We start from the raw sequence: 225,222 nt of genomic DNA on the forward strand, positions 1-225,222 counted from the left end.
GGCTGACCTTCGAGAGACACCGGGGGCCTTTCGAGAGGACGGATGCCGCGGTCGGGTGCAACACAGCCCCGGTCGCGGCATCCGCGCGTCTACCCTGAAGTCATGAAGTACGCAGACTCGATCGTCGACCTCGTCGGCGACACGCCCCTCGTGAAGCTGAATCACGTCACCGAGGGTGTGGCGTGCACAGTGCTCGTGAAGCTGGAGTATCTGAACCCCGGCGGGTCGTCGAAGGATCGCATCGCCGCGCGGATCATCGATGCCGCGGAGGCGTCGGGCGACCTGAAGCCCGGGGGCACGATCGTCGAAGCGACCAGCGGCAACACCGGAGTGGGGTTGGCGCTCGTCGCTCAGCAGCGCGGCTACAGCTGCGTCTTCGTGCTGCCGGACAAGGTCGGCGAGGACAAGATCGACGTGTTGCGGGCCTACGGCGCCGAGATCGTCGTGACGCCGACCTCGGTGGCCCCCGACAGTCCCGAGTCGTACTACAGCGTGAGCGACCGGCTCGCGCGCGAGATCCCCGGTGCCTTCAAGCCCAACCAGTACGAGAACCCGAACGGCCCGCGTAGCCACTACGAGACGACGGGGCCGGAGATCTGGCGCGACACCGACGGCGAGGTCACGCACTTCGTCGCCGGCGTCGGTACCGGTGGCACGATCACGGGCACGGGGCGCTACCTGCGTGAAGTCTCCGACGGACGGGTGCGCATCGTCGGAGTCGACCCCGAGGGGAGCGTCTACAGCGGCGGGACCGGTCGTCCGTACTTGGTGGAGGGCGTGGGCGAGGACATCTGGCCCGGTGCCTACGATCCGACCGTGCCGCACGAGATCGTCGCGGTCGGAGACGCAGAGGCCTTCGCCATGACGCGGCGGCTTGCCCGCGAGGAGGGCGTCCTCGTCGGCGGATCGAGCGGCATGGCCGTGGTCGGTGCGCTGCGCGTCGCGCGGGATCTGCCCGCGGATGCCGTGATGGTGGTGCTGCTCCCCGACGGCGGGCGCGGCTACCTGGGCAAGATCTTCAACGACGGATGGATGCGCTCCTACGGCTTCAGCGAGCTGGAGGAGGGAGAGACCGTCGCCGACGTGCTCGCCGCTCGTCCGTCGCGACAGGGCGCGGGCATCCCCGACCTGGTTCACGCCCATCCCACCGACACCGTGCTCGAGGCCATCGGGATGATGACCGAGTACGACGTCTCGCAGCTGGTCGTGCTGAGCGCCGAGCCGCCCGTGATGATGGGCGAGGTGGTCGGCACCGTCGACGAGAAGGGGCTGCTCGACCTGCTGTTCCGTGGTGAGGCGAACGCGACGGACGCCGTGGGGGCGCACGTGGGGGAGAGGCTGCCGCTCGTCGGCATCCACGCTCCCGTCGCTCAGGCCAAGGCAGCGCTCGCCGATGCCGACGCGCTGCTGGTGACCGAAGACGGCAAGCCGCACACGGTGCTGACGCGTCAGGATCTGCTCGCCTATCTGTCGCGCTGAGGATGTCGGGATATCGGCCGACCCGGGGCGTAACCGGACGGCCGTCCGTGCGAGCGCGGACGTAGGCTGAGGAGCATGTCCGATCACGCCTTCGCCACCCGAGCCATCCACGCAGGACAAGCGCCAGACCCCGTCACGGGCGCGATCATCCCGCCGATCTATCAGTCCTCCACGCACGTGCAGGACAGCGTCGGGGGCCTGCGCTCAGGGTACGAGTACAACCGCGCGGGGAACCCCACACGTTCTTCGCTCGAGACGCAGCTCGCGGCTCTCGAGGGAGGTGCGAGCGCGCTGTCCTTCGCCTCGGGGCTCGCGGCGGAGGACGCGCTGCTGCGCGGGATCCTGAAGCCGGGAGACCACGTCCTGCTCGGCAACGACGTCTACGGCGGAACGTACCGGCTCCTCACCCGGGTGCTGGCGCCCTGGGGTATCGGGACGACGACGGTCGAGCTCGCAGACATCGACGCGCTCCGAGCCGCCATCCGCCCCGAGACGAAGATCGTCTGGCTGGAGACGCCGAGCAACCCGCTCCTGAAGATCGTCGACATCGCGCAGATCGCCGAGATCGCGCATGCGGCGGGTCTCACGGTCGTCGTCGACAACACCTTCGCCTCGCCGGCGCTGCAGCAGCCGCTCGCGCTCGGCGCCGACCTGGTCGTGCACTCCACGACCAAGTACCTCGGCGGCCACTCGGACGTGCTCGGCGGTGCGGTCGTGTTCGCGGACGATCGGTTCTTCGAGCAGGTGAAGTTCCAGCAGTTCGCGGTAGGCGCGGTCTCCGCACCGCTGGATGCCTGGCTGACGACCCGCGGCATCAAGACGCTCGCGCTGCGGATGCGCCAGCACTCCGAGAACGCTCAGGCCATCGCCGAGTGGGCGCAGGCCCGCCCGGAGTTCGCCCAGGTGTACTTCCCCGGTCTCGCCTCGCACCCCGGCCACGACATCGCAGCGAAGCAGATGAGCGCCTTCGGCGGGATGCTGTCGTTCGGTCTCGCGGCCGGCGCCGACGCGGCGCGCGCCTTCGTCGAGAGCACCTCGGTGTTCCAGCTCGCAGAGTCGCTCGGCGGTGTCGAGTCGCTCATCGGATACCCGCCGGACATGACGCACGCGTCCGTCCGAGGTACCGAGCTCGCCGTCCCGGAGAACATCGTGCGGCTCTCGGTGGGAATCGAAGACGTGGGCGACCTGATCGCCGACCTCGAGCAGGGACTCGACCGCATCTCGCGCTGATCGAGGCGCCTTCTGAGACGCACCTCCGCGGATCCGCGGAGGTGCGTTCTCCGTTCTCGTCCGTGTGGAAGCGGTCCGGGCGGCGGTAACATGGGGGCTTCCCCTGGTCGAATCGATTCGACCATTGCATCCCCTGAACTCTGGAAGGACGTCGTGTCCGACGCTCCCCGCACTGATTCCCTCCCCGTCGTGAAGGCGGAGGATTCCGCCGATGACGCACCGAAGATCTCGCCGCCGGAACGCACCGCGACGGGAAGCATCCGCATCCCGACCGCGACCGGCGCCATCCGCACCCTCGGCGCGAACCCCGCGACCGCGCCGATCATGCTGCACCCGGGCGATGCCATCTCCCTCGGCCGTCGCACGCTGTACATCATCCTGCTCGGCGCGCTCACGGCCCTCGGCCCGTTCACGATCGACCTCTACCTTCCCGCCTTCCCGGTTCTAGAGCAGGACTTCCAGACCACGGCAGCCGCCATCCAGCTGACCCTGACCGGAACGATGATCGGCTTCGCGCTCGGTCAACTGGTGGTCGGTCCGCTCAGCGACAAGGTCGGGCGCCGTGTGCCGCTCATCGCGGTGACCGCTCTGCACGTGCTGGCCAGTGTGGGCGCAGCCTTCGCCCCGGATCTCGCGCTGCTCAGCGTGGCACGCGTGCTCATGGGTATCGGCGCTGCGGCCGGAGGAGTCGTGGCCATGGCGATCGTGCGCGACCTCTTCGGCGGGCGTCGACTCGTCGTCATGCTCTCGCGCCTCGCCCTGGTCTCCGGTGTGGCTCCGGTCATCGCGCCGCTCATCGGCTCCTGGCTCCTCACGCTCATGCCGTGGCGCGGCATCTTCGGGGTGCTCGCGGCCTACGGCATCGTGATGCTGCTGTCGACGATCCTGTTCATCCCGGAGACCCTTCCCGTCGCGCGGCGTCAGGACCGTGGCGGTGCCACCATGCTGCAGCGGTACCGTTCGGTGCTGTCCGATCGGGTGTTCCTGGGCGTGCTCGTGATCGGCGGAATGACGTTCTCCGGTCTGTTCTCCTACCTGTCGGCGTCCCCCTTCCTGTTCCAGGTGACGCACGGGCTCGACGCGCAGCAGTACGGTCTGCTGTTCGCGGTGAACTCGCTCGGCGTCGTCGTCGGAGTCCAGACCGCGTCACGTCTGGCCGCGCGCTTCGGGCCGCAGTGGGTCATGGCCTACTCCACCGCCGTGCTGCTCATCGCCGGAACGGCCATCATCGTCACCGACCAGCTCGGTCTCGGGCTGTGGGGTACGGTCATCCCGCTGTTCGTCTTCATGACGGCCTGCGGATTCACGTTCCCCAACGTGCAGGTCCTCGCGCTCGACCGTCATGGGAAGGCCGCAGGGACCGCCGCATCGATCATCGGTGCGACCAACTTCGGTGTCGCCGGGCTCATCTCGCCGGTCGTGGGCTGGCTCTCGCATGACGCGGGTATCACCGCGACCACCATGGCCTCCGTCATGGTCGGCTGCGCCGCGATCGGCATCCTGTCGCTCTGGTTCGTGGTGCGCCCGCGCACGGTCGGGATGCTCGCTCCCTGAGCGTTCAGGCATCGTCCGACAGAATGGGACGATGAACAGGCGGATGCTGCTGTGGTGGGGAGTGGGCCTCCTCGCGCTCGCGACGATTCTCGGCGCCGTGGTGGTGTTCGCCTACCCGCAGACGCCGGGCTTCGACAACTGGTGGAACGACACCGTCGCGGGAGCGAGGGCCGACTGGATGGTCGACTTCGCCCTCGTCCTGAACTGGGTCGGCGGGGGATGGGTCGCGATCTTCGGGGTGCCCTTGCTGGTGATCTTGGCGCTCGTGCTGGCGCGTCGGTGGCGCAGTGCGCTGTTCGCCGCACTGTGTTTCGCCGCGAGCGCCGCCGGTGTGCAGGTGCTCAAGCAGCTCTTCGGCCGCGCTCGACCCGACGACATGCTGGTGGTGAGCGACTACGGCTCCTTCCCGTCAGGGCACACCGCGAACGCCGCGACCATCGCCCTCGTGCTCTGGGTGCTGTTCCCGCGGGTCTGGGTGGCGATCGTCGGTGCGGCGTGGATCCTCGCGATGGCGCTCTCGCGCACCTTCCTGTCGGTGCACTGGGCCAGCGACACCCTCGGCGGCGCTCTGGTCGGTGCCGGCGTCGTGCTGGTGCTCGCCGCCTGGCTGCTTCCGTGGGTGCAGCAGAACGGGAAGCCGGCGGTCGAGGCGCCGATAGGCTGAGAGGCCCCGTTCCCTCCAGAGGAGTCGTCTTGTCTCGCATCCGTCCGTACCGCCCCACCGATCGTGCCGCGCTGTACGAGATCTGCGTGAAGACGGCCGATGCCGGAGCGGATGCCACCGGCGTCCTCTCCGACGACTCGCTGTGGGGCGACCTGTTCGCCGCGCCCTACGCCGAGCGTCATCCGGACCTCGCGTGGGTGGTCGAGAGCGACGACGAGCGGACGATCGGCTACATCGTGGCGACCGACGACACCGACGACTTCTACACGTGGTTCCGAGAGGAGTGGTGGCCCGCCCTCGAGGCCCGCTACCCGCGACCGGCCGAGATCGTCACCCGCGAGGACAGGATGATCGACTACGGCTACAGCCGCGCGGCCGGCATCGAGCCGAACGTCGTCGACCACCCCGCTCACCTGCACATCGATCTGCTTCCGGAGACCCAGGGGCAGGGACTCGGGCGCCGACTCATCGAGACGCTGTTCGCCGAGCTGACCCGACGCGGAGTGCGCGGCCTGCACCTCGGCATCGACCCGGACAACACGGGCGCAGCCGCCTTCTACGAGCGCCTCGGCATGACGCGACTGCCGGCGGAACCGGGCGGACAGATCTACGGCGTGCGCTTCGACGACTGAGCGGAGGACCGCGCCCGACACGAACGAGAAAAGCCCCCGCTGGCGCGGAGGCTTTTCTCGTTTTCGGCGGTGACGGCGGGACTCCGGTGCTCGCTGCGCTCGTGCCTCCCCGAATCCCCAGCGCTCGATGAATACGAGAAAAGCCCCCGCTGGCGCGGAGGCTTTTCTCGTTTTCGGCGGTGACGGCGGGATTCGAACCCGCGGTTGCTTGCACAACACACGCTTTCCAAGCGTGCTCCTTCGGCCGCTCGGACACGTCACCAAGGAACAACCTGTCCATCCTATCCGATGCGGGGAGGGCTGCGTGACAGGGCGGGAGTCCGCGCGCGAACGTCCATCGATGTGAAATATTGCACGTCACCCGTCACGTTTATAGCCTCATGTGAGGACGTATCGTCTTCGATCGCGATACGACGTTTCTCTGGGGGAAGCATGCAGGCGAGTTCGACGATGACGAGACGCAGCCACCGCACCGTGACGGCTTTCGAGCAATACGTGAGCGGACGGCGTGCTCTCGGCGATGGGGCGGTGTTCTTCCTCGAGACGGCGACGCATCTGGCCGATGTGCTCCGGGAGGCGGGGCGGAACGACGTCGTGTTCACGCCGTCGCGTTCGACCTCCTTCGCGCAGGAGAACGTCATGGAGTACGGCGGTCGTTTCCGCGAGCCGGGTGACCGACTGGTGCTCGACGCTCATCACGTCGTCGAGCTGCAGGAGTACGTCGCCGCGCCGTTCCTCTCGATCGTCTCGCCCACCGTCATCCGTCAGGGAAGCGCCGAAGGGCTTGCTGCCTTCCTCAGCGATGCCGACACGGCCAGAGACGACGGGATCTTCGTCGGCCAGCTGCTGAGCCCCATGGCGACTCTGGAATCCCGCGCGTCGTTCCTCGCCAGCGCTGCGTGCGGTGGCGGCCTCGTCCGCGTGCACGTGACGGCGGACGGAGAGTATCGCGACGGCCCGGACGGAGCGCTACTCGGCCAGGTGGGCGACGCGAGAGCGGAAGTGCGGGTCGCCGCCGACGGAGTCGGCGGGCGCGGAAGGCCGTTCGCCCGCATCATGGATCCTCGCGTGCTCGATGCCGACCTCGACGACCGTCCGTGGTTCGGGCGCTACCTGGCAGCGCTCGATGCGCTGCGGGATTGGCGCGGGAGCCGTGGCCGTCCGACCATCTCCGGCTTCGGGGGACACCTCATCAGAGCCTTGGACGAGAGTGCGGCGTTTCCCGTCGTCGTGTCGGCCGACGCTCCTCTGCTCATGACGGACGACGGAGAGGAGTATGTCCTGGTCGATCCGCATCGCCGCATACATCTCCGACTCGGAATCGATGCTGCGCGGGCAACCGAATGCCTGCTGGCCACCGGAGACGAGTCATCGGCGACAGGGTTGCTGGCCTTCGAACTCGGCGTGCGGCCGACGGGCATCGCGCCGCTGATGCACAGACTCGGCGACCAGCTGCGCGATGCGGGGATCGATCTCGGCGCGAGTCGGCGGGCCGCCTCCTGATGCCCGGGCAGAACGCGACGGATCCGCACCTCCTCGGAGCGCGAGCATTCCGGGAGTGGATCACCGGAGAGCGGGAGCATCACTCACGGATCTTCCTCGTGGAGCGCGGTGCTGAGACGGATGCCGTCCGCCACGTGGCGGGCAGCGACGACCTGGTCCTGCTGCCCGAGGGCACCCCGTCGTGGGAGGGCGTCGCCGGCGTCGGCAGGTACGACGGCGCCGTGAGTGAGCCCGGGGACGAGGTGTTCTTCGGTGAGCGCGGCGTCGAGCTCCAGGACTACGTCGCCGCGGCGTTCATCCAGATCATCGGGCCCACGGCGGTCCGATTCTTCGATGCCTCCAGCTGGCAGGCCTTCATCGACGACGCGGAACTCGCTCGGGACACCGGGGTGTTCCCGACAGCGTTGATCGATCCGCGCGTGCTGTTGGCCGATCGACACACGCTGTCAGCGCCCGACGGCTTCGATGTCCCGAGCGCGTTGCGCATCGGTGACGACGGATCGGTCAGAGCGGGCGTGCAGGGCGAGGTGCTCGGAGAGGTCGGCGACCTGCCTGCGATCCTCGCCACCCCGTTGCCGCGCGCGGCCTCCCTGTCCGGCATCGCGCGGAGGGAGCGGATCGCCGGCGACCTCGGAGCTCACGAGTGGATCGGGCGCTACCTCCGGGCCACCGACCTCATCAAGATGCTCGGGCTCGGGAACGGGACGGCGCGGATCTCGGGCTTCGGCTGGCTGCTCGTCGACGACGACCTCGCCGACGCCGAGCCCCGCTCATCGGACCCCTTCCTCCTCGACACCCCGGAAGGCTTCGTGCTCGCGGAAACGACGACTCTGCGTCGTCAGCTGCTCTCACCGCAGACGGCCCGCGTCGTGGCCCTCGTCCAGACCTCGAGCACACCCGACCGCGCGACGGAACGCGTGGCCCAGACGCTCGGCATTCCGGACGACCACGCCAGAGTGCTATGCCGCGAGGCGGTCATCGCGCTGGGGATCCACGGCGGCAGACCTCTCTCCGGACGGCTTACGGAGGAGGCGCCACGATGACCGCACCGCACGCCCTGTGGACGTCGATGCTCCCCGCGGACACGACCTTCGCGCCGGATCGCGTCGCCGTCGGCGCCACCGGACACCGGATCGCGTTCGCCGACGGCTCCACGCGCCTGTGCGCCACGAGCGGACTCTGGAACGTGCCGCTCGGTTTCGGGAACCCGGCCATCGGCGAGGCCGTCGCCAGGGTCACGCGTGACGCGTCGTACCTGTCGCTGTTCCGGGCGCCGCATCGCTACGCCGAAGATGCGGCGGATGCCCTCATCGAGCTCGCCGGTCCTGGCCGGTACGACCGGGTCATCTTCTCCACCTCGGGTGGTGCGGCGAACGACGCGGCCATGAAGCTCGCACGGCAGTACTGGGCGCAGACCGGCTCGGCGGCTCGGTCGCTGGTCGTGGGGTTGAAGGGCAGCTATCACGGCACCATGTACGGCAGCCACGTCCTCAGCGGGGACGACCTGCTGCAGTCCGTCTACGGCGTCGACCGTCGCGCGGTCCGCCACGTCTCCCACGCCGACGACGGCGAGGAGCTGGCTGCGCTGTTGCAGCGGGAAGGCACCAGAGTGGCCTCGGTGGTCGTGGAGCCCGTGCTCGGCAGCGGCGCATATGCGCTGTCCCGTGCGTTCGTCGAGCGCCTTCTCGCACTGCGCGAACAGTACGGATTCCTGATCGTCGCGGACGAGGTCGCGACGGGATTCGGGCGCACCGGAACCATGCTCGCCACCGACAGGTGGGCCGCGCCGCCCGATGTGCTCATCCTCTCGAAAGCGCTGACGAACGGCGTGATGGGTGCGGCCGCCCTCCTGATCGGTCCGCGTATCGCCACGGCATTCATCCGAGGCGGGTGGACGTTCGTGCACGGTGAGACGCAGGCCGGAACCCCGGCGTGTGCCGCGGCGATCGTCGCGGTGATCGAGGAACTGCGGCGCATCGACGTGGAGACCGTCACCCAGGCGCTCGCGACCGAGGTGCAGGACCTGGCCGCGCGGCTGAAAGCGGACGGCGTGGTGACCGAGATCACCGGGAGCGGATGCTTCGTCGGTCTGGGTCTGCGACACCCCGACGAGACGGGGCTGTCCGGCCCGGAGGTGCTGGAGGTCGTCTCGGCCATCGCCCGCTGCGGTGTGCTGGTGCAGCCGGGCCCGAGCTCCATCGAGCTGATACCCGCGTACGGATTCGACGCGGCGGAGCTCCGCGAGACCGAGACCGCGGTGCGAGCGGGGCTCGCCCACACGCGGGGTGCAGCGGCATGATCACGGACTTCTCGGCGCGTGTGCCCACGCTGTGGCACGGAGACGGGAGCGCATCGCGCACGATCACGCGCCTCACCGCCGGACACGACACCCTCGTGATCGCGGACACGGCCGTCCCGTCGTCGCACCTGGCCGGATGCGCGGCACGGCGGATCGACGTCGACGCGCAACGGGCGGACGTGACGACCGTGCGAGAGATCGCGCGGCAGATCATCCGCCGTCCGCCGCGGAGGGTCGTGGCCGTCGGGGGCGGGAGCATTCTCGATGCGAGCAAGATCGCCGCGCTCGTGCTCGTGTCTCGACGGATGTTCGACTACGCCATCGGCCACGCGTCGCGATCGGCCCTCACCGTACTGCCCGATGCGGCGCCGGCTGTCGACCTCCTGGCTGTGCCGACCACGCTCGGCACCTCGTCGGAGACGAACTGCGTGGCCGTTCTCGAGAACGACCAGGGCTACCGTCTCATCGTCGGCCGTGCTCTGCGACCGCGGCATGCCGTGCTCGATCCGCGCCAGCTGAGTTCCCTCCCCTCCGCGGCGGTGACCGAGGGGGCGCTGGAGGCGTTCCTCCGTGTCGCCGGTGCCTCGACGAGTCCTCGGCGAACGGACAGAGCGCGCAGAGACGCCAGCGTCCTCGGCAGGGCCCTCCTCGCGGCGGCGTCGCACGACACCGTCTCGACTGCGGGACGATCGCGTCTGGCACGTCTCAGCGCCGCCACGCAGCGCACATCGGCGCTGCGTGGGGGCGATCCCTTCAGCGCGCGGCACTGGTACCTCGCGAACGAGGTGGCGTTCCGACTGGGTGTTCGCAAGATGGTCGCCACGGCGGCGGTCTGCGGCGCCGTCTGGCGCCGCATCGGCGCCGGGGACTCACGATGGGGCGATGCGCGCAGCCTGGAGCGCTTCTGGACCGAGGTCGCCGGCGTGATCGACCTGCCCGTCGATCCCGCCACCGGCATCGAGGCACTCGTCGAGCGATGGCGGATCCCGCTTCCGTCACGCCCCGCGGCCCCTGAGATGCGCCACATCGCACTCACCACGGAGCGCGCATGGGGAAACCGTCAGCCGATGCTGCCCGGCCTGGTCGAAGGCGACTTCCACGACGTGCTCCGCGAATCCCGCTGGAGCAGCCACGCGGTCGGTGCAGGTGACCGACCGTCGATGTTCGAGCCGAAGGAGGTGAAGTGAATGAAGGAGAACACGCAGAAGACGATCCAGTTCCAGGAGCTGGACGCGATGGAGGCGCCGAGCTGGGACAGCTTCTATCAGGGCGTGATCGGTGCTCTGGTCCTCATCGGGATCGGCGCGGCCGCTGCCACCTGACGCGATCCCGACGAGGTGGTCGACATCGGAAAGGAGGAAACATGCAAGCCGCAATGCCGACGCTCGAATTCACAGAGCTCGAAGCCATGGACGCGCTGAACGACACCGATGACTACATGCGGGGATTCGCCGTGGGCGTCATCATCGGAATTCTCGCTCTGACCTAGACAGCTGCCGAACGGACCAATCGAAGGAGGTGCACTGTGCAGACGACGTCGCTGGAGTTCTCGGAACTCGAACAGATCGACGCGCCCACCGAATGGTGGGAGCACGCGAGCTACATCATCGCCATCATCGGCGGGGCGGCAGCCATCGCGACCTGACCGGAGTGCGGGCGGGTCCTCTCGCCCGCACTTCCCCTCCGATCCCAGAGAGGCCATGAACCGAAATGCCAGACCTGATCACCGACACCGTGTCGGCACTTCTCGACAGCGCCGATGCCGTGGCGCAGCCGCTCGACCTGTACACCGGGGCGGGGACGGACTTCTACGAGCGGCTCGTCGGCCCTGATCGCGTGGAGGTCCGCGAGGTGCTGGGGCTCGCGAGAGTCACCGCCGACCCCGTGCTCGACATCGCGGCGGGGAGCGGGCGACTGACGATCCCGCTGCTGCGATCCGGCAAGCAGGTGACCGCGATCGACACCTCGCGAGACATGCTCTCGCACCTCCGCCGTGCGATGCCCGACCACCCGAGGCTCGACTGCGTCGTCGCGGACATGCGCGATTTCCACCTCGGACGCCGCTACGGGCTCATCGTGCTCGGAGCCACGTCCGTGACCCTGCTCGACCGCGAGGATCGATCGCTGCTGTTCGCGCGCGTGCATGAGCACCTCACCCCGGACGGGGTCTTCGCCCTGACCGTCGCGGGTGGCGCCGCCGCGGAGAGCCTGGCGTCGGCGAGAGACGAGGAGATCACGGTCCCCGGAACCGCCGGAACGGACACCTATCTCTTCTCGCAGCAGATCGAGGAAGGCGGCGCCGTCCGCGTGGTCAACTGGGTTCGAGCGTCCGACATCGACGCCGGTGCATCGGTGCCCGTGCTCACCAGCCGCTTGCACGTGCTCGGTCACGAGGTCCTGTCGAGCGAACTCGTCGAGGCGGGATTCGCCGCGCCCGATGTCGCTCCCGTCCGTTCGCCGGGGGGAACGGACATCCTCCTGCTCACGACATCGCGAGGTCGCTCCCCGGGAGGCACGGGATGACGGCGGTTCTTCGGAAGCTCTCCCGTAGGCGGGCATCCCCGGCGACGGAGCCGCTGGGAGCCGACACCTGCCCGCTGCTGGCCCACGGTGTCGTCTTCGAGAGCACGGGCGAGGACGCGGCGTGGATCGCCGTCGTCGACGGGGTGCCATCGTCGAGGGTGTCGCCCGCGGTCATCGAACTGCTGACGGCGATGGACGGCGGGACCACGGTGCAGGCACTGCACCGACGGTTCGCCGCGTCGGAATCGCCGGAGAGCTTTCTGCGACTGGTCGGACGGTTCCGGGACAACGGACTGCTCGAGGGCGGTGCGAAGCGCGCACCCGGGCGCATCAGCTACCGGCCGCCGTTCACCCTGCAATTCGCGACCGTTCGCGCGCCCACCCTCTTCGCACGTCTCGACGGCGCAGTCTTCCGCCCGTCCTCTCGCGTGCTTGTGGCATCTGTGGCCGTGCTCCTCTGCGCCGGGTTAGTGGCCGCGATCCTGCAGGCCGGCGACCTGCGAGACGTCCTCACCCGGCCGTTGCCGCTGGGGGCGGTGCTGACGCTGATCGTCCTGCTCTCGCTCATCACCCTGCTCCACGAGGGTGCTCACGGGCTCACCCTCACCAGGTTCGGCGGCAGTCCCCGACGAGCCGGGTTCATGATCTTCTATCTCACACCCGCGTTCTTCGTCGACGTCACGGACGGATGGCGTCTCGCCGACCGACGACACCGCGTGGCCGTCGCGCTCGCAGGTCCGGCGGTGCACGCCGTCGTGGCGGCGGCCGCGGTGCTGCTCGCGCTCGCCGCGCCCCGGTCCACGGTCAGAGACGTGCTGCTGCTTCTGGCCACGTCCTGCGTCGTCATCGTGCTCGTGAACCTCATCCCGTTCGTGCGATTCGACGGCTACATCGCCCTGATGAACGCCCTCGACACGCCGAACCTCCGTGGCAGGACCATCAGCGACGGTGCGAACGCGCTGAGCCGCCGGCTGTTCGGCGGAGCGCCGGTGAACCGGAGCGTGCAGACGTGGTGGAGCGTGCCGTTCGGTCTCGCGAGCCTGCTCGCCCCGGTCGTGATGGTCGTGCTCGTGGTGACCAGGACGGTGCGCGCGTTCGCCGACGGGGGACCGGTGCTCGGTCTGTTCGTGGTCGCGCTCGAAGCCGTCGTCGTCCTGGTGGGCTGCGGCCTGCTGGTGCGCGCGCTCTCCCGCGTGCTGCGCTCCGGTGTCTCCCGAGTCCGCTTCGTCGGAGTGTGTGTCGCCCTGGCTGCGGCGGTCGTGATCACCGGCACGCTGCTGCCCGTTCCCGCCACGGCGACGTTCGGGTTCGTCGCCGACGACGGTCGGGTGAGCCTCGTCCAGGGAGGCGAAAGGACCGCGGTCGAGGTGCCCGACGGCGCCCGCGTGCTGTTGAGCAGTCGCGGCATCCTCATGAACGAACCGCTGGGGGTGGGCAGTGTCCGCCCCCAGCCGCCGCAACCGATCACGGTTCCCGTGGACGCCCTGTTCCCCGTCAGGGCCGAGGGACTGACTGTTCCCGCCGTGGTCGTCGGGACCGTCGACGTGGAGATGCCGGAGCGGAGACTCCCGTCGACCGGCCAGGCCCGTATCGACCTCGGAACGACCAACGTGTGGCAGATGCTCTGGACGCGGGGTGTGATGGCGCCGCTGTCGCCCCTGTGGGCAGAAGAGGAGGAGAGGCAATGAAGACGAACCAGCCTGCGATCGAGGTGCGAGCGCTCACCAAGAGGTTCGGGCATCGGGCGGCGGTCGAGGACCTGTCGTTCGCCGTGCCGCGCGGTTCGATCGTCGGTCTGCTCGGGCCGAACGGCGCGGGCAAATCGACGACCCTGCGGGCCATCGTCGGTCTGCTCAGGCCCACGAGCGGCGACTGTCTGATCGACGGGGAGCCTTTCGCGGCGCGGCGCGATCCGGCGTCGCGCGTCGGAGTGCATATGGACGGCTTCGGGTTCGAACCGGGCATCACCGCGCGGCGGCATCTGGAGATCTGCCGACTCGCAGCCGGAGCGCCCCGTCGACGCGTGGACGAGGTGCTCGAAGAGGTCGGGCTCGCGGATGATGCCCGTCGTCGGGTGAAGGCCTTCTCGACGGGCATGACGCAGCGACTCGGTCTGGCGGCCGCACTGATCGGCTCTCCACGCACCCTCATCCTCGACGAGCCGGCGAACGGCCTCGATCCCGACGGCATCCGCTGGCTCCGCCGCTTCCTCCGTGACTTCGTCGCGCGGGGAGGGACGGTCCTGGTCTCCAGCCATCAGCTCCCGGAACTCGAACAGGTCGTCGACCAGGTCGTGGTCATCAAGCGTCGCGCGCTCTTCGCCGGCCCGCTCAGCGAGCTCGTGGCGGGAGACGTCGACTCGCTCGAGAGCAGGTATTTCGATCTCGTCGAGGGAGCATCGGCATGAGGGGTGTCATCCGCGGGGAGATGCTGCGGTCCGTGAGCGGTCCCTCGGTTCTCGCCGTCTATCTCGTCGCGGTGCTCATGCCGCTGTTCGTGCTCTTCTCGGACGGTTCGCGCTTCGATCTCGGGGGTGTCGCTGCCGGGGTGGCGACCGCCCGTCTCCTCGAGCCGCTGGCGTGGTCGGTGATCTCCGCCGCGTTCGTCAGCGCCTACGCGGTGACCAGGGAGTACTACTACGCGTCGATGGACCGGACACTCACGGCAGTGGGGTTCCCGCGAACCTTCGGCGGAAAGCTCGTGGCAGGCGTGGCGGTGGCCGTCGCCCTGTCGCTCGGTGTCTTCGCGCTGTGGACCGCGGGCGTCTTCGTCTTCCTCGTTCAGGACGGTGTGGCTCCGACCCTCACCCAGGAAGCCTGGCGCATCTACGCGGGGGCTCTGGTCGGCACGATTCTCGGTGCGCTCATCGGCGGCGCGATCGGCTGGATCACCCAGAACTACTACGCCACGGCGATCATCGTCCTCGTGTTCCCGATGGCGCTGGAGTTCGCATTGCTGCGCACGGCGCCGGAGGTCGCGAAGTTCTCGCCCGGCCTGGCCATCGCCGCCATCGGTGTGCCCGGGTATCAGGGCAGGCTGCTGGAGCTCGCCCCTGCCGTCGCCGTCGGGCTCGCGTGGACGTTCGGGCTGCTCGCGATCGCCTGGGTGCGAGGGCGCCGGAGCGCTGCGTGATCGGTCGGGCTCTGCGGGCTCAGGCGCGCAGCCTCGCGGGCGACGTCGTCCTCCTCGGGGTCGCGGTCGCGGCGTTCGCGATGTCGCTCACCCTGGCGGCGAGCATCCCGTCCGAGGTCGCGAACGCCTCCGTCGACGCCCACGCGGAGCTCGCAGCCCCGCTCAGCACCGTCCTCGCGACCTACGCGGGGATCCTCGCCGCCGTCTACGGCTCGTTCCGGTACACGATCGACCGTCGGGACGGGGTGGTCGCGCAACGTCTGACGATGCAGCGACGGTGGGTGATGCTCCTGGTCAGGACGATCACGTGCGCGGTGGGCGGTGCCGTGGTCGCGCTCGCGGCCGTGCTCGGCGGACACTCGGCGCTGACGATCGTCATGGGAGGACTCCCGGTGGAGTGGTCGGTGCTTCTCTCCACCCTCGTGCTCGGCGCGCTCGCCTCCCTCTGGGGGATGGGGATCGGACTCATCGTGCAAGCCCACCTCGCGGCACTCTTCGTCTCGGCTCTCTCGATGGGGGTGGCGGTCATCGTCGCGACGTTCTGGAGCACCGGTGCCGCGTATCTGCCGCTTCTCGCATTGCTCGAAGGCTTCCGGTTCGACGTGGGCGCAGTGGGGATCCCACCGCATCAGGAGCTGACCGGGCCTGTCGCTCTCCTGGTCTCCGCCGGATGGGTGCTCGCCGCACTGATCGCGGGAGGAGCCGCTTTCCTTTCCCGCGACGTGAGATGATCGCGCGACGGGGGATACCGGTGGCGCAGGCGGACGACGTAAAATCCCTAGGTGGCAACACCAAAGATCGTCCTCTTCTACGCGTTCACCCCTCTGGCCGACCCGGATGCCGTGCGCGTCTGGCAGCGTGACCTCGGCGAGGCACTCGGCCTGCGCGGACGCCTGCTCATCTCGAAGGACGGCATCAACGGCACGCTCGGCGGCGACATCACCGCGCTCAAGAAGTGGCTGCGTTCGTTCCGCTCATACCGCCCGTTCGCCGGTGCTGACATCAAATGGAGCGAGGGGACCGGTCTGGACGCCGAGGGTCGCAGCCTCGACTTCCCGAAGCTCAGCGTCAAGGTGCGTGACGAGATCGTGTCGTTCGGCGCACCGGGGGAGCTTCGCGTCGACGAGGACGGTGTGGTCGGCGGCGGCACCCGGCTGACCCCGGAGGAACTGCACGGCCTCGTGGAAGAGCGCGGCGGCGACGTGGTGTTCTTCGACGGGAGGAACGCCCTCGAGGCGCAGATCGGGCGCTTCCGCGGGGCTGTCGTGCCCGACACCGAGACCACCAGGGACTTCGTCGAGCTCCTCGACTCCGGCGTCTACGACGACTTGAAGGGCAAGCCCGTCGTCACGTACTGCACCGGTGGCATCCGCTGCGAGGTGCTTTCCAGCCTGATGACGGCCCGCGGGTTCGGTGAGGTGTATCAGCTCGAAGGCGGCATCGTCCGATACGGCGAGAAGTTCGGCGACGACGGGCTCTGGGACGGATCGCTCTACGTGTTCGATGGTCGAGGGTCCGTCGACTTCTCCGACCACGCAGCCGTCATCGGGGAATGCATCGGGTGCGGCGCGCCGACCAAGCGCACCGCGAACTGCCCCGATCTGTCGTGTCGATCGCAGTTCGTGGTCTGCGAAGGCTGCGACGCCGTGCGCTGCACCGCTCACGCCGCCTGAGCGGTCGGCACCGCGGCACTGCTCAGGCCGTCGTCACGCCCGGCTCGGCGGCTCGCGGAGCGTACAGAGAACGCGGCAGCACCACCGCCTGCACCCTCGTCCTGCGGTCGGCGCTCCGACGCAATCCGGTCAGCACCTCCTTCAGGGGCTTGGAGAGATCGTCGGCCCTCTCGTCGGCGCGGGCGTAGTTCGAGCGCTCGACCGCGTCCGTGAGCTGCCGCATCGCCTCGGCAGGGACCTGATGCTGTGCCACCAGGCCGGCTGCGCGCACTCGGGGGGTGTCGGCGTCCGAGACGGGGATCTGCAGGTCGATCAGCGTATCCCGCAACTCGGCCCATGCAGCCGCGGAGTCCCCTCGGCGCGCTCTGCTCAGGCGCATGCGGCGTTCCACGAGGCGGATCATCGCAGGAAGCAGGAGCACCACGGCGACGCCGAACGCAGTGAAGACGACCGGCGTCGGGTCGAGGCGACGCAGCTCGTCGCTGCTGGCCGAGTCGCCTCCGGCGTCGTTGCGATCGATCTCCGGACCGGACGTCTCCTCGGCCTGCGGCGCCGTGGTCGGAGCGGGTGTCGACGGGGTTCCGGCGCTGCCGCCCTGCGTCGCTCCGGGACGGAACGCGGTGGGCACGCCCAGGGAGGCGGTGGGCTCGAAGGGCACCCATCCGATGCCGGGGAACAGCACCTCCGGCCAGGAGTGCAGCCGGTCGCTGGTCACGGAGAACACCGACTCGCTGCCGCGCTTCTCGTCGGTGAGGGAGCCGGGGAGGTACCCCACGACGATGCGCACCTGCATGTCGAGGCTCTCCGCCATCAGAGCGAACGCCCCGGCGAAATGCACGCAGTATCCGGAACGGACGTCGAGGAACTCCGCGACGGCGTCGGCTCCCGTCCCGTCGAAGCCCTCTTCCACCGGCGTCTCGAGTGAATAGGTGAACTGCGAGCGGAACCAGTTCTGCAGCGCGACGAGCCGGTCGTAGTCGGTGCTCGCGGCCGCGGTCACGTCGTCGGCGAGCTCGCTGATGATGTCCGGCAGCTCGACCGGCTCCGCGTCGGGGTCGACCACAGGAGACGCGGCATCGACCGCCCTGATCTGTTCGAGGGTGGGGATGAGCCGCGTGGAGGTGACCGTGTAGTCGTTGCCGACGGCGTCCGCGCCCCGGGAGTAGAGCGTGCGGTTGTCCGGAGCGATCCTCCACGCGTCGCTGAGGCCCTGCACGGCGGTTGCGGGATAGGGTACGGGTAGCCAGGAGCTCGACATCCGCAGCACCCTGATCGAGGTGTTCTGCTCCTCCGTCGCGATGTCCTCTGCCCATTCCGGGGGCCCGAACCCGTCGTCCTGCGCCTGCAGATCGCTGTCGTCGGGCTGCCAGACGCGGCCGTCGAAGCGGGAGAGGGTGGTCAGGCGCAGGTAGGGCGCGGTCTCGCCCTCGGCGGCCACCGTGAGCACCTCGACCGGGTTCGGCTGTCGCAGATCGTCACCGAGGCGCAGCGAGGCGTCCACGGTCACCCCGGTTCCGTTGCCGGCGAGGCTCGCGGTGACGGGAAGCAGTGGGGCGATGGCCACGGTCGTCGCAAGCGCGGCAGCCCCCACCGCCACAGCCAGAGACGTCGACGAACGGCGAGGGGACTCGGGATGCTTCCTGGCCGTGTAGCGGAGCAGCAGCAGTGCGATCACGCCGAACAGCACGAACCAGGCGACGTTGGTGTCGCCGAGCGTGACGATCATCGGCACCGCGCCGACGACTCCGGTCAGGAGCACCGCCAGCACGGCCGACCGGTGCGCCACGAGGTGGTCGAGCAGGATGGCGACCACCGCGAAGCCGACGCCCATCGCGGCCGCGAGGCCGGGGGACGGGTCCAGAGGAGCGGACCCGAACACGACCGCTTCGACCGCGGAGGCGCCCAGCACGCCGAACAGCGTCGCGGTCTCCGACGTCGGGATGATGCCGAAGAGAGCCGTATCGCCGGCGATGAGCAGCGTCACCACGGCGACGGCGACCACGATCTGCACAGCGAGCGTGGCGAGATCCTGCACCCAGGCAGCCCGGCGACGCAGCAGGTGCCGCGCGAGCATTCCCGACCCGGCCACGGCGACGATGACCGCGATCACGGTGAACGACCACGCCCCGGGTGCGATCACCGAGGTGAACGGCCACATGGCCACGAGTGCCGCCGTCGCCGCGAGCGCGCCGGGACCGACGGCCCCGGGGGGATCGTCGTGGTCGCGGTGCCAGAACGCCGGCCTGCGCTCGACGGCGGCGGGGCTCGGCGGGGCGTGCTCAGCGCGGAACATCGCCGACTCCGATCCGTGCGGAGACGGCATCCTCCCACGCGGCCGAGATGTCCTCGCCGAGGGGCGCGACGGTCCACCCATGACGTGCCGCCGCTTCGGTGGCCCCCGGAAGAAGCTCGGTGCTGAACAGCATCGGCGCTGCGGCGCCCGCCGACCTCAGCAGTGTGGCGTCCTCCTCATCGAGGCGCCCGGTGATGTAGACGAGCGGTCCGGGAGGCGTGCCTCCGATGAGTGCCATCAGGTCGCGGCTCTCCCCGCGAGGCGTGACCATCGCGAGCGCTGCGAGCAGGCTGTCGCGGTCGTCCTCGTGCCCGCGGAGGGCGCCGAGCAACGTGCCTGCGCTGTCGATCACGTCGACGCTGTACCCCTCGGAGGCCAGATGCACGGCCGCGGAAGCGCACAGCGAGACGGCGGATTCGAAGGCAGGATCAACGTCGCTCCCCTGGGTATCCCAGCGGCGCCCGCTCCGGTCCAGCACGACCACCGCGTCGGGGCTGGACTCCTCCTCTTCCTGGCGAACCATGAGCTGACCGCGGTGTGCCGTGGCACGCCAGTGGATGCGCCGCATCGAATCCCCCGGGATGTAGCCGCGCGGCGAGAGGTTGTCACTGCCCTGTCCGAGCCTGGTCGATGAGGTGTGCGCTGTCCCCCCGGCCGCCCCGACCCGCACGGCGAGCGGGGCGAGGGCGAACACCTCTGGCACCACGGTGACGCTCCGGGTCTCGCCGAACGCCTGCTCACGCTGGGCCAGCCCGAACGGGTCGACGGTGCGCAGCATCAGAGGACCCAACGGCCAGACGCCTCTTCTGACGCCGGTGATCAGGTAGCTGAGCTGCCCGTTCTCCGGAGGATACTCGCCGCCGGAGTCGCCCGACACCGCGTCGGGGAGCACATCGTGCCAGAGCCCGCGGGGGACGCGGATCGCGCGCAGCGAGAAGCGCACGGTCACGCGGGACGTCTCGGACACCGTCAGCAGATCGGTGGAGATCTGCCGCGTGACGGTGCCGGATCGTCGGGGCAGCCTGACGGCGAGGAGGGAGAAGAGCGTGACCGCCGCCAGCAGCACGCCGAGGTACAGCAGGATGCGGGTGCCCAGCAGGTTCGCGGCGATCATGCAGCAGAGCGCGGCGACGAGCGCTCCGGCGCCGCGACCGGTGAGGGCTCGTCGTCGTCGCATGATCGGTGTGTCAGGAACGGGTCGCGACGGGTACGCGCACCCGCTCGACGATCTGGGTGAGAGCGGCCTCGACGGGCTGGGCTCCCGTGCGATGTGCGCCGCGCGCCGGAAGCAGACGGTGCGCGAGGACCGGGATGAGCAGGGCAGTGATGTCATCGGGGATCACGTAGTCGCGGCCGTCGAGCGCCGCCCACACCTTCGCCGCCCTGACCAGCTGCAGCGTGGCCCTGGGGCTGGCGCCGAGGTGGAGGTTCGGGTCGTTGCGCGTCGCCTGCGCGAGGGCGACCGTGTACTCCTCGAGGGCCGGCGCGACGTGCACGGACCGTGCCCATGCGATGAGCTGCGAGATCGAGGACGCATCGGCGACGGGCGAGACGGCGGCGAGCGGGCTCACCACGTCACGCTGGCGCAGCATGAGGGCCTCGGCCGCGGCGTCGGGGTATCCCATCGAGATGCGCATCATGAACCGATCGCGCTGCGCTTCGGGGAGGGCGTACGTGCCCTCCATCTCCAGGGGGTTCTGGGTCGCGACGACCAGGAACGGCTGGGGGAGCTGGTGGGTGGAGCCGTCGACCGTGACCTGGCCCTCCTCCATCGCCTCCAGCAGGGCGGACTGCGTCTTGGGGGAGGAGCGGTTGATCTCGTCGGCGATCACGATGTGCGCGAACACGGCACCGCGCTTGAACTCGAACTCGCGGTCGACCGGGTTGTAGACCGAGACGCCCGTGACGTCGCCCGGCAGCAGATCCGGGGTGAACTGGATGCGTCGCACCGTCGCGTCCACGCTGGCGGCGAGAGCCCTGGCGAGCATCGTCTTCCCCACGCCGGGAACGTCCTCGATGAGCAGGTGCCCTTCGGCGAGCAGGCATACGAGAGCGCTGCGCACCGCATCCGGTTTCCCGTCGATGACCTGGCCGATCGAACCGAGGATGGCCGACGTCTGCGCGGCGAAGCGTTCGGCGTCGATCGTCACCGGCATCAGGGGGGCGTTCTCTGGCATGCGTTCCCTCTCACATCGCGGCGCTGCGGTGCGCGTCACTCGATCGTAACCCTGCGCACGATGCGCCGCTCTGGCAGGTTCCCCTGAGGATGCGTGCACCGGATAGGCGCGCAGGGGAGCGCGGTTCGAAACGCGGCGCCGGTCGGGTTAGGATGGTTGACGGCTCTCCGCGTGGCGGCATCCAGGCCAATTCCCCCAGGGCGGAAACGCAGCAAGGGTAACCGGGCTCTGCTGGGTGCGCGGAGGGTCACTTTCATTTCCGGCGGGCGGGTCCGTCCGACGCTCAGTCGTCTCCTGGCTGCACCTGCGACAATCGTCCGGTGACCGTCACCCCGCCTCAGGCGCAGCACCCGCTCGGCCGATTCGCCTCACCGGTGCTGCTGCTCGTCGCCATGTGGGTCGTGCAGTTCGCCGACGCGATCCTCCCCGGCTCCTTCACCGGCTTCGGGTTGCGCTCCGGGGACGCCTCCGGACTCGGGGGCATCGTGCTCGGGCCACTCCTGCACGCGAACTGGCAGCATCTCATCGCGAACTCGGTGCCGATCCTGGTGCTCGGGTGCCTCGTCGCCGTGGAGGGCACCCGCCGGTTCTGGGCCGTCACGGCCGTCGTCGCGCTCGTCGGCGGCATCGGCACCTGGGTGTTCAACGCGCCGGGCACACTCACGGTCGGCGCATCGGGGCTGGTGTTCGGCTACTTCGGCTATGTCGTCATGCGGGTGTTCGCCCCCGGCCGCGTCGCGCACCGCATCCTGTACGCCGTGATCGCCGTGGTCGTGATCGGGGTGTACGGGGGATCGATGTTCGCCGGCGTCTTCGGTGTCGCCGAGGGCATCTCCTGGCAGGGGCACCTGTTCGGCGCCATCGGCGGCGGCGTGGCCGCCTTCGTCGGTCGCCGCCCGAGAGCCGAGCGCGGAGCCCTGCCCGTATGAGTGCCGCACCGGCGTCGCGAGCGAAGCGCAAGCCGGCGGCGAGGAAGACGACGCGGCGAGGAACCGCGAAGCGTCGGCGCAAGCCCGGTGCTCGACGCCAGGCGGCGAATCGCCTCCGACGCCGGAAGATCGCGCAGCGCCTTCTGCTTTCCGCCGGTGCGCTCATCGTGGCCGTCGGCCTCTTCGTCCTGATCCCGCTCGGTCTCGCGCGCGATCCCGCACCGATCTGCATCGACGATCCGCAGACGTTCCCCGCGGCGGGGATCGAGGGCTGGAGCGGCGAGCAGCTCGAGAACGCCGCCACGATCATCCGCACGGCGGGAGCGCTCGGCTTCGGACGGGACGGGCAGATCCTCGGTGTGATGACGGCGATGGGCGAGAGCAGCCTGCGCAACATCGACTACGGCGACTGGGAGACGCGCGGATTCACGAACCCCGACGGTTCGCGCACCACCAGCATCGGACTGTTCCAGCAGCAGGAGTGGTGGGGCAGCGCCGAGCAGAGGATGGATCCCGCGACGGCGACGACGCTGTTCTTCGAGCGGCTCGGACGGCTCCCCGACTGGCAGACGATGGAGCCGTCGCACGCGATCCATCGGGTGCAGATCAACACCGATCGCGACTACTACTCCCGGTTCGGCGCTGATGCCACGGCCGTCGTCGACGCCCTGTCCGGACCGTGCGAGTGACGCCAGGCAATTGATCCGGTGCGACGCTCGGTGCGTTCATCGACGCCGCGCCTAAGCTGAAGCCGTGGCGCAGAGCATCTACATCACCTCGGCCGAAGGCCATACCGGCAAGTCGACGATCGCCCTCGGGGCTCTCGATGCCCTGATGCGCGTCTCGCCGCGGGTCGGCGTGTTCCGGCCCATCGCCCGGTCGGTCACGGAACGAGACGAGATCCTGGAGCTCCTGCTCGCCCACGACGGGGTGAACCTCGACTACGACGACTGCATCGGCGTCACCTACGACGATGTGCGCGCCGACCCCGAGGCCGCGCTGTCGACGATCGTGGCGCGATTCAAGGCCGTCGAGGCGCAGTGCGACGCCGTGGTCGTGGTCGGCAGCGACTACACCGATGTGGCGAGTCCCGCCGAGCTCGGCTTCAACGCCAGGATCGCGGCGAACCTCGGTGCGCCGGTGCTGCTCGTGCTCAGCGGCCGCGACCAACAGCGTCAGGCCGAGCAGCTGGGCACGACGACGGCTCGTCCGGCTGCGGCGATCGCGCAGATCGCCGCTCTCGCCCTGTCCGAGCTCGCGGAGGAGCGTGCAGAGCTGTTCGCCGTCGCCGTGAACCGCGCCGATCCCGCAGCGCTCGACGACATCGTCGCTGCCGTGCACGCAGCCCTGCCGGCCGAGAGCACACCCGTGTGGGCGATCCCCGAGGACCGCGCACTGGTCGCGCCCTCGATCCGCGGCATCCTCGCCGCCGTCGACGGCACCCTGCTCAAAGGCGATGACGACCGGCTGACGCGAGAGGCGCTGACGATCGTCGTCGCCGGCATGTCGATGGTCAATGTGCTGCCGCGGCTCACCGAAGAGGCCGTGGTGGTGATCCCCGCCGACCGTACCGAGGTGCTGCTCGCCGCGCTGCTGGCCGATTCGTCCGGCACCTTCCCGCGCATCGCCGGCATCATCCTGAACGGACCGTTCCCGCTGCCTGAGCCCATCGTGCAGCTGCTCGACGGCTTCGCGTCGTCGGTGCCGATCATCACCACCGATCTGGGCACCTACGACACGGCGGTCCGGGTGATGAGCACTCGAGGACGCATCTCCGCCGACTCGCGAACACGGTACGACCGCGCGCTCGCCCTCTTCCAGGCCCACGTCGACATCACGGAACTGACGGAGCAGCTCGGGCTCGCGGAAGCGCACGTGGTGACGCCGCTGATGTTCCAGTACGGACTCATCGAGCGCGCCCGCGCGGACCGCCGTCGCATCGTGCTGCCGGAAGGGGACGACGACCGCATCCTCCGCGCCGCGGCGACGCTGCTGGCGAGAGAGGTAGCCGATCTGACGATCCTCGGCGACGAGGCGGCCATCCGTGGTCGGGCGGCCGAACTGGGGATCGACATCGCTGCGGCTCAGGTGCTCAGTCCCAACGACCCCGGCCTCGTCGAGCGCTTCGCCGCGGAGTACGCACGGCTGCGGGCGCACAAGGGGATCACCATCGCTCAGGCCGCCGACACCGTGACCGACGTGTCGTACTTCGGCACCATGATGGTGCATCTCGGACTCGCCGACGGCATGGTGTCCGGCGCCGCGCACACCACGGCGCACACGATCCGCCCGTCGTTCGAGATCATCAAGACCAAGCCGGGTGTGAACGTGGTCTCCAGCGTGTTCCTGATGGCGCTCGCCGACCGCGTGCTCGTCTACGGCGACTGCGCCGTGATCCCCGACCCCACCAGCGAGCAGCTCGCCGACATCGCGGTCTCGTCGGCGACGACCGCCCGGCAGTTCGGCATCGATCCACGGGTGGCGATGCTCTCGTACTCGACGGGGGAGTCCGGCTCCGGTGCCGATGTCGACAAGGTGCGCGCGGCCACGGCTCTCGTGCGCGAGCGCGCCCCCGAGCTTCCCGTCGAGGGCCCGATCCAGTACGACGCGGCGGCGGACGCGGCAGTGGCCAAGGCCAAGCTCCCCGACTCTGCCGTGGCGGGCAGGGCGACCGTATTCGTGTTCCCCGACCTCAACACCGGCAACAACACGTACAAGGCCGTGCAGCGCTCGGCCGGCGCCGTCGCGATCGGACCGGTGCTGCAGGGCCTCAACAAGCCCATCAACGATCTCTCCCGTGGTGCCCTCGTCGCCGATATCGTCAACACGGTGGCGATCACGGCCATCCAGGCGCAGGGAGCAGAGCGGACGACAGAGCAGTCGGAGGACCCGGCATGAGCGCCATCCTGGTCATCAACAGCGGATCCTCGTCACTGAAGTACAGCCTGATCGACATCGAGCAGGAGAACCTCCTCGCGAGCGGACTGATCGAGCGCATCGGTCAGCAGGCCAGCCCGGTCGCCCACACCGTGCGCCCCGTCGTCGACGGCGATGCCGTGCCGACGATGCTCGATGCCACCTTCCGCAGCGAGCGGCCGATCGCCGACCACGCTGAGGCGTTCGAGGTGATGCGAGAGCAGTTCGCCGCTCACGGCCCCTCGCTCGACGACCACCGCCCCGTCGCGGTCGGGCATCGCGTCGTCCACGGTGGTGCGCGCTTCTACGCCCCGACCCTCATCGACGCCGACGTGGAACGTCAGATCGACGAGCTCGCGGTGCTCGCGCCGCTGCACAACCCCGCGAACCTCGCCGGTATCCGTGCCGCGCGGGCGGTGTTCGACGAGGTGCCGCACGTCGCGGTGTTCGACACCGCCTTCCACCAGACGCTCCCGCCCGCCGCCTACACCTATGCGATCGACGCCGCGCTCGCCGCGGAGCATCGGGTGCGACGCTACGGCTTCCACGGCACGAGCCACCAGTACGTGAGCGAGTCGGCCGCCGCGTTCCTCGGCCGCGACATCTCCGAGCTCCGTCAGCTGGTGTTCCACCTCGGCAACGGCGCGTCGGTGACCGCGATCGACGGCGGCAGGTCGGTGGAGACCTCGATGGGCCTCACGCCGCTCGAGGGCCTGGTCATGGGCACACGCTCCGGAGACATCGACCCGGCGGCGCTCGTGCACCTGTCGCGCCGCGCCGGCCTGTCGATCGACGACCTCGATTCCCTGCTCAACACCCGCAGCGGGCTCGCCGGCCTCGCGGGGCGCAGTGACATGCGCGACATCCTCGCCGGTGTCGAGGCCGAGGACGACGCGGCGATCCTCGCCTTCGACGTCTACGTGCACCGCCTGCGTGCGTACGCAGGTGCCTATATCGCACAGCTCGGGGGAGTGGACGTCATCGCCTTCACGGCCGGTGTGGGCGAGAACGCGGCCCCGGTGCGCGCTGCGGCCATGGCGACGCTCGGGTTCGCCGGTGTGGAGATCGACGGGGCGAGGAACGAGGCGCGCGAGCGGGGCATCCGGCGCATCTCCGCGGATGCGTCTCGCGTCACGGTGCTGGTGGTGCCCACCGACGAGGAACTGCAGATCGCCAGGCAGACGGCCGAGCTGCTCTGATCCGCTCTCGGGGGTTACCCCGTGGCGCGTCACCGCATTACGCTTGCACAGTGGCACGGAGAGGTGCCGGCCCGACGATCGCCCTTCTCCTGGAGGCTCTGTGCCCGAAGCACTGCCCGACCTGTTCCACGCTGACGGCGTGCTGTTCGACCTCGACGGCGTGCTGACCCCCACGGCCGAGGTGCACATGCGTGCGTGGAAGGCCGTCTTCGACGACGTCTTCGCCCGATGGGGCATCACTCCGCCGTACAACGATGCCGATTACTACGACTACGTCGACGGCAAGAAGCGCTACGACGGCGTGGCGAGCCTGATGCGCAGTCGCAACGTCGAGCTGCCATGGGGCGACGTCGACGACGACCCCTCAGCCGAGACCGTGTGCGGTATCGGCAACCGCAAGAACGCCGCGTTCGCCGCATCGCTACGCGGTCAGGGCATCGCCGCGTATCCCGGCTCGCTCGCCCTCGTCGAGGCTCTGCACGATGCCGGCATCCCGCTCGGGGTGGTCTCGAGCTCCAAGAACGCCGAAGAGGTCCTCGGCGCCGCCGGCATCCGCTCCTTCTTCCGCATCGTGGTCGATGGCGTCGTCGCCGAGCGCGATGGTCTGGCCTCCAAGCCCGCAGCCGACATGTTCGCCGCCGGTGCCGCCGCCCTCGGCGTCGACCCGGCCCGCGCCGTAGCCGTCGAAGACGCCACGTCCGGCGCCGCTTCCGCCGCCGCAGCCGGTTTCGCGACCGTCGTCGGCGTCGACCGGGGCACGGGCGCAGACGCCCTCCGGGCCGCCGGTGCGACCGTCGTCGTCGACGACCTCGCCGTCTTCCTTCCCGCCTCCCGCACCGAGACCCCGGAGTCCGCATGATCGATCGCGACCGCTTCCCCGTCGACCCGTGGCGTCTGATCGACACGCATTACTCGGAGGAAGGCGTCGGCGAGACGCTGTTCTCGGTCGGCAACGGCTACCTGGGTCTGCGCGGCAACCACATCGAGGGTCGCGGCGCCCAGGAGCACGGCACCTTCATCAACGGGCTGCACGAGACGTGGCCGATCCGCCATGCCGAACAGGCCTACGGCTTCGCCGAGGTCGGGCAGACGATCGTCAACGCACCGGATGCCAAGGTCATGCGGGTGTACGTCGACGACGAGCCGATCTCGCTCGACGACGCCGACGTGCGCGAGTACCGTCGCACCCTCGACCTGCGCACCGGCGTGCTCGAGCGCTTCGTCGTGTGGGAGACGCCGTCGGGCAAGCGGGTGCGGATGCGTGACGAGCGGATCGTGAGCTTCGAGGAGCGCCACCTCGCGGTACTGCGACTCGAGGTGGTGGTCGAGAACGCGGATGCGCCGGTCACGATCAGCTGCCAGCTGCTGAACAGGCAGGACGGCGCCGGTGTCTACGCCGGTACGCCGATCGGCACCAAGGCCGCGGCGTTCGACCCCCGCAAGGCCGAGAAGATCGCCGATCGCGTGCTGGAGCCCGCCGAGCACTGGCAGGACGGGCTGCGCTCTGCGCTCTCCTACCGCGTCGCCGATTCGGGGATGACGGTCGCGGTGGTCGCCGACCACGTGGTGGAGACCGAGAACGAGTTCAACGCCCGCACGCTCGTCGAGCCCGACATCGCGAAGAACGTCTTCCGCGTGCAGGCGAAGGCCGGTGTGCCGATCACCGTGACCAAGCTCGTCAGCTACCACACGTCGCGTGGCGTGCCCCCGAGGGAGCTGGTCGACCGGTGCCGGCGCACGCTCGATCGGGCTGCGGACGAGGGCGTCGAGACGGTGTTCCGTCGTCAGAGGGAGTGGCTGGACGCGTTCTGGGACCGCAGCGACGTGCAGATCGGAGGAAGGGACGACCTGCAGCAGGCCACCCGCTGGTGCCTCTTCCAGCTCGCTCAGGCATCGGCGCGCGCCGACGGCGCCGGAGTGCCGGCCAAGGGCGTCTCGGGTTCGGGATACAGCGGCCACTACTTCTGGGACACCGAGATCTACGTGCTCCCCTTCCTCACCTACACGTCGCCCCGGTGGGCCTACAACGCCCTCCGCGCACGGGTGGGGATGCTGCCGGCCGCACGGCGCAGGGCGGCCCAGCTCAACGAGGCGGGAGCCCTGTTCCCGTGGCGCACGATCAACGGCGAGGAGGCCTCCGCCTACTACGCCGCCGGCACCGCGCAGTACCACATCAACGCCGACATCAGCTTCGCGCTCGGCAAGTACGTGCGTGCCACCGGGGACGAGGAGTTCCTGCGCCGCGAGGGCGCGGACATCGCGATCGAGACCGCGCGGCTGTGGGCGACGCTCGGGTTCTGGCGTGCTTCGCGTCTGGTCGAGGAGACCGGGGCGGGCGACGGGATCGACACGTTCCACATCCATGGCGTCACCGGCCCTGACGAGTACACGACGGTCGTCAACGACAACCTGTACACGAACGTCATGGCGCGCTACAACCTCCGCTACGCGGCCAAGGTCGTGCGCGAGATCCGCGAGAGCTATCCCGAGGACTACGTGAAGCTCGTCGATCGCACGGGACTCGGACCAGGAGAGGCCGAGGCCTGGGACCGCGCGGCCGAGGCGATGTACATCCCCTACAGCGAGGGGCTCGGCATCCACCCGCAGGACTCGCTGTTCCTCGAGCGCGAGGTCTGGGACCTCGCCAACACCCCGGCCGAACAGCGTCCGCTCCTGCTGCACTTCCACCCTCTGGTGATCTACCGGTTCCAGGTGCTCAAGCAGGCGGATGTCGTGCTCGCGCTGTTCCTGCAGGGCAATCACTTCACGCCGGAGGAGAAGAAGGCCGACTTCGACTACTACGACCCGCTGACCACCGGCGACTCGACGCTGTCGGCCGTCGTGCAGTCGATCCTGGCGGCCGAGGTGGGGTACCAGGACCTCGCGCAGAAGTACTTCGAGCAGTCGCTGTTCGTCGACCTGCACGACCTGCACCACAACGCGGCTGACGGCGTGCACGTGGCGTCGGCGGGCGGGGTGTGGACAGCGCTGGTGTGCGGTTTCGGCGGTATGCGCGACTATGCCGGCGACCTCAGCTTCGACCCGAGGCTCCCTGCCGGATGGCCGTCGCTGTCGTTCCCGCTGCAGTGGCAGGGGTCGACCTTGAGGGTGACGGTGACGAAGGACGAGCTCCGCGTGGAAGTGCGCAACGGGCCGCCCGTGCCCTTCAGCGTGCGGGACACGGCCTACATCGCGACGGTGGAGGATGAGGTCGTCGTGCCGCTCGCCGATCAGGGTCCGCTGATCCCCGGACGGCCGACCCTCCGGCAGTTCGCCGACGCCCGACGCGAGGACGGGACGCGCATGTCGGCGTCCGTTCCCGTGATCACCACGGCGATCCCGGTGATCGAACCGATCGACTGACCGCTCGGCCCGCCGAAGGTCGGTGGCACGCCGTAGGCTGTTGTGGTGACCACAGCCCTCTACCGCCGCTACCGCCCCGAAGCATTCGGCGAGATGATCGGGCAGTCCCAGGTGACCGATCCGCTGATGACGGCGCTGCGAGGCGACCGGGTCGGCCACGCCTACCTGTTCTCCGGTCCTCGCGGGTGCGGGAAGACGACGTCTGCGCGCATCCTGGCGCGGTGCCTGAACTGCGCCGAGGGGCCTACCGACGTGCCCTGCGGAGTGTGCCCGAGCTGCGTCGAGCTGTCGCGCGCCGGCGGTGGATCGCTCGACGTGGTCGAGATCGACGCCGCGAGCCACAACGGCGTCGACGACGCGCGCGACCTGCGTGAGCGGGCCACCTTCGCCCCGAGCCGCGACCGCTACAAGATCTTCATCCTCGACGAGGCGCACATGGTGACGCCCCAGGGGTTCAACGCGCTGCTGAAGCTCGTCGAAGAGCCGCCGGAGCACGTCAAGTTCATCTTCGCGACCACCGAGCCCGAGAAGGTGCTCGGCACCATCCGCTCGCGCACCCACCACTATCCGTTCCGACTCGTGCCGCCTGCCGCGATGCTCGAGTACGTCGCCAAGCTGTGCGCCGAGGAGGGCGTGATCGTCGAGCAGGGTGTGCTCCCGCTCGTGGTCCGCGCGGGTGGCGGTTCGCCGCGTGACACCCTCTCGCTCCTCGACCAGCTGATCGCCGGGTCGGACGCTCCGGCCGGGTCCGAGACGGTCACGGTGGGCTACGCGCGCGCTGTCGCCCTGCTCGGATACACGCACGCTGCGCTGCTCGACGAGATCGTCGACGCGCTCGCGGCCGGCGACGCCGCATCCGCCTTCCCCGCGATCGACCGTGTGGTGCAGACCGGCCAGGACCCTCGCCGCTTCGTCGACGACCTGCTCGAGCGTCTGCGCGACCTCATCGTGATCGCGGCGGTCGGGCCCGGAGCCTCCGCCGTCCTGCGCGGGGTCGCGGAAGACGACCTGGAGCGCATGCGGGCTCAGGCCGACGCATTCGGCTCCGCCCGGCTCTCGCGCACGGCCGATGTGGTCAGCGCCGCCCTCGACGACATGTCCGGTGCCACCTCGCCACGGCTGCACCTCGAGCTCATGGTCGCGCGCGTCCTCGCCGGAGCGACCGACACCGCCGCGTCGGCGCCCGTGGCTGGAGGCGAGCGCGCGGCCACGGCTTCCGCCCGTCCGACTGCTCCGGCCGCGGCAGCCCCAGCCCCGGCAGCTCCGGCCCCGGCAGCTCCGGCCCCGGCAGCGGTAGCACCGTCTGCACCCCCGGCAGCCCCAGCTCCGGCGGCTTCTGCATCGGTTCCGTCCGCCGCTCCTTCGGGGGCGCCCGCCGCCGCTGCAGCGGAGCCCGCGGCACCGGCGCCCACCGCGGCGGAGTCCGCCCCTGCCGATCAGCGCCCGGCAGACGAGCAGGGAGAAGGCGCGCGAGGCGCAGACGAGACCGCCGGCGTCGCTCCCGAAACAGCAGCCCCCGAGGTCGCCGCACCGCAGGGGCCGGTCACCTTCGAGCGGATCCGTGCAGCGTGGCCGGCGGTGCTCACGCGTCTCGAGAGCATCAGCCGCACGTCCTGGTTGCTGGCCACGGCCGTGCAGCCGCTTGCCTACGTCACCGAGACCGAGGTGTTGACCCTCGGGTTCACCAGCCAGCACGATGTGGCGAAGTTCAAGGGCACGACCCCCGGCTCCGGTCCCTCCGATCACCTGCGGTCGGCGATCGAGAACGAGCTCGGCGTGCGTGTGAAGTACCTGCCGGCGCCCATGCCGGCGGGAGGTGCTCCGCGTCAGCCCTCGCCGTCAGGGGCGTCGACGCCGGCGGATGCCGCTCCCGCATCGGAGCCTGCGTCAGCGGGTTCCCCCCGTCCGCAGTCCCGCAGCGCCTCCGCCTCGGCGGTGACGGAATGGGCTGTCGCGCCGATCCCGACCGCGACCGAGCGGCCGGTGAACCAGGCTCCAGTTCCGACGGCGCCCCTCGCCGTCGACGACGAGCCCGAAGAGGTCGAGGCTGCCGCTTCGGCTCCCGCGCCCCCCTCCGACGGTGCCGTGGACCGAGACGAGCCCCCGCTGCCCGGCGATGACGAGGCTCCGGCCTTCGACGATGAGCCGCCGTACGACCCTTCGTACGAGCCGCCCGCAGAGTCGCCGCTCCCGCAGCAGGCGTCTCCTGCGCGGTCCGCGCCGCAGACGCAGCGCACCGCTGTCGCCGCCGCCGCCCCGCCGGTCGTCGTCGAGCGCCAGCCCTCCGCCGGGGGAGTGCAGCGCTACGGTGAGGCCGTGATCCGCCAGGTGCTCGGCGCGACGTTCGTGCGCGAAGAGCCCTACGAGCCCCCGACGAGGTTCTCCTGATGTATGACGGCATCGTCCAAGAGTTGATCGACGAGTTCGGACGGCTTCCCGGTATCGGGCCCAAGTCCGCCCAGCGCATTGCATTCCATATCCTGCAGACGCCGACGTTCGATGTCGCGCGTCTCGCCGAGCTGCTCGGCGAGATCCGTACCCGCGTGCGGTTCTGCGAGGTCTGTGGCAACGTCGCCGAGCAGGAGCGCTGCGCCATCTGCCGCGATCCGCGCCGCAGTCAGGCGCTGATCTGCGTGGTCGAAGACGCGAAAGACGTCGCGGCGATCGAGCGCACCAGGGAGTTCCGCGGGCTCTACCACGTGCTCGGCGGAGCGATCAGCCCCATCGCCGGCATCGGTCCGGACGATCTGCGCATCGCCCAGCTGATGACACGCCTCGCCGACGGCACGGTGCAGGAGGTCATCCTCGCCACCAACCCGAACCTCGAGGGGGAGGCGACCGCGAGCTACCTCAGCCGTCTGCTCACGACGATGCAGATCACGGTCTCCCGCCTCGCTTCCGGGCTGCCCGTCGGCGGAGACCTCGAGTACGCCGACGAGGTCACCCTCGGTCGTGCCTTCGAGGGCCGGCGCATCCTGTGAGCCCGAACGCGGGCTTCTCGCGGCGCGGCTGGCTCCTCTTCGGGGCCATGGCGCTGCTGTGGGGAGTGCCGTATCTGTTCATCAGCGTCGCGGTCGAGTCGTTCTCCCCGCCGGCGATCGTGGCGGGGCGCACTCTCATCGCGGCTCTCCTGCTGCTGCCCTTCGCGATCCGCAGCGGAGCGCTGCGAGCCGCTCTGAAGCACTGGCCCTGGGTGCTCGCCTTCGGTGCCGTCGAGATGGCAGGGCCTTTCGTGCTGCTCGGGCATGCCGAGATGACGCTGCCCTCGGGCATGACCGGTCTGCTCGTGGCGACGGTGCCGCTGTTCGCCGCCCTGATCGCCCTGGGCGGCGGTGACCGCGGAGTGCTGAGGCCCGCCCGCGGCATCGGACTGCTGGTCGGCTTCGTCGGCGTGGCGGTCGTCGTCGCCGGTCCTGGACTCTTCGGCGGCGAGGTCAGCCTTCTCGCCGCTGGTGAGGTGCTCCTGGTCGCCGTGCTGTACGCGATCGCGCCGTTCATCGTGGCGCGCAAGCTCAACGACGTCCCCTCGCTCGGCACCATCACCCTGTCCCTGCTGATGATCGGGATCTTCTATCTGCCGATCGGAGCGCTCACCCAGCACGAGGTGCCCACGCTGCCGTCGATCGCCGCGCTTCTCGCACTCGCAGTGATCTGCACGGCGGTGGCGTTCCTGGCGTTCTTCGCGCTCATCCGTGAGGTCGGACCGGTGCGCGCCCCGCTGTTCACCTACGTGAATCCGGTGGTCGCGATCATCCTCGGTGCCATCGTCCTCGCCGAACCCCTGACTCCCGGTCTGCTGCTCGGCTTCCCGCTGATCATCGTCGGATGCTGGTTCGCTGCCACCGGCGGCCGCCTCCGTCCGGTCTCGCCCCAGGCGCTCCCGCCCTCGCTCTGACGCCTGCTCGCCGCGCACCCGGCAGGCGTCACATGCGCGGCGGGGCATACGCGCCGATCGTAGAATGAGCGTGGGCGGATCCGCCCATCATCCCAGGGAGTGATCGTGGCCCTCATCGTGCAGAAGTACGGCGGCTCATCCGTCGCCGACGCAGAGAGCATCAAGCGCGTCGCCAAGCGCATCGTCGACACGCGTCGCGCAGGACACGACGTCGTGGTCGCCGTGAGCGCCATGGGCGACACCACCGACGAGCTGCTCGACCTCGCGAACGAGGTCGCACCGATCCCTGCTCCGCGCGAGCTGGACATGCTGCTCTCCAGCGGAGAGCGCATCTCGATGGCGCTGCTGGCCATGGCGATCCACTCGATGGGCTTCGAGGCGCGCTCCTTCACCGGCAGCCAGGCGGGCATGATCACCGACTCGCAGCACGGTGCCGCCCGCATCGTCGACGTGACGCCGGTGCGCCTGCGTGAAGCCCTCGACGAAGGGGCGATCGTGATCGTGGCCGGGTTCCAGGGCTTCAACCGCGACACCCGCGACATCACGACCCTCGGTCGTGGAGGATCCGACACCACCGCCGTCGCGCTCGCCGCCGCGCTCGACGCCGACGTGTGCGAGATCTACAGCGACGTCGACGGCATCTTCACCGCCGATCCGCGTGTGATCCCGAAGGCGCAGAAGCTCGACCACGTCTCGAGCGAGGAGATGCTCGAGCTCGCAGCCAACGGGGCCAAGGTGTTGTACATCCGCGCCGTCGAGTACGCACGCCGCCACGGGGTCCTCATTCACGCCCGGTCGACCTTCTCGTCGTCCGAGGGCACGTACGTTCTGGGCGAGGGCATGAAGAACCCTCGCGAAGCCGAGGGAGCAGTCATGGAAGAACCGATCGTCGCCGGCGTCGCCACCGACTTCAGCCAGGCCAAGATCACGGTCGCGGGCGTGCCCGACGTGCCGGGCAAGGCCGCCGAGATCTTCAAGATCGTCGCGAAGTCGGGCGCCAACGTCGACATGATCGTGCAGAACGTGTCGGCGACCGGACGCACCGACATCTCCTTCACTGTGCCGAAGGCGGATGCCGCCGGTGCCCTCAAGGCCCTCGCGGGGGAGCAGACCGAGGTCGGGTTCCAGAACCTGATCCACGACGACCAGATCGGCAAGCTCTCGGTCGTCGGGGCGGGCATGCGCACGCACTCGGGCGTCTCCGCGACGCTCTTCGAGGCGCTCTCCGCCGGAGGAATCAACATCGAGATGATCTCGACCTCCGAGATCCGCATCTCCGTGGTGCTCCGCGACACCGACCTCACCGAGGCCGCTCGCACCGTGCACACCGCCTATGGGCTCGACGGCGACGCCGAGGCCACGGTCCACGCCGGCACCGGCCGCTGATCTCTGCCGTTCCCCCTCGTTTTCCTGCCGACGACTCGAGTGCGGGGAGCGGAGAGCCGGCACTCCTTCCGGTCGCGGTAGACTCACCGCAACCCTGACACCGGCGCCAGGCGCAGCCTCAGCACCCCGACGCCGCGCCCGAAGCCTCGTACGCAGTACCGCACGACGCCAAGGAACATCATGACCCGCATCTCCGATTCAGGACTCTCCGTCGCCATCGTCGGCGCCACCGGCCAGGTGGGCACCGTGATGCGCGAGATTCTCGCCGAGCGGTCGTTCCCGATCCGCGATCTGCGGCTGTTCTCGTCCGCGCGCTCTGCCGGCACGGCGATCGAGTTCGGCGGCGCCACCGTCATCGTGGAAGACGTCGAGAGCGCGGACGCTGCGGGGATCGATATCGCCCTGTTCTCGGCCGGTGCCACGGCGAGCCGTGCCTACGCACCCCGATTCGCCGCAGCCGGCGCCGTGGTCGTCGACAACTCCAGCGCCTGGCGCATGGACCCCGAGGTGCCGCTCGTGGTCAGCGAGGTCAACCCGCACGCGATCGACGAGCGCCCCAAGGGCATCATCGCGAACCCGAACTGCACCACGATGGCCGCGATGCCCGTGCTGAAGGCGCTGCACGCGGAGGCCGGTCTCGAGCGTCTGATCGTCTCCACCTACCAGGCCGTCTCCGGGTCCGGTCTCGCCGGTGCCCAGGAGCTCCTCGGTCAGGTCGAGGGAGTGCTGGCCCAGGGCGACACCCTGCGCCTCGTGCACGACGGATCCGCGGTCGACTTCCCCGAGCCGGAGAAGTACATCGCGCCCATCGCGTTCGATGTCATCCCGTTCGCCGGCAACCTCGTCGAGGATGGCGACAACGAGACGGACGAGGAGAAGAAGCTCCGCAACGAGAGCCGCAAGATCCTCGAACTCCCCGATCTTCGCGTCGCCGGCACCTGCGTGCGCGTACCGGTCTTCACCGGGCACTCGCTGTCGATCAACGTCGAGTTCGCCGACGACATCACGCCCGAGCGTGCACGCGAGGTCTTGAGCGCTGCGCCCGGCGTCGTGCTCGACGAGGTGCCGACGCCGCTGCAGGCTGCGGGGCAGGACCCGAGCTTCGTGGGTCGCATCCGTGCCGACCAGTCCGCCCCCGAGGGCAAGGGGCTCGTGCTGTTCCTCAGCAACGACAACCTGCGCAAGGGTGCCGCGCTGAACGCGGTGCAGATCGCCGAGATCCTGGCCGAGCGCCTGGCGGTCATAGCCTGACGGCATCCCCGTCATGTGGAAGCGGTCTGGTGGAACCCGCCGCATGGTCGGCGGCAGCGCGCCCGCGAACTAGACTGGCTCGGTGACTGAAAACGTCGATGTCGTCCTGATCGGCGGTGGCATCATGAGCGCCACCCTGGGTACTCTCCTGCACGAGCTGCAGCCGGAGTGGAAGATCGTCGCCTTCGAGCGACTCTCCGAGGTGGCTCAGGAGAGCTCCAACCCGTGGAACAACGCCGGCACGGGCCACGCCGCCCTGTGCGAGCTGAACTACATGCCCCAGCAGGGCGACGCTCCCCTCGACCCCGCCAAGGCGGTGTCGATCAACGAGCAGTTCCAGCAGAGCCGTCAGTTCTGGTCGTCTCTGGTGGAGCGGGGCGTGCTCGACGAGCCGTCGACCTTCATCAACGCGACACCGCACATGACGTTCGTGCGGGGCGAGAAGGACGTCGCCTACCTCAAGAACCGCTACGAGGTGCTGAAGAAGCAACCGCTGTTCGCGGGCATCGAGTACAGCGAGGACTCTCGCGTCATCAACAAGTGGGCGCCGCTGCTCATGCAGCAGCGGCGCAAGGGCGAGCCCTTCGCTGCGACGCGTGTGCCCGCCGGTACCGATGTCGACTTCGGCTCCCTCACGCACCAGCTCTTCGACCACCTGACCGACGCTGGCGTGTCGTTGCGCACGAATCACGAGGTGCGCAGCCTGAAGAAGCAGAAGGACGGAACCTGGCTGGTCAAGTACCGCAACAGCATCGGTCACACCCCGAGCGAGGTCAGGGCCCGCTTCGTGTTCGTCGGTGCGGGTGGCTGGGCGCTCAAGCTGCTGCAGAATTCCGGCATCCCCGAGATCAAGGGCTACGGCGTCTTCCCGATCGGCGGGCAGTTCCTCAAGACCACGAACCCGACCATCGTCGCTCAGCACAAGGCGAAGGTGTACTCGCAGGCGTCGGTCGGCGCTCCGCCCATGTCGGTCCCGCACCTCGACACCCGTGTCGTCGATGGCGAGGCCTCGCTCATGTTCGGACCGTTCGCGACCTTCAGCCCGAAGTTCCTGAAGAACGGCTCGATGCTCGACATCGTCACCCAGGTGCGTGCGCACAATCTGCTGCCGATGCTGCAGGTCGCGGTGAAGAACCCCGACCTCATCACGTATCTCGTGAGCGAGCTGCTGAAGAACCACGCCAAGAAGGTCGACAGCCTCCGCACCTTCACGCCCACGGCCAAGGATGAGGACTGGACCCTCATCGATGCCGGTCAGCGCGCCCAGGTGATGAAGAAGGACCCGAAGAAGGGTGGCATCCTGCAGTTCGGCACCGAGGTCGTCGCGGCGGCCGACGGTTCCATCGCGGGCCTGCTGGGGGCGTCGCCCGGAGCATCCACCGCCGTCCCGATCATGCTCGACCTGCTCAAGAAGTGCTTCCCGGCCGAGTACCCGGGGTGGGAGCCGGAGCTGCGTGCCCTGATCCCCACATTCGGTGAGAAGCTGAACGAGAACCCGGAGCTCGCTGAGAAGTCGACCGAAGCCACGGCAGCCGTCCTCGGCATCAACGTCTGAGATCGTCCCGTGGCGAAGCTCTACTTCCGCTACGGCGCGATGAACTCGGGCAAGTCGACCGCTCTGCTGCAGGCTGCCTACAACTACGAGGAGCGTGGGCAGCGGGTGCTGCTCGCGAAGCCGGCGATCGATACCAAGGGCGCGTCCGAGATCGAGAGTCGGCTGGGCGTCACACGCCGGGTCGACTTCCTCATCGCCCCCGACGACGATGCACGAAGGGTGTTCGCGAAGCATCGTGAGCGCATGCAGCATGCGGCCGACGACGAGCTGCTTCCCGAAGGCCCGCGCGACGTCGCGTGCCTGCTGATCGACGAGGCGCAGTTCCTCACCCCGACTCAGGTCGACGATCTCTTCCGTATCGCCGTCGTCGACGGCATCCCGGTGATCGCCTACGGCATCCGGAACGACTTCCTCACGCACGCCTTTCCCGGTTCCGCGCGCCTGCTCGCGATCGCGCACTCGCTGGAGGAGCTCAAGACCATCTGCCGGTGCGGACGGAAGGCCGTGTTCAATGGCCGCGTCGTGGGCGGGCGCTTCGTGTTCGACGGCGACCAGGTCGCCATCGACGAGGGCGCGACCGGGTCGGCGTCGCCCGAGCTGACCACTTACGAGTCGCTGTGCGGCACCTGCTATCTCGAGGAATCCGGCGGACGCCTGGGCTGAGCCCGCCGCCCTCCACCCGCGCCCGGCGCAGCGGGTGTGTCGGCGACCCTGTTTGCGTGGTCTGACCACACGCGATACTCTGTGGTCAGACCACAGGAGGATCGATGGCGGACCAGCCGGCACGCGCTTGGCGCCTCGTGCTCGAGCACATCGAACGCGACCTGCTCGACGCGCGCCTCGGCCCAGGTGACCGACTGCCGTCCGAGCGGGATCTCGCCACCGAGCTCGGCGTCGGGCGCTCGAGCGTCCGTGAGGCGTTCCGCGTGCTCGAGGTGATGGGGCTCATCCGCACCGCGACCGGTTCCGGCCCGCAGTCGGGGGCCATCGTGATCGCGACGCCCACGGGAGGCATGTCAGCGCTGCTGAGGCTTCAGGTCGCGGCGCAGGGGTTCCCCCTCGACGATGTCGTGCGGACTCGTCTGGTGCTCGAGGATGCGGTGGTGGTGGCGATGGCCGGCGCACCGGAGCGTGACACGAGCCGCGCGCGGGAACTGCTCGCCGCGATGGACGAACCCCTGCTCTCGCCATCGGAGTTCCTCGCCCTCGACGCTCAGCTGCACCTCTCGCTCGCCGAGGCCAGCGGCAACACGGTCATCGCCGCGATGATGGCTGGCCTGCGTTCCTCGATCGAGTCCTACGTGCAGGCGGGCGTCGCCACCATCCCGGACTGGGAGGCGATGTCGGCCCGGCTCCGTGCCGAGCACCGCGCGCTGGTCGCCGCGATCGATGCCGGCGACGTGGATGCCGCGCGGTCCCTGATCCACACGCACATCACCGGCTACTACACGTCCACGGGCCTCACCCGTGAGATTCACCCCCAGATCTGAGAGGCACATCATGGTGCAGCGCCAGTTCCCCAACCCCGCCGAACTCCTCGAGCTGATGAAGTTCAAGAAGCCGGAGCTCGACGGCCGCAAGCGACGGCTGGAGGGGGCCCTCACCATCGACGACCTGCGCCTGATCGCCAAGCGACGCACGCCCAAGGCGGCCTTCGACTACACCGACGGAGCCGCGGAGGGCGAGCTGTCCCTCACCCGGGCCCGTCAGGCTTTCCGGGACGTGGAGTTCCATCCCGGCATCCTGCGTCCGGCTCCCACGGTCGACACGACCGTCGAGATCCTCGGCGGTCCGTCCGCTCTGCCTTTCGGGATCGCGCCCACCGGCTTCACGCGCCTGATGCAGACCGAGGGGGAGACCGCCGGTGCCGGAGCTGCCGCGGCCGCCGGCATCCCGTTCACGCTCTCCACGCTCGGCACCACCTCGATCGAGGGTGTCAAGGCTGCCAACCCGCAGGGGCGCAACTGGTTCCAGCTCTACGTCATGCGCGACCGCGAGATCTCCTACGAACTCACCCGTCGTGCGGCGGCGGCGGGCTTCGACACCCTCCAGTTCACGGTCGACACTCCGGTCGCCGGTGCGCGCCTTCGTGACAAGCGCAACGGTTTCAGCATCCCGCCTCAGCTCACGCTCGGCACGATCATCAACGCGATTCCGCGGCCGTGGTGGTGGTATGACTTCCTCACCACGCCGAAGCTCGAGTTCGCCTCCCTCAGCACCACAGGGGGCACGGTGGGGGAGCTGCTGGATGCGGCGATGGACCCGACGATCAGCTACGACGATCTCGCGGTGATCCGCGACATCTGGCCGGGCAAGATCGTCATCAAGGGCGTGCAGAACGTCGAGGACTCGGTGCGCCTGCGTGACGCCGGAGTCGACGGCATCGTCCTCTCGAACCACGGAGGGCGTCAGCTCGACCGCGCGCCGATCCCCTTCCATCTGCTGCCGGAGGTGCGTCGGGCGGTCGGCGACGACTTCACGGTCATGATCGACACCGGCATCATGAACGGCGCCGACATCGTCGCCGCGGTGGCGCTCGGCGCGGACTTCACGCTGATCGGGCGGGCCTACCTCTACGGTCTGATGGCGGGTGGACGTCAGGGCGTCGACCGCACGATCGCGATCCTGCGCAGCGAGATCGAGCGCACGATGCGCCTGCTGGGTGTCGCGTCCCTCGCCGAGCTCGAGCCCGCGCACGTGACCCAGCTGACCAGGCTGGTTCCGGTCGCACGTGCCGCCGCGGAGGCCCGCGTGAGCTGAGATCCTGCCTGAGCGTCAGCACCCGGTGGGCGCCGGCTTCAGGACTGCGTGGCCACGGATCGCGTGCGTGGAGGCCACGGCACGAGCATCGATGTCGTGCGGCGGTAGTCGGCGTATGCCGGGTACTTCGACGCGGTGATCGACTCGGTGAAGATCGTCGAGCCGATGAACAGCACGGTGAGGAGCGCGGGTCCGATGATCGTCGGGTTCAGCACGCCGCCGATGACTCCGGCGCCACCCGCGACCGCTGCCGTCGCACCGATCGCGTAGAAGGCCCACCACTGCGCCTGCTCGAAGAAGAAGTTGGGGTGCCTGCTGTACCGGAACAGTCCGGTCGTGGCGAAGCCGGGAGGGAGGGTGCCGCCCGCCTTCTTCTTCCGCTGATGGAACACCCACTGCTGCTGGTCGGCGATCGTCTCGCCGACCAGGAACGCGAGGAACGCGGCGATGAACAGCGCATCCCATCCGGTGAGCGCAGACGGATTCCGGGCGGCGAGGGCAGCCGGCAGCGTGATGAGCACGAGCAGCGCCATCTGGTAGCAGATGATGAACAGCAGGTTGAAGATCTGGAACTGCCAGGGACGCATGCGTCCTCGGAGGATCGCCCAGCGGTAGTCCTCCATCCCGGTGTAGCCGCCCTTGCGGGCGAAGTTGAAGGTCAGCCGGGCTCCCCACGCCGTCGCCAGGACACCCATCAGGACGACGCGTGCCGAACCCTCGCCGTTCACGAAGGCCCCAGCGACGAAGATCCACACATAGGCGACGGGGGCGATCGACCAGGCGCGATCGACCCAGGAGGTGTCACGGGTGATCAGGGAGAGCACCCAGCAGGCCGCACTGGAGACCGCGGCGACGACGATGACGATCAGCAGGGCATCCATGACGCCATGCTAGGACCATGCGGCGGTGGCGTGCCGCACGGCACCATGTGGATCAGAGGGTCAGCAGGAGTGCGTCGAGTCTGTCGGCGGTGTCTTCCCAACCCTCCACGGCGATGGAGGGCACGCCGATCGCGAGCACCGGATAGTCGTTCCCGCCCTCATCGAGCCGGTCGCCGTAGAACAGCATGTCGGTGAGGGCGATGCCGGTGTGTTCGGCGAGCTGCCGCATGCCGAAGGCCTTGTCGATGCCTGCCTGGGTGATGTCGATGGAGGTCGATCCACCGGAGCGGACCTCGAGGCCGGGCAGACGTGCGGCGACGGCGTCCCTCAGAGCGCTCCGCTTGGCGCCCGTCGGGTCCCAGTCGTGCTTCGCCTCGCGCGGTGCGCGCTGCCCGAGTGCCGAGAACGTGATCTGGGATCCGCGGTCTTCCAGGATGTCGCCCCACGGCTCGGCTTCCCACAGCCCGAGGCGCTCGGCCTCCTCGCGCAGAGCCGTGAGAGCCGCCTGCTTGTCTGCGTCGCTGAGATCGTGCGCGTAGACCGGTGCGAAGTCCGTGCCGTCGTGGCGGAGGTAGCGGGTGCCGCAGGTGGGCAGCAGGTGCAGGCGCGCGAGGTCAGCGGCATCCGCATCGCCGAGTCGGGCGACGACCTGCGATCGGAACTGCGCCTCGTTGCCGCCGGAGATGATGGCGACGTCGACGGTGCGCAGGAGTGCGCGCAGCAGATCGGCGATCCTCGGGTCGATCAGACCCTTCGAAGGGGCGAGCGTGTCATCGAGATCGAAGGCGACGAGCGTGGGCGTGGTCATGATGTCTCCAGCTTAGAAGGTGGACGCTGAGAGGATCTCGGGGCGAGCAGCAGGGTGAAGACGACCGCGACGGCGACGCCGAGGATCGCGCCGGTGGAGTTGGCCACGACATCGTTCACGGTCGCCGCGCGGTGGGGGAGAGCCATGCGCTGAGCGGTCTCGATCATCGCGGACAGCAGCGGTCCCACCAACAGTGCGAGGAACCACACGCGGCGGGGGAGGAGCAGGAAGGCGAGGATGCCGACCGGCACGAAGACCAGCACGTTCGCGATGATCTCGAGCCGCGTGAAGTCGAGCCACTCCCAGCCGAGACGGTGTGTGGTCGTGAGGATGACGTCGAGCAGATTCGGCATCGAGTCCTCGACCTTCGATGGCGTGAGGGTGAGGGCGGCGAGGCCGATCAGGAACGGGACGCTGAGGGCGAGCGCCCATACCCGGGTGAAACGGCGCGGCGGCGGGAGCAGAGAGCTCATGCGTTCCCTTCGTGCACGGTCCCGGTACAGAGAAGGCCGCCCCTGAGGGCGGCCTTCCGGTGTTACTGGTCGGGGTGACAGGATTTGAACCTGCGACCTCTTCGTCCCGAACGAAGCGCGCTACCAAGCTGCGCCACACCCCGTTTGCAACCCTCCGAGTCTACAGGGAAATGCTCCCCGCGCCGAATCGAGGCCGGATCACACCTGTGCGGTGATGCGTACGGTGATGAGCGCGACGATCAGGAGCAGGAGCCCCCCGCCCGTGGATGCCGCGAGCGTGATGAGGCGCGCACGCCCGCGTGGCAGAGCCATGCAACCGGCTGTGACCAGGATGGGCCAGACATTCGACGTCGTCAACACCCACACGGACAGCATCCCGACGGCACTTTCGCTGTTCCCTCCGCTGGCGCCCAGACCGATGGCCCACGCGACGATCACACCCCAGATCAGCGTGAACAGGAATGCGAGAGCGGCGAGAAGCACGCGCGCAGGGGGACGCACGAGCGAGCGGATTCCACGGAGGAGAGCCATCGCGGGCAGCAGGACACCGATGATGGACACCGCGAGCAGAGTGAGGGCGGATCGAGGCCAATCCGCCAGTCCGAGCGGTGGGCGCGTGGCCTCACTGACGAGGGGCAGAGCGAGCACCGAGAACGTCAGTGGGATCAGGAGGTACATCGCGCTCGCCCCGAAGGCTGCGGTCCGTGCCGTCTTCGCCTCGCCGGGCGGAAGCAACTGCGTCACCCGGCGCGCTCAGCGCCGAGGCTGTGCCGTGAGCGTGAGAAGCGTCGCCTCGGGTCGACAGGCGAAGCGGACCGGCGCGTAGATGGAGTGTCCGCACCCCGCGCTGACGTTGAGCGGCACGGTGCGTCCGCCGTGCGACCAGGTGCTGAGCCCCTTGGCCTGCTTGAGCGGGATGTCGCAATTCGCCACGAGAGCCCCGTACCCGGGAATGCACACCTGACCGCCGTGCGTGTGGCCTCCGAGGATCGCATCGGCGCCGAGATCGGTGAAGCCGTTGAGCACCCGCTGATACGGCGCGTGCGTGACGCCGAGGACGGGCGTCGCCGCGTCACGAGCGCCGAGTGCCGAGATCGCGTCGGGAAGCTCGTCCAGCCGGTCCCAGTCACGGTGGGCGTCGTCGACGCCGAAGAGATGGACGTCGGTGCCTGCGATGCGCAACCGTGCTGCGGCATTGTTCAGGTCGGTCCAGCCCAACTCATCCGTGAAGTACCGGTCCATCGCGTCGGTGTCGAGCAGCTCCGGTTTGTGGTTCTTCTTGGATGGGCCGAGGAAGTAGCGGAAGGGGTTCCGCGGAGACGGCGCTGCCACGTCGTTCGAGCCATGCACGAACACGCCGGGGATACCGGCGAACGGAGCGAAGGCACGCCGGATGCCGTCGAGTCCGTTCTCATGGCCGAGGTTGTCCCCGGTGTTCACGATGAGGTCGGGCTTCAGTTCGGCGAGGGAGGCGAGCCAGTCCTGTTTGCGATGCTGCCACGGCGCCATGTGCGCATCGGAGATGTGCAGGATGCGCAGCGGTGCTGCGCCGGGCGGAAGGGCCACTGCTGAGGCCTCGCGCACGGTGAACAGGTACCGCTCGATGCCGATGCCCCAGATGGCAGCGCCGGCACCCACGGCCCCCACCGCGCCGAGCGCGATGAGGGCCGGGTGCGCGCCGCGTCGTGCCGCTACTGGCACGTCACACGCACGGCGGTGGACTTGCTGGCCGCAGTGCCCGGCGCAGGGTCGGAGTTGCCCACGACGGATGTCGGCGGATTGCACGAGTTGTCGAACTCGATGTCCGTGAAGCCGGCCGCCCCGAGCGCAGCGGTCGCCTGAGCTCTCGACATCCCCACGAGGTTCGCGGGGACGGTCGTCCCCTGGCCGTTACTGGTCGTGAGCGTGACCGTCGCGCCGTTCGGAGCTTCCCCTGTGGGGTCCTGACCGGCGACCAGACCGGCGGCGAGATCGCTGTCGACCGCCCCTCCGACGGAGACCTGGAAGCCGGCGTCGGTGAGGATGCCGGTCGCCTCCTCGACGGACTTGCCCACGACGCTCGGAACCGTCGTCAGCTGCTGTCGGGTCAGCTTGCCGTCCGGCTTCGGGAAGGCGTCTCCGCCGTACGCGGCGTTGGCTGCCCCCTGCGCGGCCTTGGCCAGGGGGTATCGCATGTCGTTGAGGTTCCAGCCGTTGGCCCGCTTCTGGTAGATGTTGGCCTGACCCTGCCAGCGACCCGCCCAGACCGCGGTGGTGACCTTGGTGCTGGACTCGATCATCATGGTCGACCAGCGGTCGTGCGTACCGGTCTTGCCGATGAGGGGAGTGCCGTCGTTCGGGTTGGCGCGGGATCCGGTGCCACCGCCGCTCATCACGCTCTGCAGCGCGAAGGCGGCAGTCGCCGCGATCTCGGGCTGCAGCACGCCGTCGGTGCAGGACGACGCGGGCAACTCGCGGTCTTTACCGTCGGCGCCGACCACGCGATCGATCGCGCGAGGCGTGCAGTACTTTCCGCCGCTCGCGACGGTCGCATAGGCGTTCGCCATGGCGAGAGGAGAGATGTTCTTCGGTCCCAGCACATCGAAGGGGACGTTCTCGTCGGTGACCTTGCCACCGTTCGCGAGCGTCACACCCATGCGGTCGGCAACCTTGTTGATGTCGCAGACATCGAGCTTCGACGCCATCGCGAAGTACCCACTGTTGAGGGAGTTCCTCGTGAAGTTCAGCACCGAGCTCGTCCCGCCGCCGCCGCCGCCGAAGTTGCCGATCTTCTTCGTGTCGGTGCTCTGCTTGGCGCCGCACACGGGGATCCTCAGATTCGTCTGGACGCTTCCGTTGAGCACCTCGTTGACGGAGTGGCCCTTCTCGAGCCAGTCGATCAGCGTGAACAGCTTGTAGGTCGATCCGACCTGGAAGCCCCCAGAGTTGCCGTGGTCCTTGTCACCGGCGAACACCAGCGATGTGTAGGCCTGGTCGTCGGTGGGCGTCTCGGTGAACATGGTGTTCTGCGTCATCGAGAGGATTCGTCCGGTGCCGACCTCGACCGAGACGCCGGCGGCGCCGAAGTTCTGGTTGTCGGCGTTGGCGGGAACGATCTCGGACATGCTCTCGGCGGCCGGGTTCTGGATGCGGTAGTCCAGCGTGGTGTAGATCTTCAGGCCACCGCGGCGGAGCAGATCCGTGCGCTCCTGCTGCGTCTTCCCGAAGGCCTCGTCGTTCAGGACGATCGACTTCACGTACTGGCAGAAGTACGCGCTGGTTCCGGCGGATGCACACCCCTGCGTCGGGGGGTTGAGCGCGGGCGCGATCTCCGATGCGTCGGCCTCGTCGTACTGTGCCTGCGTGATCTTGCCGTCGGCGAGCATGCGACCCAGCACGTAGTGACGGCGGTCCTTCGTGAGTGCGTACCCATCCGCGGCCGTGTTCAGCGCCACGCCCTCGGAGTTCGTGATCGTGCCTTCCGGCTTGTCGATCCGGTAGGTGTTCGGGTTCTGCACGATGCCGGCGAGAGTCGCCGACTGCGCGACCGTGAGGTTCGCGGCCGTCGTGGAGAAGTAGTAGTTCGCGGCCGCCTCGATGCCGTACACGGTTCCACCGAAGTTGGCGATGTTCAGGTAGCCGAGGAGGATGTCGTTCTTGGAGAAGTCCTTCTCGATCTGGATCGCGTAGCGCATCTCCTGCAGCTTGCGCTCGATGCCCTTCGCCCCTGTCGCGTTGGTGGCGTCGAGCCAGCACTGCTGGAGGTCTTCCGAGTAGGTGTCAGACGTGGTGTCGACGTCCTGCTCGCACTTCTGGATCAGCACGTTCTTCACGTACTGCTGGCTGATCGTCGACGCACCACGGCTGGAGGTGCCTCGTACGTTGTCGACCAGGGCCTTCACGGTCGCGCCGATGTTGACGCCGCCGTGACTGTAGAAGTTCTTGTCCTCACTCGACAGGATCGCGTCGTAGAGGGTGGGGGAGACCTGCTCGTAGGTCACCGGCACGCGGTTCTGCTCGTAGAACGACGCGAGCTCGACCTGCGAACCGTCGGGGGCGGTCGCGTAGATGGTCGACTGCTCCATCGGCGTGCTCGGGTCGAGGCTCTCGGGGAGCTGATCGAAGAGGGTGAGAGCCTGGGTGCCTGCGAGGCCGGTCATCGCGAGCACCGGGGTGACGCTGGCCGTGACGAGGAGACCGGCGACGGCGCTCAGGCCGACGAGCCCGACGAGACCGCCGAGCACGCCTCTCACCGTGCGATTCTTTTGGGGCATACGCTTGATCGTAGGGGAGTTCCCTGAATACCGCCTTTGACGAGCCCGCCCCGGATTTCCGGTGCCGCGCCCCGATCGACAGGAGTGCCATGACCACGTGGGAGTACCTCACCACGCCGCTGCTGATCCACAACACGGCAGCCATCCTCAACAACTGGGGCAAGCAGGGCTGGGAGCTCGTGCAGGTCGTGCAGGGGCCCGAAGGCGGGCTCGTCGCCTACCTGAAGCGCCCCGTCACGTCCGACGCGTCGACGAATGCCGGCCTCGCCGCCGCAGAACAGGCCGCCCGTCAGTTCGAGGGAGGCCAGGCATGAGCGTCTCCGCCCGCCTCGCCGAGCTCGGCATCGAGCTGCCTCCGGTCGCCGCCCCGGTCGCCGCTTACGTCCCTGCGGTCGTGCACGGGGGCCTCGTCTACACCTCGGGCCAGCTGCCGTTCGTCGACGGTGCGCTGCCGGCCACGGGCAAGGTGGGCGCCGACGTCTCCGCCGAGGATGCGAAGACCTACGCCCGCACGTGTGCGCTGAACGCTCTGGCCGCGGCGGCGGATGCCGCGGGTGGTGTCGACTGCATCGGCGGTGTGCTCCGCGTCGGCGGGTTCGTCGGATCCGCGGACGGTTTCACGGGGCAGCCCGCCGTCATCAACGGCGCGAGCGAGGTGCTCGGTGAGATCTTCGGTGACGCGGGGCGCCACGCACGGGCGGCTGTCGGCGTCGCGGAGCTCCCGCTCGGCAGTCCGGTCGAGGTCGAGGTGACGTTCCTCCTCGCCTGAATGCGTCCCGGCGGCGTCCTCCGTCGTGTCCGCAAGAGAAACGCGCCTCCCCGAGATGGGGAGGCGCGTTTCTCTTGCCTGCTGCTCGTCCTACTTCACCTGCGCCGAGATGATGCTCATCACGGCCGTGTCGGCGAGCGTCGTCGTGTCTCCCACCTCGCGGCCCTCGGCCACATCGCGGAGAAGGCGACGCATGATCTTGCCGGAGCGGGTTTTCGGCAGCTCGCCGACGATGTAGACGTCGCGCGGACGGGCGATGGCGCCGATCTGCTCGCCGACCCACAGGCGCAGCTGCTGCGCGAGGCCCGCGGGCTCGTGCGCGGCGAGGTAGCTCTCCTTGATGATGACGAAGGCCACCACGGCCTGTCCTGTGGTCTCGTCCGAGGCTCCGACCACGGCGGCCTCCGCCGTCGCCTCGTGCGCGACCAGGGAGGACTCGATCTCCGCGGTCGACAGGCGGTGGCCGGAGACGTTCATCACGTCGTCGACGCGGCCCAGCAGCCACAGGTCGCCGTCGTCGTCGAGGCGCGCGCCGTCGCCCGCGAAGTAGTAGCCCTGGTCCTCGAACTTCTCCCAGTAGGTCTCGCGGTACCGTTCGGGGTCGCCCCAGATGCCGCGGAGCATGCTCGGCCACGGCTCGGTGATCACGAGCAGCCCGCCGCTGCCGTTGCCGACCTCGACGCCCTGCTCGTCCACCACGTCGATCGAGATCCCGGGGAGCGGCACCTGAGCCGAACCCGGTTTGGTCTCCGTCACGCCGGGGAGGGCGGACACCATGATCGCGCCGGTCTCGGTCTGCCACCAGGTGTCGACGATCGGCGTCTTGCCGGCGCCGATGACCTCGCGGTACCACATCCACGCCTCGGGGTTGATGGGCTCTCCCACCGAGCCGAGCAGTCGCAGCGACGAGAGATCGAACTTCGCGGGGACGCTGCGGCCGATCTTCATGAACGAGCGGATCGCGGTCGGCGCGGTGTAGAAGATCGACACCTTGTACTTCTCGATGAGCTCCCACCAGCGGCCGGGGTGCGGGGCGTCCGGCGTCCCCTCGTAGAGCACCTGGGTCGCACCGTTGGCGAGGGGTCCGTAGGCGACGTAGCTGTGCCCGGTGATCCAGCCGATGTCGGCCGTGCACCAGAACACGTCGGTCTCCGGGTGCAGGTCGAAGACGTACTTGTGCGAGTACGCCGCCTGGGTCAGATACCCGCCGGAGGTGTGCAGGATGCCCTTGGGCTTCCCGGTGGTGCCCGAGGTGTAGAGGATGAAGAGGGGGTTCTCGGCGGGGAAGGCCTGTGCCGTGTGCTCGGCGGAGGCTGCGGGGACGGCGTCATGCCACCAGATGTCGCGGCCTTCGATCCAGTCGACCTCGTTCTCGCCGCGCTTGACGACCAGGACGTGCTCCACGGTCTGCTGCTCGCCGTCTCCGCGGTCGGAGAGTGCCTGGTCGACGGCGGGCTTGAGGGCGGAGACGCGGCCCTTCCGGTAGCCGCCGTCCGCCGTGATGACGAGCTTGGCGCCGGCGTCGTCGATGCGCGAGCGGAGGCTGTCGGCGCTGAATCCTCCGAACACCACGGAGTGGATGGCGCCGAGGCGGGCGACGGCCAGCATGGAGGCGATCGCCTCGGGGATCATGGGCAGGTAGATAGCGACGCGGTCGCCCTGACCGATGCCGAGTCCCTCCAGCACGTTCGCGACGCGCTTGACCTCGTCGGTCAGCTCGGCGTAGGTGATGCGGCGCGAGTCGCCGGGCTCGCCTTCCCAGTGCAGCGCCACGCGGTCGCCGTTGCCGGCCTCGACGTGGCGATCGAGGCAGTTGTACGCGACGTTCAGCTCGCCGTCGTCGAACCACTTCGCGAAGGGCGGGTTGGTCCAGTCGAGCACCTGCGTGAACGGCTTGTGCCAGTGCACCAGCTCACGGGACTGCTCGCCCCAGAAGCCCTCGCGGTCGGCGGCCGCCCGCTCGTAGAGCTCGGGCGACGAGATGGTTTGGGCGACGAACTCCTCCGACGGTGCGAACTTCCGGGTCTCGTCGAGAAGATGGTCGATCTGGCTGCTCATCGGCAGGCGCTCCTTTGCGGCATACGGGTCTTGCGAGCATGGTCGTGGGGGTGGGCGACCAGGTCAGGGCGAATCTATCCCTGCGGCCTCGCCGCGCATACTGCCGAAAGTCGGTAGTGTTGCCGGTTTTGTCAGGACGGTCGCCTTGCGTACACTCGACGACAGCCGAATTCTCATTCCGGCCTTGGCGTGCCCGATTCCCCCAATCGTGGAACGTCGTGGGCGGCATCTCATTCCCCCCGTGAGATGCCGCCCATTCCTTTGGGAGCGCTCTCTGCGTCCTCGGAGCATCCTCGGGTCCGGCCGGCAGCCAGGCACTGCACCACGGGGTGACGAACCGGCTTCTCCACAGGTGCTGGAGGATCCGGATCTCTCGGGACTTCCCCCTCCGCGACTGCGCATAACGTCGCCGTCATGCCTGATTCCTTCGTCATCCAGCCCAGGGGAGTGCGCTCGCTCGCATCCGAGGAGACCACGTCGCCGGCACCCCTCCGTCTGGATCCCGTGTTCGGACCGCTTCTTCCTCACATCGACGACGCGGTGACCGATGTGTTCGTGAACGGTGCGGGCGGGCTCTATGTCGACCGGGGGAATGGCGCCGAGCCGGCTGCCGCCTGGAGGGCCTCGGAGCGTGAGGTTCGTGACCTCGCCGTCGCACTGGTCGGGCTCGGCGGACGCCATCTCGACGACCAGGCGCCCTGCGTCGACGTCCGCCTCGACTCGGGCGTCCGTGTGCATGCCGTGCTCTCTCCGGTGTCGACGACAGGAACCGCGCTCTCGATACGCATCCCCCGGGTGCGCGCCGCGGACCTTCGATCCCTCTCTGCGCTCGGCGCGTTCGATGCGCGCCAAGAGGCCTGGCTTCTCGGCCTGGTGGCCGAGCGGGCGAACATCCTCATCACCGGGGGAACGGGAACGGGCAAGACCACGCTGCTCTCCGCTCTGCTGTCCGAGGTCGCGCCGGGGGAGCGCATCGTGACGATCGAAGACGTCGCCGAACTGCGGCCGAGGCATCCGCACCACGTCGCTCTCGAGGCGAGGCAGCCGAATCTCGAGGGCGTCGGCGGCATCACGCTGAGCCGCCTGGTCCGTGAGTCTCTGCGCATGCGGCCGGATCGCCTGGTGGTCGGCGAGTGTCGCGGAGAAGAGGTCCGCGAGCTGCTCACCGCACTCAACACCGGACACGATGGCGGCGCAGGCACCCTGCACGCCAGCGGGCTCCGTGACGTTCCTGCCCGCCTCGAAGCCCTGGGCGCCCTCGCCGGCATGGATGCGGTGGCACTCGCGCGACAGGCAGTGAGCGCATTCACCATCGTCCTCCATCTCGACCGTGCCCCCGGCGGCATCCGTCGGATCCGCCAGGCGGGCCGGCTCGTCATCGCAGCGGATCGGCTCGACATCGAGGAGGTGCAGCCGTGGCGGTGAGGCGATCTCCTCGCGCGGCGCAGCGGCGGGATGTGACCTCAGCGGACGCTGCGACGTCGGTGCAGACGCTGGCTGTGCTGCTGCAGGCCGGAGCGGTCCCCCTCGTCGCGTGGCGGCATCTCGCCGCCACCGACGACGTGCCAGCACGCGCCGTCGTCGATCGGCTCGATCGTGGCATCCCGCTCCTCGACGCCATCGAAGCAGAGGGCGGGGCCTGGGTCGATCTCGCGGCGGCCTGGGAGGTCGCGACAACGGTCGGGGCCCCGCTCGCCGAGGTTCTCCGCATGATCGCGGAGACGTTGCGGGATGCCGCCGCTGCTGCCGATGATGTGCGCATCGCTTTCGCGGAACCGGCCGGGACGGCGCGTCTGCTGCTCTGGATGCCCATGGCCGGGCTGCTCCTCGGTTTCGCGCTCGGCTTCGACACACTCAGTGTCATCTTCGGGAGTGTGCTCGGGGCCGCCTGCGTGATTCTCGGCCTCCTCCTCGTGGTAGCGGCGCGGCTGTGGACATCGCTGCTCCTGAGGAGAGCGGCGCCGGAACCCGGCACCCCCGGCATGCGGGCAGAACTGGTCGCGATCGCGCTCGCCGGTGGCGCCTCCATCGACCGCGCGCTGCACCTGGTCTCGCAGACATCCGTCTCCGGAGGCGGCGACGAGCGGGTCGCCGCCGTGCTCGAGCTGTCCCGCGCTGCAGGGGTGCCTGCCGCAGAGCTCCTGCGGGCAGCGGCCGCCCAGGACCGGCATGCCGCGAGGGTCCAGGGGCAGCTCCGTGCGGCGAAGCTCTCGACACGGCTCTTGTTCCCGCTCGGTATCTGCACGCTGCCCGCCTTCCTGCTCCTCGGCGTCGCGCCTCTCCTGCTCAGCGTCCTCGCATCCACTCCGATGCCCCTGTGACCGCCAACAGTCCATCAGCACCATCCGATGCCTACGCATCGCCCAGAGAGAAAGAAGGAACACCATGAAGAACATCCCTGCGCTCGACCGCCGACGCGCGGCCATGCTGTTCGGCGACGACACCGGGGCGGCCACAGCCGAATACGCGATCACCACGATGGCCGCGGTCGCCTTCGCCGGGCTCCTCGTCGTCATCATGCGCTCCGATGAAGTCCGCGGCATCCTCACGGACCTCGTGCGGCGCGCGCTCACGGTGTCGTGATGTGGGCAGGGAGACGCGCGATGACCGAGCTTGGCGGTGGCGATGCGGCGCCGACGCCGCGACATGCGGACGAGCGCGGATCCGCCGCAGCGGAGCTGGCACTCGCGCTTCCCGCCGTCGTGCTCGCGCTCCTTCTCGGGGCAGGGGCGCTCGGAGCGGCGTCTCGCCAGGTCGCGCTGCAGGACGCCTCCGCGGACGCGGCTCGTCTTCTCGGACGTGGCGAGGGACACGGTGCGGCAGAGCGGGTGGTGCATGCTGCCGTGCCAGGGGCGGGGATGTCGTCCTCGCCCCGGGGCGACCTCGTATGCGTCACCACCTCCGTCGATGTCTCCGTCGGCGCGCTGATCCGCATGCCGCTGCGGGCCTCGAGCTGCGCACTCGAGGGAGGACTCTGATGGCCGGTTCGGCGCTGGCGGCTGGCATGCTCGCGGTCGCGGCCACCATTTCCCTGGGTCTCGCCGCTGTCGGAGGTGCGGCCGTGACGGCGCAACGAGCGGCGGGTGCGGCCGATGCTGCGGCGCTCGCCGCTGCCGATGCGGCGAGCGGTGCCGTGACCACATCCGAGCAGCCCTGCGCACTCGCCGAGAGGGTCGCGCTCGCTGCCGGCGCGACCCTCACCGGCTGCGTCCTCGAGGGCTTCGTGGCGACCGTGGAGGTGCAGGCGGCGTACGCTGGACTCGCAGCCGTCTCCCGAGCCCGTGCCGGGCCACCCGAGGGATAGCGACGGCAGCGCGACCTCGCTCACTGTGAACGACCCCACACAGTGGTGTGTATGGTGTGCTTCGAAGAAAGGACGCACCCTTGGCTGAAGGCAAGAAGCTCGTCATCGTCGAGTCCCCGACGAAGATGCGGTCTATTCAGGGATACCTCGGCGACGGCTATGAGGTGCTCAGCTCCGTCGGCCACATCCGCGACCTCGCTGACAAGAAGGACATCCCGGCTGCGGACAAGCAGGCGTACGGGAAGTACTCCATCGACATCGACAACGGGTTCGACCCGTACTACGTCGTCTCCGATCGGAAGACCAAGACGGTCGCCGAGCTCAAGCGTGCGCTGAAGAGCGCCGACGAACTCCTGCTCGCCACTGATGAGGACCGCGAAGGCGAGGCGATCGCCTGGCACCTGCTGGAGACCCTCAAGCCCAAGGTCCCGGTCAAGCGCATGGTGTTCCACGAGATCACCAAGGACGCGATCCAGGCCGCCGTCGGCAACACCCGCGAACTCGACCACGACCTCGTCGACGCGCAGGAGACCCGCCGCATCCTCGACCGCCTGTACGGGTGGGATGTCTCGCCCGTGCTCTGGTACAAGGTCAAGACCGGGATCTCGGCCGGTCGTGTGCAGTCCGCCGCGACGCGCCTCATCGTCGACCGCGAGCGCGAGCGCATGGCGTTCACCTCTGCCGAGTACTGGGACGTCGATGCGGCAGCCGCGGCGACGGGTACCTCGTTCAAGATCCGACTCGTCCGCGTTGACGGCGGCCAGCTGGCACGCGGCTCGGACTTCGACGACGACGGCAAGCTCAAGAAGGCCGTCGTCATCCTCGACGAGGCCGCGGCCACCGCGCTCGCCGCGGCTGTGGACGCCGTCGGCACCGGGAACGTCACCAAGGTCGAGGCCAAGCCGGGAACGCGCAGCCCCTACGCGCCGTTCACGACCTCCACGATGCAGCAGGAGGCGGGCCGCAAGCTGTCGATGGGAGCCAAGCAGGCCATGGGTGTAGCCCAGCGTCTGTACGAGAAGGGCTACATCACCTATATGCGTACCGACTCCACGTCGCTGAGCACCCAGGCGGTGCAGGCGGCACGGAGCCAGGCGGTCTCGCTCTACGGCGATGCAGCGGTGCCGCTGAAGCCGCGCGTCTACAAGTCGAAGAGCAAGAACGCCCAGGAGGCCCACGAGGCCATCCGCCCCTCGGGCGACAACTTCCGCACGCCGGCTTCCCTGTCATCCGAGCTGGATCGCGATGAGCAGCGCCTCTACGACCTCATCTGGAAGCGCACCGTCGCCAGCCAGATGTCCGACGCCAAGTACGAGACCACGACGGTCACCATCGCCGTCGACGCGGGGGAGAGGAAGGCCGAGTTCACGGCATCCGGAACCGTCTACACGTTCAAGGGCTTCCTGGAGGCGTACGAGGAGGGTCGCGACGAGAAGCGCGGAGATGCCGACGCCGCGGAGAACCAGTCGTTGCCTGCCGTCGCGGTCGGCGACCAGCTCGCCGTGTCGGATGCCGAGGCCAAGGGCCACCGCACCACGCCGAAGCCGCGCTACACCGAGGCCTCGCTCGTGAAGGTCCTCGAGGAGAAGGGCATCGGACGTCCTTCGACGTTCGCCTCGATCCCCGAGACGATCCTCGACCGTGGATACGCGGTCAAGCGCGGGCAGGCGCTCGTGCCGACCTGGCTCGCGTTCAGCGTGGTGCGTCTGCTCGAAGAGCATTTCGCCGACCTCGTCGACTACGACTTCACGGCTGCGCTCGAAGACGACCTCGACACGATCGCCCGTGGCGAGCAGAACCGCGTCGAGTGGCTCAAGTCGTTCTACTTCGGCTCTGACGCCCACGTCGGGCTGCGCCAGGTCGTCGACAACCTCGGCGAGATCGATGCCCGCGCGCTGAACTCCACGCGCATCACCGACACCGCCACGCTGCGCTTCGGCAAGTACGGCCCGTACCTCGAGGTGGCCGACCCGGCGAATCCCGAGGCAAAGCCGCGCATCGTCAACGTTCCGGAAGACCTGGCGCCGGACGAGCTGACCGCCGAGAAGGCGCAGGAGCTCATCGACGCTCCCGTCGCCGGTGACCGCGTTCTCGGGGAGAATCCCGAGAACGGCAAGATCATCGTCGTGAAGGACGGCCGGTTCGGGCCGTACGTTCAGGAGAACGATCCCGTGTCGGAGGATGCCGCTGTCGATGAGGCGACCGGCGAGGTCGTCGACAAGCCGAAGCCGAAGCGGGGCGCGAAGAAGGAAGCGGCTCCCAAGCCGCGCACCGCGTCGCTGTTCCGTTCGATGTCCGTCGACGAGATCGACCTCGAGACGGCGCTGCAGCTGCTGAGCCTCCCGCGCGTCGTGGGCGTCGACCCCGAATCCGGCGATGAGATCACGGCGCAGAACGGGCGGTTCGGACCGTACCTGAAGAAGGGCACCGATTCGCGATCGCTCGAGTCGGAGTCGCAGATCTTCGACGTGACGCTCGAGCAGGCGCTGGAGATCTACTCCCAGCCGAAGTACGGCGCCGGACGCAGGGCCTCCAGCGCGCTCGCCGAGTTCGAGGCCGACCCGGTCAGTGGCAAGCCGATCCGGATCCGTGACGGCCGCTTCGGTGCGTACGTGACCGACGGCGAGACGAACGTCACGATTCCGCGTGGGCAGAAGGTCGAGGACATCACCTTCGAGATCGCAGTGCAGATGCTCGCCGACAAGCGCGCCAAGGGCCCCGCCCCCAAGCGCGGTGCCGCCAAGAAGGCACCCGCGAAGAAGGCACCCACGAAGAAGCCCGCAGCGAAGAAGGCACCGGCCAAGAAGCCTGCAGCGAAGAAGACGACGGCCGCCACGTCCGCTGCGCGTTCCGCGGCGGCGAAGAAGGCCGCCGCGACGCGTGCCGCGAACGCCGCGGCGAAGGCAGCGGAGAAGGCGGACTCGTGACCTCAGGCCGCGGGGTGTGGATCACTCTCGAGGGCGGCGACGGCTCGGGCAAGACCACACAGTCGAACCTGCTCGCGGACTGGCTCGAAGGGGCCGGACGTACGGTCGTCCGCACCCGTGAGCCCGGCGGCTCGGAGGTCGGTCAGCTCATCCGCGACATCGTCCTGCACCATCGCGGCGACATCGCACCGCGCGCGGAGGCTCTGCTGTACGCCGCGGACCGGGCGCACCATGTCGCCACCGTCGTACGCCCGGCGCTCGGTCGGGGCGACATCGTGCTGCAGGATCGCTACCTCGATTCGTCCGTGGCGTATCAGGGCGCGGGTCGGGTGCTCGATGCGACGGAGATCCGCGACCTCTCGCTCTGGGCCGCCGAGGGTGCGCTGCCCGACCTGACGATCCTGCTCGACCTCGCCCCCAGTGAGGCGCGGGCTCGGCTGGACTCCGCCGACAAGCCGTTCGACCGGCTCGAGGCGGAGCAGTCGGACTTTCACGGACGCGTCCGCGACGCCTTCCTCGACCTTGCGAGAGCCGAGCCGGACAGGTTCCTCGTCGTCGACGCCGCAGCGGCCCCGGATGCGATCGCGGAGCAGATCAGGGCGAGAATCGCCGCCCTTCTGGACTGACCAGCGCGGTGGCACCTCTCCGTGCTTCCGACGTCGGTGGTCACGATTAGGCTGAGTGCATGCCCCAGACCGTTCCGGCCCCTTTCCCGTGGGCGGATGTGTGGGGGCAGGACGCTGCCGTCGACACGCTCCGTGCCGCGGCAGCCGATCCGTCGGCGCTCTCGCACGCCTGGCTGATCACGGGACCGCCCGGCTCCGGCCGTTCGACTCTGGCGTACGCCTTCGCAGCCGCACTCATCGCGGATCGGCCGGACGACGAGACCGTCATGCGGCAGGTGCTCGCAGGCACCCATCCGGATGTCACCGCCTTGCGCACCGACAAGGTCATCATCACGATCGCCGAGGCTCGCGGTCTCGTCGAGCGCTCTTACTTCGCCCCCTCCGCGGGCCGCTATCGGGTCATCGTCGTCGAAGACGCCGACCGTATGGTCGAGCGCACCTCCAACGTGCTCCTGAAAGCGCTCGAAGAGCCTCCGGAGCAGACGGTGTGGATCCTGTGCGCGCCGAGCGAGGCCGATCTGCTGCCCACGATCCGATCGCGCGTGCGATCGCTGCGGTTGCGGGAGCCCGATGTCGCCGACGTGGCCAGGCTCATCAGCCTTCGCACGGGGGTGGATGAAGCCGTCGCCGAGCAGGCGGCACGGCATGCGCAGCGCCACATCGGCATGGCCCAGCGGCTCGCCACCGACGATGCGGCCAGGCGCCGGCGAGACGAGACGCTCCGCTCGGTACTCGGCGTCAGAGGAGTGGGCGATGCGGTCGAGGTCGCCGGACGGATCATCCAGGCGGCCACGGAGGACGCGAAGGCTCTCACCGCCGAGCGCGACGCTCAGGAGCGCGCTTCGCTGCTGCGCACGATCGGCATCGCCGAGGGCCAGGCGGTGCCGCCGGCGCTGCGGACACAGCTCTCGGCGCTCGAAGACGATCAGAAGAAGCGGGCTACGCGGAGCCTGCGCGACGGGATCGACCGTGTGCTCACCGACCTTCAGTCGCTGTACCGCGACGTCGTGATGCTGCAGTTCGGGCAGAGCGAAGGTCTCATCAACAGCGAGTTGCGCACCGAGCTGTCCGACCTCGCTTCCGCCTGGCCCGAGACCCGTACTCTTGTCGTACTTGACCACCTTGCCGAGACGCGGCAGTCGCTGGAGCGCAACGTCGCCCCGCTGCTCGCCCTGGAGAGCTTGCTCGTGACGATCACGAGCGGGAGGAAACCGTGAACAATCGATCGACTTCCCGCCTGCGCCGCGCCGCCGCGGTCATCGCAGGGCTCGCCGCCGCGTCCGTCGCCCTGTCGGGCTGTCTGTACGCGATGATTCCCGAGCAGTCGTCACGGCCGTCGACGACGAGTGCGCCGGACACCGAGGGCGTCGCCGAGGACCTGCTGCCCTTCTACTCGCAGGAACTGACCTGGACGGAGTGCGGTGTCGGCTTCGACTGCACCGATGTCACCGCTCCACTCGACTGGGAAGACCCGGGGAAGGGTGAGATCACCCTCTCGGTCGTCCGACACCGCGCCGAGGGCACCCCCGTCGGCTCGTTGCTCACGAACCCGGGCGGTCCGGGGGCCAGCGGTGTCGACCTGATCCTGAACAGCCTCGACTTCGCGGTCGGCGCCGACCTCATCGAGAACTTCGACGTGATCGGGTTCGACCCGCGCGGCGTCGGAGATTCCACCGCGGTCACCTGCTACGACGCACCGCAGATGGACGACTACCTGTACGGCATTCCCTCGGCAGCACGAGGCACGGCCGAGTGGGAGGCCGAGCTGCTCGACTCGCACAAGAAGTTCGCCGAGGCGTGCGATGCCAACAGCGGGGGGATCCTTCCGTACATCACCACGGTCAACGCCGCCAGGGACATGGATCTGATCCGCGCGCTGCTGGGCGACAAGCAGCTGAACTACCTCGGCTACTCGTACGGCACGTTCCTCGGTGCGACCTACGCGAAGCTGTACCCCGAGAAGGCCGGCCGCCTGGTGCTCGACGGCGCGATCGATCCCGCTGTCCCCGGGCTCGAGGTCGGCGCGACGCAGGCGCTCGGGTTCGAGTCCGCGCTCCGCGCCTACATGCAGGACTGCCTCGACTCGGGGGAGTGCCCGTTCAACGGCAGTGTGGATGAGGCGATGGCCGATCTGGGGGCGCTGCTGGCGAGTGTCGACAGCACCCCTTTGAAGAGCGGAGACGGCCGCATGTTGGGTGCGGACTCCCTGATGACCGCCATCATCGCCGCGCTCTACTCGCAGGACAGCTGGGGCTACCTCACGCAGGCGCTCGATGAGGCACTGCAGGGCGACCCGACCTCGGCACTGTTCCTCGCCGACTTCTACAACGGACGCGAGAACGGCACCTACACCGACAACTCCACCGAGGCCTTCCGCGCCTACAACTGCATGGACTACCCGGTCGAGGATGACCCGGCGGCAGAAGCGGCGACGAACGCGAAGATCGCCGAGGGCGCGCCCACGATCGCGCCCTACTGGGCCGGGCCTGACTCCTGCTCGGTCTGGCCCTACCCGCCCACGGGCACGCGAGGTGAGATCAAGGCTGAAGGCGCCGGCCCCATCCTGGTGATCGGCACGACGAACGACCCGGCGACCCCCTACGAGTGGTCGGAGTCGCTCGCGAACCAGCTCGAGGAAGGTGTTCTCATCACGCGTGTCGGCGAGGGGCACACCGGATACAACAAGGGCAACGCCTGCGTGGACGACGCGGTCGAGGCGTTCCTGCTCGACGATGTCGTACCGGAAGACGGGCTCCGCTGCGAATGAGGAGGCCTCGATTCGCGAGTGAGCGCGAGACAGGGTAATATCGGTGATCGCGCCGCTCACGCGTCGCACGCCGCTTTAGCTCAGTCGGCAGAGCATTTCACTCGTAATGAAAAGGTCGTCAGTTCGATTCTGACAAGCGGCTCCGAAGGCCCCGTGATGCGAAGAACATCACGGGGCCTTTCCCGTTCCTCACCGCGTACTCTCGAAACATGAGCAGAGCGCTTCTCATCGTCGATGTGCAGAACGATTTCACCGAGCACGGCGCCCTTGCCGTCGCGGGCGGTGATGCGGTGGCTGCTGCCGTCACCGAGTTCCTCGCCCTCCACGCGGCCGACTACGACGTGATCGTCGCGTCGAGGGATTGGCACGATGCCGATGGCGACAACGGCGGGCACTTCGCGGAGGACCCCGACTATGTCGACTCCTGGCCTGTGCACTGTGTCGCGGGGACCGAGGGTGCCGAGTACGACCCTCTGTTCGTGACCGATGCCGTCACGCACCATGTCCGCAAGGGGCAGGGGATACCGGCTTACTCGATGTTCGAGGGGCGGACGGAGGCGGGGGAGACGGTCGGCGCGATACTTGCGGAAGCAGGCGCGTCGAGCGCCGACGTGGTCGGCCTCGCGACCGATCATTGCGTGCGGGCGAGCGCCCTCGATGCCATCGCTCACGGGGTGCGGGTCCGTATCCTCACCGACCTCGTCGCCGGCGTCGCGGCGGAGCCCAGCGAGGCAGCCCTCGCCGAGCTCGTCCATGCGGGGGCGGAGCTGGTCGAGAGCGCCCGCGAGTGAGGCGCAGCGTCCTGCTGCTGCGGGCGGTCAACGTCAGCGGCCGTAACAGCGTGCCGATGGCGCGCCTCCGCGAAGTGCTCGCGGCCGAAACCGACCTGTCGGATGTCTCCACGTACATCGCGAGCGGCAACATCGTGTGCGCGACACCGGACGATCCCGCCGTCGCGTGTGCAGCTGTGCGGGTGGTCATCCACGACGAGTTCGGGGTCGACACGCCCGTCATCCACCGCACGCACGCGCAGCTGCTCTCCTCCGAGTCCGCGCAGCCGTTCTCCGAGGGGGATCAGAAGTTCGTGCACGCGATGTTCCTGGAGGGGGCGCCCGCTGCAGGCGCGATCGACGCGTTGCAGCTCCGCTTGCTCCCGGCGGAGCGCATCGCGCTGATCGGGAACGATCTGTGGATCGACTACGGGGAGGGCGGCGTGCACTCCACCAAGCTCACGAAGGCGGTGCTGGACCGTGCACTGGGCGTCGCGGGGACGGCTCGAAATCTGAGGACGACGCGCAGGCTCATCGAGCTCACGGCATGACGCCCGGCAGTTCCGCGCTCAGCGCCGTCGGCGGCGTGTGAGGGTGCGGCTGCACGTCGACGCGGTGTACGCGGCAGCTCGTGCATCGCACGTAGAGCACGATGCCCTCGCTCGTCGGGTGCCGGGACTCCACCGTCCAGGCGTGTTCGTGGGGGGCGGTCGACGGGTGGATGCGCGGGATGGGAAGAGTGCTCTGCGAGGTCATGCATCCAGCGTGATGTAATGGTCTTATGCATCTCAACCCTTACGGTGAATACGCGGTACTGCTCGCCGCTTCTCTCGCCAACGACTGGCCGGCCGACCGCGCCGGGATCGAGGAGCGCACACTCGCGCAGGGGATGACGATGACCTTCCCGGCGGCTCCCGGCGACTACGAGCGGGTCAGGGACGTCATCGACGAATGGCTCGCCATCGTCGATGAGCCCGACCCCGACGCGCGAGCAGCGCTCCTCAACGCGCAACTCGCCGTCGCGGCCGCCTACCCCCGGTTGACGAACCACGACGGCGAGGGGTGGCACCTGCACTATCGGGACGACGTGCCGTCGCTGCCCTTCGTGTTGAGGGCGATCATCAGCCTCGGCACCTCGCTGCACCTGGTCACCCGGGGCATGAACCGCTTGAGCCGCTGCCAGGCCGCGCCCTGCACCAACGTCGTCGCGGATGTGACGCGCAACGGTCGTCAACGCTTCTGCTCCGTGCGCTGCGCCAACCGTGCGGCGGTGCGTCGGCATCGGGCGCGGGCCTAGCCCTGTCGTCAGGCGGTCTGCCCGGCGTGCTTGCCTTCGCCGATCTCCTCGACCAGCTTCGCGTTGAACGCCGGGAGGTCGTCGGGGGTTCGACTGGAGACGAGCCCCTCGTCGACCACGACCTCCTCATCGACCCACGTCGCGCCCGCGTTGCGCAGGTCGGTGGTCAGACTCGGATAGCTGGTGAGTGTCCGCCCATCGACGACGCCCGCCTCGATGAGGATCCAGGCGCCGTGGCAGATCACGCCGACCGGCTTGTGCTGCTCGAAGAAAGCCCGCGCCAGTTCGATGGAGGCCTTGTCCATGCGCAGGTGATCCGCATTGACGACGCCTCCGGGCAAGACCAGGGCATCGAACTGATCAGCTGTCGTCTCCGACGCGTGCAGATCCACGGCCTGCTCGTGCCCGTTCTTGCCGGTGATGGCTGCGCCGTCCGGGGCGATCATGGTCGCGCTCGCGCCTTCTGCCGTCACCGCTTCCCAGGGACTGGTGAGTTCGCTGTCCTCGAATCCGTCCGTTGCGAGGAATGCCACGCGGCTGCCGCTGAGGGTCATCGTTCATCCTTTCCTGGAGTGTCGTCCGCCGTTCGGGGACGACTCGACCATCTCTCAGGTCAGGCGGAGGCGAAAGGGGGTGGCCGATGCGAAGAGCCGGTGGTACAGGAAGGTCGTCGGTCGGATACGACGACGTGCGGTGGGCCCCGTGGGGCTCGAACCCACGACCCGCGGATTAAAAGTCCGATGCTCTGCCAACTGAGCTAGAGGCCCCTGCGTCAAGTCTAGTGCGCACGACGAGGGGCCGTCGGCGACACAGCACCGCCGACGGCCCCTTTCCTTCCCGGGTTCCTCCCCCTGCCCCGAGAAGGGCGCGTGCCGGGTGTCCTCCCACCCGGCTGTCCCAGGCTCAGGAAGCCGGGGGCATCAGAACCGTGTCGATGAGGTACACGGTCGCGTTCGCGGTCTTGACTCCACCGCAGATCACCTTGGCGTCGTTGACCATCAGGTCATCGCCGCTGCCCGTGACCTCGAGGTCAGCACCCTGCACCGTGGTGTGCGTGCCGTCGATGTCGGCCGGCTCGATCTGGCCGGGGACCACGTGGTACGTCAGGATCGAGCTCAGCGTCGCGCTGTCGGTCTTGAGAGCCTCGATGGTGGCCGGGTCGATCTTCGCGAAAGCGTCATCCACCGGAGCGAAGACGGTGAACTCGCCGCCGTTCAGGGTGTCGACCAGGTCGACGTCGGGGTTGAGCTTTCCGCTGACCGCAGCGACCAGCGTGGTCAGCAGCGGGTTGTTGGAGGCGGCAACCGCCACCGGGTCCTCAGCCATACCGGCGACCGAGCCCGCGCCGTCCGGCACTGCGTCGGCGTATGCCGCGCAACCGGGGCCGACCAGGTTGGCGGCCGGGTCCATCTCCATCGGCGTCGACTCCGACGTCTCCGGTGCCTTCGGCTCGGACGACGAGTCCGAGGTGCTGCCGCTGCCCATGGAACAGGCGGAGAGCAGGAACGCGCTCGCCAGGCCGAGGGTGATTGCCGCGGTGACCTTCTTCTTGGTGCTGAACATGTCGAGCTCCTTCAGAACTGAGCCACGGCCTCTCCGTGGCGTCGAGTGCTGTTCGGAGCCCCATCCGGATCGGATGGGACGAATCTGAGAAAAGTTTCTGATCGGTGCTCCGATCGGTCACATTCAGGTGACGCCTGCGCGCGATAGAGCCTCTGATGCGGCATGCTGTGAGAGATGGTCATCGATGGTTTCGACGTTCCCGACGAAGGAGCGACGCAGGATGCTGTCGCCGACCTCCTCGTCCGCGTCGCGTCCGGTGATCAGGCTGCCTTCGCGACTCTCTACGACACCCTCTCCTCCCGCGTGTTCGGTCTCATCCTCCGCGTGCTGGTCAACCGCTCTCAGAGCGAAGAGGTGCTGCAAGAGGTTTTTCTGGAGATCTGGCAATCCGCTTCGCGCTTCGCTCCGAACAGAGGTCAAGGACGAGCGTGGATCATGACGATCGCTCATCGCCGGGCCGTCGATCGAGTGCGAGCATCGCAGTCGAGTGCCGACCGGGATGTACGGGCAGGATTCAAGGACATCGGCATCGCGCACGACAGTGTGGCGGAGCAGGTCGAATTGGGGATCGAAGGAGGGAAGGTCGTCGAGGCGCTTTCGGGGCTTCCGGAAGCGCAGCGGGAAGCACTCGTCCTCGCTTACTACGGCGGTTACAGTCAGAACGAGATCGCGGCCCTCGTCGGGGCGCCGCTGGGGACAATCAAGACACGGATGCGAGACGGGCTCAGCCGTCTGCGCACGGCGATGGGGGTGACGGCATGAACGAGAAGGACTTCGAGGAGCTCGCGGCAGGTGCCGCCCTGCATGCGCTCTCCGCTGACGACGAACGTCGCTATCGAGCCGCCCTCGCAGAGCACCTCGAGGGGGAGGAAACGGTGGATGCGGATATCGCGACGGCTGCGCTCCTCTCAGACTCCGTGGAGCCCGTCACGCCCCCCGCGCACATCCGTTCCGCCCTGCTCGCCCAGATCGCCACCATCCCTCAAGACGGGGAGGATCGAACCGATCGCGAGGTCTCGGATGATGCGCCTCGGCTCGAGCCATGGAACGGGTCCGCGCCTGAGGGTCAGCCCGAACGCGAGAAGCCGCGCCGTTGGACGCGGACCATCTTCGCCCTGGCAGCGTGCCTCGCCCTGCTGGTCGGAGTCGGAGTCGGAGCGATCGCTCTCAACCAGCAGCTGAACCCGCCGGCGAGCGTTGTCGCTCTGCAGGAGATCGAGGCCTCAGGAGACGCTCAGCAGGCGACGGTGGAACTCGACGGTGGCGGAACCGCGACCGCGCACTGGTCCGGCTCTGCGGGCAAGGCCGTCCTCGTGGCGGATGGTCTTCCGAGCGCCGGCGACGGCAAGACGTACGAGCTGTGGTTCGTGCGCGGCGATGCGCCGGTCTCCGCCGGTGTCTTCGATGTCGACGGCGGTGATGCCACGGCACTGCTCGCCGGCGACATGCAGGCGGGCGACGCGATCGCAGTCACGGTCGAGCAGGCAGGCGGATCACCCACCGGCCAGCCCACGACCGACCCCGTGATCGTCATCCCCACGGCCTGAGCTGCTCCGATCGCGCGTACCCTAAAGGGATGCCCGAGCAGCACCATCGCCCCGTGCGTCGTCCGACGAGTGCTTTTGACAACATCGTCGGCGCGCACGATCCCGCCGAGGAGACTCGTATCGCGCACGCCACGGCGTCCGCCCTCTTGACGCGCGTCCGTGCGGACGAGAGCGGTGCGAGTGCGGAACGCCTGGTGGCATTCACTGCCGAGCACGGCATCGACGAGATCGCCGAGCTCTGGTCGAAGGCGCCGTCGCGCACGCTGCCCGGCGCGCTGTGGCGTCTCTACGTCCTGCAGCTCGCGATCCATGGCGACCCGCACACGGCGGCTCTCCTGTACGACCGTGGGCGCGTTGAGCTGCCGTCTGCGGATGCGGTGATCGCCGGGGCGCCTGTGCCGGCGAGCCCCGACGAGTTGGTCGTGCTGATCGACACGATCCTGCGCGGGGCGTTCCGCGGTGACTTCGCCGTCGCGCTCGACCGCGCCGCGGCGTTCTGCCGGGTGCAGGCGTCAGGTGCGACTCACACCGCGGACGACTACGAGCCGACAGAGCCGGCTCGGGCCAGTGAGTTGACCACCCGGGCCCTTCGCCTCAGCAGCTACGGCCAGGATCTGGCGGCCGCTGCCGTGCTGTGGCGCACGGACGCCCTCGCCTGAGCCGATCTCAGCGGACGCTGAGGGCGTGAGGAACCCGGATACGAAAAGACCGGCCGGATATGAAAAGACCGGGCCGCAAGAACGCCTCTCGGCGGAAGGCCGCTCGCAGCGGCAAAAATTGGAGCCCGGGGTTATGCGGCCCGGCCATTCAATTGTAACGCGATGAGGCGATGGGTATTCCCGCCCTCTAGGCTCGGATCATGACCGGGCGCTTCGCACTCATGATCGATCCCGTGGCTGCCGACGTGCAGCGCTCCGACTTCGCGGACACGTTCACGCAGGTGGACGCCGCTGCGCCCGCGCTCAGCGTCGGGGAGCTGAGCACGCAGCGCGGTGACGGTGTTTTCGAATCCATCGGCGTGATCGATGGACATGCCCAGGAGGTGGTTCCGCACCTGGAGCGTCTCGCGCACTCCGCTCGGCTGTGCGACCTCCCGGTGCCGAATCTCGCGCAGTGGCGACAGGCGATCGATCATGCAGCGTCACAGCTCGGCGCGGGCGAGTCGGTCATCAAGCTCATCCTCAGCCGAGGAGTCGAGCACGGACCCACTCCGACCGCGTGGGTCACCGCTGCGCCGGCGGCCGACTTCACCGCCGTGAGGGAGAACGGGGTGCGGGTGGTCACTCTCGACCGCGGGTACGACCTGGACGCCGCAGAGCGGGCTCCGTGGCTGCTGCTGGGAGCGAAGACGCTGTCGTACGCCGTGAACATGGCCGCTCTTCGGGAGGCGCATCGACGGGGAGCGGACGATGCGATCTTCCTCTCGAGCGACGGCTTCGTGCTCGAGGCCCCGACCGCCTCGCTGATCCTCCGATTCGGAGACCGCTTCCTGACACCGGCCCCGACCGGTGGCATCCTGCACGGGACGACACAGCTCAGCGTCTACGAGCATCTCGCCGCTCAGGGCTTCGAGACCGGCTACGACCGCATCCCCGCGACCGACCTCACGCGGGCTGATGCTGCGTGGCTCGTGTCGAGCGTGCGCCTCGCGACGGCCATCACCTCCGTCGACGGCACGCCTCTCCCGGTCGACCGCACCCTCACGGCCGCCCTGAACCGCTACCTCCTCTCTCCCCGCACCTGACCTCTCCGACCTACCGCGCCCTCACCATGCCGCCCCACCGTGCCCGCACGGCGACGCCAGAACGGAGACCACCCGTCCGCTGCACGGCGTGTCTGGGCGCGACGCGCCATCACCTTCGCAACTGGTCTCCGTTTTGGCAGGAGGACGGGGATGGCCGGGGGACGGGGTGGCTGGGGGACGGGGTGGTGGAGTCAGACCGCCGGCGCGAGGTGGGCTCCGCGTGCGACGGCACCGCGGATCGCGGCCTCGACGAGATGCCACTCGTCGACGATCAGCTCATACGTGAAGCGCAGAGTCGTATACCCGGCAGCGGCAGCCGCGGCGTCACGCCGTAGGTCCTTGCTCCGCTCCTTCTCCCTGGCATGGTTCTCCCGGCCGTCGGCCTCGACGATCAGGAAGTCGCCGATGACGAGGTCGACCTCCCCGACACCGGAGACGTGAACCTGGGTCCTGACCGATATCCCGATCCGGTGCAGCCGAAGCCGGATGAGCGATTCGAGTCCGCTGTCCGCATCCGCACGAGCGAAGGCGACGAGCCAGCGCATCGACGTCGGAAGATGGCGTCGAAGCCAGATCAGCCCAGCGGGGGAGAGCAGTGATTGTCGCAAAGCCGATTCGAGCGCGGTGAAGAACGTCTCCTCGCCGCAGCACGCCGCGATCTGAAGGAGCGCATTCGGCACGGGAGCGGCTTCTCCGACGCGAACGTGGCCTTCATCCCAGTGCAGCACGCAGGCGTCGCACTGCGATCGTGGAGTCCCTGCAGCTCCCATCCAGATGTGATTCGTGGAAGGAAGCTCGAGCACCCAGAGCCGGTGCGCCGCTGCCGCTTGGGCACATCCGAGCGTTCCTCCGTGAGACGCGGCATGGATCCAGGCCTCCGCAGTGTCGGGCAGCGCATAGACACCCTGACGCGGTCGCAGTACTTCACCGGAGTGCACCGCGCGCGAGAGCTCATCGCGGCTCACACCCCTCCGGCGAAGCTCCGATGTCCGTGCCATCCGCCCGAGCGCGCCCAGCACAGAAGCGGCGCGCACGAAGGACATCGCCCGATACTGCCCTGAGCACGCCATCGGTCGAGGCCGAAACCGCACGAGCTATGGACAACTCCCTGCATTCCGCGCCGGTGCAGGCACAGTGCACCTCGCCCCGGGTAAGCCGAAACCCAGACCATCCGACGGTGCGACGGCGTGTCAACAGCTGACACGCCGGCAGCCACTCGAGTGGCCTGGGTTTTGGAGGAACAGCCGCAGGGGAGGGGAATCAGCAGTAGGGGAGAGCAGTGGGCTCAACCGAAGCGGCCGGAGACGTAGTCCTCGGTGGCCTGCACGGACGGAGTGGTGAAGATGCTCGTGGTGTCGTCGTACTCGATGAGCTTGCCGGGCTTGCCGGTACCGGCGATGTTGAAGAACGCCGTCTTGTCGGAGACTCGGGACGCCTGCTGCATGTTGTGCGTCACGATCACGATGGTGAACTCGTTCTTGAGCTCGCCGATCAGCTCCTCGATGGCGTAGGTCGAGATGGGGTCGAGCGCGGAGCAGGGCTCGTCCATCAACAGCACCTGCGGCGACACGGCGATCGCGCGCGCGATGCACAGACGCTGCTGCTGACCGCCGGACAGGCCGGAGCCGGGCTTGTCGAGGCGGTCCTTGACCTCGTTCCACAGGTTCGCACCCGTGAGCGACTTCTCGACGAGCGCATCCTGATCGCTCTTCGACATGCGGCTGTTGTTGAGCTTCACGCCGGCGAGGACGTTCTCCTTGATAGACATCGTGGGGAACGGGTTGGGGCGCTGGAAGACCATGCCGACCTGTCGACGCACCAGCACCGGGTCGATGCCGGGGCCGTAGAGGTCCTTGCCGTCGAGCAGCACCTCTCCCTCGACGCGGGCACCGGGGATGACCTCGTGCATGCGGTTGAGCGTGCGCAGGAAGGTGGACTTGCCGCAGCCGGAGGGGCCGATGAACGCGGTCACGCTGCGCGGCTGGATGTCGAGGGAGACGCCCTCCACGGCGAGGAAGTCGCCGTAGTAGACGTTCAGGTCGTTGACTTCGATGCTCTTGGACACTGCAGTTCCTTGCTTTTCGGGTCGAGGCTCAGCGGCCGGTCTTGGGGGCGAAGATCTTCGCGACCAGCCGCGCGATCAGGTTGAGCAGCATGACGATGATGATGAGCGTCAGGGCGGCGGCCCATGCTCGTTCCACGTATGCCTCAGCGGGAATGCCCTGGTACGCGTACTGCGAATACGTGAACACCGGGAGGGTCTGCATGCGACCGCTGAACAGGTTGTAGTTCATGGCGTCGGTGAATCCGGCCGTGAGCAGCAGCGGCGCGGTCTCGCCGATCACGCGGGAGATGGCGAGCATCACACCCGTCGTGATGCCGGCGATCGACGTCGGCAGGACCACCTTGACGATCGTGAGCCACTTCGGCACGCCGAGCGCGTAAGACGCCTCGCGCAGCTCGTTCGGCACCAGCCGCAGCATCTCCTCGGTGGAGCGCACGACGACCGGGATCATGAGCACGGCCAGGGCGACCGAGCCCGCGATACCCATACGCACACCGGGCCCGAAGATCAGCGCGAACACCGCGTAGGCGAAGAGACCAGCGACGATCGAGGGGATACCCGTCATGACGTCGACGAGGAACGTGATGGTGCGTGCCATCCGTCCGCCCTTGCCGTACTCGACCAGATAGACGGCCGTCATCAGGCCGATGGGGATCGAGATGATCGCAGCAGCCAGCGTGACGAGCAGCGTGCCGATCACCGCGTGCAGGGCGCCGCCTCCCTCGCCGAGCACACCACGCATCGACGAGGAGAAGAAGAGTCCGTCGAAGCGGGCGACGCCGTTGGCGACCACGGTGATCGCCACCGAGACCAGCGGGACCATCGCGATCGCGAACGCCGAGGTGACGATGCCGGTGATCAGACGGTCGAGCGCCTTCCTGGAACCCTCGACGATGCGCGACATCACGTAGATGAGCACGAGGTAGATCACAGCGCCGAGCACGACGGAGCCGGCGATGTTGAGGTCGGATCCGCTGGCGACGGCCTCGAGGGCGAACGGCGTGAATCCGATCAGGAGCGAGACGGCGAGCAGGGCCCAGGGCGCCCAGCGGGGGAGGTGTCCCGAGCTGAGCGAGAGCTGAGAGGGGGCCGCGCTGGCCGTGCGAGCGGACTCGGGGGCGGTAACGGTCATGTCAGTTCGCTCCCGAGAATTCCTTGCGGCGGTTCACGAACCAGCGTGCGAGAGCGTTCACCGCGAACGTCACGACGAACAGGATCAGACCGGTCGCGATGAGGATGTTGATGTTGACCTGGTAGGCCTCCGGGAACGTCAGCGCGATGTTGGCGGCGATCGTGGAGGGGTTGGTGGAGGTGAGCAGTTCGAACGTGACCGCCTTGCTCACCGAGAGCACCATCGCGACGGCCATGGTCTCACCGAGCGCGCGGCCGAGGCCGAGCATCGAGGCGGACACGATTCCGGAGCGGCCGAAGGGGAGGACAGCCATCCGCACCATCTCCCAGCGGGTGGCTCCCAGGGCGAGGGCTGCCTCCTCGTGGAGGCGAGGGGTCTGCAGGAAGATCTCGCGGCAGATGGCCGTGATGATTGGGACGACCATGACCGCGAGCACCATGGCGGCGGTGAGGATCGTGCGGCCCGTGGGCGAGACCACACCGTCGAAGAAGGGGATCCAGGAGGCGTTCGTGTTCAGCCAGACGTAGATGGGCTGAACCGCCGGCGCGAGGACCAGGATTCCCCAGAGGCCGAACACGACCGAGGGGACGGCGGCCAGCAGATCGACCACGTAGCCGAGCCCTTGGGCGAGGCGGCGCGGGGCGTAGTGCGTGATGAAGAGCGCGACCCCGAGCGAGAGGGGGACTGCCAGCAGAAGGGCGAGGAAAGCCGCCCACACGGTCCCGAACAGGAGCGGGCCGACGTAGTCCCAGAAGTTGGTCTTGAGGAGCGAGGCGTCTTCTGCCGTCGCGGTGAAGGCGGGGATCGACTGAACGATGAGGAAGATCGCGACCGCGGCCAGCGTGATCATGATCATGGATCCGGCGGCGACCGCCGTTCCGGAGAACCAGAGGTCACCGGCGCGTTTCTTCGCGACGATGCGCGTCGACGCCGGCGAGGTCGTGGCTGTCATGGGAGCTGCTTCCTGCTCAGTGGAGATCGGGTGTCTGACGCGAGCAGACGGTCTCCGGGATGCCGCGGGGCATCCCGGAGACCGTCACCAGCTCACTTGATGAGGTCGATCGCAGCCTGTGCCTGCGTGCGCAGGTCGTCCGAGATCGGGGCGCTGCCGGCGTTGGTCGCGGCGGCTTCCTGGCCTTCGGCGCTGATCGCGGTCGTGAAGAACGCCTTGGTCAGTGCGGCGACGTTCTCGTCCTCGTACTCGGCGCAGCCGATGAGGTAGCTGACGAGGAGAACCGGGTAGGCGCCTTCGGCGGTGGTGGTGCGGTCGATCGCGAAGGCGAGGTCGCCGTCGGTGCGGCCTTCCTCGATCTTCGAGGCGTCGAGCGTGGCTGCGGCGCCCTCGGCCGAGTGCGGCACGAACTCGTCGCCGACCTTGACGTTGACCGACGAGAAGTCCGCCGCCTGCGAGGAGTCGATGTAGCCGATGAGGCCCTGACCGCCCTTGACGGCGTTGGCGACGCCCGAGGTCTTCTCCGCGGACTCGCCGGCGAGGTCGGCCGGCCACTCCTCGACGCTGCCTGCGGTCCACACGTCACCCGCGGTCTGCGCGAGGTAGTCGGTGAAGTTGCCCGTGGTGCCCGACTTGTCGGAGCGGTGCACGGGGGTGATCGCGAGGTCGGGGAGCTTCGCGTCGGGGTTGTCCTTGGCGATCGCCGGGTCGTTCCAGTTGGTGATCTTGCCGGCGAAGATCGACGCGATGGTCGTCGGGTCGAGGTTCAGCTCGTCGACCCCGTCGAGGGAGAAGACGATGGCGATCGGCGACACGTAGGCCGGGATCTCGACGAGGTCGGAGCCGTCGACGCAGGCGCCGAAGCCGCCGGCCGAGATCTCGTCGGTCTTGAACGCACGGTCGGAACCGGCGAAGTTGACCGCGCCCTGCTGGAAGGACTCGCGTCCACCACCGGAGCCCTGCGGGTCGTACTCGACCTGGGCGTCGGGGTTGGTCTTCTGGAACTCCGCGGTCCAGGCCTGGATGGCGACCTGCTGCGAGGAGGCGCCGGCGCCGACGAGCGAGCCGCTGACCGCTGCGCTGTCGGAGGTGGGAGCGTCGGTGGAACCGGTGCCTGCTTCGTTCGCGGCACAGCCGGCGAGTGCGAGAGCGGCGACGGCGCCAATGGCGCCGATTCGTGCGATTCGGGAGATCTTCACTGTGGATCCTTCGATCTGGAATGGGTGGGGCCCGGTGCAGGGCACACAGTGACGCTATGGGCGACGGTTAACGAGACTCTCCCGAGCAGGTGAACGGCAGGTGAACGGCGGGCGACTCTCTGGGGGTCTCCCGCGGGATTCCGGGCCTGGGCCGTTGAGCCTGTCGAAGCGTCAGACCTTGGGGACGTGCGTCTCGATCGCGATGATCCCGGATCCGGGGTTGGTCGCAGAGAGATGCACGACCGAGAACGCCGCCGGTTCGAGGTCCGACGCACTGCTGAGATACGACCCTTGGATGGTGCCGGTCGCCAGCGCGATCTCCGAGAGCAGGCCCGGCAGCACGGGGCCGTGACTGCACACCACGGCCGGCTTGCCTGCGCGGATCCGGCGGCCGACGACGGAACGCAGATCGGAGTCTCCGTCCTCCCAGGCGTCCTGGCTGATCTTCTCGGTCTTCACGATCTTGCGATCCAACGCGCGCGCGAGCGGAGTGACCGTCTCGACGCAGCGCACCGCATCGCTCGACACGATCCGGCGCACGCCGAAGGCACGAAGCGGTCCGACGATCGACTTGGCCTGCTTCCGTCCGCGGTCGGTCAGGGGGCGGGAGGCATCGGATCCGTCCCACTCCGAGCGGGCAGTGGCCTTCGCATGGCGCAGCGCGATCACCGGGAACGTGCGCAGCACACCGTCGTCGACGAGCTTGGCGAAGAAGTCCAGGATCTCGAGATCGACCGGGTAGCTCAGGCGTGCGCGGGCCTTCTTCACGCTGACCCACTCGAGCGCGGCGATCTCCCGGTTCGGCACGAAGGTCGATTCGCGGATGGCCACGTCCGTCGCCTCCGCGGCCCAGTAGTGCACGACCTTCTGCTTCTGCGAGGCGAGCAGGTACCGGCTCACGCCGACCGAGACGCCCAGCGACACCCGGATGCCGGTCTCCTCGTGCACCTCGCGGACGGCGGTCTCGGCGAGCATCTCGCCGGGGTCGACCTTCCCCTTGGGCAGCGTGACGTCACGGTACTTGGTGCGGTGGATCAGCAGGATGCGCAGCTTGCCGTCGACCAGACGCCACACGACGGCACCCGCCGCGTACACCGCCTTGTCCGTCCACTTCGCGCTCGTCGTCGTGTCGGCCGGGAGCTGCAGCTGCCGGCCGCTCATCGAACCGCCCGAGCCCGACGGCGCCGCTGGATCAACCCCATGGTCTTATCCTGCAGGTCGATCAGAGGCTTGCCGTCCGCATCCGTGGCGTGGCGCGTCCAGACTCCCTCAGGGCCGAGGTGCCACGACGAGGTGCCGTCGTCCATCGCCAGGTCGAAGAACGTGCTGAGCTCCTTGAGGTGGGCGGGGTCGGTGACGCGCACGAGGGCCTCGACACGACGGTCCAGGTTGCGGTGCATCATGTCAGCGCTGCCGATGTAGACCTGCGGGTCGCCGCCGTTCTCGAAGGCGAAGATACGCGAGTGCTCCAGGTAACGCCCGAGGATGCTGCGAACCGTGATGTTGTCGCTGATGCCGTCGAGGTCGGTGCGGAGACTGCAGATGCCGCGCACCCAGACGTCGACCTTCACTCCTGCCGCGCTCGCCCGGTAGAGAGCGTCGATGATCTCCTCGTCGACCATCGAGTTCACCTTGATGCGGATGTGCGCGGGGATGCCGGCCTCGGCGTTCTTGCGCTCCGCGTCGATCTGACGCACGAGCCCCTTGCGCAGGTGCAGAGGGGCGACCAGCAGGCGCTTGAACTTCTTCTCGATCGCGTAGCCGCTGAGTTCGTTGAACAGACGCGTCAGGTCTTTTCCGACCTGCGCATCCGCGGTGAACAGTCCGAAGTCCTCGTAGATGCGGCTGGTCTTCGGGTTGTAGTTGCCGGTGCCGACATGCGAGTAGTGCTGGAGCTTGCCGTCTTCCTCGCGGATCACGAGGGCGAGCTTGCAGTGCGTCTTGAGTCCGACCAGGCCGTACACCACGTGCACGCCGGCCTTCTCCAGCTTGCGGGCCCAGACGATGTTGTTCGCCTCATCGAATCGCGCCTTCACCTCGACGAGAGCGAGCACCTGCTTGCCCGCCTCGGCCGCGTCGATGAGCGCCTGCACGACGGGGCTGTCTCCGGAGGTGCGGTACAGCGTCTGCTTGATGGCGAGCACGTGCGGGTCGCGGGCGGCCTGCTCGAGGAACGCCTGCACGCTGGTGGTGAACGACTCGTACGGGTGGTGGACGAGCACGTCGGACTTGCGGATCGCTTTGAAGATGTCGGCCCGGGTGCTCGATCCCGCGGGCTGGAAGGCGACGGCGGTGGTGGGCAGGTGCGGCGGGTACCGCAGGTCGGGGCGGTCGATCCGCGACAGGTCGAAGAGTCCGCGCAGATCGAGCGGCCCTGGAAGGCGATAGACCTCCAGGTCGGTGATGTCGAGTTCCCGGACCAGCAGGTCCATGGTCACGTCGTCCATGTCGTCGGTGATCTCGAGCCGGATCGGAGGCCCGAACCGACGACGCAGCAGCTCGGCTTCGAGCGCCTGGATCAGGTTCTCGCTCTCGTCCTCCTCGATCTCCACGTCTTCGTTGCGGGTGAGACGGAACGCATGATGGTCGAGCACCTCCATGCCGGGGAAGAGGTCGCCGAGATGGTTGGCGATGAGCTCTTCGAGCCGCAGGAAGCGCTTGATCTCGCCGCCGCCCGGTACCTCGACGAAGCGGGGGAGCATGGGCGGCACCTTGAGACGCGCGAACTCCTGGCGCCCCGTGCGGGCGTTGCGGATGCGGATCGCGAGGTTCAGCGACAGACCGGAGATGTACGGGAACGGGTGGGCGGGATCCACGGCGAGGGGCATCAGCACCGGGAAGACCTGTGCGGAGAAGTACTCGGAGAGCGCCGTGCGCTCGTCGTCGGTCAGCTCCGACCAATCGGCGATCTCGATTCCGGATTCGGCGAGAGCGGGTCGCACCAGCGACGTCCATGCGTCGGCATGGCGCAGCTGCAGCGCGTGTGCCTCGCGCGAGATGTCGGCGAGGGCGTCGACGGGGGAGCGGCCGATGTTGGTGGGCACGGCGAGGCCGGTCATGATGCGTCGCTTGAGGCCAGCGACGCGCACCATGAAGAACTCGTCGAGGTTGCTCGCGAAGATCGCCAGGAAGTTGGCCCGCTCCAGTTCGGGGAGCGACGGATCCTCGGCGAGCTCCAGCACGCGCTGGTTGAAGGCGAGCCAGCTCAGCTCGCGATCCAGGTAGCGGTGGTCGGGGAGCTGGGCGTCGTAGGACTCGATGGCGTCGAAGTCGTCGTCTTCGGCATCACCCAGCCCGGCGTCGGCGAGTGCGGGATCGATCATGGGGTACATCTAAGCACCGAGAAGTGACGCGCGTGTGAACGGAGTCGCCTCACCCCGCGCTGGCCAGACCTTCGTCTTCGTTGACGTTGAAGCGGTAGCCGACGTTGCGCACCGTTCCGATGATCTGCTCCTGATCGCCGAGCTTCGCCCTCAGTCGTCGCACGTGCACATCGACGGTGCGGGTGCCCCCGAAGTAGTCGTATCCCCAGACCTCGCTCAGCAGCTGCTCCCTGGTGAAGACGCGAGCCGGGTGGGTCGCCAGGAAATGCAGCAGCTGGAACTCCTTGTAGGTGAGGTCCAGAGGTCTGCCGCGCAGCTTCGCCGAGTAGGACTGCTCGTCGATGGTCACGCCGGATGCCTGCACGCGTGCGGGTTCGGCGACCTCGTCGCGTCGTGCCAGCACGAGACGCAGCCTGGCATCGATCTCCGCCGGACCCGCGGTGGAGAGGAGCACGTCATCGATGCCCCAGTCGCCGGAGAGGGCGCTCATCCCGCCCTCCGTGACGACGAGCAGCAGCGGGGAGTCCTGTCCTGCCGTCCGCAGCAGACGGCACAGCGACTTCGCCCCGACGAGGTCGTGACGGCCGTCGACGATCACGACATCATGATCGGGCGCACTGATCAATTGCGAGGGCTCTGCGGGGATCTGGCGCGTGCGGTGGCTCAACAGCTCGAGCGCGGGGAGCACCTGCTCGGAGAGCGGAGCGTTGGTCAGAACCAGGACCTGGGCCACACGCACTCCTCACAGACGCGGATCGACGTCGTGCCGCCATGATACCGGGAGCGATAGGTCACAATGGAGACATGACGGATCCCGCACTCGCACCGCGCAACGCGTTCGTCGGTGTGCTCGTCGTCTGGGCCACGGCCTTCCTCGCGACCGTCGTCATCGGCATCTTCGTGCCGGAGGAGTGGCGTGTGCCGTGGCTCCTCGTCGGCTTCGGCGGCGTCGTGCTCCTGTCGTTCGCCGTGCAGCTCTGGTACGGGCGCACTCAGGGCTTCATCTTCCGGGTGGCCGGCAGCGTGATCGGCGCTCTGCTGCTGATGGGGATCATCTCGGTCGGGTTCGGCCTCGCAGCGCTGATCCCGACCTGATTCCCGCCTGATCCCCGCCGGACGGCGGCGCGGCGCGGTAAGGTGGAGCACATGGACCTCATGGCGCTCGAAATCTTCTTCATCGGCCTGCTGGGCCTTGCGAGCCTCGCTATCGTCTTCGTCTCGGCGGTGGTGCTGCGCAACCTCTTCCGCGGCCAGCGCTGACTCGACGATGCTCGAGCTTCCCGTCGATCTTCCGGCCGATCTCGTCCCCTTCGCGTGGCTGATCGGCGTCTGGGAAGGCACCGGCGTCATCGACTATCCGGTCGGCGACGAGCGTCTGCAGGGAGAGTTCACGCACCGGGTCAGCTTCAGCCATGACGGCGGTCCTTTCCTGAACTACTCCGGAACGGCCACCCTTCTGACCGAGGAGGGTGCTCCGGCGGCCGCACTGCTCGCCGAGACCGGATTCTGGCGACTCGCGCGTCCGGCGGCAGCGGCTGATCCCGGCCCCGCGCTGTTGCCTCCCACCGCGCCGGCCGTGATCCGCACAGTCGACGACGTGGAGGAGTTGCGCGCTCCGAGCGGCGGATTCCCGATCGAGGTCTCTCTCGCACACGCCGACGGTGCCCTCGAGCTCTACATCGGCGAGATCAACGGGCCGCGCATCGACATCGGCTCCGATGCCGTCGTGCGCAGCGCCGGCGCGAAGGTCCACACCGCCTCTTCCCGCATGTACGGCCTCGTAGACGGTCATCTGCTGTGGGCGTGGGACATCGCCGCCCTCGGCACGCCTTTGCGCTCGCATGCATCGGCCCGGTTGGCCAAGGTCTGACGTGTCCGCCTTCCACCAGGTCGACGGTGCGGTCTCCGACGGCGAGGTCATCACTCATTTCGGTGATGCCTTCCGCGAGCAGCGGCGTCTCGCCGACGGCGCGGCCCTTGCGCCGCTCGGGGATCGCACGGTCATCGAGGTGGCGGGTCCCGAGCGCCTCACCTGGCTCGACTCGATCACCTCGCAGTCGGTGGGGCGTCTCGCGCCAGGAGACAGCACGGAGCTGCTGATCCTCGACCCGCAGGGTCGCGTCGAGCACGCCGCCGGAATCCTCGACGACGGCTCATCGGCGTGGTTGATCGTCGACAGCGGCGATGCGGAAGCGCTCGCCGCCTGGCTGACGCGCATGAAGTTCCGTACCCAGGCGACGGTAGAGGTGCGCTCCGACCTCGAGCTGGTCGGCTACATCGACGGCGGGACCGTCGGAGCGAGAATCACCGCTGCCGCGTTCGCCCCGAACGGCGTCGCCCTCGTCTGGGCAGACCCGTGGCAGCGCATCAGCGTCGGAGGTCATCAGTACGCGGAGGTCGCAGAGCATCCTGCCACCGATTTCGCCTGGCGGGTGGCCGTCGTCACGGAGGAATCCGCTCGTGCTCTCGCCGGTTCCCTCGATCGGGAAGCCCTCGCAGGGACTCTTGCGGCCGAGGCGCTGCGGGTCGCGGCGTGGCGTCCTCGGTGGACGACCGAGGTGGGCGAGCGCTCGCTGCCCCACGAGTCCGACTGGATCCGCAGCGCGGTCCACCTGAACAAGGGCTGCTACCGCGGCCAGGAGACCGTCGCCAAGGTGCACAACCTCGGGCATCCGCCTCGACGGCTGGCCGCACTCCACCTCGATGGCAGCGATGCCGTCCTGCCGGAGCCCGGTGCGCCGGTCTTCGCGGGCGATGACGAGGTCGGCCACCTGACCTCCGTGGCCCGGCACCACGAAGACGGCCCGATCGCGCTCGCGATCCTCTCCCGGCGCGCACCCGTCGGCGACCTCGTCGTGCGTGCGGAGGGCATCGACATCGCTGCGTCCCAGCAGGTGATCGTCCCGGCGGATGCCGGTTCCGTGGCCGACATCCCGCGCCTCACACGGCTGTCGCGACGACCGGCGGCGCCCGACCCGCGCGACGCACGCGACGCTGGCTGAGCCGACGTCGCCGGCCCGGAGTCAGTCCGCGCGCGGAGCGACGGCCGCCCATGGCAGTGTGACCTCGCCCAGACGCCAGCGCGTGCGCCCACCGATCACGGGCCAACCCTGATCACGCAGTGAACCGACCGCGGCGAGGAAACGCTGCGTCGCCCCGAAGGTCGACAACGGCGCGGCGCGGTCCCATTCGCGATCGAGGTCGACCAGGAGGGCATGGATGCGTTCGCCGGTGACGTTGCGGTGGATCAGTGCCTTGGGCAGGCGTTCGGCGACGATGCTCGGGTGCTCGAGGTCCGCGAGCCGGAGCGAGAGCGTGAACCGCAGCGGGGTCGCCTGTGCATCGATGTCGACCCAGCTCGAGACGCGGCCGATCTCGTCGCAGGTGCCCTCGAACAGCAGACCACCGGGCGCCAGCCGGGCGGCCATCCGTGACCAGGCGCCGGGGATATCCTGCTCGTCGTACTGGCGCAGCACGTTCATCGCGCGGATCACGGCTGCTCTGCGCCCATCGGGAAGCGGAACCTCGAAACCGCCGCGCGCGAACGTCACCGGAAGGTCGGACGCGAAGGAGGTTCGGCCCGCGCGCACCTCGTCGAGCTGCGCATCGGCCGTCGCGACGCGGGCGGGGTCGATCTCCAGTCCGCGCACCTCCACGTCGTCACGCACCCGGACCAGGCGCGTGGCGAGCTCGAAGGCCGTGACCCCGCTGGCGCCGTAGCCGAGGTCGACGACCAACGGGTCGGATGCTCGGCGCAGCGCCTCACTCGCGGCGATCCAGCGGTCGTTTCGCCGAAGGCGGTTCGTCCCCGTGGTGCCGCGGGTCGGCCGACCGAGGGGAGATGACGCCATGTCTCCATCCTCCCAGCATCCGACTCGGGTCCTCAGTCCCGGACGGATAAACTGACGGCATGACTGCGACGCGCACCCTCATCCTGCTCCGCCACGGCCGGAGCGAGTGGAACGAACTGAACCTGTTCACCGGTTGGGTGGACGTCCGCCTCAATGCGCAGGGCGAGAAGGAGGCACGCCGCGGCGGCGAGCTGCTGGCGGAGTCCGGCATCCTCCCCGACGTGCTGCACACCTCGCTGCTGAGCCGTGCCATCCAGACGGCGAACATCGCCCTGGATGCCGCCGACCGTCTGTGGATCCCGGTGACGCGCTCCTGGCGCCTGAACGAGCGTCACTATGGCGCGCTGCAGGGCAAGGACAAGGCACAGACGCTGGAAGAGTTCGGCCCGGAGCAGTTCCAGCTGTGGCGTCGTTCGTTCGACGTGCCGCCGCCCGTGCTCGACGACGAGAGCGAGTTCAGCCAGGTGAACGACGTCCGTTACGCGCACATCGACGGCGAGGTGCCGCGCACCGAGTCGCTCAAGCTCGTCATCGACCGCCTGCTGCCGTACTGGGAGAGCGCGATCGTCCCCGACCTCGAAGCCGGCAAGACCGTGCTCGTGACGGCGCACGGCAACTCGCTGCGTGGTCTCGTCAAGCACCTCGAGGGCATCAGCGACGACGACATCGCCGAGCTGAACATCCCGACCGGCATCCCGCTGGTGTACGAGCTGGACGAGAACAACGTCCCCACCGGCCCCGGCCGCTACCTCGACCCCGAGGCCGCCGCCGCCGGTGCAGCCGCCGTCGCGGCGCAGGGCAAGAAGTAGAAGCCCCCTCGCGGATACGACGGAGCCCCCGATGCGATGGCATCGGGGGCTCCGTCGTATCCGCGAGTGGGTGTCAAGCGTGGCCGAACTCCTGCTGACCGAGCTCCTGCTGCTCGACGGCGAGCGGGATGTCGTGTTCCTCGACCGCCCAGTCGCCCGTGGCGAGGTAGACGACCTTCTTCGCGACGGCCACCGCGTGGTCGGCGAAGCGCTCGTGGTACCGGCTGGCGAGCGTGGCATCGACGGTGGCCGTGGCCTCGCCCTTCCAGTTGTCGCTGAGCACCTTCTCGAAGACGGTGGCGTGCAGCTCATCGACGTCGTCATCGGCGTTGCGGATGGCGTCGGCGAAACGCAGGTCCTGCGTGCGCAGCAGTTCGGACAGGGTGCGGGCCACCTCGACGTCGAGCTCGCCCATCTTCACGAACGTGCCCTTGAGGCCCTTCGGAATGGCGCGCTCGGGGAAGCGGAGGCGGGCGAGCTGGGCGATGTGCTCCGACATGTCGCCCATGCGCTCGAGCGAGGCGCTCACGCGCAATGCCGTGACGACGATGCGGAGGTCGCGGGCGACCGGCTGCTGGCGCGCGAGGATCTCGATGGCCTGCTCGTCGAGGGCCACGGCCAGCTCGTCGATCTTCGCGTCGTCGGCGATGACCTCTTCGGCCAGAGCCACGTCGCTCGTCGCGAACGCCCTGGTGGCCTTGTCGATGGACACCGTGACGAGGTCGGCGATCTCGACGAGGCGGTTCTGCAGGTCCTCGAGGGACTGGTGGAAGACTTCGCGCATGTTGGGGCGCAACCTTTCATTCGGATCTCGGCTGGATCAGCGCGAGGCGGCGGGTCGTCCGCACGAGAGCAGGTCTGTGCTCCCGCACAGGCCCGAAGCGATTGTCTGCTTCGAAGGTTAACGAACGGTGCCCAGCACGTGAATAGTACTTCTCCTGTTCCCGCCAGGGCGCGGAAACCCGCCGGACGGACGGTGAACGCACTCTACGCTGGAGTCATGACCCTGCCGCAGCTCGCGCTGTCTTCGCTCGCCATCGGGCTCGTGATCGGCGTCGGCCTGTCGCTCCTCGTGGTGTGGGCGTACCGAGCGCGGGCTCGAGTGCAGGAGGAGACGTCGCTGGCGATCCCCGCCGGCATCACCGACGTCCTGCACAGCATGGACGATGCGGCGGCGATCGTCGACGCCTCCGGTCTGGTGCTGGCCGCATCGCAGGCCGCGACGCGCTTCGGGATCGATGTCGGCTCGACTCTCGACAACCCGGAGCTCCGGCAGCTCGTCCGCGGCGTCAGAGAGGCCGGCGGCTCCGTCACCGAGTCGATGCGCATCACGCGCGGCGGGGTGAGCCTCGACCCCCGCCTGGTCTCGGCTCGGGCCAGCGTGATCGGCAGCCGCCTCGTCCTGCTGATCATCCGTGATGTCACGGAGCAGGAACGACTGGACCAGATGCGTCGCGACTTCGTGGCGAACACGAGCCACGAACTGAAGACGCCGGTCGGTGCGGTGAGCCTGCTCGCCGAGGCGATCGAGTCGGCGGCCGACGATCCCTCCCAGGTGCGCATCTTCGCCGCGCGCATCTCGGCGGAGGCGGGTCGTCTCGGTCAGCTCACCGGTCGCATCATGAGCCTGTCCCGGCTCCAGGCCGAGGACGGGCTGTCCACGGTGGGGCCGGTCGCGATCGACGAGGTGATCGCCTCCTCCATCGAGGCCCATGTCGTGCAGGCCGATTCCGCCGGCGTGGAACTCGCCAGGGGTGGAGACCGTGGTGTCTGGGTGCGCGGCGATGCGCAGATCCTGATCGAGGCGGTCGGCAACCTGATCGCCAACGCCATCGTCTACTCGCCGCGCGGCTCCCGAGTGGGCGTGGGCGTACGGGCGGAAGACGGTGTGGTCGAGATCGCGGTGTCGGATCAGGGCATCGGCATCGCGGAAGCAGATCGCGAGCGCATCTTCGAGCGGTTCTATCGGGCCGACGAAGCCCGATCGCGGCGCACGGGCGGCACGGGCCTCGGCCTGTCCATCGTCAAGCACGCCACCCAGCGTCACGGTGGCGAAGTGCGGCTGTGGTCCCGTCCCGGTCGCGGGTCCACGTTCACGATCCGGCTTCCTCGGATCGATGCCCCAGACAATCGCGACGCGGGCAAGAAGAACAAGAAGAAGCGCGCGCGCAAGGCGGCCAAGAACGCCGCGTCCGCCCGCGTGCGAAACGGAGAGAGAGCATGACCCGAATCCTTCTCGTCGAAGACGAGCCCGACCTCGCCGACCCGCTCGCCTACCTGCTCCGACGCGAGGGGTACGAGGTGGAGATCGCGGAGGACGGCCCCGGCGCACTCGCGGCCTTCCGGGAGCGCGGTGCCGACATCGTGCTGCTCGACCTGATGCTGCCGGGGATGCCGGGCACCGAGGTGTGTCGGCAGATCCGCTCGACCTCTGCTGTGCCGATCATCATGCTCACCGCCAAGGACTCCGAGGTCGACATCGTCGTCGGCCTCGAACTCGGAGCGGACGACTACATCACGAAGCCCTACTCGTCCCGGGAGCTGCTCGCCAGGATGCGGGCGGTGCTGCGCCGGGTGGTCCAGGCGGACGGTGAACTGGACGAGCGTGTGCTGGACGGTGGACGTGTGTCTCTCGACATCGACAGACACACCGTCTCCGTGGCAGGTGCGCAGATCAACATGCCGCTGAAGGAGTTCGAGCTGCTCGAGGTGCTGATGCGCAACTCGGGACGCGTCCTGACCAGGGGGCAGCTCATCGACCGCGTGTGGGGGAGCGACTACTTCGGCGACACCAAGACGCTGGACGTGCACATCAAGCGCATCCGCTCGCGCATCGAGGAGAACCCGAGCGAGCCCGTCATGCTCGTCACGGTGCGTGGTCTGGGGTACCGCTTCGAGGGCTGAGCGTCCGATCGGTGGCGCATGCTGCCGGTGAGACGCAGAAGAGGCCGGTACCCCGAGGGGTGCCGGCCTCTTCTCGCTGCGTGCGGCGTCAGTTCGAGGGCGCCGGGGCTGCCGTATCGGTCGGCAGCGGGGTCGGCGACGATGTGGGTGCCTTCTCGCTGGGGACCAGATCCGAGTAGTAGGGGAGGGTGCCGTCGAGCACCGGCACCTGGGTCTTGACTCCGGTGGAATCTCCCGACTGGAAGTGGATCTCGACGGTAGCGCCGGGCTTGGTGTCGAGGCCCACGATGCGCACCGGGTCGGCGTCAGAGCCGAGGCTCACGGTGTCGTTCGCCGGGACCGTGATGGCGAAGGGGTCGACACCCTCGACGGTGACGGTGAGCGTGGCCTTCTCGTCGGTCGGGTTCACGATCGCGGCGACGAAGTTGCCGACCGAACCGTCCTCCGTGGCGACCACGAGGGCGTTGCGCACGTCGATGGGCCCGTCTTCGTCGGAGACGTTCACTCCGTCGGAGGCGGCGTACTCGGTCTTGGTGGACTGCGGGGTGATGAACGTGCACCCGGTCGCACCGAGCAGAACGAGGGCGCTGAGGGCTGCAGACGCAACAAGGCGCGATTTCACGGGTCCTCCTGAGGTCCGGCGGGGATATCCGGAACCATTCTATGCGTAAGTCGTGAGGGCTCCTGCGGCCCTGGGGGCGCGAACCTTAGCGCATGTCCCCTGTGGTATCCTTGAGGTTGCCGAAAGGACACGTTTTTATGCTTTTTGAGGTTGGCGAGACCGTCGTCTATCCCCACCATGGCGCTGCGACCATCATCGAGGTCAAGGAGCGCATCATCAAGGGTGAGGCGAAGAAATACCTGAAGCTCAACGTCACCCAGGGAGATCTCATCATCGAGGTCCCCGCGGAGAATGTCGACCTGGTCGGCGTTCGCGACGTGATCGGCAAGGAGGGCCTCGATCATGTTTTCGAGGTGCTGCGAGCACCCTTCACAGAAGAGCCGACGAACTGGTCGCGCCGGTACAAGGCGAACCTCGAGAAGCTCGCCTCCGGCGATGTGATCAAGGTCAGCGAGGTCGTGCGCGACCTGTGGCGCCGTGACCAGGACCGCGGTCTGTCCGCGGGTGAGAAGCGGATGCTGGCGAAGGCTCGCCAGATCCTCATCTCGGAGCTGGCGCTCGCCGAGAAGACCGACGAGGACAAGGCGGGCGCACTGCTCGACGAGGTTCTCGCTTCCTGAGCTCTTCCACGACGAAAGGCGGGTGCTTCGGCACCCGCCTTTCGTCGTCTCGGCCGGTAACGTGAAGCCGTGACCATCCTTCCCGTTCCACGCACAGCGATCATCGTCGTGGCCGCAGGCTCCGGCACCCGACTGGGGGCGAGCGCCCCGAAGGCCTTCGTCGGCGTCGACTCCCGTTCCGTGCTCCGCCATGCGCTCGACGGGGTGTTCGCCGCCGCGCCGGCCCAGGTCGTCGTGGTCGCCCCCGCAGGCTGGGAGGGCGACGCCGAGACCGAGCTGCGCGAAGCGGCGGGGGAGCGCGCCGATTTGGGGCGCGTGGTCACCGGCGGCGCGACCAGGCAGCAGTCGGTGGCCGCGGGTCTGAGCGCGCTCTGGGGCGACATCGAGACGGTGCTGGTGCATGACGCCGCACGTGCGCTCACCCCTCCTTCACAGATCGATGCCGTCGCAGAGGCTGTGACCGCAGGGGTCGGCGTGATTCCGACGCTGCCCGTCGTCGACACGCTCAAGAGGGTCGTCGATGGAACCGTGGCGGCCGCCGTCGACCGTTCCGAGCTCGCAGCGGCGCAGACGCCACAGGGCTTTCCGCGGGCAGCGCTGGAGGCCGCCTACGCCGCCGCGCGGGAGAGCGGGGTCGAGTACACCGACGATGCGGCGCTGTTCGCGGCGACAGGCCGCCCCGTGCGGCACATCGACGGCTCCGAACGCGCGTTCAAGATCACCACGCCGGCCGACCTCGAGCGCGCGAGACACCTTCTGGGCTCGCACAACGCAGGCGCCGGCATCCCGCGGGTGGGCATCGGCACGGACGTTCACGCCTTCGGCGGCGAGGGCGACCTCTGGCTCGCCGGTCTGGAGTGGCCAGGGGAGCAGCCTCTGTCCGGCCATTCGGATGGAGACGCGGTCGCCCATGCCATCGTCGATGCGCTCCTGGGAGCGGCGGGCATCGGCGACATCGGCGAGCACTTCGGCACCGCCCATCCCGAGTATGCGGGGGCCCATGCCGAGGTCTTCCTGGCCCGCACGCGCGAGCTGCTCCGGGAAGCCGGCTTCGCGGTCGGGAACGTCTCGGTCCAGTTCCAGGGGAACCGTCCGAAGTTCAGCCCGCGACGGTCGGAAGCCCAGGAGCTCCTCAGTGGGATCCTCGGCGCTCCGGTGTCCGTGACAGCCACCACGACCGACGGGCTGGGATTCACCGGGCGGGCGGAGGGCATCGCGGTCACCGCGATCGCGACGGTCTTCCCGCTCTGACTCGGCGGGGGAATGCGCGGTCCGTGCGGATCGTTTCCTGTCGACGAGACCATCACAGAAGGAGCCGCAGTGAAGATCCTCATCATCGGAGCCAGTGGGAATGTCGGACGGGCGGCAGTCGGAGCGCTCGAAGGTCACGACATCGTGGCCGCCTCGCGGAGCGGTGATCCGTCGGTCGACGTGACGGACCCGACATCCATCGAGCGGCTCTTCGACGATGTGGGCCACGTGGATGCGGTCATCGCCGCTGTCGGCAGCGTCCCGTTCGCACCGCTGGCCGAGCTCGGGCGTGACGACTTCGAATCCGCGCTCCGTGGCAAGGTGCTGTCCCAGCTCGACATCGTCCGCATCGGTACGCGGTTCGTGCGTGACGGCGGCTCCTTCACCCTCACCTCCGGCATCCTGGCCCGCGAGCCGATCGCCACGGGTGCCGCGGCCTCGCTCGCGAACGGAGCGATCGAGGCGTTCGTGCTGGGCGCAGCCGCCGAGCTCCCGCGTGCGATCCGCATCAACGCCGTCAGCCCCTCAGTGCTCGAGGACGCGCCTTCCTACCATTCGTCGTTCCCCGGGTTCGTCCCGGTGTCCTCGTACCGGGTCGGCATGGCGTACGCGAAGAGCGTCCTCGGCGTGCAGACGGGACAGATCTTCCCCGTGGACTGAGTTCGCCCGTCATGGATGACGCATTCGCACGCGCCCAGGCTCAGGAACGACGCTCCCGGTAAGCTTGAGCGGTGACAGTCCGCCTCTACGACACCCGCGCGCAGCAGTTGCGCGACTTCGTGCCTCTCGATCCTGAGAACATCACGATGTACGTGTGCGGACCCACCGTGCAGTCGGGCCCGCACATCGGGCACGTCAGAGCGGCCCTCAGCTTCGATCTCCTGCGGCGCTGGCTCGAGTACCGCCACGGTCGCGTGACGTTCGTCCGCAACGTGACGGACATCGATGACAAGGTGCTCGCCAACGCGACCGAGTCCGAGCCGTGGTGGGCGCTGGCCTACCGGATGGAGCGCGAGTTCACCGCTGCCTATGCGGGCGTGGGGATCCTCCCGCCGACCTACGAGCCCCGAGCCACGGCGTCGGTTCCGCAGATGCAGGAGCTCATCGCGCTGCTGATCGAGCGCGGCCACGCCTACCCTGCGCCGGACGGATCGGGGGACGTCTACTTCGACGTGCGCTCCTGGTCCGACTACGGCTCACTCACCCATCAGTCGCTGGACGCGATGGAAGCGGCGGAGGACGCGGATCCCCGAGGCAAGCGGAATCCGCAGGACTTCGCGCTCTGGAAGGGGAGCAAGCCCGAGGAGCCGTCCGATGCGACCTGGGCATCGCCCTGGGGGACCGGCCGTCCCGGATGGCACATCGAATGCTCCGCGATGTCGAAGCGTTATCTCGGCGCGGAGTTCGACATCCACGGCGGCGGGCTCGATCTGCGTTTCCCCCATCACGAGAACGAGCTCGCGCAGTCGACCGCAGCAGGAGACGGCTTCGCCCGCTATTGGGTGCACAACGGCCTCGTGACCGTCGACGGGCAGAAGATGTCGAAGTCGCTCGGCAACTTCACGTTGGCCACCGACGTCCTCGCCGCGCACGAGCCGCTGGTGGTGCGCTACGCGCTCGCTTCGGCGCACTATCGTTCGAGTCTCGACCTCAGCGAGTCGTCGTGGGCGGAGGCGGAGGCCGCGCTCGGTCGCATCGCGACGTTCCAGCAGCGTGCCGCACGCGTTGCCGAAGGGGGCATCGGATTCTTCGTGTCGCAGAGTCTTCCCGAGGCCTTCGTGGCCGCGATGGATGATGATCTCGGGGTTCCGGAGGCGCTGGCTGTTCTGCACGAGACGGTGCGCGCGGGCAACTCGGCGCTCGATGCGGGGGAGACGGAAGCCGCGCTGCACGCTCTTCGGGCCGTGCTGGCGATGACCTCCGTCCTCGGTCTCACCGCCTCATCCGGCGCGAGGACTCACGCGTCGGAGTCTGTGCTGGACGCTCTCGTCCAGACGATGATCACCCAGCGCGCACAGGCACGCGCTGACAAGGACTGGGCGGCGGCCGATCGCATCCGAGATGCGATCGCCGCCGCAGGAATCACGCTGGAGGACACTCCGGCCGGAACTCATTGGAGTATCGATGGCTAAGCCAGGGCGCCCCGGCGCGAGCAAGGGAAACAAGAAGGGCCCGACCAAGGGCACCGGCGGACTCGGGCGCAAGGCGCTCGAGGGTCGCGGACCGACGCCGAAGGCGGAGGACCGCGCCTGGCACCCGGCGGGCAAGCGCAAGGCTGCGGCCGAGCGGTACGCCGCGGCGACCGGCGGCAAGGGGCGGCCGGGCGGCGGACGTCCCGGGGCTGGCGGCGGGAACCGCGCGTCCAAGGCCAAGGCAGGAGACGACACCGAGATCGTCACGGGTCGCAACTCGGTGCTCGAGGCACTGCGGGCGAAGATCCCGGCGACGGCCTTCTACATCGCGCAGCGCGTGGAGATGGACGACCGTGTGAAGGAGATGCTCTCGATCGCGACCCACCGCGGCATCCCCGTGCTCGAGGTCACGCGTCCCGAGCTCGACCGGATGGCCGGCTTCGACGGCGTGCACCAGGGCGTCGCGATCAAGGTGCCCCCGTACGAGTACGCGCACCCCCAGGATCTGCTCGAGCAGGTCATCGACCAGGGCCACGTGCCGCTGTTCGTGGCGCTCGACGGCATCACCGACCCCCGCAACCTCGGCGCGATCATCCGCTCCACGGCGGCGTTCGGCGGCCATGGCGTCATCCTTCCTCAGCGTCGCTCGGCGAGCGTCAACTCCGCGGCCTGGAAGACCAGCGCCGGAGCGGTCGCCCGCACCCCGGTGGCTCTCGCGAGCAACCTCACCACGCAGCTCAAGGAGTTCAAGAAGCAGGGTGTCTTCGTGCTCGGGCTCGACGGTGACGGCGACGTGTCGCTTCCGGAACTGCAGCTGGCCGATCGCCCCGTCGTGATCGTGGTCGGCTCCGAGGGCAAGGGGCTCTCCCGTCTCGTCTCCGAGACCTGCGACCAGATCGTCTCGATTCCGATCTCCGCGGCCACCGAGTCGCTGAACGCCGGCATCGCGACGTCCGTCGCGCTGTACCAGGTCGCGTCGCTCCGCGCCGCGAAGTGATTCCATCGCCACATACGTCTGACTAGGGGAGAACCGCCTGGCTCGCATCGTCGTCCTCGGAGGAACCGGCTACGCCGGCCGTCACATCGTTGCCGAGGCGGTGTCGCGCGGTCATGCGGTCATCGCCCTGTCGCGCTCGGAACCGACGGATCCCGTCGCCGGCGCTGCGTATCTGCAGGGCACGGCGCTGGACCTCGACTCGTTGGCCCCGGCGCTCGACGGAGCGGATGCGGTGGTGTCCGCGCTGTCTCCTCGCGGCGACATGGAGAACAGGGTCCTGGAGGCGTTGAGCGGGCTCGTCGATCGACTCACCGGGACGGAGACGCGCCTGGGCGTGATCGGCGGTGCTGGGGGCAGTCTCGTCGCTCCCGGTGGGCCGCGTCTGTTCGATCAGGATTTCCCCGAGGAGTACAAGCACGAGGCGCAGGTCGGCATCGACTCGCTCGCACTGCTCGAAGCCACCGATCCGCGTCTGGACTGGTTCTTCGTGCACCCCGCCGAGGTTTTCGGTCCGTGGGCAGAGGGCGAGCGCACCGGACACTACCGTGACGGCGGCGATGTGATCGTCCGCGACGACGAGGGCAAGTCGTTCATCTCGGGGGCCGACTTCGCGGTCGCGGTGGTCGATGAGATCGAGCAGGGCAACCACCATCGCGAGCGGTTCACCGTCGGCTACTGAGTCGCGGCCCCGACGCCTCGGAGCGGTCAGACCAGATCGCGCCAGTCGACGTCATCATCGTCGTCGGCGGTCGGCGTCGCGCCCGTGATGACGGGAAGGCTCATCGTCTCGGTGGGCGGGCCCATGATCGTGGCCTCGTCGCGGCGATGGCGCAGCACCTCGTTGATGTAGCTGGTGAGCACCTCGGCGAGGGGGATGGAGCGTCCCTCCGCCTGGGACAGGTACCAGCGGTGCTCCAGCACCTGGTGGAAGACCTCGGCAGGCTCGAGCTTGGCCCTCAGCTCATAGGGGATCGCACGGACGACGGGCTCGAAGACACGGGTGAGCCATTCGTGGGCGTACATCTCCTCGTCCGCCCACTGCTTGGTCGAGCGGGCGCGGAACTCGTCGAGGTCGTTGAGCAGGCGACGGGCCTGGTTCTCCTCGACGTCGAGGCCTGTGAGGCGGATCAGGCGCCGCTGGTGATGCCCTGCGTCGACGACCTTCGGCTGGATCTCCACGACGGTGCCGTCGGCTGTCGTGGACATGGACATCTCGTCGATGTCGAAGCCGAGGGCGTTGAGGCGCTCGACCCGTTCCGTGATGCGCCACGTCTCGGCCGCGGAGAACGACTCCTGAGCGGTGAGCTCGGCCCACAGCGACCGGTACGACGACACGATGCCGTCCGCGATCGCCACGGCATCCACTCCGTGCTCCAGACGTCCACCGGCCGCGAGGTCCATGATCTCGCCGGCGATGTTGGTGCGGGCGAGGTCGAGGTCATACGCGCGCTGGCCGTCAGTGAGGCCCTCCTCGTGGAGCTCCCCGGTCTCCGCGTCGACGAGGTAGGCCGCGAACGCACCGGCATCGCGCCGGAAGAGGGTGTTCGACAGCGAGACGTCGCCCCAGTAGAAGCCGACGTTGTGCAGGCGCACCAGAAGCAGCGCGAGCGCGTCGACGAGACGGTTCGCGGTGTCAGGGCGCAGCACCCGCGTGAACAGCGCGCGATACGGCATCGAGAAGCGCAGGTGTGATGTGACCAGGGCGGCGGGGAGGGGGTCACCATGGGCATCGGTGCGGCCGGCGATCACGGCGACCCTGTCGACGCATGGCACATCGAGGCGCGCCAGGTTGCCGAGCATGTCGTATTCGCGCTGGGCCATCTCCGCAGTGGTCTCCTTGACGGCGACGACGCGACCGGAGAGATCGGCGAATCGCACGAGGTGGCGGGAGAGCCCCTTCGGGAGCGACACGATGTGCTCGGACGGCCAATTGGCGAGGGTGGTCGACCAGGGGAGCGCGAGCAGCCCTGGATCGATCTTGCTGGCGGTGATCCGCAGCGAGTCCTGCATGGTGCTCCCTGATGGCGGGCGGTGAGGAAAAAGAGACGCGGCGCAGGTGACCGAAGTCAGCCCGCGCCGCGTCTGTGGATCCGATCAGGCGGAGACGACCGGCTTGTCGTTCAGTCGCACGCCGGACTCGCTGTCGAACGCGTGCACGTGACCCGCGTTGGCAGCCAGCGTGACCGTCTCGCCGGCGTTCGGGTGGCTGCGGCCGTCGACACGGGCGACCAGGTCGGTGCGCTTGCCGTTGATGTCGGTGTGACCGTAGAGGTAGCCGTCTGCGCCGAGCTCCTCGACCAGGTCGACGACGACCGAGAGGCCCTTGCCGTCTGCCGGGCCGACGGTGATGTCCTCGGGGCGGACGCCGACCGTGACCTGCGAGCCGTTGGCGCGGCCGACGGTGTCGCGGTCGAGCGGCACGACCTCGGTGCCGAAGCGCACGCCGCCGTCGGCCAGGTCGGCCGAGAACAGGTTCATCGCGGGCGAGCCGATGAAGCCGGCGACGAAGACGTTCTCGGGCTTTTCGTACAGGTCGCGCGGCGAGCCGACCTGCTGGAGCAGGCCGTCCTTGAGCACGGCGATACGGTCGCCCATGGTGAGCGCCTCGGTCTGGTCGTGCGTGACGTAGACCGTGGTGACGCCGAGGCGACGCTGCAGCGACGCGATCTGTGTACGGGTCTGGACGCGGAGCTTGGCGTCGAGGTTCGACAGCGGCTCGTCCATGAGGAAGACCTGGGGCTGACGGACGATCGCGCGGCCCATGGCCACACGCTGACGCTGACCACCCGAGAGAGCCTTCGGCTTGCGGGTCAGGTACTGCTCGAGGTCGAGGAGCTTGGCGGCCTCGAGGACGCGCGACGCACGCTCCTCCTTGCCGACGCCGGCGATCTTGAGCGCGAAGCCCATGTTCTCGGCGACGGTCATGTGCGGGTACAGCGCGTAGTTCTGGAAGACCATGGCGATGTCACGGTCCTTCGGCGGCACGTCGGTCACGTCGCGGTCACCGATGAGGATGCGGCCGGCGTTGACCTCTTCCAGGCCGGCGAGCATGCGGAGGGACGTCGACTTACCGCAACCGGAAGGTCCGACGAGGACGAGGAACTCGCCGTCACCGACCTCGAGGTTCAGCTTGTCGACGGCGGGACGGGTTCCACCGGGGTACAGGCGGGTGGCCTCGTCGAAAGTCACAGATGCCATTGTCGTTTCTCCTTCACCGGCAGGTACGTGCCGGACGATCCGTAGTGATGAAGCGGTGGGATGAGCCACCGTGACCCGTCTTTGGGTCGAAGTCAGTATGACATGAACAGCGGTACCTGGGTATTTCTCAGCCTCACTGGCTAGCATCGAACTCGGCCGCGCCCAGCGGCGATCGTCGCCGAGCGGCGGTCGGGGCCAACCCGGACCCCCTCAGACTCACAAGAGGAACGATGTCGAGCGACGAAACGCCGAACGTCCCCACACCTCGCAATTCTCGCGAGGTCGTGCGGGAGAAGGCTCAGAAAGTGCACGCCCAGCAGTCGAGGGCGCGCCTCATGCGACGGATCATCATCGGTGCCGTCGCGATCGTCGCCGTAGGGGCGATCGGCACTGCGGTGACCCTTGCGGTGTCAGCACAGGTGTCGAAGCCGAAGCTCACCCCCACCGGAATGGAGTCGGACGGCGTGGTCGTCACCGACATCACCGCCGTGGCGGGGTCCGATGAGGTGCCGGTATCGCCCTCGGAGGAGCCGTCCGATGCCGCAGCCCCGGTGGAGCCGACGCCCGAGGCCACGGCCTCCGAGAAGGTCGACATCCACGTCTACGTCGACTACCTCTCGCCGGACGCGGGCAAGTTCGAGCGGGCCAACGCCCGCCAGCTGGCCGGCTGGATCAGCGAGGGAGCGGTCACGGTCAGCTACCACCCGGTCGCTCTGCTCACCGCGAGCTCGAACGGCACGAAGTACTCGCTGCGGTCCGCAGCGGCTGCCGCCTGCGTGGCCAGCCACTCGCCTGCACAGTTCTACGCGTTCAATCACGACCTGCTCGACAAGCAACCCGACGTGGGCAGCGACGGCATGTCGGATGAGGATCTCGCCAACCTCGCAGCCGCCGTCGGCACCGACAACACCAAGGCCGTGCGCTCGTGCATCGAGGACGGGGACTTCGTCAGCTGGGCGAAGGAAGCGACCACCCGCGCGCTCGAAGGACCACTGTCCGGTTCCAAGGACCTCAAGCTGAACGCGTCGCCCATGATCGTCGCGAACGGCGAGGCATACGTCGGTGCGTTCGACGATCCCGCCGAGTTCTCGCAGTTCGTGCTCAGCGTGGCCAGCGACGCCTCTCGCGAGACGCCGACCCCCACGCCGACTCCGACCACCACGCCTGCCTCCTAGGTCGAGGTGTGGTCGATGCCATCGCTAAGCTGATGGATGGCATCCGCCGACTTGGCGCAATTGGTAGCGCACCGTACTTGTAATACGGGGGTTACGGGTTCGAGTCCCGTAGTCGGCTCCGCACACGAAGGCCCGCATCCCCTTGGAAACACTGGGGATGCGGGCCTTCGTCGTCGCACTGATCGTGACCAGGGCGTGGACGCGAGCCCGTCCTTGACACCAGGATGGGCGCATGACTCTAGGCGACTTTCCGGTGAGGGCTTCGATCGGTGTGAAGGACATCAAGCGGTCCGCTTCCTTCTACGAAGGCATACTGGGGCTCGTCCCCGCAAGCATCGGCCCGAGCGCCGACATCGAAGGGGGCGCCCGTTTCTACGCGTGCGGGCAGGGCACCATGCTCAACGTCTTCGAGACCCCGACGGCGGGGTCGACGCACTCGACGGTCGCCACTTGGTACGTCGACGACCTCGATGCGATCGTCACAGCGTTGACGGCGGCCGGCGCTGAACTCGTCCACTACGACGGTTTCGACCAAGACGAACGAGGGATCGGCCCCCGTGCCGGCGGTGGTCGCATCGCTTGGGTGGAAGATCCTGACGGAAACACCCTCGCGTTCGAGACAGATGACTAGGAACGCGTCAGTCGTGTCCTCCGCCTTCCGGGTCGGAGTCAGCTGCAGAAGCCGGTTGCGGGAAGCGTGTCCGTGACGGTGATGCCGCGGACGAACGGCTCGGCTTCGGAGACCTCGAAGACCATCCACCGAGGACTCGTACCGACGACGTAGCCGGAGGTCCCCGGCGCCGCGTCGAATGCCCCGTCCGGTTCCGCGGTGGTGAGCTCGTCCAACGTCGATCCCAGGCCGATGCCGCTCTCCGTGAGAGGTGAGGTCGCCACGGGGCCGGACAGGGGGACATCGCCCGGCACGCGAATGGTGATGCCGCTCACGCCGCTCTCTCCGGGGTGACTGATGATCCCGAAGCTGGCCTGTGCGCCCTCCGCCGTTTCGTAGTACTCCAGGTCTTCGCAGGGGTCGGTCAGGGCGAACGTGGGGCTCAGCGCATCGACGATCGACTCCGAACCGAGCTCTGCGCGGCCGATCCCCTGGTCGGTGATGAGCCAGGTCGACGTGTCCGCCGCGTCGAAGCTCGGCGTCGATGACGGGGTCGGGCTCGGGGGAGCGGTCGGAGTGGTCGAGGCTGTCGCAGACGGGGTCGGATCCGCGCTCGGAGCCGAGCATGCGGCGAGGGTGATGGACAGGGCCGCGGCTGCGGCGAGGCTGACGAGCCGAACGGAGGTGCGCACAGGTCGAGCATAGGAGTGCGACAGGGATCGCCCGGGGACCGAGCGCTTCCCGCGAGGGTGTCGTCGGTCGCACGGCCGGCACCGGAACGGAACGCGGGCGTCCTAGGCTGGTCTGATGCTCAAAGGACTGATCCGCCCCGTCGAAGCCCACAGCGTGACCCTCAAGGGCGAAGACCTCGTCGAGGTCCGCGCGCAGCTCACGGCTCAGGCTCCCCAAGGGTGGGACCTGGTGTCGGCCATGGCGACGATGGAGAAGGCCGGGTCGATGCGCTCTGTCGAGGGCAAGTTCCTTCGCCGCGACGGGATTCGCGAGATCGAGGCCGACGACATGGCCGCGCTCGAGGGTCAGGTGCCGGAGGGATGGCAGTTGCTCTCCGTGTGGAAGACGGACTGACGTCTCCCTGCGTGTCCGGCGCGGGCGAGTTCAGCTCGCTTCGTCGATCGGCGGCGCCTCGACGACCTCTTCGATCAAGCTGATCCCGCCTGTCGAGCTCGCCGACTGCATGAGGTCCTGAATCCACTTCGGGTTCAACTGCGGCGCCTCCGGTTCGTCGAAGGTGAAACGGAGCGGAATCGACGGGTGCAGCCAGATCGTCGAGCGCCCGGGGGAGTCGCTGTCAGGGTGGCGCCACGACAGGGTGAAGCTCTCGTTGCGCCGCAGTTTCGTCGCGATGACCACCTTCAGATGTGCGAGCGCCCGATCCTCGATGTGGATCGCATCGCCGTTGCCGTACTGGATCGTTCCCATGGGGGAACCCTATCCGCCGACACCTCCCACCCGCTTCTGCCCTCAGCGGCACGCGGAGGCGAGACCATTCCGGAGTATCGCACTAGACGGTGATATGTTACTGACTGTTGAGTTTCCTGGCGGTCCTGCGGATGCGCCAGGTCGAAGACGGCGCAGGTGGCCGACTCCCCGCCGCGGCCACCTGCGCTTGCCTCCTGAAGGCGGGATCCCTGGAGTGCTCATGCCGGAAACGACGCCGGAAGGGCGGCACGATGTCACGGAGAAGCTTGCGCGCGCCGCGTACGAGCGCGAGAAGCGGCTGCTGCAGATCGAGCTCCTGAAACTGCAGGCGCACATCAAGCGCTCATCCGAACGTGCGCTCGTCCTCTTCGAAGGCCGCGACGCCGCGGGAAAAGGAGGCGCGATCAAGCGATTCATGGAGCATCTGAATCCTCGCGGTGCGCGTGTGGTCGCCCTCGACAGACCCAGCGACATCGAGCGCACGCAGTGGTACTTCCAGCGCTACGTCGCGCACCTGCCGTCGGGTGGCGAGATCGTCCTGATGGATCGTTCCTGGTACAACCGCGCGGGGGTCGAACGGGTCATGGGGTACTGCTCGTCTGCCGAGTACGAGGAGTTCCTCCAGACGGCACCGCAGTTCGAGCGCATGCTCGTCGGCTCGGGCATACGGCTCATCAAGCTGTGGTTCTCGGTCAGTGAGCACGAGCAGCGTCGACGCTTCGCCCGGCGGGCTGAAGACACTGTCAGGCAGTGGAAGCTGAGCCCGACCGACGTCGCGAGCATCGATCGATGGGATGACTACACGGCAGCGGAAGAGGCGATGTTCCGCCAGACCGACACCGCGGCACTTCCGTGGCTCGTCATCAGGTCGGACGACAAGAGACGAGCGCGACTGGAAGCGATGCGGTCTGTCCTCACCCGCTTCGACTATCCCGGCAAGGATCCTCTCATCGCTCACGCGCCGGACCCGCTGCTCGTCACCCGTCCGTCGCAGCACTACGGTGACGACGAGACGCCGACGCCGTGACCGGCACCCGACGCAACACGGCGTCATCCGGGAATGCGGGCGATGGGATCGACTGTTGTGATCGTCATGACTCGCATCGGAACAAGTGACCTCGACGTCCTCCCCCTCTCGCTCGGTGGCAACGTGTTCGGTTGGACAGCCGACCGCGACACCTCGTTCGCCGTGCTGGATGCCTTCGTGGACGGCGGCGGCGACTTCATCGACACCGCCGATTCGTACAGCGCCTGGGTTCCGGGAAACGAGGGCGGCGAGAGCGAGACGATCGTCGGCGAGTGGCTCGCATCTCGGAAGCCCGCAGGGGTGGTCGTCGCCACGAAGGTGAGTCAGCATCCGGACTTCCGCGGTCTGGCCGCCTCGAACGTCCGTCGGGCCGCCGAGGCATCGCTGCGGCGTCTGGGCGTCGATGAGATCGACCTGTACTACGCCCACTTCGATGACACGTCGGTTCCCCTGGAGGAGACCGTCGCAGCCTTCGGACAGCTCGTCGACGACGGTCTCGTGCGTCACGTGGCGGTGTCGAACTACTCCGCCGATCGCATCCGTGAGTGGATCGAGATCGCACGGCGCACGGGTGTGGCGCTCCCCGTCGCCGTGCAGCCGCATTACAACCTCGTGCACCGCAACGAGGTCGAGGACTCGATCATCCCGGTCGCCGAGGAGTTCGAACTCGGACTCGTGCCCTACTACTCCTTGGCGAGTGGCTTCCTCACGGGAAAGTACCGGTCGACGGAGACCGTGGGCCAGGATTCGCCGCGCGCGCAGGGAGCGGCGAAGTACGCGACCGAGGCGGGACTGCGGATCATCGACGCCCTCGAGGAGATCGGGGATGCGCACGATGCCTCCATCGCCGCGACCTCCCTCGCCTGGCTTCGCGCGCAGCCGACGGTGGTCGCCCCGATCGCGAGTGCGCGCAGCGTGGAGCAGGTTCCCGATCTTCTCGCCGGGGCGCGCCTCGAACTGTCGAGCGAAGAGGTGCAGCGGCTCAATCGGGTCTCGGAGTGGACGCCGACGAACGCGTGATCGGCGGGCTCTCGTCGCCGACGAGCCCGAGCCGGTGCGCCAGGATCACCGCGTGGATCCTGTCACGGGCACCGAGCTTCGCGAGGACCCGACCGACGTGCGTCTTCACCGTGGACTCGCCGACGTAGAGCGTCTGAGCGATCTCTGCGTTGGTGAGGCCGCGGCCCATCGCGACGAACACGTCGCGCTCGCGCTCGGTGAGCGACTCGAGAGCGGCGCTCTCGGCGGGTGCAGGAGCCGCGGCGGCGCCGAGCTGCGGCGTCACATGTTCCAGCAGCGTTCTCGTGATGCGAGGAGACAACGCGGCATCGCCACGATGCACGGCGCGTACGGCGGAGATCATCTCGTGTCGCTGCGCGTCCTTCAGCAGGAATCCGCTCGCCCCCGCCCGGATCGCCCCGAACGCGTACTCGTCCAGATCGAACGTCGTCAGCACGAGTACCTTGGTCTGCGGACGGTCCCGGATGATCGCCTCCGTGGCGGCGATCCCGTCGAGCTCCGGCATCCGGATGTCCATCAGCACCAGGTCGGGCGCGAGCACGGCGCTCTGCGTGATGGCCGCCCTGCCGTCTCCTGCCTCGCCGACCACGACGATGTCGTCCTCCGATTCGAGGACCATCCGGAACCCGACTCGGATGAGCTGCTGGTCATCCACCAGCAGCACCCTGATCCTCTGCGTCATCCCTCTTCCTCTCTCGTCTGCGCCCGTGCGACGGACGCGCCCCCCGATGCGGGCAGGACCGCCTGCAGGACCCATCGTCCTCCACCTGCCGGCGCCGACTGCACCGTGCCGTGCACGTGGGCGGCGCGCTCCGACAGGCCACGGATGCCGAACCCGTCCGACCCGATCGCGCCGGAGACGCCGTCGTTCACGATCTCGATCGTCACGGCGTCGCTCGTGTACTCCAGGCGCACACTGATGCTCTCGGCCGTCGGGGCGTGACGCATGGCGTTGGTCACGCCCTCCTGGACGATCCTGCCGATCGCGTGCGCGACAGCGGGGGAGACCTCCGTCTGCCCGACCACGGTGAGCGTCGCCGGGTAGCCTGCGCGCTGAGCGGCTTCCACGGTGTCTCGTGCGGGCACGGGCTGCATAGGGGCCAAAGGCAGCGGCGACTCGTCGTCGCGCAGCACCCCGAGCATCGCGCGCATCTCGGTGAGTGCGCCTCTGGCGGTGTCCGCGACGTGCGCCGCGGCCTTCTGAGCCTGTTCGCGGTCGGGGGTGGCCGCCGCTCCCTCGGACAGCGCGACGATGACGGTGAGCGAGTGGGAGACGATGTCGTGCATCTCGCGTGCGATGCGTGCTCTCTCCGATGCGGCCGCGAGCTGCGCCTGCTGGTCGCGCTCGATCAGCAGCTGGCGCGAACGGTCGATGATGGCGAGGAGATAGCGTTTGCGGCCACCCACGTTCACGCCGACCAGGGTGCCGATGAGGCCGAGCGCCGCGTAGCCGAGGGCGGTGTCGAGCCCGACCTGGAGTACGGTGGCCCCGCTCAGCATGAGCACCGTGGTGAGCACGAGGAACCAGGCAGCGCCGATCCCGTAGCAGATCCACGCCAGGCGGGCCGAGCTGTAGACCGCGATGCCGTAGCAGGCCACGAGCAGGAGCACGATGCCGCCCGACATGCCGGTGAAGAGCCCGACGGTTCCCAGGATCACGGCGGCGATGAAGGGACCCAGCGGCGCTCGACGGCGCCAGAGCAGGGTGCTGCATCCGATCGCGACCATGACCAGGGTGGCGATGTTGACAGTGACGTACGTGGCCTCGGGCAGCGTGCTGCGCGGATAGGGCGCGGCCGGAGTGAGCGTCAGGAACAGGCAGATCAGCGCGATCAGGATGTCGGCGAAGAGCGGGTGACGAGCCCAGAACCGCCGGAAGAGACCCGGGGCACGCGGAAGCCGCAGCTCCTCGTCCTCGCGGATCGAGTCGCTGCGGCTTCGCGTTCTGCTCACAGGCCGACTTTACGCGTCGCGCGTGCGCAGCACGCCCCACGCGACCAGGGCGCCACCGGCGACCCAGCAGCCCAGCGTCAGGAACGCGACGGGGGCGTCGAGAGCAGCCGTCTCACCGGGCATGATCGCGGACTGTGCGGCTGCCACCGGGAGGTACGCCGACGCTTCGGTGACCCATGCCCAGGCGTCGCCGGCGAAGGAGAAGAAGCTCGCGACGATCGGCAGGACGAACAGCACACCGACAGTCGCTGCGATCGCTCCGGCGCCCGAGCGCAGGATGAAGCCGAACGAGACCCCGATCAGCGCGAAGACGGCCATCGCGAGCGAGGCGACGACGACCGGCAGCAGCGATGCGGACGGGTCCGACCACTCGATGCCCTGATCGCGCGGCGCGACGATGAGCGTGACCGCGAGCGCCGCGACGGCGAAGATCACCAGCGACGAGATGAACATGAATGCGGCCAGTACCGTCGACTTCGCCGCCAGCACCGAGCCGCGGACCGGGTTCGCCGTGAGCGTCGAGCGGATCATGCCCGTCGAGTACTCACCGGTCACGGAGATCGCACCGATGATGCCGGCGAGCAGCATGGTGAACTGGATCGGCATGATGACGGCCTGGATCGGTTCGAAGTCCGGCATGTCGAGGGCTTGGGCGATGAGCACGGCGATCGCGACGGTCAGGGCTGCAGCGATCCCGATGGACCACCAGGTCGAGCGCAGTGTGGCGAGCTTGATCCACTCGCCGCGCAGTGCACGCCCGAACGTCAGCTTCCGACCGGTGTCGACGCGCGGCCGCGTGGGTGCGGGGGCTTGTGTCGTGGTCATGAGATCTCCTTGGTGCGGTACTCGACGGAGTCGCCGGTGAGAGCGAGGTAGGCGTCTTCCAGCGAACCGGTGGTCGGGGTGAGCTCGTGCAGCGGAATGCCGCGGTCGGCGGCGAGGTCGCCGATCCGCGCAGCGGGCAGGCCCACGATGTCGAGGAGGTCGGGAGCGGAGCTCGCGATCTCCACGTCGGGTCCGCCGACGGCCGCAGCCAGGTCGGCCGGTCGCGGGGTGCGCACCCGCACCGTGTTCCTCGTCCATGACCGGACGAGATCTGCGAGCGGTGCATCGGCGAGCACGCGCCCACGTCCCATCACGATGACGTGATCCGCGGTCTGTGCCATCTCGCTCATCAGGTGGCTCGAGAGGAGCACGGTGCGCCCTTCCCCTGCGGCATGACGGACGAACTGACGCACCCAGCGAACACCTTCGGGGTCGAGGCCGTTGACCGGCTCGTCGAGGATCAGCGTGTGCGGATCGCCGAGCAGCGCCGAGGCGATGCCCAGCCGCTGGCCCATGCCGAGCGAGAACCCTCCCGCACGTTTGCGGGCCACGGACCCGATGCCGGCGAGGTCGATGACCTCGTCGACGCGCGAGGAGGGGATGCCGTGGGTCGCTGCCATCGCGCGGAGGTGGTTGCGGGCCGTGCGGCCGGTGTGCACCGCCTTCGCGTCCAGAAGCACTCCCACCTCCGTCAGCGGGGCGCGGAGCTTGCGGTACTCGCGGCCTGCGACGGCGGCGCGCCCCGACGTGGGACGGTCGAGGCCGACGATCATCCGCATGGTGGTCGACTTCCCCGCACCGTTCGGGCCCAGGAAGCCGGTGACGCTGCCCGGCTGGACGGTGAACGACACGTCGTCGACGGCGGTCTTGTCTCCGAACCTCTTGGTGAGGCCTTCTGCTGTGATCATGAGGACAACGTTACGGAGCGAGGTCGGGAGTGCGCGTCCCCCTCAGGTACACATCTGGTGCCGAGGCGTCCGACCGACGGCGGATGTATCGGTGTGTCAGCGGCGCGGACGAGCCTGAACCCGCGCGGCCATCTCGTCGGACGCGATGATCGCCTCGTCGATGATCTCCCGCGAAACCGGAGCCGTCAGCCAGTCGTGGCTCAGCGACGCCGGGATGAGCAGCGGCATCCGATCGTGGAGATCGACGAGGTGCGCAGGCGCGAGGCGCATGACGATCGAGTAGCACGTGTACCACTGGTCGTCTGCGGTGCGGCCGCGTTGCGTCACGGCGGCCATGCCGAACAGGGTGCCGTCGTCGACGATGAACTCGTTCCACTGCCGGGACGGCTTCTGCATCTCGTACCAGCTCGTTGCCGGGACGATCCCCCGCGACTTCGCGCCGCCCGGGCGCTCCTGCAGGCGCTCGGAGCGGGTGTTGATCGACGGGAACTTCGCCGGCTCGCCGTTCACGAGGAAACCCCACCATGCGGGTTCCAGCGTCGGCGCTGTGTCGGGCTGCACGATCAGCGGATTGAGGTTGCGCAGGTTCTTGCCGGTAGGACGGACGGTCTCACCCGCGTTCTCCTGCGCCCAGACGCGCAGGCCCTCGAGCACCGCGTCGTCTGCCGCGGCGAGGAGCTCTGCATCGGTGAATCGGGGATCGAGACCGTAGCTCGCGCACATGCCGTCAGCGTAGCGCGGGGCGCCGACATCCGGGTGGGAGGGAGCGGGCAGCATCTCGGGTAGGGTCGACGGGTGCCAGAGCCTCGTCGAATCCCCGCCCCGGTGGCACTCGGAGGGGCGGTCGCGATCGGGGTCATGACGGCGATCCAGGCGCGGATCAACGGCGTGCTCGGGGTGCGCGTGGACGACGGCATCGTCGCCGGCTTCCTCTCCTTCTCCGTCGGCCTGCTGGCACTCGCGATCGTGATCGCCTGCCTCCCCTCGGCTCGACGGGGAGTGGCGCGTCTCTGGAGCGGCGTCCGACAGCGCACGATCCCCTTCTGGATGCTCCTCGGAGGCGCCTGCGGTGCACTCACCGTCTCCACCCAGGGGCTCACGGCCGGAGTCCTCGGCGTCTCGCTGTTCACGGTCGGCGTGGTGGCGGGACAGACCGTGCACGGTCTGGTGCTCGATCGCATCGGATTCGGACCGGCCGGCGTCGTCGCGGTCACGCCGGGACGTGTCCTGGGAGGTGCGCTCGCGCTCGCCGCGGTCGGCATCTCGCTGTCCGGGGACGTGCTGGCGTCAGCGCCGCTGTGGATGCTGCTCCTGCCGTTCGCGGCCGGGGTCGGCATCGCGTGGCAGGCAGCGACCAACGGACGTCTGGCCCAGCGCGCGCGCTCACCTCTGGCCGCGACCCTGATGAGCTTCGTCGCCGGAACCGTGGTCCTCGCGCTGGCGTCCGGCGTGAGCATCGCGTTCCGTGGGGCACCCGCCGCCCTCCCCGCCGAGCCGTGGCTGTACCTCGGAGGCTTCCTCGGCGCCGCCTACATCCTCCTCGGCACGTTCATCGTGGCGCAGACGGGGGTGCTGCTGATGGGCCTGGGGTCGGTGCTCGGCCAGCTGACCACGTCGGTGGTGATCGACCTGGTGTGGCCGCCCGCAGCAGGGCCGGCGCTCTGGCAGGTGCTCGCGATGGTCGTGGTCGCCGTCGCGTCTGTCGTGGTCGCGGTGCCGTGGCCTCGCCGCCGCTGAACTACTTCTTCTTCGCCTTCTTGGTTGACGGCTTCGGCATGCGCGTGACGAGCTTGCGGGCGTCGACCGTCTTGCGTCGTCCCGGTTTCTTGTGTTCGGGCTTGCCGCCGACGTAGAGCCAACCCAGGAGCTCCTCGTTCTTCCCGAGCCCGTGGGCCTTGGCGACGGCCTTGGCTCGCGTGTAGTGGCCCGTGCGCCAGATGACGCCCCACCCTGCCTCGTCGAGGAGAAGGCTCAATGTGTGGGCGACCCCGGAGGCGACGGCCTCCTGCTCCCACCGGGGTACCTTCTCGCTCTTCTGGTAGCTCGCGACGACGGCGATGAGCAGCGGGGCGCGCAGCGGCTTCGACGAGGGAGAGGAGTCGCCCTGTGCCTTCGCGATCGCCGCGCCGAGCACCTCCCGATCCGCGCCTCGCAGCTCGATCAACCGCCAAGGGCGCAGCGACGAATGATCGGCCACGCGACCGGCGGCCGCGACCAGCGTGAGCAGTTCGTCGCGGGTGGGCGCGGTGTCTTCGACCTTCGACCAGGACTGCCGTGCGCGGACGGCGTCGAGAGCGCTCACGACGCGTCGGGCGTGAAGTTCAGCGCGATGGAGTTCATGCAGTAGCGGTCGCCGGTCGGCGTCCCGAATCCGTCGGGGAAGACGTGACCGAGGTGCGACCCGCAGTTGGCGCAGCGCACCTCCGTGCGCACCATCCCGAGGCTGTCGTCCTCGATGAGCTCGACCGCGTCAGGACGGATCGACTCGTAGAAGCTCGGCCAACCGCACCCGGAGTCGAACTTCGTTCCGCTCTTGAAGAGCTCGGCGTTGCAGGCACCACAGGTGTAGAGGCCGGCGCGCTCCTCGTCGAGCAGCTCGCCCGTCCAGGCCCGTTCGGTCGCGGCCTGACGCAGCACCGCGTACTGCTCCTCACCGAGCTCCTCGCGCCATTCGTCTTCGGTCTTGTCCACGCTGTACGACATGTGTCCTCCTGAGTCGCTTCCATTCTCTCCCGGGAGACGAGGTCTCGGGTGCTCAGCGTCAGAATGGGACGATGACCGATGCCGTGCAGGACCGCTACGCACGATTCGCCCGCGACGAGGCGCCCGGACGCAGCGCCCTCTACGCCGAATGGGCCGCCGGTGTGGCGGACGACGACGAGCTCAAGGGCATCCTCCAGCGGATCCCGGAGAATCGTCGGCAGCCGCCCCTCGTGTTCGCCGTGACGCGCATGCTCGGCTCCGGACTCGTCGGGTACCCGCAGTGGAGGGACTTCGTGCTCCGCAACGCCGACGCGGTGGTCGCCGAGTGCGCGAACCGCAGCCTCCAGACCAATGAGCCCCTCCGCCTCGCGGCGCTACTGCCCGTGCTGTCGGAGATAGCCGGACCGATCGCGCTGCTCGAGGTCGGAGCGTCGGCGGGGTTGTGCCTGTACCCGGACCGCTACTCGTATCGCTTCATCGCGGCGGATGGATCGGTCAGGAGCGCCCTCGATCCTCTTGACGGACCCTCGACCGTCGTGCTGGAGAGCCGGGTCTCGGGCGCGCTGCCTCCGCTGCGGATGCCGGACGTGGTCTGGCGGGCGGGCGTCGACCTCGCGCCCCTCGATGCGGCGGATGAACGGGATCGGCGCTGGCTGCGTGGGCTCGTGTGGCCGGGAGAGGAGGGGCGGGAGGAGCGCATCGATGCCGCGCTCGAAATCGCGGCATCGGATCCGCCGCTGATCGTCGCCGGCGATGCCCTCGAGGAGATCGATGCGCTCGCCGCGGCGGCGCCGAGCGGGGCGACCCTGGTCGTCACCACGCCGGGTGTGCTGGTCCATATCCCGAGGGCCCGGAGGGAGGCGCTGGTCGCGCGCATCTCCGCTCTGGACGCCCGGTGGGTCACGATCGATCCGCCCGGTGCCCTCGATGTCTGGGAGCCGCCGGTCGAAGGCGACGACTGGCCGGGATTCGTGGTGGCGCTCGACGGACGGGTGCGCGCGGCCGCAGATCCGCTCGGGGGCTGGTGGGAGTGGCGAACGGCTTCGCTGTCTGATGCGTCCTAACCTGGACTCATGCTCGGAGATCTCACGGAGCGCGACCGCACGATCCTCGCCCTGGAGGTCGCTTGGCCACGCCATGGATCGGCCAAGGAAGAGGTCATCCGAGCTCAGCTCGGGATGAGCGCCGCCCGCTACTACCAGCTCCTCGGACGCCTGATCGAGTCGGAGGCCGCCCTGGAATACGACCCCATGCTGGTGCGGAGATTGCGCCGGATCAGGGATTCACGCGCCAGGCAGAGGTCGGCTCGGATACCGGGCTTCGTCGGCTGAAGCGACTCGAGGAAGGCTCTCGGAACGAGCAGTGCCGCGCCGGAGAACGGATTGCCAGGAAGGTGCCGCTAGCATCGAGGGGTGTCCAAGCCCTCCCGCGATCGCTTCGATGACGTTCCCCGTTCCACCGGACGGGTGGGAGCGCATCGCGCCGAAGCTCCGGGAATGAACGGCTGGGTCGTGCTGCTGTGGTCCTTCGTCGCCGCTCTGGTGCTCATCATCGCCGGCATCTTCGGATCGCTCGTGGTCATGGGACGCATCTCGCTCTTCCCCGAGGCCGCTCCCAGCGCCGTTCCCACCCCGGTGGAGACGGGCGTGGTGGACACCTCCATCTCCGTGATGATCCTCAACGGCACGCCGGAGGAAGGGCTCGACACCCAGATGCGCGACCTGCTCATCAACAACGGGTGGGCGTCGGAGAACGTCTTCGCCGGTGACAGCTCCAGCCAGGACTTCGCCACCACGACCGTGTTCTACGTCAACGACGAGGACGAACTCGCGGCGATCGGACTGGCGAACGTGCTCGGTGGAGCGGCCGTGCAGCAGAGCGACTACTACTCGGGTCAGACCGAGGAGGGCAACAAGCAGTTCACAGTGGTCATCGGCCTCGATCGATCGAGCTCAGCCGGCGAGACGCCCACCCCCTGACCTCGGCCGGTGCCGTACCTCCGGCGGCTTGCACTCGAAGGTGTCGAGTGCCAGAATGGCGTTAGCACTCTCTCACTCTGAGTGCTAAACCCAACGTCTACGTCCAGGAGGGACGAAAAAACTCATGGCAAAGATCATTGCTTTCGATGAGGAGGCCCGCCGCGGCCTCGAGCGCGGCCTGAACATCCTCGCCGACGCGGTCAAGGTCACCCTCGGCCCGCGCGGCCGCAACGTCGTTCTCGAGAAGAAGTGGGGCGCCCCCACCATCACGAACGACGGCGTCTCCATCGCCAAGGAGATCGAGCTGGACGACCCGTACGAGAAGATCGGTGCGGAGCTCGTCAAGGAGGTCGCCAAGAAGACCGACGACGTCGCGGGTGACGGCACCACGACCGCCACGGTCCTCGCTCAGGCGCTGGTCCGCGAGGGTCTGCGCAACGTCGCAGCCGGCGCCGACCCCATCTCGCTCAAGCGCGGCATCGAGAAGGCCGTCGCTGCGATCACCGAGGAGCTGCTCGCCAGCGCCAAGGAGATCGACTCGAAGGAGCAGATCGCCGCCACGGCTTCGATCTCCGCCGCTGACCCCGCCATCGGCGAACTGATCGCCGAGGCGATCGACAAGGTCGGCAAGGAGGGCGTCGTCACCGTCGAGGAGTCGCAGACGTTCGGTACCGAGCTCGAGCTCACCGAGGGCATGCGCTTCGACAAGGGCTACCTGAACCCCTACTTCGTCACGGACCCGGAGCGCCAGGAAGCGGTCTTCGAGGACCCGTACATCCTCATCGCGAACCAGAAGGTCTCCAACATCAAGGACCTGCTGCCGATCGTCGACAAGGTGATCCAGGACGGCAAGGAGCTCGTCATCATCGCCGAGGACGTCGAGGGCGAGGCTCTCGCGACGCTCGTGCTGAACAAGCTCAAGGGCATCTTCAAGTCGGTCGCCGTCAAGGCTCCGGGCTTCGGCGACCGCCGCAAGGCGCAGCTGCAGGACATCGCGATCCTCACGGGTGGCCAGGTCATCACCGAAGAGGTGGGCCTCAAGCTCGAGAACGCCACGCTCGACCTGCTGGGTCGTGCGCGCAAGGTCATCGTCACCAAGGACGAGACCACGATCGTCGAGGGTGCGGGCGAGGCCGACCAGATCGAGGGTCGCGTCACGCAGATCCGTCGCGAGATCGAGAACACCGACAGCGACTACGACCGTGAGAAGCTCCAGGAGCGCCTGGCGAAGCTCGCCGGTGGCGTGGCGGTCATCAAGGCCGGTGCCGCGACCGAGGTCGAGCTCAAGGAGCGCAAGCACCGCATCGAGGACGCCGTCCGCAACGCGAAGGCAGCCGTCGAGGAGGGCATCGTCCCCGGTGGTGGCGTCGCGCTCATCCAGTCGGGCACCAAGGCCCTCGACGCTCTCTCGCTCTCGGGCGACGAGGCGACGGGCGCGAACATCGTCCGCGTCGCGATCGAGGCTCCGCTGAAGCAGATCGCCATGAACGCCGGGCTCGAGCCGGGCGTCGTCGCGAACAAGGTGTCCGAGCTCCCCGCGGGCCAGGGCCTCAACGCAGCCACGGGCGAGTATGTCGACATGTTCGCCGCCGGCATCATCGACCCGGCGAAGGTGACCCGCTCCGCGCTGCAGAACGCAGCGTCGATCGCGGCTCTGTTCCTCACCACCGAGGCCGTTGTCGCTGACAAGCCGGAGAAGACTCCTGCTCCGATGGGCGACCCGTCGGGTGGCATGGACTTCTGATCCTGCACTCATGACAGAACGCCCCCGGCTTCGGCCGGGGGCGTTCTGCGTTCACGGCGCGTGTCAGCGGAAGAGGCTGGCGGAGTACTGATCGGCGTCCGCGTACTGGGTGGCGACGGAGCCGAGCGAGGTGCCGATCGATTCGAGGACCTGTTCCACGTGGATCTGTGCGCCCTGCCACTGTTCAGCGCAATTCTGAAAGGCGTTGGACGCGGTGCCCGACCAGGTCGACTGCAGCTGCCGGAGCTGAGACATCAGGGTCGCAGACTCGCTCTGGAGGCGCTCGATGGTGGCGCGCGTCGCACCGTGAGCGGCGTGGACGGCTTCGGTGTCGACGGTGAAGACAGACATGGGAACTCCTTCTCGTAGGGGTTCCGAGGCTAGACGGGGCTCGGCCTGATGAAGACGCACCAGGGGGCCGGGCACCGCGTCCTGTGCGCAACCGGGGGAAGCGACCCTCCGTGCAGTGACGTCAGGGGAGGTCGATGCGATCGAGTGGCTGTGTGTCCTCCAGGAGGTGCGCAGGCGTTGCCCGTGCCGGCGCGAGCGGAAGCGTCACGGTGAACGTCGCGCCGCCGCCCGGGGTCTCCGACACGTCGACACCACCGTGAAGCGCCTTCAGGATGGACGCGACGATCGCGAGTCCGAGGCCGGAGCCGCCGGTCTCCCGCGCTCGTGAGGTGTCGGCCCGCCAGAAGCGCTCGAAGATCTGCTCCCGGATCTGCGGCGGGATGCCTTCGCCGTGGTCGACGATCGCGATGCTCGCTGTGCCCGCGGCACGGTCGGAGTCGACGACGATCTCGATGGGGCCGTCCTCAGGGGAGAACCGACGCGCGTTGCCCAACAGGTTCGTCACCACCTGGCGCACCTTGTTCTCTTCGCCGAGCACGATCGGGGGAGTGCGCACAGGGAGGTCCGGAACCTCGGTGAAGTCGATCACCGGAGCCTTCTCCTGCTGACGGGACCGGCGGCGAAGGCGGGAGAGCGTGGCGCGGGAAAGCCCGCGGGGGGTCGGCTGCTCGGGAGGTTGAAGGGGCGGGATCTCATGCAGGGGGATCACGGTCTTGCTGTCGGCCGTCCGGTCGATCACCGTGACGGTCCTACCGGGGGCAGCGGCACGGAGATCGAGCGCTGCATCCCGCGCGATCGGGCGGAGATCGAGCGGCACGATCTCGGGCTCGCGCTCCTCGTCCAGCCGCGCGAGCGCAAGCAGGTCTTCCACCAGGACGCCCATCCTGATGGCCTCCTTCTCGATGCGCTCCATGGCCCGAGCGGTGTCCTCCTCGCCCTTGATGGCACCCATCCGGTAGAGCTCCGCGTAGCCCCGCACGCTCACCAGCGGGGTGCGCAGCTCATGGCTCGCATCACCGATGAATCGCCGCATGTGCTGCACGGTGCGGTCCCGTTGCGCGAGTGAGGCGTCGACACGGTCGAGCATCGTGTTGATGGCGGTGTTGAGGCGACCGACCTCCGTCGTCGGTTCGAGGTCGGTCAGCCGCTGACGGAAGTCGCCGGCGGCGATCGACATGGCCGTGGCCTCGACCTGACCCAGACGGCGGAACGTGAGCGTGACGAGCCCGCGGGTGAGGAGCGCGGCGATCAGGATGGTGATCAGGGCGATCGTGATGTAGATGCCGAAGTACTGACTGATGATGCGATCGGCGGGCGCGAGGGGGAGGGCCACCAGCTGGATGCGCAGGACCCCGCCCTCCGAAGGGACGACGGCGACCGCGGCGTGGAACAGCTCCCCGTCGGCTCCGGTCATCTCGAGCGGGATCTGATCCGTGTTGGCCGTCGCCTTGGCGAGCGAGTACTCGGACGGGAAGAGGGGAGCCTGGCCCGAGGTGCCGCGAGCGGTCGCACGCAGTTCGCCCGTCGCATCGTAGATCGCGAAGGAGAAGTCGCGCGGCTGCTCGTCGCGCGGGCTGTACGTGGTGACGCCGTCGACCGTCACCGAGTCGAAGTAGCGCTCGACCAGATCGCTCGACACCAGAGCGGGCAGCTGCGCGTCGATGTTCGCGACCAGGGCGTTGCGCAGGATCGGCACGGTGCCGATGCCGGCGATGAGCAGTCCGAGCGCGAGCACCGCGACGGTGACGCCGGTGACCTTCGCGCGAAGACTGATGCGCCGCCACCAGCTGGTGACCGCATCGGGCTTGTGCGCCATGCGGTCCTCCTCGGTGCGGCGACACCACCGTGAGACGGTGGCGGTGACGGTGCGGTGGTCGTCAGACCGTCTTGCCGACCTTCAGCATGTATCCGAAGCCGCGCTTGGTCTGGATGAGCGACTCCTCGGTGTGCGGATCGATCTTGCGGCGCAGGTACGAGATGTAGCTCTCCACGATGCCGGCGTCGCCGTTGAAGTCGTACTCCCACACGTGGTCAAGGATCTGCGCCTTCGACAGCACGCGGTTCGGGTTGAGCATCAGGTAGCGGAGCAGCTTGAACTCGGTCGGGCTCAACTCGATCGGCTCCTTGCCGACGTGGACGTCGTGCGTGTCCTGGTCCATGGACAGCTCGCCGGCGCGGATGATCGACTCCTCGTCGGCCTGCATCGTGCGGCGGAGGATAGCCTGTGCCCTGGCCACGATCTCGTCGAGGCTGAAGGGCTTCGTGACATAGTCGTCCCCGCCCGCGTTGAGGCCCTCGATCTTGTCGTCGGTGCCGTCCTTGGCGGTCAGGAACAGGATCGGCGCGGTGAACCCGGCGCCACGGAGACGCTTCGTCACGCTGAAGCCGTTCATGTCGGGCAGCATGACGTCCAGGATGATCAGGTCCGGCTCCTCTTCGAGGACGGCCGAGATCGTCGCGGCGCCGTTGGCGACCGTCTTCACCTGGAATCCGGCGAAGCTGAGACCCGTGGAGAGCAGGTCACGGATGTTGGGTTCGTCGTCGACGACCAGGATGCGCGGAGCAGTCATGTCCCCATTATGGTGACTCCGGCCATGTGGATGCTGACTATTGTGCGGAACGGCGTCGACTCGCGCGTTCGCGCCGGCCTTCGTGAGCCGTGTATCGGCATCGGGGAACGGGATCGTCCCGCGGTCGGATGCGTCGCATAGCCGGACCCGGGAGGATCGAGGTATGAGCTCTCACGAGGACGACGTCGCCGCCCCCGAAACTCCCGCCGCACGGGCCGATCGCCCCGACGGGGAGGAACTCGCATACCATCGGCTGGCACACCTGCGGCCACGGTATCGCTGGTGGCGCATGCTGCTCACGGGGCTCGTCGGCATCGCTCTCTATGTCGTGATCCTGCTGATCGTGATCGTGCCTCTCGCGATCATGTCGATGTTCATCCCCGGGTGGCGCGTCGAATCAGAGGTGCTCCTCAGCACCACGCAGTTCTTCGATCTCGATCGGCCCTGGCTGCTCGTCGCGCTGGTTCTTCCCCTGATCCTGATGATCCCGGCGCTGCTGCTGGCGTCACGCCTCATCGAAGGGCGCGGGGTGGGACTGCTGTCCTCCGTGACCGGGCGCCTTCGCATGGCATGGCTCGGGAAGAGCCTGCTGCTGGCCCTGGCGGTGTTCCTCGTCTATTTCGCCGTCGTGTTGGGCTGGTCGGCGCTGAGCGGCGACGCGGTGACCGCCGACTTCTCCCACCCCCGGCTGTGGACGATGGTGCTGCTGGTCCTGCTGCTGATCCCGTTGCAGGCTGCCGCCGAAGAGTATGTCTTCCGCGGGTACCTGATGCAGTTGGTCGGTGGCTGGCTACGCCATCCTGCCTTCGCCATCCTCCTGCCCGTGCCGATCTTCGTCCTCGGTCATGGGTACGACGTGTGGGGTGCGGCCAGCGTCGGGATGTTCGCGATCGTCGCCGCATGGCTGACCTGGCGAACGGGGGGCCTCGAGGCGGCGATCTCGCTGCACATCGTGAACAACGTGCTCATCTTCCTGCTCGGCTCCGTCACGCTCGTCGATGCCAACGCGACCTCGGGAACGGCTGTCGATCTGTTCGCCTCGGCACTCGCGATGGTGATCTACGCCGTGCTCGCCGACCGATGGGCTGCGCGACTCGGGATCGCGCGGACAGCGTGGCGCGCGACTCCGGTGCGCGCGTCAGAGACCCATCAGCCGTCAGGGACCCATCAGCCGTCAGGGACCCATCAGCCGTCGGGGACCCACCAGCTGGGTGCGGTGCTCCACGGACGCGTCGCACGCGGGTGACAGGGGAGCGTCAGGCGGCGATCGCGTCGGAGTCCATGATCGTGTAGCTGTACCCCTGCTCGGCGAGGAAGCGCTGACGGTTCTGGGCGTAGTCCTGGTCGATCGTGTCGCGGGCCACGAGGGTGTAGAAACTCGCGGTGTGCCCCGACTGCTTCGGACGCAGCAGACGGCCCAGACGCTGGGCCTCCTCCTGACGCGATCCGAACGATCCGGACACCTGGATGGCGACCGATGCCTCTGGCAGGTCGATCGAGAAGTTCGCGACCTTGGAGACCACGAGCAGCGAGATGTCACCCTCCCGGAACGCGCGGTACAGCTCTTCGCGCTCATCGACCGGGGTCGCACCCGTGATCTGCGGGGCGTTCAACGCCTCGGACAGCGATTCGAGCTGGTCGAGGTACTGCCCGATCACGAGGATGCGCTCGCCCTCGTGCTTGGCGATGAGCTCGCGCACGGCTGCGACCTTCGCCGGCGCGGAGGCCGCGAGGCGATAGCGCTCGTCGTCGGTCGCGGCCGCGTACTCCAGACGGTCGCTCGGTGGCAGGTCGACCCGCACCTCGTAGCAGGCGGCGGGCGAGATGAAGCCCTGCGCCTCGATCTGCTTCCAGGGGGCGTCGAAGCGCTTCGGCCCGATCAGGCTGAACACATCGCCTTCGCGACCGTCTTCACGCACCAGGGTGGCGGTGAGGCCGATGCGACGACGCGCCTGCAGGTCGGCGGTGAGCTTGAACACGGGGGCGGGAAGGAGGTGGACCTCGTCGTACACGATGAGGCCCCAGTCGAGGGCGTCGAGCAGTGCGAGGTGCGCGTACTCGCCCTTCCGCTTCGCCGTGAGGATCTGATAGGTGGCGATCGTGACGGGCTTGACCTCCTTGGCCTGCCCGGAGTACTCGCCGATCTCCTCGGGGGTGAGGCTGGTGCGCTTGAGCAGCTCGTCGCGCCACTGCCGTGCCGAGACGGTGTTCGTCACGAGGATGAGGGTCGTCGTCTTGGTCGCTGCCATCGCTCCGGCACCGACGATCGTCTTGCCGGCGCCGCAGGGGAGCACGACCACGCCCGAGCCGTCCTTCGAGAACGCGTCGACGGCATCCTGCTGGTAGGGGCGGATGTGCCAGCCGTCCTCGGCGAGGTCGATCTCGTGGGGAGTTCCCGGGGTGTAGCCCGCCAGGTCTTCCGCCGGCCAGCCGATCTTCAGAAGCTCCTGCTTGATCTGGCCGCGTGCCCATGCGTCGATGACGAAGGTCTCGGGGGTCGGGTGCCCGATGAGAAGGGGCTGGATGCGCTTGTTGTTCGCGACCTGTGCCAGCACGGCGGGATCGGAGGAGCGCAGGATCAGGGTGCCCTCGTCGTCGCGCTCGATCACCAGCCGGCCGTAGCGGTTCACCGTCTCCCGCAGGTCGACCGCGACGGACGGCGGGACCGGGAAGCGGGACCAGCGATCGAGCGTCTCGAGCATGTCCTCTGCGGTGTGCCCTGCGGCGCGGGCGTTCCACAGACCGAGCCGCGTGATGCGGTAGGTGTGGATGTGCTCGGGAGCGCGTTCCAGCTCGGCGAAGATCGCCAGTTCGTGGCGGGCGCTCTCGGCATCGGCGTGGGCGACTTCGAGCAGCACGGTGCGATCGCTCTGGACGATCAAGGGGCCATCAGACATAGCTGACCAGTTTAGCGGTCGCCCGATGCGCAGGGCCTCATGGGGCGACGATCGTCGCTGTGAGGATGCTCGAAACCGGCAGCGTGCGTTCGACGTCCGCTGCGCGGTCTCGTCCACGGAGTCTGCCTCCACCGAGGCCCGTCGCCTCCAGGAGCAGGTCCCTGGTCGACCCGTCCGGCATCCCGACGGTGACCTTGAGGACGGACTTCGCCCGCACCGCAGCTTCGAGTTCGCGATCGAGCCATGCCGCATCGGCGTCAGGCCCCTGGTGTGAGCGCAGGCGCGCGATCAGAGGAGCCAGTCCGGAGGAGTCGTCGGTCGACGCCGGAGCCGGCGGCGCTGGGTGTCGTTCTCTGACCAGGAGAGCGCCGTCGGAGCCGACGAGTGTCGCCGGGTATCGCGCATCGGTGAGCGCCCAGTACACGGTGTCGCGACCGACGCGGGTCGTCAACGAGTCGACGTGCGCAGTGAGACCGAGTGGGCGCAGCGTCTGATCGACGGTCATCGCCTGGAGGAGATGGCTGTCGGCGCTCTCGATGCGCGTGCGGCCTGTCTCGTCGTCGGTCGAGACGCGGACCAGGCCGTGTCGCTGGGCGGTCTGGGTGAGGAGGTAGCTGAGGGGCTGCGGGATGCCCGTGAGCGAGACGGAGGAGAGGAAATCGAGGATCGACTGCTCCGTCTCGCCGACGACGAAGGCGTGCGCCACGGATTCGGCGGTGAAGCGGTAGGACGATGCCTGCGCGGCGGACTCGCGGACGGCGATGGTGCGCAAGCGCACGTCGAGCGCGGGCTCCAGCGGGCCGGGTGCGATCGCCGTCAGATCGTTCTGCAGGAAGATGCGATCGACCTCGGCGGGCAGCAGGGCCACGAGTGCGCCGGCATCCGCGGGACCTCCGCTTCGCAGGCTCACCGCCCACTCCGGTTCGGTCCCATCCTCCGCGATCAGTCCGAGAAGCGCTGCCGCCTCCTGCATACCCCGAGAACGATCGGGCCACGCGGGGTCCCACGGATGGGCGAGAGGCCACAGCTGAGGGGGGATCCAGCCACCGGTCTGGGAACGGACGCCGCGGGGGAGAGCGTCGCGGAACGCCGTCGCGAGGACGGTCCAACGATCCGCCGCGGACGAGCGCAGCCAGCTCTCGGCGGAGAGGCTCGACCGCAGCCGCCGGTCGGTCGACACGGCGAGGCCCGCCTGGAGGGCGATCGCCGCGAGAGCGTCGACGATCTCCGCGGGCACTCCGGCCTCGGCGAGCTGGCGCTTCTCGCCGGCGCTCACACCGCCGCCGGCCAGGAGGGCGAAGGGACTCTCCCGCGCGATCAGCAGCACGTCGGCGAGCACGGCGACCGTCGTGAAGGCGCGCTCGGCGGCATGGGCTGCCGCGGATGCAGATGCAGGAGCGACGGTGGGGGCCGGGGTCGTCGGAGGGGCTGAGCGGCCTGCGAGGGCGGCCGTGACCGGCGGATACGGCGACCCATCGGGCCGCAGCAGCGCGAGTGCTGTCAGCGCCTCTCGTTCGGGCCCGGCGTCTCCTCCGGAAGCCGCCGTGAGGAGCGCGGTCGCCTCGGTCGCGGTCAGCGACGGGAGGACGCGGGAGATCGAAGCGGGGTCCAGGAGCGCTTCCGCGGCATCGAAGAAGTCCTGCCACGGGGCGTCAGAGCGCACCCCACGCGCGGCAAGGAGTCCGCAGAGCTCATCGTCGCTCGCCGCAGCCAGCCAATCCGCCAGCGGTCGCGCGTGAGTGCTCATGGCCGATGCCTCATGAACGCGAAGACGCGCGGCCCTTCCGGATGAAGCTCATCGTGAGGAGCGCGATGATCATGAGGAAAGCGACGGGCAGGCCCCAGTAGGGGATCGCCGCGACGATCGGCCAGAGGCCCTCGCCGAACGCGGTCTGATCCATCCCGAGCGCGGTCCCGATGATGATCGCGAAGAAACAGACCACCGATGCTGCCGCGATTCCGAGCGCGGTGAACGCCAGGATGCGATCCAGCCGCCGGATGGGAACCTCCGGTTCGGAATTCTTCGTGCTCATCCGCACCAGCCTACTCGCACCGCGGCCTTCGGCTTCGCGCGCGTCGTGACCGGTAGGCTGGGGGCACGCGCATGAGCGCGCCCACTGTTCTGCACGACGATCCCAGCGAGGTTCTCCCATGCCCACCGGCAAGGTCAGGTTCTACGACGAAGACAAGGGTTTCGGCTTCATCGCCAGCGATGACGGCCAGGATGTCTTCCTGCACGCCTCCGCGATGCCGGCCGGCACCGCGGTGAAGGCCGGTGCGCGCGTGGAGTTCGGCGTGGCCGACGGCAAGCGCGGGCTGCAGGCACTGTCGGTGCGCGTGCTCGAGGCGCCTCCGAGCCTCTCCAAGGCCAAGCGCAAGCCGGCCGACGACATGGCGATCATCGTCGAGGACCTCGTGAAGCTCCTCGACGGCATCGGCGGAGACCTCCGCCGCGGTCGCTACCCCTCCTCCGGTCAGGGCCGCAAGATCGCGGCCGTCCTGCGTAAGGTCGCTGATGACCTCGAAGCCTGACGCCGACGCGCGTCTTTTGGACGCCCACGATCTCGCGCTCGCCGCGCTGGCCGAGATCACCCCGGCGTCCACCGTCGGCCCCGCCGCCGGATACCTCGCGGAGGAGGACGGGTCGGTCTCGTTGCGCTTCGAGAACCGGCTCGCCGGCTACCCGGGGTGGTACTGGACGGTGACCGTCGCCCGCGTCGAGGATGAGGAGCCGACGGTGCTCGAGGTCGAGCTCCTTCCCGGCGATGGCGCCCTGCTGGCTCCGGAGTGGGTTCCGTGGGCCGAGCGCCTGGCCGAGTACCGCGCGCACCAGGTCGAGCTCGCTGAAGCGGCCGCGGCTGCCGGCGACGACGTGGTGACGGACGACGGCGGACTCGAGGACGACGAAGACGGCGGGCTCGACGACGACGACCTCGACGACGATGATGACGACGTCGAGGGGGACATCCTCCACGCCGGCGACGTGGACGGTGTGGACATCGACGAACTCGACGAGGGCGCTGTCGACGACGAGTCCGTCGCGTCGGAAGAGGATGAGTCCGAGGACGACGACGCCGACGCCCTCGATGAGGACGCCGGCGAGGTCGACGAGGAGGAGTGACCCCGGGCGCTCAGCCGCCCAGGTTCTCCAGCACGTATTCGATCGACCGGGTCAGCTGACGCACGTCGTCCGGTTCGATCGAGACGAAGGTCGCCACCCGCAGCTGGTTGCGCCCGAGCTTGCGGTACGGCTCCGTGTCGACGATGCCGTTCGCCCGTAGTGCCTTCGCGATCGCTGCCGCGTCGATGCTGTCGTCGAAGTCGATCGTCGCGACCACAGGGGAGCGGTGCGCCGCGTCCGCCACGAACGGCGTGGCGATGGACGAGGCTTCGGCCCAGTCGTAAAGGACGGCGGACGACTCGGACGTGCGCGCCGCCGCCCATGTGAGGCCACCGTTGTCGAGGATCCAGCGAAGCTGGCTGTCGAGCAGGTGCAGGGTGGTGAGCGCCGGGGTGTTCAGCGTCTGGTTCAGCCGCGAGTTGTCGACCGCGTTCTTCAGGCTGAGGAACTCGGGGATGTAACGACCCGAGGCGGCGATGCGCTCGATGCGCTCCACGGCAGCGGGCGAGACGGCGGCGAACCACAGACCGCCGTCGGAGCCCAGGTTCTTCTGCGGCGCGAAGTAGTAGACGTCGGCCTGAGCGGCGTCGAAGTCGATACCGCCGGCGGCGCTCGTCGCGTCGATGACGGTCAGCGCGCCTTCAGCGGCGATGCGTCGGATCGGGGCCGCGACGCCGGTCGAGGTCTCGTTGTGCGGCCAGGCGTAGACGTCGACACCCTCCACGGCCTCTGCAACGGTCAGCGAACCGGGCTCGGCCTTGCGCACATCGGGGGCCTCGAGCCAGGGAGCGCCGGCGGCGGCGGCGAACTTCCCGCCGAACTCGCCGAAGACGAGGTTCTGGCTGCGCTTCTCGATCAGTCCGAAGGCCGCCGCGTCCCAGAAAGCGGTCGAGCCGCCGTTGCCCAGGACGATCTCGTATCCCTCCGGCAGGCGGAACAGAGCCGCGAGCTGCTCGCGGACGCTGCCCACGAGGTTCTTCACGGGTGCCTGACGGTGGGATGTGCCCAGGATCGAGGCTCCCGACGAGAGCAGCGCCTCGAGCTGCGCAGGGCGCACCTTGGAGGGACCGCAGCCGAAGCGGCCGTCGACGGGCAGGAGGTCACGGGGAATCTCGATCGCCATGCGTCGATTCTAGGGGGCGCTCGGCGTGCCGCAGGACTGCTCGCGAGTCCGATGTCGCCGCGGGAATGTAGGCTTGCCTAAGAACCTCGGAGGGCCCGCACATGACCGATCTGATCGACACCACGGAGATGTATCTCCGCACCATCCTCGAACTCGAGGAGGAGAACATCGTTCCGCTGCGCGCGCGCATCTCCGAGCGTCTCGGCCACTCCGGCCCGACGGTCTCGCAGACGGTCGGGCGCATGGAGCGAGACGGTCTCGTGATCGTCTCGGAAGACCGCACACTCGAGCTCACCGACGCCGGTCGGCGCAAGGCGGTCGACGTGATGCGCAAGCACCGTCTCGCCGAGCGCCTGCTCTCCGACGTGATCGGACTCGACTGGGCCTTCGTGCACGAAGAGGCGTGCCGCTGGGAACACGTCATGAGCGAGCAGGTCGAGCGTCGCCTCGTCGAGCTGCTCGGACATCCGACGGAGTCGCCGTACGGCAACCCCATCCCCGGACTCGATCAGCTCGGCGATCTGCCGGCGCGCACCTTCGACGAAGGCGTCATCGGACTCGTCCAGCGCCTGAACGCCGCCGGCGAGCCCGTCGAAGGCACGGTGCGTCGTCTCGCCGAGCCGGCTCAGGTCGACCCTGAGCTGCTCGAGCAGCTGCGCGATGCCGGAGTCGTTCCCGGAGCGCACGGTGACTTCCGTTTCAGCGAGGGCTACGTCCTCATCCAGATGGACGGCAAGGACGATGGACTCGAGCTTCCCGTCGAGCTGGCCTCGCACATCTTCCTGGTCGGCGAACCGGCCTGATCCCGCGAGAATTCGCGGGTGCAATCGGCGTGGAAGGAGAGCGGCGTCGCCCTCTCCGAGAATTGCCAGTTTCCCAGGGTGACATGATCGTTATCTTCCGGTAACCTCGGTCAGGTCGCCAGCGAAGAAGCCCGCTGGAGATGAACCCGCTGAAGATCGCCTTCCAGGCTCGTCGTCTTCACGGCAAGAACGCACAAAGTACCCGAGCTACATTCGTGCCACGAGAGCAGAGTGCCGACGAGCCAGCGCTGACCCGAACAGCGTGAGGGCCCAGGAGGACCAAGTTTTGGCCGCAGACATCGAATCGCCCGCGAAGAAGACATCTGAAGAAGCAGTACCCGCCCGCCGCACCGGCGCGCGAATGAGTGCTCGAAAGGCCGTCAAGCCTCTTCGATCCATCGCCATCTTCGGGGCGGTCGGTGCGCTGGTCGCCGGCATCGCTCTGCCCGCGTTCGCCTCGTCGAAGCCGAGCGAAGCAGCGCCCACGACTCTCCAGCAGCTCGCCGCCGTCGATGCGCAGTCGCTCGTCGTCGCCTCGCAGGCGACTGCTGCTCCGCTCGCGCGCGGCACGTTCAGCGCGACCACGCCCGAGGAGATCGAGAAGAAGAAGGCAGAAGAGGCTGCTGCCGCCCGTGCAGCCGCTGCTGCCGCGACCGCCTCCGCGGCCGGCACCTCCTCCTCGCGCTTCAACACCGCGGGCTACGCGCTCACGTCGCCCGGCTCGGGCGAGGTGCGCTATCCGCTCCCCATGGGATCCTGGAACGTCAGCCGCACGGTCGGCGGTGGCCACAACGGTGCAGACATGCTCGCTCCGGCCGGCACGCCGATCTACGCCGCTGCTGCCGGAGTGGTCCGCGCATCGGCCGAGAGCATCGGCGGCTACGGTGTGGCGGTCATGCTCGACAGCGTGGTCGGTGGACAGCGTCTGCAGACCACCTATGGTCACATGCTCTACGGCTCGCGTCAGGTTCAGGTCGGGCAGTCGGTGTCGGCAGGACAGCTGATCGGCTACGTCGGCAGCACCGGTCGCTCCACCGCGAACCACCTCCACTTCGAGGTCTGGATCAACGGCGGGCTCGTCGAGCCCATGTCGTGGCTGTCGGTCAACGCCGGCTGATTTCCAGACACGCTCCGCTCCATTCACCTCCCGTTTCGCCCTGCACCCAGGGAGATGGGTTAGCCTGATCCCGTTGTCGTACAGGTGGGAGAGGCTGATGGAGCGAATACCGAGCATCCGAACCATGGATGCCCTCGGTCGTCACGTCCTTCTGCATAGCCCGCAGGGATGCCACGGCGCTGCCGTGCGCGAAAGGCGCTGTCTCTAGACGGCGCCTTTTTTCGTCCTCGCGATCGATCTGCCTCCTGCGCGACCTCGTGTGAGTCGAGAGTGCCGGGAAGCCGTCCCGGCGGATCGAGAGGATGACGAATGCGCACACTGGTCCTGAATGCCGGATACGAGCCGCTGGCGATCGTGTCGTTCAAACGCGCCCTGGTGCTCGTGATGAACGACAAAGCCACCGTGATCGAACGCGTCGAGGAAGACCCCGTCTGGGGCTCGCACGGCGTCTACGACCGCCCTGCGGTCATCATCCTGGCGCGCTACGTGCGCGTCCCCACCAGCAGACGCGTGCCCGTCACTCGGCGCGGCGTGCTCCGTCGTGACGATCACCGGTGCGGCTACTGCGGGAAGTCGGCCTCCACGATCGACCACATCCTGCCCCGTTCTCGCGGAGGAGCTGATTCCTGGGAGAACCTCGTCGCGTGCTGCTTGCGGTGCAACAACGTGAAGAGCGATCGTACGCCTCAGGAGATGCGCTGGCAGTTGCGCTTCACCCCTCGACCCCCGCACGGCACCGCCTGGACGGTGCGCGGGACGGAACGCAGCGACCCGCGGTGGGAGCCGTATCTCGCGCTGGCGGCGTGACGAGGGCGGCACGACATGCAGAAGGGGAGCCGTCGCCAGGACGGCTCCCCTTCTGCATGTCGTGCCCGCGACAGGATTCGAACCTGCGACCTGCCCTTTAGGAGAGGGCTGCTCTATCCCCTGAGCTACGAGGGCGTGCATCCAGTCTAAGCGACCGGATGCACGCCGCTGCGTCTCCGTCGTCCCCGCTGTGGTTCAGTCTTCTCCGCGACGCCACAGCTTCGACGGCCACCAGATCGCCTTGCCGATGTCGTAGGTCAGTGCAGGGACCAGCAGGGAGCGCACCACGAACGTGTCGAGGAGCACGCCGAAGGCGACGATGAAGGCGAGCTGCACCAGGAACAGGATCGGGATCACCGACAGCGCGGCGAAGGTGGCCGCGAGCACGAGGCCGGCCGAAGTGATCACCCCACCCGTGATCGAGAGCCCTCGCAGGATGCCCTCCCGCGTCCCGTGCGCCTTCGACTCCTCACGGACTCTGGTCATCAGGAAGATGTTGTAGTCGATGCCGAGCGCCACCAGGAAGACGAATCCGAACAGCGGGACGGCAGGGTCGGCGCCCGGGAACTGGAAGATCCCGTTGAAGACGAGCGCCGAGACTCCCATCGCCGTGCCGAAGGACAGCACCGTGGTGAGGATCAGCAGCACCGGCGCGAGGATCGAGCGCAGCAGCAGCATCAGGATCAGCATGATCACGACGAGGATGACGGGAATGATGAGGTTCCTGTCGTGGATCGATGCGTCGTTGGTGTCGATCGAGGTCGCCGTGACACCGCCGACCAACGCATCCATGGCATCGAGGTCTTCGCGAAGCTCTCGCACGGTCGAGGCCGCGGCCTCGGAATCCGCCGCATCGGTCAGGGTGCCCTGAAGCAGGACATCGCCCTTCACGGTGGTCGGTTCCGGGGCGGGCGTGCCGGGAGGGCCGACGGCCGTGATGCCGTCTTCCGTCACGGGTGCCGAACCACTCGGGGAATCGGCCGCGGTGACCGTGACGCCATCGACGCCGTCGTTGGCGAGGAGCACATCGGCCGCGTCCTGCAGCTGACCCTCCTTCACGACGACGTACACGGGGCTTCCGGATCCGCCGGGGAAGTGCTCACCCAGGGCCACCTGGCCGTCGCGCGCTTCGGACGCGCCGAGCACCAGATCCGACTGCGGTACGCCGTCGGCGTCGAGCTGCGTGATTCCCGCCGCCCCCGCGAGCAGCACGAGCGTCGTCACGATCCAGATGACCCGAGGGCGGCGCTTGATGAGGCCGGCGAGCCGCGCCCACAGGCCCGTGGTGCGCATGCCGTGCTCAGCGGCCACGACCTCGGGTTCGAAGCGTGGGCGCCGCGGCCAGAACACTGCGCGACCGAAGAGCAACAGCAGCGACGGGAGCAGCGTCAGCGCCGAGAGCATCGCGAACACGATGCCGATCGCCGCGACCGGTCCCAGAGTGCTGTTGGATTTGAGGTCGCTGAGCAGCAGGCACAGCAGGCCGGCGATCACGGTGCCGCCTGAGGCGACGATCGGCTCCACCGAGCCCTTCCATGCCGCCATCACCGCGGTGCCCTTGTCCTGAGCGACGCGCAGTTCCTCCCGGAAGCGAGCGACGAACAGCAGGGCGTAGTCGGTGGCGGCGCCGATCACGAGGATGAACAGGATCCCCTGGGTCTGGCCGCTGAGGAGCAGCACCTCGAACTTCGCAAGCCACCAGACGACCAACAGCGCGACGCAGAGCGCGAAGAGGCTGGTGGACAACACGACGAGAGGAAGCAGGAACGACCGGTAGACCAGCACCAGGATCACGAGAACGGCAAGGAGCGCGACACCGAGCAGGAGTCCGTCGATACCGGCGAAACCGGCCACCAGGTCGGCGCTGAAACCGGCGGGTCCCGTGATGTAGACGGTGACCCCCTCCGGCACGGCGGCGCGCAGCTCGTCGCCCAGGGCCGTCGTCACATCCGCGAGCTCGGCGTCGGAGTCGATCGGGATGAACGCCTGCACCGCGCGTCCGTCGTCGGAGGGGAGCGCGGGGGAGACGTCGCCGCCGACGCCCTCGACCGTCGGCGCATCCGCGACGGCGGCGGAGATGGCATCGAGCTCGGCAGAGGTCAGCTCGTCGTCGGCGGTGAACACGGCGATGGCCGGGATCGAGTCGCTGTCGCTGAATTCGCCGAGAAGCTTCTGCACCTGCGTCGCATCCGCCGATTCCGGGAGATACGTCGTCTGCTCGTTGGACGACACCTCGTCGACCTTGCCGAACAGCGGTCCGCCCAGCGACGCGCCCACCAGCCACACGAGGATCAGGGCGACGGGGAGGAAGACGCGCACCCAGGAGTGCCGTCGAGTGCGCTCTCTCGGCGGCGGGGTCTGCGCGGTGTCGGGGCGGGACATCGGGGGTCCTTTCGGGGGTGCTTCGGAACGGGCGGTCAGGAGATCCAGGCGAGGATGAGGATCATCGTCGCGAGGAAGCCGGCGAAGTAGTTGAGGGCGATGAAGCGTCGCCAGGCGCGGTTCGTGGAGGCGGAAGTCGCGTCCGTCACGTTCCACCACGGTGCTGCATTCACCACATAGGGCAACGCGAGGACGGCGGCGAGCGGGCCGGGCCACGGAGTCCACAGCATGGCCGTGCCCGCGATCACCCACAGCGCGAGCGACAGGCGTACGGTCGCCCGTGCACCGATGACCGTGGCGATCGAAGAGATGCCACCCGCCCGGTCGGGGCCGATGTCCTGCACGGCGCCGAAGGCATGGGCGGCCATCCCCCAGAGGAAGAACGCGCCGAGCGTGACGACGGTTCCCGTCGTCGCCGACGCTCCGGCCAGGGCGAGGCCGACGATCGCGGGACTGACGAAATGTGTGCTGGAGGTGACGGAATCGAGGAACGGGCGCTCCTTGAATCGGAGGAACGGCGCGGAGTATGCGATGACCGCGAAGACGCTCACCGCAAGCCAGGCCGTCGAGGCCGGGTTCCCGACGATCACGAGGTAGACGAGGAAGGGGATGTTCGTCGCCGCAGCCGCCCACAGGGTCGCTCGATGGATGCGGGGTGCGAGCAGTGCTCCCTCGATGCCTCCCTTGCGCGGGTTCGCCAGATCGGAGGCGTAGTCGAACACGTCGTTGATCCCGTACATCGCGAGGTTGTAGGGGATGAGGAAGTACAGGGTGCCGAGCACGAGGGTGAGGTCGATGTCGCGCGTGCTCAGGAGGTAGGCGGCCGCGAACGGGAAAGCCGTGTTGATCCAGCTGATCGGACGCGACGACAGCACGATCTGGGCGATGTCCCGTGCGATGCCGTTCGACGGCGCGGTGGCTCCGCTCAACGTCGTTCCTCCTCATCTGTCGGTGTCCGCCCGCGGGACCGCCGAAGGGCGCGCATCGCGGTCCACGCGGCCGGAAGGAGCAGAGCACCTGCGAGCGGGTAGGCGAAGTCCTCGATCGGCGCGAGCCCGACGTGCACTCCGAGCAGCGGATCCTGGGCGTAGTGGAACAGCCCGCTCGCGATCATCACGGTGTCGAACGCGGCGGTGAGGAGGAAGAGCACGAGGATGGTCAGGAGCACGGATGCGGGGCGTGGTCCGCGACCGCGGGACGCGAGCACGAGCGCCGCGCCGGCAACTGCGGAACCGGCGACGAACCAGGCGGAGAGCTGGAGGTAGGTCATCATCGCTCCCTCTGTGCCCTTGTGCGTGCACGGAGTCGGGCGAGCCCACGCGTCGTCCCGGTGTAGATGATCATGGTGCAGACGACGAGGAACAGCAGGAAGACGGGTTCCTCGATGGGCAGCTCGGGAGCGAGCACCAGGCCCGTCGCGATCGCTCCGTCGCCGCGGAAGAAGATCCCGTTCGCGATCCCGGCCACGTCCCACACGAGGAAGAACACGAGGCCGAGGGCCGTCACGACGGCAGCGGAGACCGCGTCGCGCCAGAAGAAGAGCCGGAACCGCCAGTCCAGCAGCAGCATGCAGCCCAGCGACACCAGGAGGGCCGCCAGATACACCGCACCCATCAGGACGCCTCCGTCCCGACGGGGGAGTGTGCGGGAACGGGGAGCGGCCCCGGCGAGTGGTCGCCCCTGATGCGTTTGAGGACGACCTCCGCGCTGATCAGACACATCGGAACCCCCACGCCCGGTGCCGTCGTGGCGCCGGCGTAGAACAGACCCTGCACGCGCTTGGATGCGTTCTGGGCGCGGAACATCGCACTCTGCGAGAGGATGTGGGCCGGGCCCAGCATCCCGCCGCGCCAGGAGTGATAGTCGTCACGGAAGTCCGCGGGCCCTGTCGTCTGCCGCACGACGATCCGCTCCCGCAGGTCGGGGATGCCCGCCCAGGTCGCCACCTGATCGATCGCCGCGTCGGCCGCGCGCTCGACCGCAGGGGATCCGTGTCCGTCGGCCCCACCGTTGCCGAGATCGACGTCGGCGGGCACCGGGATCAGGACGAACAGGTTCTCATGGTCGGCGGGAGCGACGTCGGGGTCGGTCGCGCTCGGCCGGCAGACGTAGATCGATGCCGGGTCCGGCACCGTCGGGGTGGAGCCGAAGATCGCGTCGAAGTTCGCGTCCCAATCGTCGGTGAAGAACAGCGAATGGTGGGGGAGCTCGGGCAGCGCGCCGCGTACGCCCAGCATCACGAGGATCCCGCCGGGTCCGCTGGTACGTCGCGCCCACCACGATTCCGGATAGGTCTGCAGCGAGGCAGGGAGCAGGGCGGTCTCGGTATGGTGCAGATCGGCTGCTGAGACCACCACGTCGGCGCTCTCGACGTGGGAGGCACCGGACTCGTCGAGCCAGCCGACGCCGGTCACGTGCGTGCCGTCGGCACCGTCCTGCGTGCGGATCCCGGTCACCTGCGCCTCGGTCACGATCCGTGCTCCCGCATCGCGTGCGAGTGCCTCGATCCGTTCGACCACGCGCCAGAATCCGCCCTGCGGGTAGCTGACGCCCTGATCGAGGTCGAGCGCACTCATGAGGTGGTACATCGCGGGAGCGCTTCGGGGATCGGTTCCGAGGAACACCGCGGGGTAGCCCAGGATCTGGCGCACGACAGGGTGGTCGAAGCGCCGCGCAGCGTAGGACTGCAGGCGTGTTCCGAGCAGGGCGCCCAGTCGGGGCAGAGCGCGGACCACCTCCGGCGCGAGAAGCGACCGCATGCGCGTGAACGGGTTGTAGAGGAAGTACTTCCGGGCCATCGCTCCGGCATCCTGCGCGGAGTCGAGGTACGCGTCGAGCGCTGCCGTTGAGCCGGGTTCGAGCGCTTCGAACAGCCGTGTGACCTCTTCCCGTCCTGCGGGCACGGTCACCGGTGTCGGGGAGGCATCCACCGCTCCGGGCGCTCGGAACACGCGGTAGCCCGGATCGAGCCTGACCAGGTCGAGCTGCTCGGCGGTCGTGGTGCCCATCATCTCGAAGAAGTGGTCGAAGACCTCCGGCATCAGGTACCACGATGGGCCGGAGTCGAAACGGAACCCGTCGCGTTCGATCGTCCCTGCTCGGCCACCGACACGATCGTTCTTCTCGAGCACGACGACGTCGTGTCCGTCCCGTGCGAGCAGTCCTGCCGTGGCGAGACCGGCAACGCCGGCGCCGATGACGACCACCCGGCTCATCGGTCGCGCTCCAGCGCTGTGACGAGCACGGATCGAGCGGCGAGGACGGCCTTGATCGGATCGGGAACGCGGACCCGGCGCCGGTAGAGGACGTCGACGGGAGTCGTCGACACCCGCCGAGTGAGCGCGGCGAACAACGCCAGGGCACTGCGAACCGCGGCGCGCGCGTCCTTGGGCAGCAGCGGGATCGCGGCGCGCGCGTCGGCCAGCTGCCCGAACACGGTCTCTACCCACGCGTCGCGATCAGCGTCGGTGAGACGCGCGCTCCCGCCGAGGTAACCGCGGTGCAGGCGGTCGGTGTCGTCCGCGAGGTCGCGCAGGAAGTTCACGTTCTGGAAAGCGGCGCCGAGCTGCCGTGCCCCGTGCCGCAGGATCTCCTGTTCCTCCCGTGTCCGCTCGGCGTCTCGGAGGAACACCTGCAGACACATGAGCCCGACGACCTCAGCGGAGCCGTAGACGTAGGCCGCATGGGCGTCGATGTCATACGCGGCGAAACCGGAGTCCGCGTCGATGTCCGCACGCATCGAGTCGAAGAACGGCTGGGTCAGGTCCTCGCCGATCGCGCACTCTCGCGCCGTGCGAGCGAACGCATGCAGGATCAGGTCGCTGCTGTAGCCGCTGCGCATCGACCGATGGGTCTCCGCGATGTACGAATCGAGGGCGGCTGATTGTGCCGTGACGTCAAGGCCGGCCTCCGCAGCCACACCGTCGACGATCTCGTCGGCGATGCGGACCATCGCGTAGATGTTGCGCACGTGCTGCCGATGGCGTTTCCCGAGCAGGCGGCTGGCGAGTCCGAACGACGTCGAGTACGTGCGGATGACATCGGTCGTGGCGATCTCCGCCGTGCGGTTGAAACGTCGGAGTGCGGTCTCATCGCGGTGGCCGGATGGGGTGGTGCTCATCGGCGGCGACTCCCGACTCGGGAAGCGAGGCTCCGAATGGCCTCTGCCGCCGTGGTGGGGACCAGGCCCGCGGATTCCGCGTCGAGAAGCGCGGCATCGGCGGCATCGAGATGCTCCTGCACCAAACCCTCGACGAAGGCCTCGGAGCCGCATGCGCGCAGTCGGTCGCGAGCAGCCGCGGCGTCCGCCGGGCTGAGGTCGGTCCGTCCGAAGTGCAGCTCGATCCCGTCCCATTCGCTCGTCATGCGCGCGTACGCGATGATCGCCGTCTCCTTGCCCTCTCTCAGATCGGAGAAGGGGTCCTTGCCGTGCTCTTCGGGGTCGCCGAACACCGACAGCAGGTCGTCCTGCAGCTGATAGGCGAGTCCGAGGTTCCATCCGATCGCCGTGAGGTGCTCCTCGGCAGCGGTCGACGAACCCGCGAGCACCGCAGCGGCGCGCAGCGGCAGGACGAAGGAGTAGGTCGAGGTCTTGTACGCGCTCGTGGAGAGGATCGTCCGCAGATCGGGAGCGATGATGCCGTCGCTGAGTGCGACGTCGGTGTGCTCCCCCGCCACGGTCTCGAAGATCGTCTCTTCGAGCAGGCCGAGCAGGCGCTCGCGAGACTCTGCGGCGACCTCGGCGCGCGCGAAGCCCAGCACCGCCGACGACAGGAGCAGATCCCCGAGGAGGATCGCGCTCGAGCGCGCCCAGTGCAGGGAGGTCTCGGTCGGTCCTGCGGGGCGGGATGCCGCGAGCGCTCCGATCAGATTGGGTCTTCTGCGCCGCGTGAGGTCACCGTCGATCACGTCGTCGTGGAGGAGGAAGGCGTAGTGGAGAAGCTCGACGTGGGCGGCCACCTCGATCGCGGACTGCGTCTCGGCGATCGTCAGCGGCGCGGGTGCCAGCGCATGCGTGAGATCGAGGAGCAGGCGGGGACGGATCAGCTTTCCCCCGAGAGCGTGTTCCTCGGCGGCCCGCCACAGTGCGACGAACTCGCTCCCGTAACGCTCGGCCGCTGTGCTTCTCTCGGAGAACCGGTGGCGAAGTGCCTCCTCGATCCGGGTGCTCAGCGATTCCTCGGTGGTCGTCGCGCTCATCGGTCACACCTCGCCGCGTTGACGTAACAGGGGCAGCTGCTCGACCAACCACGGACTGAAGGCGAAGGGCGCATGCGCCACGGCCTCGATCAGCGGATCCACGTCGACCCACGTCCACTCGGACACCTCATCGGGATTCGCCGTGGGGTCGGCGTCGAGGACGGCGACGTGCACTGGACAGATCTCGTTCTCGACGATCCCGCTCGCATCGACGGCGCGGTACCGGTAGTCGGGGAGCGCGGTGCGGATGTCCGACACCTGGATGCCGAGTTCCCCGCGACCGTGGCGAAGCACCGCATCGACCATGGCCTCATCCGGTCGCGGGTGGCCGCAGAAGCTGTTGGTCCAGACACCCGGCCACGTCTTCTTCGTGAGCGCCCGGCGGGTGATCAGCAGGCGACCGTCACGGTCGAAGACGTAGCAGGAGAAGGCCAGGTGCAGGGGAGTGTCGCTGGTGTGGACTTCGCTCTTGGGAAGCGTTCCGACAGCCGTCCCGTCTTCGGCGAGGAGGGTCACGTCATCCACGGCATCTCCTTGGCCTCGAGCGTTCCCGATTTAGCTAACTTGGTGAGTAGTCAACTTAGCATGAAACTGTTGGTGTGTAACATGATCGCATGGACTCGGAGCCCGGCACCACCCCGAACGCGGGCGCGCAGGAGTCGTCCCCCGCACCGGGAGCAGGGGTGAGTCCGACGGGCGAGGCGCCGGACGGGCTCATCCACACCGCGATCTACGACGTCGAGGCCAGCGACCCCCGCAGTGTCCTGATCGACCGCACAGGCGTGCCGCCCGAGGAGCTGAAGCAGATCGCGCAGGTCATGGAGTCGTTGGCAGGGCTGCGCGAAGCGGAGCAGACCCTCTCGCAGGCCTCGCGCCGGTACATGCGCCTGAACGAGACCGACATGCGCGCGTTGCACTATCTGATCGTGTGCGCGAATCGAAACCTCGTGGCCACTCCGGGGGGCATCGCCCACCACCTCGGCGTCTCCACCGCGGCGACCACGAAGCTTCTCGACCGCCTCGAGCAGGGAGGGCATATCGCCCGCGCTCCGCACCCGACCGACCGCAGGGCGTTGCAGATATCCATCACCCCGGAGACTCGGCATGCGGCGATGGAGACGGTGGGTCGGCAGCAGGCGAAGCGGTTCTATTCCGCCGCTCGCCTGACGCCGGCCGAAAGGGAAGTCGTGATCCGCTTCCTCACGGATATGACCGAGGAGATCACGCTTCGGGACGAGCCCTGGCTGCAGGAGGGCGCGTAACAATTACCCCGAAGGGGGTGAAGAACGTCTGGAATGACGTCAGTGCGCCGCGTTGTACGCGTCGACGACCTGCGCAGGAATGCGTCCACGCTCGGAGAGCTTGTGGCCATTGTCATTCGCCCATGCGCGGATCGCCGCGACCTCGGGGTTCCGCGCTGGACGCTTGCGTGCGGACGACGTGCGTGAGGCGTTCGAGGACGATCCCGCCTTGCGTCCGGCCGCCACGTAGGGCTCCAGCGCCTTGCGCAATTCATCGGCGTGCGCGGTGTTCAGGTCGATCTCATAAGCGGTGCCGTTGAGCGAGAAATGCACAGTCTCGCCTTCTCCGACCTCCAGAACGCTGCCATCGATGTCGTCGACCAGCTGGTGCACAATTCGTCTCGCCATGGGGGCGACTTTACTCCACTGAGAGAAATGCGACAACTCGAAATGCTCGATCGCATTCATCTCGCAAAGGCCGTGCGATTATTCCATTCCCTTTGATCAGGGAAGAAGCCCGATTCGCCGGGCTCTCGCGACAGCGGCGTGGCGTGTCGACGCATCCAATTTGGACATCGCCGTCCCCAGATATGCCTTGATGGTGCCTTCTCGCAGACCGAGTTGCGACGCGATCTCCGCGTTGGTCGAACCGAGCGCAGCGCATGCGAGCACGTCGGTCTCGCGCGGAGAGAGGTGGATCGCGGGGATCGGCCCCGTGGCCGGCGCCGCACCGTCTCCGGCGAGGGTCAGCAGGCGCCGCTCGACGTGCGCGATCCTGGTGCGGAGATCTTCGTCCTCGACGGAGGCCGCGATGCTGCGGAGTTCCGCGAAGCTCTGCCGCAGTTCCTCGCGTTGCGCCGGGGCGACCACGTCTTCATTGAGGGCGGTCTCCTGGAGTCGCCGTTGCACCTCGTCGCGGATGCGCAGTTCATCGGCGACGGATCGGGCGACCTGCATGGCGGGGGCGGTGGTCACCCCGCCGACTCGCTCCTCGTCCCACCCGCCGGCGTAGAGCACCCCGCGGGAGCGTCCCTGGACGACGATGGGAAGAGCGAGGAGCGTACGCAGACCTTCTCCCAGCACGAAGACGTCGTAGTCGTGGGTGATCTGCTGGGACGACCCGTAGTCACTCGTCATGCGGGGGCGGAGCTCCATCATCGCGCGACCGCCGAGGCCGCGTTCCGGACGCACGCGAAGACCGTCCAGCGAACGCGTGCGAGCGCCGACGATGCTGGTGACGCTCACCACGCCTTCTTCGATGAGGCCGCCGAAAGCGACAGGGAAGCGTGTGCGCCGTGCAAGCTCCCGCACCGCGTTCGCGACGAGATCCGCCTCGGATTCGCGGGCGACGGGTGAGTTCACGACTACCTACTTTCGGGGGTGACGACGCAATGCCCCGTTTCGTAGCGTCGACCCTACCATTCGCGCGAGGTGGCTCGTGCGAGCACCGGACATGTGGCAAGGAGGCCCCATGAGCGACCAGACGAACACGGATCCGAACGGTGAGATCGACTACACAGCGGTCGAACGATCCCCGAGATTCCTGACCTTGAAACGCACGCAGAGATCGTTCATCTTCCCGATGGCGGCCTTCTTCCTCCTTTGGTACTTCGTCTACGTCCTCCTGGCCGCCTTCGCTCCGGATTTCATGGGACAGCGGGTGTGGGGTGACATCACGATCGGCCTCCTCTTCGGCCTCGGCCAGTTCGTCACCACCTTCGCGATCACGATGGCCTACGTCTCTTTCGCGAATCGCAAGCTCGATCCGCTCGCGGCGCAGATCCGCGAGGAACTCGAGGAAGCGCAGAGCGCGGCATGAGCGGCGTGCGCACGGCAGCACCCGCTGCCCTCGAGATCAATCCGGTCTTCAACATCTCGATCTTCCTGGCGTTCGTGGCGGTGACGCTGTTCATCGTGATCAGAGCGAGTCGCAACAACAAGACCGCGGCCGACTACTACGCCGCCGGCCGCTCGTTCACCGGTCCGCAGAACGGGTTCGCTATCGCGGGCGACTACCTGTCCGCCGCATCATTCCTCGGGATCTGCGGTGCGATCGCGATCAACGGGTACGACGGATTCCTCTACTCCATCGGCTTCCTCGTGGCGTGGCTCGTGGCCCTGCTCCTGGTCGCCGAGCTGATGCGGAACACCGGCAAGTTCACCATGGCGGACGTGCTCTCGTTCCGCCTGCAGCAGCGGCCTGTGCGGATGGCGGCCGCCATCACGACGCTCGCCGTGTGCTTCTTCTACCTGCTGGCGCAGATGGCGGGTGCCGGCGGTCTGGTGTCCCTGCTGCTCGGCATCGACGGTCGGGTCGGTCAGTCGGTCGTGATCGCGGTCGTCGGCATCCTCATGATCGTCTACGTGCTGATCGGCGGCATGAAGGGAACGACCTGGGTGCAGATCGTCAAGGCCTTCCTCCTCATCGGCGGTGCCCTCGGGATGACCGTGTGGGTGCTCGCGATCAACGGGTTCAGTCTGAACACGCTGCTCGAGGCCGCGGTGGCGAACTCGGACAAGGGTGACGCGATCCTGGCGCCCGGTCTGCAGTACGGAGCAAATCCGTGGGACTTCCTCTCTCTCGGTCTGGCGCTCGTGCTGGGCACCGCGGGATTGCCGCACGTCCTGATGCGCTTCTACACGGTTCCGACCGCCAAGGAGGCCCGTCGCTCGGTCGTCTGGGCCATCTGGCTCATCGGCGGGTTCTACCTGCTCACGCTCGTGCTCGGGTACGGTGCCGGCGCCCTGGTCGGAGCGGACGTGATAGCCGCGGCCCCGGGGGGTGTGAACTCCGCGGCCCCGCTGCTGGCTCTCCAACTCGGCGGACCGGTGCTGCTCGGCTTCATCTCGGCTGTGGCATTCGCGACGATCCTCGCGGTCGTCGCGGGACTCACGATCACCGCTGCCGCGTCGTTCGCGCACGACATCTACGCGAACGTCATCCAGAAGGGGCGCAAGGACTCGGAGGGCAAGCCGATCGAAGCCGACCCCAACGGAGAGGTGCGCGTCGCCCGACGTACGGTCATCGTGATCGGCATCCTGGCGATCGTCGGCGGGATCGGCGCGCAGGGGCAGAACATCGCGTTCCTGGTGGCGCTGGCTTTCGCCGTGGCCGCGTCGGCGAATCTGCCCACCATCCTGTACTCGCTGTTCTGGCGCCGATTCACCACTCGCGGGGCCGTGTGGAGCATGTACGGCGGGCTCGGGTCGGCGATTGTCCTCATCGTCCTCTCGCCGGTGTTCTCGGGAACCCCGACATCGATGATCCCGGGGATCGACATCGCCGTGTGGCCGCTGAACAACCCGGGCATCGTCTCGATCCCGTTGGGCTTCCTGCTCGGCTGGCTGGGCACGATCACCAGCAGCCGCAAGGAGTCTCCCCGGTTGGCCGCGGAGATGGAGGTGCGATCGCTCACCGGATTCGGCGCGGAGAAGGCCACGGAGCACTGAGCCTGAGCCTGAAGTCGTGGGCCCCGCGGCCTACTCGCCGGGTCCACGACACCGCCTGCCGACGGCTCAGCTCGTCTCGAGGTCGAGCAGGAACTTCTTGCGCTCAGGGTGCGCGCCGTATTGGCCCGCGCTGCCGTCCGACCGCACGACGCGGTGCACCGGGACGATGATCGAGAACGGTGTGATGCGACACGCTGTGCCGACGGCGCGCGCGGCGCCGGGGTGTCCGGCGAGGACCGCGACCTCTCCGTAGCTCATCGTCTCGCCCCACTCGATGTCGCAGATCGTCCGCAGAGCGGTCAGAGCGAACCCGTCGACGAGTCGCCAGTCGAGGCGGATGTGCTCGTCGAAGCGCACCTGCTCGCCGTCGAAGTAGTCGGCGAGCAGATGAGCGAGCTCGTCGGCGGCGCCGGGGTCGGGCTCCGGCACGGATCTCAGCTGGCGCGACACGCCTTCGAGCAGCCAGGGCACGCGCGGGTCTTCGGATTCGGAGAGATCGAACCGCACGATGCCCTCGTCGGAGAACACCGCGAGAGCATCGCCGAAGGGGGTCGGTGCGAAGTCGTAGCGGAAGGTCATGCCCCCATCCTGACCGCTGGACGGGACACCGCACGCCGCTGTTGCCGCTCCGGGTGGAGAACCTCGTCGGCGCGGACGCCGGGCAGGAGAAGTGGACGGTGCATCGCATCGCGGAAATTCGGCGGAAACCCGCCCGGGATACCCCGCGTCGGCATGTCGCGCGCCTAGGGTGTCATTGTGTGGCGACGTGAAGGAAAGTCTGCGGACGACACAGCGGTGGATCCTGCTGTGTCGATCAGCGACCTGCACGGGTCCACTGCCGTCATCGACATCGCGCACGCAGCGGAGTCGGAGCGCACGCGTCTGAGAGCGGAGGCCGCGGATCTCGGCGGCCCCTCGCCACTAGTGAGCTTCCGCGACAGCCCCGAGTCGGGTATCGACATCTCCAAGGCGCACCCCGGCAGCCTGCCGCAGTTCATCACCGGCAAGTCGACGCTGCTCTCGAACCTCTTCCGCGATGAGGTCGGTCTGCGCACAGCGAGACTCGCCGCGGAGCGCATCACAGCAAAGAACACCGAGCTGCGCACCGTCCGCGGCATCGAGGCCGTGCACCTCGCCGTCGGCGTCGCCCGGTGGCGCATCGGGGGAGCGGGGTTCGCCGCACCTGTGCTGTTGCGTCCGCTGGCGATCCGCCGCCACCACTCCGACTTCGAGCTGAAGCTGCAGGGCACCTTCGAGGTGAATCCCGAACTCGTGCGGATCGCCCGCGATCACTTCGGTCTCACGATCGACGCGACAGCTCTCGCAGCCCTCGCCTACGACGGCGGGATCTTCAAGCCGCAGCCGGTGATCGACAGCCTGCGCGCGATCACGCGATCGATCGACACCTTCTCGGTCGAGCCGCGCCTGGTCGTCTCGACGTTCGCCGACGTGTCCGGGGTGATGTCCCGCGACGGCGGCAGTCTCGACCATCAGGTGCTGAACGCCCTCGCCGGACACGTGGGCGACCGCGAGCGCGTGACCGCCCCACGGGCGATCCCGCACCACATCGGGCCGGACGACCGCGCTCCTGCGTCCGACAATCTCCTCCTCGACGCCGACGCCGAGCAGGAAGCTGTGCTCGCGCGCATCGCCGCGGGGCACTCCCTGACCGTCGCGACGCTTCCGGGGACCGGCGGCACGCAGACCGTGATCAACGCGCTCGGCGAACTCGTGCGCGGAGGCAAGCGCGTCCTCGTCGTGTCCGCGCGTCGCTCGACCCTCGACGGCGTCCGCCATCGTCTCGCCGGGATCGGACTGGACAGCCTCGCGGTCTCGCCGGCGAACGTGCGGCGCGATCTGGTCAGGGCCATCGGGCGCAACGAGAAGGCCACGGCGCCGAAGGTCGGCGAAGTCGACGATGCTCTCGTGCGGCTGCGGACCGTCCTGCGCGACTACCGTCAGGCGCTCAGCGCGCCGATCGCCGGGTTGGGCGCCTCGGTCCTCGACGCCACCCGCCAGCTGACGCGCTTGGCGTCGCTCCCTGTTCCACCGTCGACCACCGCGCGTCTCGGACCCGATGCGCTTCGTCGCCTCGCCGCCGACCGCAGCGAGGCTGCCGAGGCCCTCGCACAGGCCGCCCGTCTCGGCGAATTCCGCTTCGGCCCGAACGACTCGCCCTGGTACGGGGTCACCTTCTCCAGCACCGAAGCCGCACGAGCGGCGCACGAGCTCGCCGGGCGACTGCACTCGCAGAGCGTGCCCACCCTGCTCGAGCGCGGCTACGAGCTGATCGCGCAGACGCACATGCGTCCGTTCGCGACCATCGACGAGCTCGGCGAGTACCTGCGGCTGCTGCAGGGGATCCGCGATTCGCTCGACCGATTCAGCCCCACGGTCTTCGAACGTCCTCTGGGTGAGCTCATCCAGGCGCACGGTTCGCGCCGCGACGCTCCCGGCCTGTCCGGGGCGAACAGGCGGAGGCTCCGTCGGCTCGCCAAGGAGTATGTCCGCCCGGGAGTGCATGTCACCGAGATGCATGAGGCTCTCCTGCGGATCCAGGCGCAGCGCACCCAATGGCAGCGCTTCGTCGACGCCGGCGTCGCGCCGGAGATCCCGCTCGGTCTCGCCGACGTCCACGCGGCCTGGCAGCGTGTGGAAGCCGAGCTCGCCGAACTCGACACCGCCCTCGGACGCCGTGAGCCGTTGGCATCGCTGCCCGTGGCCCGGCTCGTTCGCACCCTCGCCGGCCTCGCTGCCAAATCCGACGTCTTCGAGAACCTGGTCGAGCGCGCCCAGCTGCGTGACCGACTCGCCCTCCTCGGGTTGGAGCCGCTTCTCACCGAGCTCTCCGTCCGCCACGTCTCGGAGTCCCAGGTGGGGGAGGAGCTCGAGTTCGCCTGGTGGCAGTCCCTCCTCGAGCGCGCCCTGCAGGACAACCGCGCCCTCCTCGGAGCGAACACCGCGGTCGTCGATCGGCTCGAGCGCGATTTCCGCCTGGTCGATGAGGCGCATGCCGCCATGGCCGGACCGCTGCTCGCATGGCAGCTGGCCAATCAGTGGCGCATCGCGATCGTCGACGAGCCCCAGCAGTCGCAGCACCTGCGTCAGGCGCTGACGCAATCCGCGACGACCACCGCGCAGGTGGTCAGCGCTGCGCCCACCCTCGTCGACGTGCTCGCGCCGGCCTGGATCTCCTCGCCGTACCTGGTGCCCGAGATCCCCGACTCGGTCGAGTTCGACACCGTGATCCTCGTCGATGCCGCAGCGATCAACCTCGCAGAAGCGGCCCCGGCGATCCGTCGTGCGCGCCAGATCGTCGCGTTCGGCGATCCGGTCACGCAGCGCCCCACCCCGTTCCGCATCGCGGTCGATCCGGAGGAGTCGTGGGAGCCCGAGGTGCCCTTCGACGACGTCTCGGCCTTCGAGCGCCTGTCCGAGCTCCTGCCCGTGATGACCCTCACCCGCAGCTACCGGGCGGGTGGCGAGGACCTCGCGGAGCTCATCAACGATGCCTTCTACGGGGGCGAGATCGTCTCCCTTCCCTGGGCGGGCTCGTACCTCGGTCGTGGCAGCCTGACGGTCGACTACGTCGAGGGCGGTACGGGAACGCCCGATCCGATCTCGGGTGCGGTCGAGAGCCCGGATGCCGAGGTCGCCAGGGTCGTGACCCTCGTGGTCGAGCACGCGGTGCACCGCCCGTCGGAATCCCTCATGGTGGTCACCGCGAGCGCCCGCCACGCCGAGCGCGTGCGCGCCGCCATCACTTCGGCGTTCGCCGGGCGATCCGATGTCGCCGACTTCGTCGGCCGAGACACGGTCGAACCGTTCGCGGTGCTGACGCTCGAGGAGTCGGTCGCCGAGAGCCGCGATCGTGTGATCTTCTCGCTCGGCTTCGGTCTCACCAAGCACGGTCGCGTCCTGAGCGACTTCGGCGACCTCTCCACACCGGACGGCGAGCGACTGCTCACGGTCGGGATGACGAGAGCGCGCCGTTCGATGGTCCTCGTCTCGTCGATCCGTCCCTCCTCGTTCGACGATGGGCGCCTGGAGCACGGGGCGGCGACCTTGATGTCGATCCTCGGCGGCCTGGCCGCCCGGAGCCGGGATGCGCGGCTGGAGGATCTCGCCGACCCGCTGACCCTGGCGCTTGCCCGCGAACTGCGGCGCCTCGGCGCCTCGGTGGACGTCGACTACCGCGGACTGCTCCCGCTGGTCGCGCAGCACGGCGGCAAGGCCGTCGTGATCGAGTCGGATCCCGAGACGCGAGGCGAGTCCCTGCGCGAGACCCTGCGTCTGCGCCCGCACGTGCTGCGTCGCCTGGGCTGGCACTACGTGCGCGTGCACGCGTTCGACCTCTACAGCGACCCCGTGACCGTGGCGACCCGGATCGCCGCGGTGCTCGGCATCTCGGATTCCGCCCCGCGCGCGGAGAACGATACGCAGCCGATCGACACGCTCGACACCCAGAATGACTGAGCACCCGGGGCCCGCGGACCCGCGCCAGCACGTGGAACGCATCGCCGGATCTCGTCGTGCGCGTCTCACTCCGGTGCCGGGGAGCGACCCGGAACCGGAATCGGGGCCAGCGGAGACGCCGCCGGCGCGGAACCGGCCGAAGGGTGCCAAGGGGCCGAACGACGACCAGCTGCTCCAGGACGTCCCGCCGCACTACTGACTGTGCGGCTCCTACCTCAGCCGGGAACGGAGAGACGCACGGTCCCTCCGAAGAGGGACCGTGCGTCTCGAGTGGTTCCAGCCGGTCAGGCTCCGCGCTGTGCCTTGAGCAGATCGCGGATCTCGACGAGCAGCTCGGACTCCGTCGCCGCGGCCGGCTCCTCCTCCGGCTCCTCCGCGGGCGTGCCCTTGCGGGCCTCGACATGAGCTTTGAACGTGTTCATCGGAAGCACGAACACGAAGTACACGACGACGGCGACGGCGAGGAAGCTGATGATCGCCGAGATCAGGTCGCCGATCGGGAAGGTCACCGTCTCGCCGTAGATGTTCGGAACCTGGATCCCGAACTTTCCGGCGGCGTCCGCCTTGAGGAAGAGCGCGATGAGCGGGTTGATGATGCTGTTGACGACGGCCGTGACGATCGCGGTGAACGCCGTGCCGATGACGACCGCGACGGCCAGATCGATGACGTTGCCCCGGAGCAGGAAGTCCTTGAAACCTTTGAGCATGGGATCCCCCAACAGATCGATACCTCAGGAAGAGGCCGGAGTCGACGCAGCCGCCGGTTTGGCGCTCGTCGTCGATTCCGTCTTCGATGATGCCGAACCATCCTTCGATCCACCGGATTTGGCGCGCGAGTCCGTGCGATAGAAACCGGAGCCGTTGAAGGTCACACCGATCGAGCCGTACTGCTTGCGCAGCGCGCCACCGCACTCGGGGCACACGGTGAGAGCGTCGTCGGCGAAGCTCTGCACGGCGTCGAAGGTGTGACCGCACGCGGTGCAGGCATAGGCGTAGGTGGGCATGGGGGTCCTTGGGATCAGCGTCGCCGAGGCGACAGGGTGAGGGTCTGCGACGGGGTAACGACGCCGTTCACCGGCTGGTCGTGGACCTCTCGCGGAAGTTCGTCGAGTACCTCGGAATCATAGATGACCGCGTAGACGGGAGGGCACTTCTCCATCGAGCCGATCGTCTTGTCGAAGTACCCGCGCCCCCAGCCCATGCGCATGCCGGAACGGTCGACCGCCGCGGCAGGGACGATCATCAGGTCGACGTCGTTCACGGCGATAGGGCCCAGCACCTCGCCCGTGGGCTCCGGCAGGCCGAAGAGGCCCTCGGCGACCTCGTCATCGTCCGTGGCGACAGCCCAGTCCAGCAGTCCGTCGGCGCGGGTGACGGGGAGGAGCACGCGGATGCCGCGGCGCACGGCCCTGGTCACGAAGTCACGGGTGCCCGGCTCCGTCGTGGTGGAGAGGAAGCAGGAGATGGATCGGGCGCCCAGTTCGTCGACGAGGGCATCGAGGCGTTCGCCGATGGCCGTGGCCGCCGTCTCGCGTTGTGTGTCGGAGAGGAGCTGGCGTCGTTCGCGGAGCTCGGCGCGGAGTGCGCGCTTGGCGTGTTCGACGTCGTTCGACATGGCTCCGAGTCTACGTCGACGCTCACCACTAGGCTGAGAGGATGGGCAACCACAAGATCAAAGCAGTCATCCCCGCCGCCGGACTGGGGACACGATTCCTGCCCGCCACGAAGGCGATGCCGAAGGAGATGCTCCCGGTCGTCGACAAGCCGGCCATCCAGTACGTCGTCGAAGAGGCGGCTGACGCCGGGATCGACGACATCCTCGTCATCATCGGGCGCAACAAGAACGCGATCTCCAACCACTTCGACTCGGTCCCCGAGCTCGAGGTGAAGCTCATGGAGAAGGGCGACACCGGTCGCCTCGAGCGCGTGATGAAGTCGAGCGACCTCGCCGACATCCACTTCGTCCGTCAGGGGGAGCCGAAGGGTCTGGGACATGCAGTGCTGCGTGCGCGCACCCATGTCGGCGACAGTTCTTTCGCCGTGCTGCTCGGTGACGACCTGATCGACGAGCGCGATCCGCTGCTCACCGAGATGATCGCCGAGCACGAGCGCACCGGCGCCGCGGTGATCGCGCTGATGGAGGTCGATCCCGCGAACATCCACATGTACGGCGCCGCTGCGGTCGAACCCCTCGAAGGGTCGGATGCGGTTCGGGTCACCGGTCTCGTCGAGAAGCCGGCACAGGAGGACGCCCCCTCGAACCTCGCGGTCATCGGACGCTACGTCCTCCCGGCCTCGGTCTTCGAGATCCTCGAGCACACCGAGCCGGGCAAGGGGGGCGAGATCCAGCTCACGGACGCACTGCAGGTGATGGCGGCCGACCCTGACGGCCCCGGCGTCGTCGGCGTCGTCTTCGGTGGTCGCCGCTACGACACGGGCGACCGCGTCGACTACATCAAGGCGATCGTCCAGCTCGCGGCAGACCGCGACGACCTCGGTTCGGAGCTGCGCCCCTGGCTCAAGGAGTTCGCGGAACGCCTCTAGGCGGCTTCGCGGGCGTCGGTGCGGCATGGATCTGGCGACGGGGATGCGACACGGCCCGATAGAGCTGCGGCTCGTCCGAACGAAGGATGCGCGGCCTCTGCAGCATGAGCTGCTCGCCAACAGGTCATGGCTTCAGCCGTGGGAGGCGACCGTCCCGTACGGATCGGTGTCCTTCGACATGAGGCTCAGCATCCGACGCCTGCTCCAGCAGTACCGTGACGGCTCCGGCTACCCCTTCGTCATGGAGTACGACGGCGAGATCGCGGGGCAGCTCAACGTATGGGGAGTCTCTCGGGGCTCGCTGTGCTCTGCCACGATCGGGTACTGGGTGAGCGAGCGGTTCGCGGGTCGCGGGATCACCCCGACAGCGGTCGCGATGGCCACCGATGCGTGCTTCACCGAGTACGGCCTGCACCGCATGGAGATCTGCATCCGTCCGGAGAACGCCGCGAGCCTGCGCATCGTCCAGAAGCTCGGGTTCCGGTACGAGGGATTGCGGCGGCGCTACATCCACATCGACGGGGACTGGCGCGACCACTACGCATTCGCTCTGACCACGGAAGACGTGCCGCAGGGTGTGCTGGCGCGGTGGCTCAGCGGCCAGGTGCCTCCCGACGCCGCGACGGTGCCGCCGGCCGACCGCATATCGTCCTGAAACACCCGTCCGGACAGCGGATCCGGACGAACACGCCGCGACACGCGCCCGTCTGCACGGCGCTGTCCGCTCCCAGCCCTTAGCGTTGTCGGTATGGACGGGCCGGTGCTGAGCGGAGGAGTGATCGTGCTCGTCGCCGTGCTCTTGTGGATGCTCTATCTGCTGCCGTCGTGGCGAGGCCGGTTCCAGTACAACGCCGCCGAACGCAACGCCGTGCGACTGAACCAGGCGCTGCGCGTGCTCGCCGAGACGAGCGAGACGCCGGGGGAGGTCCGCGTCGAGCTGAACGCCCGCACTGCGCTCGCTCAGCAGAAGCTGGCGAAGAGGGTGCAGTCGGAGCGGGAGGCCGCCGCGCTCGAGGCTCTGCGGCAGGAACTCGCGGCGACCAGGGCCGACCCCGTGATCCGTCGGGCGCGCGCTCGCAGACGTGTGCGTATCCTCGCGACCAGCAGCCTGCTGGCCGGGCTCATCGTCGCCGGGCTGGGCGTGTGGCAGCTGCTGGCTGCCGGCGGATCTGCGCTGATCTGGGTCGGTGGTGCGGTGGTCGTCGTCGCCGGTGTCGCTCTGCAGCGCATGGCCGCGGTCGCGAACCGTGCCGCGCGTGCCGCGCACGTCGTCGCCGCCCCTGCTGCTCCGCGTGTGGCCCCCGAGCTTCACGACCAGGGCCGAGCGACGTGGACGCCGCGTCCGCTGCCCGAGCCGATGGCATCCGTGGCGGGGTCCCGTGCGCAGGCCGCACAGGCTCAGCTCGATGCCCAGGAGGCGCGCCGCAAGGCCGCGCGGGTCGCCGCACTGCGCGAGCGCGCGGAGCAGATGGCACCGGAGCCGCCGGTGGCCCTGCCGGCCGCGTCGTCGCCGTACGCGCGGATGGGGTTCGTCGACGACGCCGAGATCGAGGCCCACGTGCGCGAACTGCTCTCCCGTCGGGCCGCAGGATGACGGTCTGCGACGCGAGCGGCCCTCTCGTCGTGATAGCGTAGAACCTGTTCACGGGCCTATGGCGCAGTTGGTAGCGCGCCTCGTTCGCATCGAGGAGGTCAGGGGTTCGAATCCCCTTAGGTCCACCGTGAAGACGGCCGATGGGACATGAGAGATCATGTCCCGTCGGCCGTTCTGGTTCCTCGGCCGCTCGTGCTGGAGGTCGAGATCGGGTCTGTGAGTGAGCGCCCTCGCCGCACGGGGGTTGGGGCTGGTCAGCCCCGGCTCGCCTCGAGCAGTAGCCGGAGCCGCTCCTCGGGGCTGCCGATGATCGTGACCACGTGCGGGACGGAGCCTGCGCGCTCGAGGTCATCGACGAGTCCCACCAGCGCTTCGTCCATCGCGACGCGCAGAGCCGGGTCCTCGTCGCCGGTGACGTGGATCGGCCGGCTCCCGTCCAGGGGCACGATCGCGACGAGGTCGATCGCGGCCATCGACGCCTCCACGATCTCTGTGGCGCGGGCGAGGAGCGCGCCGTCACTGCGGCCCAGCTCCTCCAGAGCGGTCAGGTAGGCGAGGAAGTCGAGTGGCCCCCGCTCGCAGATCACCGCGGAAGCGGCGGCCGACTCCCGGAGTCGCGCCGCGGTGACGCGCAGCTGCACGGCGAAGCTGTGCTCGCTCGCGGGATCGTCGAGATCGAGGTCCTCGAAGGGGTCGGGCAGTACGACGTACTCGGGGCGGAGCGCACGGAAGTCGGAGATCAGCGTGCTCTTGCCGCTGGCGTGCGTCCCCGACACCACGATCCTCATGTGCGTGCGGCGAGTCCGGCGAGCAGCTCCAGCACGCACAGAGCCGCCAGGCGGACGGTGCGGGCATCGTCGGCGTCGGCGGTGGCGTCGACTTCGGCCAGGTCGGCGCTCGCGACACGTCGATCCGCCGCGACGGCCCTGCTGAGGGCGCGCAGCTCCCACGCCTGCAGACCGCCGGGCACGCTCGCCGGGCAGCCCGGCGCGACCGACCGGTCGCAGACGTCGACGTCGATGTCGAGATGGATGCGCGCATCGGCTCCGGAACCGGCGACCTCCACGGCCTCCGCGACGACATCGTCGATTCCGCGGCGGCGGAGCTCGTCGAGGGGGATGACACGGATGCCCCACTCGGCTGCGCGTCGGGCGTAGGCGGCGGAGTTCGCGAAGTCGGCGATGCCGATCTGCACGACCTTGGTCGGGTCGATGCGCGTGGTATCCAGCGGCGACGTGGCGGGGACATCTTCCACGAGGCGCCGCACGGGAGTGCCGTTCGAGATGCCGTCGCGCAGGTCGAAGTGGGCGTCGAACGTGATCAGTCCCGTCGCTTCGGCACCGAGCGCCACGGGATAGGTGAGCGAGTTGTCGCCGCCGAGGGCGATCACGAGTTTCGAAGCGGCGGCGAGCTCGCGCACGCGGGAGATGACCCTGGCCTCACCGGCGGAGCCGTCAGGATCGGCGATGTCGCCGGCGTCGGCGATGCGCAGCACCTCGTCGAGCTCGATCACCGGCGGTCCCATCAGCGCGGTGCCGTAGCGGGGGAGAGCCGCGCGGATCGCCGTGGGCGTCGCGTGCGCACCGGTCGGGGAGAGCGAGGTGCGCCAGGTCGGCACCCCGACGAGCACGGCGTCGGCGGTGCCGTCGAAGGCAGGCCAGGACCTGGCTCGGGGCCAGAGGGGATCGTGGCTCAGCGGTCGGGAGGACGAGGGCATGGTCAGACTCCGGGGATCAGGGCGTGCGCGATGGAGAAGATGACGAGACCGGCCAGGGCGCCGACGAACGTGCCGTTCAAACGGATGTACTGCAGGTCGCGGCCGACCATGAGCTCGATCTTCTCCGTCGTCTCCGCCGGGTCCCAGCGTTCGACGGTGTCGGTGATGATCGAGGCGATGTCGTGCCGGTAGCGGTCGACGAGGAAGACCGCGGCGTCCGATACCCACGTGTCGACGCGGTTCTGCAGCGCGGTGTCGGTCGTGAGGCGCTCCCCGACCTCCTGCAGGGCCTGCACGGCGCGGCGTCGGAGGCCGCTCTCGGGATCGGCGAGGGCAGCGAGCAAGCCGTTCTTCGCGGTGTTCCACGCCTCAGCGGCCAGAGCGCCGACGCGGGGGCTGTCGAACAGCGACGCCTTGGCGTTCTCGAGCTTCGCCCGCGTCGCCGGGTCGTTCTGCAGGCTGCCGGCCAGACGTGCCAGATAGCCGTCGACCGCGAGGCGTGCCGGGTGGTGGGGGTCGGCCTGCACGGCGTGCACGAACTTGACCGCCTCGTGATACACCGTGTCGTCCACGAAGCGGTGAGCCAGCTTCGGCACCCACCCCGGAAGGCGCCGGGAGACCAGACCGCTGAACGATTCGGCGTTCGCGTCGAGCCAGCGCGAGATGCTGTCGGCGGCGAGGTCGACAGCGCCGTGATGGGCATCGGCCTCGACGATCTTCTCGAGCCACGCTCCGGCGGGCGGACCCCACTCGGGATCGACCAGATGCTCGCGGGCGAGGTCCGTGATCAGGTCTCGCACGTCGTCGTCGCTCAGCGCGTTGAGCACGGCCGTGGCGATCGTCGCACCCTCGGCGCCGACCCGCTCCGCATGCGGGGCCTCACGCAGCCAGTCGCCTGCGCGCAGAGCGATCTTCGTGGTCGACAGCTTGGTGCGCACTACGTCGGCGGCGAGGAAGTTCGTCTCCACGAACTCGCCGAGCGAGCGGCCGATCTCGTCCTTGCGGTTCGGGATGATCGCGGTGTGCGGGATGGGGAGCCCGAGCGGGCGTCGGAAGAGCGCGGTCACCGCGAACCAGTCCGCGAGCGCACCCACCATGCCGCCTTCGGCCGCCGCGCGCACATAGGCGAGTCCCTCGATGCGCTGCTGGAACGCGAAGGCGAACACGAACACGACGGCCATGAACACCAGGGCGCCGAGGGCGACGGCCTTCATGCGTCGGAGCGCGCGGAGGCGCTCCTGGTCGGCGGGCGAGAGCTGCGTCATCGGTGTTCGCGGCATGACGTCATCCTTTCACGCCACCGCACCGGCGGCCCTGTGCGCGGAGCGTGCGCTGTCTCGGCGCACAGACAGCCGGATACCCCCTGGGGGGAGTACCCTCGAGGGGTGATCGAAGACATCAAGAAACGTGCGCTGCACCGCACCAGCATCCTCGAAGGACAGATGCGCGGCGTCGCGCGGATGATCGAGAACGAGGACTACTGCATGGACATCATCACGCAGTCCCGCGCCATCCAGCGCTCCCTGGAGTCACTCAACCGCCTGCTGCTGGAGAACCACCTGCAGACGCACGTCACCCACATGTTCGAGGAGGGCGGCGAGGAGCGGGAGAAGGCCGTCGTCGAGCTGCTCAAGGCCTTCGACTTCGACCGCAAGTAGGGTCCAGGGGCGGCGCGACACAGCGCCCCGACGGAGTCGTCGAGGCGCTGCGCGGTGAGTCACCTGCCGCTGTCGTCGAACACCTCGCCCTCCATGGCGTCGTAACCCTCGGCCTGCGGGTCGCCGTGGGAGCCGCCGGAGATCGCGTACTCCTCTTCGGGCGACAGCACCAGACGGTGGCGGAAGAAGAGCCCGAATCCGAGCAGGATCACGACGTAGACGATGGCGATCGCCACGATGGCGGGGCCGAACGTCGGATTCAGCAGGAACCCGACGAAGATCAGCGCGGCGATCACGAGCGCTACAGCTGCGCCGGGGATCCCCCACGGGCTCCGGTACGGCCGCGCGACGTCCGGGTACTTCCTGCGGAGGATCATGAACGACACCAGCTGGAGTCCGTAGGCGAGCACCGCGCCCCAGACCGCGATGTTCAGCACGATCGCGCCTGCCACCGACCCTGCGCCCTCGGCGTCGACGGCCGCGAGCACGTCGAGCACGATGAGGGCGACGAAACCGATCGCCGCACCGACGACGAGCGCCACCCACGGCGTCTGCCGCTTGCCGGTGAGGGAGAGGAAGCGAGGGTAGTAGCCTGCGCGGGAGAGCGAGTACATGTTGCGGCCGTAAGCGAACATGATGCCCTGCAGGGAGGCGAGCAGCCCGATCAGGGCGAAGAGCGCGAGCACCGCGGCGAGTTGGTCGCCCACGATGGCGCGGAAGCCGTCGAGCAGCGGCTCGCCCGCGGTGCCGGTGGCCTCGGCGCCGATCACGCCGGTGTTCAGGAAGAGGACGAGCAGACCCGTGACGATGAGGGTGCCGCGCGCCCAGAAGCCGGCCTTGGGGATGTCGCGGGTCGGGTTGTGCGACTCCTCGGCGGCCAGGGGCAGCTCTTCGATGCCGAGGAAGAACCACATCGCGAACGGGAGCGCGAACAGGATCGGCAGCACGCCGTGCGGCAGGAACTCCGTCTGGCCGGGGTCGGGGGCGATGTCCCACAGCGCGTCCCAGCTGAAGGCGCCGGAGAAGATCGCCATCAGGGAGAACACCAGGATGATGCCGATCGAGATGATCGAGACGACGATCGCGAATCGGAACGAGATCGCGGCCCCCGCGGAGTTCAGCGCGATGAACACGACGTAGAGGATGAGGTACCAGAGCCACCCCGGCAGCTGGATTCCCAGCAGCTCGCTCGTGATGCCGTTCGCATACGACGCCGAGAAGTAGACGATCACCGCCGTGGTCGCGACGTACTCGATCGTCTCCGCTGCGCCCGTGACCAAGCCGCCCCACGGTCCCATCGCCGATCGCGCGAAGGAGTAGGCGCCCCCGGTGTGGGGCATCATCGCGGCCATCTCGCCGATCGCGAAGATCATGCCGTAGTACATGAGCACGAGGATCACGAAGGCGATCAGCATTCCGCCGAAGCCCGCGAAGTCGATGCCGAAGTTCCAGCCGGAGAAGTCTCCGGAGATGACGGCGGCGACCGCGAGACCCCACAGGCCCCAGACACCGGCAGACCTCTTCAGGGTGCGTTTCTCGAAGTAGTCGTTCCCGGCGCGTGTATAGGTCGCCCCAGCGACCTTGCGGGATTCACTGCTCTGCTCAGACATCCGCTCTCCGTTCGCAAGCACACACAGGCGCCGGGTGCACCTTGCGGATGATTGTGACAGCCAATGGTGGTTTTGTCTACCTTTAAACGTCCTGGTGATCTACTCTGATGGCGAAGCCGGTCGGCCGATCGCTTCACCACGACGACGGGAGCGAGACGATGGCGGGAAACCTGAGCATCGAGCAACTGGATGCCGGCATCGCCGCCGGCGAGATCGACACGGTGATCGTGGCCTTCGCGGATGCGCAGGGGCGGCTGGTCGGCAAGCGGGTGTCCGCACGACTGTTCCAGGAGGACATCGTGCATCACGGTGCCGAGGCGTGCGACTACCTGCTGTCGGTCGATGTGGACATGAACACGGTCGACGGCTACGCGATGTCGGGGTGGGATCGCGGCTACGGCGACATGGTGCTGCGGCCCGACGTCGCGACGCTGCGCCGGATCCCCTGGCTGGCGGGGACGGCGCTGGTGATCGCGGACCTGGTGTGGGGAAACGGGGAGCCGGTGAGCCCGTCGCCGCGGGCGATCCTCGACCGTCAGTGCGATCGACTGGCCGAACGCGGCTGGACCGCGTTCTCGGGCACCGAGCTCGAGTTCATCGTCTTCGACAACACCTACCGCGACGCCTGGGCCCGCAAGTACGAGGGACTGACGCCGTCGACCGACTACAACGTCGACTACAACCTGCTCGCCTCCACCCGCCTCGAGCCGCTGTTGCGCGACATCCGCAACAGCATGGACGGCGCGGGCATCTACTGCGAGGGCGTGAAGGGGGAGTGCAACCTGGGGCAGCAGGAGATCGCCTTCCGCTATGCCGAGGTGCGCGAGACCGCTGACCAGCACGCGCTCTACAAGAACGGCGCGAAGGAGATCGCGGAGCAGCACGGCCAGGCGCTCACCTTCATGGCGAAGTTCAATGAGCGCGAGGGCAACAGCTGCCATATCCACCTCTCGCTGCGCGCCGACGACGGCACTCCGGTCATGGCCGGAGACGGCGAGCACGGATTCAGTCCGATCATGGGGCACTGGATCGCCGGCATCCTCGCCACGCTCCGGGAGTTCACCCTGCTCTATGCGCCCAACATCAACTCGTACAAGCGGTTCGCGAAGGGCAGCTTCGCCCCGACCGGAGTGGCCTGGGGCATCGACAACCGCACCTGTGCGCTGCGTGTGATCGGGGCGGGGGCCGGGCTCAGGGTCGAGAACCGAGTGCCGGGCGGCGACGTGAACCCCTACCTCGGGATCTCGGCCATCATCGCCGGCGGTCTGTACGGCATCGAGAACGAACTGCCCCTGCCCGACCGCTTCACCGGCAACGCGTACGAGGCCGGCGTCGAACACCTTCCCACCACGCTGCGCGAAGCGGCACAGCTGTTCAGCGAGTCGGCCATCGCGCGCGAAGCGTTCGGCGACGACGTTGTGGAGCACTACCTGAACCAGGCGCGCATCGAGGTCGAGGCCTACGACGCCGCCGTCACCGACTGGGAGCGGATCCGTGGTTTCGAGCGGCTCTGACCCGGCACCGTTGATCGGGGTCACGACCTACCTCGAGCGGGCGCAGCAGGGGGTGTGGGATGTGCGGGCCGCGTTCCTGCCCGAGCAGTACCTGACCGGAGTGACGGCATCGGGCGGAATCGCACTGCTCCTGCCGCCACAGGACCCGGAGTCGGCGGATGCAGCCATCGCCGGGCTGGACGGACTGATCCTCTCCGGAGGGGCCGACGTCGCTCCCGAGCGCTACGGCGAGGAGCGGCATCCGCTCACGGATCCGGCCCGGGTCGACCGCGACGCGTGGGAGCTGGCGCTGTTCAGAGCGGCCGAGCGGCGCCGCATACCGGTGCTCGCGATCTGCCGCGGGCTGCAGCTCGTCAACGTGGCGCGCGGAGGCACTCTGCACCAGCACCTGCCCGAGTCGCTCGGCACCGAGCGCTACCGCCTGGGCGGAGGCGTGTTCGCCGAGAACGACATCGAGGTCTCGGGCGACACGGCGCTCGCCGGCGTCCTCGGTGCCGGCGACGTACGCGTGCACAGCTATCACCATCAGGGCATCGATCGGCTCGGGGAGGGGCTGGTCGCCGCTGCGCACTCCGCCGACGGACTCGTGCAGGCGTTCGTCGACACCGCAGATGGTCACGTCGTCGGCATTCAGTGGCATCCGGAGGAGAACGCCGAAGACCGACGTCTCTTCGAAGATCTCGTCTCGCACGCTCGCGCGTTCGCCGCCGGGCGGAAGGAGGACGCCCGATGAGCGCGTTCACAGTCATCAACCCGTCCACCGGTGCCGCGATCCGCGAGGTCCCCAGAGCCGGCATCGGAGAGACGGATGCCGCGATCGCTCGTGCCGTCGCGGCGCAGCGTCGATGGGCGGCCCTGGCCCCGGTGGCACGTGCGGATGCCCTCCGGTCGTTCGCCCGCGCGGTGGACGGCGCCGTCGAAGAGCTGGCGCAGCTGGAGGTGCTCAACTCCGGGCATCCGATCGGCTCGGCCCGCTGGGAGGCCGGTCACGTCGCCCAGGTGCTCAACTACTACTCCGCCGACCCGGAGCGCCTGTCCGGGCGACAGATCCCGGTGGCCGGCGGGCTCGATGTCACGTTCCACGACCCCTACGGCGTGGTCGGCGTGATCGTTCCGTGGAACTTCCCGATGACGATCGCCTCGTGGGCGTTCGCACCGGCGCTCGCCGCGGGCAACGCCGTGGTGCTCAAGCCCGCCGAGCTGACACCTCTCACCGCCATCCGCCTCGGCGAGCTCGCGCGCGAAGCAGGACTACCGGAGGGGCTGTTCGAGGTCGTCACCGGGTCGGGCTCGGTCGTCGGGCAGCGTCTCGTGGAACACCCGGACGTGCGCAAGGTCGTCTTCACCGGCTCGACCGAGGTGGGCGTCGAAGTCGCGGCGGGCTGCGCGCGAGCCCTCAAGCCCGTCACGCTCGAACTCGGGGGCAAGAGCGCGAACGTCGTCTTCGAGGACGCGGATCTCGAACGCGCGGCGGCCGGAGTTCCCGGATCCGTGTTCGACAACGCCGGCCAGGACTGCTGTGCGCGCAGCCGCCTGCTCGTGCAGCGCTCGGTCTACGACCGGTTCCTCGAACTGCTCGAACCGGCCGTCGCCGCCTGGCGTGTGGGCGACCCTGCCCGCGATGACACCGACATGGGGCCGCTCATCTCGGCGGGACACCGCGATACCGTGGCGTCGTTCCTCGACGGTGCAGACATCGCCTTCCGCGGCAGTGCCCCCGAGGGGGACGGGTTCTGGTTCGCGCCGGCCGTGGTGCTCGCCGACCCCGCCGACCGCATCGCGCAGCAGGAGGTGTTCGGGCCCGTCGTCGCGGTGATGCCGTTCGAGGACGAGGCCGATGCCATCCGTCTGGCCAACGACACGGCGTACGGTCTCGCGGGCTCCGTCTGGACCGAGAGCCTGGGACGCGGTGTCCGCGTGGCTCGGGGTGTGCGCAGCGGCGTGCTGTCCGTGAACTCGCACTCCTCGGTGCGGTACTCCACGCCGTTCGGCGGCATGAAGGCGTCGGGCCTGGGGCGCGAACTCGGCCCCGACGCCGCCGAGCACTTCACCGAGACCAAGAACGTCTTCTTCGCGACCGATGAACACTGATCGCGTCGTCCTTTCACCCATCCGGAACGGAGAACCCACATGAGCATCGATCTGACCCAGCGTCTCAAGGACCGCGTCGCCATCATCACCGGCGGCGCGAGCGGCATCGGGTTCGCCACCGCCCAGCGCTTCGCAGCGGAGGGGGCCCTCGTCGTGATCGCCGATGTCGATCCGACGACAGGAGAGGCGGCGGCCGCCGAGGTGGGCGGCGTGTTCCGCCCGGTCGACGTCGCAGACGAGGCCAAGGTGAACGCGCTGTTCGACGGTGTCGCGGAGGAGTTCGGGCGGATCGACATCGCCTTCAACAACGCGGGCATCTCGCCGGCCGATGACGACTCCATCGAGACGACGGAGCTCCCGGCGTGGGATCGCGTGCAGGACGTGAATCTCAAGAGCGTGTACCTGTGCAGCCGTGCAGCCCTCCGTCACATGGTGCCAGCGGGGCGCGGATCGATCATCAACACCGCCTCCTTCGTCGCGCTCCTCGGATCCGCCACCTCGCAGATCAGTTACACCGCGTCGAAGGGGGGCGTGCTGGCGATGTCCCGCGAGCTCGGTGTGCAGTTCGCCCGTCAGGGAGTGCGGGTGAATGCGCTGTGCCCTGGACCCGTGAACACCCCGTTGCTGCAGGAGCTGTTCGCGAAGGATCCGGAGCGGGCGCAGCGGCGCCTGGTGCACGTGCCGATGGGACGCTTCGCGGAGCCCGCCGAGCTCGCAGCGGCCGTGGCGTTCCTCGCCTCCGACGACGCGTCGTTCATCACCGCGAGTGCCTTCGTCGTCGACGGCGGGATCACGAACGCCTACGTCACCCCGCTGTGAGCCACCCTCACCTCGCTGTGACAGGGTGAAGGCATGAGCGAGCACTCCCACGACGGCGACCTCGTCGAAGTGCGAAGGGCCGTCTACCGGCCACTGCGGCGCGGTAATGCGCTCGAGGACACGGTGGCCCGACTCGTGCAGACGATCCGGCTCGGTGTGGTCGCTCCTGGCGAGTCCCTGCCTCCGGAGCGCGAGCTGGCGGCGTCGTTCGGGGTGAGTCGCGACACCGTGCGCGAGGCGATCCGCGAGCTGGCCGACACCGGCTACCTGCTGCCGCGGCGTGGTCGCTACGGAGGCACGTTCGTGGCCGACCCGCTGCCACACCCCAGCGTGCCGGGGGCGGTGACGCCGGACGAGATCGACGACGTGCTCGGGCTGCGCCGCGTGCTCGAGACCGGGGCCGTGCGCGCGGCCGCGAGCCGCTCCTTGGACGCCTCGACCCGTGCCGACCTGTGGGCGCGACACGAGGCGGCGGTGCCGGCGGGTCCTGAGGAGTATCGGCGCCTGGACACGCTGCTGCACCTGGCCATCGCCGAGGCCGCCGGAATCCCGTCGCTGGTCGCGCTCGTGGCCGAGAACAGGGCCGACGTCAATGCATGGCTCGATACGTTCCCGCTGATGCCGCGCAACATCCAGCACTCGGGGGAGCAGCACGAGAGCATCGTCTCCGCGATCCTCGCCGGACGTCCGGATGCTGCCGAGGCGGCGATGCGCGATCATCTCGCCGGGTCCGAAGCCCTGCTGCGTGGCTTCCTCCTCTGATCGGTGCCAATCGGTCGCCATTTCCTGAATCGGCAACGGATACCGTTGCGAAATCATCAAGAGGCTTCCGATTTCGCTATACCTGACGCCTTTCCTGTGACAGACTCGCGACAAGCGAATCTCAATGGGGAGGCTCCATGCCCGACAACACCCGAATGTCGACGGCGACACTCGATGCACCCACCGCCGCCGGCGCGGTCCACATCGACGGCGTCACCAAGCGTTATGGCACCGCCACCGCCGTCGACGACCTGACCCTCGACGTGCAACAGGGGGAGTTCCTCTCCCTGCTCGGCCCGTCCGGCTGCGGGAAGACGACCACCCTGCGCATGATCGCGGGCTTCGAATACCCGGATGCCGGGGACATCCGCATCTCCGGCCGCAGCGTCTTGAACCTCCCCCCGTATCGGCGCGAGGTGAACACCGTCTTCCAGGCGTACGCCCTGTTCCCGCACCTCACGGTCGCCGAGAACGTGGCGTACGGGCTGCAGCAGCGGCGCGTGCCCAAGGCCGAGCAGCGGGAACGGGTGAGCGAAGCACTCGACATGGTGCAGCTGCGCGCCTTCGCCGACCGCAAGCCCACACAGCTCTCCGGTGGACAGCAGCAGCGCATCGCTCTGTCGCGTGCACTCATCAACCGGCCGAGTGTGCTCCTGCTCGACGAGCCGTTGGCGGCACTGGACCGCCAGCTGCGCGAGGAGATGCAGCTCGAGCTCAAGCTGCTGCAGGCGCGGCTGGGCACGACCTTCGTATTCGTCACCCACGATCAGGCCGAGGCGCTCTCGATGAGCGATCGGATCGCCGTGATGCGCGCGGGGCGGATCGAGCAGCTCGATGCGCCGGACGCCATCTACGCGGAGCCGGCCTCCGCCTACGTGGCGTCGTTCATCGGCCAGCAGAACTTCGTGCACGGCACGGTTCGGGCAGATGGGGAGGCGGTCGACACGGCCATCGGCGTGATCGCGGGCCGCTGGGGTGGGGAGCATGTGGCGGCGGGGCAGCCGGCCGTCGCCGCCATCCGGCCGGAGTACATCCGTCTGGAACAGGGCGAAGGCGGGGGCGTCCCCGGGCGCGTGATCGGTGTCTCGCACCTGGGTGAGACCCTCCAGGTCGCTGTCCGCGTCGGCGAGGACGCCACGTTCCTCTCGCGCATGCCGGCCCCGACCGCGCCGCGGGTGGGAGTCGATGACGCCGTCCGCTGTGTGTGGGATCCCGCGGATGCGCGGCTGTTCGCCGCCGAGGGCATCCCCACCACCGCGACGCACGTGATCACCCTGCCCAAGGACGGCGGGCTGTGACGAGCGCTCCTCCGGTGCGCGTGCTCGCACAGCGGAGTGCCGCGCGGGTGATCCGCACCGAGCTGACCCGACGGGGCTTCCTCGCCACCGCGATCATGGCGGGCGGCGCCGTCGTGCTCAGCGCGTGCTCGCCGGGGCAGAACGCCGCGGCCGTGCATGCCGAGGGCGGCCCTCTCGAGGACAAGCTCTCCATCTACAGCTGGGGTGACTACGACGCCCCGGAGGTGCTCGAGCAGTTCACCGCCGAGAGCGGCCCGCGCATCGTGCTCGACGCCTTCAACTCCAACGAGGAGCTGATCGCCAAGCTGGTCGCCGCCCGCGGCACCTCCGGCTACGACATCGTGGTGCCGACCGGGGTGTTCGTCGGGCCCATGGCCGAGAACGGACTCCTGCAGAAGTTCAACCTCGACCTGCTGCCGAACATGAAGCACGTGGCACCCGAGTTCCGTGGGCGCTCTTGGGATCCCGGCAACGAGTACTCGGTGTGCAAGGCGTGGGGGACCACGGGGTTCGTGTACGACAAGAGGGTGATCTCGCGCGAGCTCACGACCTGGAACGACTTCATCGATGCCGCGCAGAACGAGGCATCGGGCTCGACCTCGGTGCTCGACGACCCGGCACCGCTGCTGGGCATCTACTTCTGGGCGAACGGCATCGACTGGACGACCACCGATCCCGACCACCTCGACGCGGTCGAGAGGTTCCTGGTGAAGGATCTCGCTCCGCACGTCTCGGCGTTCGACTCGTACCCCGGTGGGTCGTCGATCCCGCAGGCGTCCCACGCGCTGCTGCAGTCGTACAACGGCGACGCGCGGCTCGGCATCTTCGAGTCGGACGACCCTGACCGCTGGCAGTGGGTGCTCGGGAGCCCGGCGACGGAGCTGTGGATGGACAACTGGGCGATCGCCGCGGGAGCTCCGCACCCCGAGGCCGCGCACGCGTTCATCGACTTCGTGCTGCAGCCCGACGTGCAGCTCGCACAGGTCGACTACATCGGCTACGACACCGGCATCTCCGGCATCCGCGAGGAAGCGGAGGCTGCGGGGCTGGAACGGCTCGACATGGTGTTCTTCGACGAGGAGCAGGTGGCCACGATGCACGAGGGCAAGCTGACCGATGCGCAGGACCGTGTCGTCTCGATCTGGAACTCGATGAAGGCGGCCGCCGGTGCCTAAGCTCAAGTTCGGTCTCGCGATCCCCGCGTGGGTCTGGCTGCTCGTCTTCTTCGTGGCCCCGATCTTCATGGTCGTGGTGTTCAGCTTCGGCTACAAGCCGAGCATCTTCGCCACGCATGCGCTCGACCACCTCTCGTTCGACCGCTACCTCGAAGCGCTCTCCCCGACGTTCTTCAGCACGTTCCTGAACACGCTGTGGATCGGCATCCTCGGCACGGCCCTGTGTCTGGTGATCGGCGGTCCGGTCGCATACTGGATCGCGGTGAAGGCCCCGCCCTCGAAGCGCGGACTCCTGCTCGCGCTCGTGATGGTGCCGTTCTGGACCAACTTCCTCGTGCGCACCATCGGCTGGCAGGTGATCCTCGCCCCCGAGGGCTGGCTCTCGCAGCTGCTGCAGGGCATCGGGGTCATCCCCGGTCCGCTCGATCTGCTCTACTCGCGCGGCGCGGTGCTCCTCGGCGTCGTCTACAACTACCTGCCGCTGATGATCCTGCCGCTGTTCGTGGCCTTCGATCGCGTGTCGGGGCCGCTGCGCGAGGCGAGCAAGGATCTCGGCGCGAACAGCGTCACGACCTTCCTGAGGGTGACGGTGCCCCTGGCCAGGCCCGGAATCATCGCGGGAGTGCTGCTGGTGTACATCCCGCTCATGGGCGACTACATCACGGCGACCGTGCTGGGCGGGGCGAAGGGCAACATGATCGGGCAGGTCGTGGCGAGTCAGTTCCAGACCGCGCAGAACTGGGCGCTCGGCTCGGCCATGGCGGTACTGCTGATCATCGTCATCATGCTCTCGATCGCCGTCGCGGCCGGACTCCTCTGGCTCGTGACCCTGCCGCTCCGGCAACGCAACCGCCTCGTACTGGGGGAGGGATCATGACCGCCGTGACCGATGGACCGCAGAAGACCGCACCGCGCGTGCGCCGAGGGGCCGGTCGCTTCGTGCTGCCGATCTGGGCGGCGCTGGTGTTCCTGTTCCTGTTCCTGCCGATCCTCGTGATCATCGTCTACTCCTTCAATGTCGGCCGGCTGCTGGTGTCGTGGGACCATTTCGGCTTCGACTCGTTCCTCGCGATCGTGAACAAGCCAGCGATCCGCGACGCGGTGCTCGTCTCGGTGCGCACGGGCCTGCTGGCGGCGCTCCTTGCCACCGCGCTGGGAACCCTCGCCGGCATCGCGATGGCACGCAATCCCGGCAAGTGGGTGTGGTGGTTCCTCGGACTGCTGCTGCTCGTGTCGGTGACGCCGGAGATCGTGGATGCCGTCGCGCTCCTGCCGTGGTTGGTCTTCCTCGGGCAGGACGCCGGGATCGGCATCTTCAACGACGGCACCATGAGACTCGTGGTGGGACAGTCGCTGTTCTCTATCGCGATCGTGTCGTACATCGTGCGGGCGCGGCTCGTGGGGCTCGACGCCCGGCTCGAAGAGGCCTCGGCCGACCTCTATGCGCCCCCGGTGCGCACCTTCTTCAAGATCACGTTGCCTCTCGCGATGCCTGCGGTGCTCGCCGGGTTCCTGCTCTCGTTCACGCTGAGCCTCGACAACACCGTCGTCTCCGCCTTCGTGCAGGTCTCCGGCACGACGCCGTGGCCCGTCTACGTGCTCAGCGCCCTCCGCAGCGGGTTGCGGCCGGAGATCGCCGCGGTGTCCACGATCATGCTGGTGCTCACGCTGCTGGCACTCGCTCTGGTGGCGGTCGTCCTCAAGCGTGCGGGTGACTCGGCGACCGAGATCGCCCGCACGATGGCGGGAGGGTGAGCATGGTGTTCGCAGATCTGGTGTTCACCGCCGGCACACGGGGAGGACGCGTCTTCCTCGCGGACGCTGCGCGATCGACCGCGCATGCCGTCGCCGTCACGAACGGCCGCATCAGCGCAGTGGGACACGACGTCTCGGCGCTGGTCGGCCCGCACACCGAGGTCGTCGACCTCGACGGCGGGCTTCTGGTACCGGGGTTCCAAGACGCGCATGTGCACCCGGTGTGGGGTGGGTTGGACATGCTCCGCTGCGACCTCGCCGAGCTGTCGACGCGCGAGCAGTACCTCGACCGCATCGCCGCATATGCGCAGGAGCATCCCGATGACGAGTGGATCCTGGGCGGCGGATGGCAGATGTCGGCGTTCCCCGGCGGTGTACCGACCGCGGAAGACCTCGACTCCGTCGTGCCCGACCGCCCGGCATTCCTGCCCAACCGCGACGGCCACGGCGCCTGGGTCAACTCCCGAGCACTCGCGCTCGCCGGCATCACCCGCGCGACGGCCGATCCAGAGGACGGGCGGATCGAGCGCGACGCGACCGGCGCACCGAGCGGCACGCTGCACGAGGGCGCGATGGGCCTGGTCAACAGGCTGCTGCCGACGGAGGTGCCCGAGCGTCTGGTGGAGGCCCTCCTGCAGGGGCAGCGCTACCTGCACTCCTACGGCGTGACGGCGTGGCAGGACGCGATCGTCGGCACCGAGTACGGAGACGCGGGCGACCCGCTGCCCGCGTACCTGACCGCCGCCGCATCCGGTGCGCTCACCGGTCGCGTGGTGGGTTCGCTGTGGTGGGATCGGTCGCGCGGCCTGGAGCAGATCGACGACATCGTGCGCCGACGTGATGAGAGCACGGTCGGGCGATTCCGGGCACGCAGCGTGAAGATCATGCAGGACGGCGTGGCGGAGAACTTCACCGCCGCGATGCTCGAGCCCTACTGCGACGGCCACGGGCATCCGCGCGAGGACTCCGGGATCTCCTTCGTCGAGCCCGAGCTGCTCAAAGAAGCCGCGACCAGGCTCGATACCCTCGGATTCACGCTGCACTTCCACGCGATCGGCGACCGCGCGGTGCGGGAGTGCCTGGATGCGGTCGAGGCCGCGCTCGTGCGCAACGGACCTCGCGGGAACAGACACCACATCTCCCACATCCAGGTCGTGCACCCCGACGACATCACGCGGTTCCGGGCGCTCGACGTCACCGCCAACATGCAGATGCTGTGGGCGACGCTGGAACCGCAGATGGTCGATCTCACCATCCCCTTCCTCGGGGAACAGCGGTCGGCGTGGCAGTACCCGTTCGGTGACCTCCTGCGTTCGGGGGCCGCGCTCGCCGCAGGAAGCGACTGGTCGGTGAGCACACCGAACCCGATGGCGGCGATCCACGTCGCGGTGAACCGTCGTTCCGCGCCGACCGAGTGGGAGGGCGATTACGAGCCGTTCCTCCCCGAGCAGGCGATCGACCTCGCCACGGCTCTCGTCGCGTACACGGCGGGCTCGGCGCGGGTGAACGACCTCGACGACACCGGCACGATCGCCGTGGGGATGCGGGCCGACCTCGCCCTGCTCGACCGTGACCCGTTCGAGCATCCGGCCGACGAGATCGGCCTGACCGAGGTGCGCGGCACCTGGGTCGAGGGGGAGCGGGTGTACGACTCCGCGGAGTGAGCCGCGGGACGACTCCGAACACACGAAACCCCGACGACATCGCGTCGCCGGGGTTTCGTGCCGGGTGCTCGTGTCGTCAGCCCGCGGCGACCTCGTCGGCGACTGCGAGAGCCTCGTCGAGCGCGGTGAGACCGCGCACCAGATCCTCTTCGCTGATCACCAGCGGCGGAGCGACGTGCATGCGGTTGAAGTGCGTGAACGGCCAGACCCCGGCCTTCTTGGCAGCCGCGGCGAAGGCGCCCATCGGCGCGGCATCCGCTCCTGAGGCGTTGAACGGCACGAGGGGCTCGCGCGTCTCCTGGTCGCGCACGAGCTCGACGGCCCAGAACAGCCCGAGGCCGCGCACGTCGCCGACGCTCGGGTGCTTCTCGACCCAGCCGCGCAGCGTCGGCTCGACGATACGGGTGCTGAGGTCGCGCACGCGCTCCAGGATGCCGTCGCGACGGAACACCTCGAACGTGGCGACGCCGGCCGCGCAGGCGAGCGGATGGCCGGAGTAGGTCAGTCCGCCCGCGAACGGCATCGTGTCGAAGGCGCTCGCGATGCGGTCGGAGATCACCACGCCGCCCAGCGGAACGTAGCCGGAGTTCACGCCCTTCGCGAAGGTGATCAGGTCGGGGCTGGCGTCGAACGCGTCGATGCCGAACCATTCGCCCAGGCGGCCGAATCCGACCATGACCTCGTCGGCGATGTACACGATGCCGTATCGGTCGCACAGCTCGCGGACACCCTGCAGGTACCCGGGCGGCGGGACGAGCACGCCGTTGGTGCCCACGACCGTCTCGATGATGATCGCCGTGATGGTCTGCGGCCCCTCCAGCTGGATCGTCTGCTCGAGGTGTGCGAGCGCCCGCTCAGCCTCCTGCTCCGGAGTCTCGGAATGGAACGGAGAGCGATACAGGTACGGTCCGAAGAAGCGCACGGCACCGGAGTCGACCGTGTCGTTGGCCCAGCGCCGCGGATCGCCGGTGAGCGAGATCGCCGTCGAGGTGGAGCCGTGGTAGCTGCGGTACATCGACAGCACCTTGCGGCGTCCCGTGAACTGGCGGGCCATGCGCACCGCGTACTCGTTGGCCTCGGCGCCGCCGTTGGTGAAGAACACCTTCTCCAACCCCTCGGGCGCGACCTCCGCGATCAGACGTGCGAGCTCGCCGCGCACGTCGTTGGCGATGGAGGGCTGGATCGTCGCGAGGCGTCCGGCCTGCTGCTGGATCGCGGCGACCAGATCGGGATGCTGGTGCCCGAGGTTGAGGTTCACGAGCTGGCTCGAGAAGTCGAGGTAGGGGTTGCCCTGGTAATCCCAGAAGGTCGATCCCTCGCCTGCGGCGACGGGCAGCGGGTCGATCAGGCCCTGTGCGCTCCAGGAGTGGAACACGTGCCCGCGGTCGTCTGCACGCACCTGCGCTTCGGCTTCGGGGGCGGGCAGCGGGTGCGCGACCCCGTGTCGGTCGGTGAAGTTCGTCATCGTCGTGTCCGCTCAGTCGTTGCTCGGGAAGTCAGTCGTTGCTCGGGAAGTCAGTGGTTGCTCGGGAAACCGAGGTCGATCTGGGAGGGGGTGTGGTCGGGCCAGCGGGTGGTGACGACCTTGGAGCGCGTGTAGAAGTGCACCGACTCGGGGCCGTAGATGTGCGAGTCGCCGAACAGCGAGTCCTTCCACCCGCCGAACGAGTAGGCGCCGATCGGCACGGGGATCGGAACGTTCACGCCGACCATGCCGACCTCGATGTCGAACTCGTACTGACGGGCCGTGCCGCCGTCGCGCGTGAAGATCGCGGTGCCGTTGCCGTAGGCGTTGGCGTTCACGAGGGCGACCGCGTCGGCGTAGGTGTCGACGCGGACGACCGACAGCACCGGGCCGAAGATCTCGTCGTCGTAGACCTTCATGCCGGGGGCGACCTGATCGATCAGACTGACACCCAGGAAGAAGCCCTCCGAGTCGAACTCCTTCTGCGTGCCGTCGACGACGACCTTCGCGCCCTCGGCCTGAGCGCCCGTCACGTAGGAGGCGACCTTGTCCCGGTGCTCGCGGGTGATGAGCGGACCCATCTCGCTCGCGGTATCCGTGCCCGCGCCGATCGTGAGGCCGCCGATGCGGTCGGCGATCGCGGTGACGAGGTCGTCGGCGATGTCGCCCACCGCGACCAGCACGGAGACGGCCATGCAGCGCTCGCCGGCGGAGCCGTAGGCGGCGGAGACCGCGGCGTCGGCTGCCGCGTCGATGTCGGCGTCGGGCATCACGACCATGTGGTTCTTCGCGCCACCGAGGGCCTGCACGCGCTTGCCGGCAGCCGAGGCACGCTGGTAGATCGAGCGGGCGATCGGAGTGGAGCCGACGAAGCTCACCGCGTTGACGCGCGGGGAGTCCAGGATCGCGTCCACGGCCTCCTTGTCGCCGTTGACGACGTTGAGCACTCCGTCGGGCAGGCCCGCCTCGCTGAAGAGCTTCGCGAGCCAGACGGAGGCGGACGGGTCCTTCTCGCTGGGCTTGAGGACGACCGTGTTGCCGCAGGCGATGGCCGAGGCCACCATCCACAGCGGCACCATGACCGGGAAGTTGAACGGGGTGATCGCCGCGACGACGCCGACCGGCTGCTTGACCGAGTGCACGTCGACGCCGCGGGCCACCTGCTCGCTGCGCTCGCCCTTGAGCAGGTGCACGAGGCCGGCGGCGAACTCGACGTTCTCGATGCCGCGCGACACCTCGCCCGCTGCATCCGAGAGCACCTTTCCGTGCTCGCTCGTCACGATCGCGGCGAGCTCCGGCGTGCGCTCCTTGAGCAGCTGGCGCAGGCGGAAGAACACATCGGCGCGCTTGATCAGGCTCGTCTCGCGCCAGGCGGGGAGGGCGGCGGCTGCGGCGGCGATCGCGGAGTCCACCTCGACGGTGGACGCGAAGGCCACCTGCTTCGACACCTGGCCGGTGGCGGGGTCGAAGACCTGGCCGGTGCGGGCCGCTTCGGCGGTCTCCGCTCCGTTGATGACGTGACGGACGATGTCCACGATGTTCCTCCGAGGGCTGAAGAATGCGCCGTTCGAACACTCTGACCGGTGTCCGATAGGCTTGTGCTCCTCAATGATCACAGAGCCGAGGAGCTGGTCGTGATGTCAGAACGTCAGGACTTCCGCTCCATCCGGACAGATCGTCCGGTTCGTGGCGACGCCCTCCTCACGGTCGCCGACGTCCTCGCGGAGCCCGTGCTGCAGGCGGGCGCTCCGGAGGTGATCGTCGGCGGTGGGGCGCTCGATGCCGCCGTGCGCTGGGTGCACGTGTCCGACAGTGCCGGTGTCGCCCGTCTGCTCGACGGCGGGGAGCTCCTGCTCAGCACCGGGGCCGGCTGGCCGACCGCTCCGGCGGAACTGCGTGCTTTCGCCGTCGGACTGCATCAGGCCGGGGTCGCGGGTATCGTGGTCGAGCTCGGCTCTGGCCAGGCGCGCATCCCGGAGGCCGTCGTCGAGGTGTGCACGGAGCGCGGGCTCGCACTGATCGCACTCACCAGCGAGATCAAGTTCGTCACGGTCACGGAGACCGTGCACCGCGCGCTGATCGCGGCGCAGACCATGGCCCTGCGCGAACGCCAGCACCTGCACGAGCTCTTCACGGCGCTCAGCCTGCGCGGAGCTCCGGCCGACGTCGTCGTCGCGGAGACGGCGAGAGCGCTCGGCGCACCCGTCGTACTGGAGAACCTGGCGCGTGAGGTGATCGCGCACGAGACCCTGCGGATGCCGGTCGCGGAGGCGCTGGGGAAGCTGCGCTCGGCCGACCGTGTGCCCGTACAGGCGCGCGGCGTGCGGTGGGGGACCCTCCTCGCACTCCCCGGACCTGCGCATCCTGCCGGCCGGCTCACCGTGCTCGAACAGGGGGCCACGGCCCTCGCATTCGGATGCCTCGCGGACGGCGGTGACTCCGAATGGTCGCTGCTCGCGCAGCGCGGCCTCATCGACGATCTGCTCGGCGCCCGCTTCGCGAGTCCGGATGACATCCAGGCCCGTCTCGCGACCAGCGGCTTCATGCTCGCGGGGCGGCACTGCCACGGCATCGTGGCACGCGGCACGGAATCCGCGGTGCACCTCGCGCACCGCGCGGCCAGGGCCGGGGTCGCGGTGGTCGCCGCGCGGGTGGGTGACGACGATGTCGCACTGCTGTCGCTGCCGGCATCCGCTCCGCTGACGGATGCGATCGTCGCGAGCCTCGTCGGCCCCGACCGCACGGTCTTCGTGGGGCCCCCTGCGGATGACGTGCTGGGGCTGCTCGCCTCGCTTCGGGCCGCGCGCGATCTGGCGGCGAGCGACCGTTCGGACAGCGGTCCCCGCGTGCGGCGCGTCGACGACCGTCCGCTGGAGCGGTTCGTCGCCTCGCTGCGCGACGACCATCGCCTTCTCGCGCACAGCGAGCGGATGCTGGCGCCGGTCGTGTCGTACGACCGGGAGCGCCGAGGAGACCTGATCGACGTGCTGTCGGCGCTCGTCGCACACCCCGGGAATCGATCAGCGGCGGCGAACGCCAGTCACCTCTCGCGGTCGGTCTTCTATCAGCGCCTCACGTTGATCGGCGATCTGCTCGACGCGGACCTCGACGACGGGGAGACGCTCGCCGCGCTCCATCTCGCACTGCTGGCGAGGCGGAGCGCGACGCCCGTGGCCTGACCCTGCGTCCTCGCCGTCGTGGCGCCGTCGTGGCCGGGACGGTCAGAGTACGGACTGCGCGCGCGTCAGCACATCCCGCAGGATCTGCTCGATCTCACGGAACTCGGACGGTCCGACCGTGAGCGGCGGTGCGAGCTGGATCACAGGGTCGCCGCGGTCGTCGGCGCGGCAGTACAGCCCGGCCTCGAACAGGGCGGGGGACAGGAAGCCGCGCAGCAGCCGCTCGGACTCGGCATCGTCGAAGGTCTCCTTCGTGCCCTTGTCCTTCACGAGCTCGATGCCGAAGAAGTAGCCGTCGCCGCGCACGTCGCCGACCAGCGGCAGGTCGAGCAGCTTCTCGAGCTCTGCACGGAACAGCGGGGAGTTCTCCCGCACGTGCGCGTTCAGTCCCTCTTCGTCGAAGATCGCGAGGTTCTCCAGCGCGACCGCGGCTGACACCGGGTGCCCGCCGAACGTGTAGCCGTGCGGGAAGGACAGGTCGCCCTTCGAGAAGGGCTCGTAGATGCGGTCGCTGACGATCGTCGCGCCGATCGGGGAGTACCCGCTGGTCATGCCCTTGGCGCAGGTGATCATGTCGGGCACGTAGCCGAGACCCGTGCAGGCGAAGGTGTGACCGAGACGCCCGAAGGCGCAGATGACCTCGTCCGAGACGAGCAGCACGTCGTGACGGTCGCAGATCTCGCGCACCCTGGCGAAGTAGCCGGGAGGGGGTGGGAAGCAGCCGCCGGAGTTCTGCACCGGCTCCAGGAAGACCGCGGCGACCGTGTCGGCGCCTTCGAAGAGGATCATCTCCTCGATGCGGTCGGCCGCCCAGCGTCCGAACGCTTCGAGGTCGTCGGCGGGTCCGCCCATCTCGGCCGCGCGGTAGACGTTGGTGTTCGGCACACGGAAGCCACCGGGGGTGATCGGCTCGAACATCGACTTCATCGCGGGGATGCCGGTGATCGCCAGGGCTCCCTGCGGCGTGCCGTGATAGGCCACCGACCGCGAGATGACCTTGTGCTTGGCGGGCTTGCCCTGCAGCTTCCAGTAGTGCTTGGCGAGCTTGAACGCGGTCTCGACCGCCTCGCCGCCGCCGGTGGAGAAGAAGACCTTGTTGAGGTCGCCCGGCGCCTCGTCGGCGAGACGATCGGCCAACTCGATCGCGGCCGGGTGCGCGTACGACCACAGGGGGAAGAACGCCAGCTCGGAAGCCTGCGCCGCGGCAGCCTCGGCCAGTCGACGTCGACCGTGCCCTGCGTTCACGACGAAGAGGCCGGCGAGCCCGTCGAAGTACTCCTTGCCCTTGGCATCCCAGATGCGGTGCCCCTCGCCCTTGACGATGATGGGCACGCCAGACTCGGCCATCGTGGACTGCCGGGTGAAGTGCATCCAGAGATGGTCCTTCGCCATCGTCTGCAGTGCGGACTCGGAAGGTATGGTGCGTGCGGTGCTCATCTGGTCCCCCAGTTGTAGAGCTGCTTCTGCAGCTTGGCGTAGATGAAGGTCTCGGTGGAGAGGACGCCGTCGATCGGGCGGATGACGTCGTTGATCAGCGCGAGCAGGTCGTCGTCGTCCTCGCAGACCACCTCGGCGAGGACATCGAAGGATCCGACCGTGATGACCACATAGTCGACGGCGTCGATGGCGGCGATGGCCTCGGCGACGCGGCGGGCGTCGCCGGACACGCGCACGCCGATCATGGCCTGGCGGTGGAAGCCCAGCTGCATCGGGTCGGTGACGGCGACGATCTGCATCACGCCGGACTCGGTGAGCCGCTGCACGCGCTGGCGCACGGCGGCTTCGCTCATCCCGACGGTGCGGCCGATCTCGGAGTACGAACGTCGTCCGTCCTCCTGGAGCAGCTCGACGATCGTCTTCGAGACCGCATCGAGGGAAGGGTGCTTCTTCGCCGGACTCATGGTGCGATCCTCGCACTCCACGATGCGCTGAGCAACCGATTTCGTGGAATCTGGCTATTCGTCCAGCGGAATCGGCAGGAATCTCAGCTCTCGAGCGGCCCCAGCCAGGCGCTCGCCGCCGTGGAGTGCGCGGACTCGGGGTCGGACGGGTGGAACGCTCCGGCCAGAACGTCGCGGTAGAGGCGCGAGAGTTCGTTGGCCGAGAAGTACGACCCGCCGCCGGCGACGAGCATCGCCTCGTCGACGACGTGCTTGGCCATCGTGATCGCCCGATGCTTGACACCGGAGAGCTGGGGGAACCACCGCGCGCCGTGATCGACGCGCTCATCCACATCGCGTGCGAGCGCGGCGATCTGCGGGGGCAGCGCGTCGTAGGCGATGGCCATGTCGGCGATGCGCCAGCGGATGTCGGGATCCTGGCTGTACGCGAGCCCGGTCTTCTTCGAATGCCGCTTCTGCGCCGTGGCCACCGCGAGCTCCAACGCTCGCCGGGCGATCCCCGTGTAGACGGAGGCGAGCAGGATCTCGAAGACCGAGAAGATCCCGAACACGATCGGGTCGGGGCTGGGCCCCGGATCGATGCGTCGCACGACGTGGGCGGCGTCGGACACGGCGCCGTTCAGCCGGGTGGTCCTGCTCTGCGTGCCCCGCATGCCGAGGGTGTCCCAGTCGTCGGAGGTGGTGACGGCATCTGTCCGCTCAACGAAGGCGAAGACCAGCTTCGGGGCATCGGGGCTGGTGGTGTCGAGACCGTGCAGGCCCAGGCGCGTCCAGACCGGGGCGAGGGAGGTGAAGATCTTCGTTCCTGTGAAGGAGTAGCCGCCGTCCCGGTCCGGCTCAGCCGCCGTGTCGCTGCCGAACAGCACCAGGTCGTTGCCGCCCTCGCTGATGCCGAACGCGAAGACCTCACCAGCGACGGCGCCGTCCTGCACGAACTCGAGGCCGGGGACCCCGCGGTCGGAGAAGACCTTCGCGACGCCCGTCCAGACGAGGTGCATGTTGATGGCCAGGGCTGTCGCCGGGGCCGCCCCCGCCAGGCGCTGCTGCAGGATCGCGGCCTCGGCCAGCCCGAGTCCCGCGCCACCGCGCTCTCGTGGCACCAGGATCGACAGGTACCCGGCAGCCCGTAACTCGTCCAGGTCCTGCTGAGGGAAGGTGTTCTCGCGGTCGTGGATCGGCGCGCGCTCGCGGATGCGCTCGAGGAGGGCGTCGGGAAGGAATGCTGCGGGATCGAATGTCATGCCAGTGCCTCCAGAAGCTGCCGTACCGATTCCTCCGGGCGGTCGCGGTGCAGGGAGTGCCCTGCACCCTCGACCACCGATAGGGAGATGAGGGGGTTCGCGGCGAGCACCTCGTCGGCGAGCTCTCCCGTGAAGATGCTGTAGACGGCGGGATCCGCGCCGATCACGTGCGTGGGGACCGTCAGGCGCGCCGCTTCTGCGCGCACGTCCCATGGTCGATTCTGGGCGCTGGTCTGCTCCACGGCCCACGCGCTCGCACGCCGCACGGCGTCGACCTTGAGCTCCTGATCCTGCGGATGCCAGTGCGGATGCTCCTGCTGCACGACCTCGATCCGGGTGTCGGCGAACGCGCGTTCCTGGCTCCGGCGGATGATCGCGGCGTCGCGACCGTCCACGTGGATCGCCGGGTCGATGAGCACGAGGCGTCGGGTCCACTCCGGGCTGGAGGCCGCGGCGACCGTGCTGGCCGCGCCACCGAGCGAGTGACCGATGACGGCATCCCAGGCACGGTCGCCGTCGGGGATGGTCTCGGCGAGGTCGGCCCCATAGGCGGAGACCGAGTAGTCGAGGGAACGCGGAGCGTCGCCGTGCCCGCGGAGGTCGACGGCGGTCGCGTGCCAGCCCGCGTCGGCGAGAGCGTCGCCGAGACGCCACATCAGTGCGCCTGAAGACCCGAGACCGTGCACCAGAAGGGCGCGACGGGAGGCCGACGGCGACCCCCACGAGAGGCGGGGAAGAGTGAGCGGTGCGGCCATGCCCCCAGCCTATGACCGGGGACGTGCCGGGGTCCCCGGAGCGCGCAGTCTCGCGCGCATCAGCGCAGTGGCACCAGAGGCGGGAGGTCGGCCGCGATGGTCAGCACGCGCCCCGCGGCCGCGTGACCGGCGGAGAGGCGTGAGGTGAGGTCTTCTCCGTCGAGGGTCGCCGCGAGGAAACCGGAGGCGAAGGCATCCCCGGCGCCGACCGGCTCGACGACGTCGACCACGGGGGCGGGGACGAAGACAGGCTCGGCTTCCCCCTCGAACGCCGTGGCGCCGACATCGCCGTCCTTGACGATGAGCAGGGCGCAGTTCGGCAGGAACGCGCGGATCTCGGTCGGGGTCACCGTCCCCCAGATGCGCTCGGCCTCATCGCGGCCGACGAAGGTGATGTCCGCGGCGTCGGCGAGGCGGGCGAGCGTCTCGGCGGCATCGTCCCTGCTCCACAGGGGACGACGGTCGTTCACATCGAACGACACGAGGGCGCCGGCTGCGCGTGCATCGGTGAAGAGCCGGTCGACCATCTGCCGACACGAGGCCGACAGTGCTGGCGTGATCCCGGTGGTGTGCACGATGCGCACCCCGTCGAGGCGGGAGGGGTCGAGGAACCCCTGCTCCATGCGCGAAGCGGCTGATCCGCTGCGGTAGTAGTAGACGGAGGAGGACTCCGCGCCCGGGTCCTTGAACATGACCCCGGTCGGGGCGGAGTCGTCGCGCTCGACCCACAGCTCCACCCCGCGGCGTTCGAGCTCGGAGGCGATGCGGTCTCCGAGCGGATCGGCGCCGAGGCGGGATGCCCAGGCGACGCGGTGTCCCGTCGAGGCGACGCCGGCGGCCACGTTGGACTCCGCGCCGGCGAGTCCGACCGACGCCTCGGCGGCTTCGGCGAGCCGGGAGTCGGTCGGAGTGATCAGCGCCATGGTCTCGCCGATGCAGACGATCTCGGGGAAGGAGGAGGAGGGAGAGCTCATGAGGGGGTGACCGCCAGGGGTTCGGTGTCGGGGTGGGGGCTCGCGTCGCGGTGACGCAGGTCCGGGAAGGAACGGACGAAGACGACGGCCACGATCAGTCCGACCGCGGCGAAGATGGTGGCGGCGAGGTAGGCGCCGCGCCAGTCGCCCACATCCACGAGGAAGCCGGCGACAGCGGAACCGGCGGCGGCGCCGATGAGCTGTCCGGTGCCGGCCCAGCCGAAGGCCTCAGCGGTCTCGCTGAACTTCACGCTGGCCGAGGTGATCGCGAAGAGCACCGCCAGGGCGGGCGCGATGCCGATGCCGGCGAGGATGAGGGTGCCGCCCAGCCAGAACACGTTGAGCATGACCATCGTCAGCCCGAGGCCGATCGTGACGATCAGCAGACGGCGGGCCATGGCCCAGGGCCCGATGGGGATGTGGCCGAAGGCGAGACCACCGGCGAGGCTTCCGGCCGAGAACACGGCGAGGACGAGTCCGGCGGCGAGGCTTCCGTGCTCGAAGGTCGCCACGACGCCGACCTCGACGGCGGCGCAGGCTCCGATCAGGAGGAACCCGATCACGGTCGCCAGCATCACGGGCGGCTTGAGCACGACTTTTCCGAGGGCGTTGCGGCTGCGCGGGATGCGCACCCGCCCGACCTCGGGGGAGAGGATGAACCACGCGCCGCCGCCGACGAGGATGATCGCGACCAGCAGCAGACCCTCGGCGGTGCCGATCTGGGTCGAGACGAGTGTGATCACGACGGGCGCGAGCACCCAGATGATCTCCTGCAGCGACGCGTCGAGGGAGAACAGCGGGGTGAGGTTCGAGGAGTTCACGAGCTTGGGGTAGATCGTGCGCACGGCGGCCTGTACCGGTGGGGTGGAGAGGCCGGCGATCATCCCGAGCGCCATGTACCCCGGCACCTCGAGCGGAAGCAGAGCCAGACACAGTACGGCCACCACACACACCGACAGGGTGAGAGTGAGCACTCGACGCATGCCCCAGGCGCCCATCCAACGGCTGGTGATGGGGCCGGCGATCGCCTGGCCGACGCTGGTCGCGGCGAGGACGAGACCAGCGGACCCGTAGGAGCCGGTCTGCTGCTCGACGTGCAGCAGGATCGCCAGCGACATCATCCCGTTGGGGAAGCGCGCGGTCAGTTGAGCAGCGATCATGCGCGCCACTCCCGGCGTGCGAAGAAGATCCCGATATCCCGCCACCAGACAACGGTACCGGCCCGCGGGGCCGGTCGCGGATGGGGCGATCCGCGACACGCCCGCGACACGCCGAAGGGTGAATTCCACAGGAATCCGAATGTCGGTGGGGCGTCGTAACGTGCCCCCTGTGGATGGATCGCTCACAGGGGCTTCCCAGCCGCGATTTCACGCGGTTCGCCTGCCTTCGGAAGGGGGCTCGGCCTGTGGAAGAAACGGTGGAGAACCTGTGTTGTATCTGTTGAGAACGGTGGATAACTACACGGATGTAACTACTACCCCTTGTGGTCGCCCCCAATGTCGGTCCCCATATGTAGTATTGAAGTCCCGGCAGGGGGTCTACCGGGAAACAGCCTGATGAGAAGCAGGCCAGAGATTTGAGGGGTTACGAAAAAGATGTCGATCACGGTCTACACCAAGCCTTCCTGCGTTCAGTGCAACGCCACCTACCGTGCCCTGGATGCCAAGGGAATCGAGTACGAGGTCCTCGACCTGTCGGAAGACCCGACGGCGCTCGAGCAGGTCAAGGCGCTCGGCTACATGCAGGCACCCGTCGTCGTCACCGACGAGGGCCACTGGTCGGGCTTCCGCCCCGACAAGATCGACGAGCTCGCGTCCCGTCTGGCGTGACGCACCATGAGCGCCGTCGCGACCGCAGCGCCGCTCCTGGTCTACTTCTCGAGCGTCTCGGGTAACACCGCGCGTTTCATCGAGAAGCTCGGGTTCCCGTCCCGACGCATCCCCCTCCACCGGAACGAAGAAGACCTCGTCATCGACGAGCCCTTCGTGCTGGTCACCCCCACCTACGGCGGGGGAGCGGGGCGCGGCGTCGAGAAGGGCGCCGTTCCGAAACAGGTGATCCGGTTTCTCAACGACGAGCGCAACCGACGCCACATCCGCGGAGTGATCTCCGCGGGGAACACCAACTTCGGCGATGCCTTCTGCCTCGCCGGTGACATCATCAGCCGCAAGTGCCACGTGCCTCACTTGTATCGGCTCGAGATCTTCGGCACACAAGACGATGTGGATCGCGTGAGCGACGGATTGGAACGACGGTGGCAGCTTCAGTGACCGAGACAGTGGCATTCAAGGCGAACCCCTCCTACGAGGGTCTCGACTATCACGCCCTCAACGCGATGCTCAACCTGTACGACGCGAACGGGAAGATCCAGTTCGACGCCGACAAGCGAGCCGCGCGGGAGTACTTCCTGCAGCACGTGAACCAGAACACGGTGTTCTTCCACTCGCTCAAGGAGCGCCTGGACTACCTCGTGGAGAAGGAGTACTACGAGGGCGCCGTCATCGAGAAGTACTCGATGGAGTTCATCCAGAAGCTCAACGACCTCGCCTACGGCAAGAAGTTCCGCTTCGAGACGTTCCTCGGCGCGTTCAAGTACTACACGAGCTACACGCTCAAGACGTTCGACGGCAAGCGCTACCTCGAGCGCTTCGAGGACCGCGTCGTCATGACCGCCCTCGGTCTCGCCGACGGCGACGAGAAGCTCGCCGTGGCCCTCGTCGAGGAGATCATCTCCGGTCGTTTCCAGCCGGCGACCCCCACCTTCCTCAACGCCGGCAAGGCGCAGCGCGGCGAGCTCGTCAGCTGCTTCCTCCTGCGCATCGAAGACAACATGGAGTCGATCGCCCGCGGCATCAACTCCGCGCTGCAGCTCTCCAAGCGCGGTGGCGGCGTCGCACTCCTGCTGTCGAACATCCGCGAGTCGGGTGCGCCGATCAAGCAGATCGAGAACCAGTCCTCGGGCATCATCCCGGTCATGAAGCTCCTCGAAGACAGCTTCAGCTACGCCAACCAGCTCGGTGCGCGTCAGGGCGCCGGCGCGGTGTACCTCAACGCGCACCACCCCGACATCATGCGCTTCCTCGACACCAAGCGGGAGAACGCCGACGAGAAGATCCGCATCAAGACGCTGTCGCTGGGCGTCGTCGTGCCCGACATCACGTTCGAGCTCGCCAAGAACGACGAGGACATGTACCTGTTCTCGCCGTACGACGTCGAGAAGGTCTACGGCGTTCCGTTCGGCGACATCTCGGTCACCGAGAAGTACCGCGAGATGGTCGACGACCCGCGCATTAAGAAGACCAAGATCAACGCGCGCGAGTTCTTCCAGACCGTCGCCGAGATCCAGTTCGAGTCCGGCTACCCGTACGTCATGTTCGAAGACACGGTGAACAAGGCCAACCCGATCAAGGGTCGGATCAACATGTCCAACCTCTGCAGCGAGATCCTGCAGGTGAACACGCCGACCACGTACAACGACGACCTGTCGTACGACAACATCGGCAAGGACATCTCCTGCAACCTCGGTTCGATGAACATCGCGCTGTCGATGGACGCCGACGACCTCGGCCAGACCGTCGAGACCGCGATCCGGGCACTGACCGCGGTCAGCGACCAGAGCCACATCGGCTCGGTGCGTTCGATCGAGGACGGCAACGACCGCTCGCACGCCATCGGCCTGGGCCAGATGAACCTGCACGGCTACCTCGCTCGCGAGCACGTGTACTACGGCTCCGAAGAGGGCATCGACTTCACGAACATCTACTTCTACACGGTGCTGTTCCACGCGCTGCGCGCGTCTAACAAGCTCGCGATCGAGCGCGGCACGACGTTCGACGGGTTCGAGGACTCGACCTACGCGTCGGGGGAGTTCTTCGACAAGTACATCGACCGCGCCTGGGTTCCCGAGACCGAGAAGGTCAAGGAGCTGTTCGCAGGCAAGCACATCCCGACACAGGACGACTGGGCCGAGCTGAAGGCGTCGATCCAGAAGCACGGCATCTACAACCAGAACCTGCAGGCGGTGCCGCCGACCGGCTCGATCTCGTACATCAACAACTCGACGTCGTCGATCCACCCGATCGCGTCGAAGATCGAGATCCGCAAGGAAGGCAAGCTCGGCCGCGTCTACTACCCGGCGGCGTTCATGACGAACGACAACCTGGAGTACTACCAGGACGCGTACGAGATCGGCTACGAGAAGGTCATCGACACGTACGCCGCGGCCACGCAGCACGTCGACCAGGGCCTGTCGCTGACGCTGTTCTTCAAGGACACCGCCACCACGCGTGACATCAACAAGGCGCAGATCTACGCATGGCGCAAGGGCATCAAGACGATCTACTACATCCGCCTGCGTCAGCTGGCGCTCGAGGGCACCGACATGGCCGAGTGCGTCTCGTGCATGCTCTGACCTGTTGCTGACCTGAGAACGCGGCCGAACCCCGAGGAACGACGAAGAAAATGACTCCCGAAAGACTCAAGCTGGTCTCCAGCGTGCAGGCGATCAACTGGAACCGTATCCAGGACGACAAGGACCTCGAGGTCTGGAACCGTCTGGTGAACAACTTCTGGCTGCCGGAGAAGGTGCCGCTGTCGAACGACGTGCAGTCGTGGAACACGCTCACCCCCGACGAGCAGCTGCTCACCATGCGGGTGTTCACGGGGCTCACGCTCCTCGACACGATCCAGGGCACGGTCGGTGCGGTGTCGCTGATCCCCGACGCGATCACTCCTCACGAAGAGGCCGTGTACACGAACATCGCGTTCATGGAGTCGGTGCACGCGAAGAGCTACTCCTCGATCTTCTCGACGCTCGCGTCGACGAAGGAGATCGATGAGGCGTTCCGCTGGTCCACGGAGAACCCGAACCTTCAGAAGAAGGCTCAGATCATCATGGACTACTACCAGGGCGATGACCCGCTCAAGCGCAAGGTGGCCTCCACCCTGCTGGAGTCGTTCCTGTTCTACTCGGGGTTCTACCTGCCGATCTACTGGTCGTCGAAGGCGAAGCTGACGAACACGGCCGATCTGATCCGCCTCATCATCCGTGACGAGGCCGTGCACGGGTACTACATCGGCTACAAGTTCCAGAAGGGCCTCGAGAACGAGACCCAGGCGCGTCGCGATGAGCTCAAGGACTACACGTTCTCGCTCATGTACGAGCTCTACGACAACGAGGTGCAGTACACGCAGGACCTCTACGACGGTGTCGGTCTGACCGAAGACGTCAAGAAGTTCCTGCACTACAACGCCAACAAGGCCCTGATGAACCTGGGCTACGAGGCGATGTTCCCCTCCAGCGTCACGAACGTGAACCCGGCCATCCTGTCGGCGCTCTCGCCGAACGCCGACGAGAACCACGACTTCTTCTCGGGGTCGGGCTCGTCGTACGTCATCGGCAAGGCCGAGGCCACGGAAGACGACGACTGGGACTTCTGAGAAGTCGTCTCGGCAGACTCCCGTCCTAGGTCGGGTGGGGCTGAAGAAGGGCCGTGGGGTGTTCGCATCCCACGGCCCTTTCTGCGAGATGAGCGACCTGCGACGCGAACGTGAGGGGAGCCCACGAGCACGTGGCTTTTGTAACGGCATCCGATGACAGGCGGGCACTTCTGCGGGGCGCTGATCCTTGATGGCATGAAGGTATGACAAGACCTTCCCTGCTCGCGATCGGCTCTGCCGCGGTCGCGGGGTGCATCGTGCTCGCGCTCGGCATCATCGCGACCCCACCTTCCCCCAGTCTCAGACCGCACTCGAGCGGCGACGCTGCGCTCGCCCGGACGGTCGAGCGGACCGCGCGTGCCGAAGGGGCACTCGACCGCCTGAGTGTGGGGTACATCGACCTGCGGTCCGATGACGCGGCGATCACGACCGGCTTCGGCGCCGATGACGACACGGAGTACGAGATCGGTTCGGTGACGAAGACCTTCACCGGCCACCTGTTCGCGATCGCGATCGACCGCGGGGAAGTCTCTCCGACCGAGACCCTGGCGAAGGTCTTCCCGGTCCTGGACGGCACTCCGGCGGGATCTGCGACCCTGGTGAGCCTGTCGAACCACACCTCAGGACTCCCCAGCCTCGACGAGGCATCCACCCCGCGGGTGCTGCTCGACACGATCACCAACAGCAACCCGTACCGAGGCGGCGTGAACGATCTGCTCGAACAGGCGGGCCGGCAGCAGCTCTCCGACGCCGGGACCTTCCGTTACTCGAACCTGGGCATGTCGTTGCTCGGACAGGCGCTCGCAGAACGGGCGGGTGTCGAGTACCCGGCGCTCCTGCAGGAGCGGATCTTCGACCCGTTGCAGATGACGCAGAGCAGGATCTCGCTCGACGGGGCCGACTTGCAGGACCCGACGACCGGATACTCTGCGACCGGCGTGCCTCAGGCGCCCTGGTCGATCGCCGCGTTCGCGCCCGCTGGCGGCATCCGCTCGACGCTCGGCGACATGACGAAGTACCTTCGTGCGCTTCTCGACGGTTCCGTTCCCGGCGCAGCGGCCATGGACCGCCACCCCGGCAAGGGTGGGATCGACGAGGGGTATGCCTGGACGATCATCGATCAGGAGGACGGCCCGACGTTGACTCTGCACAACGGGCAGACGGGAGGCTTCGCGTCGTTCCTCGTCCTCGATCGTGAGGGCGGCCGGGGCACGATCGTGCTCTCCAACACCGCGGCGCAGCTTCCGGGGGTCGCTGTGAACCTCATCGAGAAGGGCATCACCGAATGAACCTGTTCCTCGCCATCGCACTCGTGGCGTTCTCCGCGCTCTACGCCGTCAGAGCGTGGGGGATCAAGCGGTTCCGGATCGCGGACCGGACGGCCGCCATCGCCGAATCCGTCGGACTCCTCGCCGTGTTCACCGTGCTGCACTTCGCCACGGGCTGGGCCGGCGTGTCGATCGCGCTGTGGTTCGCGGCCGTCGCGCTCGCCGCCGGTGGCGTGGTGGGGCTCGTGCTGCGCGTCGACGCTCTCCCGTGGATCCGGACGCGCCGCCGACTCACCTGGCGTGTGATCCGCCTGGCGCTCGGCGGGCTGGTGTCTGCGGTCGTGTTCGGACTCGGGGCGATCTCCGCCTTCGGATGACCCGGACGATCGACGGGGAGAGGAGCCGTGGCATCACTCGATCCCGCGGCTCCTCTCGTCCGCCAGGCGGGCGCGTCGATCCTCCTCACGCTTCGAGTAGGTGGCGGCGCGGATCGCGTCGTCGGATTCCAAACCCGTGCCCAGAGCCCCGCCGAGCGTCGCCGCCGATGCGACGAACCACGTGAGCACGAAGAGATCCTCGACGCCGACCGTCCGCCCGAGCGCTTCGCTCATCACGGTCGTATCGAGCACGAAGAGCGCCCACGCCAGATTCACCACGTACAACGCCAGGTAGCAGATGATGATGCCGATGGTCAGCGTCAGGATCGTCGAGGTGTTGTAGAGGCGGGATCTCTCGCGCGCCTGTGTCGAGTCGTCGTCCGGGCGGTCCCAGAGCCTGCCGTCGATCACGATCCAGGCGATGAGGATCGCGATGGAGGCAACGGTCGCGGCCGCCAGGCGCCAGCCGGACAGCGAGATGGCGAGCGACCACACCGTCGGCTCGATCGTCGCCACGGCCCCGGTGGCCAGGGCTGCGACCAGCGCGGACTTGAGGCCGGCCGCGAGAAGCCACGGACGGTTCGCCAGCACCATGCCCCGCAGCACGCGCCCCCGGGCGCTGAGGCGGGGAAGCGGCAGACGCTGCTCCTCGGGCGAGGCGGGAGCAGCCATTCCGCTGACGAGCCCACGCACTGCGTGGCGGGCCCTGCTCTGCACCCGGTAACCGCCCAGTGCGGGCAGGGACAGCACCGCGGCCTGGCGTCGAGGATCGATCGCCGCCAGTAGATAGCGACCGTCGTCGTCGCGAAGCGGGAGCTCGGTGACGCCGACGACGAGGTCCCACCGGTTCTGCTCGGCGTGCGCGCGGAGTCGTTCGAGGGCGACGTCGACGTCTTCGGATCCGAGGGTGAACGGCTCGCTGAGGAGCTCGACGATCCAGCCGTCGGCCTGCGCGGCGACCGGCGGTGTGAGATCGGTCATCCGACGTGCGACGACGGTGGGCGAAGCCGGGTCCGCCACGAGCCCCACTCGGATCGGCTCCATCTCCGCAACCTACACCTCTCCCGAGTACACCGCACGGGAGCGAACTGATCTTCGCCCTGTGATGTCGGCGGCCCGTGGCAAGATCCGTGCATGGAAACCCTCAGACTCCGGACCTGGTCCGAGAACGACCTCGAGCTGCTGCATGCCGCCAACACCCCAGAGATGACCGCGCACCTCAACGGGCCGGAGACCGACGACCAGATCACGGAGCGCCACGCCCGTTACCTGCGCCTGGTCGCCTCCGGAGAAGCGCGGATGTTCGTCGTCGAGGACGAGGAGGGGATGTCGCTCGGGTCGATCGGCTACTGGCCGGTCGTGTGGAGGGATGAGCCGGCATGGGAGACCGGATGGTTCGTCCGACCCGAAGCGCAGGGGCGCGGGGTCGCATCGAAAGCCCTCGCCCTCCTGATAGACGACGCCCGTGCGCACCCCGAGCCGCGGCGGCTCCTGATGGCCTGTCCCGCGATCGAGAACTCCGCCTCAAACGGAGTCTGCCGACGTAACGGCTTCACGCTGCACGGCACGGTCACGGACCAGTTCCGTGGCGCCGAGATGACCGTGAACGAATGGGCCCTCGACCTCACGGCCTGATCGACGTCATTCCGCGGGGTACTTCTGCGCCTTGAGCAACCGCGCCAGGTGAGCGGCGTTCCTGGTGGCAGTGCTGATCGCGGACGCGACCTTCTCGGGAGTCTCCTCGAGGTCCTTGTAGTCGGTGGTCTGCATCGCCTCGCCGTTCCAGTAGACCGAGCTCTGTGCGGGAACCGTGTATCCGACGTCGTTCAGTGACTGGAAGAGGATCGCCGCGATATGGTGGGCGCCGTCCTCGTTGCCGACGACGCCGGCGATGGCCACCTTGTCGAACAGGATGGGGCGGCCGTCTTCGTCGCTCTCGCCCAGCTCAGCGTCGAGGCGTTCCAGCACGCGCTGCGCGACGCTCGAATGCTGACCCATCCACGTCGGCGTGACGAAGACCAGGATGTCGGCGTCGAGTACCTGCTGACGGATTCGCGGCCACTCATCACCGTCACCCATGTCCTTCTCGACCCCAGGGCTCAGCGAGAAGTCGACGGCGCGCACGAGGTCGCCGGTGACATCGTGCTCTGCCAGGGCGTCGAGGAGCTGCGTCGCGAGGAGGTCGGAGCTGGACGACGCGGGAGACGGCTTGAGCGTGCAGGAGATGGCGACGGCGGTGAGGGGAGTGTTCATGCTCCGAGCACACCAGACCTCGAAGAACGTGCACAGGGGGTTTCCCAGTCCGGGCTATCCTGGTAGACGGCACCGACGACAGGAGATCCCGTGATCCTCAGCTTCCTCTTCTTCATGATCCTCTTCATCGGAGGCATCCTGCTGATGGGTATCTCCTTCGGGCTGCCGGCATTCCAGGCGCTCGCCTTCTGCGGCGGTCTTCTGCTGGTGACGCTGGCGCTCGCCTTCATCTTCCGCCAGGGCGGCTCGGCCACTCGTCGCTCGAACAACTGGTCGGGCAACGCCACCGAGTAACCCCCGCGGCGCGTCGTCGCCTCAGGGCTTCTTGCGCCGCAGCGCCTCCGCTGCCTGGCGTCCGGCGACGACCGGCAGGACACCGGTGAAGCCTTCCCGAACCCGAGCGGCGTCGGCGATCTTGCCGCGTGCGGCGAACCACCCGATGACCAGTGCGGGGATGAGCAGCACGAGCGAGGCCAGCACCCAACGTCCGGTCTCGGAGAAGCCCATGGACACCAGCACGAACAGCAAGAACGCCAGGGTCAGGTAGCCCGTGTAGGGGGCTCCGAACATCCGGAACGATGGGCGTTCCACCAGTCCTCTCTTCGCGAGCGTGTGCATCTTCAGCTGACACAGGATGATCGTCGCCCAGCCGCCGATGATGCCGATGGCCGAGACCTCCAGCACGATCTCGAAGGCCTGCGAGGGCCAGAGGGCATTGATGCCGACCCCGATCAGCGTGATCGAGGCGGTGAGGAGGATGCCGCCGAACGGTACGCCGTTCGCGCTCATCCTCGCCGTGAAGCGAGGCGCCGAGCCGTTGACGGACATGGATCGCAGAATGCGACCAGTGGAGTAGAGGCCCGCATTGAGGCTGGAGAGCGCTGCGGTGAGGACGACGAAGTTCATGACCGACCCGGCGACCGCTCCGGTGTACGGCGAGCCGATGTGGGAGAAGAAGGTGACGAAGGGCGACTCCCCGGCCTTGTACGTGTCGAACGGCAGCAGAAGCGAGAGCAACAGGATCGAGCCGACGTAGAAGACGGCGATCCGCACCACGACGGTGTTGATGGCCTTGGGCATGACCTTCGCGGGCTCTGAGGTCTCACCGGCGGCGGTGCCGACGAGTTCGATCGACGCGTACGCGAACACGACACCCGAGATGGCGAGTATCGGGGCGAAGTAGCCCATCGGGAACACACCGCCGTTGTCGGCGATGACGGCGATCCCGGTGACTCCGAGATCCGTGGTGCCGTTGAAGATGATGAAACAGGTCCCGACCACGAGGAAGACGACCAGAGCGGTCACCTTGATCATCGCGAACCAGAACTCCATCTCGCCGAACAGCTTCACGCTGACCAGGTTGAGCGACAGCACGACGACCAGAGCGACAAGGGCGATGAGCCATTGGGGGACGGCCTGCAGCGGCTCCCAGTACTGCGCCCAGAACTTGACGTACAGCGCGGCGGCCGTGACGTCGACGATCGAGGTCATCGCCCAGTTCAGGAAGTAGAGCCAGCCGCTCGCGAACGCCAGCTTCTCACCGTAGAACTCTCGTGCGTACGAGACGAAGGAGCCCGAGGAAGGGCGGTGCAGCACGAGTTCGCCGAGCGCGCGGAGGATGAGGAACGCGAAGAAACCGCAGAGGGCGTAGACGAGGATGAGTGCAGGGCCGCTGGATGCGAGACGTGCGCCCGCACCCATGAACAGCCCCGTGCCGATCGCGCCGCCGATCGCGATCATCTGGATCTGGCGGGGCTTGAGGGTCTTGTGATACCCCGCCTCCTCGTTGGAGAAGTCTGCGACCGCGAGGGTGCGATCACCCGTGAGCTCACGCTCGTTCTCGCGTGCGTCTTCGGGATCGAGGGGGACGCGGGATGTGGGGTCGGCCATGCGATACCTCTCCGGGCGAAGCGACGCGGACGCGATCTGCGCCCGACCTCCTGTGCGAATTCCTGCACAGGCTCCATGAATCATGGCGGCGATCGCGTTCGAGGACACGCATCTGGCGAGGATTCTCGCGCAGAGTACCGGTATGGGATCCGGCGTCCCGATATCGACGTCAGCGTCGTCTGGCGAGTCTCGCCTCGAGGTTCGCCCTGACAGCCGGCCACTCCGGTTCGATGATCGAGTACTCCACGCTGTCGCGCAGCGCGCCGTTGCGGTAGCGGCTCATCGCCCGCATGACCCCGTCCTGCTTCGCGCCGAGGCGCTCGATCGCCGCCCGCGACTGGAAGTTGACCCACTGCGTGGTGAGGCCGACGCGGAAGACTCCGAGGGACTCGAATGCGTGACGCAGCAGCAGCAGCTTGGACTCGGCGTTCGTGCCCGAGCCGTGCGCGGACGGTCGATTCCAGGTGAAGCCGATGTGCAGTCGGGGTACGTCGGCCACGATGTCGTAGTACGACGTGAGCCCGAGGATGCGACCGTTGGTGTCGAAGGCCGTGAAGGGGATCATCTCGCCCTTCTCGATGAGGCCGATCCGTCGCTCGACCTCCGCAGCCACGCCGTCGGGTGCGGGGACCGAGGTGTACCACGCCGTCTTCCAGAGGTCCCCCTCCTGCACTGCCTCGATCAGTCCGTCGATGTGCGATCGATCGAGAGGTCGGAGTTCCACGAGCTCGCCGGAGAGGGTGACGGGGGAGGGGGCGACGAGGAAGGCCATGCCGATATTCAACCAGCAGTGACGAGGGGCCTCTGACGCAGCAGGCGCTGGTAGGCCTCGACCAACTCGATGGTGACGTCCAGCTCGAAGGCGAGACTCGCCAGGTGCGGCCCGCGCACCTCTTCCGCCTCGGCATACGCCCGCGGCGTGATCAGGCGGGACGCCGCCCATTCGTCGGCCTGACGCTCCTGCTGCGTTCGTGTGGCCGATGTCGTCGCGGGGAAATGACCGAGGCAGGCGTGCCCCAGCTCATGGGCGAGCACACTGCGGGTCGTGCGGGCGCTCATCCCCGGAGCGAGGCGGATCGTGCGCGTGGTGGGGTCGTAGCCCCCGCGGGTGCGGCCGGGCCGCTCGACCACGCGCACCCGCTGCGCGTCGGCGAGGTGGAGGAGCTGGTGCATTCTCTCCTCCTCGTGACGTCTCGCGGGCGGAAGCCGGTATCGGCCTACTCGTAGAGGTCGTCGGTGTCGGCGTCGTGCCGGACGCCGGATTCGAAGGCGACCTCACGGCTATCTTCGCGGGGGCCGGCGACATCGGGGGTGCGCCGGATCGGCGTGATGCGCGCTGTGGTCTCGCCGTCGGCTCTGAGGCGCTCTTCCGCGCGGGCGAGCAGGACATGGGGCTCGACGCCGAGGTCGGCGCAGACCGCGTAGACGACGGGTACCGGGATCGCTCGCTTGCCCGTCACGTAGTTGTCGAGTGCACTTCGGGCGATGCCGATGCTGCGCGCCATCGCGGCGATGCTGCTCCGCGAGGCGGCGATCTCCGCGCGCATCTGGCGACCCACGGCCTCGTTGAACTCCTCTGCAGGTGTCTTCACCCGGCTCACCATAGCAGCGTGACGACGCCAGAATGCCGCCATTCTGGCCCATTCGACCCCCATTCGTGTCCGTTCGTGGCGCTAGTGTAGGCGTATGGGGACGGAATTGCGTCATTTGCTGGCATCGGAAGTCGACGGAGCACGGTTTCACGCCGGGGTGTCCTTTTCCGAGCTGTCGGAGCGTTCGGGTATCGGCCCGGACGCCCTGGGGGAGCTTCTCGACGGCAGGGAGGACTTCACCGTCGTCGACCTCGTGCGTATCGCCGATGTGCTCGGCATCCCGGTCACCGCGCTTCTTCCGGGAGCGGCAGGCGACGACTCGTGACGGTTGCTGTGCCGGACCGCCGTGTCCGTGCCTGGCGATAGCGTGGGGGCATGAAGACAGTGTCGTTCGGATCGTCCACCGCCCCCGCCGTGATCGCCGGCATGATGCGCATCGACGACAAGGATGACGCGCACATCCGCCACCTCTACGACACGACCAGGGCTGCGGGCATCGACTTCTTCGACCATGCGGACATCTACGGCGGCAGCATGCACCACTGCGAGTCGCGGTTCGCCGAGGCGCTGCAGCTGACCTCTTCCGAGCGCGACGAGATCGTGCTGCAGACGAAATGCGGCATCGTGCCCTCGCAGGGGATGTTCGACTTCTCCTACGAGCACATCGTGGCCCAGGTCGAGGGTTCGCTCGCTGCTCTGCGGACCGACCGCCTCGATGTGCTCCTGCTCCACCGCCCCGATGCGCTCGTCGAGCCCGAGGAGGTCGCCCGCGCGTTCGATGACCTGGAGAGCGCGGGAAAGGTCAGGGCGTTCGGCGTCTCGAACCACACCCCGCGTCAGATCGATCTGCTCCGCACCGCAGTCCGGCAGCCGCTGGTGGCGAATCAGCTCCAGCTGTCGATCACGCACGCACCGATCATCGCGCAGCCGGTCGCTGCCAACATGGCCGGCCATGACCAGAGCCTGGTGCGCGATGGCGGCGGCATCGTGGAGTACTGCCGTGTCAACGGGATCACGATCCAGGCATGGTCGCCGTTTCAGGACGGCTTCTCGCACGGGGTGTTCCTCGGCAACCCCGCCTACGCGGAGCTGAACGCCGTGATCGATCGCCTCGCGGCGGTGCACGACGTCACCCCGATCGCCATCGCGACCGCCTGGATCACCCGCCACCCCGCCGGCATGCAGGTGGTCCTCGGAACCACGACGCCCGAGCGGGTGGGTGATGCGGCAGCCGGTGCCGATGTCGCGCTCACCCGACCCGAGTGGTACGAACTGTTCCGTGCCGGCGGACACCTGCTTCCGTAGACCCCTGCGGTCCGTCGCGGCGTCGTCTACCCTGAACTCATGTCGTTCCTGTTCTCGCTCCTCGTCATCGCCCTGATGATCGGCGCGCTGATCGACATCATCACGCGGGACAGCTCGCTGGTGAAGTTCCTGCCGAAACTGGCGTGGATCATCATCGTGATCCTGCTGCCGCTGATCGGTGGCCTGCTCTGGTTCGGTCTCGGCCGCGAGTACGGGGAGTCCGGCATGCAGATGCCGCGGATGCGACGAGCTGAGCGGCCCGCGGCGCCGACCGACGTGCGTCCGGCGCCACCGAGGGACACGAGAACCACCGAGCAGCAGATCGCCGATCTCGACCGTGAGATCGAGGAGTGGCGGTTGCGCCAGGAGATCGAGAAGAAGCGCGGGGCCGACGGCGACGCGCCAGCCGGCACCTCTTAGGCGGCCGGCAGCCCCTGATCTGCCGGCGGGAGGTCGAAGGACTCGCGGATCGCGTCCTCCAGGAACGGATATCGGAATTCGAAACCGGCCGCTGTGAGCTTCTCCGGCAGCACCCACCGGCTCTTCAGGATCAGCTCGGTCTCGGTGCGCATGCCGATGGCTCCGAGCTCCAGCATCCATCGGGGCATCGGAACCCCGATCCGCGCTCCGAGGGCCCGCCGCACCGTCGCCATGAACTCGACGTTGTCCACCGGATTCGGAGAGGCAGCGTTGACGGGGCCCTCGAGCGCCGGATTCCGCTCGAGGAAGTCGATGATGCGCGCGACATCCTCGATGTGCACCCAGCTGAAACGCTGGCGGCCACGACGCGCGCCGGGGAGATGTCCCGTGCCCGCAGCGCGCCGAGCCGCGCTGACCGGCCATCGTCCGTCGTACTGGGAACCGCCGAGCCCGAACCGCGCCAGGTCTCTCACCGGGCCGAGCACGCCGCCGTGGCCGAGCACGATCGTGCTGCGCAGGGCGACGCGGCGGGTGGCGGGGAGCTCGTCGGCGAACAGCGCCTTCTCCCACGCCTTCGCGACCTCGACCGAGAACCCACTGCCGACCTCGCCCGTCGATTCGGTCATCGGACGATCCTCCGCGTGGCGATAGATCGTCGCCGTCGAGGAGTTGATCCAGAGCTCGGGAGGTGCGGAGGACCGGGTGATCGCGGTGCTCAGCGACGCGGTGGTGTCGAGGCGGGAGCGGAAGATCTCCGCCCGGTTCTCTGGGGTGTAACGGCAGTTGACGCTCTTGCCGGCCAATCCGATCACGAGGGCGGCACCGTCGACTGCGCGATCGATCTCCACCTGATCGCCCCAGCGGATGTCGGCGCCTGAACGCGAGATCGTGACGACCTCGCGCCCCTCCGCGCGGAACCGGGGCACGAGGAAGCGCCCCATGAACCCGGTGGAACCGCCGATGACGACCCGTCCTGTGCTCATGCGGTCTGCTCCTTCTCGTGATGCTGGATGCGATAGGCGAACTCTCCCCGATACTCGTACAGGCGGCCGAGGAACGGCGCATCGACGGTCAGGGCCATGCGCTGCCGATCGAGGTCGTCGTCGAAGCGCTCGGTGAGGCGGATGACAGGTGCCACGGGCCGGGGGATCCGCACCCGGAGGCGACCGAAGCGAAGTCCGACGGCTCGGCTCCTCAGATGCAGTGCGCCCTGACGTACCTCGACGTCGAAGCAGGCGGCGAGGAGGCCCGGTTCGCCGAGCTCGTCGACGACGCGGCCATGGCGGGTGAGTGCGACGGCGTCTCGCATGGTCCACGTGCCACGGCCGAAGAAGAAGGTCCGCTCACTGAGCGCTCTGGACGCGATGGAGCGGTTCTCGACCCGGAACGGCACCTCTCGCTCCCACCCCGCGGCGACCACGCCGCGTCGTTCGAGGACCCGGAGGAAGGGCCACAGCCATCGACGCGGAGTGCCCACTCGCTCGAACACCCCCTCGCCGATGCCGGTCGCTCCGTCCGGGATCGGTGCGAAGTACAGGCGCAGTCGGGGGTGAAGGTCGGCCATGCGCTCGCCGAGTGCTCTGGCGTACGGGGACTGCGGCACGGGCGTCACGGTTCGAGCCTAGCCTCGGCTTCGCGTCGCCCCGCACTGCGGTCCACCCGTCGTCAGGCTCCTGGTCGCAGCAGTCGATCGAGCAGGGCGAGCGCCTCGTGCTGAGGAGCGGTCTCGTCGAGCAGCCACTGCGTCTGCAGGCCGTCGGACGCCGCCACCACCAGGGCTGCGACCGCATCGGCGTCGAGGTCGTCGCGGATCCTCCCCTCCTCCTGCTGGCGTCGGACGACGTCGGCGAGTCGGGCGCGGAGGCGCGTGAAGCGACCGGTGGCGAACGTGCGCGCCGCCGGATGGCCCTCCTCGAGCGCCGTGGCGACGAGCGTCGAGTACAGCTGCACGAGACCGGGTATCGCACGGTTGAGCCGCGCGGACTCGATCATCATCTCCACCGGCGTCGCGTCGGGCGGGGGAGAGCTCGGTTGGCGCGACGGTACGGTGCTCTCCTCGTACACCGCGACGAGGAGCTCCTCCAGGGAGCCGAAGTAGTGGGTGAGAGCCGCGTGCGTGACCCCGACCTCGCGCGCGATGGCCCGCAGGCTCGTGCGGTCGGCGCCACGTTCGGCGAACACCTCGATGGCGCGGTCGAGGATCTCCTGCCGACGGGCGATCCCCTTCGCGTAGGCCCCGCGCTGCCGTGGGGGCTCCGGGGGTTCGGGGGTGTCGAGAGGCATGAGGGCAGTCTAGCGATTTAAAACTTCCGCGTGGAGGTATTTGGTGATAGCGTGCCTGAACGGGACACCGGTCCCGCAACGTCACCGATGACCGAAGGAGCACGACCGATGACGATTCGGACTTCCCTGCAGCTGTTCACCATCAAGGACGAGCTGGAGGCCGACCTCGAATCCTCCCTGCAGGCGGTGGCAGCCCGCGGTTTCACGGCCGTCGAGCCGTACGACTTCGTGCGCCGCGCCGAGCCCCTCGCAGCCGCGCTCACCGCCGCCGGTCTGGTCGCCCCCTCCGGACACGCCTTCCTGGCGTCGCCGTCGTTCGTCAACCCCGACGGCAGCGGCACCACGGTGCCCGTCCCCTCCCCGGCTGAGGTCTTCGCCGCGGCGAAGGTGCTCGGCATGGACACGGTCATCGACCCCTACACCGAACCGGCGCGTTGGGAGTCGATCGAGCAGATCGAGGAGACGGCGCGACTGCTCAACGAGGCCGCGGAGATCGGTGCGGCCGTCGGTGTGCGGGTCGGATACCACAACCACGCCCACGAGCTGGAGGCCGTGTTCGACGGCGTCACCGGCCTGGAGGTCCTCGCCGGGCTGCTCGACGACCGCGTCGTGCTCGAGGTCGACCTGTACTGGGTGGCCCGTGGCGGCGTCGATCCCGTCGCGCTGCTGGAGCGTCTGGGCAGTCGGGTGATCGCCGTGCACGCGAAGGACGGCACACTCGACCCCGCACTCGCGGGAGCGTATCCGCCCGCCGATCAGGTGGCCGCCGGTGAGGGTAACGTCCCGCTGATCGAGGCCATCACCGCAGCACCGGCGCTGGAGCTCGCGATCGTCGAGTTCGACCACTACGAGGGCGACCTGTTCGACGCCGTCGAGCGCAGCCGGGTCTACCTCGACGAGAAGGTGGCGGCCTGATGGCGGTGGGCGTCGGCATCATCGGTGCCGGGAACATCAGCGACCAGTACCTGTCCAACCTCACGACGTTCCCCGATGTGCGCGTCGTCGCGATCGGCGACTTGCTCGAGGAGCGCGCCAAAGCGCAGGCCGAGAAGTACGGCGTGCCTCGTGCCGGCGGTGTCGACACGGTGCTCCAGGATCCGGAGATCGACATCGTCGTGAATCTCACGATCCCAGCCGTGCACGTGGAGGTCTCCGAGGCGATCATCGCGGCGGGGAAGCACGTCTGGACCGAGAAGCCGATCGGTGTGAGCCGTGAGGAGTCCCGCGGCCTGCTGCAGAAGGCGGACGCGGCGGGCCTGCGCGTCGGCGTCGCCCCCGACACCGTCCTCGGTCCTGGCGTGCAGACGGCGAAGCGAGCGATCGCGCGCGGAGACATCGGGCGTCCGCTGTTCGCGCAGACCACGTTCCAGTGGTCGGGACCGGAGATCTTCCACCCGAATCCCGCGTTCCTCTACGCCAAGGGCGGCGGACCGCTGCTCGACATGGGGCCGTACTACGTGTCGGCCCTCGTGCACGTGTTCGGGCCTGTCGCCTCGGTCGCAGCACTCGGACTGCAGGGCTCTCCCACGCGCCAGGTGCAGGTCGGTGAACTCGCAGGCCAGGAGTTCCCGGTCGAGATCCCCTCGACGCTCAGCGTGCTGATGGCGTTCGAGGAGGGCGGGCAGGCGCAGAGCCTGTACAGCACCGACTCACCCGTCGTCCGCCAGGGCATCGTCGAGATCACCGGCACCGAGGGCACGATCGTGATCCCGGACCCGAACACGTTCGGCGGCGCGATCTCGATCACCCGTCCGCTCACACGTCTGTTCATCCCGCCGGAGCCCGTGCAGCAGGAGATCATCGACGTCGAGCAGGAGGGCGTGCTGTCCGGCCGCGGCGTCGGGCTGCTCGACATGGCGCGGGCGATCGCCGCGGGGCGTCCACACGTCGCCACCGGCGAGTTCGGCTACCACGTGCTCGACACCCTACTCTCGATCGAGGAGGCCGCCGAGGCGCGGAGCTTCGTCGAGGTCGAGAGCACCCTCGATCAGGTGGGGTCGATCGCCGCGGACTTCGACCCGTTCGAAGCCACGCTCTGACACCGGCCGTACGTGGCGGCCAGGAGCGGATCACCGCGTCCTGGCCGCCACGTCGCGGACCACTCTCAGGGCTCGAGCAGGCGGACGAGACGCTCGTGCCCGGTCTCCTCGAGTTCCGCGATGTCGTCGCGGGACTTCAGGAAGTCGGAGAACGACCGGTAGCCGAGTGCCTTCTCGCTGAACGACGGGTCCATGCGACGCATATGCGTCTTGACCGCGGAGCTGTGCAGCCACTCGTCGGCGTCGGCCTTGTCGTGCCCCAGACGGAGCGCGCGCTCCAGCAGCTGCGTCGCCACCTCCTGATCGTCGACCTTGTCCTCGACCCGCACTTCCTCCGCCTTCGGGGCGGCCTTGGATCGCGATCGCTTCGAGGCGGCCTTCGGCTTCGAGGCGGTCTCCGTCACCGTCTCGGCGACAGCCTCCGCCTCCGCCACCGGCGTCGGCGCCTCGACCGCGGGAGTGGCCGCGGCGGCGGCGACCGGCTTGGAGGGGCGCACGACACCGGGCAGCGAGTCGTACGACTCGAACTCGTCGCACGCGGCGGCCAGCGACTTGGCTGTGGAGCCAGACACCCCGACGCCGATCACGTAGCGGCCGAGGCGCTTGCAGCGCTGAGCCAGGGGCACGTAGTCGCTGTCACCCGCGACGATCACGACATGGGTGAGATCGGGGAGGCGGAACATGTCCTCGACCGCATCCACGGCGAGCCGGATGTCGGCGCCGTTCTTGGCATACGCCGCGGCGGGGAACAGCTGCACGAGGTCGACAGCGCGGGCAACGAGCTGCGAGCGGTACACGGCGTTGACCGGGGAGGACCAGTCCGCGTATGCGCGGGTGAGCACCAGCGTGCCGAACGAGGCCGCGTAGTCGATGATGGCGCCGACCTCGATCATCGCCCGGCTCAATCGCTCGGTGACCTCGGGGTCGTTCGGGTTCTCGCTGATCCGCTGACGGTCCTTGCCGTAGGCGTTGCGACCGTGCACCCGGTCGTACCAGGAGATGACGATGTTGTCGAAGTCGAGGTAGACGGCGACGCGGGCATCGGTGGTCTCGGCCATGCTCACACCTCCTCGCGGGGGTAGCGGACGCCGATCTGCGCCCTGATCTCGTCAAGGGTGCCCATGATCGCGACGCTCTCGGCGATGGGCAGGATGTCGCCCGCGAGGGTGCCTTCGCTCACCAGACGCTCGGCGGCGAGCGCCTGGAACTGCATGCCACGGCCCTCGACCTCGGAGGTGTAGCTCTCCTGCACCGTGCCGTCCGGCAGGACGAGGCGGAACGTGGTCGGGCTGTACCAGACGGTGTCGATGTCGATGCGGGCGGCCGTGCCGATGATGCTCGCGACGTTGGGGCCTGCAGCCCGCGACGACGAGAGGCTGGTCGAGACCGCACCGCCGTCGTGGGTCATGACCGTGGCGACCTCGGAGTCGGCTCCCGTCTCGATGAGGCGGCCGACGGCGCGGATGCTGGTCGGTGCGCCGAGGATGTCCCAGATGAAGGAGATCGGGTAGATCCCGAGGTCCAGCAGGGCGCCGCCACCGAGTTCGAGGGCGTTGAGCCGATGCGCGGGGTCGGAGGGCAGCAGCTGGGTGTGATCGGCGCTCACGGCCCGGATCTCACCGAGGGCGCCGTCGGCGATGAGCTCGCGGATGCGGACCATGTGCGGCAGATACCGCGTCCACATCGCCTCCATCACCAGCAGACCGCGCTCGGCGGCGAGCGCCTGCAGGTCTTCCGCCTCGGCGCGGTTCAGGGTGAACGCCTTCTCGGCGAGCACATGCTTGCCGTGCTCGAGGGCGAGGCGGGCGTTCTCGTGATGCATCGGGTGCGGTGTCGACACGTAGATGATGTCGACATCGGGGTCCGCGACGAGGTCTTCATACGAAGAATGCGCGCGGGGGATGTCGAAGCGGGCGGCGAACGCGTCGGCCGACTCCTGTGACCGGGATCCGACGGCCACGAGGTCGAGCCCCGCGGTTCGCAGATCGGACGCGAATGCGCCGGCGATTCCGCCGGTCGCGAGGATTCCCCACCGAAGACCTGTCATGGTCTCAGCGTAGGGGGTGCTCCGGGTGTGACGGACTGTTACATCCCGTGACGCCCGGCATCGACGCCATGGCAGCGGGTGGGGAGCGGCTCATACCGTGACGGGCATGACCGAACCCCTCATCATCGGCGCCATGGTGCGCACCCTCGGCGCGTATCCCTCGGGTTGGCGGCAGCCAGGGGCGCACCGCGACCCTGCGAGAGACGCCGACATCCTGCGCCACATCGCGCGAGAGGGAGAGGATGCCGGGCTCGACTATCTGTTCTTCGGCGACTGGCTCGCCACGGGGCCCGACCTGGAGTTCCGCGATCCGTATCTGCTGGCGCGCATCGACCCCGTGAGCGCTGTGCTCTTCCTCGCGGGAGTGACCTCGCGGATCGGCCTGATCGCCACGGTGAACACGACCTACGCCGACCCGTACACGACCGCGCGGTCGCTCGCCTCGCTCGACGTGCTCACCCGCGGCCGTGCCGGTATCAACCTCGTCACCGGCGCCGAGCCGCGCGCGGCCGGGAACCACGGTCGCGACGCGCACGCCGACAACGAGACCCGCTACGACCGGGCGGAGGAGTTCGTCGAAGCCCTGCGCCGGCTGTGGGATTCGTGGGGCGAGGACGCCTGGATCGCCGACGCCGATCGTGGGGTGCTGATCGATCCGGAGGGGCTGCGCGCCGCCGAGCTGCGGGGCGCTCAGGTGCGGGTCGCCGGGCCGCTCAACGTCGCTCGACCTCCGCAGGGCCGGATCCCGATCGTGCATGCCGGCACATCGCCGCGGTCGAGGGCGCTCGCGGCGACCGCGGCCGATCTCGCCCTGACCGCCGCACCAACGCTGGCGGACGCCATCGCCACACGACGGCTGCTGCGGGACATCGCCGCCGAGTCCGGACGCTCGCCCGATGCGCTGAAGGTGATCGCGCCGGTGCTCCCGGTCGTCGCGGACACGGATGCCGATGCTCGTCGCATCGTGGAGCGGCTGCTCGCCTTGGTGCCGCTCGCCGAGGGGCACCAGGCGGCGCGGACGGCGTTTCCGCTGAACCGCAGCATCGCCGCGCTCGCCGACGCGTTCGACGTTCCGGTCGACGACCCGCTGCGCTCCGCCACCTTCGATGCGCCGGTGACTGCCGCGGAAGCACTCCGGCTGGGCGCGCGCGGTGCGGCGCTGATCGAACGTCTCGCCCTCATCGCCGGGCTGAACGTCTCCGGGGGCGGGACCGCCGATCCCCTCACCTGGCGGCACCTGGTCGCCGCGCACGCGGTGCCGGCCGCCTTCGTCGTCGGTGACGCGGGAACCATCGCCGATCATTTCGAGACCTGGCGGGAGGAAGGCGGGGCGGACGGGTTCAACGTGCTGTCGGCTTTCCAACCGGCGCAGTTCGAGGCGTTCACGCGTAACGCGGCGCCGGAGTTGCGCCGTCGCGGGCTGCTGCGAAGCGAGGAGCAGGGCGACGGGACCACACTCCGCGACCGCCTGCGCATTACGTCGTATGTCGACGCATGACGACCGGCGTCGCCCGGGTCGCGCGTTCCCGCCCCTGATTCCTACCGTGAAGTCACCTCAACGCACGGCATCTCGACACACAGCACCTCACCCGAAGCATCACACCCGAAACCTGGAGAACCACCCATGAACCGTCGCCTCCTCCGCGCCGCCGCCATCGCGGTGCCGCTCATCCTGGCGGGAAGCCTCGCCGCCTGCGTGTCGACGCCCGCCCCGGCGAACTCTCCCGCCGAAGGCGGCGAACCCGTAAAGGGTGGAACGCTCACGTACCTCGAGCACCAGGCCTACACGAACCTGTATCCGCCGCAGGCCGGCTTCTACCCCAACGGCGGCATCGTGAACAACATCGCGGCCCGCCTGACCTGGCAGAACCCTGACACGCTCGAGATCGAGCCGTGGATCGCCTCCGACTGGACCGTGAACGACGACGCGACCGAGTACACGTTCAACCTGAACCCCGACGTGACGTTCTCGGACGGCACGGTGCTCGACGCCGCGGCAGTGAAGAAGAACTTCGACACCTACGGCCTGGGCGATGCGGAACGGGGCCTGACCGTCTCCGAGGCGATCAACAACTACGCCAGCAGCGAGGTGGTCGACGACGACACCGTGACGTTCCACTTCTCCGCACCGTCCCCCGGGTTCCTGCAGGCGACCTCGACCATCAACTCGGGTCTGCTGTCGCCGGAGACGCTCGACGGCACGATCGAGGACTTCGGCGCGGGCAACGCCGCCGAGATCATCGGGTCCGGTCCGTTCACGGTCACGGGGGAGAAGCTCGGCACCGAGTACACGCTGACCGCGCGCGACGACTACGACTGGGGCCCCGACAGCGTCGACAACGACGGGCGCCCCTACCTCGACGCCGTGCATGTGCTGATCACGCCCGAGGACTCGGTGCGCATCGGCTCGCTTCTGGCCGGTCAGGCCGACTACGTCCGCTATGTGCAGGCGTTCGACGAGGATCGTGTCGAGGCGGCAGGCTTCACGCTCTACGCCCCGCAGACCCGCGGCGTGAACAACTCGATCGCGCTGCGACCGGAGAACCCGCTGCTGTCCGACATCCGCGTGCGCCAGGCGATCATCGCCGCGGTGAACGCGCAGGAGGTCGTCGACACGCTGTTCACCGAGAACTACCCGGTGGCGACGTCGGTGCTCTCTTCCCAGGCGCTCGGCTACAAGGACGAGTCGAAGCACTACGCCTACGACCCGAAGAAGGCCGAGAAGCTGCTCGACGAGGCCGGCTGGGAGCCCGGCGCCGACGGCATCCGCGAGAAGGATGGCGAGCGCCTCTCGATCACGGTGTACGAGGCGAAGCCGCAGCCGCTGTCGAAGCAGACCCTGGAGCTCGTGGCGCAGCAGCTGGCGAAGGTGGGTGTCGAGCTCTCGGTCAAGCCCGGTGATGCCGGAAGCTACGCCGAGGACACGCGCGACCCGCTCAAGACCGGCTTCTACCACTCGATGGTCGGACGCGCGGATCTGGACGTGATCAAGAGCCAGTACTTCACGAAGAACCGCGATGTGCTGATCTCGAAGGACGCGAAGCTCGATGAACTGCTGCTCGCCGTGGCCTCAGAGCCGGACGCCGACAAGCGCGTCGCCGCATCGCAGGCCGTGCAGGACTACATCGCCGAGCAGGCCTACGTGATCCCGCTCTTCGAGGAGCCGCAGGTGTACGGCACCGCGACCTACGTGCACGGCGTCGCCTTCGAGTCGGTCGGACGCCCGACGTTCTCCGGCGTCTGGCTCGCCGAGCACTGATCGGGATGGTGCGTCGATGAGTTTCGTCCTCCGACGAGCCGGGCAGGCCGCGATCGTTCTGATCGCGGCCTTCACGGCCACGTTCTTCCTGCTGCAGCTGCTGCCGGGCGATGCGATCCTGATCAAGTTCTCCGATCCCAGCCTCGGGCTGTCCCCGGATCAGCTCGACAGCATCCGAGCCACCTACGGCACGGATCTGCCGTGGTGGGAGCAGTACGTGCACGCGGGGCTCGGGTTCCTCGCCGGGGACTTCGGCTACTCCACGCAGTTCGGCACGCCCGTGCTGACGATGCTCGCGGAGGCGCTCCCCGCGACGCTGCTGCTCGCGTCCCTCGGGCTCCTCGTCGCTCTGCTCCTGGCCGTGCTGATCGCCGGACTCTCCTCGCTCGCCCCGTTCGCCTGGCTTCGCGACGGACTTAGTCAGGTGCCCGGTCTCTTCGTCGCGGTGCCGGTCTTCTGGCTCGGCATCCTGCTCATCCAGGTGTTCTCGTTCGGGCTCGGCTGGGTGCCGATCGTCGGGGCCGACCCGGTGAGCGGACTCATCCTGCCCGTGCTGACCCTCGCCGTGCCGATCTCGGCTCCGCTGGCGCAGGTGCTGGTCCGCGCGATCGATCAGGTGCAGGCGCAGCCGTTCGTCACGGTGGTCCGGGCGAAGGGGGCCCCGCCGCTGTGGGTGCTCACGCGCTCCGTCGCCCGCAACGCCGCCGTGCCGACCCTGACGATCGCCGGTGTGCTGTTCGGGGAACTCGTCGGGGGAGCCGTCGTCACCGAGACGGTGTTCGGCCGCACGGGCATCGGCCGTCTCACCGAGCAGGCCGTCGCGAACCAGGACATCCCGGTGCTGCAGGGTGTGGTGCTGCTCTCGGCGCTCGGCTTCGTCGTCATCAGCTTCGCCGTCGACCTCGTCACGCCGCTCATCGACCCGCGTCAGCGCGCGGTCGCGCGCTCCACCGCGTCCGTCGCCGCCCGCTCCGCGCCTCAGGAGGTGCCCGCATGACCGCTCCCGTGATCGCTGCGACGAGTGTCGAACCGGACTCCGAGCCGACACCGACCGTCCCCGAGCTTCCGCGGACCCCTCGCCGCCCTGGCCGTCTGCGCGGCCGCGCCTGGGGGCTGTATCTCGCGTTCGCCGTGGTCGCCGTCGCTGTGTTGTGGGCGGTCATCCCCGGCGTGTTCGCGCCCGGCGACCCGCTCACCGGTGTGCCGGCCGACAAGCTGCTGCCGCCGAGTGCCGCGCATTGGTTCGGCACCGACACCCTCGGCCGTGATCTGTTCGGCCGTGTCGTGCACGGTGCCGTGCACTCGCTCTCGGGCGCGCTGATCGCCGTCACGGTGGGTCTCGCCCTCGGCACGGTTCTCGGCGCGATAGCCGGAGCCGTGGGCGGGGTGGTGGACGACGTGCTGATGCGCATCGTCGACGTGCTGCTCGCGATTCCCGGGCTGCTCCTGTCCCTCTCGGTGATCATCCTGCTCGGATTCGGCACGGTCAACGCCGCCCTCGCCGTGGGACTCGGCAGCGTCGCGGCGTTCGCGCGGCTGATGCGCGCCGAGGTCGCCCGGGTGCGGCGCACCGAGTACGTCGAGGCCGCCTTCGGCAGCGGTGCCACCTTCTTGGCCGTGCTGCGTCGACACGTGCTTCCCAACTCCCTCACCCCCATCGTCGCGCTCGCCGCCCTGCAGTTCGGGACGGCGATCCTCGCCATCTCGACGCTCGGGTTCCTCGGCTACGGCGCTCCGCCACCCACCCCGGAATGGGGACTGCTGATCGCCGAGGGTCGCAACTACGTGGGCACCGCCTGGTGGCTCACGGCATTGCCGGGTCTCATCGTCGTCGCGGTCGTGCTCAGCGCCAACCGCATCAGCCACCGCATCGGAAGGGGCACGCGATGAGCGTTCTGACCGCATCGGATCTGCGCATCTCCTACGGGGGTCGTGAAGTCGTGCACGGCGTCTCCTTCGAGATCGGCGAGGGGGAGACCCTCGCCCTCGTCGGGGAGTCGGGGTCGGGCAAGTCCACGACCGCCCACGCGCTCCTCGGGCTCCTCCCCGCAGGGGGCAGGGTCGACGGCGGGACGGTCGTCCTGGGCGACCTCGACATCTCAGGGTGGTCCGATCGTGCGCTGCGCGGCATCCGCGGTGCGGAGATCGGCCTGGTCCCGCAGGATCCGACGACCTCCCTCGACCCGGTGCGTCCGGTCGGCAAGCAGGTCGAGGAGATCCTGCGCCTGCATGGGCATCGGGATCGGCGCTCGCGTCGTGCACGGGCCATCGAGCTGCTCGACCGTGTCGGTATCGACGACCCGGATCTGCGGGCGCGTCAGTATCCGCACGAGCTCTCCGGAGGCATGCGGCAGCGTGTGCTGATCGCGACCGCGATCGCCCTGCGACCCCGCCTGCTGATCGCCGACGAGCCCACCAGTGCCCTCGACGCCACGGTGCAGCGCAAGGTGCTCGATCTGCTCGACGAGCTGCAGCGCGAGGAGGGCACCAGCATCCTGCTCGTGACCCACGATCTGGGCGTTGCCGCCGATCGGGCGGAGCGACTCGTCGTGCTCAAGGACGGCCGGATCGTGGAGCAGGGGCGGAGCGAGGAGGTGCTCGCCGCACCGACGGACCCGTACACGCGTCAGCTGCTCGCCGATGCTCCCGCGTTCACGACCGGCTTCCGGCGTCCGGACGCCCCGCCGTTCCTGCGGGATGCCGCAGCCGTCGCCGCGGAGAACCCGTACGCGATCGTCGCCGAAGGGCTTGTGAAGGAGTTCCGCGTCGCCGGCCGGGAGCGGTTCCGCGGTGTCGACGACGTCTCGTTCCGGGTTCGCCGCGGTACCACCCACGCGCTCGTCGGCGAATCGGGGTCGGGGAAGACCACGACGGCGCGACTGGTCACGCGCTTCCATCAGCCGGACGCCGGGACCATCGAGGTCGCCGGAGAAGACGTGACCCACGCGAAGCGCGAGCAGCTGCGAGCGCTGCGCCGCCGTGTGCAGCTCGTCTACCAGAACCCGTTCGCCTCGCTGGATCCCCGCCAGCAGATCGTCGACATCGTCGCGGAGCCGCTGCAGAACTTCCAGGTCGGATCTCGCGCCGAGCGCAGCGAACGCGCGCTCGCTCTCCTCGACCGGGTCGCGCTCCCGTCCGACGTCGCGCGGCGCACCCCGCGCGAACTCTCGGGCGGACAGCGGCAGCGTGTCGCGATCGCGAGGGCCCTCGCGATCGATCCCGAGGTCGTGGTGCTCGACGAGGCGGTGTCGGCGCTGGACGTGACCGTGCAGGCGCGCATCCTGGAACTGCTCACCTCGCTGCAGGCGGAGCTCGGGCTCACCTACCTGTTCATCTCGCACGACCTCGCCGTCGTGCGCAGGATCAGTCACACGGTCTCGGTGATGCGCCGCGGCCGGATCGTGGAGGAGGGGCAGACGGAAGACCTCTTCCGCGACCCGCAGCACGAGTACACCAGGGAGTTGCTGGCAGCGGTCCCCGGACGAACGGAGATCGTCGTATGACCACCGGATCCGCCCCTTCGACCGGGCCCACCGTCGCGTTCTTCACGCGTCTGCTCGACGACGCGTCTCCTGCCGAGAGGTATGCGCTCGCCACCTCGCAGATCCAGCAGGCGGAGCGCCACGGGATCAGGAGAGCCTGGGTCGCACAGCATCATTTCCACGCGGCCGAGGGTGGTCTGCCGTCGCCGCTGGTGTTCCTCGCGCACGCGGCCGCCGTCACGAGTGACATCCGACTGGGGACCGGCGTGATCACCCTGCCGTTGGAGGACCCGGTGCGGGTGGCCGAGGATGCCGTGGTCGCAGATCTGCTCTCCGGGGGGCGAGTGGATCTGGGCCTCGGCAGCGGCGGCACCCCGTCGTCGTTCGTGCCGTTCGGGGAGGATGTGCGAGACAAGGCGGTGACCTACGACCGCAAGCTGCGCACGCTCCTCGACGGACTCGCCGGTCGCGACGTCGGCGCGGGCAACACGCTCTACCCGGATGCGGGAGACCTCGCCGACCGTGTGTGGCAGGCCACCTTCTCCGCTCCCGGCGGTCACCGCGCCGGCATCCACGGGCACGGGCTCCTGCTCTCCCGCACTCAGCCGCGCAGGCCCGACCGCCTGCACGCCCCCTTGTCCGAGCTGCAGGACCCGATCATCGACGCGTACCTCGAGGCACTGCCGGTCGGGGTGACTCCGCGGATCACCGCCTCGCGCACCGTGTTCGTCGCGGATGACCGCGCCGAGGCTCTGCGGTTCGCCGAGGTCGGTCTGCGTCGGGCGGCGGAGGGCTTCCGTCGGCAGGGCCAGACCATCCCCGGTGACGACATCGACGAGTTGATAGCCGCGCTCGACACGCATCTGGGCACGCCAGAGCAGGTTGCCGAGTCGCTCGCCGCCGACGCCACCCTCACCCGCGCGACAGAGGTGGCCTTCCAGGTGCACTCGGTCGATGCGCCGCACGAGCACGTGCTGCGCTCGATCGCACTGTTCGCCGACGAGGTCGCCCCGGCCCTCGGCTACGCCATCGCGGAGACAGCAAACACCGAGACGATCAAGGAGAACGCATGACCGACGACAACGTCCTCACGGACGACACCGTGGACCGGATCGTGGGGGTGACGCCGGAGCTGGACGAACTGCGCCGCCGCCGTCCGGTCACCAGAGAGCAGCTGCAGGCGAGCTTCGACGCCCTCTTCCGACCGGTCACGGTCGCGCATGTGTCGCAGGCGGAGCGCGAGCTCGTCGCAGCCTTCGCCACCGGACTCGCCGGCGTCGACGATGCGACAGCGGCGTTCTATGCCGCCCGCGCACGCGAGGCCGATCCGGAGCGGGCGGGAGCAGTGCTCGCCGAGGCAGCCGGGGCGTCGACGAGCGGTCCGTTCGGCGCCTACACCGAACTCGGCCTGCAGTCCGAGAACACGGAGGGCGAACGGTATGAGCCCGATGGTGCCGTGACCGCCGTCATCGGCGAGCGCCTCGCCGCAGCCCTCGCGCACACGCACCTGCTCGTGTTCCGGCCCCGTGAAGCGTCGGGCGCCGATCTCGGGCGACTGCTCGATGCCGGGTGGTCGACCGAGGGGATCGTCACGCTGTCCCAGCTGGTGTCGTTCCTCGCCTTCCAGCAGCGGGTCGTCACCGGACTCCGTGCGCTCGCCGCTGCAGGACTCACCGCCCAGACCGAGATCTCCGAGGAGGAGGCCGCATGACCGCCGCACAGACCGTGCTCCGGCACGACGACGCCCCGCACCCGCACGCCTTCACCCGCGGAGAGGTGGGCTGGGTCCCGCATCTCGAGCCCCTCGCGGAGGAGGAGCTGACGCCACGGCACTACGACGGACTCGTCGATGCCGCGCGGGCGAAGAACGACTACTTCCGGTTGCTGGCCCGTGACCCCGAGGTGCTCAAGGCGCGGACACTCGTCGACAAGGACATCTTCTACAACGTCGCCGAGGGTCTGCCGCGCGCCGACCGCGAGCTGGCGGCGACCGCAGCATCACGGCGCAACGGGTGCGTGTTCTGCGCCTCGGTGCATTCCCGCTTCGCCGCGCACCACAGCAAGCGGGTCGAGGACGTCGACCTGCTGTTGGACGAGGGGGTCGACGCCGATCTCGGCGAGCGCTGGAACGCGATCGTGGCCGCGTCGGTCGCGCTCACCGACACTCCGAGCCGATTCGGGGAGCACGAGATCGCCCGGCTGCGGGCGGCAGGACTCGACGACCTGGAGGTCGCTGATGTCATCCACGGCGCGGCGTTCTTCAACTGGGCGAACCGCCTGATGCTGTCGATCGGTCGGCCGGTCGCTCCCGCCTGACCCTCGCTCTCGGCTACAGAAGCAGCCGCTCTGCGCTACGGGAGCAGGATGATCTTGCCCGAGGCGGCGCCGGATTCCATGAGCTCATGGGCCTGCGCCGCCTCGGCGAGCGGCAGCTGAGGGCCGAGCTCGATCGTGAAGTCGCCGGCGTCGAGGAGGGCGATCGTCTCGGGCAGGGCCTCGGCTCGCCAGGCGAGCTCCTGCGTGGTCAGCGGGACGGGCGAGCCGCCGGAGAACGCCCGGATGCCGAAGGATGCCGCATCCGGCCCTCGCACGATCGTCGCGATGCGCTCACGGTCGGCGACGAGCGCCAGCGACGCCTCGATCGCCTCATCGGTGCCGGCGCAGTCGAGCACCACGGTCACGGGTGACGGAGCGACGGCTCGCACCCGGTCGAGCAGACCATCACCGTAGGCGACGGGGATCGCCCCGAGCTCGCGCAGCTGGTCGTGGCGGGCGGGGCTTCCTGTGGCGATCACGGTGGCACCCCAGGCGACGGCGAACTGCACGGCGGCCTGGCCGACGGATCCGGAACCGCCGTGCACCAGCAGCACGTCGCCCTCGGTCACTCCCAGCGACCGCAGCGACTGGTAGGCGGTGCCCGCGGGGATGCCGATCCCGGCGCCCTCGGCCGTCGTGACCGAGTCGGGGAGCTTCGCGAGCTTCTCGGTCGCGATCGCGAGCGCCGAGGCGTAGGTGCCGTTCCCGTCGCGGATGGCCACCCGGTCGCCGACGGCGAGATCGTCGACCCCTTCGCCCAGCACCTCGACGATGCCGGCGCCGTCGAAGCCGACAGGACGCGGCTCGGTGATCGGCGGGGACGGGCGCTTGCCGCCCCGCAGCTTGGCGTCGATCGGGTTCGCTCCCGCCGCCTCGATCCGCACGACGACCTCACCGCGTGCGGCGACCGGATCCGGGATCTCGATCAGGTGGAGGACAGCGGGGGAGCCGATTTCGGTGTAGACGATCGCGCGAGCCATGCGTTCAGGCTACCCGGGGTACGCGGGGCCCGGTCTCGGGTCAGCGGCCGGAGAGGACCTTCATGATGCGCTGAGGCGACACCGGCTGCGCGGTGCCCAGACGCTGTGCGAACACACTCACGCGATACTCCTCGAGCAGCCAGCGCACCTCGACGAGCGCGGGCGTCGCGTCGGGGGCGAGGGGGATGGTGCCGCCCGCGTCTTGGAACGCCTTCGCCATCCGCTCGTACTCGGTCATGCGCGCGCGGTCCTTGCCCGGCTCGCTCGCCAGAGTCTTCAAGCGGTCCAGCATCCCCTCCAGATAGCGGGGGAAGTGCGCGAGGCGCTCGGCTCCCGCGGCGGAGACGAATCCCGGGTGCAGCAGGCCGCTCAGCTGGGTGCGGATGTCGTTCAGTGGTCCGAGCAGGGCGAGCGAGTTCTGCGACTTGATGCCGCGCTCGACGTCCCGGGACTTGGTGAGGATGCGTGCGACCAGCGACACGCAGGTGAACAGCTCGTCGACGAGCACGGCGGAGACCGCGTCCCGCACCCGGTCGAAATCGGCCTCGTTGCGCACGATCCCTTCCGGCACGAGGCTCTGGATGACCTTTCTGGCCACTGCCGCGCGGCAGTCTTCGATGAGTGCGGCCGCTGAGGGATACGGCGAGGCTGCGAGCGCCAGCTTCTCCTGGCTCGTGAGGTGCTCCTGCACGTACGAGGACGGAGAGGGGACGCCCAGCAGCACGAGCCGCAGCACGCCGTCGCGCGTCGCCGCTGCCGCCGCGTCGGGGGTGGATTCGACACGCACCGACACCGTCTTGCCCTGATCGACGACGGCCGGGTAGCCGCGGACCACCCCTCCGGCGACGCGGGTGTCGAGCACCTCCGGCAGCTCCCCGAAAGTCCAGGCCGTGAGACCGGTCTGCTCGAGCGACGCGGCGGCGATGCGTTCGACGCCCTCGCCCGGGGTGCCGCGTTTCGCGCCGGGGGCGCCGGAGCGGGGAGGGGCGGCGATCGAGCGGGCGACGCTGCTGCGAGCGCGGTCGGAGAGCTGCGTCTGCAGGGCACGCAGATCGCGTCCGGAGCCGACCACCCTGCCGCGCTCGTCCACGGCGCGGAAGTTCATGCGCAGATGCGGGGGCACCCGTTCATCGTCGAAGTCGGCGGCGGAGACCAGTTGATTGGCGAGCGGCTGGATGCGACGGGCGAGGGCTTCCCTGAGCGTGCGCGGGGGCAGACCGCCGTGCGACTCCGGCCCTTCGTCGATGAGCTCGGCACCGAACTTCTCCGCCCAGTCGGCCGCGGGCACCACGTGGCGACGGATGGCCTTGGGGAGAGCGCGCAGCAGGCCGGTCACGAGCTCGGCACGCAGGCCGGGAACCTGCCAGTCGAAGCCGCGATCCTCGATCTGGGCGAGCAGGGGCAGGGGCACGACGACGCTCACTCCGTCGTCGTCGGCGCCCGGCTCGAATCGGTAGGCGAGGCCGAGCACCTGATCGCCCTGCGTCCACCGGGTCGGGAACTCGCGCTGATCCGCGCGCTCCTCGTCGTCGATCAGGTCGCTCTCGCGCATCACGAGCAGCTTCGGCGTGGCCGCCATGGCCTCGCGCCACCAGCTCTCGAACGAGCGCACATCGAAAACCTCGGCGGGGATGCGTTCGTCGTAGAAACGGAACACGGCCTCGTCGCCCGAGAGGATGTCGCGGCGGCGCTCGCGCTCCTCCAGCTTCTCGAGGCGCTTGCGCAGCTCGGCGTTGCTGCGCCAGAACGCACTCACCCTCTTGTCGATCCGCGTCGGATCCCACTCGCCCTCGACCAGCGCGTGCCGCACGAACAGCTCGCGTGAGGCGGCTCTGTCGATGCGCGCGAACTGCACGCGCCTGCGCGGGATGATCTCGAGCCCGAAGAGCGTCACCTTCTCGAACGCGACAGCGGCCGCCGCATCCTTGGACCAGTGCGGCTCGGTCACCTGGCGCTTGGCCAGATCCCCGGCGAGGGGTTCGGCCCAGGCCGGATCGATCGCGGCGACCGTGCGTGCGAACGTGCGGGAGGTCTCGACGATCTCGGCGGCGATCACCGCGCGCGGGCTCTTCTTGCGCAGCCCGGAGCCGGGGAAGATCGAGAAGCGGATACCTCGGGCTCCGCGATACTCCGCGATGCGCCGACCCTTCTGCTCCTTCGCGGGGGCGTGCGTCTTGCCGGCGGGGGCGGTGCGCTCGTCGAGGATGCCGATCTGCGAGAGCAGGCCGGAGAGCAGGGCGCGGTGGATCGCATCGGGGTCGCTGGCGCCCCCGCCCTCCCCGTCACGGTCGTTCGTCTTCACGAGGGTGCGGAGCTGGCGGTGCACATCGAACCACTCGCGCACCCGCACGTAGTTGAGGTGCTCGGAGCGGCAGAGTCGACGGAACGCGCTCGAACCGAGCTCGCGCTGCTGCTCACGCAGGTGGTTCCACAGGTTCAGCAGGGTCAGGAAGTCGCTGGTCGGGTCGACGAACCGCGCATGCAGGCGGTCGGCCTCCTCCCGACGCTCTTCTGGCCGCTCCCGCACGTCCTGGATCGTCATGCCGGAGACGATCGCGAGCACGTCGCGTGTCACAGACGAGTGGGTCGGCGAACCCGTCGAAGGGCGCCCCGCCTCGATCAGCATGCGTGCGAACCGCGGATCGATCGGCATGCGCGAGATCTCGCGGCCGATGCGGGTCAGGTGCGGGGATCCGTCCCTGCGCGACGCCTCGACGGCGCCGAGCTCGGTGAGCAGGTCGAACGCGGCCTTCACCCCACGGGAGTCGGGCGGGGTGAGGAACGGGAACGCCGTGATGTCGCCGAAGCCCAGCGACAGCATCTGCAGGATGACCGAGGCCAGCGAGGTGCGCAGGATCTCGGGCTCGGTGTACTCCGGCCGCCTGTCGTAGTCGTCCTCTGAGTACAGGCGGATCGCGATGCCGTCGCTCGTGCGGCCTGCGCGACCGGAACGCTGGTTGGCCGAGGCCTGCGAGACGGGCTCGATCGGAAGCCGCTGCACCTTGGAGCGGTTGCTGTAGCGGGAGATGCGCGCCGTGCCGGTGTCGATCACGTACTTGATGCCGGGCACGGTGAGGCTCGTCTCGGCCACGTTGGTGGCGAGGATCACCCGACGGCGCACGCCGGCCACCCTGCTGCGTTCGAACACCCGATGCTGGTCGGCGGCGGAGAGGCGGCCGAACAGCGGCAGCACCTCGGTGGGGGAGCGGTCGTTCGCGTAGGCGCCGCGCACCGCGTCCGCGGCGTCGCGGATCTCGGCCTCACCGGGGAGGAAGACGAGCACGTCTCCCGGCGGTTCACGGTCGAGCTCCCGCAGGGCGGAGACGATCGCCGACACCTCGTCCTCCGGCTCGGCAGGCGAGCTCTCGTCGTCCGCATCCTCGACCGGCCCGCGGTAACGGATCTCCACCGGATAGGTGCGGCCGGAGACCTCGATGATCGGGGCGGGGGTTCCGTCGCCGCCGGTCTCCGAGGGAGCGGCGAAGTGCTTCGCGAAGCTCTCCGGATCGATCGTCGCGGAGGTGATGATCACCTTCAGATCCGGACGCTCCGGAAGGATGCGGGCGAGGTAGCCGAGCAGGAAGTCGACGTTGAGGGAGCGCTCGTGCGCTTCGTCGATGATGATCGTGTCGTAGCGCGTGAGCAGACGGTCGCGGTGGATCTCGTTGAGGAGGATGCCGTCGGTCATCAGGGCGATGCGCGTGGCGTCGGACACCTTGTCGGTGAAGCGCACCTTGTAGCCGACGATCGTGCCGAGCTCGACCTGCAGCTCTTCGGCCACGCGCTCCGCGATCGTGCGTGCGGCCAGGCGACGGGGCTGGGTGTGCGCGATGCGCTCGCGCCCGAGCTCGAGAGCGATCTTCGGCAGCTGCGTGGTCTTTCCCGATCCCGTGGCACCGGCGACGATCACGACCTGATGGTCGCGGATGGCGTCGGCGATCTCGGCCCTCGCCGCACTGACCGGCAGCTCGGGGGGATAGGAGATCACGGGAGAAGACATAGCCCTCCATCGTATGCCGGGAATCGCCCCCTACGATCATGGGGTGATCACCGCTCTCGCTCCTGTCCAGTGGTTCCGCGAGTTCGGGCGGCCGCCGCGCATCCTCGGGCTCGACATCGCCAGAGGACTGGCGATCCTCGGCATGGCCGGAGCGCACATCGGCGAGACAGAGGCATTCGACTGGTTCGACCCCTCGACGTGGACCGACCTGGTGCACGGGCGGTCCTCGATCCTGTTCGCGGTGCTCGCCGGTATCTCGATCGCCCTGATGACCGGGCGCAGTGCCGGTCCCGACCGCGAGCGGATCCCGAGCATCCGCCTGCAGCTGATCGGGCGCGGTGCGGTGATCTTCGTGATCGGGCTGGCGCTGGAGATGCTGAACACCCCGATCGCCGTGATCCTGACGCTCTACGGTCTGCTCTACGTCGCGGTCATCCCGTTCCTGCGGTGGCGGCCCTGGCAGCTGCTGAGCGCCAGCGCGGTGCTCGCGCTGCTGGGCCCGTCTCTGCTCGCCTTCCTGAACGCGGTGATGCTGAACCCCTACGGTTCCGGTATCGGATTCGTGCTCTACGGCACGTATCCGATCACGGTCTGGATGGCGCTGGTGCTCGCCGGCATGGCGTTCGGTCGCCTGCACGTCGAGCGGCTGCGCACGGCGGCGGTCGCGCTCGGGATCGGATTCGTGCTCGCCGTGATCGGCTACGGCTTGGGCGGAATCGGTCAGGCAGCGGGACTCGCCGGGGGCTTCAGCAGCAGCTCGTTCTCCGATAGCAGCTCCTTCTCCGGCGGCGGCTCCTTCTCCGACGGCAGCTCCGGCAGCGTCGTCTCCCCGCCCTCCGGGTGGGAGGGATACCCGCAGGCGCTGACCGAGACAGATCCCCTCCGCGCCGTGCTCACCGCGGTGTTCGCGGTCGAACCGCACAGCGGCGGCACCGCAGAGATCCTCGGATCGGGCGGCTTCGCGCTCGTGGTCATCGCGCTGTGTCTGCTGCTGAGCCGGCCGTTGCGCTGGGTGCTGCTGCCGCTCGGCGCGCTCGGCTCCATGCCCCTGACGGCATACAGCGCTCACGTCGTCTCCGTCGTGCTGGTGGCCGGGCCAGGAGGGTTCTTCTCGAGCAACGCCTTCTGGGCGGCCACCGCGCTCGGACTGCTGCTCCTGACGACGCTCTGGTCGATGTTCTTCGGACGGGGCCCGCTGGAACGCCTGGTCGGACGAGGGGCAGCGGCGATGGCGGCGGTGCCGCGGCGCTGATATGGCGGCGGTGCGGTGGCGCTGATCCGGCCGGCTTCGAGCGTTCCTCCGGATCGGGAGGCGCGATGTGTTACCGTGGGTGCGCAACGCCTGTCTGGCGTCTGCGACCGACTGGCATGGCTGGTCGGACTGGGGAGTTTCGAACTGGGGAGTTCACACCACCGCGTCGCGGCGATCTTTCGCCGCCTCGATGTCGTCGAGCGCGCGGGGGATGATCACGCCGCGTTCGGGACAGCATCGACTGGGGAGTCACGGTGGGGAACACGAGTTTCGGGCGACGGGCACGCTTCGGGCGACGGACAAGAGGTGTCGTCGCATCAATGCTGACGGCCGGTCTGCTGATCGCGGGTCTGTCGGGTGTGGGAGCGACGGCGGCTGCCGCGGCGGATGTGCCGCCGACGATGCCGCCGCAGTTGCAGCGCGACGAGAACGTGGTGACGTCGGACCCGATCCCGACTGTGCAGATCGACAACGGCTACGTATGGGCGCAGACCACGATCGGCACCACGGTGTACGCGGTCGGCAAGTTCGACAACGCGCGGGAGCCGAAGGCGGCGTCCGGGACAGCCCTCACCGCCCGTTCGAACGTGCTGGCCTACGACATCGTCTCGGGTGCTCTGTCCTCGTTCGCCCCGACGGTCAACGGCGTCATCAAGGCGGTCGCCGCGTCTCCCGACGGGTCCCGCATCTACATCGGCGGCTCGTTCAACAAGGTGAACGGGAAGGACCGCTGGAACTTCGCGGCGCTCGATGCCAAGACCGGTGAGCTGGTCCCGCAGTTCGCGCCGTCGATCGGCGGCAGCGGCGTGTACGCCATCACGACCGACGGGTCGAACATCTACCTCGGCGGTCTGTTCACCCAGGCCAACGGCGTCGCCCGGAAGAACCTCGCGGCCTTCGACCAGAAGAACGGAGCGCTCCTGAGCTGGGCCCCGCAGGCCGACCGCCAGGTCGACGCCCTCGTCATGGACCCGGCGGGCACGAACGTCATCGTGGGAGGACGCTTCTCCGCGGTGAACGGCAGCAGCCTGCGCGGTTCCGCAGCGGTCGACAAGTCCACGGGTGCCGCCGACACCGCCTGGGGCATCTCCAAGGTCGTGAAGAACAGCGGCAGCAGCAGCAACTCCGGCATCTTCGCGCTCGCCACGGACGCGAACACCGTCTACGGCACCGGGTGGAGCTGGGCCGGCGGGGGCAACCTCGAGGGCACGTTCGCCGCTGAGGCCGGCACGGGTGCGGTGCGGTGGATCGCAGACTGCCACGGCGATCACTACGGCGTTTACTCGACCGGCAAGGTGGTCTACACGACCAGCCACATGCATTCCTGCAACACGATGGGGCTCCAGCCGCAGAAGAACCCGGCGGTGTACCAGTACGCCGAGGCCTACACGGCCGACGCGCGCGGAACCCTCTCCGCGAACACCTACTCCGGGTACGCCAACTGGGCCGGCACCCCCGCTCCGTCGCCGTACCAGTGGGCGCCCGACTTCGCGGTCGGCACCACGAGCGGCCTCGGCCAGGCGGGCCTGTCGATCACGGGCGCGGGCGACATGATCTCGATCGGCGGAGAGTTCCGCTCGGTGAACAACGGGCAGTTCGAGGGAATCGTGCGCTTCTCCACGAACCCTCCGGGTGGTGCGAAGGACGGGCCCCGGCTCTCCGACGCGGCATGGAAGCCCACGGCGGGCACCTCGCCCGTCCCCGGCAGCGCCCGGGTGTCGATCCCCACGAACTGGGACAGGGACGACCTGACCCTCACCTACGAGCTGCGCCGCGACGGTGCCACCGAGCCTGTGGCCACCGCGACAGCGGACGGCACCTGGTGGAAGCAGACGACGGTCACCCTCGACGACCCGACGGCGACCCCGGGAGCCACGCAGAGCTACACGGTGGTCGCGAAGGACCGTGACGGCAACATCGCCACGAGCGCGAGCGTGAACGCGAAGGCCACGGCGGGCACCGCCTCGGCCTACTCGAAGAAGATCCTCGCGGACAAGCCTTCGCTGTACTACCCGATGGGCAACGTCTCGAAGGACTGGGCCGGATCGAACAACCCGGTGAGCGGCACGGGAGCCTCAGCCTCGTCGTCGGGCATCGAGAACAGCGGCACCGGTTCGACAACGTTCAACGGCACCACGAACGGGCGGGTGTCTTCCGATGCGAAGGCGCCGGTGTCGAGCGAGTTCTCCGCGGAGATCTGGTTCCAGACCACCACGAAGACCGGTGGCATGCTCATCGGCTCCGGAGCGGCCAAGACGGGAAGCTCCGCGAGCGTCGACCGGCAGCTGTACATGGCCAACAGCGGCACCCTGACCTTCGGCGTCTTCGCCGGGCAGGCCCGATCCACGATCGCCGGAACCAAGGCGCTGAACGACGGCGTCTGGCATCACGCTGTCGCGTCGCAGGGTGCGGCCGGGATGAAGCTGTACGTCGACGGCGAGCTCGTCGCGTCCGACGCCGCGGTCACGACGGCCAAGACCGACCCCGCTTACCTCCGCATCGGGGGAGACGCGCTCACGGGCTGGCCCTCTGCTCCTTCGTCGAACTACTTCAAGGGATCGCTGGACGAGGCCGCGGTGTACCCGCTCGCGTTGAACGCCGACCAGGTGCGCTCGCACTTCCAGCTGGGCAAGGGCCTCAAGGCTCCGACGGCGGCCTTCACGGCCCAGGCGACCGACCTGACCGTCGCGGTCGACGGGTCGGGATCCACCGCAGACGGCGCAGCGTCGATCAGCGGCTACGCGTGGGACTTCGGCGACGGCTCGTCGGCGACCGGCGCGACGGCGACGCATGACTATGCGGCGGCCGGCACCTACACCGTGCGGCTGACGGTGACGGACAGCAGCGGACTGTCGGCGTCGAGCGAGAAGCAGGTCGCGGTGACGGCTCCCGTCGTGGCCGATGTCGTGGTGGCATCCGACCGGTTCGACCGTGCGGTGGAATCCGGCTGGGGCACTGCTGAGGTCGGTGGCGTATGGACGCCCATGCAGGGGAAGTCGACGGCTCTCTCGGTGGCCGACGGTGCGGGAGTGATCGACCTCGTCGCCGGGCAGACCAGGGAGATGCTGTTGGACGATGCGTCGGTGCGGGATGCCGCCACCACCATGTCCTACACGCTCTCCGGCGGTCCGGAGTCTGGCACCGTCTACGTCGGAGCGGGTTCTCGGCGCAACGCGGACGCCGGCTACCGCGCCCTGGCGTGGCACCGCGCTGATGGGGCGACGTGGGTCGTGATCCAGCGCAACGGGACGGCCATCGCGAGCGCCGCTGTGCCGGGGCTGACCTGGAGTGCCGGCACCGTGTTCCATCTGTCGACCGAGACGACCGGGTCGTCCTCGACCACGATCCGCGCCAAGGTGTGGGCCGACGGACAGCCGGAACCGGCGACGTGGCAGGTGTCCGCGAGTGACGCGACCGCGGCGCTGCAGAGCGAGGGCTCGCCCTCGGTGTTCTCCTACCGGGCCGGCACCGCGACCGGCACGAACGTCGTGCGGGTGAACGAGGTCAAGACCACCCGGATCGGTGGCTGAGCAGCCGCTGGGCTGAGCGCAGACGCAGAGGGGGCACCGGCATCGGCCGGTGCCCCCTCTGCGCCTCTCAGACGTCTCCGGGCATCTCAGAAGTGGGTGCCGCCGTCGATGCGCACCTCGGTGCCGGTGATGAAGGCGCCGTCCTCGCTCGCGAGCATCGCCACCACACCGGCGACCGATTCCGGCCCGGCGAAACCCTCGCCGATCGCGGGTGCGAGCTTCATGAACAGGCTCATGTCGGCGTCGGCGGGGAGGCCGGGGCCGTTGCTCTGGTTGCTCCGTCCGGACCCGTCGGTCATGCCGGACGAGATCGACCCCGGCTGCACCGCGGTGAAGCGGATACCGCTCTTCGCGTACTCCGCTGCGAGCGCATGGGTCATCGACTGCACGCCGCCCTTGCTGGCCGCATAGGCCGCCATGTAGGGGTGTGCGAATCCGGCCGAGGTAGAGCTGAAGTTGACCACGGCGGCCGAGGAGCCCTCCTGCAGGGCGGGGATCGCCGCGCGGATGACGAGGAACGTCCCGACCAGGTTGATGCGGATGACCTGCTCGAACTGGTCGAGCGTCGTCTCGTGGGTGTGCGAGGAGCGGAGGATGCCGGCAGCGTTGACGAGCACGTCGAGTCCGCCCAGAGCGGCGACGGCTTCGGCGACGCCCGCGGCAACGGAGGCCTCGTCGGCGATGTTCATCGTGACGGTGGTGAGGCGTTCGGCGAGCGGCCCTGCCTTGGCGACCGTGTCGTCGAGGCCTTCGGTGCTGACGTCGGCGGCGACGACGCTGCCGCCTTCACGGAGCATCCGCAGCACGGTGGCCTGGCCGATGCCCGACCCTCCTCCGGTGACGAGAGCCCGACGTCCTTCGTAGCGGTTCATGATCTTCCCTTCGTGATGAGTACTGGCAGGATATGCCTGTTTGGCATGTTGTGCCACCTAGTCCCAACCTGCCGGTGCGCGGATCTGTTCCCGTACGCTGTGACGGTGGAGACGTCGACCCTCACCGAGCGCCGCAGGGCCGCGACCGAGCGCGAGATCGCTGCCGCTGCGGCCGCGTTGTTCGCGGAGCAGAGCGTGGCGGGCGTCACCGCAGAGCAGATCGCGGCGCGTGCGGGCGTCTCGGTGCGGACGTTCTACCGCTACTTCGCACGCAAGGAAGACGCGATCGCGCCGATCCTCAGCGTCGGCGCGCAACGGTGGCAGGAGGCCTTCGCGCAGGTCGGAGAGGGGGCTCTGGGTGAGCAGATCCCGGCCGTGATCGAGGCGCAGCTCGCCGAGGGACAGTCAGGTGCGGGCATCGCCGACGGGCTCGAACTCGACACGATGCTCGGCGTGCTCCGCGGACTCGACGACGATTCCGAGATGCGCGACGTGTGGCTGCGTGTGAACGATGATTCCGAGCGCAGGTTGCGTGCGATCCTTCAGGAACGCGGCCTCGCCGTGTGGGATGCCGCATTGCTCGCCGCCGTCGCGACCGCCTCGATCCGTGTCGGGCTCGAACAGTGGGCGGCGGATCCCGACGGCCCTCGTCCCGCCGTGCGCGCAGTCGACGCCTTCCGGTCGATGTCGCAAGGGCTGAGCGGACTCGATTGACGTCGTCCGCTCACCGGCCCGTGCGCGGCGCCGTCGCTACACGGGCAATGCCAGATACAAGCGGTAGGCGGCCTGACCGGCGAAGCTGTCCGCGGCGTTCGCGGGCGCTTCGACGAGGTACAGGCGCCCGGGAGCATGCGGACGCGATTGCGCGTCGAGGTGCCACACCACCCGGCTGATCGTCGCTCCCTCGAAGTCGTATCGGGTGCCGGACCCGTCATCGAAGACCTGTTCCGTGTAGGTGGGGTCGCCGATCCTGCTCCGGATGTCGATGGCGGCCTGTGCTGCCTCCTCGTCGGAGGCGAACTGCAGCACGGTCAGCGTGGCGCGTCCGGTGTCGGAGCTGAACACGGCGGTCGTGGCGTCGCGGGAGCCGAGGTCGTTCGGAGTATCCGTCCACTCGCCTTCGAGCTTCCAGTCGCCGGCAGCGGTTCCGACCTCCGTCGAGGCCGCGGCGCACAGCTCACCGCACCCCGATGTCGGAAGGGCAGGGGGTGGCGTCGTGGTCGGGGTGGATTCCGGTGTCGCCGATGTCGATGGTGCCGTGGTCGACTGTCCGCGTCCCTCGCCGATCTCGGCGCGCAGACCGGCGGCGAGAAGGAGATTCGCCCCGATGGTTCCGAGAAGGAGGAAGGCGGCGACGACGATGACCAGGATGACGATGGTCCGACTGCGCCTCTTCGTCGCTGTGACGACCCGTGTCTCATCCTCGTCGGGATCATGCGTCTCGGCCGCGGGCGGCGGGGGCGGGAGATACTCCTCATCGCCGGACGTGTCGCGTTCATTCATCGACCTCAGCCTACGGAAGTCGGTCGGGCACTGCGGCGACCGCACCGACTTCTTTCGTCACCGGCCGGGTCCACCTGTCATCACAGGTCATAGGCTGGAGACATGACGATTCCTGCACTCGAACTGAACGACGGCAACTCCATCCCCCAGCTGGGCTACGGCGTCTTCAAGGTGCCGCCGGCAGAGACCGAGAAGGCGGTGAGCGAGGCTCTGGAGATCGGCTATCGCCACATCGACACCGCCGCGATCTACGGCAACGAGGAGGGCGTGGGTGCCGCCATCGCATCCTCTGGCATCCCCCGTGACGAGCTCTTCATCACGACGAAGCTCTGGAACGACCGTCACCATGACGACGAGCCCCGCGCCGCCATCGGCGAGAGCCTCGAGAAGCTGGGTCTCGAGAAGGTCGACCTGTACCTGGTGCACTGGCCCACCCCGGCCAAGGACGACTACGTGCACGCGTTCGCGAAGCTGATCGAGCTGCGTGAGGAAGGTCTCACCCGCAGCATCGGCGTATCGAACTTCCTGGTCCCGCACCTCGAGCGCACCGTGAAGGAGACGGGCGTGGTCCCGGCTGTGAACCAGATCGAGCTCCACCCCGCGTACCAGCGCCGCGATGAGGTCGCCTGGGCCGACGCGAACAATGTGCGCATCGAGGCGTGGGGTCCGCTCGGCCAGGGCAAGTACGACCTGTTCGGCATCCCGGCCGTCGCGGATGCCGCAGCCGCGCACGGGGTCACCCCGGCGCAGGCGGTGCTCCGCTGGCACCTGCAGAAGGGCATCATCGTGTTCCCGAAGTCGGTGCGCGCCGAGCGCCTGCGCGAGAACCTCGACGTGTTCGGCTTCGAACTGACCGACGCCGAGATCGCCGCGATCGACGCCCTCGACCCGCTCGACGGTTCCGGCCGCGTGGGCTCGCACCCGGACGAGGTCAACTGACCCTCTCGGGGAGACGGAGCCTCCGGGCCTACATGACGCCCCGTGTCGCCTCGCGCGACACGGGGCGTCGTCCTGAGTACCGTCGAGGCATGACAGCTCCGTACCGTGTCGTCGCCGTGTCGGGATCCCTGCACGAGCCCAGCAAGACGACCGCCCTCGTCCGCGCGATCACGGCCGCCATCGCCGAGCGCGCCGACATCGAGTCGCAGCTCATCGAGCTGACGCAGATCGGACCGGGGCTGGCCGGCGCGTTGCAGCGTGACCAGCTGCCGCCGGAGGTCGAGGCGCAGTTGCAGGCGATCGAGTCCGCCGATCTGCTGATCGTGGGCAGCCCCGTGTATCGGGCGTCGTTCACCGGGCTCTTCAAGCACCTGTTCGACTTCGTCGGTCAGTACGACCTGGTGGGAAAGCCGGTGCTGCTCGCCGCGACGGGCGGCGGCGAGAAGCACGCGCTCATCATCGAGCACCAGCTGCGTCCGCTGTTCGCGTTCTTCCAGGCGCTCACCCTGCCCCTCGGCGTCTACGCCAGCAACACCGACTTCGACGGCTACGAGATCACCTCCGAGGTGCTCGAAGCCCGCATCGCTCTGGCAGCCGAGCGTGCGCTGCCGCTGGTGGGGTACGCGGCCTCGCGTCCGGTCGAACTCCTCGTCGGCTGACCGCAGTCGCCACGCGCGGCGTAGCGTGGAGGCTATGACCAATCGGCTCGCGGACACCCTCAGCCCGTACCTGCGCGCGCACGCCGACAATCCGGTCGACTGGCACCCGTGGGGTGAGGAGGCCTTCGCGGAGGCCCGGCGGCGGGACGTGCCGCTGCTCATCTCGATCGGCTATTCGACCTGCCACTGGTGTCACGTGATGGCGAGGGAGTCTTTCGCCGATCCCGTCACCGCGGCGCTCATCAACGAGGGCTTCGTCGCCGTCAAGGTCGACCGTGAGGAGCACCCCCAGGTCGACGGTGCGTACATGGCGGCGGCCTCGGCCTTCACGCAGAACCTGGGTTGGCCGCTGACGGTGTTCGCCACGCCGCGCGGACGCACCTTCTACGCCGGCACGTACTGGCCGCCGGAGGCCCGTGCGCCGATGCCCGCCTTCCGTGAGGTCCTCGCCGCGGTGCGGGAGGCCTGGACGCTCCGTCGCACCGAGGCCGAGGAGTCGGCGGATGCCGTGACGGACGCACTCGCCCGAGCAGCGGAATCGGCGCCATCGGACGTCCCGGATGTCGTTGCGATCACGACGGCGGCGGAGGCGATCGCGCAGCGGGAGGACCGCCGGTTCGGCGGCTTCGGCGGCGCGCCGAAGTTCCCCGTCGCCACCACACTGCGGTTCTTGCAGCATCCCCTCGTGCGAGAAGGTGCGCCGGAGGCATCTGCCGCTGGTGCGCGCGCGCTCGCCGCGATGGCGGCCTCCGACCTTCGCGACGCCGACGGCGGGTTCTTCCGCTACGCGACCGGGCGCGACTGGACCGTGCCGCACTACGAGCGGATGCTGACCGACAACGCGCAGCTGCTCGACATCGCTCGTGACGGGGGAGACGAGCCGACCGTGCGAGGTATCGCCTCGTTCCTGACGGGCGTGCTCCCGCGCGACGGAGGCGGATTCGGCGCGGCGCAGGATTCCGAGTCGACGATCGACGGCGTGCGCTCCGAGGGCGGGTACTACCTCCGCCCGGTGGCCGAGCGCGCGGACCTGGTGCCCCCGGCAGTCGACGGCAAGGTGATCACCGGATGGAACGGACTCGCGATCGGTGCCCTCGCCCGCGCCGGAGCCGCGTTCGGAGAACGGGCGTGGATCGACGCGGCCGCCGCGGCTGCCGACCACGTGCTGCGCACCAATCGGGACGCCGAAGGCGCTCTCGTGCGTGCGTCGCTGGATGGACGGGCATCGACTGCCGTCGCGACCGCCGCCGACCTCGGCCTTCTCGCCGACGGCCTTTTCGCGCTCGCGCTGGCGACCGGCGAGACGGACTGGGCGATCACGGCGCGTGGCATCCTCGACGACGTCCTGTCGGGAGCGGGAGGCGACGACCCCCTGCTCTCGGCGCAGGGCATCGCGACCTCGCCCGATCAGACCGACGGCGATCTGCCGTCGGATGCCGCGGCGATCGCGAGCGCCGCCCTGACCGCGTGGTGGATGGGCGCGGGGGATCGGTATCGGGAAGCGGCCGTGTCGACGGTGAGCGCGCTCGCGACCAGGTCGCTGGAGCAGCCGTTCGCCCACGGCACCCTGCTGCGGGTGGCCGCCGGCCTCGCGGCTCCGCCCCGTCAGCTCGTCGTGGTCACCGGGGAGCCGGACAGTGCGCTCGCCGCCGCAGGCCGAGGCGCTGACGCCGAGGTCGTCGCCGTGGTCACCCCGGACCAGGCGCGGGCATTCGCGGATGCCGGGTTCGAGCTGTTCGAGGGCAAGGACACGTCGACGGACCGCGCCTACGACTGTCGGGCGTTCGTGTGCCGGCTGCCGGTCAGCGATCCTGCCGAGGTGTCGGTCGCGCGCTGACCTTCACACTGTGCAGTGTGTCCAGCCCATCCCGAGGGACGGGCGCTCGATTGCGCGAGATGCGCAGCTTCCGGTGCGCCGATTGCCCAGTGGTGGGATTCCGTTCTAGTGTTGCGCGACACCTCACCCGATCACAGCAAGGACGCTCTGACGATGCCCCTTCCCACTCGCGCCGGACTCGACGCCGTTCCCGCTTACCGTCAGGGGCGCTCCGCTCCGGCCGGTGCGTCCAAGCTCTCCTCGAACGAGTCCCCGCACCCGCCGCTCCCGTCGGTCGTCGAGGCCGTGCGTGAGCGCCTCGACGGAATCAACCGCTATCCCGATATGAGTGCCGCGAAGCTGCGCGAGCGACTCGCCTCCCGCTACGGTGTCGACGTCTCCGAAGTCACCGTCGGTGCGGGGTCGGTGGAGATCGCGGCGCCGCTCATCCACGCGGTCGCCGGTGACGGCGACGAGGTCATCTTCGCGTGGCGGTCGTTCGAGGCGTATCCGTCGCTCGTCCGCATCGCCGGGGCGACGCCCGTCCCGGTGCCGCTCGACGCGGACCACGCTCACGACCTCGACGCGATGTTGGCGGCGATCACCCCACGCACCCGCCTGATCTTCGTCTGCAATCCGAACAACCCGACGGGCACCGTCGTGAGTGCCGACGAGTTGGAGCGTTTCGTCGCGGCGGTGCCGCACGACGTGCTCGTGGTCATCGACGAGGCCTACGTGCACTTCGACCGCACCGAGAGCAGGGGAGCCGGCATCGAGCTGTTCCGACGTCACCCGCACGTGGCCCTGCTGCACACGTTCTCCAAGGCCTACGGGCTCGCCGGGCTCCGGATCGGCTACGCCATCGCGCCGGACGCCGTCGCCGAGAACCAGCGCAAGGTGGCGGTGCCGTTCGGTGTGACCGACCTCGCCCAGACCGCTGCCCTCGCGTCCCTCGACGCCGAGGAGGAGCTCGCGACGCGTATCGACGAGGTGGTCGCCCAGCGCGACCGCCTGCACGACGTGCTCACTGCCGCCGGATGGCCCGCCGTCCGCTCGCAGGCCAACTTCGTCTGGGTGCCATCCGGGGACCGCACACCGGAGCTCGAACGACTGCTCCAGGAGGGCGGCGTGGTCGCACGCGTCTTCCCCGGCGAGGGCGTCCGCATCTCCTCGGGCTCCGTGGAGGACATCGATCGGGTGCAAGCCGCCCTCGAGACCGAGCTCGCCGAGGTGAACGCATGACCGATGGACGCGTGACCAACGATCCCGTGACCGAGGTGCCCACCACCACGACGACCACCAAGGGTCTGCACCCGGGGCTGACGCGCCGTCAGATCTCGATGATGGGACTCGGCGGCGCGATCGGCGCCGGCCTGTTCGTCGGCTCGGGCCAGGCGATCAGCATCGCGGGGCCCGCAGTGCTGGTGTCGTACCTCGTGGCCGGCGGCATCGTCGTGCTCGTGATGGCGATGCTGGCCGAGATGGTCGCGGCGAGGCCGAGCTCCGGTGCCTTCAGCTCGTACGCGCAGAAGGCGATGGGCCGTAGCGCCGGCAGCGCGGTGGGCTGGCTGTACTGGATCCAGCTGGTCGTGGTGATCGCGGCCGAGGCGACGGGCGCCGGCGCGATCGTGGCGAACTGGACCCCCGGGATCCCGGCCTGGGTGTGGGTGCTGATCTTCGTCGTGGCGCTCACGGCCGTGAACCTGTTCGGCGTGCGCAACTACGGTCGCTTCGAGTTCTGGTTCGCGGCGATCAAGGTCGCGGCGATCATCGCCTTCCTCGTGGTCGGGGTGTGCGCGATCGTCGGCCTCATCCCGGGCGTGCCGGGTACCGGCATCTCGAACCTCGTCGACAACGGCGGGTTCGCCCCGAACGGCATCGCGGGCATCGCCGGTGCCCTGCTGATCGTGGTCTTCGCGTTCGGCGGCACCGAGGTGGTCGCCATCGCCGCCGCCGAGTCGAACGATCCCGCGCGCAACATCCGCCGCATCGTCCGCGAGGTGCTCGTGCGCATCATGGTGTTCTACGTCGGGTCGATCTTCGTGATCGTGGCGGTGCTGCCCTGGAACGATCCTGCGGTGAAGGCCGGCCCGTTCTCCGCGGTGCTCGAGACCCTGAACGTACCGGGAGTCGGCCTCGTGATGGACCTGATCGTGATCATCGCGCTGCTCTCGGCCATGAACGCCAACATCTACGGTGCCTCCCGCATGGCGTACTCGCTGGGGGAGCGGGGCCTTGCTCCGCTGGCTGCGACCCGGACGAGCCTCAAGGGCGTGCCGTTCGTCGCGGTGCTGGCCTCCGTCGCCTTCGGGTTCGTCACGGTCGGACTCAACTGGGCGTTCCCCGACGTCGTGCTGCCGGCCCTGCTCAACGTGGTCGGCTCGACGCTGCTGGTGATCTGGACCGCGACCGCGGTGGCGCAGATCATCCTCCGCCGTCGTGCGGACCGCGCAGGCGACGAGATGCCGATGCGGATGTGGGGCTTCCCCTGGCTGTCGTGGCTGTGTCTGGTGCTGCTCGCCGCGGTGATCGCCCTCGCGATGATCGATGAGGCCGCCCGCATCCAGTTGCTGCTGACACTCGGGCTCACCGCCGTGCTTTTGCTCGTCGCACGCGCGACCAGGAGCGTGGCGAGGCCCGGCGTCCCGCGGGAGTGACGATGCGCATCGATCGCCTCGACGCCCAGCTCATCCGACTGCTGACGGAGTCGCCGCAGCTGCCGATCCTGGAGTGCGCGCGGCGGCTCGGCATCGCGCGGGGAACGGCGACGAGCCGACTCGCGCGCCTGCACGAGGGCGGGGTGATCGAGGCGATCGTGCCGCGCATCGATCCGGCCGGATTCGGATACGGTGTCGTCGCCTTCTGCCTGGTCGAGATCGATCAGAAGGTCGGGCATGACGAGGTGGCGACGGCGCTGGCCGACGCCGTCCCAGAGATCGTCGACATGCACACCGTCACCGGAGCGAGCGACATGCAACTGCGACTGGTGGCGCGCGATGCCACGCAGTTGCAGGAGGTGCTCGACCGGGTCGCCCTGGTGCCGGGGGTCGCCCGCACCGCGTCGTCGATCGCGATGCGCACGCACCTCTCCGGTCGGGTGCTCCCTCTGGTCGAACACGTCGCGGCGGACGAGATGCCGTAGCGCGGTAGAGTTCGAGCATGTCGAGTCCCGAGTCAGACGAGTCGGGGGCCGTCGGTCACACCGCCGGCCCCGTGCGCCGATAGCTGCGATCCCGTAGCTGCGCCTCCCCTCCGCGGAGGCGCCTACTGGTGCATCCCCGGATGCCGGCCGTGGTGACGAGAAGCCCCCTTCTTGATCTCTCACCTCGGAGTACTGCCATGCCCTCTGCTCTCTACCTGCTCGCCCTTGCCGTCTTCGTCATGGGCACGTCCGAATTCATGCTCGCGGGTCTCCTGCCCGCGATCGCCGCCGATCTCGACGTCTCCGTCGGCACCGCGGGTCTGCTCACCTCGGCCTTCGCGGTCGGCATGGTGGTCGGCGCGCCGATGATGGCGGCCTTCGCACGCCGATGGCCGCCCCGACGCACGCTGGTCGCGTGTCTCGTGCTGTTCGCCGTGTGCCATGTCGTCGGGGCGCTGACCCCGATGTTCCCGGTGCTGCTCCTCACCCGTGTGCTCGCGGCGCTCGCCAACGCGGGCTTCCTCGCGGTGGCCCTGCGCGCGGCCACTGCCATGGTTCCGGCCGATCGGAAGGGGCGGGCGCTGTCGATCCTGCTCGCCGGCACGACGGTCGCCACGGTCGCGGGAGTGCCGGCCGGCTCCCTGCTCGGTTCGGCCCTGGGGTGGAGGGCCACCTTCTGGGCTGTCGCCCTCCTGTGCGCTCCGGCGATCATCGGCGTCGTGCGCGGCGTCGCGAACTCGGTGGGCTCAGCGGAGCAGGCCGCAGCCTCACCGCGCCTCCGCGCAGAACTCCGTCAGCTGGCGACGCCGATGCTCCTGCTGCCCATGGGCATCGGTGCGCTGATCAACGGTGGCACCTTCGCGGCTTTCACCTTCCTCGCCCCCGTCGTCACCGAGGCGGCGGGTCTTGCGGAGATCTGGGTGTCGGCGGCGCTGGTGCTGTTCGGTATCGGTTCCTTCCTCGGCGTGGCGCTCGCGGGCCGGCTCTCCGACCGGCGTCCCGGGCTCGTGCTCTTCGTCGGCGGACCGCTGCTGCTGACGGGCTGGGTCGGGCTGGCGGCGTTCGCCTCCGCCCCGGCTGCGCTCCTCGCGCTCGTCTTCGTGCAGGGCGTGCTGTCCTTCGCCGTCGGGAGCACGGTGATCACCCGCGTGCTCTACGCCGCATCGGGTGCGCCCACGATGGGGGGCTCGTACGCCACGGCGGCATTGAACGTCGGCGCGGCCGTCGGTCCGGTGCTCGGTGCGGTTGCACTCAGCGCGGGGTGGGGGCTGCTCGCCCCGATCTGGGTCGCGTCAGGCCTGACAGCCGCGGCTCTCGCGATCCTGCTGCTGACGCGTCACACCCAGCCGGGCAGCCAGTTGTGCAGCAGCCAGAAGTCGTAGGGCACACTCATCCCGGTCCACAGCGGCAGGAAGAACGCCGACACCAGCACGACGAAGGCGAGGAAGATCATCACGGTGCGCTCGCCCGACTGTCGACGGTGCAGCGGATCCTCGCGCTTCCCGGCGATGATCCGCAACGTCATCGCGAGGGCGATCACCAGGAACGGCATCATGACGACCGTGTAGAACTGGAAGATCGTGCGCTCGGGGAACATGAGCCAGGGCAGGTACGTCACAGCGAGACCGACCAGGGGGATGCTCAGCTCCGGGCCCACGGGCTGCTTCGTGATCCACCCCCGCACGAGGCGGTACACCAGGTAGATCGAGGCCGCGACGCCCGCGTACCAGATGAGGGGATTCGGGATCGCCGAGATCACGCCGATGCAGTGGTCGGTGCCGCATCCCGTGGGGTCGGAGTCGACCCAGACCGCGGTGGGGCGCAGCAGGAACGGCCACTCCCATGCGGCGCTCGCATACGGGTGCCCTCGGGTGAGACCGACGTGGAAGCCGAGCATCGACTCGTGGTACTTCCACAGGGCGATCAGCGGGTTGGAGTCGCTCTGCCGGTCGTACCCTCCGGCCGTCACGAGCCATCCGGTCCAGCTGACCAGGTACACGGCGAGAGCGGGGAAGACGAGCAGCACGAACGAGACGGGACCCTGGCGGAACGCGGCGGCAGTCGGCCACAGGACCACTCCGGCGCGGCGCCGCGCCAGCGCATCGGTGATGACGACGTAGAGGCCGAAACCCGCGAGCACGTACAGGCCCGACCATTTCACGGCCGAGGCCGCCCCGAGCGCCAGCCCTGCGGCGACGAGCCAGGGGCGACGCCAGAGCACCGGCCCCCAGAACGGGTCGGGACGCTCGGGGTCTCGCCTCTCGAGCACGGGGATCGTCCGCTGCCGGTCGATGATCACGAAGAGCACGCCCAGCAGGACGAAGAAGGTCAGGATGCCGTCGAGCAGGGCGATGCGGCTCATCACGATGCTCAGACCGTCGATCGCGAGCAGCGTCCCCGCCACGCTCGCGACGACGACGGAGCCGCTGAGGCGGCGGGCGATCAGGTAGACCAGCAGCACCGATGCGGTGCCGAGTACCGCGGTGGCGAGGCGCCATCCCGCGCTGTTGTCGGGTCCGCCGATCGCCATGCCGAGCGCGATGAGCCACTTGCCGAGCGGGGGGTGCACGATGAACGCGCCCTGCTCGGACAACGGCAGCTGCTGCAGCGTGACGAACGCATCGTTGGCGTTCTCGCCCCAGGTGCCCTCGTAGCCCAGGGTCCACAGCGACCAGGCGTCTTTGACGTAGTAGGTCTCGTCGAAGGCGAGCTGGTGCGGGTGGGCGACGTTGATCAGGCGCAGGAGCGCGGCGATCGCGGTGATGACGAGCGGCGCGAGCCAGCGGATCGCGCGACCCCAGTCGGGATCCAGCAGCAGACGATCGCGGAGCTGCCCGTAGCGCGTCGACCGCTCGGGGGGAGCGGGGAGCAATGGTTCGGGCGCGGTCACCGGTCCAGCCTAGACAACGTGCCTTCTCGTTCCGCTGCATCGCGCCCGCCTAAGCTGGGCGGGTGATCATCCTCGCCGCCACTCCGATCGGAAATCTCGGCGACGCGTCTCGCCGCCTCGTGGAGGTGCTGGAGAACGCCGAGGTCGTCGTGGCCGAGGACACCCGAACCACGCAGCGACTGCTCAAGGCGCTGGAGATCGACAACAGACCTCGCCTGATCGCCCTGCACGACCACAACGAGAAGCAGAAGGCGGCCGAGCTGGCGGCGCTCGCCGCGGAGACCGACATCGTCGTGATGAGCGATGCCGGGATGCCCACCGTGAGCGATCCGGGATACGGATTGGTCGCCGAGGCCGTTGCCCAGGGCGTGACGGTGACCGCGATCCCCGGGCCGAGCGCGGTGCTGATGGCACTGGCGATCTCAGGCCTGCCCACCGATCGCTTCACGTTCGAGGGCTTCCTGCCGCGCAGGCCGGGGGAGCGGCGTTCGACTCTTCGCGCCCTGGCTGCCGAACCCCGCACCATGGTCTTCTTCGAGTCGCCCGCACGTCTGGCCGGTGCGTTGACGGACATGGGAGCCGCGTTCGGCGACGAGCGGCGCATCGCCGTGTGTCGCGAGCTCACGAAGTTCTACGAGGAGGTACGCCGCGGCACTGCGCCCGAACTCGTCGCGTGGGCGGAGGACGGCGTCAAGGGCGAGATCGTGATCGTGGTCGAAGGGGCCTCCCGCCGAGACGCCTCTCCGGAAGACGCCCTCACCCAGGTGCAGACGCTCGTCGCGGACGGCGTCCGCCTGAAGGACGCCGCCTCCGAGGTCGCCGCCCTCACCGGTCTCTCCTCCCGCGACCTCTACCAGGCGGCTCTCGCCGCTCGCTCCGGAGGAGTGTGACCGTGAGCAAGGCGGCGACCGTGTACGACGTGGCCGATCGGGCCGGCGTCTCGATCGCCACGGTCTCGCGCGTGCTGCGCTCGCCGGATGCCGTGCGTCCGGTCACGCGGGAGCGCGTGCTCGATGCGGTGACCGCCCTCGGGTACGTCCCCAGCGGCAGTGCCCGCGGACTCGCCGAACGCCGCACCGGCGTGCTCGGGCTGTACTTCCCCGGCTTCGACGCCGCGGAGGATGCCCCGCCGCTCGACGCGCTCTCCGCCGCTGAGGAACACGCGCCTCCCTTCGCGATCGTCCGCGATGAGACCGAGTCCGACGGCGGGCACACCTCGATGCTGTTCCTCGACGAGGTGCTGCGCGGCGCCGAGCTCGAAGCATGGAAGCAGGGTTTCGTACTGATGGTCGGTGTCGGCCGCGATGATCCTGACCGTTCCACGGTGCGGGACATGGCTGGTCGGGTCGACGGCCTCATGGTGCTCGCGAGCAGCGTGCCGGACGACGTTCTGGCGCGACTGGCGCGACGCATCCCCGTGGTGGTGCTCTCCGGCCCGCCGCGCGGAGATCACTACGACCACGTGACGGTGAGCAACGCCGAGGCCATGGCGGAGCTGACCCGGCACGTGCTCGGGCAGGTGGGAGACGGGCGGCTCGCCTTCCTCGCGGGACCGGCGGACTCTCCCGACGGTCTGCAGCGCTGGGACGGTTTCGCCGCCGCGGTGGCGGGGGCGGGGCGGAGCCTCGACGACGTGATGGTGCTGCGCGGCGACTTCACAAGGGCGTCTGGTCGGAGGGCGGCCGAGGAGCTTCTCGCCACGGGTACGCCGGCCGCGCTGATCTCGGCGAACGATCAGATGGCGCTCGGAGCGCTCGACGTCTTCCGCGGAGCGGACGTCCACGTACCGGACGACATGCTCGTGACGGGCTTCGACGGCATCGAGGCCGCTGCCCTGTCGCAGCCCCCGCTGACCACGATACGTCAGCCGATGATCGATCTCGGACGCGCGGCCGTGCAGGTGCTGGCCCGCCGCCTCGAGCACGCCGAGGCGGAGCCCGTGGTGGCCCGTCTGCCGCTGCAGATCCTGCTCCGCGAGAGCTCGCAGCGCCCCGTCTGACCGGCCGGAAACGCTCGCCGCGCCGGTGTCAAGGGGTTGCGATCTCAAAATGTATGCGCTTACAATCTGGAAGGCGGCGTCGGTCGCCGGTCATGACAGAGACGACATGAGGTGGCAGATGTCAGAGGGCACAACGCCGAGAGGGCGCGTGATGCAGCGCTGGCGCAGAGCGGCGATCGTGGGCCTCGCGGCCGTGGCGGTCGCACTCAGCGGCTGCAGCATCCAGATCACATCCCAACCCGATCCCTCGATCGGTGCCGACACGATGCTGATCAATGCCGACAAGGGCAACCCGTTCTTCACGAAGAACTTCAACCCGTATCTCACCAACACGCGCACCGCGTCCCGGTGGATCTACGAGCCGCTCATCCTGATCAACCCGCTCGACGGCACGCAGAACCCCTGGCTCGCGTCCGAATGGACGCAGCCCGACGCCCGCACCATCGTCATGACGATCCGCGATGGCGTCACCTGGAGCGATGGGGAAGACCTGACGCCCGAAGACGTGGCGTTCACCTTCCAGCTGCTCAAGGACAACCCGTCCCTCGACATCAAGGGTGCGTGGCAGCACCTCGACAGTGTCGACACCTCGGGCGACGATGTGGTGCTGCACCTCAAGACCGAAGACGCCCCCTCGCTGTCGATCCTGGGCCAGACCATGATCGTCCCCGAGCACCTCTGGGCCGACGTGAAGGATCCGGGCACATACCGCAACGAGAACCCGGTCGGCACCGGTCCGTTCGTGCTCGGCAACTACAACGACCAGCAGTACTCGATGGACAAGAACCCCGACTACTGGCAGGCCGACTCGATCGAGATCGAGCACATCATCCTCCCCGCCACGAACTCCCAGCTCGACACCGTCACCCGCGGCTATGACTGGGCCTACTCCTTCATCTCCGACGTCGAGGGCACCTGGGGCGCGGCGAGCGAGCACAACAACTGGTGGTTCCCGCCGGGTGGCGTGATCGCGCTCATGCCGAACCTGGAGGTGGCGCCCTTCGACGACGTGAACGTGCGCCGGGGCATCGCTCTCTCGCTCGACCGCGACGAGATCGCCGAGACGGCATCGGAGGGCTACATGAAGCCGGCCGGTCAGACCGGACTCATCCTGCCCAACCAGCAGCAGTACCTCGACCCGAGCATCCCCGACCAGGGCATGATCACGCAGGACAGGGACGCAGCGCTCGCCGCCTTCGCCGAGGCGGGTACACACTCGACGGCGACCGGCTCATCGGGGCCGACGGCCAGCAGCTCGAGTTCGCCCTGACCACCGCGAACGGCTACTCCGACTGGACGCGCGCGGCGCAGACCGTGCAGAGCCAGCTCGCCGCGGTCGGCGTGAAGGTCACCCTCAAGCTCCCGCAGCCCGCGGGCTATCAGAGCGCGATCAGCAACGGCGACTTCGAGATGGCCATCGGCGGCATGGGGAACGGCGACATCTACCAGGCGTACAACAACCTGCTCTCCAGCGAGTTCTATGTGCCGTCCGGCGAGGCCACGGCGAACAACTTCGAGCGCTACAAGTCACCCGAGGTCGATGAGCTGCTGGCCGAGTACCGCGAGACCGTCGACACCGCTCGCCAGACCGAGATCGTCAAGGAGCTGCAGCGCATCGTCTACGACGAGATGCCCGTGATCGGCCTCTACTACGGCGGCATCTGGGGCCTGTTCAGCGATGCCAAGTTCACCGGCTGGCCGAGTGAGGAAGACCCGTACATGATCCCGCAGAACTACGACTCCGCGCCGCTGGGTATCTTCACCCGGCTGGAGCGAGTGCAGGAGGACGACAAGTGAAGTACGTGCTCCAGAAGTTCGGCCTGTTCGTGCTCACCCTGTGGGCCGCGGTCACCCTGAACTTCTTCCTGCCGCGGATGATGCCGGGCTCCCCGGCGGATGCCGCCATCGCCAAGCTGTCCCAGAACGGGCCGGTGTCGGATGCGACGCGTGCCGCCATCGAGGCGCAGCTGGGTGTTCCGACCGGGTCGCTGTGGGATCAGTACATCGCCTACCTCGGTCAGGTCGTGCGGCTCGACTTCGGCGTTTCGTACACGTTCTACCCGCAGTCGGTGTCGAGCATGGTCTCCACGGCCTTCCCCTACACGATCGGGCTGGTCGGCATCGTCACCGTGCTCGCGTTCGTGATCGGCACGCTCATCGGAGTGATGGCCGCCTGGCGCCGAGGGACGTGGCTCGATTCGCTGCCCACGCTGACCGGATCGTTCCTGAGCACGTTCCCCTATTTCTGGACGGCGCTGCTGCTGCTCTTCTTCTTCGGGTACGTGCTGCACTGGTTCCCGACGACCGGCGCCTACTCCGCGACGACGACCCCTGGCTTCACGTGGGAGTTCCTCGGTGATCTGATCAGTCATGCGTTCCTTCCGGCGCTGACGATCCTGCTCACCTCGCTGGGCGGCTGGATCATCGGGATGCGCAACGCCATGATCAACACCCTCGGCGAGGACTACATCACCTTCGGTGAGGCGAACGGTCTGCGGGGGCACACGATCGCCCTCCGGTACGCGGCCCGCAACGCGATCCTGCCGAACCTCACGGGCTTCGGGCTCACGCTCGGCGGTGTGGTGGGCGGATCGATCCTCGTCGAGCAGGTCTTCGGCTATCCCGGCATCGGATACCTGCTGTTCAACGCCGTGATCGGGCAGGACTACCCGCTCATGCAGGCGCTCTTCCTGATGATCACCGTGAGCGTGCTCATCGCCAACTTCCTCGTAGACATCCTCTACGGGGTTCTCGACCCGAGGACTCGCCGATGACCTCCACCATGAACGTCAAGATCCCCGCCGAGCGCATCGCCGCGCCCAGCCCGTGGCGCGCCTTCGGACGCATGGTCGCCACGCTCTGGAGCAACGGCAAGGCGCGGCTCGGGCTGTGCATCCTCGCCTTCTTCGTGCTGGTGGCGGTGTTCGCCCCTCTCCTGGCCCCGTACGGCGCGAAGGACAACGGCTTCGAGCGCAACGCCGATGCGTCGTGGGCGCACTGGCTCGGCACGACCGCTGCCGGGGAGGACGTGCTCAGCCAGCTCATCTACGGCGCACAGGTCAGCCTCCTGGTCGGCTTCGCCGCCGGAATCCTGTCCACGATCGTGGCCGTGCTCATCGGCCTCAGCTGGGGGTACATGCGAGGGTTCCTCGGCGAGGTGATCGGCTTCATCGTCAACCTCTTCCTCGTGATCCCCGGCCTGCCGCTCATGATCGTGATCGCCGCGTACCTGCAGAACGGCGGCATCCTGATGATCATCGCGGTGATCGTCGTGACCGGTTGGGCGTGGGGTGCGCGTGTGCTCCGCAGCCAGACGCAGTCGCTGCGGGGGAACGATTTCGTCACCTCGGCGCAGTTCTCGGGCGACAGCAGGACGCGCATCGTGTTCCGCGAGATCCTGCCGAACATGACCTCGATCATCGCGGGCACCCTCTTCGGTGCGGCGACTGCGGCGATCCTGGCGGAGGCGGGGCTGGAGTTCCTCGGCCTCGGCGACTCCAGCATCGTCAGCTGGGGCACCATGCTCTACTGGGCGCAGAACTCCAACTCGCTGCTCACCGGACAGTGGCTGCTGCTGTTCGCCCCCGGTCTGTGCATCGCCCTGCTGGCGCTCAGTCTGACACTGATCAACTTCGGCGTGGACGGCATCTCCAATCCGCGCCTGCGAGAGGGGAAGGGGCGATGACCGCCATGACGGAGAACATCGACATGCGCGAGAACGACATCCTGCTGGACGTGCAGAACCTCTCGGTGGAGTACGCCTCGCCGGGGACGACGCCGGTCACCGCGGTCGAGGACGTCTCGTTCTCCCTCCGCCGTGGGGAGTTCGTCGGACTGGTCGGCGAATCCGGCTCAGGGAAGTCCACGCTCGGCTTCGCCCTCACGCGACTGCAGAAGCCGCCGGCACGGATCAGCGCAGGACGCATCCTGTTCGGAGGACGTGACATCCGGGAGCTCGACGCCGAGGAGCTGCGCCGTCAGCGTCAGGGCGGGTTCGCGATGGTGCTGCAGTCGGGCATGAACGCGCTCAACCCGGTGCGCACGATCGGCAACCACTTCCGCGACATCTTCGCTGCGCACGGCCACGTGCCGAAGGACGCGCGCGAGGCGAGGGCTCAGGAGCTCGTGGGCAAGGTGGGCCTCGATCCCTCGGTGCTCGCACGCTTCCCCGGCGAGCTCTCCGGCGGCATGCGCCAGCGCGCCTCGATCGCCCTCGCCCTGTCGCTCGAACCGCAGCTGATGGTGTTCGACGAGCCCACCACCGCGCTCGACGTGCTGGTGCAGCATGCCGTGATGGACACGATCAAGGACCTGCAGCGGGCCGAGGGCTTCACCGCGATCCTGATCAGCCACGACCTCGGCATCGTGCTGGAGGCGACGGACCGGGTGATGGTGATGCACGAGGGACACATCGTCGAGGACGCCAGGAGCATCGACATCCTGGAACGCCCGAAGGACGAGTACACGCGGATGCTGCTGAGCCACTACGCCGACCCCCGGGCCGAGAAGATCGAGATCCCCGGATTCCTCGACGCGGGCACCCGGCGTCGTGAGGGACGTTCGCGCACCGACGTCACCGAGACCCTGCCGACCGTGTCGTCGCGCGACACCCGTCGGGCGGATGCGGCGATCGTGGTCGAGGGCGTCTCGAAGCACTACCCGGCACCGCGTCGCGGACAGAGCGCCGTCACCGCGGTCGACGACGTGTCGTTCCGGCTGGAACCGGGGGAGTCCCTCGCCCTGGTCGGCGCATCGGGTTCGGGCAAGTCGACCATCGCCAAGATGCTCACCGGCGTCGAGAAGCCCACCTCCGGCACCGTCCGCTTCGGGGACACCGACGTGGCGACGCTCAAGCGCCGCGGTCTGCGCGATCTGCGCAAGGACGTGCAGATGGTGTTCCAGGATCCGTACGCGGCGCTCAACCCGCTGCACACGGTCGAGTACGCCCTGACCCGGCCGGTCGTGAACTACACGAAGCTGCGCGGTCCGGAGGCCAGAGCCCGGGTGTTCGAGCTGCTCGAGACCGTCGGCCTGACGCCCGTCGAGCAGTTCGCGGCCAAGCTGCCGCACCAGCTCTCCGGAGGACAGCGACAGCGCGTGGTGATCGCCAGGGCGCTCGCGAGCGACCCGCAGGTGCTGATCGCCGACGAACCGGTCTCGATGCTCGACGTATCGCTCCGCGCCGGAGTGCTGGCGCTGCTGGAGGACCTGCGCGAGCGGTGGGGCATCAGCATGCTCTACATCACGCACGACCTGCTGAGCGCGCGTCTCGTCACCGAGAACATCCTCGTGCTCAACAGCGGCCGAGTGGTCGAACGCGGTGAGACCTCGCAGGTGCTGCAGCATCCGGAGGACCCGTACACGGTCGAACTGCTCGACGCCGTGCCGAACCCCGCCCGCGCCCGCTGACGCGCGGACGACGCCTGCAAGAAAGAGAGAGGAGCGCATCCGTGCTCACATTCCCCGACGGCTTCCTCTGGGGTGCCGCGACAGCGGCCCACCAGGTGGAGGGCAACAACACCACGAGTAACTGGTGGGCGATGGAGCATGCTCCCGACTCGCCCATGGTGGAGCCCTCCGGTGACGCTGCCGACCACTTCCACCGCTACCCGGAGGACATGCGGCTGCTCGCCGAGGCGGGGCTGAACTCCTATCGCTTCTCGGTCGAGTGGGCGCGGATCGAGCCGGAGCGCGGGTTCATCTCGCGGGCGATGCTCGACCACTACCGCCGCATGATCGACACGGCGCGTGAGAACGGACTGGACCCCACCGTCACGC

221 protein-coding genes, 7 tRNA genes, 1 other RNA gene and 1 pseudogene (2 of these 230 running past the window's edge) are annotated in these 225,222 nt (G+C 68.6%); 142 read left to right on the top strand and 88 right to left on the bottom strand.

Going from position 1 to position 225,222, the window contains the following annotated elements:
- The 6 genes from HDC31_RS04105 to HDC31_RS04130 all read left to right on the top strand — a co-directional run.
- Window positions 1-6: the 3' end of a carbohydrate ABC transporter permease gene (locus HDC31_RS04105; RefSeq protein WP_113681356.1), read on the top strand. Its footprint begins 957 nt before the window's first position; the window shows 6 of its 963 coding nt (coding positions 958-963); the start codon falls outside the window, past its left edge; it ends in the stop codon at window positions 4-6.
- Between the two features lie 96 nt (window positions 7-102).
- On the top strand, window positions 103-1,479 hold the full coding sequence (locus HDC31_RS04110) for a cystathionine beta-synthase (RefSeq protein ID WP_113681357.1): 1,377 nt from the start codon (window positions 103-105) through the stop codon (window positions 1,477-1,479).
- A gap of 75 nt (window positions 1,480-1,554) precedes the next feature.
- Window positions 1,555-2,709, top strand: a complete 1,155-nt coding sequence (locus tag HDC31_RS04115; RefSeq protein WP_113681358.1) for a cystathionine gamma-synthase — start codon at window positions 1,555-1,557, stop codon at window positions 2,707-2,709.
- Between the two features lie 153 nt (window positions 2,710-2,862).
- On the top strand, window positions 2,863-4,263 hold the full coding sequence (locus HDC31_RS04120; protein ID WP_171011033.1) for a multidrug effflux MFS transporter: 1,401 nt from the start codon (window positions 2,863-2,865) through the stop codon (window positions 4,261-4,263).
- A gap of 31 nt (window positions 4,264-4,294) precedes the next feature.
- Window positions 4,295-4,927, top strand: a complete 633-nt coding sequence (locus tag HDC31_RS04125; RefSeq protein WP_257021924.1) for a phosphatase PAP2 family protein — start codon at window positions 4,295-4,297, stop codon at window positions 4,925-4,927.
- Between the two features lie 29 nt (window positions 4,928-4,956).
- Entirely contained in the window at window positions 4,957-5,559 is a 603-nt protein-coding gene (locus tag HDC31_RS04130) for a GNAT family N-acetyltransferase (protein WP_113681360.1), read from the top strand.
- Window positions 5,560-5,736: 177 nt separating this feature from the next.
- Here the strand turns inward: HDC31_RS04130 and HDC31_RS04135 are convergent.
- A tRNA-Ser gene (locus HDC31_RS04135) sits at window positions 5,737-5,821 on the bottom strand.
- A 188-nt stretch (window positions 5,822-6,009) separates the two neighbouring features.
- Between HDC31_RS04135 and mpaB (HDC31_RS04140) the strand changes: the two genes are divergently transcribed.
- The 13 genes from mpaB (HDC31_RS04140) (at window position 6,010) to HDC31_RS04185 (ending at window position 16,689) form a co-directional block, all read left to right on the top strand.
- Entirely contained in the window at window positions 6,010-7,062 is a 1,053-nt protein-coding gene (gene mpaB, locus HDC31_RS04140; RefSeq protein ID WP_230977812.1) for a daptide biosynthesis RiPP recognition protein, read from the top strand.
- The gene (mpaB, locus tag HDC31_RS04145) at window positions 7,062-8,105 is read left to right on the top strand and encodes a daptide biosynthesis RiPP recognition protein (protein ID WP_179515842.1); all 1,044 of its coding nucleotides are present in this window, start codon (window positions 7,062-7,064) and stop codon (window positions 8,103-8,105) included. The genes mpaB (HDC31_RS04140) and mpaB (HDC31_RS04145) overlap by 1 nt, the downstream gene beginning before the upstream one ends.
- Window positions 8,102-9,361 (top strand): daptide-type RiPP biosynthesis aminotransferase, encoded by a 1,260-nt coding sequence (gene mpaD / locus HDC31_RS04150; protein ID WP_113681362.1) that lies wholly within the window; start codon window positions 8,102-8,104, stop codon window positions 9,359-9,361. The genes mpaB (HDC31_RS04145) and mpaD overlap by 4 nt, the downstream gene beginning before the upstream one ends.
- Window positions 9,358-10,548 (top strand): daptide-type RiPP biosynthesis dehydogenase, encoded by a 1,191-nt coding sequence (gene mpaC / locus HDC31_RS04155; RefSeq protein WP_113681363.1) that lies wholly within the window; start codon window positions 9,358-9,360, stop codon window positions 10,546-10,548. The genes mpaD and mpaC overlap by 4 nt, the downstream gene beginning before the upstream one ends.
- Complete coding sequence (gene mpaA1, locus HDC31_RS20170) at window positions 10,549-10,683, top strand: MpaA1 family daptide-type RiPP (protein ID WP_257021926.1); 135 nt, start codon at window positions 10,549-10,551, stop codon at window positions 10,681-10,683.
- A 41-nt stretch (window positions 10,684-10,724) separates the two neighbouring features.
- Window positions 10,725-10,850, top strand: coding sequence for an MpaA2 family daptide-type RiPP (gene mpaA2, locus HDC31_RS20175; protein ID WP_257021928.1), 126 nt, complete (start codon window positions 10,725-10,727; stop codon window positions 10,848-10,850).
- Between the two features lie 36 nt (window positions 10,851-10,886).
- Complete coding sequence (gene mpaA3, locus HDC31_RS20420) at window positions 10,887-11,006, top strand: MpaA3 family daptide-type RiPP (protein ID WP_307723493.1); 120 nt, start codon at window positions 10,887-10,889, stop codon at window positions 11,004-11,006.
- Window positions 11,007-11,071: 65 nt separating this feature from the next.
- Window positions 11,072-11,884: a daptide-type RiPP biosynthesis methyltransferase gene (gene mpaM, locus HDC31_RS04160; protein ID WP_113681364.1), complete on the top strand. Its 813-nt coding sequence runs from the start codon at window positions 11,072-11,074 to the stop codon at window positions 11,882-11,884.
- A complete protein-coding gene (mpaP, locus tag HDC31_RS04165; RefSeq protein WP_179515843.1) occupies window positions 11,881-13,572 on the top strand; it encodes a daptide biosynthesis intramembrane metalloprotease in 1,692 nt (563 codons plus the stop codon). Before mpaM ends, mpaP begins: the two co-directional genes overlap by 4 nt.
- Window positions 13,569-14,291: an ATP-binding cassette domain-containing protein gene (locus HDC31_RS04170; protein WP_046747893.1), complete on the top strand. Its 723-nt coding sequence runs from the start codon at window positions 13,569-13,571 to the stop codon at window positions 14,289-14,291. The genes mpaP and HDC31_RS04170 overlap by 4 nt, the downstream gene beginning before the upstream one ends.
- Before the next feature lie 32 nt (window positions 14,292-14,323).
- Complete coding sequence (locus HDC31_RS04175) at window positions 14,324-15,016, top strand: ABC transporter permease (RefSeq protein WP_231728774.1); 693 nt, start codon at window positions 14,324-14,326, stop codon at window positions 15,014-15,016.
- Entirely contained in the window at window positions 15,013-15,747 is a 735-nt protein-coding gene (locus HDC31_RS04180; protein WP_179515844.1) for a hypothetical protein, read from the top strand. The genes HDC31_RS04175 and HDC31_RS04180 overlap by 4 nt, the downstream gene beginning before the upstream one ends.
- 51 nt (window positions 15,748-15,798) lie before the next feature.
- Window positions 15,799-16,689: a rhodanese-related sulfurtransferase gene (locus HDC31_RS04185; RefSeq protein ID WP_113681758.1), complete on the top strand. Its 891-nt coding sequence runs from the start codon at window positions 15,799-15,801 to the stop codon at window positions 16,687-16,689.
- 22 nt (window positions 16,690-16,711) lie between these two features.
- Here HDC31_RS04185 and HDC31_RS04190 read toward each other — a convergent pair whose 3' ends face one another.
- Genes HDC31_RS04190 through HDC31_RS04200 form a run of 3 tightly spaced genes read right to left on the bottom strand, consistent with a single transcriptional unit; the run spans window position 16,712 to window position 21,159 of the window.
- Complete coding sequence (locus tag HDC31_RS04190; protein ID WP_179515845.1) at window positions 16,712-18,982, bottom strand: DUF3488 and transglutaminase-like domain-containing protein; 2,271 nt, start codon at window positions 18,980-18,982, stop codon at window positions 16,712-16,714.
- On the bottom strand, window positions 18,969-20,159 hold the full coding sequence (locus tag HDC31_RS04195; protein WP_058632103.1) for a DUF58 domain-containing protein: 1,191 nt from the start codon (window positions 20,157-20,159) through the stop codon (window positions 18,969-18,971). Before HDC31_RS04195 ends, HDC31_RS04190 begins: the two co-directional genes overlap by 14 nt.
- A gap of 10 nt (window positions 20,160-20,169) precedes the next feature.
- On the bottom strand, window positions 20,170-21,159 hold the full coding sequence (locus tag HDC31_RS04200; protein WP_113681385.1) for a MoxR family ATPase: 990 nt from the start codon (window positions 21,157-21,159) through the stop codon (window positions 20,170-20,172).
- A 158-nt stretch (window positions 21,160-21,317) separates the two neighbouring features.
- Here HDC31_RS04200 and ffs point away from each other — a divergent pair.
- The 16 genes from ffs (at window position 21,318) to HDC31_RS04280 (ending at window position 40,413) form a co-directional block, all read left to right on the top strand.
- An RNA gene (ffs, locus tag HDC31_RS04205) (signal recognition particle sRNA small type) lies at window positions 21,318-21,414 on the top strand.
- A 65-nt stretch (window positions 21,415-21,479) separates the two neighbouring features.
- Window positions 21,480-22,088, top strand: a complete 609-nt coding sequence (locus tag HDC31_RS04210) for a rhomboid family intramembrane serine protease (RefSeq protein WP_179515846.1) — start codon at window positions 21,480-21,482, stop codon at window positions 22,086-22,088.
- Window positions 22,085-22,777 (top strand): hypothetical protein, encoded by a 693-nt coding sequence (locus tag HDC31_RS04215; protein ID WP_052748705.1) that lies wholly within the window; start codon window positions 22,085-22,087, stop codon window positions 22,775-22,777. The genes HDC31_RS04210 and HDC31_RS04215 overlap by 4 nt, the downstream gene beginning before the upstream one ends.
- A 64-nt stretch (window positions 22,778-22,841) precedes the next feature.
- Window positions 22,842-24,986, top strand: coding sequence for a phosphate acetyltransferase (gene pta / locus HDC31_RS04220; RefSeq protein ID WP_113681384.1), 2,145 nt, complete (start codon window positions 22,842-22,844; stop codon window positions 24,984-24,986).
- On the top strand, window positions 24,983-26,203 hold the full coding sequence (locus HDC31_RS04225; RefSeq protein ID WP_113681383.1) for an acetate/propionate family kinase: 1,221 nt from the start codon (window positions 24,983-24,985) through the stop codon (window positions 26,201-26,203). The genes pta and HDC31_RS04225 overlap by 4 nt, the downstream gene beginning before the upstream one ends.
- Window positions 26,204-26,303: 100 nt before the next feature.
- The gene (locus HDC31_RS04230) at window positions 26,304-27,062 is read left to right on the top strand and encodes an HAD-IA family hydrolase (protein WP_179515847.1); all 759 of its coding nucleotides are present in this window, start codon (window positions 26,304-26,306) and stop codon (window positions 27,060-27,062) included.
- Complete coding sequence (locus HDC31_RS04235; RefSeq protein WP_046747903.1) at window positions 27,059-29,566, top strand: glycoside hydrolase family 65 protein; 2,508 nt, start codon at window positions 27,059-27,061, stop codon at window positions 29,564-29,566. The genes HDC31_RS04230 and HDC31_RS04235 overlap by 4 nt, the downstream gene beginning before the upstream one ends.
- Window positions 29,567-29,611: 45 nt before the next feature.
- Window positions 29,612-31,954, top strand: coding sequence for a DNA polymerase III subunit gamma and tau (locus tag HDC31_RS04240; RefSeq protein WP_179515848.1), 2,343 nt, complete (start codon window positions 29,612-29,614; stop codon window positions 31,952-31,954).
- Window positions 31,954-32,547 (top strand): recombination mediator RecR, encoded by a 594-nt coding sequence (recR, locus tag HDC31_RS04245; protein ID WP_046747905.1) that lies wholly within the window; start codon window positions 31,954-31,956, stop codon window positions 32,545-32,547. Before HDC31_RS04240 ends, recR begins: the two co-directional genes overlap by 1 nt.
- A complete protein-coding gene (locus HDC31_RS20485; RefSeq protein WP_113681260.1) occupies window positions 32,544-33,461 on the top strand; it encodes a DMT family transporter in 918 nt (305 codons plus the stop codon). Before recR ends, HDC31_RS20485 begins: the two co-directional genes overlap by 4 nt.
- A 105-nt stretch (window positions 33,462-33,566) precedes the next feature.
- On the top strand, window positions 33,567-34,847 hold the full coding sequence (locus HDC31_RS04255; RefSeq protein WP_046747949.1) for an aspartate kinase: 1,281 nt from the start codon (window positions 33,567-33,569) through the stop codon (window positions 34,845-34,847).
- 180 nt (window positions 34,848-35,027) lie between these two features.
- Window positions 35,028-36,098 carry an aspartate-semialdehyde dehydrogenase gene (locus tag HDC31_RS04260; RefSeq protein WP_113681259.1) on the top strand — a complete coding sequence of 357 codons (1,071 nt, stop codon included), beginning with the start codon at window positions 35,028-35,030 and terminating at the stop codon, window positions 36,096-36,098.
- Window positions 36,099-36,180: 82 nt separating this feature from the next.
- Window positions 36,181-37,653 carry a malate:quinone oxidoreductase gene (locus HDC31_RS04265; protein WP_179515849.1) on the top strand — a complete coding sequence of 491 codons (1,473 nt, stop codon included), beginning with the start codon at window positions 36,181-36,183 and terminating at the stop codon, window positions 37,651-37,653.
- 9 nt (window positions 37,654-37,662) lie between these two features.
- Window positions 37,663-38,316 carry a thymidine kinase gene (locus tag HDC31_RS04270; protein ID WP_058632094.1) on the top strand — a complete coding sequence of 218 codons (654 nt, stop codon included), beginning with the start codon at window positions 37,663-37,665 and terminating at the stop codon, window positions 38,314-38,316.
- Window positions 38,317-38,420: 104 nt separating this feature from the next.
- Window positions 38,421-39,143 (top strand): FadR/GntR family transcriptional regulator, encoded by a 723-nt coding sequence (locus HDC31_RS04275; RefSeq protein WP_046747910.1) that lies wholly within the window; start codon window positions 38,421-38,423, stop codon window positions 39,141-39,143.
- Window positions 39,144-39,153: 10 nt separating this feature from the next.
- Window positions 39,154-40,413, top strand: coding sequence for an alpha-hydroxy acid oxidase (locus HDC31_RS04280; protein WP_179515850.1), 1,260 nt, complete (start codon window positions 39,154-39,156; stop codon window positions 40,411-40,413).
- A 38-nt stretch (window positions 40,414-40,451) separates the two neighbouring features.
- Here the strand turns inward: HDC31_RS04280 and HDC31_RS04285 are convergent, their stop codons facing one another.
- The 7 genes from HDC31_RS04285 to HDC31_RS04315 all read right to left on the bottom strand — a co-directional run bounded on the left by HDC31_RS04285 (window position 40,452) and on the right by HDC31_RS04315 (window position 46,828).
- Window positions 40,452-41,294, bottom strand: coding sequence for a DUF1295 domain-containing protein (locus HDC31_RS04285; RefSeq protein ID WP_113681258.1), 843 nt, complete (start codon window positions 41,292-41,294; stop codon window positions 40,452-40,454).
- A 52-nt stretch (window positions 41,295-41,346) separates the two neighbouring features.
- A complete protein-coding gene (locus tag HDC31_RS04290; RefSeq protein WP_058632091.1) occupies window positions 41,347-42,102 on the bottom strand; it encodes an HAD-IIB family hydrolase in 756 nt (251 codons plus the stop codon).
- Window positions 42,099-42,575 (bottom strand): VanZ family protein, encoded by a 477-nt coding sequence (locus HDC31_RS04295; RefSeq protein WP_179515851.1) that lies wholly within the window; start codon window positions 42,573-42,575, stop codon window positions 42,099-42,101. The genes HDC31_RS04290 and HDC31_RS04295 overlap by 4 nt, the downstream gene beginning before the upstream one ends.
- A 66-nt stretch (window positions 42,576-42,641) precedes the next feature.
- Window positions 42,642-42,718: transfer RNA gene (locus HDC31_RS04300), tRNA-Pro, on the bottom strand.
- A 55-nt stretch (window positions 42,719-42,773) separates the two neighbouring features.
- A complete protein-coding gene (locus HDC31_RS04305; RefSeq protein ID WP_113681257.1) occupies window positions 42,774-43,319 on the bottom strand; it encodes a hypothetical protein in 546 nt (181 codons plus the stop codon).
- Window positions 43,320-43,328: 9 nt separating this feature from the next.
- Window positions 43,329-44,276, bottom strand: coding sequence for a metallophosphoesterase (locus HDC31_RS04310; RefSeq protein WP_258546422.1), 948 nt, complete (start codon window positions 44,274-44,276; stop codon window positions 43,329-43,331).
- On the bottom strand, window positions 44,267-46,828 hold the full coding sequence (locus tag HDC31_RS04315) for a transglycosylase domain-containing protein (RefSeq protein WP_061016518.1): 2,562 nt from the start codon (window positions 46,826-46,828) through the stop codon (window positions 44,267-44,269). The genes HDC31_RS04310 and HDC31_RS04315 overlap by 10 nt, the downstream gene beginning before the upstream one ends.
- Before the next feature lie 89 nt (window positions 46,829-46,917).
- On the opposite strand from HDC31_RS04315, the gene HDC31_RS04320 reads away from it, so the two are divergent.
- The gene (locus HDC31_RS04320; RefSeq protein WP_021199127.1) at window positions 46,918-47,142 is read left to right on the top strand and encodes a hypothetical protein; all 225 of its coding nucleotides are present in this window, start codon (window positions 46,918-46,920) and stop codon (window positions 47,140-47,142) included.
- Entirely contained in the window at window positions 47,139-47,597 is a 459-nt protein-coding gene (locus HDC31_RS04325) for a RidA family protein (RefSeq protein WP_179515852.1), read from the top strand. The genes HDC31_RS04320 and HDC31_RS04325 overlap by 4 nt, the downstream gene beginning before the upstream one ends.
- Window positions 47,598-47,687: 90 nt before the next feature.
- Here HDC31_RS04325 and acs read toward each other — a convergent pair whose 3' ends face one another.
- Window positions 47,688-49,655 carry an acetate--CoA ligase gene (acs, locus tag HDC31_RS04330; protein ID WP_113681256.1) on the bottom strand — a complete coding sequence of 656 codons (1,968 nt, stop codon included), beginning with the start codon at window positions 49,653-49,655 and terminating at the stop codon, window positions 47,688-47,690.
- Window positions 49,656-50,069: 414 nt separating this feature from the next.
- Here acs and HDC31_RS04335 point away from each other — a divergent pair, with 414 nt between their 5' ends.
- From HDC31_RS04335 to HDC31_RS04390, 12 genes are all read left to right on the top strand, one after another.
- Window positions 50,070-51,080 carry a TadA family conjugal transfer-associated ATPase gene (locus HDC31_RS04335; protein ID WP_227750907.1) on the top strand — a complete coding sequence of 337 codons (1,011 nt, stop codon included), beginning with the start codon at window positions 50,070-50,072 and terminating at the stop codon, window positions 51,078-51,080.
- 32 nt (window positions 51,081-51,112) lie between these two features.
- Window positions 51,113-51,976 (top strand): type II secretion system F family protein, encoded by an 864-nt coding sequence (locus tag HDC31_RS04340; RefSeq protein ID WP_258546418.1) that lies wholly within the window; start codon window positions 51,113-51,115, stop codon window positions 51,974-51,976.
- A gap of 64 nt (window positions 51,977-52,040) precedes the next feature.
- Window positions 52,041-52,238, top strand: coding sequence for a DUF4244 domain-containing protein (locus HDC31_RS04345; RefSeq protein WP_046746461.1), 198 nt, complete (start codon window positions 52,041-52,043; stop codon window positions 52,236-52,238).
- Window positions 52,239-52,258: 20 nt separating this feature from the next.
- Window positions 52,259-52,633 carry a TadE family type IV pilus minor pilin gene (locus HDC31_RS04350; protein ID WP_058632085.1) on the top strand — a complete coding sequence of 125 codons (375 nt, stop codon included), beginning with the start codon at window positions 52,259-52,261 and terminating at the stop codon, window positions 52,631-52,633.
- Window positions 52,633-52,959 carry a hypothetical protein gene (locus HDC31_RS04355; protein WP_046746463.1) on the top strand — a complete coding sequence of 109 codons (327 nt, stop codon included), beginning with the start codon at window positions 52,633-52,635 and terminating at the stop codon, window positions 52,957-52,959. Before HDC31_RS04350 ends, HDC31_RS04355 begins: the two co-directional genes overlap by 1 nt.
- Window positions 52,960-53,039: 80 nt before the next feature.
- Window positions 53,040-55,886, top strand: coding sequence for a type I DNA topoisomerase (topA, locus tag HDC31_RS04360; protein ID WP_113680477.1), 2,847 nt, complete (start codon window positions 53,040-53,042; stop codon window positions 55,884-55,886).
- Entirely contained in the window at window positions 55,883-56,512 is a 630-nt protein-coding gene (tmk, locus tag HDC31_RS04365) for a dTMP kinase (protein WP_113680478.1), read from the top strand. The genes topA and tmk overlap by 4 nt, the downstream gene beginning before the upstream one ends.
- A 59-nt stretch (window positions 56,513-56,571) precedes the next feature.
- On the top strand, window positions 56,572-57,729 hold the full coding sequence (locus tag HDC31_RS04370; RefSeq protein WP_046746466.1) for a DNA polymerase III subunit delta': 1,158 nt from the start codon (window positions 56,572-56,574) through the stop codon (window positions 57,727-57,729).
- Window positions 57,726-59,279, top strand: coding sequence for an alpha/beta hydrolase (locus tag HDC31_RS04375; RefSeq protein ID WP_058632081.1), 1,554 nt, complete (start codon window positions 57,726-57,728; stop codon window positions 59,277-59,279). Before HDC31_RS04370 ends, HDC31_RS04375 begins: the two co-directional genes overlap by 4 nt.
- 69 nt (window positions 59,280-59,348) lie before the next feature.
- Window positions 59,349-59,421 (top strand) — tRNA-Thr (locus HDC31_RS04380).
- Between the two features lie 67 nt (window positions 59,422-59,488).
- Window positions 59,489-60,070: an isochorismatase family protein gene (locus HDC31_RS04385; RefSeq protein ID WP_058632080.1), complete on the top strand. Its 582-nt coding sequence runs from the start codon at window positions 59,489-59,491 to the stop codon at window positions 60,068-60,070.
- The gene (locus HDC31_RS04390) at window positions 60,067-60,600 is read left to right on the top strand and encodes a DUF1697 domain-containing protein (RefSeq protein ID WP_113680762.1); all 534 of its coding nucleotides are present in this window, start codon (window positions 60,067-60,069) and stop codon (window positions 60,598-60,600) included. Before HDC31_RS04385 ends, HDC31_RS04390 begins: the two co-directional genes overlap by 4 nt.
- On the opposite strand, the gene HDC31_RS04395 is transcribed toward HDC31_RS04390, so the two are convergent.
- Window positions 60,590-60,805, bottom strand: coding sequence for a hypothetical protein (locus HDC31_RS04395; RefSeq protein ID WP_046746468.1), 216 nt, complete (start codon window positions 60,803-60,805; stop codon window positions 60,590-60,592). The genes HDC31_RS04390 and HDC31_RS04395 overlap by 11 nt on opposite strands.
- A 25-nt stretch (window positions 60,806-60,830) precedes the next feature.
- On the opposite strand from HDC31_RS04395, the gene HDC31_RS04400 reads away from it, so the two are divergent.
- A complete protein-coding gene (locus HDC31_RS04400; protein ID WP_058632077.1) occupies window positions 60,831-61,346 on the top strand; it encodes a CGNR zinc finger domain-containing protein in 516 nt (171 codons plus the stop codon).
- A gap of 8 nt (window positions 61,347-61,354) precedes the next feature.
- Here HDC31_RS04400 and HDC31_RS04405 read toward each other — a convergent pair whose 3' ends face one another.
- The 3 genes from HDC31_RS04405 to HDC31_RS04415 all read right to left on the bottom strand — a co-directional run bounded on the left by HDC31_RS04405 (window position 61,355) and on the right by HDC31_RS04415 (window position 62,909).
- Window positions 61,355-61,900, bottom strand: a complete 546-nt coding sequence (locus HDC31_RS04405; RefSeq protein WP_046746470.1) for a type 1 glutamine amidotransferase domain-containing protein — start codon at window positions 61,898-61,900, stop codon at window positions 61,355-61,357.
- 140 nt (window positions 61,901-62,040) lie between these two features.
- Window positions 62,041-62,113, bottom strand: a tRNA-Lys gene (locus HDC31_RS04410).
- A 136-nt stretch (window positions 62,114-62,249) separates the two neighbouring features.
- A complete protein-coding gene (locus HDC31_RS04415) occupies window positions 62,250-62,909 on the bottom strand; it encodes a fasciclin domain-containing protein (protein WP_046746471.1) in 660 nt (219 codons plus the stop codon).
- 174 nt (window positions 62,910-63,083) lie between these two features.
- On the opposite strand from HDC31_RS04415, the gene sigK reads away from it, so the two are divergent.
- The 4 genes from sigK to HDC31_RS04435 all read left to right on the top strand — a co-directional run bounded on the left by sigK (window position 63,084) and on the right by HDC31_RS04435 (window position 66,200).
- Window positions 63,084-63,671 (top strand): ECF RNA polymerase sigma factor SigK, encoded by a 588-nt coding sequence (gene sigK, locus HDC31_RS04420; RefSeq protein WP_045262427.1) that lies wholly within the window; start codon window positions 63,084-63,086, stop codon window positions 63,669-63,671.
- On the top strand, window positions 63,668-64,456 hold the full coding sequence (locus HDC31_RS04425; RefSeq protein WP_113680763.1) for an anti-sigma factor domain-containing protein: 789 nt from the start codon (window positions 63,668-63,670) through the stop codon (window positions 64,454-64,456). The genes sigK and HDC31_RS04425 overlap by 4 nt, the downstream gene beginning before the upstream one ends.
- Before the next feature lie 29 nt (window positions 64,457-64,485).
- Window positions 64,486-65,115, top strand: coding sequence for a hypothetical protein (locus tag HDC31_RS04430; RefSeq protein ID WP_046746474.1), 630 nt, complete (start codon window positions 64,486-64,488; stop codon window positions 65,113-65,115).
- Window positions 65,116-65,315: 200 nt separating this feature from the next.
- Window positions 65,316-66,200, top strand: coding sequence for an aminodeoxychorismate lyase (locus HDC31_RS04435; RefSeq protein ID WP_113680764.1), 885 nt, complete (start codon window positions 65,316-65,318; stop codon window positions 66,198-66,200).
- Window positions 66,201-66,391: 191 nt separating this feature from the next.
- Here the strand turns inward: HDC31_RS04435 and HDC31_RS04440 are convergent, their stop codons facing one another.
- The 8 genes from HDC31_RS04440 to HDC31_RS04475 form a co-directional block, all read right to left on the bottom strand.
- Window positions 66,392-67,243, bottom strand: a complete 852-nt coding sequence (locus HDC31_RS04440; RefSeq protein WP_257021934.1) for a type IV toxin-antitoxin system AbiEi family antitoxin domain-containing protein — start codon at window positions 67,241-67,243, stop codon at window positions 66,392-66,394.
- Between the two features lie 242 nt (window positions 67,244-67,485).
- Window positions 67,486-68,265: a phosphate ABC transporter ATP-binding protein PstB gene (gene pstB, locus HDC31_RS04445; RefSeq protein WP_017828973.1), complete on the bottom strand. Its 780-nt coding sequence runs from the start codon at window positions 68,263-68,265 to the stop codon at window positions 67,486-67,488.
- Window positions 68,266-68,293: 28 nt separating this feature from the next.
- Window positions 68,294-69,397 carry a phosphate ABC transporter permease PstA gene (gene pstA / locus HDC31_RS04450; protein WP_058633071.1) on the bottom strand — a complete coding sequence of 368 codons (1,104 nt, stop codon included), beginning with the start codon at window positions 69,395-69,397 and terminating at the stop codon, window positions 68,294-68,296.
- Between the two features lies 1 nt (window position 69,398).
- On the bottom strand, window positions 69,399-70,349 hold the full coding sequence (gene pstC, locus HDC31_RS04455) for a phosphate ABC transporter permease subunit PstC (protein WP_021199103.1): 951 nt from the start codon (window positions 70,347-70,349) through the stop codon (window positions 69,399-69,401).
- A 92-nt stretch (window positions 70,350-70,441) separates the two neighbouring features.
- On the bottom strand, window positions 70,442-71,548 hold the full coding sequence (gene pstS, locus HDC31_RS04460) for a phosphate ABC transporter substrate-binding protein PstS (protein ID WP_058633070.1): 1,107 nt from the start codon (window positions 71,546-71,548) through the stop codon (window positions 70,442-70,444).
- A gap of 171 nt (window positions 71,549-71,719) precedes the next feature.
- Window positions 71,720-72,709, bottom strand: a complete 990-nt coding sequence (locus HDC31_RS04465) for an NUDIX domain-containing protein (RefSeq protein WP_179515853.1) — start codon at window positions 72,707-72,709, stop codon at window positions 71,720-71,722.
- Entirely contained in the window at window positions 72,706-74,871 is a 2,166-nt protein-coding gene (locus tag HDC31_RS04470; RefSeq protein ID WP_046746479.1) for an RNA degradosome polyphosphate kinase, read from the bottom strand. The genes HDC31_RS04465 and HDC31_RS04470 overlap by 4 nt, the downstream gene beginning before the upstream one ends.
- Window positions 74,872-74,920: 49 nt before the next feature.
- Entirely contained in the window at window positions 74,921-75,604 is a 684-nt protein-coding gene (locus HDC31_RS04475; RefSeq protein WP_046746480.1) for a response regulator transcription factor, read from the bottom strand.
- A 71-nt stretch (window positions 75,605-75,675) separates the two neighbouring features.
- Between HDC31_RS04475 and HDC31_RS04480 the strand changes: the two genes are divergently transcribed.
- From HDC31_RS04480 to HDC31_RS04490, 3 genes are all read left to right on the top strand, one after another.
- Window positions 75,676-75,966: a hypothetical protein gene (locus HDC31_RS04480; RefSeq protein ID WP_046746481.1), complete on the top strand. Its 291-nt coding sequence runs from the start codon at window positions 75,676-75,678 to the stop codon at window positions 75,964-75,966.
- A gap of 172 nt (window positions 75,967-76,138) precedes the next feature.
- Window positions 76,139-76,741 (top strand): FABP family protein, encoded by a 603-nt coding sequence (locus HDC31_RS04485; protein WP_113680766.1) that lies wholly within the window; start codon window positions 76,139-76,141, stop codon window positions 76,739-76,741.
- A 1-nt stretch (window position 76,742) separates the two neighbouring features.
- Window positions 76,743-77,873, top strand: coding sequence for a folate-binding protein YgfZ (locus HDC31_RS04490; protein WP_179515854.1), 1,131 nt, complete (start codon window positions 76,743-76,745; stop codon window positions 77,871-77,873).
- A gap of 21 nt (window positions 77,874-77,894) precedes the next feature.
- Here the strand turns inward: HDC31_RS04490 and HDC31_RS04495 are convergent, their stop codons facing one another.
- Complete coding sequence (locus HDC31_RS04495) at window positions 77,895-78,722, bottom strand: class I SAM-dependent methyltransferase (RefSeq protein WP_113681826.1); 828 nt, start codon at window positions 78,720-78,722, stop codon at window positions 77,895-77,897.
- A 59-nt stretch (window positions 78,723-78,781) separates the two neighbouring features.
- Between HDC31_RS04495 and HDC31_RS04500 the strand changes: the two genes are divergently transcribed.
- Window positions 78,782-79,531: a phosphoglyceromutase gene (locus tag HDC31_RS04500; protein WP_046746485.1), complete on the top strand. Its 750-nt coding sequence runs from the start codon at window positions 78,782-78,784 to the stop codon at window positions 79,529-79,531.
- 73 nt (window positions 79,532-79,604) lie between these two features.
- Here the strand turns inward: HDC31_RS04500 and phoU are convergent, their stop codons facing one another.
- The gene (phoU, locus tag HDC31_RS04505) at window positions 79,605-80,315 is read right to left on the bottom strand and encodes a phosphate signaling complex protein PhoU (protein ID WP_046746522.1); all 711 of its coding nucleotides are present in this window, start codon (window positions 80,313-80,315) and stop codon (window positions 79,605-79,607) included.
- Window positions 80,316-80,531: 216 nt separating this feature from the next.
- Here phoU and HDC31_RS04510 point away from each other — a divergent pair, with 216 nt between their 5' ends.
- Both HDC31_RS04510 and HDC31_RS04515 read left to right on the top strand, forming a co-directional pair.
- Window positions 80,532-81,755: a cell wall metabolism sensor histidine kinase WalK gene (locus HDC31_RS04510; RefSeq protein WP_046746523.1), complete on the top strand. Its 1,224-nt coding sequence runs from the start codon at window positions 80,532-80,534 to the stop codon at window positions 81,753-81,755.
- The gene (locus tag HDC31_RS04515; protein WP_045263359.1) at window positions 81,752-82,435 is read left to right on the top strand and encodes a response regulator transcription factor; all 684 of its coding nucleotides are present in this window, start codon (window positions 81,752-81,754) and stop codon (window positions 82,433-82,435) included. The genes HDC31_RS04510 and HDC31_RS04515 overlap by 4 nt, the downstream gene beginning before the upstream one ends.
- Before the next feature lie 88 nt (window positions 82,436-82,523).
- Here HDC31_RS04515 and HDC31_RS04520 read toward each other — a convergent pair whose 3' ends face one another.
- Window positions 82,524-83,057 (bottom strand): restriction endonuclease subunit M, encoded by a 534-nt coding sequence (locus HDC31_RS04520; RefSeq protein ID WP_046746524.1) that lies wholly within the window; start codon window positions 83,055-83,057, stop codon window positions 82,524-82,526.
- Between the two features lie 137 nt (window positions 83,058-83,194).
- On the opposite strand from HDC31_RS04520, the gene HDC31_RS04525 reads away from it, so the two are divergent.
- The 6 genes from HDC31_RS04525 (at window position 83,195) to HDC31_RS04550 (ending at window position 88,736) form a co-directional block, all read left to right on the top strand.
- Complete coding sequence (locus tag HDC31_RS04525; RefSeq protein WP_017201416.1) at window positions 83,195-83,677, top strand: CarD family transcriptional regulator; 483 nt, start codon at window positions 83,195-83,197, stop codon at window positions 83,675-83,677.
- Window positions 83,678-83,746: 69 nt separating this feature from the next.
- Window positions 83,747-84,928: a 2-C-methyl-D-erythritol 4-phosphate cytidylyltransferase gene (ispD, locus tag HDC31_RS04530; protein WP_058630987.1), complete on the top strand. Its 1,182-nt coding sequence runs from the start codon at window positions 83,747-83,749 to the stop codon at window positions 84,926-84,928.
- Between the two features lie 69 nt (window positions 84,929-84,997).
- Window positions 84,998-85,588 carry a short chain dehydrogenase gene (locus HDC31_RS04535; protein WP_113681572.1) on the top strand — a complete coding sequence of 197 codons (591 nt, stop codon included), beginning with the start codon at window positions 84,998-85,000 and terminating at the stop codon, window positions 85,586-85,588.
- A gap of 71 nt (window positions 85,589-85,659) precedes the next feature.
- Window positions 85,660-87,060, top strand: coding sequence for a cysteine--tRNA ligase (gene cysS / locus HDC31_RS04540; RefSeq protein WP_113681571.1), 1,401 nt, complete (start codon window positions 85,660-85,662; stop codon window positions 87,058-87,060).
- Window positions 87,053-88,057, top strand: a complete 1,005-nt coding sequence (gene rlmB, locus HDC31_RS04545; RefSeq protein WP_058630990.1) for a 23S rRNA (guanosine(2251)-2'-O)-methyltransferase RlmB — start codon at window positions 87,053-87,055, stop codon at window positions 88,055-88,057. Before cysS ends, rlmB begins: the two co-directional genes overlap by 8 nt.
- 37 nt (window positions 88,058-88,094) lie before the next feature.
- Entirely contained in the window at window positions 88,095-88,736 is a 642-nt protein-coding gene (locus HDC31_RS04550; protein WP_113681378.1) for an NAD(P)-dependent oxidoreductase, read from the top strand.
- 26 nt (window positions 88,737-88,762) lie between these two features.
- Here the strand turns inward: HDC31_RS04550 and HDC31_RS04555 are convergent, their stop codons facing one another.
- Complete coding sequence (locus tag HDC31_RS04555) at window positions 88,763-90,067, bottom strand: DUF4032 domain-containing protein (protein WP_113681377.1); 1,305 nt, start codon at window positions 90,065-90,067, stop codon at window positions 88,763-88,765.
- Window positions 90,068-90,151: 84 nt separating this feature from the next.
- Window positions 90,152-91,255 (bottom strand): ABC transporter ATP-binding protein, encoded by a 1,104-nt coding sequence (locus HDC31_RS04560; protein WP_046746531.1) that lies wholly within the window; start codon window positions 91,253-91,255, stop codon window positions 90,152-90,154.
- Window positions 91,256-91,485: 230 nt separating this feature from the next.
- On the opposite strand from HDC31_RS04560, the gene HDC31_RS04565 reads away from it, so the two are divergent.
- From HDC31_RS04565 to HDC31_RS04575, 3 genes are all read left to right on the top strand, one after another.
- Window positions 91,486-92,430, top strand: a complete 945-nt coding sequence (locus tag HDC31_RS04565; protein ID WP_058630991.1) for a thioredoxin domain-containing protein — start codon at window positions 91,486-91,488, stop codon at window positions 92,428-92,430.
- 45 nt (window positions 92,431-92,475) lie between these two features.
- Window positions 92,476-92,548: transfer RNA gene (locus HDC31_RS04570), tRNA-Thr, on the top strand.
- Between the two features lie 114 nt (window positions 92,549-92,662).
- Window positions 92,663-93,061 carry a VOC family protein gene (locus tag HDC31_RS04575; RefSeq protein WP_113681376.1) on the top strand — a complete coding sequence of 133 codons (399 nt, stop codon included), beginning with the start codon at window positions 92,663-92,665 and terminating at the stop codon, window positions 93,059-93,061.
- Window positions 93,062-93,099: 38 nt separating this feature from the next.
- Here HDC31_RS04575 and HDC31_RS04580 read toward each other — a convergent pair whose 3' ends face one another.
- Entirely contained in the window at window positions 93,100-93,732 is a 633-nt protein-coding gene (locus HDC31_RS04580) for a hypothetical protein (RefSeq protein ID WP_113681375.1), read from the bottom strand.
- A gap of 115 nt (window positions 93,733-93,847) precedes the next feature.
- Between HDC31_RS04580 and HDC31_RS04585 the strand changes: the two genes are divergently transcribed.
- Window positions 93,848-94,126 (top strand): hypothetical protein, encoded by a 279-nt coding sequence (locus HDC31_RS04585; protein ID WP_061018024.1) that lies wholly within the window; start codon window positions 93,848-93,850, stop codon window positions 94,124-94,126.
- 30 nt (window positions 94,127-94,156) lie between these two features.
- Here the strand turns inward: HDC31_RS04585 and HDC31_RS04590 are convergent, their stop codons facing one another.
- Window positions 94,157-94,480, bottom strand: a complete 324-nt coding sequence (locus HDC31_RS04590; RefSeq protein WP_061018027.1) for a hypothetical protein — start codon at window positions 94,478-94,480, stop codon at window positions 94,157-94,159.
- A 181-nt stretch (window positions 94,481-94,661) separates the two neighbouring features.
- Here HDC31_RS04590 and ppk2 point away from each other — a divergent pair, with 181 nt between their 5' ends.
- Both ppk2 and HDC31_RS04600 read left to right on the top strand, forming a co-directional pair.
- Entirely contained in the window at window positions 94,662-95,507 is an 846-nt protein-coding gene (gene ppk2, locus HDC31_RS04595; protein ID WP_374939220.1) for a polyphosphate kinase 2, read from the top strand.
- A 66-nt stretch (window positions 95,508-95,573) separates the two neighbouring features.
- Window positions 95,574-96,527, top strand: coding sequence for an aldo/keto reductase (locus tag HDC31_RS04600; RefSeq protein WP_061018039.1), 954 nt, complete (start codon window positions 95,574-95,576; stop codon window positions 96,525-96,527).
- On the opposite strand, the gene HDC31_RS04605 is transcribed toward HDC31_RS04600, so the two are convergent.
- From HDC31_RS04605 to HDC31_RS04625, 5 genes are all read right to left on the bottom strand, one after another.
- Window positions 96,490-97,209, bottom strand: a complete 720-nt coding sequence (locus tag HDC31_RS04605; protein ID WP_061018031.1) for a response regulator transcription factor — start codon at window positions 97,207-97,209, stop codon at window positions 96,490-96,492. The two genes, HDC31_RS04600 and HDC31_RS04605, sit on opposite strands and share 38 nt — an antisense overlap.
- Window positions 97,206-98,480, bottom strand: coding sequence for a sensor histidine kinase (locus HDC31_RS04610; protein WP_113681373.1), 1,275 nt, complete (start codon window positions 98,478-98,480; stop codon window positions 97,206-97,208). Before HDC31_RS04610 ends, HDC31_RS04605 begins: the two co-directional genes overlap by 4 nt.
- A 9-nt stretch (window positions 98,481-98,489) precedes the next feature.
- Window positions 98,490-99,305, bottom strand: coding sequence for an ABC transporter permease (locus HDC31_RS04615; RefSeq protein ID WP_113681372.1), 816 nt, complete (start codon window positions 99,303-99,305; stop codon window positions 98,490-98,492).
- Window positions 99,302-100,213: an ABC transporter ATP-binding protein gene (locus HDC31_RS04620; RefSeq protein WP_046746540.1), complete on the bottom strand. Its 912-nt coding sequence runs from the start codon at window positions 100,211-100,213 to the stop codon at window positions 99,302-99,304. The genes HDC31_RS04615 and HDC31_RS04620 overlap by 4 nt, the downstream gene beginning before the upstream one ends.
- Window positions 100,214-100,309: 96 nt before the next feature.
- Window positions 100,310-100,990 carry an SOS response-associated peptidase gene (locus tag HDC31_RS04625; RefSeq protein WP_257021941.1) on the bottom strand — a complete coding sequence of 227 codons (681 nt, stop codon included), beginning with the start codon at window positions 100,988-100,990 and terminating at the stop codon, window positions 100,310-100,312.
- A gap of 48 nt (window positions 100,991-101,038) precedes the next feature.
- Between HDC31_RS04625 and HDC31_RS04630 the strand changes: the two genes are divergently transcribed.
- A complete protein-coding gene (locus HDC31_RS04630) occupies window positions 101,039-101,950 on the top strand; it encodes a DMT family transporter (protein ID WP_113681371.1) in 912 nt (303 codons plus the stop codon).
- A 1-nt stretch (window position 101,951) separates the two neighbouring features.
- Here the strand turns inward: HDC31_RS04630 and HDC31_RS04635 are convergent, their stop codons facing one another.
- Both HDC31_RS04635 and msrB read right to left on the bottom strand, forming a co-directional pair.
- A complete protein-coding gene (locus HDC31_RS04635; RefSeq protein ID WP_113681370.1) occupies window positions 101,952-102,515 on the bottom strand; it encodes a nitroreductase family protein in 564 nt (187 codons plus the stop codon).
- Complete coding sequence (gene msrB, locus HDC31_RS04640; RefSeq protein ID WP_017828933.1) at window positions 102,512-102,916, bottom strand: peptide-methionine (R)-S-oxide reductase MsrB; 405 nt, start codon at window positions 102,914-102,916, stop codon at window positions 102,512-102,514. Before msrB ends, HDC31_RS04635 begins: the two co-directional genes overlap by 4 nt.
- Before the next feature lie 71 nt (window positions 102,917-102,987).
- Here msrB and HDC31_RS04645 point away from each other — a divergent pair, with 71 nt between their 5' ends.
- The 4 genes from HDC31_RS04645 (at window position 102,988) to groL (ending at window position 106,639) form a co-directional block, all read left to right on the top strand.
- Window positions 102,988-103,980: a DUF2332 domain-containing protein gene (locus tag HDC31_RS04645; RefSeq protein WP_113681369.1), complete on the top strand. Its 993-nt coding sequence runs from the start codon at window positions 102,988-102,990 to the stop codon at window positions 103,978-103,980.
- A gap of 9 nt (window positions 103,981-103,989) precedes the next feature.
- Entirely contained in the window at window positions 103,990-104,247 is a 258-nt protein-coding gene (locus tag HDC31_RS04650) for a DUF3263 domain-containing protein (RefSeq protein WP_046746544.1), read from the top strand.
- An 81-nt stretch (window positions 104,248-104,328) separates the two neighbouring features.
- Window positions 104,329-104,895: a LytR C-terminal domain-containing protein gene (locus HDC31_RS04655; RefSeq protein ID WP_307723494.1), complete on the top strand. Its 567-nt coding sequence runs from the start codon at window positions 104,329-104,331 to the stop codon at window positions 104,893-104,895.
- Window positions 104,896-105,019: 124 nt separating this feature from the next.
- Window positions 105,020-106,639, top strand: a complete 1,620-nt coding sequence (gene groL / locus HDC31_RS04660) for a chaperonin GroEL (RefSeq protein WP_058631003.1) — start codon at window positions 105,020-105,022, stop codon at window positions 106,637-106,639.
- Window positions 106,640-106,702: 63 nt separating this feature from the next.
- Here groL and HDC31_RS04665 read toward each other — a convergent pair whose 3' ends face one another.
- From HDC31_RS04665 to HDC31_RS04675, 3 genes are all read right to left on the bottom strand, one after another.
- Window positions 106,703-106,990, bottom strand: a complete 288-nt coding sequence (locus HDC31_RS04665) for a WXG100 family type VII secretion target (RefSeq protein WP_058631004.1) — start codon at window positions 106,988-106,990, stop codon at window positions 106,703-106,705.
- A gap of 121 nt (window positions 106,991-107,111) precedes the next feature.
- Window positions 107,112-108,806, bottom strand: coding sequence for a cell wall metabolism sensor histidine kinase WalK (locus HDC31_RS04670; RefSeq protein WP_113681368.1), 1,695 nt, complete (start codon window positions 108,804-108,806; stop codon window positions 107,112-107,114).
- A 61-nt stretch (window positions 108,807-108,867) separates the two neighbouring features.
- Entirely contained in the window at window positions 108,868-109,560 is a 693-nt protein-coding gene (locus tag HDC31_RS04675; protein WP_017828926.1) for a response regulator transcription factor, read from the bottom strand.
- Between the two features lie 163 nt (window positions 109,561-109,723).
- Between HDC31_RS04675 and HDC31_RS04680 the strand changes: the two genes are divergently transcribed.
- Entirely contained in the window at window positions 109,724-110,806 is a 1,083-nt protein-coding gene (locus tag HDC31_RS04680) for a CPBP family intramembrane glutamic endopeptidase (RefSeq protein WP_113681367.1), read from the top strand.
- Window positions 110,807-110,816: 10 nt separating this feature from the next.
- Here HDC31_RS04680 and HDC31_RS04685 read toward each other — a convergent pair whose 3' ends face one another.
- The 3 genes from HDC31_RS04685 to HDC31_RS04695 are packed head-to-tail and all read right to left on the bottom strand — an operon-like array spanning window position 110,817 to window position 114,490.
- Window positions 110,817-112,457: a DNA repair helicase XPB gene (locus HDC31_RS04685; RefSeq protein ID WP_046746549.1), complete on the bottom strand. Its 1,641-nt coding sequence runs from the start codon at window positions 112,455-112,457 to the stop codon at window positions 110,817-110,819.
- Between the two features lie 37 nt (window positions 112,458-112,494).
- Complete coding sequence (locus HDC31_RS04690) at window positions 112,495-114,204, bottom strand: helicase-associated domain-containing protein (protein ID WP_179515855.1); 1,710 nt, start codon at window positions 114,202-114,204, stop codon at window positions 112,495-112,497.
- A gap of 10 nt (window positions 114,205-114,214) precedes the next feature.
- Window positions 114,215-114,490, bottom strand: coding sequence for a hypothetical protein (locus HDC31_RS04695; protein WP_046746551.1), 276 nt, complete (start codon window positions 114,488-114,490; stop codon window positions 114,215-114,217).
- A gap of 118 nt (window positions 114,491-114,608) precedes the next feature.
- On the opposite strand from HDC31_RS04695, the gene HDC31_RS04700 reads away from it, so the two are divergent.
- Together HDC31_RS04700 and HDC31_RS04705 are read left to right on the top strand one after the other, a co-directional pair.
- Complete coding sequence (locus HDC31_RS04700; protein WP_045263389.1) at window positions 114,609-114,989, top strand: cold-shock protein; 381 nt, start codon at window positions 114,609-114,611, stop codon at window positions 114,987-114,989.
- Complete coding sequence (locus HDC31_RS04705; protein ID WP_113681616.1) at window positions 114,973-115,578, top strand: DUF3027 domain-containing protein; 606 nt, start codon at window positions 114,973-114,975, stop codon at window positions 115,576-115,578. Before HDC31_RS04700 ends, HDC31_RS04705 begins: the two co-directional genes overlap by 17 nt.
- Window positions 115,579-115,588: 10 nt before the next feature.
- Here the strand turns inward: HDC31_RS04705 and serC are convergent, their stop codons facing one another.
- Window positions 115,589-116,701 carry a phosphoserine transaminase gene (gene serC, locus HDC31_RS04710; protein WP_046746553.1) on the bottom strand — a complete coding sequence of 371 codons (1,113 nt, stop codon included), beginning with the start codon at window positions 116,699-116,701 and terminating at the stop codon, window positions 115,589-115,591.
- Between the two features lie 101 nt (window positions 116,702-116,802).
- Between serC and HDC31_RS04715 the strand changes: the two genes are divergently transcribed.
- The 3 genes from HDC31_RS04715 to HDC31_RS04725 all read left to right on the top strand — a co-directional run bounded on the left by HDC31_RS04715 (window position 116,803) and on the right by HDC31_RS04725 (window position 119,428).
- Window positions 116,803-117,504 (top strand): metal-dependent transcriptional regulator, encoded by a 702-nt coding sequence (locus HDC31_RS04715; protein ID WP_045263392.1) that lies wholly within the window; start codon window positions 116,803-116,805, stop codon window positions 117,502-117,504.
- Window positions 117,505-117,865: 361 nt separating this feature from the next.
- Window positions 117,866-118,621 (top strand): M23 family metallopeptidase, encoded by a 756-nt coding sequence (locus HDC31_RS04720; protein WP_046746555.1) that lies wholly within the window; start codon window positions 117,866-117,868, stop codon window positions 118,619-118,621.
- A 309-nt stretch (window positions 118,622-118,930) separates the two neighbouring features.
- Window positions 118,931-119,428 (top strand): HNH endonuclease, encoded by a 498-nt coding sequence (locus HDC31_RS04725; protein ID WP_045263393.1) that lies wholly within the window; start codon window positions 118,931-118,933, stop codon window positions 119,426-119,428.
- A 62-nt stretch (window positions 119,429-119,490) separates the two neighbouring features.
- Here HDC31_RS04725 and HDC31_RS04730 read toward each other — a convergent pair.
- The 9 genes from HDC31_RS04730 to idi form a co-directional block, all read right to left on the bottom strand.
- A tRNA-Arg gene (locus tag HDC31_RS04730) sits at window positions 119,491-119,563 on the bottom strand.
- Window positions 119,564-119,623: 60 nt separating this feature from the next.
- Window positions 119,624-121,810, bottom strand: coding sequence for an MMPL family transporter (locus HDC31_RS04735; RefSeq protein WP_113681617.1), 2,187 nt, complete (start codon window positions 121,808-121,810; stop codon window positions 119,624-119,626).
- A gap of 35 nt (window positions 121,811-121,845) precedes the next feature.
- Window positions 121,846-122,739, bottom strand: a complete 894-nt coding sequence (locus tag HDC31_RS04740; RefSeq protein WP_058631267.1) for a prenyltransferase — start codon at window positions 122,737-122,739, stop codon at window positions 121,846-121,848.
- Window positions 122,736-123,080, bottom strand: coding sequence for a lycopene cyclase domain-containing protein (locus HDC31_RS04745; RefSeq protein ID WP_046749810.1), 345 nt, complete (start codon window positions 123,078-123,080; stop codon window positions 122,736-122,738). The genes HDC31_RS04740 and HDC31_RS04745 overlap by 4 nt, the downstream gene beginning before the upstream one ends.
- Window positions 123,080-123,424, bottom strand: coding sequence for a lycopene cyclase domain-containing protein (locus HDC31_RS04750; protein ID WP_179515856.1), 345 nt, complete (start codon window positions 123,422-123,424; stop codon window positions 123,080-123,082). Before HDC31_RS04750 ends, HDC31_RS04745 begins: the two co-directional genes overlap by 1 nt.
- Window positions 123,424-125,025, bottom strand: a complete 1,602-nt coding sequence (crtI, locus tag HDC31_RS04755; RefSeq protein ID WP_113681618.1) for a phytoene desaturase family protein — start codon at window positions 125,023-125,025, stop codon at window positions 123,424-123,426. Before crtI ends, HDC31_RS04750 begins: the two co-directional genes overlap by 1 nt.
- The gene (locus tag HDC31_RS04760) at window positions 125,022-125,930 is read right to left on the bottom strand and encodes a squalene/phytoene synthase family protein (protein WP_113681619.1); all 909 of its coding nucleotides are present in this window, start codon (window positions 125,928-125,930) and stop codon (window positions 125,022-125,024) included. The genes crtI and HDC31_RS04760 overlap by 4 nt, the downstream gene beginning before the upstream one ends.
- Window positions 125,927-127,009, bottom strand: coding sequence for a polyprenyl synthetase family protein (locus HDC31_RS04765; RefSeq protein ID WP_113681620.1), 1,083 nt, complete (start codon window positions 127,007-127,009; stop codon window positions 125,927-125,929). Before HDC31_RS04765 ends, HDC31_RS04760 begins: the two co-directional genes overlap by 4 nt.
- Before the next feature lie 3 nt (window positions 127,010-127,012).
- Window positions 127,013-127,534, bottom strand: a complete 522-nt coding sequence (gene idi / locus HDC31_RS04770) for an isopentenyl-diphosphate Delta-isomerase (RefSeq protein ID WP_058631261.1) — start codon at window positions 127,532-127,534, stop codon at window positions 127,013-127,015.
- Between the two features lie 89 nt (window positions 127,535-127,623).
- Here idi and HDC31_RS04775 point away from each other — a divergent pair, with 89 nt between their 5' ends.
- Window positions 127,624-128,271, top strand: coding sequence for a MarR family winged helix-turn-helix transcriptional regulator (locus tag HDC31_RS04775; RefSeq protein WP_113681621.1), 648 nt, complete (start codon window positions 127,624-127,626; stop codon window positions 128,269-128,271).
- A gap of 39 nt (window positions 128,272-128,310) precedes the next feature.
- Here the strand turns inward: HDC31_RS04775 and HDC31_RS04780 are convergent, their stop codons facing one another.
- Entirely contained in the window at window positions 128,311-128,658 is a 348-nt protein-coding gene (locus tag HDC31_RS04780) for an Lsr2 family protein (RefSeq protein ID WP_058631260.1), read from the bottom strand.
- Between the two features lie 96 nt (window positions 128,659-128,754).
- Window positions 128,755-129,612, bottom strand: coding sequence for a LuxR C-terminal-related transcriptional regulator (locus HDC31_RS20490; protein WP_046749803.1), 858 nt, complete (start codon window positions 129,610-129,612; stop codon window positions 128,755-128,757).
- A 109-nt stretch (window positions 129,613-129,721) separates the two neighbouring features.
- On the opposite strand from HDC31_RS20490, the gene HDC31_RS04790 reads away from it, so the two are divergent.
- Window positions 129,722-130,069, top strand: coding sequence for a DUF485 domain-containing protein (locus HDC31_RS04790; protein WP_058631259.1), 348 nt, complete (start codon window positions 129,722-129,724; stop codon window positions 130,067-130,069).
- Window positions 130,066-131,700 (top strand): cation acetate symporter, encoded by a 1,635-nt coding sequence (locus tag HDC31_RS04795; protein WP_058631258.1) that lies wholly within the window; start codon window positions 130,066-130,068, stop codon window positions 131,698-131,700. The genes HDC31_RS04790 and HDC31_RS04795 overlap by 4 nt, the downstream gene beginning before the upstream one ends.
- 66 nt (window positions 131,701-131,766) lie before the next feature.
- Here HDC31_RS04795 and HDC31_RS04800 read toward each other — a convergent pair whose 3' ends face one another.
- Window positions 131,767-132,279 carry a methylated-DNA--[protein]-cysteine S-methyltransferase gene (locus tag HDC31_RS04800; RefSeq protein WP_058631257.1) on the bottom strand — a complete coding sequence of 171 codons (513 nt, stop codon included), beginning with the start codon at window positions 132,277-132,279 and terminating at the stop codon, window positions 131,767-131,769.
- A gap of 228 nt (window positions 132,280-132,507) precedes the next feature.
- Between HDC31_RS04800 and HDC31_RS04805 the strand changes: the two genes are divergently transcribed.
- Together HDC31_RS04805 and HDC31_RS04810 are read left to right on the top strand one after the other, a co-directional pair.
- On the top strand, window positions 132,508-136,176 hold the full coding sequence (locus tag HDC31_RS04805; RefSeq protein WP_179515857.1) for an ATP-binding protein: 3,669 nt from the start codon (window positions 132,508-132,510) through the stop codon (window positions 136,174-136,176).
- The gene (locus HDC31_RS04810) at window positions 136,169-136,375 is read left to right on the top strand and encodes a hypothetical protein (protein ID WP_046749798.1); all 207 of its coding nucleotides are present in this window, start codon (window positions 136,169-136,171) and stop codon (window positions 136,373-136,375) included. Before HDC31_RS04805 ends, HDC31_RS04810 begins: the two co-directional genes overlap by 8 nt.
- Before the next feature lie 85 nt (window positions 136,376-136,460).
- Here the strand turns inward: HDC31_RS04810 and mscL are convergent, their stop codons facing one another.
- Genes mscL through HDC31_RS04825 form a run of 3 tightly spaced genes read right to left on the bottom strand, consistent with a single transcriptional unit; the run spans window position 136,461 to window position 137,791 of the window.
- Window positions 136,461-136,883 carry a large conductance mechanosensitive channel protein MscL gene (mscL, locus tag HDC31_RS04815; protein WP_113681623.1) on the bottom strand — a complete coding sequence of 141 codons (423 nt, stop codon included), beginning with the start codon at window positions 136,881-136,883 and terminating at the stop codon, window positions 136,461-136,463.
- Window positions 136,884-136,907: 24 nt separating this feature from the next.
- Window positions 136,908-137,180 carry an FmdB family zinc ribbon protein gene (locus HDC31_RS04820; protein ID WP_046749796.1) on the bottom strand — a complete coding sequence of 91 codons (273 nt, stop codon included), beginning with the start codon at window positions 137,178-137,180 and terminating at the stop codon, window positions 136,908-136,910.
- Between the two features lie 14 nt (window positions 137,181-137,194).
- Window positions 137,195-137,791, bottom strand: coding sequence for a 5-formyltetrahydrofolate cyclo-ligase (locus tag HDC31_RS04825; RefSeq protein ID WP_046749795.1), 597 nt, complete (start codon window positions 137,789-137,791; stop codon window positions 137,195-137,197).
- Between the two features lie 41 nt (window positions 137,792-137,832).
- Between HDC31_RS04825 and galU the strand changes: the two genes are divergently transcribed.
- The 4 genes from galU to HDC31_RS04845 all read left to right on the top strand — a co-directional run bounded on the left by galU (window position 137,833) and on the right by HDC31_RS04845 (window position 140,439).
- Complete coding sequence (gene galU / locus HDC31_RS04830; RefSeq protein ID WP_046749794.1) at window positions 137,833-138,720, top strand: UTP--glucose-1-phosphate uridylyltransferase GalU; 888 nt, start codon at window positions 137,833-137,835, stop codon at window positions 138,718-138,720.
- A gap of 43 nt (window positions 138,721-138,763) precedes the next feature.
- Entirely contained in the window at window positions 138,764-139,375 is a 612-nt protein-coding gene (locus tag HDC31_RS04835) for a GNAT family N-acetyltransferase (protein ID WP_058631271.1), read from the top strand.
- A 93-nt stretch (window positions 139,376-139,468) separates the two neighbouring features.
- Complete coding sequence (locus tag HDC31_RS04840; RefSeq protein WP_179515858.1) at window positions 139,469-140,314, top strand: hypothetical protein; 846 nt, start codon at window positions 139,469-139,471, stop codon at window positions 140,312-140,314.
- A 52-nt stretch (window positions 140,315-140,366) separates the two neighbouring features.
- Window positions 140,367-140,439, top strand: a tRNA-Ala gene (locus tag HDC31_RS04845).
- Between the two features lie 129 nt (window positions 140,440-140,568).
- On the opposite strand, the gene HDC31_RS04850 is transcribed toward HDC31_RS04845, so the two are convergent.
- From HDC31_RS04850 to HDC31_RS04860, 3 genes are read right to left on the bottom strand one after another with little or no spacing between them, the layout of a single operon-like run.
- Window positions 140,569-141,090: an AAA family ATPase gene (locus tag HDC31_RS04850; protein WP_179515859.1), complete on the bottom strand. Its 522-nt coding sequence runs from the start codon at window positions 141,088-141,090 to the stop codon at window positions 140,569-140,571.
- A gap of 8 nt (window positions 141,091-141,098) precedes the next feature.
- Window positions 141,099-142,031, bottom strand: coding sequence for an arginase family protein (locus HDC31_RS04855; RefSeq protein WP_179515860.1), 933 nt, complete (start codon window positions 142,029-142,031; stop codon window positions 141,099-141,101).
- A 2-nt stretch (window positions 142,032-142,033) separates the two neighbouring features.
- The gene (locus HDC31_RS04860) at window positions 142,034-143,311 is read right to left on the bottom strand and encodes a DUF445 domain-containing protein (protein WP_113681992.1); all 1,278 of its coding nucleotides are present in this window, start codon (window positions 143,309-143,311) and stop codon (window positions 142,034-142,036) included.
- 105 nt (window positions 143,312-143,416) lie between these two features.
- Between HDC31_RS04860 and HDC31_RS04865 the strand changes: the two genes are divergently transcribed.
- Window positions 143,417-143,689 carry a metal-sensitive transcriptional regulator gene (locus HDC31_RS04865; protein WP_045263421.1) on the top strand — a complete coding sequence of 91 codons (273 nt, stop codon included), beginning with the start codon at window positions 143,417-143,419 and terminating at the stop codon, window positions 143,687-143,689.
- 59 nt (window positions 143,690-143,748) lie between these two features.
- Here the strand turns inward: HDC31_RS04865 and HDC31_RS04870 are convergent, their stop codons facing one another.
- Entirely contained in the window at window positions 143,749-145,299 is a 1,551-nt protein-coding gene (locus HDC31_RS04870; protein WP_113681991.1) for an amino acid permease, read from the bottom strand.
- 107 nt (window positions 145,300-145,406) lie between these two features.
- Between HDC31_RS04870 and HDC31_RS04875 the strand changes: the two genes are divergently transcribed.
- From HDC31_RS04875 to HDC31_RS04920, 10 genes are all read left to right on the top strand, one after another.
- Entirely contained in the window at window positions 145,407-146,813 is a 1,407-nt protein-coding gene (locus HDC31_RS04875; RefSeq protein ID WP_307919261.1) for a glutamine synthetase family protein, read from the top strand.
- Window positions 146,794-147,546, top strand: coding sequence for a gamma-glutamyl-gamma-aminobutyrate hydrolase family protein (locus tag HDC31_RS04880; protein WP_179515861.1), 753 nt, complete (start codon window positions 146,794-146,796; stop codon window positions 147,544-147,546). Before HDC31_RS04875 ends, HDC31_RS04880 begins: the two co-directional genes overlap by 20 nt.
- Window positions 147,543-148,904: an aldehyde dehydrogenase gene (locus tag HDC31_RS04885; RefSeq protein WP_179515862.1), complete on the top strand. Its 1,362-nt coding sequence runs from the start codon at window positions 147,543-147,545 to the stop codon at window positions 148,902-148,904. The genes HDC31_RS04880 and HDC31_RS04885 overlap by 4 nt, the downstream gene beginning before the upstream one ends.
- Before the next feature lie 39 nt (window positions 148,905-148,943).
- Entirely contained in the window at window positions 148,944-149,723 is a 780-nt protein-coding gene (locus HDC31_RS04890) for a 3-oxoacyl-ACP reductase (protein WP_046749785.1), read from the top strand.
- A 33-nt stretch (window positions 149,724-149,756) separates the two neighbouring features.
- Window positions 149,757-150,485, top strand: coding sequence for a FadR/GntR family transcriptional regulator (locus HDC31_RS04895; RefSeq protein WP_179515863.1), 729 nt, complete (start codon window positions 149,757-149,759; stop codon window positions 150,483-150,485).
- A gap of 137 nt (window positions 150,486-150,622) precedes the next feature.
- On the top strand, window positions 150,623-151,783 hold the full coding sequence (locus HDC31_RS04900; protein ID WP_113681829.1) for an ABC transporter ATP-binding protein: 1,161 nt from the start codon (window positions 150,623-150,625) through the stop codon (window positions 151,781-151,783).
- The gene (locus HDC31_RS04905; RefSeq protein ID WP_179515864.1) at window positions 151,780-152,958 is read left to right on the top strand and encodes a spermidine/putrescine ABC transporter substrate-binding protein; all 1,179 of its coding nucleotides are present in this window, start codon (window positions 151,780-151,782) and stop codon (window positions 152,956-152,958) included. Before HDC31_RS04900 ends, HDC31_RS04905 begins: the two co-directional genes overlap by 4 nt.
- Window positions 152,951-153,835 (top strand): ABC transporter permease, encoded by an 885-nt coding sequence (locus HDC31_RS04910; protein WP_058631244.1) that lies wholly within the window; start codon window positions 152,951-152,953, stop codon window positions 153,833-153,835. Before HDC31_RS04905 ends, HDC31_RS04910 begins: the two co-directional genes overlap by 8 nt.
- Complete coding sequence (locus HDC31_RS04915; protein WP_218867307.1) at window positions 153,832-154,713, top strand: ABC transporter permease; 882 nt, start codon at window positions 153,832-153,834, stop codon at window positions 154,711-154,713. The genes HDC31_RS04910 and HDC31_RS04915 overlap by 4 nt, the downstream gene beginning before the upstream one ends.
- A 2-nt stretch (window positions 154,714-154,715) precedes the next feature.
- Window positions 154,716-156,377 (top strand): amidohydrolase, encoded by a 1,662-nt coding sequence (locus HDC31_RS04920; protein WP_113681828.1) that lies wholly within the window; start codon window positions 154,716-154,718, stop codon window positions 156,375-156,377.
- Between the two features lie 76 nt (window positions 156,378-156,453).
- Here the strand turns inward: HDC31_RS04920 and HDC31_RS04925 are convergent, their stop codons facing one another.
- Both HDC31_RS04925 and HDC31_RS04930 read right to left on the bottom strand, forming a co-directional pair.
- On the bottom strand, window positions 156,454-157,842 hold the full coding sequence (locus HDC31_RS04925) for an aspartate aminotransferase family protein (protein ID WP_113681827.1): 1,389 nt from the start codon (window positions 157,840-157,842) through the stop codon (window positions 156,454-156,456).
- A 50-nt stretch (window positions 157,843-157,892) separates the two neighbouring features.
- On the bottom strand, window positions 157,893-159,377 hold the full coding sequence (locus tag HDC31_RS04930; RefSeq protein WP_179515865.1) for a CoA-acylating methylmalonate-semialdehyde dehydrogenase: 1,485 nt from the start codon (window positions 159,375-159,377) through the stop codon (window positions 157,893-157,895).
- A gap of 102 nt (window positions 159,378-159,479) precedes the next feature.
- Between HDC31_RS04930 and HDC31_RS04935 the strand changes: the two genes are divergently transcribed.
- Window positions 159,480-161,021 (top strand): PucR family transcriptional regulator, encoded by a 1,542-nt coding sequence (locus HDC31_RS04935; RefSeq protein ID WP_179516089.1) that lies wholly within the window; start codon window positions 159,480-159,482, stop codon window positions 161,019-161,021.
- A gap of 42 nt (window positions 161,022-161,063) precedes the next feature.
- Here the strand turns inward: HDC31_RS04935 and HDC31_RS04940 are convergent, their stop codons facing one another.
- The 6 genes from HDC31_RS04940 to HDC31_RS04965 form a co-directional block, all read right to left on the bottom strand.
- Window positions 161,064-162,458 carry an aspartate aminotransferase family protein gene (locus HDC31_RS04940; RefSeq protein ID WP_179515866.1) on the bottom strand — a complete coding sequence of 465 codons (1,395 nt, stop codon included), beginning with the start codon at window positions 162,456-162,458 and terminating at the stop codon, window positions 161,064-161,066.
- Window positions 162,455-162,922, bottom strand: coding sequence for an Lrp/AsnC family transcriptional regulator (locus HDC31_RS04945; protein ID WP_045263434.1), 468 nt, complete (start codon window positions 162,920-162,922; stop codon window positions 162,455-162,457). Before HDC31_RS04945 ends, HDC31_RS04940 begins: the two co-directional genes overlap by 4 nt.
- An 83-nt stretch (window positions 162,923-163,005) precedes the next feature.
- Complete coding sequence (locus HDC31_RS04950) at window positions 163,006-164,163, bottom strand: acyl-CoA dehydrogenase family protein (RefSeq protein WP_113681735.1); 1,158 nt, start codon at window positions 164,161-164,163, stop codon at window positions 163,006-163,008.
- On the bottom strand, window positions 164,160-164,918 hold the full coding sequence (locus HDC31_RS04955; RefSeq protein WP_046749774.1) for an alpha/beta fold hydrolase: 759 nt from the start codon (window positions 164,916-164,918) through the stop codon (window positions 164,160-164,162). Before HDC31_RS04955 ends, HDC31_RS04950 begins: the two co-directional genes overlap by 4 nt.
- 59 nt (window positions 164,919-164,977) lie before the next feature.
- Window positions 164,978-165,892 carry a sugar kinase gene (locus tag HDC31_RS04960; RefSeq protein ID WP_113681736.1) on the bottom strand — a complete coding sequence of 305 codons (915 nt, stop codon included), beginning with the start codon at window positions 165,890-165,892 and terminating at the stop codon, window positions 164,978-164,980.
- Complete coding sequence (locus tag HDC31_RS04965; protein ID WP_046749772.1) at window positions 165,889-167,052, bottom strand: MFS transporter; 1,164 nt, start codon at window positions 167,050-167,052, stop codon at window positions 165,889-165,891. The genes HDC31_RS04960 and HDC31_RS04965 overlap by 4 nt, the downstream gene beginning before the upstream one ends.
- A 435-nt stretch (window positions 167,053-167,487) precedes the next feature.
- Between HDC31_RS04965 and nrdH the strand changes: the two genes are divergently transcribed.
- The 6 genes from nrdH (at window position 167,488) to HDC31_RS04995 (ending at window position 172,976) form a co-directional block, all read left to right on the top strand.
- Window positions 167,488-167,721: a glutaredoxin-like protein NrdH gene (gene nrdH, locus HDC31_RS04970; protein WP_045263439.1), complete on the top strand. Its 234-nt coding sequence runs from the start codon at window positions 167,488-167,490 to the stop codon at window positions 167,719-167,721.
- A gap of 6 nt (window positions 167,722-167,727) precedes the next feature.
- Window positions 167,728-168,162, top strand: coding sequence for a class Ib ribonucleoside-diphosphate reductase assembly flavoprotein NrdI (nrdI, locus tag HDC31_RS04975; protein ID WP_045263440.1), 435 nt, complete (start codon window positions 167,728-167,730; stop codon window positions 168,160-168,162).
- A complete protein-coding gene (gene nrdE, locus HDC31_RS04980; RefSeq protein ID WP_046749771.1) occupies window positions 168,159-170,303 on the top strand; it encodes a class 1b ribonucleoside-diphosphate reductase subunit alpha in 2,145 nt (714 codons plus the stop codon). Before nrdI ends, nrdE begins: the two co-directional genes overlap by 4 nt.
- 50 nt (window positions 170,304-170,353) lie before the next feature.
- Window positions 170,354-171,331 (top strand): class 1b ribonucleoside-diphosphate reductase subunit beta, encoded by a 978-nt coding sequence (gene nrdF / locus HDC31_RS04985; RefSeq protein ID WP_045263442.1) that lies wholly within the window; start codon window positions 170,354-170,356, stop codon window positions 171,329-171,331.
- Window positions 171,332-171,534: 203 nt separating this feature from the next.
- The gene (locus tag HDC31_RS04990; protein ID WP_113681737.1) at window positions 171,535-172,620 is read left to right on the top strand and encodes a serine hydrolase; all 1,086 of its coding nucleotides are present in this window, start codon (window positions 171,535-171,537) and stop codon (window positions 172,618-172,620) included.
- Window positions 172,617-172,976: a hypothetical protein gene (locus HDC31_RS04995; RefSeq protein WP_113681738.1), complete on the top strand. Its 360-nt coding sequence runs from the start codon at window positions 172,617-172,619 to the stop codon at window positions 172,974-172,976. The genes HDC31_RS04990 and HDC31_RS04995 overlap by 4 nt, the downstream gene beginning before the upstream one ends.
- A 33-nt stretch (window positions 172,977-173,009) precedes the next feature.
- Here HDC31_RS04995 and HDC31_RS05000 read toward each other — a convergent pair whose 3' ends face one another.
- On the bottom strand, window positions 173,010-174,020 hold the full coding sequence (locus HDC31_RS05000; RefSeq protein WP_179515867.1) for a hypothetical protein: 1,011 nt from the start codon (window positions 174,018-174,020) through the stop codon (window positions 173,010-173,012).
- Between the two features lie 90 nt (window positions 174,021-174,110).
- On the opposite strand from HDC31_RS05000, the gene HDC31_RS05005 reads away from it, so the two are divergent.
- Window positions 174,111-174,611: a GNAT family N-acetyltransferase gene (locus HDC31_RS05005; RefSeq protein WP_113681739.1), complete on the top strand. Its 501-nt coding sequence runs from the start codon at window positions 174,111-174,113 to the stop codon at window positions 174,609-174,611.
- Window positions 174,612-174,617: 6 nt separating this feature from the next.
- Here HDC31_RS05005 and HDC31_RS05010 read toward each other — a convergent pair whose 3' ends face one another.
- The gene (locus HDC31_RS05010; RefSeq protein ID WP_113681740.1) at window positions 174,618-175,229 is read right to left on the bottom strand and encodes a flavodoxin family protein; all 612 of its coding nucleotides are present in this window, start codon (window positions 175,227-175,229) and stop codon (window positions 174,618-174,620) included.
- 90 nt (window positions 175,230-175,319) lie between these two features.
- On the opposite strand from HDC31_RS05010, the gene HDC31_RS05015 reads away from it, so the two are divergent.
- Window positions 175,320-175,523 (top strand): hypothetical protein, encoded by a 204-nt coding sequence (locus tag HDC31_RS05015; protein ID WP_028503256.1) that lies wholly within the window; start codon window positions 175,320-175,322, stop codon window positions 175,521-175,523.
- A 21-nt stretch (window positions 175,524-175,544) separates the two neighbouring features.
- On the opposite strand, the gene HDC31_RS05020 is transcribed toward HDC31_RS05015, so the two are convergent.
- From HDC31_RS05020 to HDC31_RS05035, 4 genes are all read right to left on the bottom strand, one after another.
- Window positions 175,545-177,119, bottom strand: a complete 1,575-nt coding sequence (locus HDC31_RS05020; protein ID WP_113681741.1) for an amino acid permease — start codon at window positions 177,117-177,119, stop codon at window positions 175,545-175,547.
- Between the two features lie 169 nt (window positions 177,120-177,288).
- Window positions 177,289-177,891, bottom strand: coding sequence for a GNAT family N-acetyltransferase (locus tag HDC31_RS05025; protein WP_058631232.1), 603 nt, complete (start codon window positions 177,889-177,891; stop codon window positions 177,289-177,291).
- 8 nt (window positions 177,892-177,899) lie between these two features.
- Window positions 177,900-178,292, bottom strand: a complete 393-nt coding sequence (locus tag HDC31_RS05030; protein WP_046749758.1) for an ImmA/IrrE family metallo-endopeptidase — start codon at window positions 178,290-178,292, stop codon at window positions 177,900-177,902.
- A gap of 44 nt (window positions 178,293-178,336) precedes the next feature.
- Window positions 178,337-178,711 (bottom strand): helix-turn-helix domain-containing protein, encoded by a 375-nt coding sequence (locus tag HDC31_RS05035; protein ID WP_231589757.1) that lies wholly within the window; start codon window positions 178,709-178,711, stop codon window positions 178,337-178,339.
- 94 nt (window positions 178,712-178,805) lie between these two features.
- On the opposite strand from HDC31_RS05035, the gene HDC31_RS05040 reads away from it, so the two are divergent.
- The 3 genes from HDC31_RS05040 to HDC31_RS05050 are packed head-to-tail and all read left to right on the top strand — an operon-like array spanning window position 178,806 to window position 180,436.
- Window positions 178,806-179,036, top strand: a complete 231-nt coding sequence (locus HDC31_RS05040) for a helix-turn-helix domain-containing protein (RefSeq protein WP_220151143.1) — start codon at window positions 178,806-178,808, stop codon at window positions 179,034-179,036.
- A gap of 50 nt (window positions 179,037-179,086) precedes the next feature.
- Complete coding sequence (locus HDC31_RS05045; protein WP_113681742.1) at window positions 179,087-180,016, top strand: aldo/keto reductase family oxidoreductase; 930 nt, start codon at window positions 179,087-179,089, stop codon at window positions 180,014-180,016.
- 39 nt (window positions 180,017-180,055) lie between these two features.
- Window positions 180,056-180,436 carry a PLDc N-terminal domain-containing protein gene (locus HDC31_RS05050; RefSeq protein WP_179515868.1) on the top strand — a complete coding sequence of 127 codons (381 nt, stop codon included), beginning with the start codon at window positions 180,056-180,058 and terminating at the stop codon, window positions 180,434-180,436.
- Here the strand turns inward: HDC31_RS05050 and HDC31_RS05055 are convergent.
- From HDC31_RS05055 to HDC31_RS05065, 3 genes are read right to left on the bottom strand one after another with little or no spacing between them, the layout of a single operon-like run.
- Window positions 180,433-181,419 (bottom strand): epimerase, encoded by a 987-nt coding sequence (locus tag HDC31_RS05055; RefSeq protein ID WP_179515869.1) that lies wholly within the window; start codon window positions 181,417-181,419, stop codon window positions 180,433-180,435. The genes HDC31_RS05050 and HDC31_RS05055 overlap by 4 nt on opposite strands.
- Window positions 181,416-182,048: a DUF4166 domain-containing protein gene (locus tag HDC31_RS05060; protein WP_113680857.1), complete on the bottom strand. Its 633-nt coding sequence runs from the start codon at window positions 182,046-182,048 to the stop codon at window positions 181,416-181,418. Before HDC31_RS05060 ends, HDC31_RS05055 begins: the two co-directional genes overlap by 4 nt.
- 53 nt (window positions 182,049-182,101) lie before the next feature.
- Window positions 182,102-182,719 carry a TetR/AcrR family transcriptional regulator gene (locus HDC31_RS05065; RefSeq protein ID WP_113680856.1) on the bottom strand — a complete coding sequence of 206 codons (618 nt, stop codon included), beginning with the start codon at window positions 182,717-182,719 and terminating at the stop codon, window positions 182,102-182,104.
- Window positions 182,720-182,827: 108 nt separating this feature from the next.
- Here HDC31_RS05065 and HDC31_RS05070 point away from each other — a divergent pair, with 108 nt between their 5' ends.
- Together HDC31_RS05070 and HDC31_RS05075 are read left to right on the top strand one after the other, a co-directional pair.
- Window positions 182,828-183,634 (top strand): sugar phosphate isomerase/epimerase, encoded by an 807-nt coding sequence (locus HDC31_RS05070; protein ID WP_061018261.1) that lies wholly within the window; start codon window positions 182,828-182,830, stop codon window positions 183,632-183,634.
- Window positions 183,634-184,758: a Gfo/Idh/MocA family protein gene (locus HDC31_RS05075; RefSeq protein WP_113680855.1), complete on the top strand. Its 1,125-nt coding sequence runs from the start codon at window positions 183,634-183,636 to the stop codon at window positions 184,756-184,758. Before HDC31_RS05070 ends, HDC31_RS05075 begins: the two co-directional genes overlap by 1 nt.
- 65 nt (window positions 184,759-184,823) lie before the next feature.
- On the opposite strand, the gene HDC31_RS05080 is transcribed toward HDC31_RS05075, so the two are convergent.
- Both HDC31_RS05080 and HDC31_RS05085 read right to left on the bottom strand, forming a co-directional pair.
- Window positions 184,824-185,816: an NYN domain-containing protein gene (locus HDC31_RS05080; protein WP_141369022.1), complete on the bottom strand. Its 993-nt coding sequence runs from the start codon at window positions 185,814-185,816 to the stop codon at window positions 184,824-184,826.
- 2 nt (window positions 185,817-185,818) lie between these two features.
- On the bottom strand, window positions 185,819-186,805 hold the full coding sequence (locus HDC31_RS05085; protein ID WP_046749750.1) for a Gfo/Idh/MocA family protein: 987 nt from the start codon (window positions 186,803-186,805) through the stop codon (window positions 185,819-185,821).
- Between the two features lie 106 nt (window positions 186,806-186,911).
- Here HDC31_RS05085 and HDC31_RS05090 point away from each other — a divergent pair, with 106 nt between their 5' ends.
- From HDC31_RS05090 to HDC31_RS05125, 8 genes are all read left to right on the top strand, one after another.
- Window positions 186,912-188,303, top strand: coding sequence for an NtaA/DmoA family FMN-dependent monooxygenase (locus tag HDC31_RS05090; RefSeq protein WP_179515870.1), 1,392 nt, complete (start codon window positions 186,912-186,914; stop codon window positions 188,301-188,303).
- Between the two features lie 126 nt (window positions 188,304-188,429).
- A complete protein-coding gene (locus tag HDC31_RS05095; protein ID WP_179515871.1) occupies window positions 188,430-190,064 on the top strand; it encodes a TIGR04028 family ABC transporter substrate-binding protein in 1,635 nt (544 codons plus the stop codon).
- A 16-nt stretch (window positions 190,065-190,080) separates the two neighbouring features.
- Window positions 190,081-191,061 carry an ABC transporter permease gene (locus HDC31_RS05100; protein WP_113680624.1) on the top strand — a complete coding sequence of 327 codons (981 nt, stop codon included), beginning with the start codon at window positions 190,081-190,083 and terminating at the stop codon, window positions 191,059-191,061.
- Complete coding sequence (locus HDC31_RS05105; RefSeq protein ID WP_046749746.1) at window positions 191,058-191,954, top strand: ABC transporter permease; 897 nt, start codon at window positions 191,058-191,060, stop codon at window positions 191,952-191,954. Before HDC31_RS05100 ends, HDC31_RS05105 begins: the two co-directional genes overlap by 4 nt.
- Window positions 191,951-193,567, top strand: coding sequence for an ABC transporter ATP-binding protein (locus HDC31_RS05110; protein ID WP_113680623.1), 1,617 nt, complete (start codon window positions 191,951-191,953; stop codon window positions 193,565-193,567). The genes HDC31_RS05105 and HDC31_RS05110 overlap by 4 nt, the downstream gene beginning before the upstream one ends.
- Window positions 193,564-194,619: a putative FMN-dependent luciferase-like monooxygenase gene (locus HDC31_RS05115; protein ID WP_113680622.1), complete on the top strand. Its 1,056-nt coding sequence runs from the start codon at window positions 193,564-193,566 to the stop codon at window positions 194,617-194,619. Before HDC31_RS05110 ends, HDC31_RS05115 begins: the two co-directional genes overlap by 4 nt.
- The gene (locus HDC31_RS05120; protein ID WP_113680621.1) at window positions 194,616-195,257 is read left to right on the top strand and encodes a CMD domain protein; all 642 of its coding nucleotides are present in this window, start codon (window positions 194,616-194,618) and stop codon (window positions 195,255-195,257) included. Before HDC31_RS05115 ends, HDC31_RS05120 begins: the two co-directional genes overlap by 4 nt.
- Window positions 195,254-195,862: an alkylhydroperoxidase domain protein gene (locus HDC31_RS05125; protein ID WP_113680620.1), complete on the top strand. Its 609-nt coding sequence runs from the start codon at window positions 195,254-195,256 to the stop codon at window positions 195,860-195,862. Before HDC31_RS05120 ends, HDC31_RS05125 begins: the two co-directional genes overlap by 4 nt.
- 35 nt (window positions 195,863-195,897) lie before the next feature.
- Here the strand turns inward: HDC31_RS05125 and HDC31_RS05130 are convergent, their stop codons facing one another.
- Both HDC31_RS05130 and hrpA read right to left on the bottom strand, forming a co-directional pair.
- On the bottom strand, window positions 195,898-196,842 hold the full coding sequence (locus HDC31_RS05130; RefSeq protein ID WP_113680619.1) for an NADP-dependent oxidoreductase: 945 nt from the start codon (window positions 196,840-196,842) through the stop codon (window positions 195,898-195,900).
- A 40-nt stretch (window positions 196,843-196,882) separates the two neighbouring features.
- Window positions 196,883-200,842 (bottom strand): ATP-dependent RNA helicase HrpA, encoded by a 3,960-nt coding sequence (hrpA, locus tag HDC31_RS05135; RefSeq protein WP_179515872.1) that lies wholly within the window; start codon window positions 200,840-200,842, stop codon window positions 196,883-196,885.
- Window positions 200,843-200,885: 43 nt separating this feature from the next.
- Between hrpA and HDC31_RS05140 the strand changes: the two genes are divergently transcribed.
- Entirely contained in the window at window positions 200,886-202,094 is a 1,209-nt protein-coding gene (locus HDC31_RS05140; RefSeq protein WP_258546554.1) for a DUF1624 domain-containing protein, read from the top strand.
- Window positions 202,095-202,414: 320 nt separating this feature from the next.
- Window positions 202,415-205,624 carry a LamG-like jellyroll fold domain-containing protein gene (locus HDC31_RS05145; RefSeq protein ID WP_257021944.1) on the top strand — a complete coding sequence of 1,070 codons (3,210 nt, stop codon included), beginning with the start codon at window positions 202,415-202,417 and terminating at the stop codon, window positions 205,622-205,624.
- A gap of 86 nt (window positions 205,625-205,710) precedes the next feature.
- Here HDC31_RS05145 and HDC31_RS05150 read toward each other — a convergent pair whose 3' ends face one another.
- Window positions 205,711-206,496: an SDR family NAD(P)-dependent oxidoreductase gene (locus tag HDC31_RS05150; RefSeq protein WP_058632388.1), complete on the bottom strand. Its 786-nt coding sequence runs from the start codon at window positions 206,494-206,496 to the stop codon at window positions 205,711-205,713.
- 105 nt (window positions 206,497-206,601) lie between these two features.
- Between HDC31_RS05150 and HDC31_RS05155 the strand changes: the two genes are divergently transcribed.
- Window positions 206,602-207,210 (top strand): TetR/AcrR family transcriptional regulator, encoded by a 609-nt coding sequence (locus HDC31_RS05155; protein WP_233437312.1) that lies wholly within the window; start codon window positions 206,602-206,604, stop codon window positions 207,208-207,210.
- Window positions 207,211-207,246: 36 nt separating this feature from the next.
- Here HDC31_RS05155 and HDC31_RS05160 read toward each other — a convergent pair whose 3' ends face one another.
- A complete protein-coding gene (locus HDC31_RS05160; RefSeq protein ID WP_113681821.1) occupies window positions 207,247-207,999 on the bottom strand; it encodes a hypothetical protein in 753 nt (250 codons plus the stop codon).
- A gap of 102 nt (window positions 208,000-208,101) precedes the next feature.
- On the opposite strand from HDC31_RS05160, the gene HDC31_RS05165 reads away from it, so the two are divergent.
- The 7 genes from HDC31_RS05165 (at window position 208,102) to HDC31_RS05195 (ending at window position 215,937) form a co-directional block, all read left to right on the top strand.
- On the top strand, window positions 208,102-208,938 hold the full coding sequence (locus HDC31_RS05165; RefSeq protein ID WP_046749735.1) for an aldo/keto reductase: 837 nt from the start codon (window positions 208,102-208,104) through the stop codon (window positions 208,936-208,938).
- Between the two features lie 89 nt (window positions 208,939-209,027).
- The gene (msuE, locus tag HDC31_RS05170) at window positions 209,028-209,597 is read left to right on the top strand and encodes an FMN reductase (protein WP_058632391.1); all 570 of its coding nucleotides are present in this window, start codon (window positions 209,028-209,030) and stop codon (window positions 209,595-209,597) included.
- 34 nt (window positions 209,598-209,631) lie between these two features.
- Window positions 209,632-211,434: a thioredoxin domain-containing protein gene (locus tag HDC31_RS05175; RefSeq protein ID WP_179515873.1), complete on the top strand. Its 1,803-nt coding sequence runs from the start codon at window positions 209,632-209,634 to the stop codon at window positions 211,432-211,434.
- A gap of 153 nt (window positions 211,435-211,587) precedes the next feature.
- On the top strand, window positions 211,588-212,655 hold the full coding sequence (gene hisC / locus HDC31_RS05180) for a histidinol-phosphate transaminase (protein ID WP_179515874.1): 1,068 nt from the start codon (window positions 211,588-211,590) through the stop codon (window positions 212,653-212,655).
- Window positions 212,652-214,070 carry an amino acid permease gene (locus HDC31_RS05185; protein ID WP_046749732.1) on the top strand — a complete coding sequence of 473 codons (1,419 nt, stop codon included), beginning with the start codon at window positions 212,652-212,654 and terminating at the stop codon, window positions 214,068-214,070. Before hisC ends, HDC31_RS05185 begins: the two co-directional genes overlap by 4 nt.
- Before the next feature lie 2 nt (window positions 214,071-214,072).
- Window positions 214,073-214,555 carry an Lrp/AsnC family transcriptional regulator gene (locus HDC31_RS05190; protein WP_046749731.1) on the top strand — a complete coding sequence of 161 codons (483 nt, stop codon included), beginning with the start codon at window positions 214,073-214,075 and terminating at the stop codon, window positions 214,553-214,555.
- Window positions 214,556-214,752: 197 nt separating this feature from the next.
- Window positions 214,753-215,937 (top strand): Cmx/CmrA family chloramphenicol efflux MFS transporter, encoded by a 1,185-nt coding sequence (locus HDC31_RS05195; RefSeq protein ID WP_179515875.1) that lies wholly within the window; start codon window positions 214,753-214,755, stop codon window positions 215,935-215,937.
- Here HDC31_RS05195 and HDC31_RS05200 read toward each other — a convergent pair.
- On the bottom strand, window positions 215,892-217,445 hold the full coding sequence (locus tag HDC31_RS05200) for a dolichyl-phosphate-mannose--protein mannosyltransferase (RefSeq protein ID WP_061015085.1): 1,554 nt from the start codon (window positions 217,443-217,445) through the stop codon (window positions 215,892-215,894). The genes HDC31_RS05195 and HDC31_RS05200 overlap by 46 nt on opposite strands.
- Window positions 217,446-217,507: 62 nt before the next feature.
- Between HDC31_RS05200 and rsmI the strand changes: the two genes are divergently transcribed.
- From rsmI to HDC31_RS05235, 7 genes and pseudogenes are all read left to right on the top strand, one after another.
- Window positions 217,508-218,335, top strand: coding sequence for a 16S rRNA (cytidine(1402)-2'-O)-methyltransferase (rsmI, locus tag HDC31_RS05205; RefSeq protein WP_113680824.1), 828 nt, complete (start codon window positions 217,508-217,510; stop codon window positions 218,333-218,335).
- A gap of 2 nt (window positions 218,336-218,337) precedes the next feature.
- The gene (locus tag HDC31_RS20495) at window positions 218,338-219,444 is read left to right on the top strand and encodes a LacI family DNA-binding transcriptional regulator (RefSeq protein WP_113680832.1); all 1,107 of its coding nucleotides are present in this window, start codon (window positions 218,338-218,340) and stop codon (window positions 219,442-219,444) included.
- Window positions 219,445-219,892: 448 nt separating this feature from the next.
- A pseudogene (locus HDC31_RS05215) lies at window positions 219,893-221,241 on the top strand (ABC transporter substrate-binding protein).
- Complete coding sequence (locus HDC31_RS05220) at window positions 221,238-222,218, top strand: ABC transporter permease (RefSeq protein ID WP_046749726.1); 981 nt, start codon at window positions 221,238-221,240, stop codon at window positions 222,216-222,218. Before HDC31_RS05215 ends, HDC31_RS05220 begins: the two are co-directional and overlap by 4 nt.
- The gene (locus tag HDC31_RS05225) at window positions 222,215-223,129 is read left to right on the top strand and encodes an ABC transporter permease (RefSeq protein WP_046749725.1); all 915 of its coding nucleotides are present in this window, start codon (window positions 222,215-222,217) and stop codon (window positions 223,127-223,129) included. The genes HDC31_RS05220 and HDC31_RS05225 overlap by 4 nt, the downstream gene beginning before the upstream one ends.
- Window positions 223,126-224,853 carry an ABC transporter ATP-binding protein gene (locus tag HDC31_RS05230; protein WP_058632395.1) on the top strand — a complete coding sequence of 576 codons (1,728 nt, stop codon included), beginning with the start codon at window positions 223,126-223,128 and terminating at the stop codon, window positions 224,851-224,853. The genes HDC31_RS05225 and HDC31_RS05230 overlap by 4 nt, the downstream gene beginning before the upstream one ends.
- A gap of 41 nt (window positions 224,854-224,894) precedes the next feature.
- A protein-coding gene (locus tag HDC31_RS05235; RefSeq protein ID WP_046749724.1) for a glycoside hydrolase family 1 protein crosses the window boundary here: on the top strand, window positions 224,895-225,222 show its start. 842 nt of this gene lie beyond the right edge of the window; only the first 328 of its 1,170 coding nucleotides appear in the window; its start codon is at window positions 224,895-224,897; its stop codon lies beyond the right edge, outside the window.

It is taken from the genome of Microbacterium sp. JAI119, from assembly GCF_013410135.1.
In the GTDB taxonomy this organism is placed as follows: Bacteria; Actinomycetota; Actinomycetes; order Actinomycetales; family Microbacteriaceae; genus Microbacterium; species Microbacterium oxydans.

Bases quoted from the DNA above. Each gene is read 5' to 3' on its own strand.
- HDC31_RS04110 (WP_113681357.1), top strand. From the start codon at position 103: ATGAAGTACGCAGACTCGATCGTCGACCTCGTCGGCGACACGCCCCTC.
- HDC31_RS04115 (WP_113681358.1), top strand. From the start codon at position 1,555: ATGTCCGATCACGCCTTCGCCACCCGAGCCATCCACGCAGGACAAGCG.
- HDC31_RS04125 (WP_257021924.1), top strand. From the start codon at position 4,295: ATGAACAGGCGGATGCTGCTGTGGTGGGGAGTGGGCCTCCTCGCGCTC.
- mpaB (WP_230977812.1), top strand. From the start codon at position 6,010: ATGACGAGACGCAGCCACCGCACCGTGACGGCTTTCGAGCAATACGTG.
- mpaB (WP_179515842.1), top strand. From the start codon at position 7,062: ATGCCCGGGCAGAACGCGACGGATCCGCACCTCCTCGGAGCGCGAGCA.
- mpaD (WP_113681362.1), top strand. From the start codon at position 8,102: ATGACCGCACCGCACGCCCTGTGGACGTCGATGCTCCCCGCGGACACG.
- mpaC (WP_113681363.1), top strand. From the start codon at position 9,358: ATGATCACGGACTTCTCGGCGCGTGTGCCCACGCTGTGGCACGGAGAC.
- mpaA1 (WP_257021926.1), top strand. From the start codon at position 10,549: ATGAAGGAGAACACGCAGAAGACGATCCAGTTCCAGGAGCTGGACGCG.
- mpaA2 (WP_257021928.1), top strand. From the start codon at position 10,725: ATGCAAGCCGCAATGCCGACGCTCGAATTCACAGAGCTCGAAGCCATG.
- mpaM (WP_113681364.1), top strand. From the start codon at position 11,072: ATGCCAGACCTGATCACCGACACCGTGTCGGCACTTCTCGACAGCGCC.
- mpaP (WP_179515843.1), top strand. From the start codon at position 11,881: ATGACGGCGGTTCTTCGGAAGCTCTCCCGTAGGCGGGCATCCCCGGCG.
- HDC31_RS04170 (WP_046747893.1), top strand. From the start codon at position 13,569: ATGAAGACGAACCAGCCTGCGATCGAGGTGCGAGCGCTCACCAAGAGG.
- HDC31_RS04190 (WP_179515845.1), bottom strand. From the start codon at position 18,982: ATGTTCCGCGCTGAGCACGCCCCGCCGAGCCCCGCCGCCGTCGAGCGC.
- HDC31_RS04195 (WP_058632103.1), bottom strand. From the start codon at position 20,159: ATGCGACGACGACGAGCCCTCACCGGTCGCGGCGCCGGAGCGCTCGTC.
- HDC31_RS04200 (WP_113681385.1), bottom strand. From the start codon at position 21,159: ATGCCAGAGAACGCCCCCCTGATGCCGGTGACGATCGACGCCGAACGC.
- HDC31_RS04215 (WP_052748705.1), top strand. From the start codon at position 22,085: ATGAGTGCCGCACCGGCGTCGCGAGCGAAGCGCAAGCCGGCGGCGAGG.
- HDC31_RS04225 (WP_113681383.1), top strand. From the start codon at position 24,983: ATGAGCGCCATCCTGGTCATCAACAGCGGATCCTCGTCACTGAAGTAC.
- HDC31_RS04235 (WP_046747903.1), top strand. From the start codon at position 27,059: ATGATCGATCGCGACCGCTTCCCCGTCGACCCGTGGCGTCTGATCGAC.
- recR (WP_046747905.1), top strand. From the start codon at position 31,954: ATGTATGACGGCATCGTCCAAGAGTTGATCGACGAGTTCGGACGGCTT.
- HDC31_RS04260 (WP_113681259.1), top strand. From the start codon at position 35,028: ATGACCCGCATCTCCGATTCAGGACTCTCCGTCGCCATCGTCGGCGCC.
- HDC31_RS04275 (WP_046747910.1), top strand. From the start codon at position 38,421: ATGGCGGACCAGCCGGCACGCGCTTGGCGCCTCGTGCTCGAGCACATC.
- HDC31_RS04280 (WP_179515850.1), top strand. From the start codon at position 39,154: ATGGTGCAGCGCCAGTTCCCCAACCCCGCCGAACTCCTCGAGCTGATG.
- HDC31_RS04285 (WP_113681258.1), bottom strand. From the start codon at position 41,294: ATGGATGCCCTGCTGATCGTCATCGTCGTCGCCGCGGTCTCCAGTGCG.
- HDC31_RS04290 (WP_058632091.1), bottom strand. From the start codon at position 42,102: ATGACCACGCCCACGCTCGTCGCCTTCGATCTCGATGACACGCTCGCC.
- HDC31_RS04295 (WP_179515851.1), bottom strand. From the start codon at position 42,575: ATGAGCTCTCTGCTCCCGCCGCCGCGCCGTTTCACCCGGGTATGGGCG.
- HDC31_RS04315 (WP_061016518.1), bottom strand. From the start codon at position 46,828: ATGCCCCAAAAGAATCGCACGGTGAGAGGCGTGCTCGGCGGTCTCGTC.
- HDC31_RS04320 (WP_021199127.1), top strand. From the start codon at position 46,918: ATGACCACGTGGGAGTACCTCACCACGCCGCTGCTGATCCACAACACG.
- HDC31_RS04325 (WP_179515852.1), top strand. From the start codon at position 47,139: ATGAGCGTCTCCGCCCGCCTCGCCGAGCTCGGCATCGAGCTGCCTCCG.
- acs (WP_113681256.1), bottom strand. From the start codon at position 49,655: ATGAGCAGCCAGATCGACCATCTTCTCGACGAGACCCGGAAGTTCGCA.
- HDC31_RS04335 (WP_227750907.1), top strand. From the start codon at position 50,070: ATGCCTGATTCCTTCGTCATCCAGCCCAGGGGAGTGCGCTCGCTCGCA.
- HDC31_RS04345 (WP_046746461.1), top strand. From the start codon at position 52,041: ATGAAGAACATCCCTGCGCTCGACCGCCGACGCGCGGCCATGCTGTTC.
- HDC31_RS04350 (WP_058632085.1), top strand. From the start codon at position 52,259: ATGACCGAGCTTGGCGGTGGCGATGCGGCGCCGACGCCGCGACATGCG.
- HDC31_RS04355 (WP_046746463.1), top strand. From the start codon at position 52,633: ATGGCCGGTTCGGCGCTGGCGGCTGGCATGCTCGCGGTCGCGGCCACC.
- HDC31_RS04370 (WP_046746466.1), top strand. From the start codon at position 56,572: ATGCCCCAGACCGTTCCGGCCCCTTTCCCGTGGGCGGATGTGTGGGGG.
- HDC31_RS04385 (WP_058632080.1), top strand. From the start codon at position 59,489: ATGAGCAGAGCGCTTCTCATCGTCGATGTGCAGAACGATTTCACCGAG.
- HDC31_RS04395 (WP_046746468.1), bottom strand. From the start codon at position 60,805: ATGACCTCGCAGAGCACTCTTCCCATCCCGCGCATCCACCCGTCGACC.
- HDC31_RS04400 (WP_058632077.1), top strand. From the start codon at position 60,831: ATGCATCTCAACCCTTACGGTGAATACGCGGTACTGCTCGCCGCTTCT.
- HDC31_RS04405 (WP_046746470.1), bottom strand. From the start codon at position 61,900: ATGACCCTCAGCGGCAGCCGCGTGGCATTCCTCGCAACGGACGGATTC.
- HDC31_RS04415 (WP_046746471.1), bottom strand. From the start codon at position 62,909: ATGTTCAGCACCAAGAAGAAGGTCACCGCGGCAATCACCCTCGGCCTG.
- sigK (WP_045262427.1), top strand. From the start codon at position 63,084: ATGGTCATCGATGGTTTCGACGTTCCCGACGAAGGAGCGACGCAGGAT.
- HDC31_RS04425 (WP_113680763.1), top strand. From the start codon at position 63,668: ATGAACGAGAAGGACTTCGAGGAGCTCGCGGCAGGTGCCGCCCTGCAT.
- HDC31_RS04430 (WP_046746474.1), top strand. From the start codon at position 64,486: ATGCCCGAGCAGCACCATCGCCCCGTGCGTCGTCCGACGAGTGCTTTT.
- HDC31_RS04435 (WP_113680764.1), top strand. From the start codon at position 65,316: ATGACCGGGCGCTTCGCACTCATGATCGATCCCGTGGCTGCCGACGTG.
- HDC31_RS04440 (WP_257021934.1), bottom strand. From the start codon at position 67,243: ATGTCCTTCGTGCGCGCCGCTTCTGTGCTGGGCGCGCTCGGGCGGATG.
- pstA (WP_058633071.1), bottom strand. From the start codon at position 69,397: ATGACCGTTACCGCCCCCGAGTCCGCTCGCACGGCCAGCGCGGCCCCC.
- pstC (WP_021199103.1), bottom strand. From the start codon at position 70,349: ATGACAGCCACGACCTCGCCGGCGTCGACGCGCATCGTCGCGAAGAAA.
- HDC31_RS04465 (WP_179515853.1), bottom strand. From the start codon at position 72,709: ATGAGCGGCCGGCAGCTGCAGCTCCCGGCCGACACGACGACGAGCGCG.
- HDC31_RS04470 (WP_046746479.1), bottom strand. From the start codon at position 74,871: ATGATCGATCCCGCACTCGCCGACGCCGGGCTGGGTGATGCCGAAGAC.
- HDC31_RS04480 (WP_046746481.1), top strand. From the start codon at position 75,676: ATGACGGATCCCGCACTCGCACCGCGCAACGCGTTCGTCGGTGTGCTC.
- HDC31_RS04485 (WP_113680766.1), top strand. From the start codon at position 76,139: ATGCTCGAGCTTCCCGTCGATCTTCCGGCCGATCTCGTCCCCTTCGCG.
- HDC31_RS04495 (WP_113681826.1), bottom strand. From the start codon at position 78,722: ATGGCGTCATCTCCCCTCGGTCGGCCGACCCGCGGCACCACGGGGACG.
- HDC31_RS04500 (WP_046746485.1), top strand. From the start codon at position 78,782: ATGACTGCGACGCGCACCCTCATCCTGCTCCGCCACGGCCGGAGCGAG.
- phoU (WP_046746522.1), bottom strand. From the start codon at position 80,315: ATGCGCGAAGTCTTCCACCAGTCCCTCGAGGACCTGCAGAACCGCCTC.
- HDC31_RS04510 (WP_046746523.1), top strand. From the start codon at position 80,532: ATGACCCTGCCGCAGCTCGCGCTGTCTTCGCTCGCCATCGGGCTCGTG.
- HDC31_RS04515 (WP_045263359.1), top strand. From the start codon at position 81,752: ATGACCCGAATCCTTCTCGTCGAAGACGAGCCCGACCTCGCCGACCCG.
- HDC31_RS04525 (WP_017201416.1), top strand. From the start codon at position 83,195: ATGCTTTTTGAGGTTGGCGAGACCGTCGTCTATCCCCACCATGGCGCT.
- rlmB (WP_058630990.1), top strand. From the start codon at position 87,053: ATGGCTAAGCCAGGGCGCCCCGGCGCGAGCAAGGGAAACAAGAAGGGC.
- HDC31_RS04555 (WP_113681377.1), bottom strand. From the start codon at position 90,067: ATGCAGGACTCGCTGCGGATCACCGCCAGCAAGATCGATCCAGGGCTG.
- HDC31_RS04560 (WP_046746531.1), bottom strand. From the start codon at position 91,255: ATGGCATCTGTGACTTTCGACGAGGCCACCCGCCTGTACCCCGGTGGA.
- HDC31_RS04565 (WP_058630991.1), top strand. From the start codon at position 91,486: ATGTCGAGCGACGAAACGCCGAACGTCCCCACACCTCGCAATTCTCGC.
- HDC31_RS04575 (WP_113681376.1), top strand. From the start codon at position 92,663: ATGACTCTAGGCGACTTTCCGGTGAGGGCTTCGATCGGTGTGAAGGAC.
- HDC31_RS04585 (WP_061018024.1), top strand. From the start codon at position 93,848: ATGCTCAAAGGACTGATCCGCCCCGTCGAAGCCCACAGCGTGACCCTC.
- HDC31_RS04590 (WP_061018027.1), bottom strand. From the start codon at position 94,480: ATGGGAACGATCCAGTACGGCAACGGCGATGCGATCCACATCGAGGAT.
- HDC31_RS04600 (WP_061018039.1), top strand. From the start codon at position 95,574: ATGACTCGCATCGGAACAAGTGACCTCGACGTCCTCCCCCTCTCGCTC.
- HDC31_RS04605 (WP_061018031.1), bottom strand. From the start codon at position 97,209: ATGACGCAGAGGATCAGGGTGCTGCTGGTGGATGACCAGCAGCTCATC.
- HDC31_RS04615 (WP_113681372.1), bottom strand. From the start codon at position 99,305: ATGACCACGACACAAGCCCCCGCACCCACGCGGCCGCGCGTCGACACC.
- HDC31_RS04620 (WP_046746540.1), bottom strand. From the start codon at position 100,213: ATGATCACAGCAGAAGGCCTCACCAAGAGGTTCGGAGACAAGACCGCC.
- HDC31_RS04625 (WP_257021941.1), bottom strand. From the start codon at position 100,990: ATGCTGCCCGCTCCCTCCCACCCGGATGTCGGCGCCCCGCGCTACGCT.
- msrB (WP_017828933.1), bottom strand. From the start codon at position 102,916: ATGTCGTACAGCGTGGACAAGACCGAAGACGAATGGCGCGAGGAGCTC.
- HDC31_RS04645 (WP_113681369.1), top strand. From the start codon at position 102,988: ATGACCGATGCCGTGCAGGACCGCTACGCACGATTCGCCCGCGACGAG.
- HDC31_RS04650 (WP_046746544.1), top strand. From the start codon at position 103,990: ATGCTCGGAGATCTCACGGAGCGCGACCGCACGATCCTCGCCCTGGAG.
- groL (WP_058631003.1), top strand. From the start codon at position 105,020: ATGGCAAAGATCATTGCTTTCGATGAGGAGGCCCGCCGCGGCCTCGAG.
- HDC31_RS04665 (WP_058631004.1), bottom strand. From the start codon at position 106,990: ATGTCTGTCTTCACCGTCGACACCGAAGCCGTCCACGCCGCTCACGGT.
- HDC31_RS04670 (WP_113681368.1), bottom strand. From the start codon at position 108,806: ATGGCGCACAAGCCCGATGCGGTCACCAGCTGGTGGCGGCGCATCAGT.
- HDC31_RS04675 (WP_017828926.1), bottom strand. From the start codon at position 109,560: ATGACTGCTCCGCGCATCCTGGTCGTCGACGACGAACCCAACATCCGT.
- HDC31_RS04680 (WP_113681367.1), top strand. From the start codon at position 109,724: ATGAGCTCTCACGAGGACGACGTCGCCGCCCCCGAAACTCCCGCCGCA.
- HDC31_RS04685 (WP_046746549.1), bottom strand. From the start codon at position 112,457: ATGTCTGATGGCCCCTTGATCGTCCAGAGCGATCGCACCGTGCTGCTC.
- HDC31_RS04690 (WP_179515855.1), bottom strand. From the start codon at position 114,204: ATGAGCACTCACGCGCGACCGCTGGCGGATTGGCTGGCTGCGGCGAGC.
- HDC31_RS04695 (WP_046746551.1), bottom strand. From the start codon at position 114,490: ATGAGCACGAAGAATTCCGAACCGGAGGTTCCCATCCGGCGGCTGGAT.
- HDC31_RS04700 (WP_045263389.1), top strand. From the start codon at position 114,609: ATGCCCACCGGCAAGGTCAGGTTCTACGACGAAGACAAGGGTTTCGGC.
- HDC31_RS04705 (WP_113681616.1), top strand. From the start codon at position 114,973: ATGACCTCGAAGCCTGACGCCGACGCGCGTCTTTTGGACGCCCACGAT.
- serC (WP_046746553.1), bottom strand. From the start codon at position 116,701: ATGGCGATCGAGATTCCCCGTGACCTCCTGCCCGTCGACGGCCGCTTC.
- HDC31_RS04715 (WP_045263392.1), top strand. From the start codon at position 116,803: ATGACCGATCTGATCGACACCACGGAGATGTATCTCCGCACCATCCTC.
- HDC31_RS04720 (WP_046746555.1), top strand. From the start codon at position 117,866: ATGAGTGCTCGAAAGGCCGTCAAGCCTCTTCGATCCATCGCCATCTTC.
- HDC31_RS04725 (WP_045263393.1), top strand. From the start codon at position 118,931: ATGCGCACACTGGTCCTGAATGCCGGATACGAGCCGCTGGCGATCGTG.
- HDC31_RS04735 (WP_113681617.1), bottom strand. From the start codon at position 121,810: ATGTCCCGCCCCGACACCGCGCAGACCCCGCCGCCGAGAGAGCGCACT.
- HDC31_RS04745 (WP_046749810.1), bottom strand. From the start codon at position 123,080: ATGACCTACCTCCAGCTCTCCGCCTGGTTCGTCGCCGGTTCCGCAGTT.
- HDC31_RS04750 (WP_179515856.1), bottom strand. From the start codon at position 123,424: ATGGGTGCGGTGTATCTGGCGGCCCTCCTGGTGTCGCTGGGCTGCATG.
- crtI (WP_113681618.1), bottom strand. From the start codon at position 125,025: ATGAGCCGGGTGGTCGTCATCGGCGCCGGCGTTGCCGGTCTCGCCACG.
- HDC31_RS04760 (WP_113681619.1), bottom strand. From the start codon at position 125,930: ATGAGCACCACCCCATCCGGCCACCGCGATGAGACCGCACTCCGACGT.
- HDC31_RS04765 (WP_113681620.1), bottom strand. From the start codon at position 127,009: ATGAGCGCGACGACCACCGAGGAATCGCTGAGCACCCGGATCGAGGAG.
- HDC31_RS04775 (WP_113681621.1), top strand. From the start codon at position 127,624: ATGGACTCGGAGCCCGGCACCACCCCGAACGCGGGCGCGCAGGAGTCG.
- HDC31_RS04780 (WP_058631260.1), bottom strand. From the start codon at position 128,658: ATGGCGAGACGAATTGTGCACCAGCTGGTCGACGACATCGATGGCAGC.
- HDC31_RS04790 (WP_058631259.1), top strand. From the start codon at position 129,722: ATGAGCGACCAGACGAACACGGATCCGAACGGTGAGATCGACTACACA.
- HDC31_RS04795 (WP_058631258.1), top strand. From the start codon at position 130,066: ATGAGCGGCGTGCGCACGGCAGCACCCGCTGCCCTCGAGATCAATCCG.
- HDC31_RS04800 (WP_058631257.1), bottom strand. From the start codon at position 132,279: ATGACCTTCCGCTACGACTTCGCACCGACCCCCTTCGGCGATGCTCTC.
- HDC31_RS04810 (WP_046749798.1), top strand. From the start codon at position 136,169: ATGACTGAGCACCCGGGGCCCGCGGACCCGCGCCAGCACGTGGAACGC.
- mscL (WP_113681623.1), bottom strand. From the start codon at position 136,883: ATGCTCAAAGGTTTCAAGGACTTCCTGCTCCGGGGCAACGTCATCGAT.
- HDC31_RS04820 (WP_046749796.1), bottom strand. From the start codon at position 137,180: ATGCCCACCTACGCCTATGCCTGCACCGCGTGCGGTCACACCTTCGAC.
- HDC31_RS04825 (WP_046749795.1), bottom strand. From the start codon at position 137,791: ATGTCGAACGACGTCGAACACGCCAAGCGCGCACTCCGCGCCGAGCTC.
- galU (WP_046749794.1), top strand. From the start codon at position 137,833: ATGGGCAACCACAAGATCAAAGCAGTCATCCCCGCCGCCGGACTGGGG.
- HDC31_RS04835 (WP_058631271.1), top strand. From the start codon at position 138,764: ATGCGACACGGCCCGATAGAGCTGCGGCTCGTCCGAACGAAGGATGCG.
- HDC31_RS04840 (WP_179515858.1), top strand. From the start codon at position 139,469: ATGGACGGGCCGGTGCTGAGCGGAGGAGTGATCGTGCTCGTCGCCGTG.
- HDC31_RS04855 (WP_179515860.1), bottom strand. From the start codon at position 142,031: ATGCCCTCGTCCTCCCGACCGCTGAGCCACGATCCCCTCTGGCCCCGA.
- HDC31_RS04860 (WP_113681992.1), bottom strand. From the start codon at position 143,311: ATGCCGCGAACACCGATGACGCAGCTCTCGCCCGCCGACCAGGAGCGC.
- HDC31_RS04870 (WP_113681991.1), bottom strand. From the start codon at position 145,299: ATGTCTGAGCAGAGCAGTGAATCCCGCAAGGTCGCTGGGGCGACCTAT.
- HDC31_RS04875 (WP_307919261.1), top strand. From the start codon at position 145,407: ATGGCGAAGCCGGTCGGCCGATCGCTTCACCACGACGACGGGAGCGAG.
- HDC31_RS04885 (WP_179515862.1), top strand. From the start codon at position 147,543: ATGAGCGCGTTCACAGTCATCAACCCGTCCACCGGTGCCGCGATCCGC.
- HDC31_RS04890 (WP_046749785.1), top strand. From the start codon at position 148,944: ATGAGCATCGATCTGACCCAGCGTCTCAAGGACCGCGTCGCCATCATC.
- HDC31_RS04895 (WP_179515863.1), top strand. From the start codon at position 149,757: ATGAGCGAGCACTCCCACGACGGCGACCTCGTCGAAGTGCGAAGGGCC.
- HDC31_RS04900 (WP_113681829.1), top strand. From the start codon at position 150,623: ATGCCCGACAACACCCGAATGTCGACGGCGACACTCGATGCACCCACC.
- HDC31_RS04915 (WP_218867307.1), top strand. From the start codon at position 153,832: ATGACCGCCGTGACCGATGGACCGCAGAAGACCGCACCGCGCGTGCGC.
- HDC31_RS04920 (WP_113681828.1), top strand. From the start codon at position 154,716: ATGGTGTTCGCAGATCTGGTGTTCACCGCCGGCACACGGGGAGGACGC.
- HDC31_RS04925 (WP_113681827.1), bottom strand. From the start codon at position 157,842: ATGACGAACTTCACCGACCGACACGGGGTCGCGCACCCGCTGCCCGCC.
- HDC31_RS04935 (WP_179516089.1), top strand. From the start codon at position 159,480: ATGTCAGAACGTCAGGACTTCCGCTCCATCCGGACAGATCGTCCGGTT.
- HDC31_RS04940 (WP_179515866.1), bottom strand. From the start codon at position 162,458: ATGAGCACCGCACGCACCATACCTTCCGAGTCCGCACTGCAGACGATG.
- HDC31_RS04945 (WP_045263434.1), bottom strand. From the start codon at position 162,922: ATGAGTCCGGCGAAGAAGCACCCTTCCCTCGATGCGGTCTCGAAGACG.
- HDC31_RS04950 (WP_113681735.1), bottom strand. From the start codon at position 164,163: ATGACATTCGATCCCGCAGCATTCCTTCCCGACGCCCTCCTCGAGCGC.
- HDC31_RS04955 (WP_046749774.1), bottom strand. From the start codon at position 164,918: ATGGCCGCACCGCTCACTCTTCCCCGCCTCTCGTGGGGGTCGCCGTCG.
- HDC31_RS04960 (WP_113681736.1), bottom strand. From the start codon at position 165,892: ATGAGCTCTCCCTCCTCCTCCTTCCCCGAGATCGTCTGCATCGGCGAG.
- HDC31_RS04965 (WP_046749772.1), bottom strand. From the start codon at position 167,052: ATGATCGCTGCTCAACTGACCGCGCGCTTCCCCAACGGGATGATGTCG.
- nrdH (WP_045263439.1), top strand. From the start codon at position 167,488: ATGTCGATCACGGTCTACACCAAGCCTTCCTGCGTTCAGTGCAACGCC.
- nrdI (WP_045263440.1), top strand. From the start codon at position 167,728: ATGAGCGCCGTCGCGACCGCAGCGCCGCTCCTGGTCTACTTCTCGAGC.
- nrdF (WP_045263442.1), top strand. From the start codon at position 170,354: ATGACTCCCGAAAGACTCAAGCTGGTCTCCAGCGTGCAGGCGATCAAC.
- HDC31_RS04990 (WP_113681737.1), top strand. From the start codon at position 171,535: ATGACAAGACCTTCCCTGCTCGCGATCGGCTCTGCCGCGGTCGCGGGG.
- HDC31_RS04995 (WP_113681738.1), top strand. From the start codon at position 172,617: ATGAACCTGTTCCTCGCCATCGCACTCGTGGCGTTCTCCGCGCTCTAC.
- HDC31_RS05000 (WP_179515867.1), bottom strand. From the start codon at position 174,020: ATGGAGCCGATCCGAGTGGGGCTCGTGGCGGACCCGGCTTCGCCCACC.
- HDC31_RS05005 (WP_113681739.1), top strand. From the start codon at position 174,111: ATGGAAACCCTCAGACTCCGGACCTGGTCCGAGAACGACCTCGAGCTG.
- HDC31_RS05010 (WP_113681740.1), bottom strand. From the start codon at position 175,229: ATGAACACTCCCCTCACCGCCGTCGCCATCTCCTGCACGCTCAAGCCG.
- HDC31_RS05020 (WP_113681741.1), bottom strand. From the start codon at position 177,119: ATGGCCGACCCCACATCCCGCGTCCCCCTCGATCCCGAAGACGCACGC.
- HDC31_RS05025 (WP_058631232.1), bottom strand. From the start codon at position 177,891: ATGGCCTTCCTCGTCGCCCCCTCCCCCGTCACCCTCTCCGGCGAGCTC.
- HDC31_RS05030 (WP_046749758.1), bottom strand. From the start codon at position 178,292: ATGCACCAGCTCCTCCACCTCGCCGACGCGCAGCGGGTGCGCGTGGTC.
- HDC31_RS05040 (WP_220151143.1), top strand. From the start codon at position 178,806: ATGGGGACGGAATTGCGTCATTTGCTGGCATCGGAAGTCGACGGAGCA.
- HDC31_RS05045 (WP_113681742.1), top strand. From the start codon at position 179,087: ATGAAGACAGTGTCGTTCGGATCGTCCACCGCCCCCGCCGTGATCGCC.
- HDC31_RS05050 (WP_179515868.1), top strand. From the start codon at position 180,056: ATGTCGTTCCTGTTCTCGCTCCTCGTCATCGCCCTGATGATCGGCGCG.
- HDC31_RS05055 (WP_179515869.1), bottom strand. From the start codon at position 181,419: ATGAGCACAGGACGGGTCGTCATCGGCGGTTCCACCGGGTTCATGGGG.
- HDC31_RS05065 (WP_113680856.1), bottom strand. From the start codon at position 182,719: ATGCCTCTCGACACCCCCGAACCCCCGGAGCCCCCACGGCAGCGCGGG.
- HDC31_RS05070 (WP_061018261.1), top strand. From the start codon at position 182,828: ATGACGATTCGGACTTCCCTGCAGCTGTTCACCATCAAGGACGAGCTG.
- HDC31_RS05075 (WP_113680855.1), top strand. From the start codon at position 183,634: ATGGCGGTGGGCGTCGGCATCATCGGTGCCGGGAACATCAGCGACCAG.
- HDC31_RS05080 (WP_141369022.1), bottom strand. From the start codon at position 185,816: ATGGCCGAGACCACCGATGCCCGCGTCGCCGTCTACCTCGACTTCGAC.
- HDC31_RS05085 (WP_046749750.1), bottom strand. From the start codon at position 186,805: ATGACAGGTCTTCGGTGGGGAATCCTCGCGACCGGCGGAATCGCCGGC.
- HDC31_RS05090 (WP_179515870.1), top strand. From the start codon at position 186,912: ATGACCGAACCCCTCATCATCGGCGCCATGGTGCGCACCCTCGGCGCG.
- HDC31_RS05095 (WP_179515871.1), top strand. From the start codon at position 188,430: ATGAACCGTCGCCTCCTCCGCGCCGCCGCCATCGCGGTGCCGCTCATC.
- HDC31_RS05100 (WP_113680624.1), top strand. From the start codon at position 190,081: ATGAGTTTCGTCCTCCGACGAGCCGGGCAGGCCGCGATCGTTCTGATC.
- HDC31_RS05105 (WP_046749746.1), top strand. From the start codon at position 191,058: ATGACCGCTCCCGTGATCGCTGCGACGAGTGTCGAACCGGACTCCGAG.
- HDC31_RS05110 (WP_113680623.1), top strand. From the start codon at position 191,951: ATGAGCGTTCTGACCGCATCGGATCTGCGCATCTCCTACGGGGGTCGT.
- HDC31_RS05115 (WP_113680622.1), top strand. From the start codon at position 193,564: ATGACCACCGGATCCGCCCCTTCGACCGGGCCCACCGTCGCGTTCTTC.
- HDC31_RS05120 (WP_113680621.1), top strand. From the start codon at position 194,616: ATGACCGACGACAACGTCCTCACGGACGACACCGTGGACCGGATCGTG.
- HDC31_RS05125 (WP_113680620.1), top strand. From the start codon at position 195,254: ATGACCGCCGCACAGACCGTGCTCCGGCACGACGACGCCCCGCACCCG.
- HDC31_RS05130 (WP_113680619.1), bottom strand. From the start codon at position 196,842: ATGGCTCGCGCGATCGTCTACACCGAAATCGGCTCCCCCGCTGTCCTC.
- hrpA (WP_179515872.1), bottom strand. From the start codon at position 200,842: ATGTCTTCTCCCGTGATCTCCTATCCCCCCGAGCTGCCGGTCAGTGCG.
- HDC31_RS05145 (WP_257021944.1), top strand. From the start codon at position 202,415: ATGCTGACGGCCGGTCTGCTGATCGCGGGTCTGTCGGGTGTGGGAGCG.
- HDC31_RS05150 (WP_058632388.1), bottom strand. From the start codon at position 206,496: ATGAACCGCTACGAAGGACGTCGGGCTCTCGTCACCGGAGGAGGGTCG.
- HDC31_RS05160 (WP_113681821.1), bottom strand. From the start codon at position 207,999: ATGAATGAACGCGACACGTCCGGCGATGAGGAGTATCTCCCGCCCCCG.
- HDC31_RS05165 (WP_046749735.1), top strand. From the start codon at position 208,102: ATGACGATTCCTGCACTCGAACTGAACGACGGCAACTCCATCCCCCAG.
- msuE (WP_058632391.1), top strand. From the start codon at position 209,028: ATGACAGCTCCGTACCGTGTCGTCGCCGTGTCGGGATCCCTGCACGAG.
- HDC31_RS05175 (WP_179515873.1), top strand. From the start codon at position 209,632: ATGACCAATCGGCTCGCGGACACCCTCAGCCCGTACCTGCGCGCGCAC.
- hisC (WP_179515874.1), top strand. From the start codon at position 211,588: ATGCCCCTTCCCACTCGCGCCGGACTCGACGCCGTTCCCGCTTACCGT.
- HDC31_RS05185 (WP_046749732.1), top strand. From the start codon at position 212,652: ATGACCGATGGACGCGTGACCAACGATCCCGTGACCGAGGTGCCCACC.
- HDC31_RS05190 (WP_046749731.1), top strand. From the start codon at position 214,073: ATGCGCATCGATCGCCTCGACGCCCAGCTCATCCGACTGCTGACGGAG.
- HDC31_RS05195 (WP_179515875.1), top strand. From the start codon at position 214,753: ATGCCCTCTGCTCTCTACCTGCTCGCCCTTGCCGTCTTCGTCATGGGC.
- HDC31_RS05225 (WP_046749725.1), top strand. From the start codon at position 222,215: ATGACCTCCACCATGAACGTCAAGATCCCCGCCGAGCGCATCGCCGCG.
- HDC31_RS05230 (WP_058632395.1), top strand. From the start codon at position 223,126: ATGACCGCCATGACGGAGAACATCGACATGCGCGAGAACGACATCCTG.